This window comes from Aquamicrobium terrae (assembly GCF_052978165.1).
In genome coordinates this window covers 2,752,340-2,977,824 of the sequence record NZ_JBRKLZ010000001.1, presented here as the reverse complement: position 1 = coordinate 2,977,824, position 225,485 = coordinate 2,752,340, and the positions used below count along the sequence as shown (strand labels likewise).

The 225,485-nt window shown below is 65.6% G+C and carries 212 protein-coding genes, 1 tRNA gene and 4 pseudogenes (2 of these 217 running past the window's edge); 85 read left to right on the top strand and 132 right to left on the bottom strand.

All coding sequences use genetic code 11. The features are described from left to right. The 3 genes in view from cysQ to cysD are tightly spaced (at most 10 nt apart) and all read right to left on the bottom strand, a layout consistent with a single transcriptional unit that may run on beyond the window. Nucleotides 1-514, bottom strand: the 5' portion of a protein-coding gene (gene cysQ, locus ACVCNR_RS14540; protein ID WP_435521575.1) for a 3'(2'),5'-bisphosphate nucleotidase CysQ. Its footprint begins 260 nt before the window's first position; 514 of the gene's 774 nt are visible here — the first part of the coding sequence; its start codon is at nt 512-514; the stop codon falls past the left edge of the window. Between the two features lie 10 nt (nt 515-524). Beyond that, entirely contained in the window at nt 525-2,462 is a 1,938-nt protein-coding gene (gene cysN, locus ACVCNR_RS14535) for a sulfate adenylyltransferase subunit CysN (RefSeq protein ID WP_447075263.1), read from the bottom strand. A 1-nt stretch (nt 2,463) separates the two neighbouring features. Further along, nucleotides 2,464-3,369: a sulfate adenylyltransferase subunit CysD gene (gene cysD / locus ACVCNR_RS14530; protein WP_447075262.1), complete on the bottom strand. Its 906-nt coding sequence runs from the start codon at nt 3,367-3,369 to the stop codon at nt 2,464-2,466. Nucleotides 3,370-3,790: 421 nt separating this feature from the next. Between cysD and ACVCNR_RS14525 the strand changes: the two genes are divergently transcribed. Further along, nucleotides 3,791-5,074, top strand: coding sequence for an O-antigen ligase family protein (locus ACVCNR_RS14525; protein ID WP_354196763.1), 1,284 nt, complete (start codon nt 3,791-3,793; stop codon nt 5,072-5,074). Nucleotides 5,075-5,151: 77 nt separating this feature from the next. On the opposite strand, the gene ACVCNR_RS14520 is transcribed toward ACVCNR_RS14525, so the two are convergent. Then, nucleotides 5,152-5,745: a biotin transporter BioY gene (locus ACVCNR_RS14520; RefSeq protein WP_354196761.1), complete on the bottom strand. Its 594-nt coding sequence runs from the start codon at nt 5,743-5,745 to the stop codon at nt 5,152-5,154. A 154-nt stretch (nt 5,746-5,899) separates the two neighbouring features. Here ACVCNR_RS14520 and ACVCNR_RS14515 point away from each other — a divergent pair, with 154 nt between their 5' ends. Then, a complete protein-coding gene (locus ACVCNR_RS14515) occupies nt 5,900-6,808 on the top strand; it encodes an MBL fold metallo-hydrolase (RefSeq protein ID WP_354196759.1) in 909 nt (302 codons plus the stop codon). 12 nt (nt 6,809-6,820) lie between these two features. Here the strand turns inward: ACVCNR_RS14515 and ACVCNR_RS14510 are convergent, their stop codons facing one another. Then, a complete protein-coding gene (locus ACVCNR_RS14510; RefSeq protein WP_447075261.1) occupies nt 6,821-7,594 on the bottom strand; it encodes a DUF1499 domain-containing protein in 774 nt (257 codons plus the stop codon). Nucleotides 7,595-7,830: 236 nt separating this feature from the next. Here ACVCNR_RS14510 and ACVCNR_RS14505 point away from each other — a divergent pair, with 236 nt between their 5' ends. Beyond that, entirely contained in the window at nt 7,831-8,187 is a 357-nt protein-coding gene (locus ACVCNR_RS14505; protein ID WP_447075260.1) for a hypothetical protein, read from the top strand. Between the two features lie 9 nt (nt 8,188-8,196). On the opposite strand, the gene ppdK is transcribed toward ACVCNR_RS14505, so the two are convergent. Continuing rightward, nucleotides 8,197-10,863: a pyruvate, phosphate dikinase gene (ppdK, locus tag ACVCNR_RS14500; RefSeq protein WP_447075259.1), complete on the bottom strand. Its 2,667-nt coding sequence runs from the start codon at nt 10,861-10,863 to the stop codon at nt 8,197-8,199. 277 nt (nt 10,864-11,140) lie between these two features. On the opposite strand from ppdK, the gene ACVCNR_RS14495 reads away from it, so the two are divergent. Together ACVCNR_RS14495 and ACVCNR_RS14490 are read left to right on the top strand one after the other, a co-directional pair. Then, a complete protein-coding gene (locus tag ACVCNR_RS14495) occupies nt 11,141-11,485 on the top strand; it encodes a VOC family protein (protein ID WP_447075258.1) in 345 nt (114 codons plus the stop codon). Between the two features lie 154 nt (nt 11,486-11,639). Next, a tRNA-Gln gene (locus ACVCNR_RS14490) sits at nt 11,640-11,714 on the top strand. A gap of 69 nt (nt 11,715-11,783) precedes the next feature. On the opposite strand, the gene ACVCNR_RS14485 is transcribed toward ACVCNR_RS14490, so the two are convergent. The 9 genes from ACVCNR_RS14485 to ACVCNR_RS14445 are packed head-to-tail and all read right to left on the bottom strand — an operon-like array spanning nt 11,784 to nt 24,820. After that, nucleotides 11,784-14,117 (bottom strand): GumC family protein, encoded by a 2,334-nt coding sequence (locus tag ACVCNR_RS14485; protein ID WP_447075257.1) that lies wholly within the window; start codon nt 14,115-14,117, stop codon nt 11,784-11,786. A 54-nt stretch (nt 14,118-14,171) separates the two neighbouring features. Then, nucleotides 14,172-14,927 carry a polysaccharide biosynthesis/export family protein gene (locus ACVCNR_RS14480; RefSeq protein ID WP_447075256.1) on the bottom strand — a complete coding sequence of 252 codons (756 nt, stop codon included), beginning with the start codon at nt 14,925-14,927 and terminating at the stop codon, nt 14,172-14,174. A 45-nt stretch (nt 14,928-14,972) separates the two neighbouring features. Beyond that, on the bottom strand, nt 14,973-16,232 hold the full coding sequence (locus tag ACVCNR_RS14475; RefSeq protein ID WP_447075255.1) for a glycosyltransferase family 4 protein: 1,260 nt from the start codon (nt 16,230-16,232) through the stop codon (nt 14,973-14,975). A 10-nt stretch (nt 16,233-16,242) separates the two neighbouring features. Beyond that, complete coding sequence (locus ACVCNR_RS14470) at nt 16,243-17,865, bottom strand: heparinase II/III family protein (protein ID WP_447075707.1); 1,623 nt, start codon at nt 17,863-17,865, stop codon at nt 16,243-16,245. A 2-nt stretch (nt 17,866-17,867) separates the two neighbouring features. Continuing rightward, nucleotides 17,868-18,923, bottom strand: coding sequence for a non-hydrolyzing UDP-N-acetylglucosamine 2-epimerase (gene wecB / locus ACVCNR_RS14465; protein WP_447075254.1), 1,056 nt, complete (start codon nt 18,921-18,923; stop codon nt 17,868-17,870). A 29-nt stretch (nt 18,924-18,952) separates the two neighbouring features. Then, the gene (locus ACVCNR_RS14460; RefSeq protein WP_447075253.1) at nt 18,953-21,103 is read right to left on the bottom strand and encodes a bi-domain-containing oxidoreductase; all 2,151 of its coding nucleotides are present in this window, start codon (nt 21,101-21,103) and stop codon (nt 18,953-18,955) included. Beyond that, a complete protein-coding gene (locus ACVCNR_RS14455) occupies nt 21,100-22,287 on the bottom strand; it encodes a glycosyltransferase family 4 protein (protein WP_447075252.1) in 1,188 nt (395 codons plus the stop codon). Before ACVCNR_RS14455 ends, ACVCNR_RS14460 begins: the two co-directional genes overlap by 4 nt. Continuing rightward, nucleotides 22,284-23,411, bottom strand: a complete 1,128-nt coding sequence (locus ACVCNR_RS14450; RefSeq protein ID WP_447075251.1) for a glycosyltransferase family 4 protein — start codon at nt 23,409-23,411, stop codon at nt 22,284-22,286. The genes ACVCNR_RS14455 and ACVCNR_RS14450 overlap by 4 nt, the downstream gene beginning before the upstream one ends. Further along, nucleotides 23,411-24,820: an O-antigen ligase family protein gene (locus ACVCNR_RS14445; RefSeq protein WP_447075250.1), complete on the bottom strand. Its 1,410-nt coding sequence runs from the start codon at nt 24,818-24,820 to the stop codon at nt 23,411-23,413. Before ACVCNR_RS14445 ends, ACVCNR_RS14450 begins: the two co-directional genes overlap by 1 nt. Before the next feature lie 92 nt (nt 24,821-24,912). Between ACVCNR_RS14445 and ACVCNR_RS14440 the strand changes: the two genes are divergently transcribed. After that, the gene (locus ACVCNR_RS14440) at nt 24,913-26,100 is read left to right on the top strand and encodes a DUF2793 domain-containing protein (RefSeq protein ID WP_447075249.1); all 1,188 of its coding nucleotides are present in this window, start codon (nt 24,913-24,915) and stop codon (nt 26,098-26,100) included. A 38-nt stretch (nt 26,101-26,138) separates the two neighbouring features. Here ACVCNR_RS14440 and ACVCNR_RS14435 read toward each other — a convergent pair whose 3' ends face one another. From ACVCNR_RS14435 to ACVCNR_RS14400, 8 genes are all read right to left on the bottom strand, one after another. Next, entirely contained in the window at nt 26,139-27,422 is a 1,284-nt protein-coding gene (locus ACVCNR_RS14435) for a glycosyltransferase family protein (protein ID WP_447075248.1), read from the bottom strand. Nucleotides 27,423-27,433: 11 nt separating this feature from the next. Further along, on the bottom strand, nt 27,434-29,173 hold the full coding sequence (locus ACVCNR_RS14430; RefSeq protein ID WP_447075247.1) for an ABC transporter ATP-binding protein: 1,740 nt from the start codon (nt 29,171-29,173) through the stop codon (nt 27,434-27,436). 24 nt (nt 29,174-29,197) lie between these two features. Then, a complete protein-coding gene (locus tag ACVCNR_RS14425; protein ID WP_354196727.1) occupies nt 29,198-30,433 on the bottom strand; it encodes an exopolysaccharide biosynthesis polyprenyl glycosylphosphotransferase in 1,236 nt (411 codons plus the stop codon). A 503-nt stretch (nt 30,434-30,936) separates the two neighbouring features. Beyond that, on the bottom strand, nt 30,937-31,428 hold the full coding sequence (locus ACVCNR_RS14420; protein ID WP_354196725.1) for a transcription termination/antitermination NusG family protein: 492 nt from the start codon (nt 31,426-31,428) through the stop codon (nt 30,937-30,939). A 311-nt stretch (nt 31,429-31,739) separates the two neighbouring features. Then, the gene (locus ACVCNR_RS14415; RefSeq protein ID WP_354196724.1) at nt 31,740-33,734 is read right to left on the bottom strand and encodes a polysaccharide biosynthesis protein; all 1,995 of its coding nucleotides are present in this window, start codon (nt 33,732-33,734) and stop codon (nt 31,740-31,742) included. Nucleotides 33,735-34,055: 321 nt separating this feature from the next. Next, the gene (gene smc, locus ACVCNR_RS14410) at nt 34,056-37,514 is read right to left on the bottom strand and encodes a chromosome segregation protein SMC (protein WP_447075246.1); all 3,459 of its coding nucleotides are present in this window, start codon (nt 37,512-37,514) and stop codon (nt 34,056-34,058) included. Between the two features lie 84 nt (nt 37,515-37,598). Beyond that, nucleotides 37,599-38,291, bottom strand: a complete 693-nt coding sequence (locus tag ACVCNR_RS14405; protein WP_447075705.1) for a DsbA family protein — start codon at nt 38,289-38,291, stop codon at nt 37,599-37,601. Nucleotides 38,292-38,429: 138 nt separating this feature from the next. After that, a complete protein-coding gene (locus ACVCNR_RS14400) occupies nt 38,430-38,933 on the bottom strand; it encodes a DUF721 domain-containing protein (protein WP_447075245.1) in 504 nt (167 codons plus the stop codon). 61 nt (nt 38,934-38,994) lie between these two features. On the opposite strand from ACVCNR_RS14400, the gene mutY reads away from it, so the two are divergent. Continuing rightward, a complete protein-coding gene (gene mutY, locus ACVCNR_RS14395; protein ID WP_447075244.1) occupies nt 38,995-40,086 on the top strand; it encodes an A/G-specific adenine glycosylase in 1,092 nt (363 codons plus the stop codon). 4 nt (nt 40,087-40,090) lie between these two features. Next, nucleotides 40,091-40,699 carry an HAD family hydrolase gene (locus ACVCNR_RS14390; protein ID WP_447075243.1) on the top strand — a complete coding sequence of 203 codons (609 nt, stop codon included), beginning with the start codon at nt 40,091-40,093 and terminating at the stop codon, nt 40,697-40,699. Nucleotide 40,700: 1 nt separating this feature from the next. Here ACVCNR_RS14390 and ACVCNR_RS14385 read toward each other — a convergent pair whose 3' ends face one another. After that, a complete protein-coding gene (locus tag ACVCNR_RS14385; protein WP_447075242.1) occupies nt 40,701-41,846 on the bottom strand; it encodes a site-specific DNA-methyltransferase in 1,146 nt (381 codons plus the stop codon). Between the two features lie 166 nt (nt 41,847-42,012). Here ACVCNR_RS14385 and ACVCNR_RS14380 point away from each other — a divergent pair, with 166 nt between their 5' ends. Beyond that, nucleotides 42,013-42,702 carry an HAD family hydrolase gene (locus ACVCNR_RS14380; protein WP_447075241.1) on the top strand — a complete coding sequence of 230 codons (690 nt, stop codon included), beginning with the start codon at nt 42,013-42,015 and terminating at the stop codon, nt 42,700-42,702. A gap of 48 nt (nt 42,703-42,750) precedes the next feature. Here the strand turns inward: ACVCNR_RS14380 and ACVCNR_RS14375 are convergent, their stop codons facing one another. After that, nucleotides 42,751-43,437, bottom strand: a complete 687-nt coding sequence (locus tag ACVCNR_RS14375) for a hypothetical protein (RefSeq protein WP_447075240.1) — start codon at nt 43,435-43,437, stop codon at nt 42,751-42,753. A gap of 116 nt (nt 43,438-43,553) precedes the next feature. On the opposite strand from ACVCNR_RS14375, the gene thrC reads away from it, so the two are divergent. From thrC to ACVCNR_RS14355, 4 genes are all read left to right on the top strand, one after another. Next, nucleotides 43,554-44,945, top strand: coding sequence for a threonine synthase (gene thrC, locus ACVCNR_RS14370; protein WP_447075239.1), 1,392 nt, complete (start codon nt 43,554-43,556; stop codon nt 44,943-44,945). A gap of 116 nt (nt 44,946-45,061) precedes the next feature. After that, a complete protein-coding gene (locus ACVCNR_RS14365; RefSeq protein WP_354196706.1) occupies nt 45,062-46,354 on the top strand; it encodes a M16 family metallopeptidase in 1,293 nt (430 codons plus the stop codon). A gap of 15 nt (nt 46,355-46,369) precedes the next feature. Next, nucleotides 46,370-46,957, top strand: coding sequence for a GNAT family N-acetyltransferase (locus ACVCNR_RS14360; RefSeq protein WP_447075238.1), 588 nt, complete (start codon nt 46,370-46,372; stop codon nt 46,955-46,957). 65 nt (nt 46,958-47,022) lie between these two features. Further along, nucleotides 47,023-49,860, top strand: coding sequence for an EAL domain-containing protein (locus tag ACVCNR_RS14355; protein ID WP_354196781.1), 2,838 nt, complete (start codon nt 47,023-47,025; stop codon nt 49,858-49,860). A 14-nt stretch (nt 49,861-49,874) separates the two neighbouring features. On the opposite strand, the gene ACVCNR_RS14350 is transcribed toward ACVCNR_RS14355, so the two are convergent. Further along, nucleotides 49,875-50,486, bottom strand: coding sequence for a YqgE/AlgH family protein (locus ACVCNR_RS14350; RefSeq protein ID WP_354196702.1), 612 nt, complete (start codon nt 50,484-50,486; stop codon nt 49,875-49,877). Nucleotides 50,487-50,646: 160 nt separating this feature from the next. Here ACVCNR_RS14350 and ACVCNR_RS14345 point away from each other — a divergent pair, with 160 nt between their 5' ends. Then, complete coding sequence (locus tag ACVCNR_RS14345) at nt 50,647-51,450, top strand: protein-disulfide reductase DsbD domain-containing protein (protein WP_447075237.1); 804 nt, start codon at nt 50,647-50,649, stop codon at nt 51,448-51,450. Between the two features lie 72 nt (nt 51,451-51,522). Then, nucleotides 51,523-52,008, top strand: coding sequence for a peroxiredoxin (locus tag ACVCNR_RS14340; protein WP_447075236.1), 486 nt, complete (start codon nt 51,523-51,525; stop codon nt 52,006-52,008). A 24-nt stretch (nt 52,009-52,032) separates the two neighbouring features. Here ACVCNR_RS14340 and rnhA read toward each other — a convergent pair whose 3' ends face one another. The 11 genes from rnhA to coxB all read right to left on the bottom strand — a co-directional run bounded on the left by rnhA (nt 52,033) and on the right by coxB (nt 61,216). Beyond that, entirely contained in the window at nt 52,033-52,557 is a 525-nt protein-coding gene (rnhA, locus tag ACVCNR_RS14335) for a ribonuclease HI (RefSeq protein WP_354196698.1), read from the bottom strand. Then, complete coding sequence (locus ACVCNR_RS14330) at nt 52,554-53,516, bottom strand: homoserine kinase (protein ID WP_354196696.1); 963 nt, start codon at nt 53,514-53,516, stop codon at nt 52,554-52,556. Before ACVCNR_RS14330 ends, rnhA begins: the two co-directional genes overlap by 4 nt. 9 nt (nt 53,517-53,525) lie before the next feature. Beyond that, entirely contained in the window at nt 53,526-54,560 is a 1,035-nt protein-coding gene (gene ispH, locus ACVCNR_RS14325; protein WP_354196694.1) for a 4-hydroxy-3-methylbut-2-enyl diphosphate reductase, read from the bottom strand. Between the two features lie 131 nt (nt 54,561-54,691). Further along, nucleotides 54,692-55,456, bottom strand: a complete 765-nt coding sequence (locus ACVCNR_RS14320) for an SURF1 family protein (protein WP_447075235.1) — start codon at nt 55,454-55,456, stop codon at nt 54,692-54,694. Further along, complete coding sequence (locus ACVCNR_RS14315) at nt 55,453-55,860, bottom strand: DUF983 domain-containing protein (RefSeq protein WP_447075234.1); 408 nt, start codon at nt 55,858-55,860, stop codon at nt 55,453-55,455. The genes ACVCNR_RS14320 and ACVCNR_RS14315 overlap by 4 nt, the downstream gene beginning before the upstream one ends. 84 nt (nt 55,861-55,944) lie before the next feature. Next, nucleotides 55,945-56,823, bottom strand: coding sequence for a cytochrome c oxidase subunit 3 (locus ACVCNR_RS14310; RefSeq protein WP_354196690.1), 879 nt, complete (start codon nt 56,821-56,823; stop codon nt 55,945-55,947). Between the two features lies 1 nt (nt 56,824). Further along, entirely contained in the window at nt 56,825-57,454 is a 630-nt protein-coding gene (locus ACVCNR_RS14305) for a cytochrome c oxidase assembly protein (protein ID WP_447075233.1), read from the bottom strand. An 8-nt stretch (nt 57,455-57,462) separates the two neighbouring features. Then, nucleotides 57,463-57,621: a cytochrome c oxidase system small membrane protein gene (locus ACVCNR_RS14300; protein ID WP_354196686.1), complete on the bottom strand. Its 159-nt coding sequence runs from the start codon at nt 57,619-57,621 to the stop codon at nt 57,463-57,465. A 4-nt stretch (nt 57,622-57,625) separates the two neighbouring features. Beyond that, a complete protein-coding gene (locus ACVCNR_RS14295; RefSeq protein ID WP_447075232.1) occupies nt 57,626-58,579 on the bottom strand; it encodes a heme o synthase in 954 nt (317 codons plus the stop codon). A gap of 74 nt (nt 58,580-58,653) precedes the next feature. Continuing rightward, nucleotides 58,654-60,300, bottom strand: a complete 1,647-nt coding sequence (ctaD, locus tag ACVCNR_RS14290) for a cytochrome c oxidase subunit I (RefSeq protein WP_354196682.1) — start codon at nt 60,298-60,300, stop codon at nt 58,654-58,656. A 37-nt stretch (nt 60,301-60,337) separates the two neighbouring features. Next, complete coding sequence (gene coxB, locus ACVCNR_RS14285; protein WP_447075231.1) at nt 60,338-61,216, bottom strand: cytochrome c oxidase subunit II; 879 nt, start codon at nt 61,214-61,216, stop codon at nt 60,338-60,340. Between the two features lie 325 nt (nt 61,217-61,541). On the opposite strand from coxB, the gene ACVCNR_RS14280 reads away from it, so the two are divergent. The 3 genes from ACVCNR_RS14280 to blaOXA all read left to right on the top strand — a co-directional run bounded on the left by ACVCNR_RS14280 (nt 61,542) and on the right by blaOXA (nt 64,393). Further along, nucleotides 61,542-62,066 carry an invasion associated locus B family protein gene (locus tag ACVCNR_RS14280; protein WP_354196678.1) on the top strand — a complete coding sequence of 175 codons (525 nt, stop codon included), beginning with the start codon at nt 61,542-61,544 and terminating at the stop codon, nt 62,064-62,066. Nucleotides 62,067-62,159: 93 nt separating this feature from the next. Next, the gene (tldD, locus tag ACVCNR_RS14275) at nt 62,160-63,572 is read left to right on the top strand and encodes a metalloprotease TldD (protein WP_447075230.1); all 1,413 of its coding nucleotides are present in this window, start codon (nt 62,160-62,162) and stop codon (nt 63,570-63,572) included. After that, nucleotides 63,572-64,393, top strand: coding sequence for a class D beta-lactamase (blaOXA, locus tag ACVCNR_RS14270; protein ID WP_447075229.1), 822 nt, complete (start codon nt 63,572-63,574; stop codon nt 64,391-64,393). Before tldD ends, blaOXA begins: the two co-directional genes overlap by 1 nt. Before the next feature lie 12 nt (nt 64,394-64,405). Here the strand turns inward: blaOXA and ACVCNR_RS14265 are convergent. The 10 genes and pseudogenes from ACVCNR_RS14265 to ACVCNR_RS14220 form a co-directional block, all read right to left on the bottom strand. Then, nucleotides 64,406-64,912: pseudogene (locus ACVCNR_RS14265) on the bottom strand (RES family NAD+ phosphorylase); the annotation flags it as partial. Next, on the bottom strand, nt 64,905-65,276 hold the full coding sequence (locus tag ACVCNR_RS14260) for an antitoxin Xre/MbcA/ParS toxin-binding domain-containing protein (RefSeq protein WP_354196670.1): 372 nt from the start codon (nt 65,274-65,276) through the stop codon (nt 64,905-64,907). The pseudogene ACVCNR_RS14265 and the gene ACVCNR_RS14260, both read right to left, overlap by 8 nt. A 313-nt stretch (nt 65,277-65,589) precedes the next feature. Next, complete coding sequence (locus ACVCNR_RS14255) at nt 65,590-66,831, bottom strand: class I SAM-dependent RNA methyltransferase (RefSeq protein WP_447075228.1); 1,242 nt, start codon at nt 66,829-66,831, stop codon at nt 65,590-65,592. After that, nucleotides 66,828-67,592: a TlyA family RNA methyltransferase gene (locus tag ACVCNR_RS14250; RefSeq protein ID WP_447075227.1), complete on the bottom strand. Its 765-nt coding sequence runs from the start codon at nt 67,590-67,592 to the stop codon at nt 66,828-66,830. Before ACVCNR_RS14250 ends, ACVCNR_RS14255 begins: the two co-directional genes overlap by 4 nt. Before the next feature lie 41 nt (nt 67,593-67,633). Beyond that, a complete protein-coding gene (locus ACVCNR_RS14245; protein ID WP_447075226.1) occupies nt 67,634-67,918 on the bottom strand; it encodes a hypothetical protein in 285 nt (94 codons plus the stop codon). Nucleotides 67,919-68,078: 160 nt separating this feature from the next. Continuing rightward, a complete protein-coding gene (gene dxs, locus ACVCNR_RS14240; RefSeq protein ID WP_447075225.1) occupies nt 68,079-70,007 on the bottom strand; it encodes a 1-deoxy-D-xylulose-5-phosphate synthase in 1,929 nt (642 codons plus the stop codon). Nucleotides 70,008-70,118: 111 nt separating this feature from the next. Continuing rightward, a complete protein-coding gene (locus ACVCNR_RS14235; protein ID WP_447075224.1) occupies nt 70,119-71,039 on the bottom strand; it encodes a pirin family protein in 921 nt (306 codons plus the stop codon). Between the two features lie 115 nt (nt 71,040-71,154). Beyond that, on the bottom strand, nt 71,155-71,406 hold the full coding sequence (locus ACVCNR_RS14230; RefSeq protein WP_354196658.1) for an exodeoxyribonuclease VII small subunit: 252 nt from the start codon (nt 71,404-71,406) through the stop codon (nt 71,155-71,157). A gap of 4 nt (nt 71,407-71,410) precedes the next feature. Beyond that, on the bottom strand, nt 71,411-72,340 hold the full coding sequence (locus tag ACVCNR_RS14225) for a histone deacetylase family protein (protein WP_354196656.1): 930 nt from the start codon (nt 72,338-72,340) through the stop codon (nt 71,411-71,413). A gap of 63 nt (nt 72,341-72,403) precedes the next feature. After that, entirely contained in the window at nt 72,404-73,015 is a 612-nt protein-coding gene (locus ACVCNR_RS14220) for a TetR/AcrR family transcriptional regulator (RefSeq protein WP_354196654.1), read from the bottom strand. 133 nt (nt 73,016-73,148) lie between these two features. On the opposite strand from ACVCNR_RS14220, the gene ACVCNR_RS14215 reads away from it, so the two are divergent. Next, complete coding sequence (locus ACVCNR_RS14215; RefSeq protein ID WP_447075223.1) at nt 73,149-74,369, top strand: MFS transporter; 1,221 nt, start codon at nt 73,149-73,151, stop codon at nt 74,367-74,369. A 52-nt stretch (nt 74,370-74,421) separates the two neighbouring features. On the opposite strand, the gene ribB is transcribed toward ACVCNR_RS14215, so the two are convergent. Together ribB and aroC are read right to left on the bottom strand one after the other, a co-directional pair. Next, entirely contained in the window at nt 74,422-75,516 is a 1,095-nt protein-coding gene (gene ribB / locus ACVCNR_RS14210) for a 3,4-dihydroxy-2-butanone-4-phosphate synthase (RefSeq protein ID WP_354196650.1), read from the bottom strand. 101 nt (nt 75,517-75,617) lie between these two features. Further along, nucleotides 75,618-76,727, bottom strand: coding sequence for a chorismate synthase (gene aroC, locus ACVCNR_RS14205; protein WP_447075222.1), 1,110 nt, complete (start codon nt 76,725-76,727; stop codon nt 75,618-75,620). Between the two features lie 206 nt (nt 76,728-76,933). On the opposite strand from aroC, the gene ACVCNR_RS14200 reads away from it, so the two are divergent. Beyond that, nucleotides 76,934-77,197, top strand: coding sequence for a DUF1344 domain-containing protein (locus tag ACVCNR_RS14200; protein WP_354196647.1), 264 nt, complete (start codon nt 76,934-76,936; stop codon nt 77,195-77,197). Between the two features lie 21 nt (nt 77,198-77,218). Here ACVCNR_RS14200 and ACVCNR_RS14195 read toward each other — a convergent pair whose 3' ends face one another. The 4 genes from ACVCNR_RS14195 to ACVCNR_RS14180 form a co-directional block, all read right to left on the bottom strand. Beyond that, complete coding sequence (locus ACVCNR_RS14195; protein WP_447075221.1) at nt 77,219-77,806, bottom strand: histidine phosphatase family protein; 588 nt, start codon at nt 77,804-77,806, stop codon at nt 77,219-77,221. Nucleotides 77,807-77,864: 58 nt separating this feature from the next. Further along, nucleotides 77,865-78,683, bottom strand: a complete 819-nt coding sequence (gene fabI / locus ACVCNR_RS14190; RefSeq protein ID WP_447075220.1) for an enoyl-ACP reductase FabI — start codon at nt 78,681-78,683, stop codon at nt 77,865-77,867. A 110-nt stretch (nt 78,684-78,793) separates the two neighbouring features. Next, a complete protein-coding gene (locus tag ACVCNR_RS14185) occupies nt 78,794-79,738 on the bottom strand; it encodes a DnaJ C-terminal domain-containing protein (protein WP_447075219.1) in 945 nt (314 codons plus the stop codon). Between the two features lie 101 nt (nt 79,739-79,839). After that, on the bottom strand, nt 79,840-80,232 hold the full coding sequence (locus tag ACVCNR_RS14180; RefSeq protein ID WP_447075218.1) for an RT0821/Lpp0805 family surface protein: 393 nt from the start codon (nt 80,230-80,232) through the stop codon (nt 79,840-79,842). A gap of 116 nt (nt 80,233-80,348) precedes the next feature. Here ACVCNR_RS14180 and pdxH point away from each other — a divergent pair, with 116 nt between their 5' ends. Further along, a complete protein-coding gene (gene pdxH / locus ACVCNR_RS14175; RefSeq protein ID WP_447075217.1) occupies nt 80,349-80,963 on the top strand; it encodes a pyridoxamine 5'-phosphate oxidase in 615 nt (204 codons plus the stop codon). Nucleotides 80,964-80,970: 7 nt separating this feature from the next. Beyond that, nucleotides 80,971-81,420 (top strand): hypothetical protein, encoded by a 450-nt coding sequence (locus tag ACVCNR_RS14170; RefSeq protein WP_354196635.1) that lies wholly within the window; start codon nt 80,971-80,973, stop codon nt 81,418-81,420. A gap of 4 nt (nt 81,421-81,424) precedes the next feature. Here the strand turns inward: ACVCNR_RS14170 and ACVCNR_RS14165 are convergent, their stop codons facing one another. Both ACVCNR_RS14165 and ACVCNR_RS14160 read right to left on the bottom strand, forming a co-directional pair. After that, the gene (locus tag ACVCNR_RS14165) at nt 81,425-82,177 is read right to left on the bottom strand and encodes a crotonase/enoyl-CoA hydratase family protein (RefSeq protein WP_447075216.1); all 753 of its coding nucleotides are present in this window, start codon (nt 82,175-82,177) and stop codon (nt 81,425-81,427) included. 20 nt (nt 82,178-82,197) lie between these two features. Then, on the bottom strand, nt 82,198-83,967 hold the full coding sequence (locus ACVCNR_RS14160; RefSeq protein ID WP_447075215.1) for an acyl-CoA dehydrogenase family protein: 1,770 nt from the start codon (nt 83,965-83,967) through the stop codon (nt 82,198-82,200). Nucleotides 83,968-84,213: 246 nt separating this feature from the next. Between ACVCNR_RS14160 and ACVCNR_RS14155 the strand changes: the two genes are divergently transcribed. Next, complete coding sequence (locus tag ACVCNR_RS14155) at nt 84,214-85,338, top strand: glycoside hydrolase family 25 protein (RefSeq protein WP_354196777.1); 1,125 nt, start codon at nt 84,214-84,216, stop codon at nt 85,336-85,338. A gap of 160 nt (nt 85,339-85,498) precedes the next feature. Here ACVCNR_RS14155 and purD read toward each other — a convergent pair whose 3' ends face one another. From purD to ACVCNR_RS14140, 3 genes are all read right to left on the bottom strand, one after another. Then, nucleotides 85,499-86,773, bottom strand: coding sequence for a phosphoribosylamine--glycine ligase (purD, locus tag ACVCNR_RS14150; RefSeq protein ID WP_354196629.1), 1,275 nt, complete (start codon nt 86,771-86,773; stop codon nt 85,499-85,501). Between the two features lie 94 nt (nt 86,774-86,867). Further along, nucleotides 86,868-87,140: a Txe/YoeB family addiction module toxin gene (locus ACVCNR_RS14145; RefSeq protein ID WP_354196627.1), complete on the bottom strand. Its 273-nt coding sequence runs from the start codon at nt 87,138-87,140 to the stop codon at nt 86,868-86,870. Next, nucleotides 87,137-87,391 (bottom strand): type II toxin-antitoxin system Phd/YefM family antitoxin, encoded by a 255-nt coding sequence (locus tag ACVCNR_RS14140; RefSeq protein WP_354196625.1) that lies wholly within the window; start codon nt 87,389-87,391, stop codon nt 87,137-87,139. Before ACVCNR_RS14140 ends, ACVCNR_RS14145 begins: the two co-directional genes overlap by 4 nt. Before the next feature lie 95 nt (nt 87,392-87,486). Here ACVCNR_RS14140 and ubiA point away from each other — a divergent pair, with 95 nt between their 5' ends. Further along, nucleotides 87,487-88,470, top strand: a complete 984-nt coding sequence (gene ubiA, locus ACVCNR_RS14135) for a 4-hydroxybenzoate octaprenyltransferase (RefSeq protein ID WP_354196623.1) — start codon at nt 87,487-87,489, stop codon at nt 88,468-88,470. 566 nt (nt 88,471-89,036) lie between these two features. Further along, nucleotides 89,037-90,194 (top strand): porin, encoded by a 1,158-nt coding sequence (locus ACVCNR_RS14130; protein ID WP_447075214.1) that lies wholly within the window; start codon nt 89,037-89,039, stop codon nt 90,192-90,194. Between the two features lie 95 nt (nt 90,195-90,289). On the opposite strand, the gene ACVCNR_RS14125 is transcribed toward ACVCNR_RS14130, so the two are convergent. From ACVCNR_RS14125 to ACVCNR_RS14100, 6 genes are all read right to left on the bottom strand, one after another. Continuing rightward, a complete protein-coding gene (locus ACVCNR_RS14125) occupies nt 90,290-90,856 on the bottom strand; it encodes a DUF6101 family protein (RefSeq protein ID WP_447075213.1) in 567 nt (188 codons plus the stop codon). Nucleotides 90,857-91,035: 179 nt separating this feature from the next. Beyond that, nucleotides 91,036-92,466 carry an FAD-binding oxidoreductase gene (locus ACVCNR_RS14120; protein WP_447075212.1) on the bottom strand — a complete coding sequence of 477 codons (1,431 nt, stop codon included), beginning with the start codon at nt 92,464-92,466 and terminating at the stop codon, nt 91,036-91,038. 6 nt (nt 92,467-92,472) lie between these two features. Beyond that, nucleotides 92,473-93,441 carry an L-threonylcarbamoyladenylate synthase gene (locus ACVCNR_RS14115; protein WP_447075211.1) on the bottom strand — a complete coding sequence of 323 codons (969 nt, stop codon included), beginning with the start codon at nt 93,439-93,441 and terminating at the stop codon, nt 92,473-92,475. Nucleotides 93,442-93,463: 22 nt separating this feature from the next. Then, nucleotides 93,464-95,791, bottom strand: a complete 2,328-nt coding sequence (glyS, locus tag ACVCNR_RS14110) for a glycine--tRNA ligase subunit beta (RefSeq protein ID WP_447075210.1) — start codon at nt 95,789-95,791, stop codon at nt 93,464-93,466. Continuing rightward, nucleotides 95,792-96,745: a glycine--tRNA ligase subunit alpha gene (locus ACVCNR_RS14105; RefSeq protein WP_354196611.1), complete on the bottom strand. Its 954-nt coding sequence runs from the start codon at nt 96,743-96,745 to the stop codon at nt 95,792-95,794. A gap of 242 nt (nt 96,746-96,987) precedes the next feature. Further along, complete coding sequence (locus ACVCNR_RS14100; RefSeq protein ID WP_354196609.1) at nt 96,988-98,763, bottom strand: tetratricopeptide repeat protein; 1,776 nt, start codon at nt 98,761-98,763, stop codon at nt 96,988-96,990. A 272-nt stretch (nt 98,764-99,035) separates the two neighbouring features. Between ACVCNR_RS14100 and ACVCNR_RS14095 the strand changes: the two genes are divergently transcribed. Next, nucleotides 99,036-99,479, top strand: coding sequence for a MerR family transcriptional regulator (locus ACVCNR_RS14095; protein ID WP_447075209.1), 444 nt, complete (start codon nt 99,036-99,038; stop codon nt 99,477-99,479). On the opposite strand, the gene ACVCNR_RS14090 is transcribed toward ACVCNR_RS14095, so the two are convergent. After that, nucleotides 99,463-100,479, bottom strand: a complete 1,017-nt coding sequence (locus ACVCNR_RS14090; protein WP_447075208.1) for a polyprenyl synthetase family protein — start codon at nt 100,477-100,479, stop codon at nt 99,463-99,465. The two genes, ACVCNR_RS14095 and ACVCNR_RS14090, sit on opposite strands and share 17 nt — an antisense overlap. A 206-nt stretch (nt 100,480-100,685) precedes the next feature. Here ACVCNR_RS14090 and ACVCNR_RS14085 point away from each other — a divergent pair, with 206 nt between their 5' ends. From ACVCNR_RS14085 to moaB, 7 genes are all read left to right on the top strand, one after another. Continuing rightward, nucleotides 100,686-102,365: an alpha/beta hydrolase gene (locus tag ACVCNR_RS14085; protein ID WP_447075207.1), complete on the top strand. Its 1,680-nt coding sequence runs from the start codon at nt 100,686-100,688 to the stop codon at nt 102,363-102,365. A 43-nt stretch (nt 102,366-102,408) separates the two neighbouring features. After that, a complete protein-coding gene (locus ACVCNR_RS14080; RefSeq protein WP_447075206.1) occupies nt 102,409-102,633 on the top strand; it encodes a putative signal transducing protein in 225 nt (74 codons plus the stop codon). Then, a complete protein-coding gene (locus ACVCNR_RS14075) occupies nt 102,630-103,424 on the top strand; it encodes a tRNA1(Val) (adenine(37)-N6)-methyltransferase (protein WP_447075205.1) in 795 nt (264 codons plus the stop codon). Before ACVCNR_RS14080 ends, ACVCNR_RS14075 begins: the two co-directional genes overlap by 4 nt. Before the next feature lie 60 nt (nt 103,425-103,484). Further along, nucleotides 103,485-104,348 carry a S49 family peptidase gene (locus ACVCNR_RS14070; protein WP_354196597.1) on the top strand — a complete coding sequence of 288 codons (864 nt, stop codon included), beginning with the start codon at nt 103,485-103,487 and terminating at the stop codon, nt 104,346-104,348. 75 nt (nt 104,349-104,423) lie between these two features. Then, nucleotides 104,424-104,609: a hypothetical protein gene (locus tag ACVCNR_RS14065; RefSeq protein WP_354196595.1), complete on the top strand. Its 186-nt coding sequence runs from the start codon at nt 104,424-104,426 to the stop codon at nt 104,607-104,609. A 9-nt stretch (nt 104,610-104,618) separates the two neighbouring features. Beyond that, nucleotides 104,619-105,509, top strand: coding sequence for a 4-(cytidine 5'-diphospho)-2-C-methyl-D-erythritol kinase (locus ACVCNR_RS14060; protein WP_447075204.1), 891 nt, complete (start codon nt 104,619-104,621; stop codon nt 105,507-105,509). 4 nt (nt 105,510-105,513) lie between these two features. Continuing rightward, nucleotides 105,514-106,053 carry a molybdenum cofactor biosynthesis protein B gene (gene moaB, locus ACVCNR_RS14055; protein WP_354196591.1) on the top strand — a complete coding sequence of 180 codons (540 nt, stop codon included), beginning with the start codon at nt 105,514-105,516 and terminating at the stop codon, nt 106,051-106,053. Nucleotides 106,054-106,059: 6 nt separating this feature from the next. On the opposite strand, the gene ACVCNR_RS14050 is transcribed toward moaB, so the two are convergent. From ACVCNR_RS14050 to ACVCNR_RS14040, 3 genes are all read right to left on the bottom strand, one after another. Then, nucleotides 106,060-106,920 carry a C40 family peptidase gene (locus ACVCNR_RS14050; protein WP_447075203.1) on the bottom strand — a complete coding sequence of 287 codons (861 nt, stop codon included), beginning with the start codon at nt 106,918-106,920 and terminating at the stop codon, nt 106,060-106,062. A 12-nt stretch (nt 106,921-106,932) separates the two neighbouring features. Then, on the bottom strand, nt 106,933-107,283 hold the full coding sequence (locus ACVCNR_RS14045) for a MarR family transcriptional regulator (RefSeq protein ID WP_354196586.1): 351 nt from the start codon (nt 107,281-107,283) through the stop codon (nt 106,933-106,935). A gap of 245 nt (nt 107,284-107,528) precedes the next feature. After that, on the bottom strand, nt 107,529-108,896 hold the full coding sequence (locus ACVCNR_RS14040) for a leucyl aminopeptidase family protein (RefSeq protein ID WP_354196584.1): 1,368 nt from the start codon (nt 108,894-108,896) through the stop codon (nt 107,529-107,531). Nucleotides 108,897-109,031: 135 nt separating this feature from the next. On the opposite strand from ACVCNR_RS14040, the gene ACVCNR_RS14035 reads away from it, so the two are divergent. From ACVCNR_RS14035 to ACVCNR_RS14010, 6 genes are all read left to right on the top strand, one after another. After that, the gene (locus ACVCNR_RS14035) at nt 109,032-109,721 is read left to right on the top strand and encodes an RNA polymerase sigma factor (RefSeq protein WP_354196582.1); all 690 of its coding nucleotides are present in this window, start codon (nt 109,032-109,034) and stop codon (nt 109,719-109,721) included. 84 nt (nt 109,722-109,805) lie between these two features. Beyond that, nucleotides 109,806-110,330: a DUF4142 domain-containing protein gene (locus ACVCNR_RS14030; protein WP_354196580.1), complete on the top strand. Its 525-nt coding sequence runs from the start codon at nt 109,806-109,808 to the stop codon at nt 110,328-110,330. A gap of 5 nt (nt 110,331-110,335) precedes the next feature. Further along, nucleotides 110,336-110,659: a cupredoxin domain-containing protein gene (locus tag ACVCNR_RS14025; protein WP_435521574.1), complete on the top strand. Its 324-nt coding sequence runs from the start codon at nt 110,336-110,338 to the stop codon at nt 110,657-110,659. A gap of 210 nt (nt 110,660-110,869) precedes the next feature. Continuing rightward, the gene (locus tag ACVCNR_RS14020) at nt 110,870-112,135 is read left to right on the top strand and encodes a mechanosensitive ion channel family protein (protein ID WP_447075704.1); all 1,266 of its coding nucleotides are present in this window, start codon (nt 110,870-110,872) and stop codon (nt 112,133-112,135) included. Between the two features lie 150 nt (nt 112,136-112,285). After that, entirely contained in the window at nt 112,286-112,528 is a 243-nt protein-coding gene (locus ACVCNR_RS14015) for a hypothetical protein (RefSeq protein WP_447075202.1), read from the top strand. 179 nt (nt 112,529-112,707) lie between these two features. Further along, complete coding sequence (locus tag ACVCNR_RS14010) at nt 112,708-113,529, top strand: tetratricopeptide repeat protein (RefSeq protein WP_447075703.1); 822 nt, start codon at nt 112,708-112,710, stop codon at nt 113,527-113,529. A 41-nt stretch (nt 113,530-113,570) separates the two neighbouring features. Here the strand turns inward: ACVCNR_RS14010 and ACVCNR_RS14005 are convergent, their stop codons facing one another. Then, complete coding sequence (locus tag ACVCNR_RS14005; RefSeq protein WP_447075201.1) at nt 113,571-114,356, bottom strand: helix-turn-helix domain-containing protein; 786 nt, start codon at nt 114,354-114,356, stop codon at nt 113,571-113,573. A gap of 105 nt (nt 114,357-114,461) precedes the next feature. On the opposite strand from ACVCNR_RS14005, the gene ACVCNR_RS14000 reads away from it, so the two are divergent. Together ACVCNR_RS14000 and ACVCNR_RS13995 are read left to right on the top strand one after the other, a co-directional pair. Next, nucleotides 114,462-116,027: an ABC transporter substrate-binding protein gene (locus ACVCNR_RS14000; protein ID WP_447075200.1), complete on the top strand. Its 1,566-nt coding sequence runs from the start codon at nt 114,462-114,464 to the stop codon at nt 116,025-116,027. A 77-nt stretch (nt 116,028-116,104) separates the two neighbouring features. Beyond that, a complete protein-coding gene (locus tag ACVCNR_RS13995; RefSeq protein ID WP_447075199.1) occupies nt 116,105-118,102 on the top strand; it encodes a CocE/NonD family hydrolase in 1,998 nt (665 codons plus the stop codon). Nucleotides 118,103-118,141: 39 nt separating this feature from the next. Here the strand turns inward: ACVCNR_RS13995 and ACVCNR_RS13990 are convergent, their stop codons facing one another. The 8 genes from ACVCNR_RS13990 to ACVCNR_RS13955 form a co-directional block, all read right to left on the bottom strand. Next, entirely contained in the window at nt 118,142-119,173 is a 1,032-nt protein-coding gene (locus ACVCNR_RS13990) for a type II secretion system F family protein (protein WP_354196568.1), read from the bottom strand. 140 nt (nt 119,174-119,313) lie between these two features. Further along, nucleotides 119,314-120,327, bottom strand: a complete 1,014-nt coding sequence (locus ACVCNR_RS13985) for a type II secretion system F family protein (protein ID WP_447075198.1) — start codon at nt 120,325-120,327, stop codon at nt 119,314-119,316. Nucleotides 120,328-120,353: 26 nt separating this feature from the next. After that, nucleotides 120,354-121,850, bottom strand: a complete 1,497-nt coding sequence (locus ACVCNR_RS13980; protein WP_354196564.1) for a TadA family conjugal transfer-associated ATPase — start codon at nt 121,848-121,850, stop codon at nt 120,354-120,356. 32 nt (nt 121,851-121,882) lie between these two features. Then, nucleotides 121,883-123,160 carry a CpaE/TadZ family protein gene (locus ACVCNR_RS13975; protein ID WP_447075197.1) on the bottom strand — a complete coding sequence of 426 codons (1,278 nt, stop codon included), beginning with the start codon at nt 123,158-123,160 and terminating at the stop codon, nt 121,883-121,885. Between the two features lie 30 nt (nt 123,161-123,190). Next, nucleotides 123,191-123,862 carry a CpaD family pilus assembly protein gene (locus tag ACVCNR_RS13970; RefSeq protein WP_447075196.1) on the bottom strand — a complete coding sequence of 224 codons (672 nt, stop codon included), beginning with the start codon at nt 123,860-123,862 and terminating at the stop codon, nt 123,191-123,193. A gap of 14 nt (nt 123,863-123,876) precedes the next feature. Next, nucleotides 123,877-125,397, bottom strand: coding sequence for a type II and III secretion system protein family protein (locus ACVCNR_RS13965; RefSeq protein WP_447075195.1), 1,521 nt, complete (start codon nt 125,395-125,397; stop codon nt 123,877-123,879). Next, the gene (gene cpaB / locus ACVCNR_RS13960) at nt 125,394-126,206 is read right to left on the bottom strand and encodes a Flp pilus assembly protein CpaB (protein WP_354196556.1); all 813 of its coding nucleotides are present in this window, start codon (nt 126,204-126,206) and stop codon (nt 125,394-125,396) included. Before cpaB ends, ACVCNR_RS13965 begins: the two co-directional genes overlap by 4 nt. Nucleotides 126,207-126,390: 184 nt before the next feature. Next, nucleotides 126,391-126,909 (bottom strand): A24 family peptidase, encoded by a 519-nt coding sequence (locus ACVCNR_RS13955; RefSeq protein ID WP_447075194.1) that lies wholly within the window; start codon nt 126,907-126,909, stop codon nt 126,391-126,393. A 156-nt stretch (nt 126,910-127,065) separates the two neighbouring features. Here ACVCNR_RS13955 and ACVCNR_RS13950 point away from each other — a divergent pair, with 156 nt between their 5' ends. The 11 genes from ACVCNR_RS13950 (at nt 127,066) to ACVCNR_RS13900 (ending at nt 138,340) form a co-directional block, all read left to right on the top strand. Then, nucleotides 127,066-127,515, top strand: a complete 450-nt coding sequence (locus tag ACVCNR_RS13950) for a pilus assembly protein N-terminal domain-containing protein (protein WP_447075193.1) — start codon at nt 127,066-127,068, stop codon at nt 127,513-127,515. Nucleotides 127,516-127,656: 141 nt separating this feature from the next. Further along, a complete protein-coding gene (locus ACVCNR_RS13945; RefSeq protein ID WP_447075192.1) occupies nt 127,657-128,262 on the top strand; it encodes a TadE/TadG family type IV pilus assembly protein in 606 nt (201 codons plus the stop codon). A gap of 23 nt (nt 128,263-128,285) precedes the next feature. Then, nucleotides 128,286-128,912, top strand: coding sequence for a TadE/TadG family type IV pilus assembly protein (locus ACVCNR_RS13940; protein WP_447075191.1), 627 nt, complete (start codon nt 128,286-128,288; stop codon nt 128,910-128,912). A 175-nt stretch (nt 128,913-129,087) separates the two neighbouring features. After that, on the top strand, nt 129,088-130,329 hold the full coding sequence (locus ACVCNR_RS13935; RefSeq protein WP_447075190.1) for a phosphopentomutase: 1,242 nt from the start codon (nt 129,088-129,090) through the stop codon (nt 130,327-130,329). Continuing rightward, nucleotides 130,322-131,212, top strand: a complete 891-nt coding sequence (gene mutM, locus ACVCNR_RS13930) for a bifunctional DNA-formamidopyrimidine glycosylase/DNA-(apurinic or apyrimidinic site) lyase (RefSeq protein ID WP_447075189.1) — start codon at nt 130,322-130,324, stop codon at nt 131,210-131,212. The genes ACVCNR_RS13935 and mutM overlap by 8 nt, the downstream gene beginning before the upstream one ends. 36 nt (nt 131,213-131,248) lie before the next feature. Next, nucleotides 131,249-132,022 carry an enoyl-CoA hydratase gene (locus tag ACVCNR_RS13925; protein WP_447075188.1) on the top strand — a complete coding sequence of 258 codons (774 nt, stop codon included), beginning with the start codon at nt 131,249-131,251 and terminating at the stop codon, nt 132,020-132,022. A 168-nt stretch (nt 132,023-132,190) separates the two neighbouring features. Beyond that, nucleotides 132,191-132,457: a 30S ribosomal protein S20 gene (rpsT, locus tag ACVCNR_RS13920; RefSeq protein WP_354196540.1), complete on the top strand. Its 267-nt coding sequence runs from the start codon at nt 132,191-132,193 to the stop codon at nt 132,455-132,457. Between the two features lie 802 nt (nt 132,458-133,259). After that, on the top strand, nt 133,260-134,810 hold the full coding sequence (dnaA, locus tag ACVCNR_RS13915; RefSeq protein WP_447075187.1) for a chromosomal replication initiator protein DnaA: 1,551 nt from the start codon (nt 133,260-133,262) through the stop codon (nt 134,808-134,810). Nucleotides 134,811-135,107: 297 nt separating this feature from the next. Beyond that, on the top strand, nt 135,108-136,226 hold the full coding sequence (dnaN, locus tag ACVCNR_RS13910; protein WP_447075186.1) for a DNA polymerase III subunit beta: 1,119 nt from the start codon (nt 135,108-135,110) through the stop codon (nt 136,224-136,226). A 34-nt stretch (nt 136,227-136,260) separates the two neighbouring features. Further along, nucleotides 136,261-137,406 carry a DNA replication/repair protein RecF gene (gene recF / locus ACVCNR_RS13905; RefSeq protein ID WP_447075185.1) on the top strand — a complete coding sequence of 382 codons (1,146 nt, stop codon included), beginning with the start codon at nt 136,261-136,263 and terminating at the stop codon, nt 137,404-137,406. Between the two features lie 160 nt (nt 137,407-137,566). Continuing rightward, nucleotides 137,567-138,340, top strand: coding sequence for a molybdopterin-synthase adenylyltransferase MoeB (locus tag ACVCNR_RS13900; protein WP_447075184.1), 774 nt, complete (start codon nt 137,567-137,569; stop codon nt 138,338-138,340). On the opposite strand, the gene ACVCNR_RS13895 is transcribed toward ACVCNR_RS13900, so the two are convergent. Further along, complete coding sequence (locus tag ACVCNR_RS13895; protein ID WP_447075183.1) at nt 138,341-139,561, bottom strand: serine hydrolase domain-containing protein; 1,221 nt, start codon at nt 139,559-139,561, stop codon at nt 138,341-138,343. Between the two features lie 79 nt (nt 139,562-139,640). After that, on the bottom strand, nt 139,641-140,642 hold the full coding sequence (locus tag ACVCNR_RS13890) for a 2-hydroxyacid dehydrogenase (protein ID WP_354196528.1): 1,002 nt from the start codon (nt 140,640-140,642) through the stop codon (nt 139,641-139,643). A 172-nt stretch (nt 140,643-140,814) separates the two neighbouring features. Here ACVCNR_RS13890 and ACVCNR_RS13885 point away from each other — a divergent pair, with 172 nt between their 5' ends. Beyond that, a complete protein-coding gene (locus ACVCNR_RS13885) occupies nt 140,815-141,393 on the top strand; it encodes an SH3 domain-containing protein (protein ID WP_354196526.1) in 579 nt (192 codons plus the stop codon). Nucleotides 141,394-141,400: 7 nt separating this feature from the next. On the opposite strand, the gene ACVCNR_RS13880 is transcribed toward ACVCNR_RS13885, so the two are convergent. Both ACVCNR_RS13880 and irrA read right to left on the bottom strand, forming a co-directional pair. Further along, complete coding sequence (locus tag ACVCNR_RS13880) at nt 141,401-141,757, bottom strand: DUF4260 domain-containing protein (protein WP_447075182.1); 357 nt, start codon at nt 141,755-141,757, stop codon at nt 141,401-141,403. 15 nt (nt 141,758-141,772) lie between these two features. Next, on the bottom strand, nt 141,773-142,177 hold the full coding sequence (gene irrA / locus ACVCNR_RS13875; RefSeq protein WP_354196773.1) for an iron response transcriptional regulator IrrA: 405 nt from the start codon (nt 142,175-142,177) through the stop codon (nt 141,773-141,775). A 268-nt stretch (nt 142,178-142,445) separates the two neighbouring features. On the opposite strand from irrA, the gene fabA reads away from it, so the two are divergent. Genes fabA through fabI (ACVCNR_RS13860) form a run of 3 tightly spaced genes read left to right on the top strand, consistent with a single transcriptional unit; the run spans nt 142,446 to nt 145,042 of the window. After that, nucleotides 142,446-142,961 (top strand): 3-hydroxyacyl-[acyl-carrier-protein] dehydratase FabA, encoded by a 516-nt coding sequence (gene fabA / locus ACVCNR_RS13870; RefSeq protein WP_447075181.1) that lies wholly within the window; start codon nt 142,446-142,448, stop codon nt 142,959-142,961. A gap of 36 nt (nt 142,962-142,997) precedes the next feature. Then, nucleotides 142,998-144,218, top strand: coding sequence for a beta-ketoacyl-ACP synthase I (fabB, locus tag ACVCNR_RS13865; RefSeq protein WP_354196520.1), 1,221 nt, complete (start codon nt 142,998-143,000; stop codon nt 144,216-144,218). Nucleotides 144,219-144,229: 11 nt separating this feature from the next. Next, nucleotides 144,230-145,042, top strand: a complete 813-nt coding sequence (gene fabI, locus ACVCNR_RS13860) for an enoyl-ACP reductase FabI (RefSeq protein ID WP_447075180.1) — start codon at nt 144,230-144,232, stop codon at nt 145,040-145,042. A 55-nt stretch (nt 145,043-145,097) separates the two neighbouring features. Here the strand turns inward: fabI (ACVCNR_RS13860) and ACVCNR_RS13855 are convergent, their stop codons facing one another. Beyond that, entirely contained in the window at nt 145,098-146,102 is a 1,005-nt protein-coding gene (locus ACVCNR_RS13855) for a class I SAM-dependent methyltransferase (RefSeq protein WP_447075179.1), read from the bottom strand. 185 nt (nt 146,103-146,287) lie between these two features. On the opposite strand from ACVCNR_RS13855, the gene ACVCNR_RS13850 reads away from it, so the two are divergent. Continuing rightward, nucleotides 146,288-147,886 (top strand): ABC-F family ATP-binding cassette domain-containing protein, encoded by a 1,599-nt coding sequence (locus ACVCNR_RS13850; RefSeq protein WP_447075178.1) that lies wholly within the window; start codon nt 146,288-146,290, stop codon nt 147,884-147,886. 66 nt (nt 147,887-147,952) lie between these two features. On the opposite strand, the gene pnp is transcribed toward ACVCNR_RS13850, so the two are convergent. The 9 genes from pnp to rimP form a co-directional block, all read right to left on the bottom strand. Beyond that, nucleotides 147,953-150,112 (bottom strand): polyribonucleotide nucleotidyltransferase, encoded by a 2,160-nt coding sequence (gene pnp / locus ACVCNR_RS13845; protein ID WP_354196512.1) that lies wholly within the window; start codon nt 150,110-150,112, stop codon nt 147,953-147,955. 267 nt (nt 150,113-150,379) lie between these two features. Beyond that, nucleotides 150,380-150,649 (bottom strand): 30S ribosomal protein S15, encoded by a 270-nt coding sequence (gene rpsO / locus ACVCNR_RS13840; protein WP_035023415.1) that lies wholly within the window; start codon nt 150,647-150,649, stop codon nt 150,380-150,382. 198 nt (nt 150,650-150,847) lie between these two features. Then, nucleotides 150,848-151,939, bottom strand: a complete 1,092-nt coding sequence (gene corA / locus ACVCNR_RS13835; RefSeq protein ID WP_354196509.1) for a magnesium/cobalt transporter CorA — start codon at nt 151,937-151,939, stop codon at nt 150,848-150,850. Between the two features lie 67 nt (nt 151,940-152,006). Beyond that, nucleotides 152,007-152,960: a tRNA pseudouridine(55) synthase TruB gene (gene truB, locus ACVCNR_RS13830; RefSeq protein WP_354196508.1), complete on the bottom strand. Its 954-nt coding sequence runs from the start codon at nt 152,958-152,960 to the stop codon at nt 152,007-152,009. Further along, nucleotides 152,960-153,364 carry a 30S ribosome-binding factor RbfA gene (rbfA, locus tag ACVCNR_RS13825; RefSeq protein ID WP_354196507.1) on the bottom strand — a complete coding sequence of 135 codons (405 nt, stop codon included), beginning with the start codon at nt 153,362-153,364 and terminating at the stop codon, nt 152,960-152,962. Before rbfA ends, truB begins: the two co-directional genes overlap by 1 nt. A gap of 188 nt (nt 153,365-153,552) precedes the next feature. Next, on the bottom strand, nt 153,553-156,129 hold the full coding sequence (gene infB / locus ACVCNR_RS13820) for a translation initiation factor IF-2 (RefSeq protein ID WP_354196505.1): 2,577 nt from the start codon (nt 156,127-156,129) through the stop codon (nt 153,553-153,555). Further along, nucleotides 156,126-156,776, bottom strand: a complete 651-nt coding sequence (locus tag ACVCNR_RS13815; protein ID WP_354196503.1) for an RNA-binding protein — start codon at nt 156,774-156,776, stop codon at nt 156,126-156,128. Before ACVCNR_RS13815 ends, infB begins: the two co-directional genes overlap by 4 nt. Before the next feature lie 32 nt (nt 156,777-156,808). Beyond that, entirely contained in the window at nt 156,809-158,401 is a 1,593-nt protein-coding gene (nusA, locus tag ACVCNR_RS13810) for a transcription termination factor NusA (protein ID WP_354196501.1), read from the bottom strand. A 38-nt stretch (nt 158,402-158,439) separates the two neighbouring features. Further along, nucleotides 158,440-159,090 (bottom strand): ribosome maturation factor RimP, encoded by a 651-nt coding sequence (rimP, locus tag ACVCNR_RS13805; RefSeq protein WP_354196499.1) that lies wholly within the window; start codon nt 159,088-159,090, stop codon nt 158,440-158,442. A 275-nt stretch (nt 159,091-159,365) separates the two neighbouring features. On the opposite strand from rimP, the gene ACVCNR_RS13800 reads away from it, so the two are divergent. Continuing rightward, nucleotides 159,366-159,530, top strand: a complete 165-nt coding sequence (locus ACVCNR_RS13800; protein WP_354196497.1) for a hypothetical protein — start codon at nt 159,366-159,368, stop codon at nt 159,528-159,530. Nucleotides 159,531-159,632: 102 nt separating this feature from the next. Here the strand turns inward: ACVCNR_RS13800 and ACVCNR_RS13795 are convergent, their stop codons facing one another. The 8 genes from ACVCNR_RS13795 to ACVCNR_RS13760 form a co-directional block, all read right to left on the bottom strand. Beyond that, nucleotides 159,633-161,177: a tripartite tricarboxylate transporter permease gene (locus tag ACVCNR_RS13795; RefSeq protein WP_354196495.1), complete on the bottom strand. Its 1,545-nt coding sequence runs from the start codon at nt 161,175-161,177 to the stop codon at nt 159,633-159,635. 12 nt (nt 161,178-161,189) lie between these two features. Then, complete coding sequence (locus ACVCNR_RS13790) at nt 161,190-161,675, bottom strand: tripartite tricarboxylate transporter TctB family protein (RefSeq protein WP_354196493.1); 486 nt, start codon at nt 161,673-161,675, stop codon at nt 161,190-161,192. Next, nucleotides 161,672-162,577: a Bug family tripartite tricarboxylate transporter substrate binding protein gene (locus ACVCNR_RS13785; RefSeq protein WP_435521573.1), complete on the bottom strand. Its 906-nt coding sequence runs from the start codon at nt 162,575-162,577 to the stop codon at nt 161,672-161,674. The genes ACVCNR_RS13790 and ACVCNR_RS13785 overlap by 4 nt, the downstream gene beginning before the upstream one ends. A gap of 202 nt (nt 162,578-162,779) precedes the next feature. Next, nucleotides 162,780-163,505: a tRNA (guanine(46)-N(7))-methyltransferase TrmB gene (gene trmB / locus ACVCNR_RS13780; RefSeq protein WP_447075177.1), complete on the bottom strand. Its 726-nt coding sequence runs from the start codon at nt 163,503-163,505 to the stop codon at nt 162,780-162,782. Beyond that, complete coding sequence (gene metK, locus ACVCNR_RS13775) at nt 163,502-164,767, bottom strand: methionine adenosyltransferase (RefSeq protein WP_354196487.1); 1,266 nt, start codon at nt 164,765-164,767, stop codon at nt 163,502-163,504. Before metK ends, trmB begins: the two co-directional genes overlap by 4 nt. A gap of 147 nt (nt 164,768-164,914) precedes the next feature. Further along, complete coding sequence (locus ACVCNR_RS13770; RefSeq protein WP_354196485.1) at nt 164,915-165,337, bottom strand: helix-turn-helix domain-containing protein; 423 nt, start codon at nt 165,335-165,337, stop codon at nt 164,915-164,917. Between the two features lie 138 nt (nt 165,338-165,475). Continuing rightward, nucleotides 165,476-167,068: an apolipoprotein N-acyltransferase gene (gene lnt / locus ACVCNR_RS13765; RefSeq protein ID WP_447075176.1), complete on the bottom strand. Its 1,593-nt coding sequence runs from the start codon at nt 167,066-167,068 to the stop codon at nt 165,476-165,478. A 69-nt stretch (nt 167,069-167,137) separates the two neighbouring features. Beyond that, a complete protein-coding gene (locus ACVCNR_RS13760; RefSeq protein WP_447075175.1) occupies nt 167,138-167,932 on the bottom strand; it encodes a helix-turn-helix domain-containing protein in 795 nt (264 codons plus the stop codon). 107 nt (nt 167,933-168,039) lie between these two features. On the opposite strand from ACVCNR_RS13760, the gene ACVCNR_RS13755 reads away from it, so the two are divergent. Further along, the gene (locus ACVCNR_RS13755) at nt 168,040-168,405 is read left to right on the top strand and encodes a nuclear transport factor 2 family protein (RefSeq protein WP_354196479.1); all 366 of its coding nucleotides are present in this window, start codon (nt 168,040-168,042) and stop codon (nt 168,403-168,405) included. Between the two features lie 57 nt (nt 168,406-168,462). On the opposite strand, the gene ACVCNR_RS13750 is transcribed toward ACVCNR_RS13755, so the two are convergent. The 11 genes from ACVCNR_RS13750 to ACVCNR_RS13700 all read right to left on the bottom strand — a co-directional run bounded on the left by ACVCNR_RS13750 (nt 168,463) and on the right by ACVCNR_RS13700 (nt 179,696). After that, nucleotides 168,463-169,536: a hemolysin family protein gene (locus ACVCNR_RS13750; RefSeq protein ID WP_354196477.1), complete on the bottom strand. Its 1,074-nt coding sequence runs from the start codon at nt 169,534-169,536 to the stop codon at nt 168,463-168,465. A 27-nt stretch (nt 169,537-169,563) separates the two neighbouring features. Then, on the bottom strand, nt 169,564-170,073 hold the full coding sequence (ybeY, locus tag ACVCNR_RS13745) for an rRNA maturation RNase YbeY (RefSeq protein WP_447075174.1): 510 nt from the start codon (nt 170,071-170,073) through the stop codon (nt 169,564-169,566). An 11-nt stretch (nt 170,074-170,084) separates the two neighbouring features. Beyond that, complete coding sequence (locus ACVCNR_RS13740) at nt 170,085-171,071, bottom strand: PhoH family protein (RefSeq protein ID WP_354196473.1); 987 nt, start codon at nt 171,069-171,071, stop codon at nt 170,085-170,087. 119 nt (nt 171,072-171,190) lie between these two features. Further along, nucleotides 171,191-172,567 carry a tRNA (N6-isopentenyl adenosine(37)-C2)-methylthiotransferase MiaB gene (miaB, locus tag ACVCNR_RS13735; RefSeq protein ID WP_447075173.1) on the bottom strand — a complete coding sequence of 459 codons (1,377 nt, stop codon included), beginning with the start codon at nt 172,565-172,567 and terminating at the stop codon, nt 171,191-171,193. A 33-nt stretch (nt 172,568-172,600) separates the two neighbouring features. After that, on the bottom strand, nt 172,601-173,434 hold the full coding sequence (gene olsA / locus ACVCNR_RS13730; RefSeq protein ID WP_354196469.1) for a lyso-ornithine lipid O-acyltransferase: 834 nt from the start codon (nt 173,432-173,434) through the stop codon (nt 172,601-172,603). A gap of 15 nt (nt 173,435-173,449) precedes the next feature. Further along, complete coding sequence (locus ACVCNR_RS13725; RefSeq protein ID WP_447075172.1) at nt 173,450-173,944, bottom strand: GNAT family N-acetyltransferase; 495 nt, start codon at nt 173,942-173,944, stop codon at nt 173,450-173,452. Between the two features lie 29 nt (nt 173,945-173,973). Beyond that, on the bottom strand, nt 173,974-174,639 hold the full coding sequence (gene tsaB / locus ACVCNR_RS13720) for a tRNA (adenosine(37)-N6)-threonylcarbamoyltransferase complex dimerization subunit type 1 TsaB (RefSeq protein ID WP_447075702.1): 666 nt from the start codon (nt 174,637-174,639) through the stop codon (nt 173,974-173,976). A 114-nt stretch (nt 174,640-174,753) separates the two neighbouring features. Beyond that, nucleotides 174,754-176,913 carry a malate synthase G gene (locus ACVCNR_RS13715; RefSeq protein WP_447075171.1) on the bottom strand — a complete coding sequence of 720 codons (2,160 nt, stop codon included), beginning with the start codon at nt 176,911-176,913 and terminating at the stop codon, nt 174,754-174,756. 171 nt (nt 176,914-177,084) lie between these two features. Further along, complete coding sequence (gene dtd, locus ACVCNR_RS13710) at nt 177,085-177,525, bottom strand: D-aminoacyl-tRNA deacylase (RefSeq protein WP_354196463.1); 441 nt, start codon at nt 177,523-177,525, stop codon at nt 177,085-177,087. Between the two features lie 8 nt (nt 177,526-177,533). Further along, entirely contained in the window at nt 177,534-179,345 is a 1,812-nt protein-coding gene (gene lepA, locus ACVCNR_RS13705; RefSeq protein WP_447075170.1) for a translation elongation factor 4, read from the bottom strand. An 81-nt stretch (nt 179,346-179,426) separates the two neighbouring features. Beyond that, the gene (locus tag ACVCNR_RS13700) at nt 179,427-179,696 is read right to left on the bottom strand and encodes a PepSY domain-containing protein (protein ID WP_447075169.1); all 270 of its coding nucleotides are present in this window, start codon (nt 179,694-179,696) and stop codon (nt 179,427-179,429) included. A gap of 177 nt (nt 179,697-179,873) precedes the next feature. Here ACVCNR_RS13700 and ACVCNR_RS13695 point away from each other — a divergent pair, with 177 nt between their 5' ends. From ACVCNR_RS13695 to ACVCNR_RS13675, 5 genes are all read left to right on the top strand, one after another. Further along, nucleotides 179,874-180,800, top strand: coding sequence for an ABC transporter ATP-binding protein (locus tag ACVCNR_RS13695; RefSeq protein WP_447075168.1), 927 nt, complete (start codon nt 179,874-179,876; stop codon nt 180,798-180,800). Next, nucleotides 180,797-181,558, top strand: a complete 762-nt coding sequence (locus ACVCNR_RS13690) for an ABC transporter permease (RefSeq protein ID WP_354196455.1) — start codon at nt 180,797-180,799, stop codon at nt 181,556-181,558. Before ACVCNR_RS13695 ends, ACVCNR_RS13690 begins: the two co-directional genes overlap by 4 nt. 109 nt (nt 181,559-181,667) lie before the next feature. Then, nucleotides 181,668-182,399, top strand: coding sequence for a phosphatase PAP2 family protein (locus tag ACVCNR_RS13685; RefSeq protein ID WP_354196453.1), 732 nt, complete (start codon nt 181,668-181,670; stop codon nt 182,397-182,399). Nucleotides 182,400-182,458: 59 nt separating this feature from the next. Continuing rightward, on the top strand, nt 182,459-182,704 hold the full coding sequence (gene relB, locus ACVCNR_RS13680) for a type II toxin-antitoxin system RelB family anti-toxin (RefSeq protein ID WP_354196451.1): 246 nt from the start codon (nt 182,459-182,461) through the stop codon (nt 182,702-182,704). A gap of 85 nt (nt 182,705-182,789) precedes the next feature. After that, nucleotides 182,790-184,535 carry a SulP family inorganic anion transporter gene (locus ACVCNR_RS13675; protein ID WP_447075167.1) on the top strand — a complete coding sequence of 582 codons (1,746 nt, stop codon included), beginning with the start codon at nt 182,790-182,792 and terminating at the stop codon, nt 184,533-184,535. Here ACVCNR_RS13675 and ACVCNR_RS13670 read toward each other — a convergent pair. Next, on the bottom strand, nt 184,508-185,326 hold the full coding sequence (locus ACVCNR_RS13670; RefSeq protein WP_354196447.1) for a YiiX/YebB-like N1pC/P60 family cysteine hydrolase: 819 nt from the start codon (nt 185,324-185,326) through the stop codon (nt 184,508-184,510). The two genes, ACVCNR_RS13675 and ACVCNR_RS13670, sit on opposite strands and share 28 nt — an antisense overlap. After that, nucleotides 185,323-185,796: a CYTH domain-containing protein gene (locus ACVCNR_RS13665; RefSeq protein ID WP_447075166.1), complete on the bottom strand. Its 474-nt coding sequence runs from the start codon at nt 185,794-185,796 to the stop codon at nt 185,323-185,325. The genes ACVCNR_RS13670 and ACVCNR_RS13665 overlap by 4 nt, the downstream gene beginning before the upstream one ends. A gap of 142 nt (nt 185,797-185,938) precedes the next feature. Between ACVCNR_RS13665 and ACVCNR_RS13660 the strand changes: the two genes are divergently transcribed. The 6 genes and pseudogenes from ACVCNR_RS13660 (at nt 185,939) to mbfA (ending at nt 191,373) form a co-directional block, all read left to right on the top strand. Then, nucleotides 185,939-186,631 carry a CerR family C-terminal domain-containing protein gene (locus ACVCNR_RS13660; protein WP_447075165.1) on the top strand — a complete coding sequence of 231 codons (693 nt, stop codon included), beginning with the start codon at nt 185,939-185,941 and terminating at the stop codon, nt 186,629-186,631. Then, a complete protein-coding gene (locus tag ACVCNR_RS13655; protein WP_447075164.1) occupies nt 186,628-187,575 on the top strand; it encodes an HlyD family secretion protein in 948 nt (315 codons plus the stop codon). The genes ACVCNR_RS13660 and ACVCNR_RS13655 overlap by 4 nt, the downstream gene beginning before the upstream one ends. Nucleotides 187,576-187,653: 78 nt before the next feature. Then, complete coding sequence (locus ACVCNR_RS13650; protein ID WP_354196439.1) at nt 187,654-188,574, top strand: ABC transporter ATP-binding protein; 921 nt, start codon at nt 187,654-187,656, stop codon at nt 188,572-188,574. Further along, a pseudogene (locus tag ACVCNR_RS13645) lies at nt 188,571-189,706 on the top strand (ABC transporter permease). The gene ACVCNR_RS13650 and the pseudogene ACVCNR_RS13645 overlap by 4 nt, the downstream one beginning before the upstream one ends. A gap of 91 nt (nt 189,707-189,797) precedes the next feature. After that, nucleotides 189,798-190,208: a hypothetical protein gene (locus ACVCNR_RS13640; protein ID WP_354196435.1), complete on the top strand. Its 411-nt coding sequence runs from the start codon at nt 189,798-189,800 to the stop codon at nt 190,206-190,208. 181 nt (nt 190,209-190,389) lie between these two features. After that, a complete protein-coding gene (gene mbfA / locus ACVCNR_RS13635) occupies nt 190,390-191,373 on the top strand; it encodes an iron exporter MbfA (RefSeq protein WP_447075163.1) in 984 nt (327 codons plus the stop codon). 6 nt (nt 191,374-191,379) lie between these two features. Here mbfA and ligD read toward each other — a convergent pair whose 3' ends face one another. Further along, nucleotides 191,380-193,863, bottom strand: a complete 2,484-nt coding sequence (gene ligD / locus ACVCNR_RS13630) for a DNA ligase D (RefSeq protein WP_447075162.1) — start codon at nt 193,861-193,863, stop codon at nt 191,380-191,382. 15 nt (nt 193,864-193,878) lie between these two features. Further along, nucleotides 193,879-194,775 carry a non-homologous end joining protein Ku gene (ku, locus tag ACVCNR_RS13625; protein WP_447075161.1) on the bottom strand — a complete coding sequence of 299 codons (897 nt, stop codon included), beginning with the start codon at nt 194,773-194,775 and terminating at the stop codon, nt 193,879-193,881. 260 nt (nt 194,776-195,035) lie between these two features. On the opposite strand from ku, the gene ACVCNR_RS13620 reads away from it, so the two are divergent. Together ACVCNR_RS13620 and ACVCNR_RS13615 are read left to right on the top strand one after the other, a co-directional pair. Beyond that, complete coding sequence (locus ACVCNR_RS13620; protein ID WP_354196427.1) at nt 195,036-195,170, top strand: hypothetical protein; 135 nt, start codon at nt 195,036-195,038, stop codon at nt 195,168-195,170. Further along, nucleotides 195,167-195,298 carry a hypothetical protein gene (locus ACVCNR_RS13615; protein WP_447075160.1) on the top strand — a complete coding sequence of 44 codons (132 nt, stop codon included), beginning with the start codon at nt 195,167-195,169 and terminating at the stop codon, nt 195,296-195,298. Before ACVCNR_RS13620 ends, ACVCNR_RS13615 begins: the two co-directional genes overlap by 4 nt. Before the next feature lie 76 nt (nt 195,299-195,374). Here ACVCNR_RS13615 and cysK read toward each other — a convergent pair whose 3' ends face one another. Both cysK and ACVCNR_RS13605 read right to left on the bottom strand, forming a co-directional pair. Continuing rightward, complete coding sequence (cysK, locus tag ACVCNR_RS13610; protein WP_447075159.1) at nt 195,375-196,355, bottom strand: cysteine synthase A; 981 nt, start codon at nt 196,353-196,355, stop codon at nt 195,375-195,377. 168 nt (nt 196,356-196,523) lie between these two features. Beyond that, the gene (locus ACVCNR_RS13605; protein ID WP_447075158.1) at nt 196,524-197,141 is read right to left on the bottom strand and encodes a LysE family translocator; all 618 of its coding nucleotides are present in this window, start codon (nt 197,139-197,141) and stop codon (nt 196,524-196,526) included. Between the two features lie 197 nt (nt 197,142-197,338). Here ACVCNR_RS13605 and ACVCNR_RS13600 point away from each other — a divergent pair, with 197 nt between their 5' ends. The 4 genes from ACVCNR_RS13600 to ACVCNR_RS13585 all read left to right on the top strand — a co-directional run bounded on the left by ACVCNR_RS13600 (nt 197,339) and on the right by ACVCNR_RS13585 (nt 200,822). Continuing rightward, a complete protein-coding gene (locus ACVCNR_RS13600; protein WP_354196421.1) occupies nt 197,339-197,563 on the top strand; it encodes an aa3-type cytochrome c oxidase subunit IV in 225 nt (74 codons plus the stop codon). Nucleotides 197,564-197,651: 88 nt separating this feature from the next. Then, a complete protein-coding gene (locus ACVCNR_RS13595; RefSeq protein ID WP_447075157.1) occupies nt 197,652-199,010 on the top strand; it encodes a Re/Si-specific NAD(P)(+) transhydrogenase subunit alpha in 1,359 nt (452 codons plus the stop codon). Continuing rightward, nucleotides 199,010-199,420 (top strand): NAD(P) transhydrogenase subunit alpha part 2, encoded by a 411-nt coding sequence (locus ACVCNR_RS13590; protein WP_447074989.1) that lies wholly within the window; start codon nt 199,010-199,012, stop codon nt 199,418-199,420. Before ACVCNR_RS13595 ends, ACVCNR_RS13590 begins: the two co-directional genes overlap by 1 nt. Nucleotide 199,421: 1 nt before the next feature. Further along, a complete protein-coding gene (locus ACVCNR_RS13585; protein WP_447074990.1) occupies nt 199,422-200,822 on the top strand; it encodes an NAD(P)(+) transhydrogenase (Re/Si-specific) subunit beta in 1,401 nt (466 codons plus the stop codon). 72 nt (nt 200,823-200,894) lie between these two features. Here the strand turns inward: ACVCNR_RS13585 and epmA are convergent, their stop codons facing one another. After that, nucleotides 200,895-201,950 carry an EF-P lysine aminoacylase EpmA gene (gene epmA / locus ACVCNR_RS13580; RefSeq protein ID WP_447075156.1) on the bottom strand — a complete coding sequence of 352 codons (1,056 nt, stop codon included), beginning with the start codon at nt 201,948-201,950 and terminating at the stop codon, nt 200,895-200,897. 123 nt (nt 201,951-202,073) lie between these two features. Between epmA and efp the strand changes: the two genes are divergently transcribed. The 3 genes from efp to ACVCNR_RS13565 all read left to right on the top strand — a co-directional run bounded on the left by efp (nt 202,074) and on the right by ACVCNR_RS13565 (nt 204,933). After that, nucleotides 202,074-202,640, top strand: a complete 567-nt coding sequence (gene efp / locus ACVCNR_RS13575) for an elongation factor P (protein ID WP_354199892.1) — start codon at nt 202,074-202,076, stop codon at nt 202,638-202,640. Nucleotides 202,641-202,679: 39 nt separating this feature from the next. Next, on the top strand, nt 202,680-203,450 hold the full coding sequence (locus tag ACVCNR_RS13570) for an ABC transporter substrate-binding protein (protein ID WP_354199891.1): 771 nt from the start codon (nt 202,680-202,682) through the stop codon (nt 203,448-203,450). A 544-nt stretch (nt 203,451-203,994) separates the two neighbouring features. Next, on the top strand, nt 203,995-204,933 hold the full coding sequence (locus ACVCNR_RS13565; protein ID WP_447074103.1) for a transposase: 939 nt from the start codon (nt 203,995-203,997) through the stop codon (nt 204,931-204,933). Nucleotides 204,934-205,077: 144 nt separating this feature from the next. Here ACVCNR_RS13565 and gyrB read toward each other — a convergent pair whose 3' ends face one another. After that, nucleotides 205,078-207,555 (bottom strand): DNA topoisomerase (ATP-hydrolyzing) subunit B, encoded by a 2,478-nt coding sequence (gyrB, locus tag ACVCNR_RS13560; RefSeq protein WP_447075155.1) that lies wholly within the window; start codon nt 207,553-207,555, stop codon nt 205,078-205,080. Nucleotides 207,556-207,760: 205 nt separating this feature from the next. Beyond that, the gene (locus ACVCNR_RS13555) at nt 207,761-208,348 is read right to left on the bottom strand and encodes an NADPH-dependent FMN reductase (protein WP_447075154.1); all 588 of its coding nucleotides are present in this window, start codon (nt 208,346-208,348) and stop codon (nt 207,761-207,763) included. Between the two features lie 191 nt (nt 208,349-208,539). On the opposite strand from ACVCNR_RS13555, the gene ACVCNR_RS13550 reads away from it, so the two are divergent. Beyond that, entirely contained in the window at nt 208,540-209,919 is a 1,380-nt protein-coding gene (locus ACVCNR_RS13550) for a cytochrome P450 (RefSeq protein ID WP_447075153.1), read from the top strand. Continuing rightward, entirely contained in the window at nt 209,916-210,194 is a 279-nt protein-coding gene (locus ACVCNR_RS13545) for an acylphosphatase (protein ID WP_447075152.1), read from the top strand. The genes ACVCNR_RS13550 and ACVCNR_RS13545 overlap by 4 nt, the downstream gene beginning before the upstream one ends. A gap of 56 nt (nt 210,195-210,250) precedes the next feature. On the opposite strand, the gene ACVCNR_RS13540 is transcribed toward ACVCNR_RS13545, so the two are convergent. Both ACVCNR_RS13540 and rsmI read right to left on the bottom strand, forming a co-directional pair. Further along, nucleotides 210,251-210,622 carry a YraN family protein gene (locus tag ACVCNR_RS13540; RefSeq protein WP_354199143.1) on the bottom strand — a complete coding sequence of 124 codons (372 nt, stop codon included), beginning with the start codon at nt 210,620-210,622 and terminating at the stop codon, nt 210,251-210,253. Beyond that, a complete protein-coding gene (rsmI, locus tag ACVCNR_RS13535) occupies nt 210,615-211,517 on the bottom strand; it encodes a 16S rRNA (cytidine(1402)-2'-O)-methyltransferase (protein WP_447075151.1) in 903 nt (300 codons plus the stop codon). The genes ACVCNR_RS13540 and rsmI overlap by 8 nt, the downstream gene beginning before the upstream one ends. A gap of 98 nt (nt 211,518-211,615) precedes the next feature. Here rsmI and ACVCNR_RS13530 point away from each other — a divergent pair, with 98 nt between their 5' ends. Continuing rightward, entirely contained in the window at nt 211,616-212,080 is a 465-nt protein-coding gene (locus tag ACVCNR_RS13530; protein ID WP_447075150.1) for a GNAT family N-acetyltransferase, read from the top strand. A gap of 12 nt (nt 212,081-212,092) precedes the next feature. Here ACVCNR_RS13530 and ACVCNR_RS13525 read toward each other — a convergent pair. The 5 genes and pseudogenes from ACVCNR_RS13525 to rph all read right to left on the bottom strand — a co-directional run bounded on the left by ACVCNR_RS13525 (nt 212,093) and on the right by rph (nt 215,791). Continuing rightward, nucleotides 212,093-212,543, bottom strand: a pseudogene (locus tag ACVCNR_RS13525) (EamA family transporter). Between the two features lie 46 nt (nt 212,544-212,589). Next, complete coding sequence (gene hemW / locus ACVCNR_RS13520) at nt 212,590-213,747, bottom strand: radical SAM family heme chaperone HemW (protein ID WP_447075149.1); 1,158 nt, start codon at nt 213,745-213,747, stop codon at nt 212,590-212,592. 250 nt (nt 213,748-213,997) lie between these two features. Continuing rightward, nucleotides 213,998-214,651, bottom strand: a complete 654-nt coding sequence (rdgB, locus tag ACVCNR_RS13515; protein ID WP_447075148.1) for an RdgB/HAM1 family non-canonical purine NTP pyrophosphatase — start codon at nt 214,649-214,651, stop codon at nt 213,998-214,000. Continuing rightward, entirely contained in the window at nt 214,651-215,061 is a 411-nt protein-coding gene (locus ACVCNR_RS13510; RefSeq protein WP_354199154.1) for a VOC family protein, read from the bottom strand. Before ACVCNR_RS13510 ends, rdgB begins: the two co-directional genes overlap by 1 nt. 13 nt (nt 215,062-215,074) lie before the next feature. Continuing rightward, nucleotides 215,075-215,791: a ribonuclease PH gene (gene rph / locus ACVCNR_RS13505; RefSeq protein ID WP_354199156.1), complete on the bottom strand. Its 717-nt coding sequence runs from the start codon at nt 215,789-215,791 to the stop codon at nt 215,075-215,077. Nucleotides 215,792-215,916: 125 nt separating this feature from the next. Here rph and hrcA point away from each other — a divergent pair, with 125 nt between their 5' ends. Further along, nucleotides 215,917-217,008, top strand: a complete 1,092-nt coding sequence (gene hrcA, locus ACVCNR_RS13500) for a heat-inducible transcriptional repressor HrcA (protein ID WP_354199158.1) — start codon at nt 215,917-215,919, stop codon at nt 217,006-217,008. Between the two features lie 21 nt (nt 217,009-217,029). On the opposite strand, the gene ACVCNR_RS13495 is transcribed toward hrcA, so the two are convergent. Both ACVCNR_RS13495 and ACVCNR_RS13490 read right to left on the bottom strand, forming a co-directional pair. Continuing rightward, nucleotides 217,030-217,803 carry an N-acyl amino acid synthase FeeM domain-containing protein gene (locus ACVCNR_RS13495; RefSeq protein WP_354199160.1) on the bottom strand — a complete coding sequence of 258 codons (774 nt, stop codon included), beginning with the start codon at nt 217,801-217,803 and terminating at the stop codon, nt 217,030-217,032. A 177-nt stretch (nt 217,804-217,980) separates the two neighbouring features. Next, nucleotides 217,981-220,292: pseudogene (locus ACVCNR_RS13490) on the bottom strand (putative bifunctional diguanylate cyclase/phosphodiesterase). 275 nt (nt 220,293-220,567) lie between these two features. Between ACVCNR_RS13490 and ACVCNR_RS13485 the strand changes: the two are divergent. Beyond that, the gene (locus ACVCNR_RS13485) at nt 220,568-221,341 is read left to right on the top strand and encodes a gamma-glutamyl-gamma-aminobutyrate hydrolase family protein (protein WP_447075147.1); all 774 of its coding nucleotides are present in this window, start codon (nt 220,568-220,570) and stop codon (nt 221,339-221,341) included. Nucleotides 221,342-221,347: 6 nt separating this feature from the next. Here the strand turns inward: ACVCNR_RS13485 and ACVCNR_RS13480 are convergent, their stop codons facing one another. From ACVCNR_RS13480 to ACVCNR_RS13465, 4 genes are all read right to left on the bottom strand, one after another. Beyond that, complete coding sequence (locus ACVCNR_RS13480; RefSeq protein ID WP_447075146.1) at nt 221,348-222,322, bottom strand: 2-hydroxyacid dehydrogenase; 975 nt, start codon at nt 222,320-222,322, stop codon at nt 221,348-221,350. Nucleotides 222,323-222,326: 4 nt separating this feature from the next. Next, entirely contained in the window at nt 222,327-223,346 is a 1,020-nt protein-coding gene (locus tag ACVCNR_RS13475; protein ID WP_447075701.1) for a LacI family DNA-binding transcriptional regulator, read from the bottom strand. A 66-nt stretch (nt 223,347-223,412) separates the two neighbouring features. After that, on the bottom strand, nt 223,413-224,354 hold the full coding sequence (locus ACVCNR_RS13470) for a DMT family transporter (RefSeq protein WP_435521626.1): 942 nt from the start codon (nt 224,352-224,354) through the stop codon (nt 223,413-223,415). 150 nt (nt 224,355-224,504) lie between these two features. Further along, nucleotides 224,505-225,029: a MarR family winged helix-turn-helix transcriptional regulator gene (locus ACVCNR_RS13465; protein ID WP_354199167.1), complete on the bottom strand. Its 525-nt coding sequence runs from the start codon at nt 225,027-225,029 to the stop codon at nt 224,505-224,507. Nucleotides 225,030-225,316: 287 nt separating this feature from the next. Here ACVCNR_RS13465 and ACVCNR_RS13460 point away from each other — a divergent pair, with 287 nt between their 5' ends. Then, a protein-coding gene (locus ACVCNR_RS13460) for a CobW family GTP-binding protein (protein WP_514373727.1) crosses the window boundary here: on the top strand, nt 225,317-225,485 show its beginning. The gene runs 956 nt beyond the window's last position; only the first 169 of its 1,125 coding nucleotides appear in the window; the start codon lies at nt 225,317-225,319; the stop codon falls past the right edge of the window.

The window sequence follows — 225,485 nt, the reverse complement described above, 5'->3', positions numbered from 1 at the left end:
AATCCTCCGTCTCCGGTGTGTTGTGGGAGCGGCTGGCGACCACGGTGGGCGGCATCGCCTGCTCGCGCACGCCGATGCGCTGGCGCGCCACGACGGAATAGTCCTCGCCGACCCAGAGCGTTTCCGCCAGGCCGGGCCGGCCGGAAAAGAATCGTCCGCTGCACGGCGCGAAGACGACACCGACTTCCGGCGCGCCATCGCGGATCAGCGCGATATTGACGGTGAAGTCGGCGCGGCGGTTGACGAATTCCTTGGTGCCGTCGAGCGGATCGACCAGAAAGAACGCACTGCCGATCTCGCCCGGCCGGACGCCGGCCGCGGTTTCCTCCTCCGCCACGCAGGGAATGCCGGGAAAGCTGGCGCGCAACCCTTCGAGGATGATGCGCTCGCTTGCCCTGTCGGCGTCGGTCACCGGCGAGCTGTCGGCCTTGCTCTCGACCGCGCAGCCCGCTTCGAAGATGTGCATGATCTCGCGCCCGGCTTCGAGCGCGAGCGTTTCGAACAGCGCAAGAATGTCCGTATCGTCAGATACCGCCGCCGCTTTCGTACTGATCCTGGGCAATGTCACGCTCTGTCAACCACCGTTCCACCGCCTCCACCATCTCTTCCGGGGTGCGGCCGAGGGTCTGCAGGCGTACCTCGGGGTTCTCCGGCGATTCGTACGGCGAGTCCACTCCTGTAAAGTTATCGATCTCGCCTTTCAACGCCTTAGCATACAGCCCCTTGGGGTCGCGGCGCACGCATTCCTCGAACGGCGTGTCGACGAACACCTCGATGAACTCGCCTTTCTCCATCAGGTCGCGCGCCAGTCGGCGCTCACTGCGGAAGGGCGAGATGAAGGACACGATGACGACGAGGCCGGCATCGGCCATCAGCTTGGCGACTTCGGCCACGCGGCGAATGTTCTCGGCCCGGTCTTCCTCGGTGAAGCCGAGGTCGCGGTTGAGCCCGTGGCGGACATTGTCGCCATCGAGGATATAGGTGTGGCGCCCGGCGGCGTGAAGCTTCTTCTCCAGCAGATTGGCGATGGTGGACTTGCCCGAGCCCGACAGCCCGGTGAACCACAGCACCGCCGGGCGCTGGTGCTTGATCGCGGCCCGCGCTTCACGGCCGACATCGAGCGATTGCCAGTGGATATTGTCGGCCCGCCTGATGCCGTGCCGGATCATGCCGGCGCCCACGGTCGCATTGGTGATGCGGTCGATGAGGATGAAGGCGCCGGTCGCACGGTTCTCGGCGAAGGAATCGAAAGCGACCGGCGCGCGCAGCGAGATGGTGACGACGCCCACCTCGTTGAGTTCGAGCGTGCGCGCGCCCTCTTCGGTGAAGTCGTTGATGTTTAACCTGTGCCGGATGTCATCGACGGTCGCGCTCGCCTGGTCGGTCGCCGTGCGCAACAGATAGAGGCCTCCCGGCCGCAGCGCCTGTTCGTCGAACCAGACGACGGAGGCGGAGAACTGGTCCGCCACCTGCGGGCGGGCCGATGGCGCCACCAGCACGTTGCCGCGCGAAACCTCGACCTCCTCGTCCAGAACCAGCGTCACCGCCTGTCCGGCCACGGCCCTGTCGAGGTCGCCGCCCTGGGCCACGATGCGCTTCACCCGCGCCTGCTTGCCGGATTTGGCCACCACGACTTCGTCGCCCGGCGAAACCGAGCCCGAGGCGATGGTGCCGGCAAAGCCGCGAAAATCGAGATCGGGGCGGTTCACATATTGCACCGGCAGGCGGAACGGCTGCTCGACGGCCTCGTCGTCCACCACCACCGTCTCCAGATGCTCGACCAGCGTCGGGCCTTCATACCAGCCGAGATGCTGCGAGGGCTGGCTGACATTGTCGCCATAGCGCGCCGAAATCGGGATCGCCTCGATGGTGCGGAAACCGAGCTTGCCCGCAAAGACGCGGTAGTGCGCCACGATGCTCTCGAATACCGCCTGATCGTAGCCGACGAGGTCGATCTTGTTGACCGCCAGGACGATGTGGCGGATGCCGAGCAGCGAGGCGATGACGGTGTGCCGCCGCGTCTGGCGCAGCACGCCCTGCCGCGCATCGACCAGCACGATGGCGAGGTCGCAGGTGGAGGCGCCGGTGGCCATGTTGCGCGTATATTGCTCGTGGCCGGGCGTGTCGGCGACGATGAACTTGCGCTTGGGCGTGGCGAAGAAGCGATAGGCGACGTCGATGGTGATGCCCTGCTCGCGCTCGGCCTCCAGCCCGTCGACCAGCAGCGCGAAATCCACCTCGTCGCCGGTCGTGCCGTGACGGCGCGAATCCTGCTCGAGCGCGGCAAGCTGGTCCTCGAAGATCTGCCGCGTATCGGCAAGCAGCCGCCCGATCAGCGTCGACTTGCCGTCATCCACGGAGCCGCAGGTCAGGAAGCGCAGCAGCGACTTCTTCTCCTGGGAGGCGAGATAGGCGCGCACGCCCTCGACCGCATCGAGATTGTCTGGCGTTACGTGCCGCATTTCAGAAATATCCCTCGCGCTTCTTCTTTTCCATGGAGCCGGATTCGTCGCGGTCGATCGCCCGCCCCTGCCGCTCGGAGGTGCGGGCCGTGAGCATCTCGCCGACGATGGCCTCCAGCGTGTCGGCGCCGGATTCGAGCGCGCCGGTGAGCGGGTAGCAGCCCAGCGTGCGGAACCGCACCAGCCGCTCCTGCACCTGCTCGCCGGGCAGCAGCTTCATGCGCTCGTCGTCCTTGAGGATCAGCATGTCGCCGCGCTGCACGACTGGCCGGCGCTTGGCGAAATAGAGCGGAACGATGGGGATGTTCTCCTGCAGGATGTACTGCCAGATATCGAGCTCGGTCCAGTTGGACAGCGGAAACACGCGGATCGATTCGCCGGGCGAAATGCGGGTATTGTAGATGTTCCACATCTCGGGGCGCTGGTTCTTCGGGTCCCAGGCATGGCTGGCATTGCGGAAGGAGAAGATGCGCTCCTTGGCGCGCGACTTCTCCTCGTCCCGGCGCGCGCCGCCGAAAGCGGCGTCGAAGCCGTATTTGTCCAGTGCCTGCCGCAGCGCCACGGTCTTCATGACATGGGTGTGCGTGTTGGAGCCGTGGTCGAAGGGGTTGATCCCGTCGCGCACGCCATCCTCGTTGATGTGCACGATGAGGTCGAAACCGAGGCGCGCCGCCATCTCGTCACGGAAAGCGATCATCTCGCGGAACTTCCATGTCGTATCGACATGCAGGAACGGAAAGGGCGGCTTGGCCGGATAGAAGGCCTTGAACGCCAGATGCATGAGCACCGACGAATCCTTGCCGACCGAATAGAGCATCACCGGCTTGGAAAAGCTTGCGGCGACTTCGCGGAAGATATGGATGGATTCCGCCTCCAACCGCTGGAGATGGGTGAGCACCGGCGCCATGTCAGCCTGCTTTCCTTTCAACCGACCAAGAACGACCTTCAGATGCCGCCAGAATCTGCACCCGGAAGTCTGCCATCTGGGGCCTGCCGTCGGGGACTGACTTTGCCTGTGTCGGAAATCTGCGTCCGCGCCCGCTTTCTAACCCTGCGCGCGGGGGCGACCAACGCAAGGCCAACTCATTCGACAGGCTGAAGGCAATGATTTTTCCATGCCCGGAGCAATGTGGGGAACAAACATTCGAAACAGCCGCATCCGGCGGCATGCCATCAAATGGGCATCATTTTCGGTGCCTAGAAAAGCGCCACCTCCGTGCCGAACCGGCAAACGTCATGGACATCACGCTGGAATCCGCGCAGGAGAATGTGGAGGATCAGGAGAGGTATCGGGCCGCCGCACGCGCTGCCACGAGAAATGGGGACCGTTGCACATTTTCAGTAAGCTCAGCTTCAGCCGCGGCGGATCGGGTACGCTCGCCGCCTCGCTTCCCACTGACGGCATAGCGCGCAACAACGTTATTTCCGCCTTTTTGATGGGCGCCCTGCCCGCCGCCGCCGGCAGCGCCATTTCAGTGCTTCTCTATACATTCCTGGTATGGGCGCTGATCTCGTTGGCGCTCGGCCGTTTCAAGTTCCGCATGAGCAGCTCGGACCGCCTGCTGGCGTGGACCTTCACCTTCTTCGCCGGCCTGATCATGCTCACGGGGCTGGTCGGCGAAAACCCCGCCCAGGCGCCGCGCTCATGCGTGTGGCTGCTGGCCTTTCTCTCACCCTGGGCCATCATTCCCCGGCTGCGGGCCAGCGAAGGCCTCGACTATCTGACGCCTTACATTACCGGCGCGGCGGTCGGCGCGATCGCAGCCTGTCTCATCGCCTTCGTGCAACTGGCCATCTTCGGCGTGCGCCCGGCCGGCGGCGCCGGCAACGAGGCGGTCTTTGCCATGATGTCACTGTGCCTGATGGGGTTGGGCGGGCTCAAGATCGGCTCGGCGTCGCGCGAGGGCACGCTTCTCGGCATGATCGCCATCGGCGCGGGCATGGCCGCGCTTCTGATGTCCCTCACCCGCGGCGTGGCGCTCGCCGCCATCCCCATCCTGCTGCTGCTGGCCATATTCGCGCCGATAAGGCTGCGCGCCATGGTCCTGCGCCCGGCCACGGTGCTGGCGTTCGTGGCGGCGTTCGTGATCATCTACTTTACCCGGGAGGCGCTGTATGCACGCTTCCAGGAGACGATCGGCGAACTTGGCATCCTGCTGCACAACGGCCACACGGACGGCCCCATCGGCGAGCGCGTGCGGCTGTGGCATGCCGCGCTGGAAGCGATCCGCCAGTCCCCGCTCTGGGGCTACGGCATCCAGAACCGGATGGATGCGCTGGTGCCGACCCTGATGCTGGATGGCAACGTGATCCGGGGCTATACCCATGCCCACAACAGCATCCTGACCTTCATGCTGGACGGCGGCGTGCTCGTGCTCAGCGCGATGATCGCGGCCCTGTGCATGCCGGTCGTGCTGGCATGGCGGGCGCCGCGCGATGCCAACTATCGGCTGCGCCTGTTCGCGGCGCTGATCGTCTCCGGCGCATATGCGCTGTGCGGCATGACCCAGATCATGTTCAAGCACGACATCATGGATTCGTTCTTCGTGTTCTTCTCCATCCTGATCGCCGCATCGATCCCGGCGGATGACACGGAAGCGAAGAACGCCTAAGTCGGCCGCCAACAAAAGAAAACGCCCGGCGTCGCAACCGACGCCGGGCGTTTTTGTATGGTTTGCTTTGTCGGCGCCTAGCGGAAGCGGGCGACGATCGACCAGACGGCAGGAACGAGGCTCGCGGCCAGCGCAACCTTGATGAGGTCGCCGACGACGAACGGCACGACGCCGAACTGCCAGGCCTTGTCGGCGCCGATCAGCACGGCGAGCCAGGCAAAGCCCATCGCCATCATCACCACTTCGGCGACCATGAAAGCGCCGAACAGCTTGAAGGGGTTACGGTCGAAGCCACGGTCGGCGGCCCAGCCGGCGATGGCGGCCATGGCGACGAAACCTGCGAGATAGCCGCCGGTGGTGCCCAGCATGTAGGCGATGCCGATGCCCTTTTCCGGCGTGCTCTGGAACACCGGCAGGCCCATGGCACCCTGGGCCATGTAGAGAAGCAGGGTGGCGACGGCGAGGCGCATGCCGAAGGCCGACGCGATCAGCAGGACCGCCAGCGTCTGCAGCGAAATGTCGACCGGGCCGAGGAAGACCTTGGTTTTGGCCGAAAGGGTCAGCAGCAGCGTGCCGGCGATGGCGAGGAAGAGCTGTGTCGCCAGGCGCGCGGCGCCCTTCTCGGGCAGGGCCAGTGAAACAAGCGGACGCATCGTCGTTGCAATTGCCATGTTCTTCCTCATTCCATTTGGTCGGGGCGCGATCGGGCAGGTGCGATGACCCCTGCACGTTTCCCCTATATTGACTTACATGCTATGCGGCAAATGGTTTCGCGGCACGACATGGCGGACGGCACACCTACATCGCAGATGAATTGCATCGCATATGGCACTTGAATTCGATACGGGCTTCGAGCCCGCCCACGGCTCGGCGGTCAGCGCCGCGCCCGGCGTCCTGCGCGTCACAGCGCCCAACGCCTCGCCCTTCACCTTCCACGGAACCAACAGCTACATCGTCGGCCACGACACGCTGGCGGTGATCGATCCCGGCCCGGACGACGAGCGCCACCTGAAGACCCTGCTCGACGCCATCGCCGGGCGGCCGGTCAGCCACATCTTCGTCAGCCACACGCATCGGGATCATTCGCCGCTCGCCGCGCGTCTCAAGGCCGCGACCGGCGCCCTCGTGCTGGCGGAAGGGCCGCACCGGGCGGCTCGGGAACTCGCCATCGGCGAGGTCAACGCGCTGGACGAGAGCAACGACACCGATTTCATGCCCGACATCGCCCTGCCCGACAATGCGCTCGTCGATGGCGACGGCTGGTCGATCCGGGCGCTCCATACCCCCGGCCATGCGGCGAACCACATGGCTTTCGCGCTCGAAGGCACCGACCTTCTGTTCAGCGCCGACCACGTCATGGCCTGGTCGACCAGCATCGTGGCGCCGCCCGACGGCGCTATGGCCGACTATATGGCGTCGCTGGAAAAGCTGCTCGAACGCGACGACCGGCTGCTCCTGCCGGGCCATGGCGGCCCCGTCAGCCAGCCGAGGGCGTTCATGCGCGGCCTCAAGGCCCATCGCAAGATGCGCGAGCGCGCCATCCTCGAACGGCTGGGGAAAGGCGACCGCACCATCAAGGACATGGTCAAGGCCATCTACCGCGACACCGACCCACGCCTGCACGGGGCTGCCGGCCTGTCGATCCTGGCGCATCTGGAGGATCTGGTCGCACGCCGCCTGGTCGCCACCAACGGCGCGCCGGCCATCGACGGCATCTACGAGCCCGCGCGCTGACGGAACGGCGGCCTATTCGCCCTGCTCGAGGCCGGTCTGGCCGGTGACCTCCTGGTCCAGTTCCTTGAGGAACCTGACGATGCGGTCGGCATTGTCGCCGAGATCGTGGCGCCCGTAACGGGAGGCCGAGCGCATGTCGATGAAGCTCGTCTCCTCGTCGCCGCTCACGCGGATGGCGACATCGGCCGGCAGTTCCAGCACGAAGCTCCACGCGGTGGCGGTGATGACCACTTCCCGCACATTGATATCGGAGGACGGCCGCGTCTTCGTGTCCGTCCACCCTTGACGCCGCAGTACGTTCTGCACCATGGCAAGCGCCTCCGCGAATGGCAGGTCGTAGCGGCGGCCGTTGACGAGCGGATAGGCCTGCGCCTGCAGGCGGCGCTCGCCCGGCGTGGTAACCGGGCCGCTGCCTTCCGCGCCGGATAGCGGCGGCGGCGCTTCGAGATCGGTAGAAATGTCGCGCAGCGGCGGGAAGGTCAACGCCCAGTAGGAGGCGACCGCGAAGGGCGCCAGCACGACCAGCGCGACCAGCGCCCCGACCGTGAGGTCGCGTCCACCCCGGTCGCCGAAATTCCACAGCCTCGCAAAGGCCCAGCCCGCGAACAGCAGGGCCAAAGCCGCCAGCAGCGCAACCAGCGCCAGCACCCACAGGAAAGCCGGCGTTTCGACGAGGCCGAAATGATGCCCCGTCCAGACCGTCAGCAAAAGCACGGCCGAAAAAGCCGCCATGCGACGCGACCAGCCTGCCGCCATGGTGGTCCGCCGTTCAGGAAATGCCGTCATCGCCCGCCATCGAAGTCTTTCCGGGTGACAGACTTAGAGCATCGGACCGAAAAGGGGAATCCGCTTTTCGGGAGACTGCGCTATCCGCTCAAGGATTTTCAGGCGCTCTTCATCAAAGTTGATGCGCCGCGCTCCTCGCCGGCGGCCACCCCGCCCCGGCACGCCACAATGCAGCCACGCTGACGGTAAATGCTTTCTTAAAAAGGGGATTGACCGGCAAACACAGGGCCATCGGCATGGAAGCACAGCTCGACGAAAAGGTGCTGGAAGAGACATTGGCGGAAAGCCTGGCCGAGATCGCGCCCGAGGCAAATTCGGTTTCGGACGAGGAATTCGCGCAGATTGCGAGCGAGGCCCTTGAAGCGGTCGGCGGCCGGCTGCTCTTCAAAGTGCGCACCGGGAGCGACGAGGCGGAGGAGCATGTCGCCGCCGGCTGTATCGGCGACGGTGGCAGCCGGCAGTTCCTGCTGCTTTCCCAGCCTGTATCCGGGGGGCCGCTGAAGGTCGAGACAGCCTCGAAAAGCGGCAATCCGCTCGCCGGGATCGCCGCTTCCTATGCCGCCCTCATGGATGCGCTGAACGCGGCCGCCTAGCCGCTTCCTTCACCCAGCCTTTCGAATGGCCGACTGCGCCGCCGCCAGCCGCGCGATCGGCACGCGGAACGGTGAGCACGACACATAGTCGAGCCCGACCTCCTCGCAGAAGCGGATCGAGGCCGGATCGCCGCCATGCTCGCCGCAGATGCCGAGCTTGATGCCCGGGCGCGCGGCCCTGCCCTTCTCGGCCCCGAGGCGAACCAGTTCACCGACGCCATCGATATCGATCGACACGAACGGATCCTGATCGATGATGCCCTTCTGGCGGTATATTTCGAGGAAGCTCGCCGCATCGTCGCGCGAGATGCCGAAGGTCGTCTGCGTCAGGTCGTTGGTGCCGAAGGAGAAGAATTCGGCGGTCTCGGCGATGACATGGGCACGGATGGCCGCGCGCGGCAGCTCGATCATGGTGCCGGTCAGATATTCGATGGCGACATCGGTTTCGTCCATCACGCTCCTGGCGACGGCATCGATGCGGGCCTTGACGTAGTCGAGCTCCTTCTTGAGACCGACCAGCGGCACCATGATTTCCGGCACCACCAGCTTGCCGGCCCTGCGCCCGGCTTCCACCGCAGCCTCGAAGATGGCGCGGGCCTGCATCTCGGCGATCTCGGGATAGGAGACGGCCAGGCGGCATCCGCGATGGCCCAGCATCGGATTGAATTCGTGCAGGGCCTCGGTGCGCTGGCGCAGCTTGTCGGACGAAACACCCATGCCCTCGGCCACCTCGACCAGTTCCTCCTCGGTCTTGGGAAGGAACTCGTGCAGCGGCGGGTCGAGCAGGCGGATCGTCACCGGCAGGCCGGCCATGATCTCGAACAGGGCGAGGAAATCCGACCTCTGCATGGGCAGCAGCTTGGCCAGCGCCGCGCGCCGGTCCTTCTCTGTGTCGGCAAGGATCATCTCGCGCATGGAAACGATGCGGTCGCCGTCGAAGAACATGTGCTCGGTGCGGCAAAGGCCGATACCCTCGGCACCGAAGGAACGGGCCATGCGCGCATCCGCCGGGGTTTCGGCGTTGGTGCGTACCTTCATGCGGCGCGCCGCATCCGCCCATTCCATGATGGCGGCGAAATCGCCGGACAGTTCCGGCTGGAGCATCGGCACCGCGCCCTTCAGCACCTGGCCCGAACCGCCGTCGATGGTGATGATGTCGCCCTTGCGGAAGGTCTGGCCGAGCGCCATCAGCGTGCCGTTCTTGTGATCGACACGCAGCGAACCGACACCGGAGACGCAGGGCTTGCCCATGCCGCGCGCCACCACCGCCGCATGGCTGGTCATGCCGCCGCGCGTGGTGAGGATGCCTTGCGCGGCGTGCATGCCGTGGATGTCTTCCGGGCTGGTCTCGACACGAACGAGAATCACCTTGCGGCCGACCGATTTCATCTCCTCCGCCTCGTCGGAGGAGAACACGATTTCACCCGTCGCCGCACCCGGCGAAGCCGGCAGGCCGACACCGATGACATCGCGCGCGGCCTTGGGGTCGATGGTCGGATGCAGAAGCTGGTCGAGCGAGGCCGGATCGATGCGGCAGACCGCTTCCTCCTTCGTGATCAGCCCTTCATTGGCCATGTCGACGGCGATCTTCAGCGCCGCCTTGGCGGTGCGCTTGCCGGAGCGCGTCTGCAGCATCCACAGCTTGCCGCGCTCGATGGTGAATTCGAGGTCCTGCATGTCCCGGTAGTGGTTTTCCAGCCGCTGCGAAATCTCGACGAAGCTGCGGAACGCCTCCGGCATCAGCTTTTCCAGCGACGGCCGGTCGGAGCCGGCGGCGATGCGCGCCGCCTCGGTGATGTTCTGCGGCGTGCGGATGCCGGCCACCACGTCCTCGCCCTGCGCGTTGACGAGGAACTCGCCATAGAGCGAGTTTTCGCCGGTCGAGGGATTGCGGGTGAAGGCCACGCCGGTGGCGGATGTGTCGCCCATATTGCCGAACACCATGGCCTGCACATTGACGGCCGTGCCCCAGCTTTCGGGAATGTCGTGCAGGCGCCGGTAGGTGATGGCGCGCTGGTTCATCCAGCTCGAGAACACCGCGCCGATCGCGCCCCAGAGCTGCTCGCGCGGGTCCTGCGGGAACGGCTTTTCCAGCTCCTCCTGCACCTTGGCCTTGTAGAGGTCGATGACCTCCTGCCATTCGACGGCAGTCAGATCGGTATCGAGTTCATGGCCGAGGCGGGCCTTGGCATCCTCGAGGATTTCCTCGAACACCTCGTGGTCGAGCCCCAGCACCACGTTGGAGTACATCTGGATGAAGCGGCGATAGCTGTCATAGGCGAAGCGCCTGTCGCCCGAATCGGAAGCCAGCGCCTCGACCGTCTCGTCGTTGAGGCCGAGATTGAGCACCGTATCCATCATGCCCGGCATGGAGGCGCGCGCACCGGAGCGCACCGAGACCAGCAACAGCTTGGACGGATCGCCGAACCGGCGGCCGGTCACCTTGCCGATGTGGTCGAGCGCGGCGTCGAGCTGCGCCTCGAACTCCTGCGGGTAGCGGCGGCCGTTGGCATAGTACCAGTTGCACATTTCGGTGGTGATGGTGAAACCGGGTGGCACCGGCAGCCCGAGGCTGCACATTTCGGCAAGGTTCGCGCCCTTGCCGCCGAGAAGGTTCCTGTCCCCGGCGCGCCCTTCGGCCGCTCCGTCACCGAAGGTGTACACCCACTTGCTCATGCCTTCTCCCCGGCTTGCTGTGGTCGACATGCCCCGGCCGGGGCTGGATGCGGGCAGCGATAAGGTGCCGAAAAGCGAAAGGCAAGCGCGCGCTTGAACTGCCGGCAATCTATATCGATTAAAGGTCCGACCCTGTTTCCCTGCGGCGTCCCCGAATGCCCGCAGATCGAGATGCCAGCAGCCCGGCGCCTTGGTGAAAAATACCCGTGGCCCTTCAACCCGATGTTGCCCGGGCGAGCGAAAAGAACTAGAACATAACCAGAACGAGGAGGATGCCATGCGACAGACAGGCAAGCTTGACTATATCGAAATGCCGGCCACCGGCGGCACGCTGGACAGCGTCAAGGCCTTCTACAGCACCGCCTTTTCGTGGTCCTTCACCGATTACGGGCCGACCTATTCGGCCTTCAGCGAAGGGCTGGACGGCGGTTTCCACACCGATGCGACCGAAGGTTCGGCAAAGCCGCTGCCGGTGCTCTACAGCGAGAACCTGGAAGAGACGCTGGCCGCGGTGACGGCGGCCGGCGGGCGAATCGTCAAGCCGATCTTCTCCTTCCCCGGCGGCCGGCGGTTCCATTTTGCAGATCCGGCCGGCAACGAACTGGCGGTATGGGGCGAGTAACTTGCTCCGGGCGCGGCTTCCGGGGCCGGCCCCGGATCTACCGAAAAACCAGTTTTCTCTGCCCGGCAGGGACGCTTTAATCGCATCGTGACGGATTGTGCTTTTTGTCGTCTCTGCCTATAAGGCCGCTCTGTCCGGTTCCGGACAGTTCCGTTGGGGCGTCGCCAAGCGGTAAGGCATCGGTTTTTGGTACCGACATTCCCAGGTTCGAATCCTGGCGCCCCAGCCACCTCATTCCCGCAATCATGATCGATCATCCCGTGCGGTCCTGACGCTCAGCGCCAGCCCCGGCCTGTCCTCAGACTTCCTGCCTGACGCGCCAGGCAGGATGGCCGAGGTGTTGCCCGGAGCGGGCCGGCGACAAGGCCGCGGCCTCGTCGCCGGCCATTCTTCCACCATAGCCATAGGCATCGCGGCTCAGATATTTGTAGACGTGGCGGTAGACCGGCTTGCGGGCCGAGACTTTCGTGAAGGCCACTCCCAGTACATTGGCGCCGGCCGTCCGGATACGCCTCAGCGCCGTGCAGGCGGCCTTGCGGGTCACATGGTTGGCTGAGACCACAAGGAGGGTTGCGTCCGCAACACGGCCGAGGATCGACGCATCGGAGAGCCCGGCAATGGGCGGCGCATCGATGACGACGATGTCGTAGCCGTTGGCAAGCCTGGGCAGGAGAAGCCGCATTCTCGGGGAGGAAAGCAGATCGGCGGGGTTCGGCGGCGGCGTGCCGGCAGTCATGACGCTGACATTCGCGCTGACCTGCCTGATCAGCCTGGGAAGATCACCGCGTCGAACCGTGTTCGTCAGCATGTTGCCGAGGCCCACCGCATTGTCGAGCTTGAACAGGCGGTGCATGACGGGCCTGCGCAAATCCGCATCCACCAGCAGCACCTTGGCGCCAAGGGCACCGAAATCATTGGCCAGCTTGCAGGCAGTTGTCGACTTGCCTTCCGATGCCTCACAACTGGTGACGAGCAGCACGCCCGGCGCACCTCGCGCGCCGGAAAACAGCAGTGACGCGCGCAACGAGCGGTAGCCTTCCGAAAGGCTGGAGCGCGGATCGGCCATGGCCTGCCTGAAGTCACGCTCATCGACGGCCGGCACGACACCCAGAACGGGCAGTTGAAGCTCGGTCTCGACCTGTTCCGGATCGGAAAAGCCGCTGTCGAGCAACTCCAGGATGTAGATGGCCGCCGTGCCGGTCAACAGCGACAGCACCAGCCCCATGGCAAGGTTGACGGGCAAGCGCGGCGCATAAGGGGTTCGCGGCAAAACGGCCATGTCGACAATGGCTGCGTTCCGGCTCCGCAGTTCGGAACCGACGGCCACCTCGTTCAGCTTGGCGATCAGGCTTTCATACTGGGAACGGTCGGAATCCACCTCACGCTTCAGGATTGTGTACTGGATGTTCTTGTCCTGATAGGCGGCCTGCTCTGCTTCCAGTTCCGAAAGCTTGTTCCTGAGGTCATCAACCTTGGCGAGGGTCTCGCCATGCTTGATGCGGATCGCCTCGGTGATGGCCCCGATGCCCTGTTTCAACTGGCTCTCGATTTCACGAATCTGCGCGCCAAGCTGCTGCATCTCCGGGAACCCCGGCTTGAACAGGGTCAGCTTCTGCCGATATTCCGCCTTCAGCTCCGCCAGCCTGCCGCGCAGTTTCTCCAGCCCTTCGCTGCCCAGCACCTGTTCGAGGCTTGCGCCATGACCACTGTCGATCTGCCGGACAAGACGCCCGTAGTCGAGGCTTTCCTGGATCGCGAGCGCCAGCGCCCGGTTGATCTCGGTCAGGTTGGCGGCGATCAGGGAATCGTCGCCGCCCGTTATGGTGATACCGGCGCCCCGCGCATAGTCGACCAGCGCCTCCTCCGACTTCTGCAGGCGGCCCTTTGCTTGCAGCACCTGTTCCTGGATGAATTTTCGAGCCTGCGAGGAGGTGTCGCCGGCCTGGTCGACACGCTGATCGATGAAGCTGCGGGCGACCTGGTTGGCGACCTGATAGGCATATTCCGGCTGCGGGTCGGAATAGGTGATGGACAGCAGGTTCGTGTTGGCGATCGGCTCGACCGAGAGATTGGCCAGAACCTTCTCGACCGCCAGCCGGGCGCGTTCTTCGCCAGAGTATCCCGGGATGTCTTCCCGATTGGAGGCGCCGAACGCCCAATTGAGAATGTTCGCAGGAAGAAGCCCGCCGCGTGGGGTGAGGAAATCCGCCCTCTCCCCCAGACCGAGATCGAGCACGACACGCTCGGCCAGCGCGCGGCTCCTCAGCTTCTCCCGCGCCGTCAGATAGGAGCGGATGTCGCTTCTTTCGGAGGTGACTTCCATGTCCCGGAAGATTTTCGCCGGCGGCACCAGCACCTCCAGCCGCGCCGTTGCCCTGTATCGCGGCGTCATCATCATGGTGGCGACCAGAGCGCCGACCAGACCGATCGCGGCCATGGCGACCAACAGCCAGCGATAATGCACGACATGGCGAAACAGGCGCAGAATATCGATGCCTTCTTCCTGCCCGGAAGCCTCATGAGCATGGCTCCGAAAATGCCCATGCCGATCATGGGACGCATCGAGGAAGGCGAGCGGCCCGTTTCCAATATGTCCTGGGCCGATATGGCGCGGATGATCAACTATGCTCATATTCCAATCCCTCCCCCGGAACGCGGAACGATCGCCTCAAGTCATTGGATTGCATCATGGAATGACGGCCAGCCGGCTCGCGTTGACCGCAATCCCCAGCGCTTCCTTCAGATTGTTGAGCGCCACCCGGCCTTGTGACGTGAACACCATGACGACATCGCCGCCATAGATGCGGGGATTGGCCATGCGGCCGCTGCGAATGGCGCCCACATCATAATTGGCTACAAGTCTGGCGCCTCCGACCTCACGGAACACATAGACCTTGCCCTGGTCGGCGACATCGCGGAAGCCGCCCGCCAGTGCGATGGCATCGAGCAAGGTGGTGCCCGCGGAAACCGGATAGAGGCCGGCCCGGGCGACCTCCCCGTCGATGGTCACGCGCTGGCCGGCCGATTCCTTGAGGAATACCGTGATATCGGGCGATTGCAGGTAGGAGGCGCCGTAGGCCTTCTCCAGTTCCCGCTCCAACTGGCGCACGGACTTGCCGGCGGCTGTCCTCACCCCGATCAAGGGCAGGGAAATGAGACCGGAGGAATCGACCTGCACCGTGCGGTCGAGGGACGCCGCCTGATAGACGCTGATCTCCAGAACATCGTTCGGCGACAGGGATTGTTCGGTCCCGTCACGCGTGCCAGCCGGGGCCGGCAGGTCCTTCACCAGCTTGAGACTCCCGTCAGCCGTGGACGCCTCTGGCCCCGACTGCAAGGCCAGCACATCCGAAGGGGCCGCGCCGGTATTGGCGGTGCTGGTGCAGCCACAGGTGAAGCCCAACAAGAGTATGACAGGAAGCAGGCTTCGGGTTGCGCTCATCGCCTTGTCCATTCGTGAAAACAGGATTGTCGAAACACCCGTCGATCAGGGCTTGGCAGGGACTTCCCGCACTGCCGTTTCGCCGCTCACACAGCCCTCGACAAGCCGAAGCATATGGCTGGCCAGACGGCGCCGGTCGTATTTGACGACCGCCCGCGTGCCGTTGTCGCCCAATGTCGAGGCAAGCACATCGTCGGCCGCCAGCTCGACCAATCGGCCGCGCAGATGGGCTGCATCCTCCGGTTCGAAGACGAGACCGGCCTCCTCGCGCTCAACAAGCTCCGCCGCTTCCCCGCGAACGCCGAGCAGGACCGGAACGCCCATGGCCATGCTCTCGAACAGTTTGGACGGGATCACCGTGGTGAAAAGCTCGTTGCGGCGCAGATGGATGACGGACGCATCCAGCAGCGACCAGTAGCGTGCGACCTGCGCTCTCGGCACGGGATCGAGAAAGGTGACGTTGGAAAGCCCCATGTCCCGCGCCCGCCTGCAAAGCGATGCCTTTGCCGCCCCGTCTCCCAGGAACAGCAAATGGATGTCCTCGCGACCCTCCTCCCGCAGCAGCCGGGCGGTTTCCAGCAGCGTTTCCAGCGCATGGGCAAGGCCATGGGTGCCGATGTAGCCGGCGACGAATTTACCCCGGAGACCCAACTGCCGCGCCAGTTCCTCGTCCTTTGGAGCCTGTCGAAACAGGCGCAGGTCGGCACCGTTGGTCACGACATGGAGTTTTGCCGGATCGATGCCCCGCTCGGCGAGCTTCCTCTTGAAGGAATGCGTTACCGCAACGATCATCGTTGCCTTGCGGTAGAGGAACAGCTCCAGCTTCTCCAGAGCCGAAAGCAGCGACGGCCGCTTTATCGCGCCGACGGCACGGATCGACTCCGGCCACAGGTCGCGCAGCTCGAAAATGAACGGCACGCGATGCAAACGACTGACGAAGTAGCCCGCGCAGGCGGCAAAGAATTGCGGAGAGGTGGCGATGACGACATCCGGCCGCCCGACCACAAGACCAGCCGGGATCGCAGAAACCATGAAGCTCATATAGTCGAGGCTGCGGCGCAGAAAGCCCTCGTTGGCGGCGATGTAGCTCCACACCCGCACCACCTCGATGCCGGCCGTCGTCTCGCGGCCGAACACCCGGTTCCGATAGCCTTCGAACAGCTTTCCCGCCGGAAAATTGGGTGCACAGGTGATGACCGTCACCCTGTGGCCTGCCTCGACCCATTCGCGACAATGCTCGAATGTACGGCTGGCCGGGGCATTCACTTCCGGGGGAAAATTGTCGGTCAGGAACAGGATATGCATGCGGAAACCGTCAGGCGGCGGACCAGCGGAATTCGACGGCACTTTTGCCTTCGCTGAGCCTGACCGCCAGGCATTGCGAAGGCTGGCTCAAGCCGAATTCGGAATGCCAGCTCGATGGCTGCAGGCGGGCCTCGCCACAGGCAAGACGCCAGCGCAGAACCTCCATGGATGCTGATATCAGCCGGCCCGACCGGCCGTCTTCGGAAAGGATGGCGGTATGGTCCGGATGGAAATGGAACAGCGCCTCGGCCACCGCAAGGGAGCCCCGGACCGCATCTCTGACAGTCAGGCCGTCCTCCGCGAAGATCCAGGTGCGGTGGTGGTAGGGCCGCCCCGGCAGGCGCGCATAGCCGTCATGGCCGCAGGCCACGACCGGACCGCCAACCGCCTGCGTCACCGAAATTCCGTGCGGCCGCGCCCGCCGCGCCACTCGGAATCCCGACCAGACCTCCGAGGAATCCTGTCCGTCGATAACGACGGTGTTGTGGGCGGCCGTTCCCCGCTGTCGCTGGCGCTCCAGCCCACTGCCGTAAAGCGACGTTCCGGAATTGACGATAACCCGCTGCCCACGAACCGACAGTTCGAAGGACAGCGTATCTGCATGGGCATGGCCCGGAAGATGGTCCGGGCCGACACGTGCCACGTCGATCAGCGCCACCGCGCGGCTGTCCTGCAACCGGAAGTAGCCGCTATCGCGCAGCCAGGTACATCCGTTCCGCACAGCTTCACAGGAAGGAAAGCCGAGATGCGTCGCGTAATGCTCCAAAGCCTTGGGAGGCGGAGCGATCCCGATCGCGGCGTCATTGAAGAAGGCGATCTCGCCATCGGGATGGCACATGCAGGCAAGCCATCCGCGCATCGCCGCGATCTTTGCGCCCCATGCAGGAGGGACCGTGGCTCCGCTGCTGCGCATGACGTTGACGAGGTCGAGCATGTCCTCGAGCACCAGCGCGTGATACATCGTACTCAGCTCGAAATGACCGCCATCCGCGAGGATTTGCTCGTCCACCTCCCGCTCCAGAAGCCGAAAGCCAAGCTGCCGCCAGCCCTCCGCCTCATGACCGGAGAAAAAGGAACCGGCAAAGACCAGCGCCTTGGCATTGGCCAGGAGATGATTGCCGAGCAGATGACGCTCCAGCCGCCGGGCCAGCCAGCGGGTTTGGATGGCGAGGCTGTGCAGTGCTTCCCCGGCAAGGACATTGCCGGCCAGCGCCCATTTGATCCAGTTCACGATCCGCAAGGAGGTCGGATAAGGTTCCCAGCCGCTCCCCGCGCCGGGTGGGTTTTCAGCGATCCAGCGTGCGATGAGGGCTTTGTGCCATGCTCCGCGCCGCGCGGCACCCTCGGCGTTGAGATCGTCGAAATAGTGGAGGTTGTAGCGCCACAGCCTGGAAAGCCCAGGATCGTCCCAGCCATGGTGCGACAGCGAGTGCGCCTCGTTGAGGAAACAGAATTCTTCCGGCCCGGTCTGGCTCCGGCGCCGCCGCGCAGGTGCCACCCAAGGCCCTTGAAGGGCCCGCTGCAGCGGCGCGGGGTGCAGGTCCGGCCGGGGGCGGGTGGCGCGAGACCATGCACGGCCATAGATCTGGACCGGCCGCAAATGGCGCAGGGTTTCCCAGTAAAGACGCGGCATGTTCACGCCGGCAGCAGCTCCTCGAGCGCCGTCACGATGCGCTCCCCGGTGCGGCCGTCCCACTTGTCGGGAATTTTGCCGCGCTTCCATTGGCCGGCGAACAGCCGCTCGAACGCCTCCCGAAGTGCGGCCGCATCCGTTCCTACAACCTCGTTGGTACCGATCGACACGGTTTCCGGCCGTTCCGTCCTGTGGCGCAGCGTCATGCACGGCACGTCCATGACCGTCGCCTCCTCGCTGACACCGCCGGAATCGGTGATGACCGCCCTGGCATGGCGAACCAGATGGTTGAATTCGAGATAAGGCTGCGGCTCGACGAAACATATCGAGCCCGGCAGGCCGGAAGTGTTCCGAAGCGTTCGCGCCGTGCGCGGATGGACCGGGAAAATCACCGGCAAGCCGCGCGCGCACGCGCCGATGGATTTCAGCAATCGCTCCAGGCAAGCAGCCTCGTCCACATTGGAGGGGCGGTGCAACGTCATGACAAAATAACTGCCCGGCGACAGGCCCAATTCGCTCCAGAACGGAGGTGAGCGCAACCGGTCGAGATTGGCCAGCAAGGTGTCGATCATCGTGTTGCCGACAAAGAAGATGCGCTCATCCTCGATGCCCGCGTGCCGGAGATTGTCACCTGCCCCTGCGCTGGTGGTGAAGAACCAGTTGGTGATGGCGTCGGTCACCCTGCGGTTGATCTCTTCCGGCATGGTCCAGTCGCCGGAGCGGATGCCCGCCTCGACATGGGCGACCGGCACTTTCAGCTTCTGCGCGGCGATCGCACAGGCCATGGTGGAGGTGACATCGCCGACCACGAGGCAGAGCCTGCCGGGGGCCTGCATGAGCAGTTTTTCGTAGCCCGTCATGATCGCAGCCGTCTGCTCCGCCTGTGTTCCCGAACCCGCCAGAAGGTTGACGTCCGGCTCGGGAATGCCGAGCTGGGCGAAGAAGTCGCCGGACATGCGCGCGTCATAGTGCTGGCCGGTATGGATGAGCCTGTAGGCCAGATGCCCACCCTCGGCCCGGCGCCTTTGCATTGCGCGGACGATGGAAGCGACCTTCACGAAGTTCGGCCGCGCGCCGGCAACGATGTCTATGAGGGGCAGCGACCCGTACCCCTTCCCGGCACTGCCGCCGCAAGCTCGACCGTCACCCTGCCGACCTCCAGCAATTCGCGGAACGGGATCGGCCCTTCCCCACCCTGCTCCACCGCCCGCACGAAGGCCAGGGCGCAAGCTTTCCAACCCTTGTCCTGCCGCCACAGGCTCATACTGCGAAAGCCCGGCCAGCCGAAGCCACGCAGACGGCGGAAATTGTCCAGTTGGAGAACCCCACCGCCGGCAAACACCTCCAGCCGCTCCTTGGGAAAGCGCCTCGAGCCGTTGGCGAAATAATGGATCGAACCGAGCGAGCCGTCGGCGAAGGTCAGCGTGATGATGACCGTATCGCCGGCCGGTCCATCCATGGCTCGTAGATCGTAGCCACTGATGGGCGCACCGGCGAGATGACGCAGCAAGTCGATGAAATGGCAGGCTTCCCCGACGATGCGCCCGCCACCCGTTTCCGGGTCCTGTGTCCAGTGACTGGCCGGAACCGACCCCGCATTGACCGTCATGACGAACGCCTTCGGCCCGGGCGCGTCCCCAAGCAGGCTCCTGATCCTGCGTATATGGGGGGCGAACCTGCGATTGAAGCCGACCATGACGACAGGCGCGATACCGGCGCCCGCGGCCGCATCGCGCGCGGCCTCGATGGCATCGAGCCCGTCACACGCAAGGGCCAGCGGCTTCTCCACGAAAACATGCTTGCCAGCAGCCAGCGCGCGGCAAACGAGGTCCGCATGGCTGTCATGGCGCGTGGCGATCACCACCGCGTCGACCGCCGGGTCTTCCAGCACCTCGGCGCTATCGGTGGTTGCCTTCCCGAAACCGAATTTGCGCCCGACATGAAGGCCGCTGACCCCGCCCCGTGACGCGACGGTCACCAGACTCGCGCCCGTCGCCTTGAAGGCGGGCGCCAGAACCGCGCCGGCATGGCTTCCCGCCCCTATGAAACCCATGGCGACCTTACCGGCACCGGCCGGCGCCGGCGGCCGCAACGCCACCACGCGGTGAATGGCCGGTTCGGCGTGCTCCATCGCCGAATGATCGAGGAGTATTCCAAGCGATGGCCCTTCGCCCGCGAGGATTTCATACGCCCTGCCGGCCCCGGAAAGCGGAAAACGGTGCGAGACCAGCGGCCTTACGTCGAGCCGGCCGTCCGCCATCATGTCGAGCACGGCCTCGAAATTCCGCTGCGCGGTCCAGCGTACGAAACCCGCCGGGTAGTCATGCCCCTTTTCCTCGTAGCCCGGATCGTGGCGGCCGGGGCCGTAGGAGCAGGATACCTGGAAGCTCAGTTCCTTCTCGTAGAAATCGGCGCGCGACAATTCGAGCCCGGTGACGCCGACGAGCACGATGCGGCCGCGCTTGCGGCTCATCTGCGCGGCCTGATGCACGGGTCCACTGCTGCGGGTCGAGGCTGTGACGAGGACAGCATCGACGCCGCGCCCACGGGAGAAGTTGTGCGCGGCGGCCATCGGGCCGGCCCCGGTCGAAAGATCGAAGGTCTCGGCCCCGAAGCTTTCCGCGAGCCGCAGCCTTGCCGGATCGACATCGAGGCCCAGCACCCGGCAGCCATGGGCGCGCAGCAATTGCACGGCGAGCAGCCCGATCAAGCCGAGACCGCTTACGACCACCGCTTCGCCCAAGGTCGGCTGCGCCAGCCTTATGCCCTGAAGGGCAACCGCGCCGATCACCGCAAAGGCGGCCTCGTCGTCCGACACCGCATCGGGAACCCTGGCGCAGAGATTGACCGGGGCCGCAACCACCTCGGCATGGCCGCCATTGGAGACGACGCGCTGGCCGGTCGAGAAGCCGGTGACGCCGGAACCGGCCTCCAGCACCCGGCCGACATTACAATAGCCAAGCGGCAGCGGCTGGTCGAGCCTGTTGCGCACGGCCTCCAGCGTCGGCGCCAACCCGTCCGTCCTGATCCTGTCGAGCACTTGCCGCACCTTGTCCGGCTGGCGACGCGCCTTGCCGATCAGGCCCGCCTTGCCGAAATCGACCAGCATGCGCTCGGTGCCGGCCGATACCAGCGTGCGCGATGAGCGGATCAGCACCTGTCCGCGCCCGGCGACGGGACACGGCACCTCGGCAAGCTCGATCGCGCCGGTTTTAAGCGATTGCAGGATTTGTCTCATGGTTGCGACAGGCAGGTGAAGAGCTTGCGGTTCGCTTCGAGCGCGGCGGCATCGGTTCCCCGGCTTTCGGCGAAGGCGACCGCGCGAACCCTCATTTGCATTTTCACGGCAGCCGGCAGGCGCGCCATGTGGTCGATCCTGCCTGCAAAAAGGTCTGCATTTCCAAGCGGAAGGTCCCAGCCGATGCCGATCTCTTCCAGATCGCGCCACGGCGTTGCATCGGAAATCAGCACCGGCACCCCGGCGGCAAAAGCTTCGAGGATGGCGTGACCGTAGTTTTCGCCCAGTGTGGGCAGGAAAAACAGGTCGTAGCCGGCAAGGACGGAGCGAACCCGCTCATGCTCCACGCTGCCGTGATGGCTGGCCTGCACACGGCGCGGAAGTTTGCGGATCAGTCGTTTGCAGCGCGCCCAGTAAACCTCGTCGCGAACCGGGCCATAGATGTCGAAGCGAACGGGCATCCGAACGCGACGAAGCACCTCCAGAGCGAAATCGAGGTTCTTCATCGGCGAGATGCGCGACAGGAAAACGACGCGCAACGGGTCGCTTGCAAGGGTTGGGCGGGTGAGGAGGGTTGTCCGGGGCTCGGCGATCTCCGGCAGATTGGTCGCAATCCTGACATTACAGGCGAGCGGCCCCAGCGTGCGCCGGATGTCGGCGGCCTCGGACGCGGTCGACGCCTGCCATTCCAGGTCTCGATACAGGCCGAACGCCCCGACCAGCGCCAGGAACGCCTTCTTGCGGGCCGGCTTCAGGGCAAGCGCGCCCTGGGCGAACTCGCCGCGCGGGGCAACGACACATCTGCTTTTCGGGGCACGCCCGAACCGGCGCGCGAGAAGCGGCTTCACGGTGAAGTCCGGATCGAAAAAACTGTTCAGATAGAGCGTTTCGTGCGGCGTCTCCCGCAATATCCGCGCGATCCTCGACAAGCCCCTTTGCCGCGGCGCGAGATAGAGCACCTTCGCCTTGCCGATCCGCTGCCAGCCGCTTGCAGCATCGATCTGGGGGTAAGGCCTAGTGTCGGTCGCGTCACGGTCGCAGGTAACGATGCGGAAATCCAGCTCGTCTCCCAGAGCTTCCACCAGATTGGCGATGGTGCGGACTGGCCCGCCGGATTTATAGCCCGGCAGGTAGCAGCGCAGGAAAACCAGCACGACCGGACGTGCGCTTGCGGCTTCGCTCATGCCGGTTCGATGCACGTCCCGGCCGGAGCCCACGGCGCCCGCGGCATGACATTCGTTCGAGGAAAAAGAAGTGCGTCCAGATAGGCGGCGCCGGCGGTTGCGCCGAGGCAGCGTGCCCACGCGGCCAACCGACGGCGCTCATCCGACGTCTGCCGGCCTTTCGCCACGGCTTCGGCCAGCAGCCTGCCCAGACCCGGAGCATCACCCGATGGAAACACGCCGCCATGATTGCTAGCCAGCACCGCGCCGGCGGCGCCGCAGGCATCGGAGCAGATGGCGGGCGTGCCGGCCATGAGCGCTTCGGACACCACCGCGCCCCAGCCGTCGTAGCGGCTGGGCAGCACGAGGCAATCCGCCCGCGCCATTTGCGCCTGAACCTCCGCCATGGGCCGCCGGCCCAGCCAGCGCACCTGCCCCGGCAATTTTTCGGCCGCCGTTTTCCGCAATTTCTCTTCCAGCGGCCCGGAACCCACCACGACCAGTTCAAAAGCCCTGTCCGGCAGGGCTGCGAGCGCCGCAACCAGCAGATCCAGCCGCTTCAATTCGACAAACCGGCCAACGAACAGGAAACGGAACTTCGGCCCGGTATCAAAATCCGCGACCGTGTCCGGAACGCGGTCAGGCAGGAAGTAGGCGAAGGGAACCACTTTTTCGGCCGCTAGCCCGCGTGCGGCCAGCCATGGCGAGGTGGTGTGGCCGATGGCCAGAACGCCTTGCAGATACGCACGCCGGTTTTCGATCAGGCGGCGATATGCGAGCCGCTTGAACCAGCCCCGCCATCCGCCATCGTCCACTGCTTCCAAGGCCGCCCATTGCACCAGCCCACGGGCGGCAAGCTGCCGCTGGGCAATGGAAATCATCCCGTTTCCCCTCAGCCCCTGGCAGATATGGAGGCTGCCGTCGGGCACGCGATCGACCAATCGGCGCACCGCATCGGCGGTCGGCGCCAGCAGCAATCGCGCGTCGCCCAGCGGCGGCACGTGCCAGCCCTGCGCCTTGCGAGCCGCCGACATCTCCGCTTGGGCAACATAGGTGACGTTTCGGCCGCGCGCAGCCAGGGCTGCCGCCAGCCCGGCCATATGCGGCGAGACCATGCGCTGCCAGAACCAGACCGCGCCCGCCATCACGCCTTCCGCAGCAAGGCAGAACCGCAGGAATACGCCCAGCCAAACAGGATCAGGGGTAGCAGCCCCATGCCACCGGGGGAAAACAGGATGGCCTCGCCCATGTTGAGCAGCAATGCGGTGAGGCAGACCGCCAGGGCGGCCACGCCGCCCCGAGCGCTTGCCCTGAGCAATGGCAGCAGCCACAGAGCCACCAGCACCGCACCGAAAATCCCGAGTTCCTCCAGCACCATAAGCGGCACCACGCCCTTTTCCACGGAAGCGCCGACCGGCAGGCCGAGCACGGAATCCCTCTTCACCTCCATCAGCGCCGGTTCGGAAGCGATGCCGAAGCCCATGCCTGTCAGCGGATGTTTTCCGATATTGTCCAGCATGGCGTCCACCACGCGCCCGCGCGAACGATCATAGGCTTGCAGAAGCCCCGTCACCTCGACGCCGCCCGCCTGCGCCCGGCCGGACTTTGTGACATAGTTCTGGACCGTGGCGACGACGGCCGGCGCCATGGAAGCCCCGGCTGCGATCACCATCCCCGCCACCATCCAGAAGCGTGCGCTGCGCAGGCCCGGAAGCGCGTGGCGAACAGGTTCGCGGACAAGGATCGGCCCAAGCGACACGGCAAGCGCCACGCCCAGCCCAAGGGCGAGGCCGGCGGTGCGCGCCTCCGACAAGAAGATGCAGGCCAGCGATGCGCCGGCCACGGCAAACAGCGACCATCGCGGCCGCTCCTCTGCCAGCAGGCGCGCCATGGCCCATGCACACAGCAGAGCCATGGTCGCGCCGAAGGCCTGCGGATGGTTGAGGATGCCCTGGAAACCGGTGCCGTTGCGCAGGTAACCCAGGGGCGCTGCCGCCAACGGCAGGCTTGCGAGGAGGATGACCACCAGCCCCTGGAAAAACTGGCGGGCCACCTTCTCTCCTTGCCGGCCCGAAAGCCCGCTCCACAGGGAAACCGAGGTCGCCGTAGCCAGCACCCATGCCGTTGCCTTCAGCACGGAGACATCCGCCATCGGGCTGAACAGCATCGAGTGCAGGGCGATGAACAGGCCGAGCAGAAGCGTGGCAAAGGCAAACGGACGCATATGCAAACTACCGCTGCGCAGATTGCCGTGCAGCATCGCGGAAGCCGCCGCCGCGAAAAGCACGGCATGGCGCCCGACCGTGGCGGCGTCCACTTCCGGAGCAAGGCCCGGATTGATCATTGTGAAGAGCCATGAAAGCCCCAGCGCGCGAATGGCATGGGCGCGGCCGAACAAGGCATAGCCGGCCAGCACAAGGTAGCTGAAATCGGCGGTGGGGCCGGACGCAAGGCGCATGGCCAGCATGACGGCAAGAGGCGCTGCCTCCCGAAACCCCATTGGCATGACCTTCGGGCGAGGCAACACCGCCCGGTTCGGGATCGTCACGGCCACGATCCGGATCCGCCCTTGCCCGCCGTTTTATCCACGCTCCCGCCGGCCGGCCTACACTTCCGCCGAACGAGCGGCGAAAGGCGACGACGACCATGGACGAGACTACCGCATTGCTGAAGCTTCCCTACATCATGCCCTCGCAGGCGCAGAAGCATGTCACCCACAACGAGGCGCTGCGCATGCTCGACGCCATCCTGCACATCAAGGTGGAAGACAGCGGCCGAACCGACCCGCCCGACGACCCCGCCGATGGCCAGCGCCATGCGCTGGGAGCGGAACCGGCGGGCGCGTTCGCCGGCCGGGCCGGCCACATCGCCGCCTTTCAGGACGGTGCCTGGAATTTCCACGAACCCCGCGCGGGCTGGGTCATCTGGGACGCGGCAGCCGCAGCGCTTCTGGTTCATGACGGTTCCGGCTGGGTTCCGGCGGCGCCCGATCCGGAAACCCTGCCGCTCCTCGGCCTCAACACCAGCGCCGACGCCACGAACCGGCTGGCCGTGGCAAGCCCGGCCACGCTGCTGACCCATGACGGCGGAGGCCACCAGCTCAAGATCAACAAGGCCGAACCCGACACCACCGCCTCGCTGCTGTTCCAGACCGCATGGTCGGGGCGCACCGAGATGGGCCTTGCCGGCACCGACGATTTTTCCATCAAGGTTTCCGCCGACGGGGCGCTTTGGAACACGGCGCTGGTGGCGGACCGGGCCACGGGCAATGTCTCGACGCCGGCCCGTCTCGGCGTCGGTACGTCCGAACCGCTTGCCACCGCGCATGTGGCAGGAGCGATGGCGCTCGGCAGCGCAGTGACCCAGGCCCGGCTGACCAGCGGCACGCCCGGCAATGCCGGCCGGGTGCTGAGCCTGATCGACCCCGCCGCCGTCATCCGTGTCTGGCGCAGGCAGACGGCAGGCAATTCGGCGACGGTGGAACTGGCCGTCGGCGACGGTTCGGACAACATCACCGACCCCTCGATCCGCCGCTGGGACTTCGGCGTCACCTACAACACCAACCGCTTCGAGTTCCGCTATCTCACCGGCACGGCCCAGGTGGCCATGTCGATCCAGTCGGACATGCGCATCGGCCTCGGCACTCAGACGCCGCATGCCTCCGCCCATCTCGAAGTGGCCAGCACCAGTCGCGGCTTCCTGCCGCCGCGCATGGACAGCGCCCACCGGGACGCGATCGCTTCCCCGGCGGAGGGCCTGATGATCTACAACACGAGCACGCATGAGCCCGAGTTCTGGAATGGAACCGCGTGGGTGGGCATGGCGGGAGCTTGACGGTCCGGTTGCCTGGTCACGCATAGGGCGGCGCAGGTTCATTCGCCCGGCGCCGCCTGCCGGGTTTTAAGGGAGACATCGCGCTTCTTCACAAGGTCATCGAGTATCGAGGCCAGTTGCGCCGCCTGCGCGCTCCGGCTCCACCTTTCCCGGACAAGCAGCGCGCGACGCCTCAACTCGTCTTCCGGGGCGCGCAACGCGGCCAGGATCGCGGCCTCGATCCCGGCGGGCGCTGGCTTCGTCAGCATCCACAAGCCCGAAAGCCTGGAGAACATGGTGCGGGCCGCGTTCGACGGGTTGAGGACGATCACCGGCGCTGGGATGGCGAGATATTCAAAGAGCTTGCTTGCAATCGCGGGGATGCGGCTTCGCTGCTCGCTCAACACCGTGACCAGAATCCGGGCCGAGGCGATCTCCTCGAGCGCCCTCGCATGTGCAACCATGCCCGTGAATTCAACCCCGCTCCCGAGGATTTTCGTGATCTCCGGCCTGACCGACGGGGGCCGGCCGACAATCCGAAGACCGATGGCCTCCCCCGAGCGCCGAACGGCGGCGACGGCGCTGGCAAGGGCGACCGTCTCCGGCGCCTCGGAGAAGCCGACGACCTTGATCCAGCCGGGCTGCCGTCCCGGTTCGCGGGAAGGCTCCATCGGGGCGATTTCGGAAGGAACGCCATTCGTCACCACCGTCGTCTTGCCGGCGACGGCGGGAAACCGCCTTGCGATCCATCTCTTGTGAGCCGGAAACGTGCAGGTGATGTGATCGGCCGCCCGATAGACCTCCGCTTCATGGCGACGGCTTCCACGGGTCTTGCAGCACTCCATCCATCCGGCCTCTCGGCGCATATGGGCGTGGTACACATCCCGGAAATCGGCCACCCAGCACAGATCGGGAAATGACTTTTTCAGGCGCATGCCAGCCGTATGCACAGAATGCGGCGGTCCGGTCGTGATCACCGCATCGGGGCGGATTTCCCCGACAAGCCTTGCCAGCCTGTCGCCCGCCGTCGTCCAGAACAGGATGCCGGTATCCGGCGCCATGAAACGTCCCATGAAGCCAGCAAAGGCGTTCTTGGCCGGCCCCAGCCGGCCGAGACGCCGAGCGGTGAAGGGGGACGGCGCATCGCTTATGAAATGAACCTTGATATGGGGATGGACGGCTTCCGACACCTCCGCCCCGGTCGCGGAATATCCATGGTGCTTGCGCGCCACGTCCACCTGCCAGCCATGCTCAGGCAGGAGCCTTGCCCACTGCGTGGCCCTAACCGCCCCGACGACGGGATCGGGGAAGAAATTCGAGGTGATTATCAGCAGTTTTCCCACGGCCTGCGGTTTCAGCCCCGTGAAAAGACAGGGAGGCACCCGGCACGCGAGACGGTCCCGCCGTCCAGCCTCACCACCATGTCGCAGCTTTCCAGCGTGCCCGGCCGATGGGCGATAACAAGAATCGTGAGGTCGTTGCCGAGCCTTTCGATGGCCGCCATCACGGCGCTTTCGGTTTCCATGTCGAGCGCGCTGGTCGCCTCGTCGAACACCAGCACCCGCGCCTGCTTGTAGAGCGCGCGTGCAATGCCGATACGCTGGCGCTGGCCGCCGGAAAGCCGGATGCCGCCCTCGCCCACCCGCGTGTCGTAGCCCTGCGGCAGCGCCGCGACCACATCGGCAAGCTCGGCCTGCTCGGCGGCATGGCGCACCCTTTCGCGGTCGATGTCCTGCGGCCTGACGCCGAAGGCGATGTTCTCGGCCACGCTGGCATCGGCAAGATAGATCGCCTGCGGCACATGGGCGATGTTCCTTTGCCAGGCGGGTCGGTTCGCCGCCGTCAGCGCCACGCCATCGATGCGGATCACACCGGCGTCGGGCTCCAGCAGGCCCAGAACGAGATCCACCAAGGTCGACTTGCCGCTGCCGGTCTTGCCGGCAATGCCGACCCTCGCCCCCTGCGGTATGTCGAGATTGACGCCCCGGAGCACCGGCGCCGGGCTGCCCGGATAGGCATAGGAGATGTTTTCGAGGCTGATGGCATGGTTGAACGGCAGCGGGACATTCCCGACCACCGCCGCCGGAACCGGCCGGCCCAGCAGTTCCACGACATCTGTCAGAACCTGCCTGTTGCCCATCGCCATCGCCCAGCCGTTATAGACCTGCTGGATCAGCGGCAGCAGTTTTTGCGCGCCGAGCGCAAGCGCGGCCAACACCGGCACGGCTGCGGCCAGCCCTCCGGGCCGCTGAACCACCACAACGGCGATCATGGCGATCAGCACCATCCCGATCGCCTCGACGATGAAGCGGGGAGCCCCGGCGAGCACGGCGTTCCTTGTCCGCGCCCCGCTGAAGCCGGCCTCCGCCTGTTCGTAGGCCTCGACGAACACGGCCTGCGACCGGTCGAGCAGCACGTTGCGGATGCCGCCCAGTCCTTCCTGCATGGTCTGCACACGCCTGTCCTGCGCACGAGCGATGACCGCGCCATTGCGGCGCAGACCCCGGCGCGCGGCGAAGGACGCGACAAGATAGATGAGCGCCAGACCCGTTCCCGAAACCAGCGCCACCATGGGGTCGATCACGATCAGGCCGGCAATGATGGCGAGGCCGATCACCGCCGCGATGGCCCCGTACATCAGCGGCAGCAGCACATGGCTGGTGACCATCTGGACCTTATTGACCGAGGCGAGGATTTCGCTGGAGTTGTGCTGGGCGTGATAGGAATAGGGCTGCGCGAGCGTATCCGCATAGAGCCTCACGCCCAGTTCACAGGAAACGCCGTAGACGAACCTGTTGCTGGCCCACAGGAGCGCCAGTCGCAAGGCAGCCGCCATGAGCGCCGCTCCTGCAAACAGGGCTGCCATGATGTGCCCGGACCATAAAACGGCAGGCCCGCCACCGGGATTGCTTGCCGGCAGGGCGACCGTGCCCAGAAGCGGCACCACCGTGCCGATGGTCACGACCTCGGCCAAGGCACCCGCCAGCATCAGGACCATAAGCGGCGCGAAGGCCCGGCGGCGCGAAGGCGTCAACCGGCCGAACAGCACCGACAGCGCGGTGGCCAGCGACATGTCCTCGCCGTCACTTTTCATCGCGGCTGTGTCGTTGCGCTTTCTTTACTTCGCACCGAAGCCGGTCAGCATGATCCGGATGGTCCTCATGACGATGACCAGATCGAGCCAGGGCGAGAAGTTCTTGATGTAGTAGAAGTCGTAATGAAGCTTTTCGTGCACGTCACCGATGGCCGCCACATGGCCCTGGTTGACCTGCGCCCAGCCGGTGATGCCGGGCCGCACGATATGGCGATAGGGGTAGAACGACAGTTCCTTCTCGTACCACAGGGACAGCATCAGCGCCTCGGGGCGAGGTCCGATCCAGCTCATCTCGCCGCGCAATATGTTGAAGAGCTGCGGCAGTTCATCGAGACGGGTGCGCCGCAAAACGCGCCCGATGCGGGTGATGCGCGGATCGTCTCCCCGGGTTATGGCCTTCTCCCGCGCGGTTACGGGGCCGCCGCGATCGTCGCGCATGGTGCGGAACTTGTAGAGCGTGAACACCGCTCCTCGATGACCGACCCGCTGCTGGCGAAACAGGGCCGGTCCCGGCGAGTCGAGCCGGATCAAAAGCGCCACGATGAGCAGCAGCGGCGATGCCACGATCAGGACGGCCAGAGCGACCAGCCAGTCGGCGGCCTGCTTGATCCTGCTGTAGGCCTGGTTCGGATGGAGGGACCCCAGCGTATTTTCGGACAGGTGTTCTATCTCTACCCGGCCGGTCAGGGATTCCAGCACCTGCTTGACGTGATAGACCGGCATGCCGGACAGCACGCAACCGGTGATGAAGCGAACCCAGGCATCCGGCAAATCGGCACGCAAATCCGCCACGACGCCCTGGATCCTTCCCGGAACCAGGCCGGGCCTTTGAAGCCTGTGCCAGGCGACGCCCCTGACTGCCGCCAGGCGATGGACACTTCCCACGGGGACCACCGCCAGCCTGCCGGGCTCCAGGCGGTTCAGGGAGGCGGCAAGGCTGAAGTACCACAATGTCGAGATGAGAAAGGAGCCCGCCGCCTGAAACCGGCTGTAGTCCAGCCGGAAAAAGAAGATGACGAGAAACACCAAGCCGTAGCTCAAGGTAAAGGCCGGCAACAAGGTGCCGAAGGTGGCGACACCTGGAAACGCATCCAGACGGCGGTAAATCAGATAGCCCGAGATGTGGGCGAAGATGGCCGCCGTGATCGTCACCTGAAGGTTGATGGAGTACACGACCTTCGGTTCCGCCATCGCCCTTATCAGCAGCGGAATGCCGACGGCCAGAAGCAGGCCCCCAAGCAGCCGATATCGCAGCCGCATCTGTAGATGTATGCAACCGCGATCTGCAACCATTTGTTGCAATTGAAGAGGAATCATGTCATGCCTCGTCAGGTCAGGACATCCATGGACTGGGAACGGAAGGTGGCAAGTCAGGCTCCCCCGAAAAGGGAAGTTGTTCGTGTAATGGCGAAGCAGTAGAGAAGCTGCGGGTTCTCGAACGGCAGGGCATTTTTGCCTGTAACCGGAGTCCGGATATGCATGGATTAAGGCTACCGGCCAATGTTGGGCGAGCGGGCGGATAGCTATGGCTACACTGTGCCGATACAGCTATGGCTCGTCCTGCTCCCCATCGCCTCATTGACTTTTCGGTTTAAGGCTACCGCACACCCGGTGCAAATACCGCACCAGTGTCGTCTTATCCCCCGCACGGGCACGTCTCAGGCGCCAGAACCGCCAGACGTGCCTCAGCCCCCCGCATGTCCTTATCCCGTCACCGGGCTCCATTTTGAACGGACATGCTTCACGTCGTACATCTCGCCCCGCTAGGCTCGCATCAGCCTGTCGACCGTCATCTGCACAGGCACACGACTGGCCAAAAACTCCATCAACACCGTTACCCGGCCACGCTCATCGAGATCGACAAGCTGGCCGATTTGCTGCGCCAGCGGCCCATCCAGGATTTCGACGCTGTCACCGGGCTTCAATTCAGAACTGAAATCAACGACGCCATTGTCATTCGCGCGGCTTTTCAGGGCTTCCACGAAACCGCGCTCGACCGTAACGGGACCATCGTCGCCAGTGATGATCCGTTTCACGCCAAATGTGCCGTTGATCGATCGCCAGCGCACCGCAGAGGACGCTTCCAGAAACAGATAGGCGGGAAACAGCGGGATGACGGCGATGTGAAAGCGACGGGCATGGCGGACGGTCCTGCGCATCCGCGGCAAGAACACGTCAAATCCCTGGTTGGCCAGATTGAAAGCTGCCTGAACCTCTTTTCGAGGCTTGGTCGTGACAACAAACCAGTCCGACATGCTGAACTCAAAACCCCTCGACTTCCGCAAGGATCAAACAACCCCTTGCAGATGCCAACGCCAAACTGGCGTTCCCCCATGGCTATTATTCATAGCTTCTCTTTACAGATAGTCAAAAGGGAATCTGCCTGCTGGAACAATTCCATTATACATTGGCATAGAAGGCCTGAATTAGCGGAAACTGCGGAAATTGGCAGAAAAGCGGGCCGGAAACCTTGGCCGCAGTGCAAATCGCACCCCCTAGCCGGAAGGTGCGGGCACAGGAAATATCAGGGTTCACCTGGGTGAAATGGGCGCGCGACTGTCCCGGACTATGCGACAGGCTTCGGAAAGGAAGGCGTTTCCCGGTCCTTGCCGGCGGTGGGAATGGCTTCGGGATCGTAGTTGTCGTCATCGCTCGACACCACGGCACCGGGCCTGAATTCCGGCACGATGTGGCGCAGCAGTTCCACCACCCGGGCATGGTCCTCGCTCTCCACGGCGCCCTCGAGGAAACCGAGGGTCTTGTGGAACAGCTCCTTGTCGATCACCCGCGGCGAGGCCACGAAATAAGGAGCGTCCTCACTGCGTTGAGAAACCTCGGACGGATCGAAAAGCTCCTCGTAGAGCTTCTCGCCGGGGCGCAGGCCGGTAAAGACGATGTCGATGTCGACATAGGGCTTGAGGCCGGCAAGCTGGATCATGCGTTCGGCAAGATGGACGATCTTCACCGGCTTGCCCATGTCCAGCACCATGATGTCGCCGCGCTTCCTGCCGGCATAGGCGGCCGCCGCGTTGAGCACGAGGCAGACGGCTTCCGGAATGGTCATGAAGAAGCGGGTGATTTCGGGATGCGTCACCGTCACCGGGCCGCCGGCGGCGATCTGCTTTTCGAACCGGGGAACGACGGAGCCGTTGGAGCCCAGCACGTTGCCGAACCGGACCGTCGTGAACAAGGTCGTCTGGCAAGCGATGTCCAGAGACTGGCAGTAAGCCTCGGCGGCACGCTTGCTGGCGCCCATCACATTGGTCGGGTTCACAGCCTTGTCGGTCGAGATCATCACGAAATTCGAGACGCCGTATTTGACGGCCGCCTCGGCGACATTCCTGGTGCCGAGCAGGTTGGTCTTGACCCCCTCGACAGGATTGCCTTCCACGATCGGCACATGCTTGAGGGCCGCGGTGTGGAAGACGAGGTTCGGCCGGAACCGTTCGAAGATGCTCTCCACCTTGGCGCGGTCGCGCACATTGGCCAGGCTCGTCACCATGCGGATCTGCGGATAGTGCTCGCGAAGCTCCATATCGAGCTTGTAGAGATGGAATTCGGAAGCGTCGGCAAGGATGAGCTCGGACGGCCCATATTCGGCGATCTGGCGGCTCAGTTCGGAGCCGATCGAGCCACCGGCCCCGGTGACCAGAACGACCCGGCCATTGATGAGCCGGGCGACGCTTTCCAGATCCGCCGCGATCTCCGGCCGGCCCAGCAGATGCCCCAGGTCGATCTGCTTCGGCTGAAGCAGGCTCTGGCCCGTCAGCAGCGCCGTTTCGGTGAAGTCGGGAATGCGCGACACCTTGATGCCCAGCCGGGTGGCCGCCTGCACCACCTCGGCCAGATGCTGCCTGCTGGGCCCGGATTCGGTGTCGATCAGTTCGGAGATCGGCATCCCTTTCCGCGCGAAACGGTCGGCAAGCGCTTCCAGCTCGTCGAAATCGCCCAGGACCTTGACGCCCTGGATGATGCGGGCCTGGTTGAGAATTCCGTCGTCCAATATGCCGACGATGTTGAATTCGCTGGTCGCGCCGCGCCTGTTGGCCCGCACGAAGCTCTCGGCGTTGTCGGTGAGGCCATAGAGAAGCACGTTGCGCGTGGGCCTGCCCTGACGGCCGTTCATCGTCCCTGGCCAGAAGAAGAAGGCCCTCTCCATCACCATACGATAGGTCATCCGGCTGAACGACAGGCCGGCAACCAGATAGATCAGCGTCAACACCGGCACCGACCGCGGCACGTTCGAGCCGCGCGTCAGCAGGAAGGCGGCAATCGTATAGGCTATCACCGATGCCGAGACGACCTTGAGGATCGTCATGATGTCGGGGATCGAGAAATAGCGCCACGACCCGCGGTGCATGGAGAAAAGCCAGAAGAAACAGATGAAGATCGCGGTGAAGCCCAGCGCCTTCTCTTCAAGACCGGGCACGGCGAACAGGAAACGCTCGCCATAGGCGGTGACGTAGGAGAGGACGAAGGCCGCGAACGCCGTAAAGACATCGAGCAGGGAGCCTGCGGCTCGCCACAGCCGCGCCCCACCTATGAATTCACGCAATTTCATGCTGTCGCAATTCTCCTATGCGGACAGTCCAAAACGTCCCTACCCCCAGGGACCGACTTTCCGCAGGGCAGCCAAAACAACATCGCCCGCCAACACCGTAAACACTCATTCACTAGAAAAAGTTCAACATCAAATTATTACAATCGGGATTGTCCGAACCGAATGTCGCATTATCGACAGTTACGCGACTGCAAACACCTTTCATATCAGCGCGATAAGTCGGAAGCGTCAATCGCGCCGAACAAGAACGATATCAGCTTTGCACAGAACGTGATCGCCAAATGCCTGAGAACTACTACAGGTTGTAGTTGAATTATTCTCTCAACCCGCCTCACGCAGGGCCTCGGCCTCCTGCAGGTCGACCGATACGAGCTGGCTCACGCCTTGCTCCGCCATGGTCACCCCGAACAGGCGATCCATGCGGGCCATGGTGATCGGGTTGTGGGTGATGACGACGAAGCGCGTCTCCGTCGACGCCGACATCTCGTCCATCAGGTTGCAGAACCGCTCGACATTGTGGTCGTCCAGCGGCGCGTCGACCTCGTCCAGCACGCAGATCGGCGCCGGATTGGTGAGGAAGACGGCGAAGATCAGCGACATCGCCGTCAGCGCCTGCTCGCCGCCCGAAAGCAGGGTCATGGTCTGCGGCTTCTTGCCGGGCGGACGGGCGAGAATCTCAAGCCCCGCCTCCAGCGGATCGTCGGATTCAATGAGCTGCAATTCGGCCGTGCCGCCGCCGAACAGATGCGCGAACAGGCGCTGGAAATGGCCGTTGACCACCTCGAAGGCAGCCAGCAGGCGCTCGCGCCCCTCGCGGTTGAGGCTCTGGATCGCCTGCCGCAGCTTGCGGATCGCCTCGATGACGTCGTCGCGCTCGGAAACTATGGTTTCCAGCCGCCCGGCAAGCTCGCGCTGCTCTTCCTCGGCGCGCAAATTGACCGCGCCCAGCCGCTCGCGCTCGATCTTCAGCCGTTCCAGCGTGCGTTCGACATTGCCCATGTCCGGCATCGGGTCGTCCGGCTGTAAGCCGGTGTGGCGGATGACCAGATGCGGCGGCGTGTTCAGCGCCTCCTGAATGCGCGCCTCGACCTCCTGCCGCCGTTCGTCGGCCGCTGTCAGCCGTTCCTCGGCGCGGGCGCGCGCCTCGCGGGCTTCGGCCAGCCCCTGAATGGTGGCCGTCGCGGCCTTGTCCAGTCCGGCCTGCCGGTTTTCGGCCTCCTGAAGACGGTCGGCGGCATCCTTGCGCTGCGCTTCGGCACGCGAAAGCTCGGACAGCAGCGCGCGACGGCGCTGGTCGAATTCATCCGGCGCGTCGGCCAGCGCCTCGCGCTCCTCGAGCGCTTCGGCGCGCCGTTCATGCAGGGCGCGGATATGGCTGTCGGCATTCTCGGCCCGTATCAGCCAGTTGCGACGCTCGCCCTCGATCGCCTGAAGCCGGCGCGACCGGGCTTCCGCCTCACGGCTGAGGCCGTCATGCACGGCACGGGCGTCGGCAAGGGCGGCACGATCGTCCGACACGATTGCTGCGGCCTGTTCCAGCCGAAGCTGCAGATCGCCCGGATCGGGCGCATCGCGCAGCGCCTCCTCGGCTTGCCCATGCAGCGCCGAGGCTTCCTCCAGTTCTTCCATCAGCCGCTGGCGCGCATCCTCCAGCGCATCGCGGCGGCTGGCGATCTCGCCGGCGGCGCGCTCCGCCTGCGCCAGCGCGGTGCGGGCCCCGTCGAGCTGCGCCTGGGTCTCGCGCAACGCCTGCCGCGCGGTGCGCTCGGCCTCGGCATGGGTGCGGATCGACGCTTCCGCCGCGGCCAACACCTCTTGCGCCGCCCGTACGGCCCGCGTCGCGGCAATCGCCTCCGCATCGAGTTCAGCCAGCCGGTTCTTCTGTTCCAGCCGAAGGGCTGCCGCCGTGGGCGCATCGGCGCTGGCGGTGAACCCGTCCCAGCGCCACAAGGCGCCTTCACGCGTCACCAGCCGCTGGCCGGGCGCAAGCGACGGCTGGAGGACCGGTCCTCCCGCCGCATCCACAATGCCGATCTGCGCCAGCCGACGTGCCAGTTGGCCCGGCGCGCGCACCACCGAGGCAAGGCTTCGCACGCCCTGCGGCAGCGCCGGATCGCTGTCCGAAGACGCGACATCGCCCCAATGCACCGGCGCGCTGCGGTCCAGCGGCACGTCGAGATCCTCGCCCAAGGCCGCGCCCAGCGCGGTCTCGAAGCCGCGCTCGACGGTGATCTGCTCCAGCACGGCCGGAAACAGGTCACCGCCGCCGGCATTGAGCATCTTCGCCAGCGTGCGCGCCTCGGTCTCGATGCGGGCCAGTTCCGCCCGCGCATCCTGCAACGGGCCGCGCGCGGCATTTTCGGCCTCTCGCGCCTCGGCAACCGCCTGCTCGGACGCTTCGACAGCCGCTTCAGCCTCTTCCAGAGCCGCCTCGGCCTGCTCGACCAGAAGCCTCTTCTCGGCCGGATCGGCCAGGCCGGAGATGCGCGCCCCGATCTCCGACAGCTCGCGGTCCATCTCGCCGAGCTGGCGCGCGAAGCGGTCGCGGCGTTCGCCGGCTTCGCGCAGCGAACGCTCGGCCTGATTGCGGGAAGCGGCGGCTTCCGCGCGCTCGGCGGTCAGCCGCGCCAGCTTTTCCTCGCTGTGGCCAAGCGTTTCGGCGGCGGCCTCGAACGCCGCGCGCGTCGCCGCCTCGCGCTCGGCGGCGCCCGCATTCTCCTCGTTGAGAAGCGCTTCCTCCTCGGCAAGCCGCTCCAGAACGTCGGCGTTCTCGGCCACCATGCGCTCCTCGCGGGCGATGTCGGCGTCGAGCTGCTCGAGGCGGCGATCGAGTTCGGACTGGCGCGAGCGGATGCGCTTCGCCTCCTCCTCCAGCTGGGCGCTGGCGATGGACAGGCGCTGGAACGCGGCGGCCGCGGCGGCTTCGACCTCGCGCAGCTCCGGCAGCTTGTGAGCGCCGATAGCCTGTTCCTTGGCGGCATTCATCTGGGCGGCGGCGCGATCGCCGACCAGCGACGTCGCCTCGGCCAATGCCGAACGCGCCTCGCCCTCCTGTGCCTTGGCGGCGCTCCAGCGCAGGTGCAGAAGCGTCGCCTCGGCCTTGCGGATATCGGCGGACAGGTTCTTGAAGCGCGAGGCCTGCCGCGCCTGCCGCTTCAGGCTTTCGATCTGGCCTTCCAGCTCGCCGACCACATCGTCGAGCCGTTCGAGATTCTGCTCGGCGGCGCGCAGGCGCAGTTCCGCCTCATGGCGGCGCGTATGCAGGCCGGAAATGCCGGCAGCTTCTTCGAGCAGCGCGCGCCGTGCCTGCGGCTTGGCCTGGATCAGCTCGCCGATGCGGCCCTGTCCCACCATCGAGGGCGAGCGCGCGCCGGTCGACTGGTCGGCGAACAGAAGCTGCACATCCTTGGCGCGCGCTTCCTTGCCGTTGATACGGTAGACCGAGCCGGCCTCGCGCTCGATGCGGCGGGAAACCTGCAACTCGTCGGCGTCGTTGAAGGCCGGCGGCGCGGTACGGTCGGCATTGTCGAGAAACAGCGTCACCTCGGCCGTGTTGCGGGCGGGGCGCGTGGAGGAACCGGAAAAGATCACGTCGTCCATGCCGGACGCGCGCATGTTCTTGTAGGAGCTTTCGCCCATCACCCAGCGCAGGGCCTCGACAAGGTTGGACTTGCCGCAGCCGTTCGGCCCGACGATGCCGGTCAGGCCGCGCTCGATGACGAATTCGCCGGGTTCGACGAATGACTTGAAGCCAAGCAGGCGAAGGCGCGAGAACTTCATGCGCGCCCTCGGTCAGGAACCGGGACGCCGTGCATCAGGGACGGCGGCGCGCCGATGGCGGGCCGCCCCGATGCTGCCGAGACGTCAAAGCAGCGGATCGATGACCGCCGAGATTTCGTCAATCGACAAAGCCCCCTTGTAGACTTTTCCGTTAATGATGAAGGTCGGCGTGGAGTCGATTTTGAATTCCTCTGCACCGCGCTTCTGGACAGCCCTCACTTGGTCAAGAAGATTCTGGTCCGTCAAGCAGGCGTTGAAGCTCTCCTGTGTAAAACCGGCAAGCTTGGCAAGCTGGAACATCGCGTCCTTGACGTTCTCTGCCGCCGCCCAGTTCTGCTGCTGCTTGAACAGCACGTCCACCATCGGGAAATAGTTGTCGCCGGCGCAGCGTGCCAGCATGAAGCCGGCCTCGGCGCGCGGATCGAAGGGGAATTCGCGCAGGATGAAGCGCACCTTGCCGGTGTCGACGTACTTCTTCTCCACCTCGGGATAAGTGTTGACGGCGAAATTGGCGCAGTGCGAGCAGGTCATTGAGGCATATTCGACCACCGTGACCTTGGCGTCGTCGCTGCCCTTGGCCTTGTCGGGCAAGGCGCCCGGCTTCAGCACCTCGGCCATGTCCAGCGTGCCGGAAGGTTGCGGCGCGGCGGAAGCGGCCGAGGCGGGCGCGGCGTTGGCGGCGGTGCTCTCCTGCCCGGAATCGCTACAGGCCGACAGGATGAGTCCTGCGGGCACCACGGCCAGGGAAGACAGGACAGTTCTGCGGGACAAGGTCATGCGAATCACCCGATTGTTTTTCGATTGTGCAACGTGAAGCCAAGTAAAAGCGAGAGTCGCGGCCAATTAAGGCATTCCGGTAGCCAAGCCAATCATCAAGCCGTGTCCGCATGATCACGAAAGCGCGATGGCGTCGCCTCAGCCCTGCTTCTTGCGGCCGAGTACGGTTTCACCCAGCCGTTCCAGCGAGGCACGCAGGCCTTCGTCCTCGATCTTGCCGACCGTGCGCGCCAGCTTCGCCTTTTCTGGCTGGGACAGGGGCCGCAGGGTTGGCGGCTTCTTGCGCGTCGTGCCCGTCAGCGGCTTCTGCACGATGCGGATGCGGCCGATGGCGGCGAAGCCGAGGAAGGCGTTGACGCGGCCGATGATCTCGCCGCTCTGGTGCTGGATGTGGAGCGCCGCCAGCCCTTCGCAGGCGATGACCAGAACCGCCGGCTCGAAGGGGTCTTCCTCGCGCATGCGGCGCGGCCACTGGATCTTCTCCGGCCGGCAGCTCGAAGCCAGCCGCTCGCCGACGATCTCTTCCCACGACTGGACGAGGCCGACCGATATGCCGGCGCGCTTGCGCAGCACCGGATCGAGGATGCCCGTTGCCAGATCGCTGACCGGAACGGGATTGCCCGCGAAGGGTTTCCCTGCCATGTGCGTACTCCAGCGACGAATTCTCGAACCTCAGGCACCGGAAACCGGCATTTCCCGATCAATGGCACCGCAGGACAAAAGCCGCAAGCCCGCCATCGCGGCCAGACTTCTGGAGTGGTACGACGCCCACCATCGCGAACTGCCATGGCGGACAGGCCCTGCCGCGCTCGCGAAAGGCGAGCGGCCCGATCCCTACCGCGTCTGGCTCTCCGAGATCATGCTGCAACAGACCACGGTCGAGGCGGTGAAATCCTATTTCAATGCCTTTGTCGGCCGCTGGCCGAGCGTTTCCGCGCTCGCTGCCGCCGCCAATGACGACATCATGAAGGCATGGGCCGGGCTCGGCTATTATTCGCGCGCCCGCAACCTGAAAGCATGCGCTGATCTCGTCGCCTCACGCGGCGCGGCGTTTCCCGATACGGAGGAAGGCCTGCGCGCCCTGCCCGGCGTCGGACCCTATACGGCTGCGGCCATCGCCTCCATCGCCTTCGACCGGCCCGCCGCCGTGGTGGACGGCAATGTCGAGCGTGTCATTTCCAGGCTGTTCCGCATCGAAACGCCGCTGCCCCAGGCCAAGACGGAAATCCGCGCTCTTGTGGAGCAGATGGTGCCGGCCGACCGGCCGGGCGATTTCGCGCAGGCGACGATGGATCTCGGCGCCACGATCTGCACGCCGCGCCGGCCGAAATGCATGTTGTGCCCGCTGCGCGAGGATTGCGACGCGCTCGCCGCCGGCGATCCCGAACTCTACCCGGTGAAGCTGGCGAAGCCCGAAAAGCCGACGCGCCAGGGGGCGGCCTTCGTCGCGATCCGCGCCGATGGCGCCGTGCTTTTGCGCAAGCGCCCGGAAAAGGGCCTGCTCGGCGGCATGACCGAGGTGCCCACCACCGCCTGGACCGCCAGACAAAACGGCGAAACCTCAGCGGCCGCCGCTCCCTTCCCGTCGCAATGGGAGCGGGCCGGGCAGATCACCCATGTGTTCACGCATTTCGCGCTGGAACTGGCCGTCTATCGCGCCGGCTTCCAAGGCAGCGCGCCGGCCGGCCATTTCTGGTCGCTGCCGCATGAGCTTGCCGGCGAGGCCCTGCCCACCGTCATGAAAAAGGCCATCGAGTCAGCCATTCCCGGGGCAACGAAACGAAAGAAGGGATGAACGCATGGAAATCCGCCACATCGTTTTCGACATCGGCAAGGTGCTGGTCCACTACGACCCGGATATTCCGTTCAGCCGCATCATCCCGGACCCGGCGGAGCGCCGATGGTTCTTCGACAATGTCTGCACCAGCGCCTGGAACATCGAGCAGGATCGCGGCCGCTCGTGGGAGGAGGCAGAGGCGCTGCTGGTCGCCGAGCATCCGGCCCATGCCGACAACATCCGCGCCTTCCGCCGCCACTGGCACGAAATGGTGCCGCATGCCTATGACGACAGCGTCGCCCTTCTGGAACGGCTGGTTGCGGGCGGCCATGACGTGACCATGCTGACCAACTGGGCCGCCGACACGTTTTCGGAAGCGCGGGTCCGCTTTCCCTTCCTCGAAAAGCCGCGCGGCATCACCGTTTCCGGCGAAATCGGGCTGATCAAGCCCGACCGCGCCATCTACGATCATCACGCCACCAGTTTCGGCCTCGAGCCGTCCGCCGCGCTATTCATCGACGACAGCCAGAAGAATGTCGACGGCGCCATGGCCGCCGGCTGGCAGGCGGTGCTGTTCACCGATGCCCGCGCGCTCGAACGCGATCTCGCCGCGCGCGGAATCAGGATCTAGATCAGGCTCCGGCCTTCTCCATGCCGAGGCGCGCGATGCGACGCAGCTCGTCGATGGGGGTAAGGCCGCCGGCGCGCTCATAGTGCCAGAACGTCCAGCCGTTGCAGGCGTCGAGCCCCTGCACGCGCGCGCCCATCTTGTGGATCGAGCCGGCATCCTCGCCGATCGACAGCGTGCCGTCGGCACGCACCTTGGCCGACCAGCGGCGCTTGGAATCCCACAGCGTGGTTCCGGCCTTCACCAGGCCCGTATCGACCAGGCTGCCGAAGGCCACGCGCGGCTCCGCACGCTTGCCGGTCAGCACGGTCAGTTCGGTCGCGCCCAGCGGCTTCACCGCCTCGATGCGTTCCATGGCGGCGTCGATATAACCCTGCTCGCGCTCGATGCCGACGAAATGCCGGCCGAGGCGCTTGGCCACGGCCCCGGTGGTGCCGGAGCCGAAGAACGGATCGAGCACCACGTCGCCCGGCTTGGTCGAGGCCAGCATGACGCGCGCCAGAAGCGCCTCCGGCTTCTGGGTCGGATGCAGTTTCTCGCCCTTGGCGTCCTTCAGCCGCTCATTGCCGGTGCAGATCGGGAACAGCCAGTCGGAGCGCATCTGCACGTCCTCATTGGCCGCCTTCATGGCTTCGTAATTGAAGGTGTAGGCCTTGGCCTTGGCGTCGCGCGAGGCCCAGATCATCGTCTCATGCGCGTTCTGGAAGCGGCGGCCACGGAAATTCGGCATCGGGTTGGTCTTGCGCCAGACGATGTCGTTGAGGATCCAGAAGCCGAGATCCTGCATCTTCGCGCCGACCCGGAAGATGTTGTGATAGGAGCCGATCACCCAGATCGTGCCGCTCGGCTTCAGCACGCGGCGCGCGGCCAGCAGCCAGGCGCGGGTGAAGGCGTCATAAGCCTCGAAGCTCTCGAACTGGTCCCATTCGTCGTCCACGGCATCGACCTTCGACTGGTCGGGACGGTGCAGATCGCCATTGAGCTGGAGGTTGTAGGGCGGGTCGGCGAAGATGACGTCAACGGAGGCGTCGGGCAAACGGTTCATGGCCGCCACGCAGTCGCCCTTGAGGATCGTGTCCAGCCATTCCCCTGTCTGGGCCGGCTTCGAAGACACACCGGAAAACTCGCCGAGACGACGTACTGCAGACATTTGGCACACCCAGGATACGCGTTACTGTTTACTCGCCGTTATGGTTACCGATCAGCGTAAACAATCGGTGAAGCTTGCAGCGTGATTTGCGCGCCGGCGCACCTTGATGTATGCCCGCGCCACCGGTTGCCGGTGCCCCTTCCCCCAATTCGAACTGCGGACCTCCATGGACAAGCCAGACCTCATCATTTTCGACTGCGACGGCGTCCTGGTCGATTCCGAGATCATCGCCGCGCGCGTCGAAGCCGAGTTGCTGACCGAGGCCGGCTTCGAGATATCGGCGGAGGAACTGGCGCAGACCTATGCCGGCCTCACCTTCAAGGACATCTTGCTGCGCATCGAGGAAATCTCCGGCCTGCCCTTGCAGGCCACGCTGATCGACAAGGCCGAGGCGGCCGTGGACCGGCGCTTGCGGCAGGACGTGCGGGCCGTGGACGGCGTGCGCGAGGCCATCATGCAGGTTCCGTGGCCCTGCTGCATCTGTTCCAATTCGCCCAGCGACCGTATCCGCGCCATGCTGGAGAAGACCGGCATCCTGCCCCTGTTCAAGGGACCGGTCTTTTCCGCGCCCGAACTGCCGACCGGCAGGACAAAGCCGGCACCGGACGTGTTCCAGTACGCGGCCAAGGAATTCGGGGCCGATCCGGCGCGCACTTTCGTGATCGAGGATTCGGTGCACGGCATTGCCGGCGCGCGGGCGGCGGGCATGCGCGTCATCGGTTTCACCGGCGGCGCCCACAGCTATCCCGGCCATGCCGACGTGCTGATGGAGGCAGGCGCGGAGACGGTCATCCGCCGCTGGGCAGACCTGAAGGGCGTGCTCGACGCCCTGCTGCACTGGTCCGAGGAAGCCTGACAGCCGCAAACAAAAGGCCGCTTTGCAGCGGCCTTTTTCATGTGGCCATCAGCGCGGAATATCGGATTCCGAGGTGGTCGTGGCCGGTTGCGGCGCCGGCTGCGCGGCTGGAGCCGGGGCCGGACGCTTCCTGCGCACCACGCGCCTCGGCTGCTCCTCGGCCTTGGCCTTCGGCGGGCCTTCGTCATAGCCGACGAAGACCTGGTAGTTGCGCGACGTCGGCTCGGGAACCGTCACATTGGGATCGGTGAACACGAACTGGGTGGCGGACGAGGTGCTGTTCACCTGCACCTTGTACTGGTGAAGCTGCGAATAGAGCACGTCGCTGCCACGCGTCACCACCACGCGGATCGGCATGGTGATGGAACCGGCAGCGCCCTGCGGCCCGGGCACCACGCGGCCGGCGGCCGCGACATTCATGGTCAGTTGGCCGTTGCCGCGCTTGCAGTCGCGCGTCACCTCGCTGATCGAGGCCTGGTAGACGATCTTGCTCGGATCACCCTGCCCGCCCCGCGCATAGGTGTTGAAATAGGCGGTTCCCTCACGCAGCGTCAGCGTCGGGCAATAGGCCATCAACTCGCTGGCCAGCACCTTCTCGCCGGACGCGCTGGCTGCCTGATTGCCTTGCACCTTCAGCACATCGCCGCTGTTCGACTGGCACCCGGCTATCGCCAGCATCAGGCCGGAAAGAGCCAGGCCCGTGAAAAAGCGAAAATTCGATGTAGCAACCACCATGAAGTGCACTTCCCTCTCGCGACGGTGGTGTCCTATAGCAATCCGGCGGCGAAAATGCGACTGACGAAAGCGACAAATCCACACGCCCGCTGGCTGGTAACGACGGAATATTCTTCATGAACTACATAAGCACTCGCGGCGAAGCGCCTCGTCTCGGCTTTTCCGATGCCGTCCTTGCCGGGCTGGCGCGCGACGGCGGCCTTTACCTGCCGCAGGAGTGGCCGCGATTCTCGGCAGCCGAGATCCGCGCCATGCGCGGCCTGACCTATCAGCAGGTCGCGCTGCGCGTGCTGACGCCCTTCGTCGGCGGCGAGATCGCCGCGCCGGTTCTGGAGAAGCTGGTCAACGAGGCCTATGCCACCTTCCGCCACGAGGCAATCTGCCCGCTGGTGCAACTCGGCCCGAATAGCTTCGTGCTGGAACTGTTCCACGGCCCCACGCTCGCCTTCAAGGACGTGGCCATGCAACTGCTGGCCCGCCTGATGGACCATGTGCTGACGGAACGCGACCAGCGCGCCACCATCGTCGGCGCCACGTCGGGCGACACGGGCGGCGCGGCCATCGAGGCCTTCGCCGGGCGCAGCCGCACCGACATCTTCATCCTGTTTCCCCACGGCAAGGTATCGCCGGTGCAGCAGCGCCAGATGACGACCTCGACGGCCGACAATGTCCACGCGCTCGCCATCGAAGGCAATTTCGACGACTGCCAGGGACTGGTGAAGGAACTGTTCAACGACCATGCCTTCCGCGACCGCGTGGCGCTGTCTGGCGTGAACTCGATCAACTGGGCGCGCATCATGGCCCAGATCGTCTACTATTTCACCTCCGCCCTCTCCCTCGGCGCGCCGGACCGGCCGGTCTCCTTCACCGTGCCGACCGGCAATTTCGGCGACATCTTCGCAGGCTATGCCGCCAGGCGCATGGGGCTGCCGGTGGAGATGCTGACCATCGCCACCAACGACAACGACATCCTGGCCCGCACGCTGGCAACCGGCGAATACCGGATGCAGGGCGTGGTCGCCACGACTTCGCCCTCTATGGACATCCAGGTGTCGTCCAATTTCGAGCGCCTGCTGTTCGAGGCCTCGGGGCGCAATGCCGAAACGGTGCGGCGCTACATGAACGGGCTCCGGCAGTCCGGCGCCTTCACCATCGAGCGGCAGGAGATCGAGACGATCCGCGAGGGCTTCGACGCCGGCCGCTCCACGATGGATGAGACCGCCGAAACCATCCGCGCCACCCTTGCCGCCAATGGCTACCTGCTCGATCCTCACACGGCCACCGCCGTGCATGTCGCGGCGCAGAAGGGCGGATCGGCCACCCCCAACGTCATCCTCGGCACCGCCCATCCGGCCAAGTTCCCAGCCGCGGTCGAAGCGGCCAGCGGCATCGCTCCCGCCCTGCCCGCCTGGCTCTCCGGCCTGATGAGCGCAAAGGAAAACTACACAGTGCTTCCATCGGACAAAAAAATGTTGGAAGATCATATTTCCCGCCACACGCGGGCCTAGCGCATCGACCGGAAGGTGGAATCCGGTTTTCGGCCGGTGCTCTATCAAATTGTCAGATCGTCTTGCGTGCGCCGCCCCGGCCGCGCGGCGATCCACAGGTAGGGAGCCTGATCTATATGGGTGTTGAGGTAAGCCGTCTGTCGAACGGCCTGACAGTCGCCACCGAAACCCTTCCAAGCATGGATTCCGTCGCCCTCGGCGTCTGGGTCAAGTCCGGTGCCCGCAACGAGCGTGACGACGAGCACGGGATGGCGCACCTGCTCGAGCACATGGCCTTCAAGGGTACCGCCGAGCGCACCGCCTTCCAGATCGCGTCCGAGATCGAGAATGTCGGCGGCGAGATCAATGCCGCAACCAGCGTCGAAACCACGTCCTTCTACGCCCGCGTGCTGGCGGACGACGTTCCGCTGGCGGTCGACCTGCTGGCCGACATCCTCCAGAATTCCACCTTCGACCCGGAAGAGCTGGAGCGCGAGCAGAACGTCATCCTGCAGGAGATCGGCGCCGCCCACGACACGCCCGACGACGTCGTCTTCGACCGCTTCACCGAAACCGCCTTCCGCCACCAGACGCTCGGCCGCTCCATCCTCGGCACGCCGGAAACGGTCCTGTCGTTCAACTCGGCGCAGCTGCACCGCTTCATGCAGCGCGAATATGGCGCCGACCGCATGATCGTCGTCGCCGCCGGCGCCGTGAAGCATGACGATTTCGTGCGCGAGGTCGAAAGCAGGCTGGGCGGCTTCCGTCCGCATGCGCAGGGCGCCATCTCCCAATATGCGCAATATGTGGGCGGCGACTTCCGCGAGGACCGCGACCTCATGGATGCGCAGGTGATCCTCGGCTTCGAGGGCCGCGCCTATCACGTGCGCGACTTCTATGCCTCGCAGGTGCTGTCGATGATCCTCGGCGGCGGCATGTCGTCCCGCCTGTTCCAGGAAGTGCGCGAAAAGCGCGGCCTCTGCTATTCGGTCTATGCCTTCCACTGGGGCTTTTCCGATACCGGCATCTTCGGCGTCCATGCCGCCACCGGCCAGAACAACCTGGCCGAGCTGGTGCCGGTGATCGCCGGCGAATTGCAGAAGGCCGGCGAGGGCATCCTGCAGGAGGAGCTGGACCGCGCGCGGGCGCAATATCGCGCGGGCCTCATCATGTCGGGCGAAAGCCCCGCCAGCCGCGCCTCGCAGATCGCCCGCCAGCTCCTGCTGTTCGGCAGGCCGATCCCGAAGGAAGAACTCATGGAGCGCCTGTCGGCGCTGACCGTGGAGCGGCTGACCGACCTGTCCGGCCGGCTGTTCTCCACCAAGCCCACGCTGGCAGCGGTCGGCCCCGTCGGCACGCTGACGTCCTATGAGTCCGTCGTCGGTTCGCTGCCCTCCTCCACGGCGATGCCGCACCGGCTAGCCGTGTAAGCCTTCTCCGCAGCCGTGTTCGCCCTTCCCTTCATTCGCCGCGAGACGCCGGCACTGGAAGGCGAGAAGGTTCGGCTGCGCCTGCCGCAGATCGGCGACTACCGCGAATGGGCGGAGCTGCGCGCGGCCAGCCGCGCCTTCCTGGAGCCCTGGGAACCGCGCTGGATGCCGGACGAGCTGGAACGCACCGCCTGGCGCCTGCGCATCAACCACTATCGCCAGGACCATGCGCAAGGCTGCGCCATGGCCTTTTTCATCTTCGAGAAAAGCCACGGCAAGCTGGCCGGCGGCATAACGCTCGGCAATATCCGCCATGGCGTCTCCAGGAGCGCCCAGATCGGCTACTGGATCGGCCAGCCCTATGGCGGGCAGGGCCTGATGACCAACGCGGTGAAGACGCTTTCGCGTTTCGCTTTCGGCGAGCTGAAGTTGCACCGGATCGAAGCTGCCTGTATTCCCGAAAACATTCGATCGGTCCGCGTGCTTGAAAAAGCCGGATTCCGGCGCGAAGGACTGCTGCGGTCTTACCTGAAGATCAATGGCATCTGGCAGGACCACTATCTCTATGCCCGCATCGTCGACGACGACCTGCCGGCTATGTGAATGAAGGACTGACTTTGACGATATCTCCGAAAGCGAGGTCGCTGCTGGCCGCCCTTCTCGCAGCCATGGCTCTCCTTTTCCAGCTTGCCGCGGCGCATGCGGTCGAACCGATCAAGATCGCGCGCGACGATGTGGCGCTGGACCTTTCCGGGGCCGTCGAAATCTACCGCAACCAGGGCGAGAACTTCCAGGTCTCCACCGCGCCCGGCCCGGACGGCATCGTGCGCCGCATCGAGGTCGAGGCCAACGACAACCGCTCGACCGGCGACTGGGCCGTGTTCGCACTCGCCAACACCACCGACCAGCAGATCGACAGGCTGATCGTCGCGCCGCATTTCAGGCTGGTCAATTCCGGCCTGTTCTGGCCCGACCTCGGCTCCACCCGCATCGCCGCCATCACGCCCAGCGAGGGCTTCGCGCTCGACCGGCAGGCAAGCCCCGACGCCGACGTCTTCCGCGTGACGCTCAATCCCGGCGCGGTGGTGACCTTCGTGGCCGACCTCGCTTCGCCCAAGCTGCCGCAGGTCTACCTGTGGGAGCCGGAAGCCTACAAGGATTCCATCAACTCTTACACGCTCTATCGCGGCATCGTCATCGGCATCGCCGGCCTGCTCGCCCTGTTCCTGACCATCCTGTTCGTGGTCAAGGGCACTTCCATGTTCCCGGCAACGGCCGCCCTTTCCTGGGCGGTGCTGGCCTATATCTGCGTCGATTTCGGCTTCCTCGCCAAGATCATCGAGATGTCGCCCGGCAACGAGCAGATATGGCGAGCGGGAACGGAGATCGGCCTTGCCGCGACATTCGTCGTGTTCCTGTTCACCTATCTCAACCTCAACCGCTGGCACGGCCATTTCAGCTACGGCGCGCTGGTGTGGATATTGTGCCTGGCGCTGATCGCCGGCATCGCCATCATCGACCCTCCGATCGCCGCCGGCATCGCCCGCTTCTCCTTCGCCGCCACCGCGCTGGTCGGCATCGGGCTGATCGTGCTCCTGGGCGTGCGCGGCTACGACCGCGCCATCATGCTGGTGCCGAGCTGGGTGATGGTGCTCCTGTGGCTCACCGGTTCATGGATGGCGGTGACCGGCCTGCTCGACAACGACATCGTGCAGCCAGCGCTGGGCGGCGGGCTGATCCTCATCATCCTGCTTATAGGCTTCACCGTCATGCAGCATGCCTTTGCCGGGGGTGCGCTGCATCAGGGCCTTTTCTCCGACATCGAGCGGCAGGCGCTGGCCGTCATGGGCGCCGGCGACACCGTATGGGACTGGGACGTGCTGCGTGACCGCGTGGTCACCCGTCCCGACATCAGCACCCAGCTCGGCCTCGAGCCCAACAGCCTCGGCGGCCCGGCGCGCAACTGGCTTCCCGTCCTGCACGCCGACGACCGCGACGCCTTCCGCACCACGCTCGACATCGTGCTGGAGCACCGGCGCGGGCGCGTCGCCCAGCAGTTCCGGCTGCGCGGCGCCGACGGCCACTATCACTGGTTCGCGCTGCGCGCCCGCCCGGTGATCGGCTCCGACGGCGAGGTCATCCGTTGCGTCGGCACCATGATCGACGTCACCGAGCACAAGAAGGCGGAGGAACGCCTGCTGCACGATGCCGTGCACGACAACCTCACCGGCCTGCCCAGCCGTGAGCTGTTCATGAACCGGCTGGAGGCCGTGATCGCGATAGCTCGCACCGAGGAGAAGGTGCGGCCGACCGTGTTCGTCATCGACATCGACCGCTTCAAGCAGGTCAATGACGGGCTGGGCATCTCGGCCGGCGACACCATCCTGCTCACCATCGGGCGGCGCCTGCACCGGCTGCTGAAGCCGCAGGATTCGCTGTCGCGCTTCGCCGGCGACCAGTTCGCACTGATGCTGCTTTCCGAGCAGGAGCCGGCGCGCATCGCTGCCGTGGCCGATGCCATCAGGCACGCCATCAGCGCGCCGATCACCTTCGCCAAGCGCGAGATCGTGCTGGCCGCCTCGATCGGCCTGATCACCTGGACATCGGACCAGACTTCGGCCGAGGACATGGTCAAGGATGCCGAACTGGCGCTGCATCAGGCCAAGCGCTTCGGCGGCGACAGGATCGAGCCGTTCCGCCCCTCCTTCCGCACCGTCGGCACCGACAAGCTGCAGTTCGAGTCCGACCTGCGGCGCGCCATCGAGCGCAAGGAACTCACCCTTGCCTACCAGCCGATCGTGCGGCTGGAGGACAACAGCATCGCCGGCTTCGAGGCCCTGATGCGCTGGGAGCATCCGCGCCGCGGCATGATCCCGCCGGCCGATTTCATCCCGGTAGCGGAAAATTGCGGGCTGATCGTGCCGCTCGGCCTGTTCGCCATGCAGAAGGCCGCCGAGGACCTCGTTTCCTGGCAGAAGCAGATCGGCGACGTGCCGCTCTCGGTCTCGGTCAACCTGTCCAGCCGCCAGCTCATCCGCCGCGACCTGGTCAGCGACGTGCGGTCCATCCTCGCGCGCGCTAACCTCAAGGCGCGCTGCTTCCGGCTGGAACTCACCGAATCCCTGGTGATGGACAATCCCGAGCAGACCGCCCATGTGCTGAACAAGCTGAAACGCCTCGGCATCGGCCTGTCGCTCGACGATTTCGGCACCGGCTATTCGTCGCTCGCCTACCTCACCCGCTTCCCCTTCGACACCATCAAGATCGACAAGAGCTTTGTCGACGACACCACGCCCAAGCGCACCATGCTGATCAAATCCATGGTCAACATGGCGCATGAGCTGGGGCTTTCGGTGGTCGCGGAAGGCGTGTCGGACCAGAGCGACGCGCTGGAACTGCGCCAGATCGGCTGCGAATATGTGCAGAGCTTCATGTTCGGCCCCCCGGTCGGCGGCGATCAGGTCATCAAGCTGCTGAAGGAACAGTACCCGCTCGCGCAAGCCTGACAGCCGGCAACGGATCAGGCGTGGCCGGCGCTTGAACTCAGGTGGGCGATGTCGATGCCGATCGAGGCGAGGATGCGATCGTATTTGCTCTCGATGTCGGCATCGAAAAGCAGTTCCGGCGTGGCCGGGCAGGTCAGCCAGCCGTTCTGGGCGATCTCGGTTTCGAGCTGGCCGGCGCCCCAGCCGGAATAGCCGAGCGCCATCAGCGCCCGGCGCGGGCCGCGCCCGGTGGAGATGGCCCGCAGGATATCCACCGTCGCCGTGAGGCAGATGTTCTGGGCGACATTGAGCGAGGACTCGACGCGGTAGTCTCCCGAATGCAGCACGAAGCCGCGGCTGCGGTCGACCGGGCCACCATTGCGGATCACCAGATCGCGCGCCGGCGGCGGCAGGCGGATCGCCTCCTGCTCGTTCATGATGCCGAGTTGCACGAGAAGGTCGGGGAACAGGATCTGCTGGGTCTGGTTGATGATCAGCCCCATCGCGCCCTCTTCGCTGTGGGCGCAGACATAGATGACCGAGCGCGCGAAGCGGTCGTCCTTCATGCCGGGCATGGCAATGAGGAACTGGTCTTCGAGGAAACCGCCGCGCCCCGAGTCCGCGTTCTTGCCGGACAAAATATCCATGGGAGGAAAGTTAGCGCGTTTCCGCGGCACTTGAAAGATGGGGCAATGTCGCGCCGGCCTCGTCGCGATCAAGCCATGCGACAGGTGCTCACGCAAAAATGATGGCCGGCTTACGCCGAAAGTGGTTGCAGCCATGGCGCGAGAAGATCAAATCGGGCCCATGCGCAGCCTGTCGATCCTTCCGGCCCTGTTGATTGCCGCCACGCTGTCCGGTCCGCCAGCCCATGCCGCCTCGTCCGACTGGCATGTCAGCGAGGGGGGCCGCATCCGCATCGTCACCGCGAACCAGCCGGATGCCGGCGGAAACCTGCGCGGCGTGCTGCAGATCGAGTTGAAGCCCGGCTGGAAGACCTACTGGCGCGATCCCGGCGACAGCGGCGTGCCGCCGCAGATCATGGTCGATGGCCCCGAGGTCCGGCAGGCGGAACTCTCCTTTCCCGCCCCGACGCGCCATGACGACGGCTATTCCGAATGGGCGGGCTATGACAGTTCCGTGCTGTTGCCGATCCAGTTCACGCTGGCCGGGCATCACCAGCCGGCCACGATCGCCGCGAAGGTGATGATCGGCATGTGCGAGAGGATCTGCATACCCGTGCATGCCGATCTCGTCGTCGATCCGGACCGGTCTTCGCAGCAGGTGGTGGAAGAGGCCATGGTGCACAACGCCCTGGCTGCCCTTCCCGCCCCGGCCTCGCCCGGCTTCGAGGCCAGCATCGCCACGGCTTCGGACGACACGCTCACCGTGGAGGCCACGCTGCCCGAGGACGCCAGATCGGCCGAGCTGTTCCTTGCCGGCGAGGGTGGCTACGCCTTCGCCACCCCGGTTGCCAAGCCTGCGGACGGCAAGCTGGTGTTCGAGGTGCCGGTGGTGGCGAAGCCTGCGCACAAGCCGGACGGACAGGGCCTGCCCTATACACTGACATCGTCCGCCGGCGCGGTTTCAGGCTTCCTGCCCTATCCCTGACCGCGCGTCATTGCGGCGGCAGGCATAGTCCGCTATCGCTGTCGCGTCCCTTTGATTTGGTGAGGAATTGCAATGACGATCTCTGTTGGCGACAAGCTGCCTGAAGCCACCCTGAAGACGATGACCGCCGACGGCGCCAAGGAAGTGACGACGGCCGAGGTCTTTGCCGGCAAGAAGGTCGTCCTGTTCGGCGTGCCCGGCGCCTTCACGCCCACCTGCAACAACAACCACCTGCCGGGCTACCTGGAAAACAACGACGCCATCCGCGCCCGGGGCGTCGACACCATCGCCGTGGTCGCCGTCAACGACCCCTTCGTGATGGGCGCCTGGGAAAAATTCACCGGCGGCGAGGGCAAGATCCTCTATCTGGCCGATGGCAGCGGCACCTTCGTCAAGGCGCTCGGCCTCGACATCGACCTCAGCGGCGCCGGCATGGGCCTGCGCTCCAAGCGCTTTTCCATGATCGTCGACGACGGCAAGGTGGTCGCGCTCAACATCGAGCCGGTCCCCGGCAGGGCCGACGAGACCGCGGCGGCAAAAATTCTCGAACAGCTTTGACGGCAGGGGCCGGGAAACCGGCCCTCAGTAGCTCTGCGATGACCGGCGCGGCTTTGCCCGTGCCGGTTTTTCCATATCCGGTTTCGGCACCGCGGCCGCAGTCCGCACGGGCCCTTTCTTGAACGGGGCCATGCCCTCGCGGGCCAATTCGTCGGCGCGCTCGTTCTCGGCATGGCCGGCATGGCCCTTGACCCAATGCCACGTCACCTTGTGGCGGCGGCGGGCCTCGTCCAGCGCCTGCCACAGTTCCATGTTCTTGACCGGCTTGTTGTCCGCCGTCTTCCAGCCCCTGCGCTTCCAGCCGTCGATCCAGCTTGAAATGCCGTCCTTCACATAGTTGGAATCGGTGTGCAGATCGACCTCGCACGCCTCCTTCAGCGCGTTCAGCGCCGAAATCGCGGCCATCAGCTCCATGCGGTTGTTGGTGGTCTGCGCCTCGCCGCCCGACAATTCGCGGGTCGCGCCGTTGAAGCGCAAAATGGCGCCCCAGCCGCCGGGCCCCGGATTGCCGGAGCAGGCCCCGTCGGTGAAAATCTCCACGCGCTTCATGACAGTCCATATTCCTGCGGCGAGACGATTGCGCGATGGAAGCGCATCTTGCGGATATATTCGGCAGGATCGCGCTTGATGACGAGATCGCCGGACGGCCCGTGCAGCCAGTCATAGAGCCGGGTCAGCATGAAACGCAGGGCCGAGCCGCGCGCCAGCATCGGCAGCGCCTGCTTCTCGGCTTCCGTCAGCGGCCGCACGCTCTGGTAGCCGGCGAGCAGGGCCGAACCCTTGGTGATGTTGTAGGAAAAATCCTTCTCGAAGCACCAGGCGTTGAGGCAGGTGGCGAGATCGTAGGCAAGCAGGTCGTTGCAGGCGAAATAGAAATCGATCAGCCCCGACAGCTTCTCGCCGAGGAAGAACACATTGTCGGGGAACAGGTCGGCATGGATGATGCCGCTCGGCAGATCGGCAGGCCAATCCCGTTCGAAGGCAGCGAAATCGGCATCGACCTCGCGCGCCAGGCCGGCCTCGACCTCGTCGGCGCGCTCCCGCGAGGCCGCCCACAAATCGCGCCAGCCGTCGAGCGCCAGCGCGTTCGGGCGCGTCATCGGAAAATCGGCGCCCGCCAGATGCATCGACGCCAGCACCCTGCCCACCTCCCGGCAATGCGCGGCCGCCGGGCGGCGCGGCCACATGCCTTCGAGAAAGGTGATGATGGCGGCCGGCCGGCCAGCCAGCATGCCGATGATCCCGCCATCGTGGCGGTGCACCGGCAGGGGGCAGGAAATGCCCTTGCCCGCCAGATGGTCCATCAGGCCGAGGAAGAACGGCAGATCGGACTTCTCCACACGCTTCTCGTAGAGGGTGAGGATGAAGGAACCGGCGCTGGTGTGCAGCAGGAAGTTGGAATTCTCGGTTCCCTCGGCGATGCCCTTGTAGGACAGCAGTTCGCCGACCGGATAGTCGCGCAGGAACGCGCCCAGCTCACCCTCGGTGACATCGGTGTAGACGGCCATGCCTGCCTGCTATCTCTCGCCGTTGACGAAGGCCATGTCGGCCGGGGTGAGCTCCACATCGCGCAGCACGCGCATCACCGGAAAGTCCTCGGTCTCGGTTGCGGTGACGGCGAGGTCCACGGTGACATCGAACCGGGCGCGGAAGGCATCGATGATCTCGTCGACGATGATTTCGGGGGCCGACGCGCCGGCCGAAAGCCCGAGCGTGGCGATGTCGCCGATCTCGTTCCACGGTATCTCGCTGGCGCGCTGCACCAGCAGCGACATGCGCGCGCCTGCGCGCTCCGCCACCTCGACCAGCCGGCGCGAGTTGGACGAATTGGGCGCCCCGACCACCAGATAAAGATCGGCGCCGGGCGCGGTTTCCTTCACCGCCTCCTGACGGTTGGTCGTCGCGTAGCAGATCGACTCGGCCGCCGGCGCCTGCATGGCCGGAAAGCGCTCCTGCAAGGCTTCCAGGATATGGGCCGTGTCCTCGACCGATAGCGTGGTCTGGGTGACGAAGCCCAGCGCCTCCGGATCGGCCGGCACGAAGGTGCGCGCATCGTCTTCCGTGTCGATCAGCGTCACCGCGCCTTCGGGCAATTGCCCCATCGTGCCGATGACCTCAGGGTGGCCGGCATGGCCGATCAGCAGCACATGGCGGCCATGGCGATGATGGCGGATCGCCTGCTTGTGGACCTTGGAGACCAGCGGGCAGGTGGCGTCGAGATAGAAGAGATTGCGCTCCACCGCATCGGCCGGAACCGATTTCGGCACGCCATGGGCAGAGAACACCACGGGGCAGTGATGGTGATCGTCCGGGATCTCGCTGAGTTCCTCGATGAACACGGCGCCGAGATTCTGCAAGCCTTCGACCACATAGCGATTGTGCACGATCTCATGGCGCACATAGACCGGCGCGCCGTATTTCTTGAGCGCCAGCACCACGATCTGGATCGCCCGATCCACGCCCGCGCAGAACCCGCGCGGTTGGCAGAGCCGGATCGTCAGCGGCGGCTTGGTCTCGGTCGTTGCGGCCTCGGCCGGTCTGGTCTGAAGCATCTTGTCCTTGCTCTGTTCGCAATTCCCGGCGCAAGGGCATTGCGCATCCTTGCCGGAACTGCTCCAGCCTGTCAGCCCGACATGGGCGAGCATGGCCATCCTGTCAAGGGCGGCGCGCGCGCCGGCCCCCGTCAGCGCCGCGGAGACCTCCGCCGTCCGGCCCACGACACCAGGAGCACGCCGGCGAGCGCCGCGGCGAGCCCATACCACGTCACCGCATATTGAAGGTGATTGTTGGGCAGGTCGATCAACGTGACCCCGCCCACCGGCCAGCCGCCGGGATTGGGCGCGGCGTCGGCATCGACGAAGAACGGCACCAAGGCATAGCCGGAAGGCAGGCCGGCGGACGCCGCCATGACGTCGCGGTCCTTCCAGTAGAAGACGTTCTTGGCGAGATCGTTGTCCGGCATCATGCCGGACGGCTTTTCCGACAGCGGGTTGCGGGCGAGACCGGTGACCGAAACCGTGCCCGGCACCTGGCCCTCGGCGCGGCTCGACGCGTCCTTCATGCCGTAGGGCACAAAACCACGGTTCACCAGCAGGAAGCGGCCATCCTCCAGCCGCAGGGGGGTGTAGACGAAGAAACCCGCCTGTCCTTTCCACGTCGCAAGGAAATGTCGCTCCCCCTCATGGAGGAAGCTGCCGGTGACGGTGACAGGAACATAGTCCACGTCGCCGGTCTGCGCGAAAAGCCGCTCCGCCTCGGTCAGCGATATCGGGGCGGCGTGCATGCGCTGGTCGATGGTGGCCAGCAGGGATTCCTTCCAGTGAAGGCGCTGCACCTGCCATGTGCCCAGCGCAAGGAGCACGGCCATGGCGGCGATGCCCAGCACGCCCGCCAGCCACATGCGGCCGCGCGAGGGCGTCTTGACGCTGGCTTCCTGCGTTCCGCTCATTCGTCCCGGTCCAGCCGGCCCTGGGCCGCCTTGTTGGCATATTGCAGCGTCAGCAGGATGCCCTTGATCCAGCGCAGCGACAGCAATCCCAGGGCGAGGGACAGCGGAATCCAGAGCAGGAAATGGATCAGCAGCGTCGGGCTATAGGTCACCTCCACCCAAAGGGCGAGGCCGACGACGATGAAGCCGATGATGAGGATGACGAACACCGCCGGCCCGTCACCCGCATCGGCATAGGAATAGTCGAGGCCGCAATTCGTGCATTCCTTGCCGACCGCGAGGAAACCGGAGAACAGCCGCCCCTCCCCGCAACGCGGGCAGCGCCCGGCCAGTCCGGCGCGCACCGGGTCGACAGGCGCCCACAGCGCCTTGTCCTCACCGGACGGATTTCCTTCATTCGACATGGATCGATCCTATCACCCCGAACCGGCAAAAGATAAGGCGGCCACGTTGCCGCAGCCGCCCTTGTCGATGCTATCCGCTCACCCTCAGTGGACGGCGATGGTCGCGCCGACCGAAGCCCAGACATAGATGGTGGCGAACAGGAACAGCCACACCACGTCAACGAAGTGCCAGTACCAGGCGGCGGCCTCGAGCCCGAAATGCTGCTTCGGGGTGAAATCGCCGCGGATGGCACGGATCAGGCACACGATCAGGAAGATGGTTCCGACGATGACGTGGAAGCCATGGAAGCCGGTCGCCATGAAGAAGGTGGCGCCGTAGATCGAGTCCTTGAAGTTGAACGGGGCGTGCACGTACTCGTAGGCCTGCACGAAGCTGAACAGGATGCCGAGCGCCACGGTGATCGCAAGACCGGTGATCAGGCCCTTGCGGTCATTGTGCAGCAGGGCGTGGTGCGCCCAGGTCAAGGTGGTGCCCGAGAGCAGCAGGATGATGGTGTTGTAGAGCGGCAGGTAGAAGGGGTCGAGCACCTCGATGCCCTTCGGCGGCCAGATCCCGCCCGTATATTCGGCGCGCGCATACTGCGCCGCCTCGCCGGGGAACAGGCTGGCGTCGAAGAAGGCCCAGAACCAGGCGACGAAGAACATCACCTCGGAGGCGATGAACATCATCATGCCGTAGCGCAGGTGCAGCGACACGACGCGGGTGTGGTGGCCCTCATGGGCTTCCTTCACCGTGTCCGACCACCAGCCATACATGGTGTAGAGCACGATCAGCAGGCCGATGAAGAACAGCCACGGCGACGCCATGTTGACGCCGAAGATCGGGAACTCGTTGCCCTTCAGGTATTGCATCCAGAAGACGCCGCCGACGCACATGACAAGGGCGCCGAGCGAGCCCAGGGCCGGCCAGGGGCTCGGATCGAGGATATGATAGTCGTGTTGTTTCGCGTGCGCTTCAGCCATATCAGCCCCCGACATTTGCTTCGGTGTTCGTGGTGGGTTGGTTGTCCGTGTCGATCGAGCCCGTCGTCACCGGTTCGGCCGCGTCGATCGGGAACATGGTGTAGGACAAGGTGATGGTCTTCACGTTCTTCAGTTCCGGCGCTTCGACGATGTCCGGATCGACGAAGAAGATCACCGGCATGTCCATCGTCTCGCCCGAAGCGAGCGTGGTGTCGGTGAAGCAGAAGCACTCGACCTTGTTGAAATAGGCGCCGGCCGCTTCCGGCGTGACGTTGAAGGTGGCGCGGCCGCCGGTCGGCTTGGGCGCCAGATTGGTGGCGGTGTAGTGCGCCTGGGCGGTCTCGCCGATCTTGACGGTGACCGAGCGATCGACCGGCGCAAACTTCCACGGCACGCCGCCGGCCGTATTGGCGTCGAAGCGGATGGTGATGTCGCGGTCCAGCACCCGGTCGGAATATTGCGTCACGCGCTGCGTGGTGCCGCCATAGCCGGTGACCTGGCAAAACAGCGTGTAGAGCGGCACGGCCGCATAGGCCATGCCGACCATGCCGCAGAAGAAGGCGACGCAGAACCCGGCGATCCTGCGGTTGCTTTTCTGGCGGGCTTCGTCCGTTTGTGGCGCGCTCGTCATCTGTCGCCTCACAATGGCCTGTTCAGCACGGCGGGGCCGAACTTCGCCAGGGTCGCCACATAGAATATGACGACCAGCGCGGCCAGCGCCAGCCCGATGGCGATCGACCGCCGGCGGCGCGCCTTCTTCTGCTGTTCGGTCAGGTCGACCGTTTCAAGCTTGTCCATGACGCTATGCTCCCATGCCGGCCATGGGGCCCATCATCTCGGCGACGACGCGGTCACCGAGATAGGCGGCGAAGATCACGAAGAGATAGACCAGCGAGAAGCCGAACAAGGCCTTGGCCGGCGCCATGGCCTTGTCTTCGTCGGGCATCTTCAGGACGCCCCACGCATACCAGACGAAGCCGGCGCCCAGCCCGAGCGAGACCAGGCCATAGAACAGGCTGGTGTAGCCGAGCAGCCAGGGTGCCACGCCGACCGGGGCCAGAAGCAGCGCATAGGCGAAGATCTGGCGGCGCGTCGAGGCATGGCCGGCCACGTTGGGCATCATGGGAATGCCGGCGCGCTCGTAGTCGCCCGACTTGAACAGGGCCAGCGCCCAGAAATGCGGCGGCGTCCACAGGAAGGTGATGAGGAAGAGGATCACGCTTTCCAGGCCGATCGTGCCGGTGGCGGCGGCCCAGCCGATCATGGGCGGGAAGGCGCCGGCCGCGCCGCCGATGACGATGTTCTGCGGCGTCCAGCGCTTCAGCCACATGGTATAGATGACGGCGTAGAAGAAGATGGTGAAGGCCAGCAGCGACGCCGACAGCCAGTTGACCAGCACGCCGAGCGTCATCACCGACAGCACGGACAGCACCAGGCCGAAGCCGAGCGCCTCGCCCGCGGTGACGCGCCCCGAAGGCACCGGCCGCTTGGCGGTGCGGCTCATCACCTTGTCGATGTCGGCATCGTACCACATGTTGAGCGCACCGGAGGCCCCGGCGCCGATGGCGATCGACAGGATGGCGATCATGGCCAGCAACGGGTTCATCGCACCCGGCGCGGCGACGAGCCCCACCACGGCCGTGAACACGACCAGCGACATCACCCGCGGCTTGAGCAGCGCGATGTAGTCGCCCGGCGTCGCTTCCGACATGCGCAGGGGCGCTTCGTCAATGCATCTATCGTCGATCAGGGCCATGCGTACTCAAAAGTCCGATCATTCCGTGTGGCCAAACCGCCGGCCGGAGCCGGCGGTTCGCATCATGGTCCGTATCAGCGGATACGGGGCAACTGCTCCCACTGGTGGTAGGGCGGCGGCGAAGGAAGCTGCCACTCCAGCGTGGTGGCCCCCTCGCCCCACGGGTTGGCACCGGCCACCCGCTTCTTCTGGAAGGCCTCGAAGATGCCGAACAGGAAGATCAGCACGCCGATGCCGGAGATGTAGGAGCCGTAGGAGGACACCATGTTCCAGCCGGCATAGGCATCCGGATAGTCGATGTAGCGGCGCGGCATGCCCGACAGACCGAGGAAGTGCTGCGGGAAGAACAGGATGTTCACGCCGATGAAGGTGACCCAGAAGTGGAGGCGGGCGATCGCCGGCGAGTACATGTAGCCGGTCATCTTCGGGAACCAGTAGTACCAGGCGGCGAAGATGGCGAACACGGCACCCAGCGACAGCACGTAGTGGAAGTGCGCGACCACGTAGTAGGTGTCGTGCAGCGAGCGGTCGAGGCCCGCATTGGCGAGCTGCACGCCCGTCACGCCGCCGACGGTGAACAGGAAGATGAAGCCGATCGCCCACAGCATGGGCGTGCGGAAGGAGATCGAGCCGCCCCACATCGTCGCGATCCACGAGAAGATCTTGATGCCGGTGGGCACCGCGATGACCATGGTGGCGAAGGTGAAGTAGCGCTGGGCGTTCAGCGAAATGCCCGAGGTGAACATGTGGTGCGCCCACACCACGAAGCCGACGGCGCCGATCGCGACCATGGCGTAGGCCATGCCGAGATAACCGAACACCGGCTTGCGCGAGAAGGTCGACACGATGTGGCTGACGATGCCGAAGCCCGGCAGGATCAGGATGTAGACCTCGGGGTGACCGAAGAACCAGAACAGGTGCTGGAACAGGATCGGGTCGCCGCCGCCCTCGGGCGAGAAGAACGCCGTGTCGAAGTTGCGGTCGGTGAGCAGCATGGTGATGCCGCCGGCCAGAACCGGGAGCGACAGCAGCAGCAGGAAGGCGGTGATCAGCACCGACCACGCGAACAGCGGCATCTTGTGCATGGTCATGCCGGGCGCGCGCATGTTGAAGATGGTGGTGATGAAGTTGATGGCGCCGAGAATGGACGACGCACCGGCGATGTGGAGCGCCAGGATGGCGAAATCCATGGCCGGGCCGGGCTGGCCGGCGGTCGAGAACGGCGGATACATCGTCCAGCCGCCGCCGACGCCATGGGCGCCCGGGGCGCTCGGAACGAAGAACGAGATCAGCAGCATGAGCAGCGCCGGAGGCAGCAGCCAGAACGAGATGTTGTTCATGCGCGGGAACGCCATGTCCGGCGCGCCGATCATGATCGGGATCATCCAGTTGGCGAAGCCGCCGATCAGCGCCGGCATGACCATGAAGAAGATCATGATCAGCGCGTGCATGGTGGTGAAGACGTTGAACATGTGCTTGCCGGCATCCAGCGCGGCAGCGCCTTCCACGCCGTAGACCATCGAGGCGAGGCCGTGGAAGATCTGGATACCCGGCTCGGCCAGCTCCCAGCGCATCATGATCGACATGAAGCCGCCGATGATGCCCGAGATGATCGCGAAGATCAGATAGAGCGTGCCGATGTCCTTGTGGTTGGTCGAGTAGACCCAGCGAACCCAGCCACGCGGGGCGTGGTGCTCGTCATGTGTTGCAGTATGTGCCATTTTCGGCTCCGTTACCTTGTATACCTGGGTTGCGGGCTCAGTTCGCGGCCGCCAGCTTGCTGGCCGCTTCGATCTGCGCGGTCAGCGCCTTGTTGGCGGCGGGCAGATCGGCCTTGGCCGCAGCCTGCCAGGTCTCGTACTGCTCGGGCGACACGACACGGATGGCGATCGGCATGAAGGCGTGGTCCTTGCCGCACAGCTCGGAGCACTGGCCGTAATAGAAGCCTTCCTTCTCGACCTTGAACCAGACCTCGTTGATGCGGCCGGGGACGGCGTCGGTCTTCAGGCCGAAGGCCGGCATGGCGAAGGCATGGATGACATCGGAAGCGGTCACCAGCACGCGCACCATGGTGTTGGCCGGAACGACCAGCTCGTTGTCCACGGCGAGAAGGCGCGGATAGACCGCCTTGTCTTCCTTGCCGGCGGCCGCGCGATCCTCTTCCGCCAACATGGCGGAGTTGAACGAAAGCGCATCCTCGGTCTGGTACTCGTAGTCCCAGTTCCACTGGTTGGCCGTCGCCTTGATGGTCAGCTTGGCCTCTTCCGGCGGCGTGTACTGGTTGGTGAGGAGCTGGAAGGAGGGAACGGCCAGCAGGAGCAGGATCAGCACCGGCCCGACGGTCCAGATCACCTCGATCACCGTGTTGTGGCTGGTGCGCGAGGGAACGGGATTGGCGCTCGCGCGGAACCTGACGATGCAATAGGCGAGCAGCACCAGCACCAGAAGCGTGATCGGGATGATGAAGGCGAGCGTGTACCCTTCGAACCAGGTGATCTGCTGCATGATATCGGTGGCAGCAGGCTGGAACCTCATTTCCCACTCGGCCGGCTGAGCCGCCCAGGCGGACGTTGCGGCAAACAATGCGGCGGCAGCACCGAGTCCCCCTGCAATGGATCTTTTCATCGCCCTAATCATCTCCCTTGCTCGCACACATGCAAATATGCTGCGAGAATAATCCAATTGATGCCGGAACGGGAATCCCGGCAGTCGATGCTGGTTCAAACCATACTCTGTTTCCCTCCGCAAGGAAGGACAGGGCTCATCCATGCGGCATTTTTGCGCGCGGCATCAAGGCGGTGTCGCCTTTATGATGGCGGATTCTTGCCGACAGCCGTCGGCGAGGGCAAAATAGAAGTGAAAAACCGCATTATTGCCGCAGTCGGGAGCGATTGGGCCGGTTCGCGTCCTTCCGCTCGGCCCCCGCGCGGCTTAAAGTGAGGCGATTCGCAGTGGAGCCGTCATGAAGTCTTGGGTTTCGGGAACCTTGGCGAAGGTCATCTTTCTCGCCGCCACGCTGGGGGCGGCATCCGTCACGGGTCCTGCCCTGGCGCAGCAGAGCGGCACGGTGCGGTCCACGCACGGCGCCTGGTCGATCATCTGCGACACGCCGGCGGGTGCCACCACCGAGCAATGCGTGATGATGCAGAACGTCGTCGCCGAAGACAGGCCGGAAATGGGCCTGTCCGTCGTCGTGCTGCGCACGGCCGACAACAAGGCGGAAATCCTGCGCGTGCTGGCGCCGCTCGGCGTGCTCCTGCCCAACGGGCTCGGCCTCAATGTCGACGGCAAGGATATAGGCCGCGCCTATTTCGTGCGCTGCTTCCAGGACGGCTGCTATGCCGAGGTGATCCTCGAAAAGCAGTTGCTGGATACGCTGAAGGCGGGCGCCGCGGCCACCTTCATCATCTTCCAGACCCCGGAAGAAGGCATCGGCATCCCGGTCGACCTCAAGGGCTTCGCCGACGGGTTCGCGGCCCTTCCCTGACCGGCCGCGCCTGACGCGCCCTCTTTCGCGAACATTGCCGAACGGGTTTCGCGCGCCTACATGGCGGCGAGACCCTTATCCCGAGGACGCGCCATGACCAGCCTGCTTTCCCAGTTCGACATTTCCGACGAGCGCATCCGCAAGCTCGTCGCCGACACGCTGCATGGCGCCGACGACGGCGAGCTGTTCCTCGAGCACAGCGAAAGCGAATCCCTGCTGTTCGACAATGGTCGCCTCAAGACCGCCAATTTCAACACCGACCGCGGCTTCGGCCTGCGCGCGGTGGCCGGCGAGGCGACCGGCTACGCCCATTCCAGCGAGCTTTCCCATGCCGCGCTGATGCGGGCCGCCGACGCCGTGGCAACCGTCAAGAGCGGCCATGAGGGCACGTTGGCCGAAGCGCCGGCGCGCACCAATCGCCATCTCTACGGCGACGAAAACCCGATCCCCACGCCCGGCTTCGAGGCCAAGGCGAAGCTCCTGCAGGAGATCGACGCTTATCTGCGCAACGCCGATCCGCGCGTGCGGCAGGTGACGGCATCGCTTGCCTCCTCCTGGCAGCATGTGGAAATCCTGCGCGGCGACGGGCAGGTGGTGCGCGACATCCGCCCGCTGGTGCGCATGAACGTAGCCGTGGTGGTCGGTGACGGCGACCGGCAGGAAAGCGGCTCCTACGGTACCGGCGGCCGCAGGTCCTTCGGGGAATTCCTCACGGAGGAAAACTGGAAATATGCGGCAGGCGAGGCACTGCACCAGGCGCTGGTCAACCTGGAGGCGGCGCCGGCCCCGGCCGGCACGTTCGACATCGTGCTGGCCAATGGCTGGCCCGGCGTGATGCTGCACGAGGCGGTCGGCCACGGGCTGGAAGGCGATTTCAACCGCAAGAAGACCTCGGCCTTCGCCGGGCTGATGGGAAGCCAGGTGGCCGCCAGGGGCGTCACCGTCGTCGACGACGGCACCATCGCCGAACGGCGCGGCTCGATCACCGTGGACGACGAGGGCACACCCAGCGCGCACAACGTGCTGATCGAGGACGGCAAGCTGGTCGGCTACATGCAGGACCGGCAGAACGCCCGCCTGATGGGCATGAAGGCGACCGGCAACGGGCGGCGCGAGGGTTATGCGCACCAGCCCATGCCGCGCATGACCAACACCTACATGATGTCCGGCGACAAGACCCCGGAAGAGATCATCGCCTCGGTGAAGAAGGGCGTCTATGCCGTCTCCTTCGGCGGCGGCCAGGTGGACATCACCTCCGGCAAGTTCGTGTTCGGCTGCACCGAGGCCTATATGATCGAGGACGGCAAGGTGACCCAGCCGATCAAGGGCGCCATGCTGATCGGCAACGGCCCGGACGCGATGCATCGCGTCAGCATGATCGGCAACGACATGAAGCTCGACACCGGCATCGGCAATTGCGGCAAGGCCGGCCAATGGGTGCCGGTCGGCGTCGGCCAGCCGCATCTGCGCATGAACCAGATGACGGTCGGCGGCACGCAAACCTGATGGCACGCATAAGGACGTTCGCAATCGTGCTGGGGGCCGTGCTTGCGGCCCTTGCCGTTTCTCCGGCACGGGCGGCTGTGGTCTGCACGGTGATCGCCGATGCCCGCACCGGGAGCGTGCTGCTGAGCGAAGGCCGGTGCGAAGACCGGGTCACGCCCGCCTCCACATTCAAGATCGCCCTGGCGGCAATGGGCTACGATTCCGGGTTTCTGGTGGATGCCGGCAATCCGGCGCTGCCCTTTCGCCCGGGCTATCCGGACTGGGGCGGCGATGCCTGGCGCAGGCCCACCGATCCTGCCGCCTGGATGCGCCATTCGGTAGTCTGGTACTCGCAGCAGATCACGCGCGAGCTGGGTGTTGAAAGGCTGCGCGGCTACGGCCGGCGCTTCGCTTATGGCAATGCCGATTTTTCGGGAGACGCCGGGAAGAACAATGCGCTGGAACGCGCATGGATCTCCTCCTCGCTGACCATCTCTCCTCTGGAGCAGACCGTTTTCCTGCGCAAGCTGATCACCGGGCAATTGCCGATCTCGCGCGACGCCGTGGCAAAGACCATGGCGATCGTCGAAAGCAGCGAGGTATCCGATGGATGGCGGATTTCCGGCAAGACGGGATCTGCATACCCTCGAAAGGCCGACGGGGCCTTTGATCGCGCCCGCATGTGGGGCTGGTATGTCGGGTGGGCGAGCAAGGACGGCGTAACGCTGGTGTTCGCGCGCCTCGCTCAGGACGAGCAGCGCGGAAAACGCTCGGGAGGCCTGCGCGCGCGGGACGCATTGCTGGCCGAATGGGGCGCGCTGGCCGCGCGGGCGCGTCGGTAAGGCAGGAACCCACAGCCAGGAAGCGGCCGATTTCGGCAGCCTGTGGTCCGGATCGATGACGTCAAGCCGAGGCGCGCCCTTGTCGTTCCAGCGCCACAGCGCCACGCAGGTGCCGCCCGGCGACATGAAGGACGGATAGATAACGCCGTCCCACCCTTGCCGGAGCAGTTTCGCGCGCAGCCTGTGGGTCTCGGGAACCTCGCCGCGGTCGATCATGTCGCGCCACTCGCAGGCATGGATCGCCGGCGTTGCGCCAACCGCCTCCAGCGTTTCGGCATCGGTGAGGTCGGCAAGCCTCGCGCCCGTTAGTTCCAGTTGGGCGATCAGCGCCGGATGCTGGACAAAGCCCTGATTGTATTCGGCCCAGGCCGTGGAAAGCTCCCGCGCGGCATAGATGGCCGACGCGCCGACCGGGTTCCAGCGCCCTCCGAAGCGGGAGGCGCCTTCGCCCGACAGGGGCATATGCGCCCATTGCGGCACGAAGGCACGCCACAGGGTGAGCGGCGCCCTGTCAGGCATAGACGCCGGAGCGGACGGCCTCCAGATAGGCAAGCACCTTGTCGGCCTTGCCCTCGCGCACGAGGTCGTAGGCGGTCTTGCCGGCCCAGCCGGGTATGGGCTGGTGCTTGAACCAGATCGCGGCGCGGCGCTCGTCGCCCGCCATTTCCTCAGCCATCGTCAATATGCGCACGACGGGGCTCAGCGCAGCATCCACCTTGCGCGCGCCGGCCTTGGCGGCCAGCGTGTTGCGGGCGACACCGATGAGCGCGGCCAGTTCCGAAAGCGTGACGCCGAGCAGTTCCGCCACGCGGCGCGGCGACAGGAAGGGTGTGTTCCCCTCACCGAAGCGCGAAGCCGGGCTGTCCAGGACTATGGAGGTCATGATGCACCCTCCTTTCAGGTTTTGAACATTTCCTGCTCAAAATAGGCGCAATCCATGCGTAGTTCAAGCACAAGGCGGAAATGGCTTGATGGACCGGCAAAGAGAACCCCTCATCCGTCGCCTGCGGCGACACCTTCTCCCACAAGGGGAGAAGGGGGAGCAGGCACTCCCGTCCAAGCCAATCTCAAGGCGATGATTTGCACCGACGCCGGCGCAACGCTTCCCCTTCTCCCCTTGTGGGAGAAGGTGGCCTCGCGCAGCGAGGTCGGATGAGGGGGAGCGGACGAGAGGTAGCCGGGAAACCAACCTGCCCTCACCGCCTTTTCTTCGGCTTCTCCAGCAGGGCCACCGCCTCGACATGCGGCGACCACAGGAACTGGTCGATCGGCGTCACCCGCTTGAGCCGGTAGCCACCGGCCAGCAGGATCGCCAGATCGCGGGCGAGCGTGGCGGGGTTGCAGGACACCGCCGCGACCAGCGGTACGTCCGAACGTGCGATCTGGCGGCACTGGTCCTCCGCGCCGGCACGCGGCGGGTCGAAGACCAGCCCGTCGAAACCGTTCAATTCCTTGAAGGTAAGCGGGCGGCGGAACAGGTCGCGCTTTTCCGAGGTCACGCGCTTGAGGCCGGAAGCGAAGCGGAAGCCGCGATCCAGCGCGGCAAGGGCAGCGCCATCGCCTTCCACCGCATGCACTTCCGATTTCATCGCCAGCCGCAGCGCGAAGCTGCCGCAGCCGGCAAAGAGATCGGCAACCTTCTTCGCCCGGGGCAGATGCTGGCCGGCCAGATCGGCCATGGCCTGCTCGGCCGGCTCGGTGGCCTGGAGGAACGAACCGGGCGGCACCGGAACCGCCGCCGTGCCGAACATGACCACCGGCTTCTTCGGCTCGATGATGATCTCGCCATCCACCGACAGCCGCGCCAGCCCATGATGGATGACGAAATTGGAGGCGATCTGGCGCTGGCGTTCGCCCATGCGTCCCGAATCGGAAGCGGCAATATCGAGACCGGAGGCCGTCACGGTGACGGCCATGTGGAACGGCCTGGACGTCGCGCAGATCAGGCTTGCCAGTTCGCGCAGCGTATCCAGCGCACCGACGATCTGCGGCAGCGCGATCGGACATTCGTCGAGATCGACGATCTGCGTCGACATGTGGCGGTTGAAGCCGAGCAGCAGGCCGGCTTCGGTGCGCCGGGCGCTCAGTGTGACCCGGCGGCGCGTGTGCGGCGCGCAGGGCACGAGGTCGTCCACCTCGCATTCGATGCGCGCGGCCCTCAACGCATGCACCACCTTGTCGCGCTTCCAGGCGCGGTAGGCCTCGGCCTCCAGATGCTGCACGGCACAGCCGCCGCAATCGCCGAAATGACGGCAGGCCGGCTCGATCCGGAGCGGCGATTTTTCGAGCACCGCCATCAGCGTGGCGCGGTCACGCTCGCGGGCGGCGGTCACCACCTCACCGGCCAGTGTGAAGGGAATGAACACCGGCCCGGTTTCGGTGTTGGCCACGCCGTCGCCCTGCGCGCCCAGCCTGTCGATGGTGAAGCGCACGCTCATCGATCCTTAACTCCACCCAGCAGGAATTCGCGGTTGCCGTCGCCCCCCTCGATGGGCGATGGGGAGAGGCCGAACGCGCGCCAGCCCGGCTGCGCATCCAGCCAGTCGCGCAAGTCCATGGCGACACGCTCCGCATCGTCCGGGTTCTTCAAAAGGCCACCCTTGCCGATGGCCTCCCTGCCCGCCTCGAACTGCGGCTTGACCAGCAGCACCGCCCTCGCCCCCGGCGCAGCCAGTTCCAGTGCCGGCGGCAGGGCAAGTTTCAGCGAGATGAAGCTGACGTCGGAGACGATGAGATCCGGGATGCGGCCGCCGAGACCGGCTGCGGTGAGGTCGCGGGCATTCAGTCCCTCGATCGAGGTCACGCGCGGATCGGCGGCGATTTCGGCGCGCATCTGGCCATGGCCGACATCGATCGCCGTGACATGGGCGGCGCCGCGCTCCAGCAGCACCTGCGTGAAGCCGCCCGTCGAGGCGCCGATGTCGAGCGCCTCCGCGCCGGCCGGATCGAAGCCGAAGCAGTCGAGCCCGGCGATCAGCTTGAGCGCCGCGCGCGAGACATAGGTGCGGGCCGGATCGTCGATGTCTATCGCGGCATCGGTGGCGACAGTCCGCCCGGGCTTGGCTGCGGCCTCGCCATCGACGCGCACGGTTCCGCGCTCGATCGCATCGCGGGCGCGGGATCGGCTGGCGAACAGGCCGCGCTCGACGAGCAGTTCATCGAGCCGCAGCCGCCGGCTGGCTGGTACTTCGGGCTTCATCCGCCTTCATTGGCGAAAGGCGGACGCGAACGCAAGCGCCGTCAGCGCGCCTTCGTGCTTTGCGGGACCGCCGGGGCCTCCTCGCGATAGCGGCCATATTGCAGCACCTTCAGCGGTTCGCGCGTCTTCTGCCGAAGCGCCGTCTCCCGCGACACGAGCAGCGGCTCCTCGCCGGGCCTGAAACCGCCGCGCAGGTCCCCCATCTTCGCGGCCAGGATCTCGCGCGCCGCCTCGTCGATGCGGCTGTCGAGGCGCGATTCGGCAGCGCTCTGTGCCGCCGCCAACAGGATCACCAGACTGTAGAAAAACGCTTTCACTGCCACCATGCCCTTTACCCGGGCCAGAGCTAGCAGCGCGGCGTTGAGATTCGACCAACAGCGAGGGTAAGCGAAACGCCAAAAACAAGCGTAAACAGAAGGTTACGACGGAAACGGCAGGAATTGATTCAGGCCGTTCACGCATCGATTCAAAAACGCTGCGCCAACATCAGGCACGCTGGACGCTTTCCACGTGGCCAAGTGCTGCAAAGACGGTGCGCACGATGCCGGAACAGTCGAGCCCGGCCTCGGCATACATTTTTTCCGGCTTGCCGTGATCTGTGAACGCGTCCGGCAGCACCAGCGGGCGCACTTTCAGGCCGCTTTCCAGAAGCCCTTCATGGGCAAGGAGGTGGAGAACCTGCGTGGCGAAGCCGCCGATCGCGCCCTCCTCCACCGTCACCAGAATCTCGTGCTCGCGCGCCAGCCGGCGCACAAGGTCCTCGTCCAGCGGCTTGGCGAAACGTGCATCGGCCACGGTGGTGGAAAGGCCGGCCGCGTCCAGCGCCTCGGCGGCCAGAAGGCAATCCGCCAGCCGCGTGCCGAAGGACAGCAGCGCCACGCGCGTGCCCTGCCGCACGATGCGCCCCTTGCCGATGGCCAGCATCTCGCCGCGTTCGGGCATGTCGACGCCGACGCCGTTGCCGCGCGGATAGCGGAAGGAGATCGGCCCCTCGTCATAGGCCGCGGCGGTGCGTACCATGTGCCTCAGCTCCGCCTCGTCGGCGGCCGCCATCACCACGAAGCCGGGCAGCGAGGCGAGGAAGGTCGTGTCGAAGGCGCCGCAATGGGTCGGGCCGTCTGCGCCGACGAAACCGGCGCGGTCGATCGGAAAGCGCACGGGCAGCTTCTGGATCGCCACGTCGTGCACGACCTGGTCGTAGGCGCGTTGCAGGAAGGTGGAATAGATGGCGGCGAAGGGGCGATAGCCTTCGGTAGCAAGCCCCGCAGCGAAGGTCACGGCATGCTGCTCGGCGATGCCCACGTCGAAGGTGCGGCTCGGGAACGCCTCGCCGAACAGGTCGAGCCCGGTGCCCGAAGGCATGGCGGCGGTGACGGCGACGATTTTCTCGTCCTCGCGCGCTTCCCGGATCAGGCTTTCGGCGAACACTTTCGTATAGGCCGGCGCGTTGGCGGGGGCCTTGGCCTGCGCGCCGGTGATGACGTCGAACCTGTTGACGCCGTGATACTTGTCGGCGGCGGCCTCGGCCGGCGCGTAGCCCTTGCCCTTTTGCGTCACCACATGGATGAGCACCGGCCCCTCGCCATGGTCGCGCACATTCTTCAGCACCGGCACCAGATGCTCCAGATTGTGCCCGTCGATGGGGCCGATGTGGAAGAAACCCAGCTCCTCGAACAGCGTGCCGCCGGTGACATAGCCGCGCGCATGTTCCACCGCACGCGTGATCGCACGGTCGGCACGCTTGCCGAGATAGGCGGTCAGCTTCTTGCCGAGCTCGCGAAAGCCCTGATAGGTGCGCCCAGAAGCCAGCCGCGCCAGATAGGCGCTCATCGCCCCGCTCGGCGGCGCGATCGACATGTCGTTGTCGTTGAGGATGACGATCAGCCGCGAGCCCAGCGCGCCGGCATTGTTCAGCGCCTCATAGGCCATGCCGGCCGACATGGAGCCGTCGCCGATGACGGCGGTGACGTTGTTGCGCCCGCCGGCCAGATCGCGCGCCACCGCCATGCCGAGCCCGGCCGAGATGGAGGTGGAGGAATGCGCCGCGCCGAACGGGTCGTATTCGCTCTCGTCGCGCTTGGTGAAACCGGAAAGCCCGCCCTCCTGCCGCAGCGTGCGGATGCGGTTGCGGCGTCCGGTGAGGATCTTGTGCGGATAGGTCTGGTGCCCGACATCCCAGATCACCCGGTCGCGCGGGGTGTCGAACACATAATGCAGCGCCACGGTCAGTTCGATGACGCCGAGGCCGGCGCCGAGATGCCCCCCGGTGCGCGACACCACGTCGATGGTCTCGCGGCGCAATTCGTCGGCCAGTTGCGGCAGGGCGCTTTCGGGAAGGTTTCGCAGGTCCGCCGGAATGCGAACCTTGTCGAGAAGCGGCGTCTCAGGAAGCGGCGGCTGGGGTCCGGCGTTCATCGGCTGCTACCTCCCGAAGCTGATGCACGCAGCCGGCATAGGACGGCAGGGCGGGAATGTAAACGCGCAGGAGGTCGCGAAGGGTGAAACGGCCGCGCCTGGAAACGTCTCTCAGCCTTGCGGCAGCGGCACGAATTCCTCCTCGTCGCCGGGCACGATATCGAAGCGGCCGGTGCGCCATTCCTCCTTGGCCTGCTCGATGCGCTCCTTGGAGGACGACACGAAGTTCCACCAGATGTAGCGCTTTGAACCGAGGGAATCGCCACCGAACAGCATGAAATGCGCGCCGCGCTCCGAGGACACGACGATCTCGTCGCCGGGCTTGAACACCAGCAGGCGGTCGGCCGGGAAGGTGTCGCCGGATATGGAAACCTCGCCGTCCAGCGTGTAGATGGCGCGCTCCTCGGCATCCTGCGGTATTTTCACGCTCGCCCCGGCGTCGAGCCGGACATCGGCATAAAGCGTCTTCGAGGCCACCTTGACGGGCGAATGCATGCCCTCGAAGGAGCCGATCACCACCCGGCCCTTCACGCCGTCCGCCTCGAAGCGCGGCAGCTCGGCCTTCACCGTGTGATCGAACAGGGGCTCGACCTCCTCCTTGCCGTCCGGCAGGGCGAGCCAGGTCTGGAGGCCCGACACCGACATCGGCGCCCCACGCAGTTCCTCAGGGGTGCGCTCCGAATGGACGATGCCGCGCCCGGCCGTCATCAGGTTCAGGTCGCCCGGCTCGATCACCATTTCGGTGCCGAGCGAATCGCGGTGCCGGATCTTGCCGTCGAACAGATAGGTGACGGTGGAAAGGCCGATATGGGGATGGGGCCGCACGTCCAGCGCCTCGCCCGCCCTCAATATGGCGGGGCCCATGCGGTCGAAGAAGATGAAGGGGCCGACCAGCCGCCGGCGGGCGGTCGGCAAGGCGCGCCGCACCTGGAACCCGTCGATGTCGCGGGCATTCGGGATGACCATGAGTTCGATCTGGTCGCAGGCGAAAGCATCGCCGACATTGGGGTCGTTTCCGGGAAAGAAGCTCATTGCCGGCCTCCAGGATTGGGGTTCGAACCCGCAATCTAGGCCCCGACCGGACGAACGGAAAGCGGCTGGAAGGCTACGGACCGTTCAATTTACCGCAACCCACCCCCGACCTGGCCTATTCCCCGTCCAGCGGCTCGGTCCCGGCGGGCTTGCCGTCGCGGGCAAGCCGGATCTTCTCCACCTTGTCCTCGGCCGCCTTCAGCAGCCGGTCGCAATGGGCCTTCAGCGCCTCGCCACGCTCGTAGATGCGGATCGACTGGTCGAGCGGCACCTCGCCGCGCTCCAGGTCCTCGACGATCTTCTCCAGCGCGTCCAGCGCCTGCTCGAAGCTCATCGACTTCACGTCTTCGTTGGCCGAAGCATCCATAAGTTCATCCCTTCATCAGGCGGCCGACATGGGCCGCGACCGAAAACGCCAATCCTTGCAGATCGTAGCCGCCTTCCAGCAGGCTCACGAGACGGTTCTCGCAATGGCGGCCGGCGCGTTCCAGCAGATAGCCCGTCGCCCAGTCGAAATCGTCCTCATCCAGGTTGATGTCCGCCAGCGGATCGCGGCGGTGGGCATCGAAACCGGCCGAGATGATGATGAGATCGGGCCTGAAATCGTCCAGCCGGGGCAGGATACGGGTGCCGAACGCCTCGCGGAACGCCGCCGAGCCGGAGCCGGGAGACAGCGGCACGTTGACGACATTGCCCATGCCGCCGGTCTCGTTGCGCGAGCCGGTGCCCGGAAACAGCGGCAGCTGGTGCGTCGAGCAGTAGAGCACCGTGGGATCGTCCCAGAAGATGTCCTGCGTGCCGTTGCCGTGGTGCACGTCCCAGTCGACGATGGCGACCCGCTCGGCGCCGTGCTTCTTCTGGGCATGGCGGGCTGCGATCGCCGCGTGGTTGAACAGGCAAAAGCCCATGGCCCTCGTCTTCTCGGCATGGTGGCCGGGCGGGCGCGAGGCCACGAAGACATTGTCCGCCCGTTCCTCGAACACATCGTCCACCGCGGCATTGGCCGCGCCGATCGCCGCCATGACCGCCTGCCAGCTCTTCGGGCTCAGCACGGTGTCGCCATCGATATGGCCGATGCCCTCCGCCGGCACCGCGGCGCGGATGCGCTCCACATAGTCTTGCGGGTGCGCGTAGAGGATCGTCGCCTCGTCGCCTTGCGGCGCCTCGACCCGGTCGAGCCCGTCGAACGGCTCCTCCATCAGCACCCGCTCGATGGCGCGCAGCCGGTCGGGCCGCTCCGGATGCCCGGGCGGCGTCAAATGCTCCAGATAGATCGGATGGGTATAGAGACGGGTCGTCATTCGACCTGATATAGGCTCACGTACGACATTTGGCCATGCCGGAAACCGCAGTACAGCGCTCCGTCAACAGTCGGGATCGGTCGCCGCCGGGCTGACCAGCAATCCATTCAGAATCGTCTTGAAAGCCGCAACCGCCTTCTCGGCGGTGGCTGCGGGATCGGGTGCGTTGGCAATCCATTGGGCCGCGTATGTGGAGGCGCCGGTGACCAGCCGGGCTGCCGCTTCCGGATCCATCTGGCGCACGATGCCCTCCTCCTGAAGCGCCTTGATGCTGGAGGAGATCACCTCCACGCAGTTCAGCGCAGTCGGCCAGGCCGAGGGGTCGCCCAGCACGGAAGGCCCGTCCCGGAGCACGATGCGCTGTATCTCCGGCTCCAGCGCCATCTTCAGGTAATTGACGTTCTGGTCCACGAAGCGCTGCCAGCGGCTCGCCGCCCTGCCCGAGATAACGGCCAGCCGCTCCGTCATTTCGGCATCGATCTCGGTAATGACGGCGAGCAACAGGCCCTTCTTGTCGCCGAAGTGATGGTAGAGGGCGCCGCGGGTCAGTCCGGCCTCGGCCGTGAAGTCGTCCATCGACGCCCCGGCATAGCCCTTTTCGCCGAACGCCTTGCGGGCGGCAGTGATCAGCTTGGCGCGGGTCTCAGCGATCATCTCCGAGCGTGGTCTGTGCATTCTTCCTCATCCATTCACATACGTAACGTATGCCAATTGACATACGGCGCGTATGTCTTTATCTGAAATCACATACGCCACGTATGCAAGAACATGTAAGTGGCGCTCCGCAAAATGTCGAGGAGTCTTCCAGATGTCCAACCCCTATCGCGAGATATTCCGCGCGCCCGGCGCAAAAGGCTTTGCCGCTGCCGGCTTCATCGCGCGCCTGCCTATCGCCATGGCGCCAATCGGCATCGTGGCCATGCTGTCGCAGACCCACGGCGAATACTGGCTGGCCGGAGCCGTCTCCGCGACCTATGCGCTGACGAACGCCTTTCTGGCGCCGCAGATCTCGCGACTGGTCGACCGCGCCGGCCAGACGGCGGTGGTCGCGCCGGCCACTGCGGTTTCCGTGATCGCCTTCGTCCTGCTGATCGTGGCGGCCAATCAGGATTGGCCGGTGTGGACGCTGTTCGTGTCGGCGCTGCTGGCCGCGGCGATGCCCAGCATACCGGCAATGGTGCGGGCGCGGTGGACCGAGATTTTCCGGGACAGGCCCGAACTGTATACGGCCTTCGCCTTCGAATCCGTAGCGGACGAGCTGGTCTATATTGCAGGCGCATCGCTGTCGGTGGGCCTGAGCGTGGCCCTGTTTCCCGAAGCAGGGATGCTGGCAAGCACGCTGTTCCTGGCCGCTGGTACGGCGGCATTCATCCTGCAACGTTCGACGGAGCCGCGCCTGCGGCAATCGACGAACGGTTCCGGAGGTTCGGCCATCCGCTTCCGTCCGGTCCAGATCATCACGCTTGCCCTGATATTCGTCGGCGTCATTTTCGCCACAGCGGAGGTAAGCACGGTCGCGATGACCAAGGAACTCGGCCAGCCGGGTGCCGCCAGCCTCGTGATCGGCGTCTATGCCCTCGGCTCGTTCATTCTCGGCCTGATCGTGGGAGCCCTCAACCTGACCATGCCGCTGCCCCGCCGGCTCGTCATATCGGTGGCCGCCATCGCCTTGACGACAGTGCCGCTGCTGTTCGCCGACACGGTGCTGCTGCTGGCCGTGACCGTATTCATAAGCGGGCTTGCGATCTCGCCGACCTTCATCACCGCCTTCGGCCTGATCGAGCGTCGCGTGCCCGAATCGATGCTGACCGAAGGAATCACTTGGGTGATGACGGGCATCGGCATCGGCATGGCGCTCGGAGCATTCGCGGCCGGCTGGGTCGTCGACGCGTTCGGCGCGCGCAGCGGCTTCTGGGTGTCGGTCGTGGCCGGCTTCGCATCGCTGCTGACCGTGCTTCTGGGCCAGAGGAGCCTCGCCGGAGGCCGGCAGGAGATGCCACGCGAGGCCCTGGCACAACCGGCGGAGTGACCGGCCGTCAAATCTGGCGGATCCCGGCGAAGCTGTCCGGGATCTGCTTCCTCTACCGGATTTCAGTTGAGACGATACGGATGCCGAAGCCTTCCAGCCCGATATAGTGGCGCTCGCGCGAGGCGATGAGGTTGATGGACGAAATGCCGAGATCCTTGAGGATCTGGGCGCCGAGCCCGATCTCGCGCCACTCGTTCTCGCGGCGGCGGGCCTCCTCATGATCCTCGCCCTCACCGCCCCGGCGCCGGCTTTCATGATGCGCCACGCCGACCGAGCCCTCGCGCAGATAGACGATGACGCCGCGCTTCTGCTCGCCCATGGTGCTCATGATGCCGTCCAGCCGGTGGCTGGTTCCGAACACATCCGCCACGACATTTTCCGGATGCAGGCGCACCGGCACTTCCTCGCCGTCGCGGATATCGCCGAAGACGAGGGCCAGATGCTGCATCGGGTCCCAGGGCAACGTGTAGGCATAGAGCCTGGCCTTGCCGCCGGGCGTCTCTACATCGGTGCAGGCGACGCGCTCGACCAGCGTTTCCTGCCGCTGGCGATAGGCGATGAGATCGGCGACCGACACCTGCTTCAGGCCGTTTTCCTCGGCGAAAGCCTGCACCTGCGGCCCGCGCATCACGGTGCCGTCGTCGTTGACCAGTTCTGAAATGACGCCGACCGGCGGCAGGCCGGCAAGCTTGCACAGGTCGACAGCCGCCTCGGTATGGCCGGAGCGCATCAGCACGCCGCCCTCGCGGGCGATGAGCGGGAAGATGTGGCCGGGGCGCACGAAATCGGACGGGCCGACATTGCCGTTGGCGAGGTTGCGCACCGTCAGTGTGCGGTCGTCGGCCGAGATGCCGGTGGTGGTGCCGTGCTTGAAATCGACGCTGACGGTGAAGGCGGTGGTGTGGGCGGAATCGTTGTCGGCCACCATCGGCGCCAGGTTCAGCCGGCGCGCATCGTCGCGCAGCATGGGTGTGCAGACGATGCCGGAGGTATGGCGCACGATGAAGGCCATCTTCTCCGGCGTGCAATGCACGGCCGCGACGATCAGGTCGCCCTCGTTCTCGCGCCCGTCATCGTCCATGACGACGACGATCTCGCCGCGCTCGAAGGCGCGGATGGCTTCGACGATCTTCTTCTGGTCGTACATGGGAGGCTCGCTTCGCTCGCAAGGCAGTAAGGCAGTAAGGCAGTAAGGGAATAGGGCTTTGGATGAAAGCGGGCAAGTGCCCGACATACTGCCCTCCTGCCTTACTGCCCTATTGCCTTCCCAGTCTGCCCCCTGTGGCGCAGATAATGATCGGCTATGGCGCAGGCAACCATGGCCTCGCCCACCGGCACGGCCCGGATGCCGACGCAGGGGTCGTGGCGGCCCTTGGTGCGCACTTCCACCTCGGCGCCGTCCTTGTCGATGGAGAGGCGCGGCGTCAGGATCGAGGAGGTCGGCTTCACCGCGAAGCGCGCGACGACCGGCTCGCCGGTCGAGATGCCGCCGAGAACGCCGCCGGCCTTGTTGGAGAGGAAACGCGGGCGACCGTCATTGCCCATGCGCATCTCGTCGGCATTTTCCTCGCCGGTGATGCGGGCGGCCTCGAAGCCGTTGCCGATCTCCACGCCCTTGACGGCGTTGATCGACATCAGGTTGCCGGCGATGTCCTGGTCGAGCTTGCCGTAAAGCGGCGCGCCAAGACCTGCCGGCACGCCTTCGGCCACGATCTCGACCACGGCGCCCACCGAGGAACCGGCCTTGCGGATGTCGTCCAGATAGGCGCTGAAAACCGGCACCGAGGCCGGATCGGGCGTGAAGAACGGGTTTTCCCCGTTCCGCACGAAGTCCCAGTCCCAGTTGGCGCGGTCGATGTCCTTCACGCCCATGGAAACCAGCGCCCCGCGCACCACGAGGCCCGGCACCACCTTGCGCGCCAGCGCACCGGCGGCGACGCGGGCGGCCGTCTCGCGGGCCGAGGAACGGCCGCCGCCGCGATGGTCGCGCAGGCCGTATTTCGCGTCATAGGTGTAGTCGGCATGGCCGGGACGGTACTGGCGGGCGATCTCGCCATAGTCCTTGGAACGCTGGTCGACATTCTCGATCATCATCGACACCGGCGTGCCGGTGGTGAGCATCGTCTCGCCGTCATCGTCGAGGATGAAACCCGACAGCACCTTGACCTGATCGGGCTCGCGCCGCTGCGTGACGAAGCGCGACTGGCCGGGACGGCGGCGATCCAGCTCGCCCTGTATGTCGGCCAGCGTGAAGCGGATGCCGGGCGGACAGCCGTCGACGACGCAGCCGAGCGCCGCTCCATGGCTCTCGCCCCAGGTGGTGACGCGGAACAGATGGCCGAACGTATTGTGAGACATCGGAAAGCCCTGCCCTGCGGGTCGAAGCCGGCAATGCCGGTTCAGTTCCTATTTGGTTCAGCCAGCCTTCTATTGGCGTTTTTTGCGGTGGTCAAACCATCATCGGGCCCGTCTAAGCTTTGACACATTGGGCTGGTTCTGTTCACATCGCCTCGTCTCCGCGAGCATCCGGCAGAAGGCCGGGACAAGAAACAAGAGGACGACATATGCCAATCCGAATCGGGCGCATTGTTGCCGGCGCCGCCACTGCCGTTCTGCTCCTCTCGACCGCCGCCTTCGCCGAGCAGGCCGAGGGACTGATCCAGAAGATCGACAAGGAAGCGATGACGCTGACGCTGGACGATGGCAAATCCTACAAGCTCAATGCCGAGATGGACGTCGACGCCCTCCAGGTGGGCATGGACATTGTCATCGCCTATGACGTGACCAATGGCGAGAACGTCATCACCGACATGCAGGTCACCGAGTAAGCCCCACCTTCCGGGCGATCTTCACAGCCATTCCAGCGTGTTGCCCTGCCAGCGCAGGATGCGGTCCTGCGGAATGGCGAGCGCGCAGGCGTCTTCCTTGCTCATCCCGCCGACGAGGCGGAAAAGCACGCGCATGACCCCGCCATGGGTCACGCAGACGGCCGGGCCGCGCAAGGCGCGGAACACCGGCTCCACCCGCTCCAGCAGCATCTGGTAGCTCTCCGCCCCCTCGCCGACCGGCCGGAAATCCCATTTGGCCAGCTCGCGCCGACGGGTCGAACCGGGGTGCAATGCCTCCAGCTCCTCGGCCGTATAGCCCTGCCAGTCGCCGAAGTTCAGCTCCTTGAGGCGTTCGTCGGTGCGGTACGCGGCCGGATCGAGCCCCATCGCGCCGCGCAGCAGTTCCATGGTCCGCCGGGTGCGGATCATGGGGCTGGCAACGAAATCGAACGTCTGCGGTTCGTCAATCAGCCGGGCCAGCTTGCTGCCATTGCCCACGGCCTGCCGGCGGCCGAGATCGTTGAGGTCGATGTCGGCCTGCCCCTGAAGGCGGAACTCGGCGTTCCAGTCGGTTTGACCGTGGCGCACGATGTAGACAGGCGCGGGCATGCTCTGCGGGCGTCCTTCGGAAGCCTCTGGGTTCGGCCGGAGGCGGGTTTGGAGAGCGTCAGTCCTTGACGGTGGAGATGTCCGGCGCATCGACGGCCTTCATGCCGACGACATGATAGCCGGAATCGACGTGGTGCACCTCGCCGGTGACGCCGCGCGACAAGTCGGACAGTAGATAGAGGCCCGAATCACCAACCTCTTCCGGCGTGACCGTGCGCTTGAGCGGCGAATTGTACTCGTTCCACTTGAGGATATAGCGGAAGTCGCCGATGCCGGACGCTGCCAGCGTCTTGATCGGGCCGGCCGAAATGGCGTTGACGCGGATGCCGCGGCCGCCGAGATCGACCGCCAGATAGCGCACGCTGGCTTCAAGCGCTGCCTTGGCGACGCCCATGACGTTGTAGTGCGGCATCACCTTCTCGGCGCCGTAATAGGTCAGCGTCAGCAGCGAGCCGCCATCGTTCATGATCGCTTCGGCGCGCTTGGCGATGTCGGTGAAGGAAAACACCGAAATCTCCATGGTGCGGTTGAAGTTGGCCCGGGTGGTGTCGACATAGCGCCCATCCAGCTCCTCCTTGTCGGAGAAGGCGATGGCATGGACGAGGAAGTCGATCTTGCCGAAATGACGGGTCACTTCGTCGAACACGGCGTCGAGGCTGGCCGGGTCGGTCACGTCGCAATGGCCGGCGATATGCGCGCCCAGTTCCGCCGCCAGCGGCTCGACACGCTTCTTGAAGGCCTCGCCCTGATAGGTCAGCGCGATCTCGGCGCCGTTGTCGACGCAGGCCTTGGCGATGCCGTAAGCGATCGAGCGATTGTTGGCGACACCCAGAATGAGGCCGCGTTTACCGGCCATGAGGCCCTGTCCACCCGCCATATCAGCGTTCTCCGCAACTTTTTGCTTGGAAGCAAGCCCTATCGCACAGGCTTCCCCGCGCTTCAAGCTCTCAAAACACCTCTCGGGCGCAACCGCACCGGCAGCCGGGCTTAGCCGCGGCTACGCATCAGCGCCTCGAGTTCGCCATCGCCGCCCTCGGGCAGCATCAGGCGCACATGCACGTAAAGGTCGCCGTGGCCGCCCGCCTTGGTCGGCAGGCCCTTGCCTTTCAGCCGCAGCACCTTGTCCGAACTCGACCATGCCGGCACGTTGACCGCCAGCCGGCCGGTCGGCGTTTCCACCGGCACCTTGGCGCCGAGCACGGCATCGCGCAGCGGCACCGGCAGGTCGACATGCAGGTCGCGCCCTTCCACTCGGTAGCGCGGATGGCGCAGGAAGCGGATCTTGACCAGCGCATCGCCCGGCGTGCCGTAGCCCTGTTCGCCCTGGCCCTTGAGGCGGATGGTCTGGCCGTCCTCGACATAGGAGGGCAGCTTCACCGCGATCTTGCGGCCGTCGGGGAACTGCGCCGTCACCTTGGGCGTGGTCGCGGCTTCCTCGACGCTGATGCCCAGCTCCACATTGGTGTCCTGCCCGCGCGGCGCCTGCTGGCGGCGCTCGCCGGTCGAGGTCCACGGCCCCTGCTGCGCGCCCTGCTGCTGACGGGCGAAGGCATCGCCGAAAATGTGGCTGAAGATGTCGTCGCCAAAGGCATCGCCGCCCGGACCCGCCGAACGGAACTCGAAATGCGCGCCGCCCGGCCCCTGCTGCCCGCGCCGGAACCCGGCGAACGGGTCACCGCCGGCCGCGCCCTCGAAGCCGTGGAACAGCGGCTTGCCGTCGGGGCCGATCTCGCCACGGTCGAAGGCGGCGCGCTGCTTCTCGTCGCCGACGATCTCATAGGCCTGGTTCGCGGCCGCGAACTGGTCCTTGGCCTTGGGATCGTCCGGGTTCTGGTCCGGGTGATACTTCTTGGCCAGCTTCCGGTAGGCCGACTTGATTTCCTTTGCCGAGGCGTTTTTCGCAACGCCCAGCACCTCATACGGGTCGCGCATATATCCTGCCTGCTAGACGAATGGATCTGGTGTCGGCCCTTATATGCGCCCCCATAGGAAGAAATTCCAGAGCCTTACGGAAATCTTCCCGGGCCCGGCGTTCAGGAGGCCTTGAACTCGTCGAGACGCCAGGCGCCGGCGCCCACCATGCAGATGCGCCCCTGATAGAGGGTCACGCCGTCGAAGCTTTCGCGGGTGGTGGAGAAGGCGCGGCACAACTCGCCCCGGGTGCGGGTTTCGGCGATGCCGGAAATCGAACCGCGCGAGCCGGTGTCGGCATTGGCCCACATCACCGGCTGGCCGCCCAGTTCCCGCAGATCGGCGGCCGAGGCCGCATTGCGGATCGTCATCTGGTCGGCGGCAAAGCCGGCATCCGTGGCCATGCCGGTATCGGCGGATGGCACATTGCCGGTGATGATGGAGCGGTCTATCTCGGCCTTGTCGAGACTGAAGCCACCCATGCCGCAGCCAGCGAGGGAAAGCAGCGCCGCCATCGCGACAGCCTTGACGCAGCCGGGAACCGGTTTTCGGGCCCGCCGGTTGTCAGAAGCTTGCGCAGCGCGCGACAATCGCCAAACTCCGGTGAAAGTTAAAATTCGAGAAAAAACTTATGAGTGATGCGAAGTTAACAGATCATGACTTTACGCTGGAGGAGGAGCCGTTTCGCCTGTTCGCGCAATGGCTGGAGGATGCGTCCAAATCCGAGCCGAACGATCCGAACGGCGTGGCGCTGGCCACCGTCGACCAGGAGGGGATGCCGGATGTGCGCATGGTGCTGCTCAAGGGGTTCGACGAGCGCGGTTTCACCTTCTACACGAATTTCGAGAGCGCCAAGGGCCGCGAAATCCTCGGCAGCATGAAGGCGGCCATGTGCTTCCACTGGAAATCGCTGCGCCGGCAGGTGCGCGTGCGCGGGCCTGTGGAAATCGTCAGCGATGCGGAAGCGGACGAGTATTACGCCTCGCGCCCGCGCGGCAGCCGCATCGGCGCCTGGGCCTCGAAGCAGTCGCGGCCGCTCGAAAGCCGGTTTGCGCTGGAGAAGGCGGTGGCGGAATATACGGCGCGCTATGCGGTCGGCTCCATCCCCCGCCCCGCCCATTGGTCGGGCTTCCGCATCGTGCCGCAGACCATCGAGTTCTGGCACGACCGGCCGTTCCGGCTGCACGACCGCGTGGTCTTCTCGCGCTCGGGCGACGGCTGGGAGAAGACGCGACTCTATCCGTGAGGCGACGATGAACACGCTGGAAGCCAAGGCGCGGGCACTGTTCAAGGACTACAGCCGGCGCAGCAACGCGGCGCTGCACGCCCCTGAAAGCGCCGATACCGACGCGCTGGCCAGCGCCTTCGCCGACCATTTCGTCGGCGCAAGCCCGGCGGGCGTCATGGGCGGTGCGAAGGACCCATCGTTCCCGGCAATCCTGCGGCAGGGATTCGAGGCCTATCGCGCCAGCGGCGGCACGCGGTTCGAGATCGTCAATCTGGAGGTGGAGACGCTGGACGATTTCAACGCCATGGTCCAGGCGGATTGGGAATTCGACTATGTCCGCCCGCGTGACGGCGCGAAAGGAACCATCGCTTTCCGCAACCTCTATTTCGTCAATTTCGCCGGCGGCGAACCCAAGATATTCGCATGGATCACACCTGATGAGGCGCAAGCCATGAAGGATCACGGGCTGGCCTGACCGATCAGCCCTTCTTGCGGTTCATGAACGCCATCAGCGCCGCGCGGGCCTCATCCGAGGTCAGGCGCTCGCGAAAATGCTCGGACTCGATACGGATGCGCTCCCTCAGTTCCTCGCGCGAGCCTAGCATCAGGTCGCGGGCGATCCGCAGCGCTTCCGGCGGCTTGGCGGCGATGTCCTCCGCCGCCGCCAATGCGGCGTCTTCCAGCCCGTCCTCCTCGACCACATCGTAGATCAAGCCGGCATCGCGCGCGCGCGCGGCCGAAAAGCCCTCGCCGAGCCCCAGCAAGGCAAAGGCGCCCTGCCGGCCGAGCAGGCGCGGCGCAAGCAGGCTCGATCCCGCTTCCGGCACCAGCCCGAGATCAACGAAGGGCGTACGAAACACGGTGCGCGGCGTGGCGAAGGTGATGTCGCAATGCAGGTTGATGGTGGTGCCGATGCCGACGGCGATGCCGTCCACGCCCGACACGATCGGCTTTTGCGAGCCGGCCAGCGCCAGCAGGAAGTCCCACACCTCGCTGCCGCCCTCGCCGCCGGTGGCGACGGCCAGGAAATCGGCAAGGTCGTTGCCGGCCGAAAACGCGCCCGGCACGCCGAGGAAGACATGGACGCGCACCTGCGGGTCGGCGTCGCCGCCGGTCAGCGCATCGGCCATGGCGGCATACATGGCCCGGGTCAGCGCATTCTTCTTCTCGGGCCTGTTCATGCGGATGATCTGCACCGCGCCGCGGCGCTCGATCTCGATGTTCTGCGTCAAGATATGTCCTCCCGGGCCGGTCAGGCCGTTATCAGCGATGCGCCGGCAAGGCCGAGGCTTTCCGCCCCGCCGATGACGCGTTCCTTCAGGGCGGCGACCTCGCCCAGCAGGTTCTCGGCGAAGAAGCGGGCGAGGGCCACGCGGTCGGCGTCCTGATCGGCGAGTGCGGCGCGCGCAAGATAGGCCCCGCCCGCCGCCAGCGAGAACAGGCGCAGGTAGGGCGTCGCGCCGCTCAGCGCCTCCTGCACGGAGTTGCCGGCCAGCTTTTCCTGCAAATAGCGTGTCGCCTCCGAAAGATCGGCAAGGGCAGTTTCGAGCAGGTCGGCGCTGCGGCCGAGGCCGGAAGCTTCCCGCATCCCGGCGACAACCGAGCCAAGCTCCTCAATATAGCCATGCACATGCTGCCCCTCACCCAGCGGCAGCTTGCGGGTGACGAGGTCGATGGCCTGAATGCCGTTGGTGCCCTCATAGATCGGGGCGATGCGCGCGTCGCGATAAAAGGCGGCCGCGCCCGTTTCCTCGATGTAGCCCATGCCGCCATGCACCTGCACGCCGAGCGAGGCGACATCGACACCGACATCGGTGGAAAAGGCCTTGGCGAGCGGGGTCAGCAGATTGGCGCGGTCGCGCCAGTGCTGCGCATCGGCACCCTCCGAGACACGCGCCATGTCGATGGCATGGGCACACGCATAGGAAATGGAGCGGGCAATCCGGGTCAGCGCCTTCATGGTCAGCAGATTGCGCTGCACGTCCGGGTGATGGACGATCGGCGCCATGCCCTCGCCCGCATAGGAGGACGCCTTGCCCTGCCGGCGCTCATTGGCATAGGCGAGTGCCTTCTGGAACGCCGCCTCGGCGATGGCCACGCCCTGCATGCCGACGGCCAGACGCGCATTGTTCATCATGGTGAACATGCAGGCGAGGCCCTTGTTCTCCTCGCCGATCAGCCAGCCGATGGCCCCCGGCTCCGCGCCGCCGAAGCCGTCGCCATAGATCATGGTGCAGGTGGGCGAGCCGTGAATGCCGAGCTTGTGCTCCAGACCCGAGCAGAACACATCGTTGCGGCGGCCCGGCAAACCGTCCTCGTTAACGAGGAACTTCGGCACCAGGAACAGCGAGATTCCGCGCGTGCCGGCCGGCGCATCGGGCAGGCGCGCCAGCACCAGATGCACGATGTTGTCGGTGAAACCGTGCTCGCCATAGGTGATGAAGATCTTCTGGCCGAAGAGGCGATAGGTGCCGTCGCCCGCCCGCTCGGCGCGGGTGCGCAGCGCGGCAAGATCGGAGCCGGCCTGCGGCTCGGTCAGGTTCATGGTGCCCATCCATTCGCCCGACACCAGCTTTTCCAGATAGGTTCGCTTCAGGTCCTCGGTCGCGTGCTTCTCCAGCGCCTCGACCGCGCCCATGGTCAGGGTCGGCCCGATGCCGAAGGCCATGGAGGCCGAGTTCCACATCTCCAGAACGGCAACCGACAGCATCATCGGCAGCCCTTGCCCGCCGAATTCTTCCGGCCCGGTCAGCCCGTTCCAGCCGCCTTCGCGCCAACGGGTGTAGAGCTCCTTCCAGCCGGGCGGCGTGGTGACCGCCGCATCCTTCAGAACGGCGCCGACCTCGTCGCCCGCCTTGTAGAGAGGCGCCACCTCCTCGGTCGCGAAACGCCCGGCCTCGGCCAGCACCGCATCGACCAGATCGCTGCCCAGATCGCCCAGCGCGCCGGAAGCCAGCGCTTCCTCCAGCCCGGCGACATGCTTGAGGGTGAAGGCGATTTCATCGACCGGTGCACGATACATGCAGGCTCCTCCTGAAGCTGATGACGCAGCGAAGGCCCGCATTCCCGAACGCCGGCCTCGTCGTTTTCCTTTTTACGTAAACGTCAAACTTTGTCACGCGGATTTTCCGCCGACCGCCTGCGACTTTCGGCGGGCCGAAAGCTGCCGCGGCCGGTGACAACAATCCGTTAACCATAAAGGGCGAGGATTGACGGTCAATCGCAGGGAAAACACGGCTTGGGAACGCGACGGCTGAGCTTCTGGCGGATGGTACTGGCGGCAGCGGCGATCGCCACCGCGACGCCCTCGGCGCAGGCATCCGACTTCACGGAACCGTGGAAGCGCGAGGACCGGGCGCTGGTCATCGACGCCTATGAGTACAACTCCATCGACTGGATGGCGCTGGCCACCGACAAGCGCATCACCGGCTTCATCAACAAGGCCTCCGACGGGCTGCCGCCGCCCTATGCCTGCAAGGGCGACGAGACGGAGGTGCGGCTGTGCCGGGCGCTGTTCCGCCGCCATGCGGTGGCAAAGGAACTGTTCCACACCCGCCGCACCATCGCGCGCGCGCTCGGGCTCGAATGGGGCGCCTATCATCTGGCCCGCCCCGGCAACCCGATCGAGCAGGCCAACAATTTCATCGATTTCGCCAACCCCGGACCGGACGACCTGCTGGCGCTCGACATCGAGGACAACGACCCGGAAAAATGGATGTCGCTCGAGGATGCCGAGGAATTCGTGCGCCATGTGCACCGGCGCGTCGGGCGCTTTCCCATCCTCTACACCAACGGCACGACCGCCAAGCACATTGCCGACAACCGTATCCGCTATCCGCTGCTGTCGCGGCTGCCGCTCTGGTATGCGCGCTACAAGCCCGATATCGACATGCATTTCCCGAAGGGCAACTGGCGCGGCTACGCACTCTGGCAATTCGCCACGCAGGCCAATTGCAACGCGCGGCGCTGCCCCTATCGCGTGCCCGGCACCCCCTACGACATCGACGTCAATGTCGCGGCCATGACGGCCGAGGAGCTGCGCAAGGCCTGGCCGTTCGGCGGCTTGATCGACGTTCCCGCCGAAATGCTGGTCAGCGTGCCGGTTCCGGTGGCGCGGGCCGAAGGGCTGAAGGGCGAGGTCAGGATCGCCTATGCCGAGGTCCTCCCGCTGCCGAGCTTTGGCCAACTTGCAGCGGCCGTGGGCGAAGGCTGGCAGAAAATGCGCCAAGGCTGGTCGCTGGCCATGAACGGTTTGCCCATGGGCCGCTACCGGCACGGCATGGCCGAATACACCATCGCGCGGCTGGAAGCCCTCACGCAACAGGTCGCGGCCGCCGCGCCGCCCGCCGGTGTCGACCCGATCAGCACCGGCTCGCTAGAACCGAAGCGATAGATCGTTCAGGTTTTGCCCGAAACGGCCCCTCACCCTTACCCTCTCCCCGCAAGCAGGGAGAGGGGAGTCACCAGCGTTGCGGACGGCATCCTTCTCCCCGCCTGCGGGGAGAAGGTCCCGGCAGGGGATGAGGGGCGATTCCACCTGAACCGGAATTGCGCTAGGCTTTTTCACGCTCCACCGCGCGCCAGCCGATGTCGCGGCGATAGAACCCTTCCGGCCAGTCGATGCGGGCGACCGCCTCATAGGCAAGGGTCTGCGCCATGCCGGCGCTGGCGCCCATGGCGGTGACGTTCAGAACCCGCCCGCCATTGGCCACAAGCGCGCCATCGCGGAGGGCCGTTCCGGCATGGAAGATTTCCACATCGTCCCTGCCCGCCGCATCGACGCCACGGATGACGCTGCCCTTTTCCGGCGAGGCCGGATAGCCCCGGGCGGCCATAACGACGGTGAGCGCCGTCTCCTCGCGCCAGCGCGCCGAGGTGTGGGCCAACTGGCCATCGACGGCGGCGTTGAGCAGGACAAGCAGGTCCTCCTTCAGGCGCATCATCAGCACCTGGCATTCGGGATCGCCGAAGCGCACATTATATTCGATGAGCTTCGGCCCCTCCTCGCCGATCATCAGGCCGACGAACAGCACGCCCTGGAAGGGATGCCCCAACTCGGCCATGCCGCGCATGGTCGGCTCAACGATCTCGCGCATGGTGCGCTCGACGATCTCAGGCGTCATCACGGGCGCGGGCGAATAAGCCCCCATGCCGCCGGTGTTGGGGCCGGTGTCGCCATCGCCGACGCGCTTGTGGTCCTGCGCCGTGCCGAAGGGCAGTGCGGTGATGCCATCGCAGAGACAGAAGAAGCTCGCCTCCTCGCCGGTCAGGAATTCCTCCACCACGACCTCGGCCCCGGCGCTGCCGAAGGAGCCGTCGAAGCAGGCGTCCAGCGCTTCGAGCGCATCTTCCAAGGTCATCGCCACGGTGACGCCCTTGCCCGCAGCAAGACCGTCGGCCTTGATGACGATCGGCGCGCCCTGCTCCCGCACATAGGCTTTGGCCGGCTCCAGCGCCGAGAAGCGGCGGTAGGCGCCGGTCGGGATGCCGAAGCGCGCGCACAAATCCTTGGTGAAGCCCTTGGAGCCTTCCAGTTGTGCCGCCGCTTTCGACGGGCCGAACACGCGGATGCCGACCTGGCGCAGATCGTCGGCAAGGCCGGCGACCAGCGGCGCCTCCGGGCCGACGACGACCAGGTCGATGCCATGGTCGAGGCAGAAGCGGCGCACCGCGTCATGATCGTCCACATCGAGCCCCACCAGCTCGGCTTCCCTGGCGATGCCGGGATTACCAGGCGCCGCATAGAGCTTCGTCAGCAAAGGCGAAGCCGCCAGCCTCCAGGCCAGTGCATGCTCGCGCCCGCCGGAGCCGATAAGAAGAACGTTCATGGGCAGACCTCGCGCGTCGAAACCGATGACGCTCCGCTATTGGCGCAAGCGCGCCACGTCAAGGCGCTGGCTCGGCATCCCTCGTTTTGAAAGGCTATTTACCGTAGTGAAAGCGGCAGGCGGCGATCTCCAGCGCCTGCGCATCGCCCTTGCCGGTCACGCGATAGACAAGCCGATGCTCGCGCGTGATGCGGCGGGACCACCATCCAGCAGCTTCACCGCGCAACGGTTCGGGCTTGCCTATTCCTGCGAACGGCGCACGCCGCGCGTCCTTTATAAGTTCGTTGATACGAACGACGATGCCCACATCAACCGACTGCCAGTAAAGGTAATCATCCCAGCCCGAAGGCGTCCAGAGCACCTTCATGGTTCGAACAATTCATGCTCTTCGAGTTCACCCGCATCCGCCTGCGCAATGGATTCGCGCAACCGCTCGGCATTCGCCGGCGTGCTCAACAGGTGGAGCGTCTCCCGCAGACCCTCCAGTTCCGCCAGAGGCATCATCACCACGGGCTCGTGATTCTGGCGGGTGACGATCAGTTCCGTCCGGTCCTGCTCAAGCTTGTCGAGATAGCCGGCAAGGTTCGCTCGCAATTCCGTGGCGGTCACATGGCCCATGGTTGCCTCCATTCGTTATGCGTACATATATGCGTACACCCAAGACGAGACAAGGGTTCTTGACGCCTGGCCGTCCGCCTGCCACTTGGATTGGCATGGAAACCATTCAGTCGAGATCGTCGCAGGGGCGCGTCGCCGACGCGCCGAGCGGCCACTGGGTCTACCGCATCCTTCCGCGCGGCTTGTGGCCCTATGCCCAGCTTGCCCGCTGGGATCGGCCGATCGGCTGGCAGTTGCTTCTGTGGCCATGCTGGTGGGCGGCGGCGATGGCGGCTTCCGCCTACGCGCGCCCCGAGGATTCGCTGGCTTCGCTGCTGCCCCTGCCCTCGACGCTTATCCTGTTCCTGATCGGCGCCGTCGCCATGCGCGGGGCCGGCTGCACCTATAACGACATCGTCGACGAAAACATCGACAATCAGGTCGAGCGCACCCGTTCCCGCCCCCTGCCTTCCGGTCAGGTCAGCCGCCGCAAGGCCTGGCTGTTCCTCATCCTGCAGGCGCTGGTGGGGCTTGCCGTGCTGGTGCAGTTCAACAGCTTCGCCATCGGCCTCGGCATTTCCTCGCTGGCCATCGTGGCGGCCTATCCGTTCATGAAGCGCATCACCAACTGGCCGCAATTCGTGCTCGGCCTCGCCTTCTCCTGGGGGGCGCTGATGGGCTGGGCGGCGGAATTCGGCGACGTCGACGGTCCCGCCGTGCTGCTTTATGTCGGCTCTATCATGTGGGTGATCGGCTACGACACCATCTACGCGCACCAGGACAAGGAGGACGACGCCATCGTCGGCGTGCGTTCCACCGCCCGCCTGTTCGGCGAAAACACCAGATCGTGGCTGGTGGCGCTCTACGCCGGCGCCCTGATGTGCTTCGCCGCGGCCTTCGCCAACGCCCAGGTGCCGATGCCCGCCATGGCCGGGCTGATCGCGGCGGCCGTTCACATGGGCCGCCAGATCATGGTTCTCGACATCGATGACGGCGACCAGTGCCTGAAGCTTTTCCAGTCGAACAACCAGGTCGGCTGGCTGATCTTCCTCGGCCTCCTCGGCGGCGCCTGCTGGAATGCCCTCAAGCCGATGCTTTGAGCACCGGCTTCCAAGCTTTCTCTCGAAGCAGATCCGGCCTGAGCTTGGTTCGATCTCCGGATCAGGCCGGCCCGGTCAGCCTTCGCATCAAGCGGAACACCCAAGGCATCTTGCAACCTTTAGGTGTGCGGCGCGGGCATGGCTCTTTTCCCGCAGATCGCGGGTAGCCTGCGCCTGCTGCCGGCCACAAAGAGCGCAAAGTGGAAAAAACAGAGGCCTCGCAAAGGTACGGCGCGCCCCTCCCCATGGACGAGGCCTCTCTCGACTGGAGATCGAGAACCGTACTCTCTCATAAGTTGTATTATTGTCAATAATCTATTTACGATTGAAATTTGACGGGCGGATCCATTCTCCATCCCTGCCCGGCAGGGGGCGTGAATGTGCCCTTATTGCAACATCAGGGTTGTATCTCATAAATTTACACAACCTGAAGATGTGATTTTCCTTGCCTCCACCGGCCCGCTGGGAAATCAATCGGGACGGAAAGAGGGGCGACTCGCACGATCTTTTCACCCACGGCCTTCGGGCATCTAGGAAACCATTCAGTTTTGAACTGGAGAGCATAAATGAACATCAAGAGCCTTCTCCTCGGCTCCGCTGCGGCCCTGGTCGCAGTATCCGGCGCGCGCGCCGCCGACGCGATCGTCGTCGCCGAGCCGGAACCCGCTGAATACGTCCGCATCTGCGACGTCTACGGCGCGGGCTTCTACTACATCCCCGGCACCGAGACCTGCCTCAAGGTCGGCGGCTACCTGCGCTACGACATCGGCGTTGGCGCGTTCGGCCAACAAGACGTAGTGGACAAGGAGGAATTCGCCGAATGGGATGCCGGCCTTCGTCCCGACTATGGAACGCACGACACCTATTCGAAGCTGATGCGCGCCCAGATCAACCTGGATGCCCGTTCGGAGACCGAGTACGGCACGTTGCGCGCCTACATGGCCATCAACTTCAATCACTCGACGGCACGCTTCGCCATCAATGATGATGAAGGCTACACCTACACCACCAACAACTGGAACATCGATCACGCGATCATCCAGCTCGGCGGCCTGACCATCGCCTACACCTACTCGCTGTTCGAGACGCTCACCGACTCGGCCGGCACCGTCGTCAACGATGACATCGTGGCCTATTCGCCGGGCAACACGCATCTGATCGCCTACACCTTCGATGCCGGCAACGGCTTCTCCGCCACCCTCGGCGTGGAAGAGGGGTCGACCTTCGTCAACCCGAACACCGTTCTGGGTGTAGTCGGCGGCGGGTCTCTTCCGGCCGACGGAGCTCTCGACTCCTACGTTCCGCATGTCGTGGCCGGTGCCTCGTTCACGCAGGGCTGGGGCAAGATCTCGGGCGTTGTCGCCTATGACTCGGTCTGGGAAGAAGTCTCCGGCAAGGTCCGCGTCGACGTCAACGTCAACGACGCTCTGACCCTGTGGGTGATGGGCGGCTACACCAGCGCCGACTGGAAGAAGGGCGAAGACAGCTACTACGCGCCCTGGGGTGGCGACTGGGCCGTCTGGGGCGGTGGCCAGTACCGCTTCAACGAGAAGGTCGCGCTGGACGTGCAGCTCTCCTACGACGACTCCGAGACCTTCGGCGCGGTCGTCGGCGCACGCTACGACATCGTCCCGGGCTTCGTGATCCGTCCGGAAGTTGCCTATATCGACAACGACGGCGACGACGACTGGGGTGGATACATCCGCTTCCAGCGTTCGTTCTAAGATCGCTCTTAGCGCCTGAACGGAAGAACCCGGCAGTCACCTGCCGGGTTCTTTTCGTTCCAACGTCGGTTCGCATCGCTGGTTCGGCCGATGCCCTATTCCCGCGCGATGATCTCCTCGCCGTCGATCACCAGCCTCAGCCCCAGATCGCCCATGCGGCGGCAGGCGAGGAAGCGCGGGCGGCGGCGGGCGGGCGCGCGGCCCTGACGACGCTCCTGCACCGGCATGGTCTTGATCGCGGCGCCAAGCGATTCCTCCAGCGTGCGCGCCACGCCATCGGCCTCGATCAGCAGCATCGGCAACCGATAGGCCTCGGCCCAGGCCCTCCAGTCCGCCGCCACATCGTCCAGATCGTGGGCGACCAGCAGCGGCACCGAAAGCAGCGGATCGTCATGCAGCAATTCGAGCGTGACGGTGACGTGGCCATCCTCGTCCTCCAGCGCGCGGGCGGCAACGCCGCGGAACACGCTGGCCGGAAGCGCGATGACCGCCGGCAGGCCGCTCATCTCCAGCGTGCGGCGCAGCACCGCGCCACGATGGTCGATGGTCAGGGTGACGTCGCCATGGGCCTCGCGGCTCGCATAGCTCACCATCTGCGGCAAACGAAAGGGGTCGAGGCGCATGTTGCGCCCCGCCCAGACTGGCTTCAGTCCAGATTGCATCAGTGCCTTCCTGTTTCTCCTGAGAGCCGGTGTTCCGGTCTCCCCCGGGCCGTTTTCGGCCTCGTTATGAAGGCAAGGTAACGCGGGGGCCTTACCGGCCCGCTTAAGAAATTCGGTTAAATTTTGCTGATCTGCCAGATGGTTAGGGAAATCCCACCGACACCCGTCCGCGTATAGGATCAGATAACCTTACCCGGATTCATGATGCCGGCCGGATCGAAAGCCGCCTTCACGCGGCGCATCAGGTCGATGGCCACGGGCGGCGCGGTCGCGATCAGCTCGTCGCGCTTCAGCTGGCCGATGCCATGCTCGGCCGAAATCGAACCGTGGAGACCGCGCACCACCTTGTGCACGGCATCGTTGACGGTGCGGTACTGGGCAAGGAAAGCCGCGTCGTCGCCATCTGCGGGACGGGAGATGTTGTAGTGCAGATTGCCGTCGCCCATATGGCCGAAACACACCGGGCGCGCGCCCGGCGACACAAGCTCCACCGCCGCATCCGCCTGTTCGATGAAGGTCGGGATCGAGGCTATCGGCACCGAAATGTCGTGCTTGATCGAGGCGCCTTCGGCCTTCTGCGCCTCCGGCAGCACCTCGCGGAAATTCCAGAGCGCTTCGGCCTGCCCGAGGCTTGCGGCGATCACCGCATCGCCGGCCAGTTCGGCCTCCAGCGCCGCGCCCAGAATGTCCTCGATCAGGCCACGCGCATCCTCGGCCGAGCGGCCGGAGGAAATTTCCATCAGCACATACCAGGGCCAGTCGCTGGTCAGCGGCCGCACCGCGCCCGCCGCGTGCAGCAGCGTGTAGTCGTATGGCCGCCGGCCGATCAGCTCGAAGGCGGTGAGCGCGCCGCCGGCCCGGTCGCTCGCCAAGCCGAACAGGGAACGCGCGGCCTCGGCCGAAGGCAAGCCGACGAACGCCACCTCGCGCCCCTTCGGCTTCGGGAACAGTTTCAGCACGGCGGCGGTGATGATGCCCAGCGTGCCTTCCGCGCCGATGAACAGGTTCTTCAGGTCGTAGCCGGTGTTGTCCTTCTTCAGCTTGCGCAGATCGTCGAACACCTCGCCGGTGGGCAGCACGACCTCCACGCCGAGGCACAAATCGCGCGCATTGCCATAGGCCAGCACATTGGTGCCGCCGGCATTGGAGGAAAGATTGCCGCCGATCTGGCACGAGCCCTGCGCCGCAAGCGACAGGGGGAACAGCCGGTCCGCGTTCGCCGCCGCCTCCTGCAGGGTCTGCAGGATGACGCCGGCCTCGACCGTCACCGTATTCGACAGAAGATCGATCTCACGGATGCGGTTGAGCCGCGACAGCGACAGCACCACCTGCCCGCCGCCTTCATCCGGCACCTGCGCGCCGACAAGCCCGGTATTGCCGCCCTGCGGCACCACGGGCGTGCGCGTTTCCGTCGCCAGCCGCATGATGCGGCTTACTTCCTCGACGCTGCCCGGCCGCAACACCAGCGGGCTGCGCCCATGCCACAGGCCGCGCGGTTCGGCCAGATAGGGCGCGATGTCTTCGGCGGCGCGCAGCGCGTGCCTGTCACCGACGATCTCCACGAAACGCTGCACCAGACCGGGGTCGAGGGAAAGTGCCGCGTCAGCCATGGCGTCCTATTCTCCGCTTTCAGTGCCGCGCGGGGCCGCCGCCCGCGCCAGCCGGTCGTTGATCGCTTCGCCGAGCCCTTCCACGGGAATCGGCTCGACCGCAATCGTAGCAGCACCGCCGCGATCCAGTTCCCGCATGAAGGAAAAAAGATTGGTCGCCGCCTCGCGCAGATTGCCCGAGGGCGAGAGGTTGAGCGTGGCCGCGGCCCTGTCGGCGCCCATGACCCGTTGCGGCCCGAAGGCCAGCAGCGCCTCGCCGGCGCACACCTCCTCGACGGCGAGCCGCATGCCTGCCGCCGGCGCATAGTGGGAAAGCATCATGCCCGGCGCCTCGATGCCCTTGGCGCCGCGCTCCGGCTTCATCCCGACCGCCGCCTCGATCTCCGCCGCCGTGATGCCGCCCGGCCGCAGCAGCCGAACCTTGCCGCCCTCGACCTTGAGGATGGTCGATTCCAGCCCGACCGAGGTCGCGCCGTCATCGACCACCAGTCTGATGCGGGACCCGAGATCGCCAGCCACGGCCTCGGCGGAGGTCGAACTGATGCGCCCGGAGGTATTCGCGCTGGGCGCCGCCAACGGAGCCCCAAGCGCCGCGATGAGCTTCGCGCCGAAGCCGCGCGGCATGCGCAGGGCGATGGTGTCGAGCCCCGCCGTCACCAGCGGGTGGATGCCGGCATCCGGCTTCAGCGGCACCACCAGCGTCAGCGGTCCGGGCCAGAAGGTCTCGGCGAGCTTTTGCGACTGCGGATCGAACCGGCCGATGCGGCCGGCCATCTCCATGTCGCTGACATGGGCGATCAGCGGGTTGAAGCGCGGCCGGCCCTTGGCCTCATAGATGCGCGCCACCGCGTCGCCATTGGTGGCATCGCCGGCAAGGCCGTAGACGGTCTCGGTCGGAATGGCGACGACCTCGCCGGCCCTCAACAGGGCCAGCGCCGGCTCCAGAGCCTTATCGGCGGGCAGTATCTCGGCCACGCTCTGTCATCCTCTTGCCGGATCAGCCGGCGATGCGCGAGAAATCCGCCACCTCGCCGGTCGCCGCACGGATGCGCGACAGCAGGGCCAGACGGTTGGCGCGCACGGCGGCGTCCTCGTCATTGACGAGAACCTGCTCGAAGAAGGAATCGACCGATTCACGCAAGCTGCTCAGCACGCGCATGGCGGCGGAAAAGTCTTCATTCCGGATCTCCTGGCGCGCGCCCGTCTCGGCCTGATTCACCGCCGCGAACAGCTTCTTCTCCGCCTCGTCCCGGAACAGGCCCGGATCGACCGCATCGGCAATCGCCGTGCCCTTCTTCTCCTCGGCCGCCAGAATGTTGGCCGCGCGCTTGGTGCCGGCCAGCAGGTTTTTGCCGTCCTCGGTGTCGAGGAAGGTGCCCAGCGCCTCGACCCGGCGCACGATGGCAAGCAGGTCGTCGGCCTGCGGCGTGATGACGGCATCGATCAGGTCGTGCCGCGCACCCTGATCCTTGAGGTAGACCTTCAGGCGGTCGTGGAAGAAGGCAAGGAGATCGGCAACCATGGGGTCGACCTTCTCGGCAGCCACCCGCCGAATGCGCCGCTCATGGCCGGCAACGGCGTTGTCAAAATCCTCCTCGCCATCGACGTCCCCGGAATCCTCGGCCGCCAGCGCGGCCTCGTAATCCTCCAGATCCCTCTCGATTTGCGCCTCGTCATGCCAGCCGAAAACCAGCGTGAACAGCTTTGACAGTTCGAGCTTCCGTTCGCCCGAGAGCGCCAGACGCACCACGCCCAGCGCGGCACGGCGCAGCGCATAGGGGTCCTTCGAGCCGGTCGGCTTCTCGTCGATGGCCCAGAAGCCGACCAGCGTGTCGAGCTTGTCGGCCAGCGCGACGGCCACCGAAACCGGATCGGCCGGCACGCGGTCGGACGGGCCCTGCGGCTTGTAGTGCTCCTCGATCGCGGCGGCGACGGAAGGCTGCTCGCCCTGCAACAGCGCATACTTTCGGCCCATCGCTCCCTGAAGCTCGGGGAACTCGCCCACCACCTCGGTCTGGAGATCGGCCTTGGCGAGCACCGCCGCACGGGCCGCCAGGTCGGGATCGGCGCCGACCAGCGGCGCGATCTCGCGCGCCAGCCTGACGATCCGCTCCACGCGTTCGCCCTGCGTGCCGAGCCTGGCATGAAAGGTCACGCCCAGGTGGTCGAGGCGCGCCATGCGCTGGTCGAGCGGCTTGGCCAGGTCGAGCGCCAGCTTTTTCGCCGAAGCCTTGAGCTGGTCGAGATCCGGCACATCGGCCTGATCGGTCTTCCAGAAATGCACGGCGTCCGAAAGGCGCGCGCGCACCACCTTGCCGTTGCCAAGGGCGATTTCCTTGCCGCCGTCCCTGGCCTCGATGTTGGAGACGAGCACGAAGCGGTTGGCCAGCGCTTCCGCCTCGCCCTGCGGGCGGGCGACGAAGCATTTCTGGTTGGCGCGGATGGTGAGGCGGATCACTTCCGGCGGGATGGCGAGAAACTCCTTCTCGAACTCACCCAGCAGCACCACCGGCCATTCGACCAGCCCGGAAACCTCTTCCAGCAGGCCCTCGTCCTCGACCAGATCGAGGCCGTTGGCGAAGGCGAGGTTCTTCGCATCGGTCAGGATGATTTCCTTGCGACGGTCGGCATCGATGACGACCTTCGCCGCCTCCAGCGCCGCCGCATAGTCCTCGAAGCGCCGGACGGTGATGGCCTGCGGCGCGTGGAAACGGTGGCCGTAGGTCACGTTGCCCGACCGCACGCCCTCGACCTCGAAGTCGACCACCACCGGCTCGCCGGTTTCGGGCCCGAAGGTGCACAGGATCGATTGCAGCGGCCGCACCCAGCGCAGCGCGTCGCCGCCCCGTCCCTCGACGCCGCCATAGCTCCTGCCCTTGGGGCCGGAGGCCGCGCCCCAGCGCATCGACTTCGGCCACGGGAACGAGCGGATGATGCCCGGCAGCAGGTCGGCGATGATCTCTTCCGCCGCCCTGCCCGGCCTGACGATATGGGCGACGTAGAAATCGCCCTTCTTCGGGTCGGAATGGACATGCGCCTCCTCGATGGAGGCCAGCCCCGCCGAGCGCAGGAACCCCTGGATGGCGGCTTCCGGCGCCCTGGTGCTCGGGCCCTTGCGCTCCTCGCGCACATCGCGCGAGCGGGCGGTGAGGCCGCGAATGTCGAGCGCCAGCCGGCGCGGCGTCCAGTAGGCGCGCGCCGCCTCATAGGTCAGGCCGGCATCGACCAGCCCGTCGGTGACCATTTTCTTGAGGTCTTCCGCAGCCTTGCGCTGCATACGTGCAGGAATTTCCTCGGAACGAAGTTCGAGCAGAAGATCGGGCATTTATGCAGCCTCCCGCGCGCTCTGGAAGCCGCCGGCTTCGGTCTGGAGGAAAGCCTCGCCGCAGGCCTTGGCGAGGTTGCGCACGCGCAGGATGTAGCTCTGGCGCTCGGTCACCGAGATGACGCCGCGCGCATCGAGCAGGTTGAAGACGTGGCTGGCCTTGATGCACTGGTCGTAGGCCGGCAGCACGAGGCGATGAGGCTCGCCCTCGGGTCTTTTCGCGCCGGCGGCGAGCAGCGCGATGCATTCCTTTTCCGCGTCGATGAAGTGCTGGTGCAGGATCGCGGTGTCGGCGAACTCGAAATTATAGCGGGAATATTCCTGCTCGGCCTGCAGGAAGACGTCGCCATAGGTGACCTTTTCCTCGCCCTCGCGGCCATTGAAATTGAGGTCGTAGACATTGTCGACGCCCTGCACATACATGGCCAGGCGCTCAAGCCCGTAGGTCAGTTCGCCGGCAACCGGCGCGCATTCGATGCCGCAGACCTGCTGGAAATAGGTGAACTGCGACACTTCCATGCCGTCGCACCAGCATTCCCAGCCAAGACCCCACGCGCCCAGCGTCGGGCTTTCCCAGTCGTCCTCGACGAAGCGGATATCGTGCAGCAGCGGGTCGATGCCGATGGCGGCCAGAGAGCCGAGGTAAAGCTCCTGCAGGTCCGGCGGGCTCGGCTTCAGGATAACCTGATACTGGTAATAGTGCTGGAGCCGGTTCGGGTTCTCGCCATAGCGGCCGTCCTTGGGACGGCGCGACGGCTGCACATAGGCGGCGTTCCATGCCCTGGGTCCAAGCGCGCGCAGCGTCGTGGCCGGGTGGAAGGTACCCGCGCCCACTTCCATGTCGTAGGGTTGCAGCACGGCACAACCGTAATTGGCCCAGTAATTGTGCAGCGTGAGGATCAGCCCCTGGAACGAGCGGCTCGGATGCATATGGGCAGGAAGTTCGGCGTTCACGGAAACGGCCTCGACGGCAATGGGAGGATGCCGCCTTCCCTAGAGCATTTTGCAGCCAAGTGGAATCACTTGGCGTCGCAGAAATGCGGCAAAACAGACGGTAGAGCGGCAGCCCGGATTTATCCGGGCATCCGACGCTCTAGAGCCCCGCTCCCGGAGCGTCAAGAAAAGAGCGCGGCCGGCGTACCGCAAAGGCGGGGCGCATCGTCGCGCACCGCATCCGCTTTAGCCGGCCCTTGCCGTCAGTCGTCCTGCTGTGCGGGCGGCTTTGACTTCGAGGCCGCCGTGTCCTGCGCGGTGTTGGTCTCGATGGGCGGCAGGCCCTTCTGGAGCTTCTTTTCCACCTCGGCCAGAACGTCGGGCTCGGGTTCCAGATCGCGCGCATAGCTCCACTGGAAGGTGGCTTCCAGCCTGCGGCCGACGCGCCAATAGGCATCGCCCAGATGGTCGTTCAGCACCGGGTCCTCGGGGCGCAGCGACACGGCCCGCTCCAGCTCGCGCACGGCATCCTCGAAGCGGCCGAGCTTGTAGTAGGCCCAGCCGAGCGAATCGACGATGTAGCCGTCGCTCGGGCGCAGTTCGACGGCCTTCTGGATCATCTCCAGCGCCTCGTCGAGGTTCATGTTCTTGTCGACCCAGGAATAACCGAGATAGTTCATGACCTGCGGCTGGTCCGGATTGAGTTCCAGCGCCTTGCGGAAATTCGGCTCGGCCCTGGTCCATTCCTTCAGCCGTTCATAGGCGATGCCGCGCTGGTAGAAGATGTTCCAGTCTTCCGGCTGCGGATCCTTCAGCCGTTCCACCGCCTTGTCGTAAAGTTCGGCGGAGGCACGGAAATTCTGCTTGGCCCCATAAACGCCGCCGAGCGCCAGATAGCCGCGCATCTCGTCGGGCTGCGCCTCGACCAGCGCCTTCAGATGCGCGATGGCCTCGTCGTTGCGGCCGAGGTCGGCCAGGTTGAGGCCGAGTTGCAGCTCGGCGACCTGCTTGAGCGGCGAATCATCGGCGATGCGCTTGTAATAGGAGATGGCGCGCTCGCCGTCCTTCATCTGCTCGGCCACGCCGGCAAGCTGCACCAGCGCCACGTCGCTGTTGGGCTTCAGCGCCAGCGCATATTCGAGATAAAGTCGCACGAAGGGCTCGCCGCCGCCCCGGTTGAGCGCGGTGGCGAGGTTGATCAGGATTTCGGCGGCACCGTCGGCCGGCCCCGAAACCATGGGCGCGATCTCCTCGCCCTTTTCGATGCGCTCGCGCAGCGCCTCGATCTCCGCGCGGCCGGTGACAAAGGCTTCCGACTGGTCAAGCACCGCGAGCGCCTCATCCTTCCTGCCCTCGCGGGCAAGGAAACGGGCATAGGCTTCGGCGCTGCGCAGCCAGGTTTCCGGCGCCGCGCCGCCGGCGGCGGTGTTGTCGACGGTCGCCTTGTAGGCCTCGGCCGCCTTGTCCTTCAATCCGGCCGCATCGGCGATGAGGGCGCGGTGATAGGACTTGAAGAGGTCGAACCATTCCGGGCCCTTGAGCTTGCCGACATAGGCCGCAGCGTCATTGCCGTGGCCGGCGCCAAGGCGCGCCCAGCCGGTCATCACGCCACTGATCAGCCTGTCGAGATCGGCCTGGAGCGACAGCTTCAGCCAGTATTCGGCCTTGGGATAGTCCTTCTTGCGGAAGGTATCGACCGCCAGAGCCAGCCGCGAGAAGCGTTCGATGTCGGGCACTTCCTTGAGCTTGTCGGCATAGGGCAGCGATTCGTCGAAACGGCCCTGCGCGATCAGCGTCAGCATCAGGCTCTGCTGCAACTGCACGTCGTCGGGCGCGAAGGCCAGGGCTTGCTTGTAATAGATGATGGCGCTGTCGAGATCGTTGTCGCCCTCGGCCACGCGCGCGGCCAGATAGGCGCCGGAAAACGACGTGATCTCAATGGGCTTCGAGGCTTCCTTGGCAACGACCACCGGGCCGCACAGGGCCAGCCCGGTCGCCACAGTAAGACCCGCGAGCCAGCGAATGCGTTGATGCGGCATCGTCATCCTTTCAGCCGAGAGCGTCCCGGCCGCTGTGCCGGGACAATCATATCATCCTGTGACGGCGAAGCATGGCCTTTTTGGGATCACGCCGCAATCCAGGGTCATTTTGCGCCCGCCGGACCGACGGATGCGTCGCGCGCATTTGTACGATTGCCGGCAGCCGCGCGCAATCCGGCCGGCAGAGGAATGATCATGCGGGCCGACGGGATGACAGGCGGGAATGGAATGCCTATTTTCCTCCAGTGACTAGAGAATTATGAGGCTTCAACATGGCTTTCTCGATCGGCGAACTGGCGCGGCGGGCCGATGTGAAGGTGCCGACGATCCGCTACTATGAGCAGATCGGCCTGATGCCGGAAACGCTGCGCACCGAAGGCCAGCAGCGCCGCTACGGGTCGGCGGCCGTCGCCCGCCTCGCCTTCATCCGCCATGCTCGCGAACTCGGCTTCGACATCGACGCCATCCGCACGCTCCTGTCGTTGCAGGACGACCCCGACCAGCCCTGCGCGCGGGCCGACGAGATCGCCACGACCCGCCTTGCCGAGGTGGACAGGCGCATTGCCGGCCTCCAGGCCCTGCGCAAGGAACTGAAGAAGATGGTCGACGAATGCGCACAGGGGCGCGTCTGCGATTGCCAGGTCATCGAGACGCTGGCCGACCGCACCCATTCGCACAAGTCGTGGAAGGAACCGGCGGTCAGTTCACGCGGCTGATGCAGAAGTCGATGACGTCGATGAGCGCCGATTTCTGCGGCGTCGCGGCCAGCGGCGCCAGGGCGTCGCGGGCGATTTCGCCGAAATGGCGGGCGCGGCCGATCGTGTCGGAGATGGCGCTGTGGCGGGCCAGCAAGCCGATCGCCCTTTCAAGCGCCGCATCGTCGGCGTCATTCTCCTCGATCGCCTTCTTCCAGAAGGCGCGCTCCTCGCCGGTGCCGCGCCGATAGGCCAGGATCACCGGCAGGGTCACCTTGCCTTCGCGGAAATCGTCGCCGACATTCTTGCCGAGGTCGCTGCTCGACCCGCCATAGTCCAGCGCGTCGTCGATGAGCTGGAAGGCGAGGCCGAGATTCATGCCGTAGGAGCGCAGCGCGGCGCGGTCGTTGCGCGAGGCGCCGGCCACCACCGGTCCAACCTCGGCGGCCGCGGAAAACAGCGCCGCCGTCTTGGCCTTGATGACGGCGAAGTGCTCGTCCTCGGTGGTGTCGAGGTTCTTCGCCGCAGCAAGCTGCATCACCTCGCCCTCGGCGATGATCGAGGCGGCGGTGGACAGTATGTCGAGCGCGTCCAGCGAGCCGACATCGACCATCATGCGGAAGGCCTGGCCGAGCAGGAAGTCGCCGACCAGCACGCTCGCCTGGTTGCCCCAGATCATGCGCGCCGTCTTCTTGCCGCGGCGCATGCCGCTCTCATCGACCACGTCGTCATGCAAAAGGGTCGCCGTGTGCATGAACTCCACGGCGGTGGCGAGCTTGATATGGCCGTCGCCCGCATAGTCGAACATCTGCGCCGCCGCCAGCGTCAGCATCGGGCGCAGGCGCTTGCCACCGGACGAGATCAGGTGGTTGGCCACTTCCGGAATCATCTGCACGTCGGAACCGGCCTTGGACAGGATCAGTTCGTTGACACGGCCCATATCCGAAGCCGTCAGCTCGAGCAGCTTCTTTATGGTGGCGGCTTCGCGCTTGCCGTCCTCGAGATTGACAACGATACCCAACAAACAACTCCCGTCAGAGAGACCGCCAACGCGGCCGCATATCGGGCGGACTCTAGGGAGACGGCGGCTGGACGGCAAGAGGCGAATTGGCGCGGACACAGCTGGTTTGTGCCCGATTGGCGCGTGAATGGTCTGGAAAACACCCCTTCCAACCGCCTATAGCTGAAACCGGCACGGCTCATGGCTCCAACGGCGACGGCGAAACGATGTCCCTTTCCCTCACTTCCCGCACCGGCACTCTCTTTTCGCGCCTGGCGCTGTCCCTGTCGACGATCGGCCTGCTGACCGGCACGCTTTTCTTCGCGGCGTCCTTCACGCCTTCGCTGATTCCGCGCAACTGGCTGCTGCAAGGCGTGCTGTCGGGGCTTGCCTTCGGCGTCGGCTATCTCGTCGGCGTGCTGGGGGTGTGGCTGTGGAGCTATCTCGAACTGCCGGTGCTCAAGGCGCCAGCCGCCCGCTGGGTCAAGCGCGCGGCCGGCGCCATATGCGCGGCGATCGCGGTGATCTTCCTGTGGCAGGCTTCGGAATGGCAGAACTCGATCCGCGAGCTGATGGGGATGGAGCCGGTGGACAGCGTCGACCCGCTGCGCATCGCCCTGATCGCCATTGCCACCTTCGCCGTGCTGCTCGGCATCAGCCGGCTGTTCCGCCTCACCCTCGACTTCATCGACCGCCGCCTGCGCGGTTTCCTGCCGCGCCGCGTCGCGGCGGTGATCGGCGTGGCGGCGGCGGTGGTGATCTTCTTCAGCCTCATCAACGGCGTGCTGCTGCGCTACGGGATCTATGTGGCGGACAGCTCGTTCCGGGCCGCCGACGAGCTGATCGAGCCCGACACGCCGCAACCGCAGGAGCCGAACAAGACCGGCAGCGCCGCCTCCCTGCTCGACTGGGACGGGATCGGCCGGCGCGGGCGGCAGTTCGTGGCGACCGGCCCCTCCAAGGACGACATAGCCGCCTTCCTCGGCCGCGAGGCGATGGAGCCGCTGCGCGTCTATGTCGGCCTGCGCTCGGCCGAAACGCCGGAGGAGCGCGCCCGCCTCGCGCTGGAGGAACTGAAGCGCGTCGGCGCCTTCGGGCGCTCGGCGCTGGTGCTGATCACGCCGACCGGAACCGGCTGGATCGACCCGCCCGCCATCGACACACTGGACTATCTGCATGGCGGCGATGTCGCCAGCGTCGCCATCCAGTATTCCTATCTGGCAAGCTGGCTGTCGCTGCTGGTCGAGCCCGAATATGGCGGCGAGGTCTCGCGCGCGATGTTCACCGAAATCTACGGCTACTGGACCCAGTTGCCCCGGGAGAACCGGCCAAAGCTCTATCTCTACGGGCTGAGCCTCGGGGCGATGAACTCCCAGCGCTCCAGCGAACTGTTCGAGATTCTTAGCGATCCCTATCAGGGCGCGCTGTGGGTCGGCCCGCCCTATTCCAGCCAGCTCTGGAGCTCGATCACCGCACGGCGCAACGCCGGCTCCCCGGTGTGGCTGCCGCGCTTCCGCGACGGCTCCTATGTGCGCTTCACCGGACAGGAGAACGCCCTGAACCTTCCCGGCGCGCATTGGGGGCCGCTGCGCGTCGTCTATCTGCAATATGCGAGCGACGCGGTGACCTTCTTCGATCCGCTGTCGGTCTATCGCCAGCCGGAATGGATGAACGCGCCGCGCGGGCCGGACGTGTCGCCGCAGATACGGTGGTATCCGATCGTCAGCTTCCTGCAATTGCTGGTCGACATGATGACCGCCACCACCACGCCCATGGGCCACGGCCATGTCTATGCGCCGCAGCACTATATCGACGCCTGGGTCGCGGTGACGGACGTGAAGGGCTGGTCGGACGCGGACATAGAACGCCTGAAGGCCCATTTCGCCCACATGACGGAGGCGCAATGAGCCCTGCGTTTACAGACATGTCTTTTGCTGCGAAATGTCGGCCATGATCGAGCTTGTGCGCACCAACGACGCCGTCGTCATTTCCTTCATCGAAGCGCTGATGCGCGACGCCGGCATCGCCTATCTGGTGGCCGACCAGAACATGAGCATCGTGGACGGCTCGCTGGGCATCCTGCCGCGCCGCATCCTCGTCGATGCCCAGCAGGCCGATGCCGCGCGCAAGATCCTGGTGGATGCCGGCATCGCCAACGAGATCCGCGACCAATGACGGCGCAGGCCGCGCCGGACGAGGCCACACGGCATACCGTCGATGCCTTCCATCGCGGCCGCTTCGTCCTGGTGCAGCCCGCAAGGGGCGCCCATCGCGCCGGCATGGACGCCATGATGCTGGGGGCCAGCGTGCCTTCCGCCTTCGCCGGGCGGCTGGCCGATTTCGGCGCGGGTGCGGGAGCGGCCGGCCTTGCCGTGCTGTCGCGCTGTGCCGGCGCGAAAGCGGTGCTGGTCGAGCGCGCGCCCGAGATGGCGGCGTTCGCGCAAGCCACCCTCGCCCATCCGGACAATGCGCCCCTGGCCGGCCGCGCCGAGATATTGCAGGCCGATGTGGCGCTGACCGGAACGGCAAGGCAGGCGGCTGGGCTCGCCGACAACAGCTTCGACTTCGTCATCATGAACCCGCCCTTCAACGCGGGGGCGGACCGGGCGACACCGGACGAATTGAAACGCCAGGCGCATGTGATGGAGGACGGGCTGTTCGAAAGCTGGCTGCGAAGTGCCGCCGCCGTCACCCGCCCGCGCGGCGGCGTCTCGGTCATCGCCCGGCCCGAATCCCTGCCGGTCCTGCTCGATGCGCTGCGCGGCCGCTTCGGCAATGCCGAACTCATGGCCATCCAGCCGCGCGAGGACGCGGCGGCGATCCGTATCGTGGTCCGGGCGGTGCGCGGCGGCCGCGGCAAGCTCGTCATGCGCCCGCCGCTGGTCCTTCACGAAACCGGCAGCGACCGCTTCCGCCAGAACACCGACAGCATCAACAACGGGCTCGCCTCGCTTTTCGGGGATTGATGCCTTTGCCGAGGCTGCCCGAATGCCTACATGCCCCGCATATTGCCGGAGACACCTGCCTTGAAGAGACTTTTCAACCGCCTGCTGCCGAAAGCGTTGCGCACCAATGTCGTCACCATCCCGGTCCTGCGCCTGCATGGCACCATCATGGCCGGCGGCTCGCCCCTGCGCCCCGCCCTGTCGCTGGCCACCACGGCCGGGCTGATCGAGAAGGCCTTCGCGTTCGATGCGCCGGCCGTCGCCATCTCGATCAATTCGCCGGGCGGCTCGCCGGTGCAGTCACGCCTGATCTTCAAGCGCATCCGCGACCTGGCGGCCGAGAAGAACCGCAAGGTTCTGGTGTTCGTGGAGGATGTGGCGGCCTCGGGCGGCTACATGATCGCGCTGGCCGGCGACGAGATCATCGCCGACCCTTCCTCCATCGTCGGCTCGATCGGCGTGGTCTCCGCTTCTTTCGGCTTTCCGGAGCTGTTGAAGAAGATCGGCGTCGAGCGCCGCGTCCACACCGCCGGCAAGAACAAGTCGGTGCTCGATCCGTTCAGGCCGGAGAAGAAGGAAGACGTGGAACGGCTGAAGAGCCTGCAACTCGAGATCCACGACACCTTCATCGACATGGTCAAGGAAAGGCGCGGCGGCAGGCTGGCCGACGATCCGGATCTGTTCACCGGCCTGTTCTGGACCGGAGGCAAGGGGCTGGAACTCGGCCTCGTCGACGCGCTGGGCGACATGCGCTCGGTGCTCAAGCAGCGCTATGGCGCCAAGACCCGCCTCAAGCTGATCAGCGCCCAGCGCGGGCTGTTGTCGCGGATCGGGCCGTTCGGGTCGCGGACCGGCTCCATGCCCTCCGAGATCGCGGCCGCCGCGGCCGACGGCCTGATCGATGCGGCACAGGAGCGCGCCCTGTGGTCGCGCTTCGGCCTTTGAAAAGACACGCGCACGCGCTACCATGAGCTATGATCGGCCGGATGCCTTTCGGCATCGCGCCGCGGGAGAACCGAGATGCCGCAGATCATTTTCTTCGTTGCCGTGGGTATCATCGCCTATGTCGGCTACCGCGCCTTCGTCCGCGAAGCCGAGCGGGTGACGGCCAAGATCCGCCGCGCCGAGCAGCAACAGAAAACGGGCGCGAACGGCACTTTGGTGAAGGACCCGAAGACGGGCGAATACCGCGTCGTCAAGGACTGATTGCCATCCGTGGACACCGCCCTGGATGCCCCGCCGGAGGCTGTCGGCACGTTTGCCGAGGCCGCGCCGGCCAAGATCAACCTCGCCTTGCATGTCGTCGGCCGGCGGCCGGACGGCTATCATGAGCTGGAAACCCTTGCCGTCTTCACCGAATATGGCGACCGCCTGACGGTCGAGCCGGCGGCACGGGACCATTTCTCCATTCACGGGTCCTATGGAGGCCAACTGCCCGTCGATGAGGGCAATCTGGTCGTCCGCGCCCGCGAGGCGCTGCGGCGGGCCTGCGGTGCGGACCTGCGGCCCGTATCCATACGGCTTGAAAAGAACCTGCCCATCGCTTCCGGCATCGGCGGCGGATCGAGCGACGCGGCGGCGGCGCTGCGGGCACTCGCGCGCCACTGGCGGCTGGCGGACACCGGCTTTCTCGATGCCGTCGCCCCGGCGCTCGGTGCCGATGTGCCCATGTGCCTTGCCGCGCGGCCGTTGCTGGCGCGCGGCGCCGGCGAGCGCATCGAGCCCGTTTCCGGCCTGCCGAGGCTTGCCGTGGTTCTGGTCAATCCGGGCGTGGAGGTGTCGACGCCGCAGGTGTTCTCCGGGCTCGCCAGTCGCGAGAATCCACCCTTGCAGGCCCTGCCCGGCAAGGCCGATTTCGAGGCGCTGCTTGGCTGGCTCGCCGCCAGCCGCAACGATCTGGAACCGCCGGCGCTGTCGATCGCCCCGGCGATCGCCGAAAGCCTCGCCGCCCTTGCGGCCAGCGGGGCGGCCTTTACCCGCATGTCGGGCTCGGGCGCGACCTGCTTCGGCCTCTATGCCAGCGACAGCGCCGCCCGGGCGGCGGCCGACATCATCAGGCGCGACCGGCCGGGCTGGTTCGTCGCCGCCACCTCGACGACAGGATAGACCCATGGCAACGGAACGCGCCTTTATCCCCGTGCGCATCGCTGTGCTGACCGTATCGGACAGCCGCAGCCTCGCCGAGGACCGCTCCGGCCAGACGCTGGCCGACCGCATCGCGGAAGCGGGCCATATATTGGCGGCGCGCGACATCGTGACCGACGACCAGGACAAGATCCGCGACAAGGTGCTCGGCTGGTCGAAGGATGACGGCATCGACGTGGTCATCACCACCGGCGGCACCGGCTTCACCGGGCGCGACGTAACGCCGGAAGCGCTGGAGCCGATCTTCGAGAAGCGCATGGACGGCTTCTCGGCGCTGTTCCACCGCATCTCCTACGACAAGATCGGCACCTCGGCGATCCAGAGCCGCGCCACCGGCGGCGTCGTCAACGCCACCTATGTCTTCGTGCTGCCCGGCTCGCCCGGCGCCTGCCGCGACGCCTGGGACGGCATCCTGAAGGCGCAGCTCGACTACCGGCACATGCCCTGCAATTTCGTGGAGATCATGCCCCGGCTGGACGAGCACCTGCGGCGCGGCAATTCCTGACCACCGCTACGGCCGGCGAAAGCCGGTCGGAGTGCCGTAGAGATAGCCGATGCGGTCGATGGCTTCGCGCAGGCCTTCGCGCGCCACCGTCATGGTGTGGCCGTTGGCATGGATCATGCCGTCCCGGTCGGTCATGATCGCGACATGTCCCTTCCAGAACACGAGGTCGCCGCGCTTGAGGCCCGCATAATCCGCGCCCGGATCGAGCGGTTCGCCGAGGCCCGCCGCCTGCATGTCGGAATCGCGCAGCACGTCGCGGCCGGCCATGCGCATGGCGAGTTGGACGAGGCCGGAGCAATCGATGCCGAAGCCCGATGCGCCGCCCCACAGATAGGGCGTGCCGATCAGCGTTTCCGCCACCGCCACATAATCCGGCGCGCGCTCTTCCACCGGCACCAGATGGCGGGCGATCACGGCCTTGCCGTCCGCCAGCAGCGCATAGGGCGTGCCGCGCGTTTCGGCCGCGCCGACCACAGTGACCGCCGAGCCGAGCGACAGCGCCCCGGCGCGTGGAAAACGCAGGTCGGGACCCGGATAGAGGAAGGTGCGCGGCACCGACACCAGATGCGTCGGTTGCGTACCGCGCGCGCCAAGCTCGGCCTCGCGCACATAGCCGACATAACCGTCGCGCTCGGCCTGCACCCAGGCCCAGCCGTCGGCGGCGTCGTAGACCAGCACGTCGTCGCCATACAGGAACTGGGTGTTGACGCCGGCATCCGCGCGCGGCGCCGTCAGCACATCCGCCAAGGGAGCCGATATTCGGGCCGGCCGGCCCGAAACGAAGCGTTCCGCCTCCACCTCGCCTTCAAGCCGCGCATCGGCAAGGTCGGGGCGGAAAGCGTGCAGGCGGCGGTCGCGGATGGTCAAGGTCGGGTGCCTTCAGATCGGGAGGTCGAGTGCCTTGGCGACAATAGCATCGCCGAAGCGCTCGACATAGAGCGCGCCTTCCACCGTGCGCCGGATGAGCACGTTGCGGCGGTCCTTCTCGTCGCGATGGCGCGATACGAGCTTCATCGCCCCCATGGTGTCGAGCGCGCGGGTGATGACCGGCTTGGTGACATTGAGCCTGGTGGCCAACCCACGCACCGTGTGCGGCGGCGGTTCGAGATAGATGGTGAACAGGATCGCCATCTGGCGCATGGTCAGGTCCGGCGCGTCATCGCGCACCTCATGCAGGCACACCTGTTGCCACAGACGCAAGGCCTGTATCGGACGCATGGAAACCGCCATGCCCCAATCTGGATCAAAATCGTTTCGGTTCCGTTTCAGTTTGGGCGGGGTTCTGCCGGGCTTGGCAAGGTTCCGGCATGGATTCCCGATACTCTCCATTCGCTTCGCTCATGCCGAGGCCGGGAATGACGGAGGTGGGTTTTCCGTCATTCACGGCCTTGAAGCGACCGAAGGGAGCGCAAAGTGTCGGGAATCCATGCCGGAACGTTGGAGCGTGCCGAATAATCGACCCCGCCGTGAATAAACTACCCGAAGCGTTTTGAAATCACCCGCTCCAGCGCGCGGATTCCCTGGGCCTCCCCGCCCACCGGCCCGTGCGGCCGTTCAGCCGGGTTCCAGGCGAAGATATCGAAATGCACCCACGAGGCTGCGTCCTCCACGAAGCGCCTGAGGAACAGAGCGGCGGTGATCGAGCCGGCGAAGCCGTCCGTGGTGACGTTGTTCATGTCGGCCACCTTGGAGGCCAGCCTGGCGTCGTAGGGCCGCCACAACGGCATGCGCCACAGTGGGTCCTCGACCTCGGCGGATGCGGCAGCGATCTCGGCGGCCAGCGCCTCGTCGTCGGTGTAGAAGGGCGGCAGGTCGGGGCCGAGCGCCACGCGCGCCGCGCCCGTCAGCGTCGCCATGTCGATCAGCAGGTCCGGCTTCTCCTCGTCGGCCAGCGCCAGCGCATCGCCAAGCACCAGACGCCCCTCGGCATCGGTGTTGCCGATCTCCACCGTGATGCCCTTGCGGCTTTGCAGCACGTCGCCCGGCCGGAAGGCATTGCCGGCAATGGCGTTCTCGACAGCCGGGATCAGCACGCGCAGCCGCAGCCTGAGACCGGCCGCCATGATCATCGAGGCAAGGCCCAGCACATTGGCGGCCCCGCCCATATCCTTCTTCATCAACAGCATGCCGGAAGCCGGCTTGATGTCGAGCCCGCCGGTGTCGAAGCACACGCCCTTGCCGACCAGCGTCACCTTTGGCGCGTCTTCCGGCCCCCAGCGCAGATCGATAAGGCGCGGCGCCTGCGCCGCGGCGCGGCCCACCGCATGGATCATCGGGAAATTGGCGGTGAGAAGGTCGTCGCCGGCCGTCACGGAAACCTTCGCGCCATGCCTTTCGGCCAGTTCCCGCACCGCCTGTTCCAGCGCGTCGGGGCCCATGTCGTTGGTCGGCGTGTTGACCAGATCGCGGGCCAGGAACACGCCTTCGGCAAGGCGCTCCAGACGTTCGGCATCCGCCCCTTCCGGCAGCGCGAGCCGGAGCGCCCGGCCCGGCTTCTTGCCGTAGCGTGTGAAGACATAGCCGCCGAGCGCAAGGGCCAGCGCCGCCACTTCCGGCTTGTCCAGCTTGCCGTCCAACCGCCAGTCGCCCGCCGGCAGCGATCGGGCAAGGCTGCCCAGCGCCAGCGCGCCGCCGGATCCGTTGCCGAGGCCGAACAGCGCCCCGCCGATCCTGCCGCCCTCGCCGGGCAGCACCAGCATCTTGCCGGCCTCGCCGTTGAAGCCGTTGGCCTTCGCCCAGGCCACCGCCTGCGGCGACAAGCCGGCGCTTTCGAGCCCGTCCTTCGCAACGAGATGGACGGCAAGGGCTCCGGCAAGATCGGGGGCGGCAAGTTCGACAGGCATGAACATCTCCAGAAGGCGGCGACTCGGACAGCGTTGGCCGGCAGTCATTGTCGATAGAGGGCGGCATATTGCAATCCGAAACGGGAACCTTTCGGATCGGACGCCATCGGATATAGTTCCAGAAGGAGCAATCCGATGCCAGCTTCGCCAGCTTTGTCCCGACTTCAGCCGCAGCCGGAAGCCGATCTCGTGCGGCGCGCCGCGCGGCGCGATGCCGACGCCATCCGCCAGATCATCAAGCGCCACAACCAGCGGCTCTATCGTCTCGCGCGGGCCGTGGTCGGCTCCAATGCGGATGCCGAGGACGTGCTTCAGGAGGCCTATCTGCGTGCCTTCACCAGCCTGGACAGCTTTCGCGGCGATTCCTCGCTCGCCACATGGCTGTCGCGCATCACGCTGAACGAGGCCTTCGCGCGCCTGCGTTCCCAAAAGCGCCTCAAGCGTGCCGCCCCTGCCGATGTCGCGACGGGACAATCGCAAATCATCCCCTTTCCCACCGCCATTTCTGGCGACGACCCGGAACGCACCATGGCACAGCGGCAGCTTCTCCACCTCGTCGAGCAGGCAACCGACGACCTTCCCCACGCCTTCCGCATCGTGTTCGTGGCAAGGGTCATCGAAGGGCTGAGCGTCGAGGAGACCGCGACCCTGCTCGGCCTGCGGCCGGCCACGGTCAGGACACGGCTCCACCGCGCCCGCAAGCTGGTCAAGGACCGGCTGGAAGCGCAGGTCGGGCCGATCCTGGTCGATGCCTTCCCCTTTGCCGGCACGCGCTGCGAGCGGCTGACCGAAGCGGTGCTCGCAAGGCTCGATCTCCTGAAATAGCGGGAACATTTCCGGGGCGACAGCATCGAATGCTGCGTAAATGCCCGGAAAGCGGCGGATCATGCCGCCGCGAAGGAGATATTCATGAGATCGCATCTGATCGCCGCGCTTGGCGCGGCATGCCTCCTGCTGGCCGCACCTCTGGCGAACGCACAGGACAAGCCGACCGACCCGCAGATCGCCCATATCGCCTACAGCGCCGGCCTCATCGACATCGAGGCGGCCAAGCTGGCGCTCACCAAGACCGAGACCAAGGCCGTCACCGAGTTCGCGCAATCCATGCAGAAGGACCATGAGGCGGTGAACGAGCAGGCGCTGGCGCTGGTCAAGAAGCTGAACGTCACGCCCGAGGACAACGCCACCAGCCAGGCGCTGGCCAAGGCGGCGGAGGAAAAGCGGGCCGAGCTTGCCAAGCTCGACGGCGCCGCCTTCGACAAGGCCTATATCGACAACGAGGTCGCCTATCACAAGCAGGTCAACGCGGCGCTGGAGACGCTGCTGATCCCGTCCGCCCAGAATGCCGAACTGAAGGGGCTTCTGGAAACCGGGCTGAAGCTGTTCCAGGGCCACCAGCAACATGCCGAGCATGTCGCGGCGGAACTGAAGTGATGGCCATGCTCCTCGACCGGCGGTGTTTCCTTGCGCTGGGGAGCGCGGTTCTGGCCGGCAGCCGCCTCGCCCGCGCGGAGGCTGGCACCGTCCATGTCGCCATCGAAAAGCTGGTCTTCATCCCCGCCGAGATCGAGGTGAAGGCCGGCCAGACGATCGAATGGACGAACAGGGACCCATTCGCCCACACCGCGACCGTCAAGGGCAGATGGGAGGTGATGATCCCGCCCGGCAAGACGGCGACGAAAGTGGCCGAACAAAGCGACAGCGTCGAATATTACTGCCGCTTCCATCCCAACATGAAAGGCCGCATCACCGTCTTGTCATGAGCCATGGCCAGACTTGCGGGCGGACAGGGGCGGCCGATGCCCCTGTCCGTTTGGTTTTGATCCCTCGCCGGTAACAATTCGGTCATCCGGGGTAAACATTGCCGTAGGGGGTTTAAATAACGACAGCCGCAACGCTATGTTGCGGCCACATCAAACCCCACCCGGCTCAATCCCCGTAAAGATGAGGCAAGCGAGACAGTGACGGTCTCAATCCAGGAATTTTTCCAGTCCTACCCATGGCTCCAGACATTGGTTGCGCTGGGCGCGCTCATACTGGCGGCGCTGTTCGCCAACTTCGTCGTGAAGTCGGTTCTTCTGCGGATTCTCAACCACATCGTCGACAGGACGCCCTTCGGGCGGGACGAGGAGCTGCGCCGCCACGGCGTCATCGAGCGGCTGGCCAATGTGATGCCGGCCATGGTGATCGCCGGCGGGATCGGGCTGGTCCCGGGCCTGCCCGAGGTGCTGGCCACGGTGGTCATGAACGTCGCCAACGCCTTCATGATCCTGATGGTGGCGATGGCGATCAGCGCCGTCTTCAACATCGTTGACACGCTCTACCACCGCCGGCCGGACGCCCGGATGAAGCCGATCAAGGGCTATATCCAGGTCGTCAAGATCGCGGTCTACGTCGTCGCCGCGCTGCTGATGATCGCCACGCTCATCGACCGCTCGCCGCTGATCCTGCTTTCCGGCCTCGGCGCCATGGCCGCCGTCCTCATCCTGGTCTTCCAGGACACGCTGCTGTCCCTGGTCGCCGGCATCCAGATCTCGTCGACCGGCATGGTGCGGGTCGGCGACTGGATCGAGATGCCGAGCCTCAACGCCGACGGCGACGTCATCGAGATCGCCCTGCATACGGTGCAGGTGCGCAATTTCGACAAGACCATCACCACGATCCCGATCCGCAAACTGGTCACCGAATCGTTCAAGAACTGGCGCGGCATGCAGGAATCGGGCGGGCGACGCATCAAGCGGGCGCTCTGTCTCGACCAGACCAGCATCCGTTTCCTGACGCCCGAGGAACTGGCCAGGCTCGAATCCTTCGGACATCTGGAAACCTATCTGAAGCACAAGCAGGCCGAGATCAGCGAATGGAACGGCAAGCTCGGCGAGCGCGCCAAGGTGGCGGCCAACACCCGCCGGGTGACCAATATCGGCACCTTCCGCGCCTATGTCGAAACCTACCTGCGCAACCACCCCGGCGTGCACAAGGCCATGACCATCATGGTGCGGCAGTTGCCGCCCGGCCCCGAGGGCCTGCCGATCGAGATCTACTGCTTCACCGGCACGACGGTGTGGGCCTCCTATGAAGGCATACAGGCCGACATCTTCGACCATCTGTTCGCAATCCTGCCCGAATTCGGGCTGGCGGTCTTCCAGAATCCGAGCGGCGCCGACCTCAGCGCCTGGGCATCGGCGCGCCCTTACATGGCGAGCCCCGAAGCCGTTGCCGAACGCGAACGGGCGGCTTAGTGAGTTTCCGCTAATATATTGAAATATAGAGGGAATCAACACGCGTTTCACTGCGCCACAAGAAGTGATGGGCCAGTCATGCTGAAGAAGGTTCCGGGCTGCTAAACACGGCGGCGTCTGAGTAAAGACTGGTTGAATACGAGGAAAACCATGAAAACCTACCTTCTTGCCCTGTCGATCATGATGGCCGCCACGCCGGCATTCGCCTGCACCGCGGAAGAGGCGCAGTCAAAGGCGATGGAACTGTCCACCAAGATGCAGGCGCTTGCCGCCACGGACCCGCAAAAGGCCATGGACGTGGGACAGAAACTGTCGGCGGCGCAGTCGCAGGCCCCGACCGATCTCGCAGGTGCCTGCAAGACCTATGACGAGCTTCTGGAAGAACTGAACTGATCTTCCGGATCGGCGCCGGCGGGCCTCGCCGGCGCTTTTCTTGCCTCAAACGACGCCCGATTTCCTGACGCTTTCAGCGCGTGCGGTGCGCGAATTAACCAAGCATTAGGGTTAACGGACTATTGCTGCGCATGAGGATCGGCCGCCTGAAACGGCCGCGCCAGCAGATGGGGGCTCTCATGCAGCAACGGCGCATTCACGCCGCAACCGGACGCCGCCTGGCCACGGCGGCACTTGCCGTCGTGCTGATGGCCAGCGTCTCGGGCTGCGGCACCGACAAGATGAAGACCGGCTCGATCGGCCGCTCCGGCGACGGGGCCATCGCAACCATGTCGACCGGCCAGTTGCGCAGCGCCTCGGCGCGGCTCGGCAAGGCCTATGCCGCCAATCCGGACGACAAGGCCACCGCGATCAAGTTCGCCACCGTGTTGCAGATGGACGGCAATGCCGAGCAGTCGCTGGCCGTCATGCGCAAGCTCGCCATCTCCCATCCGAAGGACCGGCAGGTACTGGCCGCCTATGGCAAGGCGCTTGCCGCCAACGGCCAGCTCGAACCTGCCCTCGACGCCGTGCGCCGCGCCCAGACGCCCGAATATCCCGACTGGCGGCTGATGTCGGCCGAAGGCGCCATCCTCGACCAGATCGGCCAGAAGGACGAGGCCCGCCAGCTCTATCGCCGGGCCCTCGACCTGAAGCCGGACGAGCCCTCGGTGCTGTCCAACATGGGCATGTCCTATGTGCTCGAAGGGGACCTGAAGACGGCGGAGACCTTCCTCGCCTCGGCCGCCCGGCAGCCGGGTGCCGACAGCCGCGTGCGGCAGAACCTCGCGCTGGTCGTCGGCCTGCAGGGCCGTTTCGACGAGGCCGAGCGCATCGCCTCGCAGGAGCTTTCGCCGGACCAGGCGCGCGCCAACGTCGCCTATCTGCGCTCCATGCTGGCGCAGCAGAACGCGTGGAGCCAGCTCAAGGCGCAGGACGGCAAGAAGTCCGCCACCAACTGAGCACGGACCTCAAGGCGTCCGGATCGGGCGCCTTTTGCCTGTCAGACCCGCAGGGAGACAGGTTCGGCCTGCGTCAGGAACGACACCACCACCGACGGCAGGCTGGCCGAATTGAGGGCGTAGGTGCCGCAATTGCCGATGAGCGCGCGCCTGTCCGTGTGCGGGCCGCGAAAGCGCCAGACGGTGCGCGTGGCATAGGGCAGGTTGTCGTTGCGCCATGAGACGCCCATCGTCAGGCCGCGCAGATACTGGCGCTGGTGGATTTCGAAGGGCATCAGGATCGTCTGTCCGAACGTGGGCGCCTGCCCGCGTGTCGTCTCGGTCAGAAAGATGCGCTGGCGCTGGAAGGCCGCCAGCCCGACATAGCGCGAGCGCTGGCGGATGCCGCTCTGCGCATCCTCGATCCGCTCCAGCGAGGTGACGCGGATTTGTCCGTCCCGTTCGCGCAGATGCGCGCAGGAACAGACGATGAGGTCGGGCCAGGACAGCGACACATGCCAGGTCTGGTAAAAGCCCAGATAGGGGCGAAGGGCCTGCAAGTTGCCCGGGAAGGCATCGGCCAGCGGCCCTTCCGCCAAGGCGGGCCGGCGCTTCTCCTCCAGCCTGCGCCGGAACGCGCCGGCGGGCAGGTCGAAATCGGCCGGGTCGAGGCCGAAGACGGTCGCGATCCGCAGCCGATTGTGGGCGGACGGCAGCGTGCCGCCATTGATGTAGCGGTTGAACTGCTGCCGGTTTATGCCCACCGCGCGGCACAGTTCGGAGATCGAATGCCGCGTGCTGCAGGCCAGCCTCAGGTTCTCACCAAAATGTTCACGGAATTTGCGCATCCAAACAGCGTAAACCTGCTTAAAAGCGCGTCAAGCAGCGAAATTGCGTACGTAGGGCCGGGGTCCATTATTCCTGCCTACAACAATGGCACCGAGGGGCTTCCGATGTCCGAGTTTCGCAGCAGCTTCAATGTTTCCCGCCGCGGCTTCCTGCAAGGCAGCGCGCTCCTCGGCCTTTCGGCCACCGCCGGCACGCTGATCGCTGCCCCGGCCCGCGCGCAGGAGCCGGTGCGCGGCGGCACGCTGCGGATGGGACTGGCGGGCGGCGCTTCCGCCGACACGCTCGACCCGGCGCTGGCATCGGCCAGCGTGCTGTTTGTGATGGCCCATTGCTGGGGCGACACGCTGATCGAGTCCCATCCCGAGACGGGCGAGGCGCTGCCGTCGCTGGCCGAATCCTGGTCGCCGTCCCCCGATGCCAAGGAATGGACCTTCAAGATCAGGCAGGGCGTTTCCTTCCATGACGGCAAGCCGATGACGGTCGCCGATGCCGTGGCCACGCTGCGCCGCCATGCCGACGAGAGCTCCCAATCCGGCGCGCTGGGGCTTCTGTCCGGAATCAAGCAGATCGAGGATCGCGGCGGCGATCTGGTCATTGTGCTGGAGGAAGGCAATGCCGACCTGCCGCTGGTGCTGACCGACTACCACCTCCAGATCCAGCCCGAGGGCGGCGCCGGCAACCCCAATGCGGCGATCGGCACCGGCCCCTACAAACTGGTCGCGTTCGAGCCGGGTATCCGCGCCACCTTCGAGCGCAACACCAATGACTGGCGCGACGACCGCGGCTTCGTCGACAGCGTCGAGATCACCGTCATGAACGATTCGACCGCCCGCATCAGCGCGCTGAGCGCCGGCCAGGTCGATTTCATCAATGTTGTCGAGCCGAAGGTGGTGCCGCTGCTGTCGCGGGCACCGACCGTCGAGATCCTGCAAAGCTCCGGCAAGGGCTTCTATTCGTTCCTGATGCATTGCGACACCGCACCCTTCGACAACAACGACCTGCGCCTGGCGCTGAAATATGCGGTCGACCGCGAGGCGATCCTCAAGCAGGTGGTCGGCGGCTTCGGCACCATCGGCAACGACTATCCCGTCAACGCCAACTACGCGCTGGCGCCCACCGATATCGAACAGCGCGTCTACGACCCCGAAAAGGCGGCGTTCCATTTCAAGAAGTCCGGCCATGACGGGCCGATCCTGCTGCGCACCTCCGAGGCCGCCTTCCCCGGCGCGGTCGATGCGGCGCAGCTCTTCCAGCAAAGCGCCTCCAAGGCCGGCATCCAGATCGACGTGCGGCGCGAGCCGAGCGACGGCTACTGGTCGGAAGTGTGGAACGTGCAGCCCTTCTGCGCCTCCTACTGGGGCGGGCGTCCGACGCAGGATTCGCGCTATTCCACCTCATACGTCTCCAATGCGGAGTGGAACGACACGCGTTTCAAGCGGCCCGACTTCGACGAGATGGCGGTGCGCGCCCGCGCCGAGCTGGACGAAACCAAGCGGCGCGCGCTCTATCGCGACATGGCGCTGATGATCCACAACGAGGGCGGGCTGATCCTGCCGGTGTTCAACGACTATGTGAACGCCTCCACCAAGAAGCTGAAAGGCTTCGTCCACGACATCGGCAACGACATTTCCAACGGCCGCATCGCCAGCCGGGTCTGGCTCGAAGCCTGACCTGAGCCGCCCTGCCCTTTCCAGCCTCGCACGGCGGGCAATTCCTGCCGTGCCCTTGAATTTTTGCGACGAGACCCATGACCAGCAAGACCTTCCACGTCATCGAGAACGAATGGATCCCCCTGAAGGACGGCACGCGCCTGGCGGCGCGCATCTGGATGCCGGACGATGCGGGCCCCGGCGCGACGGTGCCGGCCGTGCTGGAGTTCCTGCCCTATCGCAAGCGCAACGGCACCGCGCCGCGCGATGAATCGACCTATCCGGTGTTCGCCGCGGCGGGCATCGCGGGGGTCCGCGTCGATATCCGCGGCAGCGGCGAATCCGAAGGCGTGATCGACGGCGAATACACGCCGCGCGAGCTTTCCGACGCAGTCGAGGTGATCGAATGGATCACCGCGCAGCCATGGTCCAACGGCAGCGTCGGCATGATGGGCATTTCCTGGGGCGGCTTCAATTGCCTGCAGGTGGCGGCGCTGAAGCCGCCGGCGCTCAAGGCGGTGATTTCCATCGCCTCGACCGTCGACCGCTACAATGACGACATCCACTACAAGAACGGCACGCACCTGTCGGCGCAGTTTTCCTGGGCGGCGACGATGAGCGCCTACCAGTCGCGCTCTCCCGACCCGGAGATCGCCGGCGAACGTTGGCGCGACATGTGGCTGGAGCGGCTGGAGCAGGAGCCGTTCTTCATGGAGGAATGGCTGGCCCATCAGCGCCGCGACGCCTTCTGGGAGCACGGCTCGATCTGCGAGGATTTCGACGGGTTTCCTGTTCCCGCGCTGGTGATCGCCGGCTGGGCGGACGGCTACCGCAATACGCCGCTCAAGGCTGTGGCCGGCATGCCGGACAAGGCCAAGGCGCTGGTCGGCCCGTGGGTGCACAAATATCCGCATTTCGCCTATCCCAAGCCGCGCGCCGACTTCCACGCCGAGGCGATCGCCTGGTGGCGGCGCTGGCTGTGCGGCGAAGAAAACGGCGCCGAGCAGGTGCCGCAGGTGCGCGCCTATATTCTCGACGGCCCCCGCCCCGCGCGCTGGCGCGAGGCCGATCCGGGCTACTGGATCGCCAAGGATGCGTGGCAGGAGCCGGAAGCCATCACGCTGGCCCTCGGCGCATCGGGCCGCCTGGAAGGCAGCCCCCGCGCCACCGCTTCCGGCACGGCCGCGCTGCGTTCCCCGCTGGACACCGGCATCGCCGCGGGCGAGTTCTTCACTCTCAAGCCGGATTCGGAAATGGCCGGCGACCAGCGCCTCGACGACGCCGGCTCGCTCACCTTCGACAGCGAGGCGCTCGGCGAGGAATGCGTCATCCTCGGCCAGCCCGTCCTGAAGCTGCGCCTGACCAGCGACGCGCCGCTCGCCAATCTGGCCGCACGGCTGGTGGACGTGCACCCGGACGGCACGGCCACCCGCGTCTGCTATGGCGTGCTCAACCTCGCCCACCGCAACAGCAATGCCGAACCGCAGGTCCTGAAGCCGGGCGCGCCGGTCGATGTGGAACTGGTGCTCGACGCCTGCGGCTACCGCTTCGCGCCGGGCCACCGCATCCGCCTGTCGCTGTCCAGCGCCTATTGGCCGACCATGCTGCCGCCTCCCTATGACGCGACGCTCGACATCGACCTTTCCTCGGTCGAACTGGCCCTGCCTCTGCTCGGCGACCACCGCCGGATCGACGTGCCGGAGCCGGCCAATCCCGATCCCCTGCCGCGTTACGAGACGCTGGAGAAAGGTTCCTCGGCCCGGACGGTCGAGCGCGATCTGGAAAACGGGGTCACCCGCTATCGCGTGAGCGAAGACACCGGCCTGAACCGGCACCCCGGCAACGGGCTCGGCGCGCGCGACATCGTCGAGCAGGTCTGGTCGATCTCGCCGGGCGACCCGCTGTCGATGACCGCCGAGATCATGTCCATATGCATCACCGCGCGCGAAGGCTGGGAGGCCAGGACGCGCAGCACCATGAAGCTTTCCTGCACCGAAACGGAATGGATCGTTTCCGAGCGCATGGAAGCGTTCCATGACGGGCGCGGCGTGTTCGAACGCGAACGCAGCGCCCGCATCCCGCGCGATCACATGTAAGCGGAAAGGGGGCGCTCGCGGCCCCCTCCTTCCCACCTGTCATTCACTGCTGGCGCTGGTGGAACTGGTCGGCTTGTCGCCGAAGAAGCCGCCGTTCTGGCTGAGCTGGATGCCGGCCGGCCCGAGGATGATGGCGAACAGGACCGGCAGGAAGAACAGGATCATCGGCACGGTAAGCTTTGGCGGCAGGGCGGCCGCCTTCTTCTCGGCCTCCGTCATGCGCGCGTCGCGGCTTTCGCTGGCCAGCACGCGCAGCGCATGGGCCACCGGCGTGCCGTAGCGCTCGGCCTGGATCAGCGCCTGCGTGACCGACTTGACCGGCTCGAGCCCGGTGCGCTCGGCCAGGTTCTCGTAAGCCTGCCGCCGCTCCTGCAGATAGGACAGCTCGGCCGTGGTCAGCACGAACTCCTCGGCCAGTTCGACCGACTGCGTGCCGATCTCCTCGGCCACCTTGCGCATCGCCGCCTCGATCGACATGCCCGATTCGACGCAGATCAGCATCAGGTCCAGCGCATCCGGCCAGGCGCGCTTGATCGATTCCTTGCGCTTGGTGGCCCGGTTGGTGACGTAGATGACCGGTGCATAGAAGCCCGCATAGGCCGCGCCGATGCAGGCGAAGATGCGGATCATCAGCGGCTTGTCCTCCATCACGCCGAGGCCGAAGATGTAGAGCACCGCGAAGGCGAGGCCGACGAACGGCAGGACGAGGCGGAAGAAGAGGAATTTGGTCAGCGGGTTCTGGCCGCGAAAACCGGCCGTCTTGAGGTGGCGGACCGTGTTCTCATCGGCCAGGAGGCGGCGCAGGTCGAGCTTCTCGACGATATTGCGCATGCCGATGGATTGCTGCTCGCGCAGGCCGCGGCTGCGCTGCTCCGCCTCGGCGGCAAGGCGGGCGCGCTGCCTGGCGCGCAGTTCGTCGCGCTCCAGCGCCACCGCCTTCATGCGGCTCTTGAGCTGGTTGCCGCCGAAGGCCGGCAGCAGCGTCATCATGGTGGCGAAGACGGCGATGCCAACCAGAATGGCCGTCAGGAATGCCGGATCGGTCAGGGTCTTGATGGCTTGGTCGGACACGGCATGCTCCAATCAACGGCTCCGGCGGGCGATCCCGGCGCGGAAGAGTTCGATGACGTTTTCCCGAACGTCATCTGGCTCCATCTATCTGTCAGAGCATGGTCTTTCCGAAACCGGTTCCCCCATTTCGGGATCATGCTCTAGACTTCGAAATTCATCATCTTGCGCATCACCAGGATACCGATCGACATCCACACCCCGGATATGCCGAGGATGAGATGGCCGGTCGAGGTGGTGAACAGCGGAATGATGTAGGTCGGGCTGGTGAGATACACCAGGAAGGCGATGATGAACGGCAGCGAACCGATGATGACGGCGGAGGCCCGCGCTTCCATCGACAGCGCCGAGACCTTGGCCTTCATCTTCTTGCGGTCGCGCAGCACGCGCGACAGGTTGCCCAGCGCTTCCGACAGGTTGCCGCCGGCCTGGGACTGGATCTGGATGACGATGCCGAAGAAGGCCGCTTCCGAGCACGGCATGGTTTCGGGCATGCGCATGGTCGCCTCGGGGATCGACAGGCCCATCTGCTGCGAATCGACGATGCGGCGGAACTCGCCGCGCACCGGCTCCGGCGCCTCGGTGGCGATCAGGCGCACGCCGTCGTTCAGCGGCAGGCCCGACTTCACCGCACGCACGATGATGTCGAGCGCATTGGGGAACTCGTTCAGGAAGGCCTTGATGCGGCGCGCGCGCCGGAAGGAGACGAACCAGCGCGGCAGGCCCAGAGCCCCGGCGATCAGGACGCCCGGCAGGATGATGGTCGGCAGGCCGATGACGAAGGCGACCAGCGTCAGCCCCAGGCCGCTGACGGCCGAATAAAGGTAGAAGCGCTCCATGGTCACGTCCATGCCGGCCTGGCGGATCTGCACCTTCAGCGGCGGCTTCTTGACGTTGCGCTCCTGGAGCTTCTGCTTCTCGTCCAGTTCCTTCAGCGATTCCTGCACCGACTTGCGCCGCTTGGCCGCCTCGGCCATGCGGTCGCGCGACGCCTTGACCACACCGCGGTCGGTCTCGGCCGCCTTGATGGTCTGCAGGCGCTTGCCGACGTTCTTTTCCTCGCTGATGCGGTTGAACAGGAACGCATAGGCGACAGCGCCGGCGCTGACGCCGGCCAGCGCGATGAACATCAGAACGGTGCTGTCAATTCCAAACATCGCGGTTGCACTCCACGCTCACCGGCTCAATCGGCGCGCTTCTCCATGGCTTCTAGAGCATTGGCCAGCCGCTGCTCCTCGCCATAATAGCGGGCGCGGTCCCAGAAATGCGGGCGGCCGATGCCGGTGGAGACATGCTCGCCGAGCAACCTGCCGCTGCTGTCCTCGCCCTTGATGTTGTAGACGACGAGGTCCTGGGTGATGATGACATCGCCTTCCATGCCGATCACCTCGGTGATGTGGGTGATGCGGCGCGAGCCATCGCGCAGGCGCGCGGCCTGGATGATGACGTCCACCGAACCGACGATGATCTCGCGCACGGTGCGCTGCGGCAGCGAATAGCCGCCCATGGCGATCATCGATTCCATACGGTTGAGGCATTCGCGCGGGCTGTTGGAGTGGATGGTGCCCATGGAGCCGTCATGGCCGGTGTTCATGGCCTGCAGGAGGTCGAAGACCTCGGGGCCGCGCACCTCGCCCACGATGATACGCTCGGGGCGCATGCGCAGGCAGTTCTTGACGAGGTCGCGCATGGTCACCTCGCCCTCGCCTTCCAGGTTCGGCGGGCGGGTTTCTAGGCGCACCACATGCGGCTGCTGGAGCTGCAATTCGGCCGAGTCCTCGCAGGTGATGACGCGTTCCTCACGGTCGACATAGTTGGTCAGGCAGTTGAGCAGCGTGGTCTTGCCCGAACCGGTGCCGCCCGAAATCACCACGTTGCAGCGCACGCGGCCGATGATCTTGAGAATTTCGGCGCCCTCCGGCGAGATGGCGCCGAAGCGCACGAGCTGGTCGAGGGTGAGCTTGTCCTTCTTGAACTTGCGGATGGTCAGCGCCGTGCCGTCGATGGCGAGCGGCGGCGCGATGACGTTGACGCGGGAGCCGTCGGGAAGGCGGGCGTCGCAGATCGGCGAGGATTCGTCGACGCGCCGGCCTACCTGGCTGACGATGCGCTGGCAGATGTTGAGCAGTTGCTGGTTGTCGCGGAAGCGGATGCCGGTCTGCTCGACCTTGCCGTTGACCTCGATATAGACGTTGCGGGAGCCGTTCACCATGATGTCGGCGATGTCGTCGCGGGCCAGAAGCGGCTCCAGCGGGCCGTAGCCGAGCACGTCGTTGCAGATGTCCTCGAGCAATTCCTCCTGCTCGGCGATCGACATGGCGAAATTCTTGATCGCGATGATGTCGTTGACGATATCGCGGATTTCCTCGCGCGCCGCATCGGGCTCCAGCTTGGCCAACTGCGACAGGTCGATCGTGTCGATCAGGGCGGCGAAGACCTGGCTCTTGGTGTCGTAGTAGCTTTCGCTGCGCTGGCGCTGCGTGCGCGGGGGCTGGGACGCCAGCGGCGGCGCCTCGACCGGGCGGCGGGCCGGCGGCGGGGCCGCGGGCGATGCCGCTGGGCGGGCCATGACCGCCGGCGCATCCGCGCCGCCCGAGGCCGTTGCGGGTGCGGCCGGTGCAGGCGCCGGGCGCGAGAATGCCGGCTTGCCCCTGTCGTCGTTGCCTCTTCTTCCGAACATGATCGTTCACCTATCACGCGCCGCAGGGGCGCTTACTTTGCGCGGCGCAGCTTCCCGAGGATCGTTCCGAGGCCCGGCTTCCTGCGGGTCTTGATCTCGGCGCGCCCGGTCAGCACATGGGCGATCTCGTTGATGGTGGCCACGATCGGGCTCTTGGCGTCCATCTCGCCCAGCATGCGCCCGTTGTTGGCGGCGTTGCCGAAAAGCTGCGGCTCGAACGGAATGACCGCCATCGGCTCGATATCGAGCGGTTCGGCGAAATCCTGTGCGGAGATTTCGGGCCGCTTCGGCACGCCGGTCTGGTTGAGCACCAGCTTCGGCGGCGGATCGTTCGGCCGCAGGCGCTTGAGCATATCCATCAGGTTCTTGGTGTTGCGCAGATTGGCGAGTTCGGGCGTCGCGGTGATGACCACCTCGTCGGCATGGATGAGCGTGTGCTTGCTCCACCCGCTCCAGATATGCGGAACGTCGAGAATGAGGATCGGCGCGGTGCGTTGCGCCGTGTCGATGATCTGCGCGAAGGCATCGGCCTCGAAATCATAGACGCGCTCCAGCGTCGAGGGCGCGGCGAGCAGCGACAGATTGTCGGCGCACTGCGCCAGCAGGCGGTCGAGATAGACCTCGTCCACGCGCTCGGGCGAGAACACCGCCTCGGCGATGCCCTGCGCGGGGTCCTGGTCGAAATTGATGTTGGCCGTGCCGAAAGCCAGGTCGAGGTCGGCCACCACGACCTCCGACTTGAACAGCGACGAGACCGCCCAGCCGACATTGTGCGCGATGGTGGAGGAACCGGTGCCTCCCTTGGCGCCGACGAAGGCGATGGACCGGCCGATCGGCTCGGCCTCGGGATCGACGAAGATGGCGGCGATGACGCCGACGACATCGGCCATGGACACCGGCGCGACGACATATTCGGAGATGCCGTTGCGGATCAGCTCGCGATAGAGACCGACATCGTTGTAGTGGCCGATGACCACCACCTTGGTGCTGGGGTCGCAATGCTCGGCCAGCCGCGCAAGCTGGTCGAGCAATTCCCTCGGCTCGCTGCGCGATTCCAGCAGGATCAGGTTCGGCGTCGGCGCGGTCTGGTAGAACTCGATGGCCGTCGGGATGCCGCCCATATGCACCTTGAGGTGCGCCTTCGCCATGCGGCGGTCCTCGCCGGCACGCTCGATGGGGGCCGTCACCCCCTCGCTTTCGCAGAAGGCCTGGATGGAAATGCGCGGGATCGGCCGCACGGCCTGCATGGCCGCCGAATCGTGGAGATCGGCGCCGGCATCCATGGCATGTTCATAGGCTAGATTGGTCATGCTGCTTGCCCCCCGGACAGGCCATCTTCGTCAATAGTTCACTTCACCGGCGGTCGTGCCGTTTCCGGCTTCCCGATAGATATCAATGACCTCATTGCGATTTTCCGCATCGATCGTGGTCTGCTTGCGCGGCCCCATCAGATCGGCCGGATTGGCGATCTGGGCAGCGAGGTTGTTCTGGTAGGAGCAGCCGAAATTGGCGTAGTGCTTGTTGTCGGCCGTATCCAGAACGTCCTTGGGCCAGCGGCCGCATTTGCCCGTCTGCGCCTGTATCGAGCTGTAGACGAGCCTTACCGGCGCGGTCAGCTCATCCGGCGAAGCCTGATAGCGGGCCATCGCGATGCGGTTGGGCCTGACGCCATTGGCGGCGGCCAGCCGGGCGAATTCGCGCGCGACCTTGCCGGCCGCATATTCGTTGGCCGATCCGGACGGCGCCACGATGGTCAGCACAGGCGCGGCGCCGGTGTCATAGCCGTCGAGAAAGCCGGCCAGCACCTGGCGCTGCGCCTTCGAAACGCCTTGCGCCGACGCCGCCACCGGCAGGTCAAGCGTCCTGTCCTTTTCCGAAATCACGATCGGATGATTGGTGCGGTAGTCGTCGGGGATGGACCCCACGACGATGCTGTCGCGCTTGGCGCATCCTGCCAGCAGCGCGGCGACGGCCACAGCCAAGACCGCACCATTTGCCCTTGCCCTGAACATGCTCGTTTCCCCGCTCACTTGTAGATGAAGCCGACCACGCCGTGATAGCGACCAGCGGGCTTGTCGGTTTTCATGGTGCCGTAGACGCGATTGACCCGGCCGAGGAACATGGCGGCGCCATCGCTGGCGGCATTGAAATTGTCGTCCGGCTTGGCCAGTTCGTTCCGCGCCACCGGCTTCGACAGATAAGGCGTAATGATGATGACCAGTTCGCTCTCGTTGCGCACGAAGTCGCGGCTGCGGAACAGCGTGCCGAGAACCGGGAGCTTCGACAGGCCCGGCAAGCCGTTCACTGCCTGACGAACGTCATCTCGCACAAGGCCGGCGATCATCATTGACCCGCCCGAGGGAAGCTCCACCGTGGTGTCGGCAAGGCGCTTGCGGATGGAGAGCGAGTTGACGGTCATTCCCCGCGAGCCACTTAGGCCGGACGCTTCATTGGTGGGCTCCGAAACCGAAGTCCTAACCTTCAGACTGATGCGGCCAGCGGAAAGAACAACGGGTTTGAACTCAAGCCCAATGCCGTACTCGATCTTCTGATATTGCAAAACTGTATCACCATCCCGATTGTCATCGTTCCTCGCACTGGAAACGCCTTCGAGAATGTTGAACTCGCCGCCAACCCGGAATGTGGCCTCCTCACCCGAAATCGCGGTAAGGGTCGGCTCCGCCAGCGTTTTCATGACGCCAGCCTGCTCCATCGCATTCAGATATCCGTCGATCAGCGTGCTTCCGGCCCGGTAGGTTCCAGCCACACTTGAGGTAGGAATGCCCCCGAGCCCCATGGCGTTCTCGCTGATCGCTCCCCAGGAAATGCCGTTGGAGTTACCCTCCGTCAGCAAGCCGACATTAAGCTGCTTCATCACGCTACGGCTGACCTCAGCCACCGTTACCTTCAAGGTGACCTGATCCTCACCCATGATCTGCAGCATGTTGATGATGGCGCTGCGCTGGCGCTGACTGTCAGGATTGTCGATATCGACGCCCGAATTGGATGAACCGCCGGCGGCGGTCTGGGAATACTGGCCGGTCGTGGCCTCGCCGCCGGTAACAAAGGCGTTGGCGAGCTGTACGGCACGCTTGGCGTCCAGCGGGGTCTCCACGGTGCCGGTCAGCACCACATTGTCGTTGACCAGTTCGACCTTGATGTCGGAATTCGGGATGAAGCGCTTCAGATAGCCCTCGATGCCGGCCACATCGCGCTCGACGGAAAGGTCGAAGCTGGCAATCTGCTCGCCGTTGGGGCCGAACACGAAGATGTTGGTTTCGCCGACCGACTTGCCGAACAGGTAGATGCGCCGCGAGGTGCGCGTCACCGCATCGGCCACGCCGGGATTCGCCACCAGAATGTCATAGGCGTCGCGCGGCAGGTCGACGACCACCGATTTGTTGAGCCCGAGCTTGATGCGCTGGTTGGCCGCCGTGGCGCGCACGCCGCTGGCGGCATCGGCCGGCACCGTTGCGGGCGGACCGGCCACAGCGAACAGCACCATGGCCGCGGCGACGGCGGCAGGGAATTTTGCGTAAGACCTCATTTCCTTGCCCCCACTTCGGAAATCTCGCCGGACTTGATGAGCCGTACCGTGCCCCGGCGGCCGGCACCGCTGACCAGATAGTCGGCCTCGTCCAGACCGGTTTCCTGCGTGTCCTTGATCGAGCGCAGGGCCAGCGTCAGCCGGTCGGCCATCTGCTGAGCAACCGTGATGATCTCGGCCTGCTGCGGCGTCAGCTCCAGCGTCGCCGTCTGGCCGACCCGTGTCTTCTTGCCTTCCTCATCCTCCTGGATGGTCTGGTCGATGGCGAGCACGCGGATGTTCTGCAAGATGGTTTCGGTGGTGAAACCCGTACCGCCGGCCGTATCGGAGCGGCGCGTCATGATGACGTCGACATAGTCGTTGGGCAGGATGAAGCCGCCCGCCGAAGTGTCGGCGGCTATCGATGTCGCCACGGCGCGATGGCCGGACGGCAGGATCGAGGACATGAAGCTCTGGCCTTCGTCGATCAGCTTGACGCGCCGCACCGGCTCGCCGCTGTACATGGCCATGCGCGTGACCGAGCCCTTGAGCTTCTCGACCGCGTCGGGCTCGTTCTCGCGTGTGATGAAATGCTGGTTGACCGCGTCGGCCGGCCAGGAAGCCCATGTGACGTTGGAGCCGAGCGGGGCGCCGATCGGCACATCGCCTGACATCACCGCCACGTCCACCATCCTGATGGCCGGTTCCTGCGGCCCCGGCGCCACCACGACCTCGGGCGGCGGCGGCACCGCCATGTTCTTGGCGACGTAGCCCGCACCGCCGGCAGCAGCGACCGCAACGCCCAGAATTATCAGTCTGGAAGCAGGCATATGTCCAACCCCTAGCCCCTGGCAAACCACAACCCGGGTCGGACATTGCAGCGGCAATCCTCAAATTATGGTTAATGCCGCCCTTACGATTTTGCTTAACGCAAGGTTTATCGCTTCCCGTCCGGCAAAAAAGAAACGCCGCACAGGCGGTGCGGCGCTTCAAGGATCTGAACGATGGAACGGATCAGGCTGCCAGGCGCGCCAGGGCCCAGGCGACGAGCGCCGTCTTGGGATAGATCATCAAGCCGGCAAAGCCGAGGGCCACGCCGTAGGGGATGCCCACCCTGGTATCGGCGAAGTGGCGCAGGAACATATTGTGACGCGTGAAATCCGCCAGCACCGACTTGCGGTAGGCCATGGTCGCCAGGGTCAGCAGGCCGCCGACGAACGACGCATAGATCAGATATTCCACCAGAAGCATGTCGAAGCCCATCCAGACGGCAGTGGCGGCCATGAGCTTGGCGTCGCCCCCGCCCATGCCGCCGATGGCGAACAGGACGAAAGTCGCGCACAAGACCAGCGCGCCGGCGGCCAGATGCATACCGAACATGTTCCAGTCCATGCCGGTCAGCGGCGCGATCACCATGAAGCCCGCCACCAGCACCAGCGAGACGCGGTTGGCGATGGTCATCGACAATATGTCGGACACCGCCGCAAAGACCATGCAGAACGGGAAAACCACGAAGATGAGAGCTTCAAGCATAGTAGAACACCGGAAGTGAGCGACACCGGCACTCTACATGCGTGGCGTTAAGGATCGGTGATCTTGGCGGTCCGAGGCTCGACTGCCGGCTTAACCGTTGGTTCACCACTGCCGTTCATATTCCGTTGAACACTCTGGCGGAGCGGGAGAACTGGCATGTCCATGTCGAGATCGGTGTTGCTTGCGGGCGCGATGCTTGCCGCCGGAGGCTGCGCGGCCTTCGCCGCCGAACCCGCCCCGACGGAACCGGTGGCGGAAGCCGCCGCGCCGGCTGCCATGCAGGCCGGCATCGAGGTGGTGATGAACGAGGCGCGCATCGTCAAGCTGCCGCGGGCCGCCGATACCATCGTGGTGGGCAACTCGGCGATCGCCGACGCGTCGGTGCAGGATGCCACCACCGTCATCCTCACCGGCAAGGGTTTCGGCGTCACCAATCTGGTGATCCTCGACAGGGAGGGCGCGCCGATCATGGACGAGCAGGTCACCGTCGTGCGCCAGACCGCCTCGACCGTGCGGATTTACCGCCGTGCCGACGTGCTCACCCTGTTCTGCACGCCCTATTGCGAAAACTCGCCCCAGAACGGCGCGGCCGTTGGCGGCAATTGAGGCCAAGGCCTCTCCGAACCCCGGATAATGGTTGAGGCCGGGTTAATGCGGAGCGCTGCAATTTAGCGGCCGTCCAAACCGGACTTCAACGGCTTGCGGCTATAGTCCTGCCCACTGGCAACGGGGTCGGGCAAGACAGACATGGGCAGCGTTTCCAACAATTCCGGCGCAAGCGGCAGGCCGCGCGCCGGCCTGCTTTCGCGGTTCCGGCGCGACGCCAGGGGCAGCGTCGCCATCGAATTCAGCATGCTGATCCTGCCGTTCGCGCTGCTGACCTTCGCCATCCTGGAAAGCTGCATATCGTTCGCCGGCAAGCAGGTTCTGGCCAATGCCGCCGACGACGTGGCGCGCCAGTTCCGGACCGGGCAGTTGAGGGCACCTGCCACGCCGCAGGAAAAGGAAGAGCTGAAGGAAGAGATCGTCGCCCAGATCTGCGGCCGGCTCGAGATCATCGTGACCAAGGGATGTCCCGGACTGAAGATCGACCTTCGTCATTTCGACAGTTTCCCCGAAGCCGCAAAACTCGGCTTCACGATCAGCAGCGGCGAAATTTCGCTGACCGACAACGGCAAAACAGACTCAAAGGGGTTCGATATCGATCCGGGCCCGACCATGTCGAAGAACATGCTGAGGATCTTCTACGAGTGGCCGGTGATTACCGATTTCATGAGCAAATACATGGCCAAACTCAATGGCGGCAAGACGCTGCACTTCGCCACCATGACCTGGCAGAACGAGCCATATTGATCGGTCAGGGCGAGGAACGGCAAATGACCATGGCTGGTGCGGGGGCACTACAGATGTTGAGGGCGCTTACCGGAAGGATCATCCGCTTCGGCCGTGACCGGCACGGCGTCGCGGCAGTGGAATTCGCCTTCATCGCACCGATCATGCTCATCCTCTATTTCATCACGATCGAGGCCGTGCAGGGCATCGAGACCAGCAGGCAGGTCAGCCGGCTGGGCGCCATGGTGGCCGATCTCGTTGGGCAGCAGGACACCATGTCGAAGGAAGCGCTGACCGGCATCATGCAGATCGGCGAGACGACGATGCGCCCCTATAACCGCTCGGCCCCGACGATCACCGTCACCGCGATCAAGATTTCAAGCGATCAGAAAGGTGCCGTTCCCACGGTGGCCTGGTCGGGAAAGCTCGTTAACGGACTTTACGCTGCCGGGCCGGCCAAGAATACCACCGTCACGGTCCCGCCGGAGTTGAAGATCGGCGACAGCTTCCTCATCCGCGTGGAAAGCAACCTCGGTTACAAGCCGGTGATCGCCTGGTCGGACAAGGAGAACGCCTCCGGCCTCACCGGCATCTTCAACAATATCGAGATGAACGAGGTCTATTATGCCCGTCCGCGCATCAGGCGCGAGATCTCCTGCACCAACTGCTGACGCTGCGGCAGGCCTTCATTCCAGCTCGCCGATTGCAAAGAACCGGCCCGAAGCCTATGTCTGGGCGCCCGGGCCGGCGTCGCCGCAATCCTGATGCCTGCCCGTCCGATCATTCCGATCCGCGCCCGGGCGCCTTGCCGCTTCCGATCGTCGCGATCGCCACCGCAAGGCTGCAATGGCGCGTGCATTCGTCTTCGTCCTCGATTCCTTCGGCATAGGCGGCGCGGCGGATGCCGCCCAGTTCGGAGACGAGGGCGCCAATACCTTCGGCCATATCGCCGATGCCTGTCGCGCGGGGCTGGCCGACCGGCCCGGCCTGCGCGCCGGCCCCCTTCATGTGCCGCATATGGCCTCGCTCGGGCTCGGCGAAGCGGCGCGGGTCGCGACCGGATACACATTCGAGGCCGGCCATGGTTCGCTCCTGCCCTTTGCCTTCCATGGCGCCGCGCAGGAGATTTCGAGCGGCAAGGACACGCCCTCCGGCCATTGGGAGATCGCGGGACTGCCGCTGCGCTTCGGCTGGGGCCGGTTTCCGGATATGGTGCCGGCATTTCCCGCCGCCCTTACCGAAGCCATGATCCGTGAGGGGGATGTGCCGGGCATTCTCGGCAATCGCCATGCCGACGGCACCACCATCATCGAGCAGTTCGGGGCCGAGCACATCGCGACGGGCAAGCCGATCTGCTACACCTCGGTGGATTCCGTGCTGCAGATCGCGGCGCATGAGGAGCATTTCGGCCTCGAACGGCTCTATACGTTCTGCAAGGTTGTGCGGGGGCTGTGCGACCCGCTGAAGATCGGCAGGGTCATCGCCCGCCCCTTCCTCGGCGAAGCGCCCGGCGCGTTCACGCGCACGCCGGGCCGGCGCGACTATTCCGTCTCGCCGCCCGAGCCCACGCTTCTCGACCGCATCACCCAGGCAGGCGGACGCGTGCTCGCCATCGGCAAGATCGGCGATATCTTCGCCCATCGCGGCGTGACCAAGCTGCGCAAAGCGGCCGGCAACATGGCGATGTTCGACCAGGCGCTGGCGGCGATGGACGAGGCCGGCGACGGCGACTTCGTGTTCGCCAATTTCGTCGATTTCGACACCGAGTTCGGCCATCGCCGCGACACGCCCGGCTATGCCGCGGCCCTCGAAGCCTTCGACCGCCGCGTGCCGGAAGCGCTGGCGCGGCTGAAAACGGGCGACCTGTTCCTGCTCACCGCCGACCATGGCAACGACCCGACCTGGCGCGGCACCGACCATACACGCGAGCGCATACCGCTGATGGGCATGGCGCCCGGGCTTGCCGGCGGCAGCGTGGGCCTGAGGCCCACCTTTTCCGACATCGGCGAAACCGTCGCCCGGCATCTGGGCACCGCGCCCGGAAAATACGGAACCTCCTTCTATCGCGAGATCGGTGGCCATGCCTGAACTGCCCGAGGTCGAAACTGTCCGGCGCGGCTTGCAGCCGGTGCTGGAAGGCGCACGGATCGTCAGGGTGGAAGCAAGGCGGCCGGACCTGCGCTTTCCCCTGCCCGAGCGCTTCGCCGAACGGCTGGACAGCCGCACCGTCACCGCCCTCGGCCGCCGAGCCAAATACCTGACCATGCATGTCGAAGACGGGCCCGTGCTGATCTGCCACCTCGGCATGACCGGGTCGTTCCGCATCGAGGACGGCGCGGAAACCGCCACCCCCGGCAGCTTCCACTATGAGAGATCGAAGGATTCCGCCCATGACCACGTCATCTTCGACGTGGTGTCCGCCACGCAGGCCCGCCATCGCATCGTGTTCAACGATCCGCGCCGCTTCGGCTTCATGCTGTTTTCCGAAACCCCGCCGGACGAGCACCCGATGCTGGCCGGCCTCGGCGTGGAGCCGACCGGCAACGCCCTCGACGCCGACCTGCTCGCCACCCTGTTCCGCAACCGCAAGGCCCCGCTGAAGGCCGCGCTGCTCGACCAGCGCATGATTGCCGGCCTCGGCAATATATATGTGTGCGAAGCGCTGTGGCGGGCCGGCCTCTCGCCGCTGCGGGCGGCGGGCACCATCGCCGTGCCGGGACGCAAGGCGGCGGCGCAACGCGAGAAACTGGCCGCATCGATCCGCGCCGTGATCGCCGACGCCATCGCCGCCGGCGGCTCCTCGCTGCGAGACTACATGCACACCGACGGCTCGCTCGGCTATTTCCAGCACAGCTTCGCCGTCTACGACCGCGAGGGCGAGCCGTGCCCCACGCCGGGCTGCAACGGCCATGTCGAGCGGATCGTGCAGAGCGGGCGCTCGACCTTTTATTGTCGCGCCTGCCAGAAATAGGATAGGTCCGGGGCAACGGTTCAGGAGAGGAAGCGCATGGCTTACGAGAACATCATCGTGGAAACCCGCGGCAAGGTCGGATTGATCACGCTGAACCGGCCGAAGGCCCTCAACGCGCTCAACTCCGCCGTTCTTGGCGAACTGCTCGCCGCCACCAAAGCCTTCGACGCCGACGACAATATCGGCGCGATGGTGCTGACCGGCTCCGAAAAGGCGTTTGCCGCAGGTGCGGACATCAAGGAAATGCAGTCGAAGAGCTATGTCGACGTCTATCTGGGCGACCTGTTCTGCGGCTGGGAGGATTTCACCCGCACCCGCAAGCCGATCATCGCGGCGGTAGCCGGCTATGCGCTCGGCGGCGGCTGCGAACTTGCCATGATGTGCGATTTCATCATCGCCGGCGACAATGCGAAGTTCGGCCAGCCTGAAATCACGCTCGGCGTTATGCCCGGCATGGGCGGCTCGCAGCGCCTCACCCGCTTCGTCGGCAAATCGAAGGCGATGGACATGTGCCTGACCGGCCGCATGATGGATGCCGAGGAAGCCGAGCGCTCCGGCCTGGTGTCGCGCATCGTGCCGGCCGGCGAACTGGTCGAGGAAGCGTTGAAGGCGGCTGCCAAGATCGCCGACTTCTCCCTGCCCTCGGTGATCATGAACAAGGAGGCCATCAACCGCGCCTATGAGGTGACGCTGGCCGAGGGCCTGCGATTCGAGCGCCGTGTCTTCCAGTCGATGTTCGCGCTGGACGACCAGAAGGAGGGCATGGCCGCCTTCGTGGAGAAGCGCAAGCCGGAATTCCGCAACAAATAGCAGGCCCGATGCCGCTCAAATCAGCCTTTCCGTGCGAAGCAAGATTGACGGACTTCGAAAGCTGAACTATAAGCCGCCCCAACTGAGGTGGCCCTGCGGCTGCCCATTTGTTTTTGCGCCCTGCGGGTTGCCGCAAGCGCCCACCATTGAGATCAGAAGAGAGGCATCATGGCCAACACCCCCTCGGCCAAAAAGGCAACGCGCAAGATCGCCCGCCGCACGGCGATCAACAAGAACCGCCGCTCGCGCGTCCGCACTTTCATTCGCAAGGTCGAGGAGGCTCTGGCCGCTGGCGACAAGACCGCCGCCGAGGCCGCCTTCCAGGCCGCGCAGCCGGAACTGATGCGCGCCGCGACCAAGGGCGTGGTTCACAAGAACACCGCCTCGCGCAAGGTCTCGCGCCTGGCCCAGCGGCTCAAGAGCCTGTCGGCCTGATCCCAGACAAAGTTTACCCATTCTTCGAAACCCGGCGCTCGCGCCGGGTTTTTTTCGTTGCCCGGCGAAAAGCCGGAACGGCCCTCCCGACCTTCCGTTACGGCATTTTTTTCACAACGTGGATTTTTGCCTATATGTGTCTTTCAGGTTGCACCGGGCAGCAACACAGCATCGCGAGCATGGCAAAAAAGTAGCATATATTTCAAAGGCTTGATGAAGGTCGTCCACAGGTTGTTCATATCGGCGACAGCCGAAAGGGGACAACCCAGTGTCAAGCAAAATATTAAAAAAAAGAATCTCGCCAGCTACCGTTTCGGGGTGCTCGCGAAAAGAGTTTGAATCCCAATGGCTTTCAAGAATGCCGGTGTCGGGACCACCGCTGCGAAGGGCTATTTGGTAACCAGATTCGTTAAAAACCGGTAAGATGCGGCCTTGCCCTTTCCACAACGATTTCGGTAGTGTCTCCTCATCGAAAGGGACGGGCCCTACGCCCTCGACCTAATCAAAAATGGCAGCATTGGCACCACGGGCGTTTGTTCGCGGGCGGGTCGACTATTCGCTTTCGATACTGGCAGGGGACCAGTCATTTGTATGGCGTATCGAAGTTTGGCCGGCGTCGCGCCGGACGGCTTGCTTTGCCATGCGCGCAGTTTCCCTGTTGCGGGACAGGGCCGGAGACGGTGCGGCCCGCAGCGAGAACATCCGGCAAAGGCCAGCGGCGGCCGCGCCGGAGGAGAAATGACAACGAGGCCGCCACGGGCGACATGCCCATGGCGCGAAAGTGCGGGACAAGGATCACACGATGCAGAGCGGCATGGGCACGGAGCTTGGCGATCTTTCCTATGAGGAGAACGTCGCCAAAGCACATGACCTGACAACTCTTGGGGAGGCGGATCACAAGTTCGAGCGGATCAAGGCAAAGCTCAAGGCGCGCCTGGGGGCAGAGGTCTATTCGAGCTGGTTCGGGCGCATGAAGCTGGCGGAGGCTTCCAAGGGCGTGGTGCGCATCTCGGTGCCGACCGCCTTCCTGCGCTCCTGGATCAACGGCCACTATCTCGAGCAGATCGTCGGGCTGTGGAAGGAAGAGGATCCCGAGGTCCTCAAGGTGGAGATCATCGTGCGCACCGCCGCAAGGCAGACCCGCGCGGTGGATGCCGAAACGGCGGTCCAGCGACGCCCGGTGTCGCGCCAGTCGCAGACGGCCCTTGCCTCCACCATGGCCAACAACGGCACCAACGCCGGCAAGGCCGAGCGCATGCCCGCGCAGCGCCCCGGCCCGGTCGAGACCGAGTTCCGCCAGAACGTGCTGGGCTCCCCGCTCGATCCGCGCTACACCTTCGCTTCCTTCGTGGAGGGCCCGTCGAACCGCGTCGCCTTCGCCGCCGCCCGCGCCGTGGCGGAATCGCAATCCAGCGCCGTGCGCTTCAACCCCCTGTTCCTGCATGCCACCGTCGGCCTCGGCAAGACGCACCTCCTGCAGGCCATCGCGGCGGAATCGCTGCGCCAGAACCCGAAGTCGCGCGTCGTCTACCTGACGGCCGAATATTTCATGTGGCGCTTCGCCACCGCCATCCGCGACAACAATGCGCTGACGCTCAAGGAGCAGCTTCGCGACATCGACCTGCTCATCATCGACGACATGCAGTTCCTGCAGGGCAAGTCGATCCAGCACGAGTTCTGCCACCTCATCAACATGCTGCTGGACAGCGCCAAGCAGGTGGTGGTGGCGGCCGACCGGCCGCCGGCGGAGCTGGAATCGCTGGAGCCGCGCGTGCGCTCGCGCCTCAATGGCGGCGTGGCGCTGGAAATGTCGACGCCGGATTTCTCCATGCGCCTGTCCATGCTCCAGCAGCGGCTGGCGGCAGCCAAGGCCGAGGACGCCGCGCTCGATATCTCCGATGCCGTGCTGGAACACGTGGCCCGCACCGTCACCGGTTCGGGGCGCGAACTGGAAGGAGCCTTCAACCAGCTTCTGTTCCGCCAATCCTTCGAGCCGCAGATCACGATCGACCGCATCGACGAGATCCTCGGCCACATCTATCGCTCGGGTGAGCCGAAGCGGGTGCGCATCGAGGACATCCAGCGCATCGTCGCCCGCCATTACAACGTCTCCAAGACGGAGTTGCTGTCCAACCGGCGCACGCGCACCATCGTCAAGCCGCGCCAGGTGGCCATGTATCTTTCCAAGGTGATGACGCCGCGTTCGCTGCCCGAAATCGGCCGGCGTTTCGGCGGCCGCGACCACACCACGGTGCTGCATGCCGTGCGCAAGATCGAGGGCATGTCGGACAGCGACAACACGCTGGCGCAAGAACTGGAACTGCTGCGCCGGCTGATCAACGACCAGGCCTGAGCGAAGCCCATCGCGGCATGGCGGCAGCCTTTGCCGCCATGCCGGAAAACCTTGCAAAACCCGCTGCGAAAGGCCGTTCGGTCTTGCTTTCGGGGCGCTTTTCCTGTCAGTTTGGCTCCCATTCGGGAGCCGTGTGCGGCCTTGCGGGCGCACACGCAACGCTCCGGTACCTTGACTGAGCATCGGGATGTTCCGAAAACCGATTCCACTTTTCGGCCCGATGCTCTAAGCAATGCAGACTGAGGCAGGTTGCCGGTCCGGGAACCTGCCCTTTCCTTCAAGCGAGCCTGTTTCGTCATGCGTGTAATCCTGGAACGGTCGAACCTCCTCAAGTCCCTGAACCACGTCCACCGCGTGGTCGAGCGGCGCAACACCATCCCGATCCTGTCCAACGTCCTGCTCTCGACCGACGGTTCCAGCCTCGAGCTGAAGGCCACCGACCTCGACCTCGAGGTGACGGAGGCGACGCCGGCGCGCGTCGAGCAGCCCGGCGCCACCACGGTGCCCGCGCACCTGCTCTACGACATCGTGCGCAAGCTCTCGGACGGCGCCGAGGTGATGCTGAAGACCGACGAGGACGGCAACGCCATGACCGTCACCTCCGGGCGCTCCAGCTTCCGGCTCCAGTGCCTGCCGCAGTCGGATTTCCCCGAACTGTCGGCCGGCTCCTTCCCGCATATCTTCCGGCTGGATTCCGCGGCGCTGAAGGGCCTGATCGAGAAGACCCAGTTCGCCATCTCCACCGAGGAGACGCGCTACTACCTCAACGGCATCTTCCTGCACACCCATGAGGCGGACGGCAAGCTCAAGCTGCGCTCGGTGGCGACCGACGGCCACCGCCTCGCCCGCGCCGAGATCGACGCGCCCGCCGGCTCGGAAGGCATGCCGGGCATCATCATCCCGCGCAAGACCGTCGGCGAATTGCAGAAGCTGGTCGACGCTCCCGACGTGGCGGTGACGACCGAGCTTTCCGACACCAAGATCCGCTTCACCATCGGCTCGGTCGTGCTGACCTCGAAGCTGATCGACGGCACCTTCCCCGACTATCAGCGCGTCATCCCGACCGGCAACGACAAGCGGCTCCTCATCGACCGCCAGAGCTTCGCGGCGGCCGTCGACCGCGTTTCCACCATCTCGTCCGAGCGCGGACGGGCGGTGAAGCTGTCGCTCAGCGAGGGCCAGATCACGCTGACCGTCAACAATCCCGATTCCGGCAGCGCGACCGAGGAACTGGCCGCCGACTATTCCGCCACGCCCATCGAGATCGGCTTCAACGCCCGCTACCTGCTGGACGTCGCCGCCCAGCTCGGCAGCGGCGATGCCGAGTTCATGCTGGCCGATGCCGGTTCGCCGACCCTCATCCGCGACACCAGCGACGAGAACACGCTCTACGTGCTGATGCCGATGCGGGTATAGCGCGCATCGCAACGCATCCTGCGATGCCCGACCCATGGAAACGCTTCCCGGCCCCTACATAAGTCGGCTCACGCTGACGAACTTCCGCAACTATGCGTCGCTGTCGCTGGAGCTGAAGCCGGGGCCGGTGGTGCTGAGCGGCGACAACGGCGCCGGCAAGACCAACCTTCTGGAAGCCATATCGCTGCTGGCGCCGGGGCGCGGCCTGCGCCGGGCGCCCTATGCCGATGTGGCGCGCGAGGGGGGCGACGGCGGCTTTTCCCTGCATGCCAGGCTGGACGGCCCCGAAGGCGAGGTCGATATCGGCACCGGCATCGTGGCCGCCGAAGGGGCCGAAGGCGGGCGGCGGGTACGCATCAACGGCGCGCCGGCACGCAATGCCGACGAACTCCTGCAATGGCTGCGCGTGATGTGGCTGACGCCTTCCATGGATGCGCTGTTCACCGGGCCGGCGGGCGACCGCCGCCGTTTCCTCGACCGGCTGGTGCTGGCCATCGACGCCGTCCACGGCCAGCGCGCGCTGGCCTATGAAAAGGCGATGCGCGGCCGCAACCGGCTGCTGGCCGAAAACTCACGCGACGGTGCATGGTTCGAGGCCATCGAGACGCAATTGGCCGAAACCGGGGTGGCGATCGCCGCCGCGCGCGCCGAACTGGTGCGGCTGCTTGCCGCCAAGATCGAGCAATTGCCGGGCGACGGCCCCTTCCCGCAGGCCGATATCGCCCTTTCCGGCGAGCTGGAGGCGCAGGTCGGCACCATGCCGGCGGTCGATGTCGAGGAAGGTTTCCGCCGCGCGCTGGCCGCCGGGCGCGAACGCGACCGCGCTGCCGGGCGCACGCTGGAAGGGCCGCACCGCTCCGATCTGATCGTGCGGCACCGGCCGAAATCCATGCCGGCCGAACTGTGCTCCACGGGCGAGCAGAAGGCGCTGCTGGTCGGCATCGTGCTTTCCCATGCAAAGCTGACCGGCGAGATTTCCGGCATGACGCCGATCCTGCTGCTCGACGAGATCGCCGCCCATCTCGATGCCGGACGGCGCGCCGCACTGTTCTCCATTCTGGAGGACATGCAATGCCAGGCCTTCATGACCGGCACCGACGCCGCCCTGTTCTCCAGCCTCGATGGACGGGCGCAGTTCCTGACCGTGGATCACGGGACGGTTGGTGAGACGGCGCAGTAGCGGCAGGGCAGGGCGGAAACCCTCGTCAACTTTTTTCGATGTTCAGGCATGGATTCCCGACCTCGCAATGAGCGAAGCGAATGAAGAGTGTCGGGAATCCATGCCTGAAAGTTGCCAGTATTGTGGATGACGCCGCAACGGAAAATGCTAGTTTCCCGGCATGACGACCCTGCCTCCCCTGACCGACGACGAGCTTGAGCGCTATGCGCGCCACATCGTGCTGCCCGAGATCGGCGGCCCCGGCCAGCGCAGGCTCAAGGCGGCACGGGTGCTGGTGGTGGGCGCCGGCGGGCTCGGCGCGCCGGTGCTGGCCTATCTGGCGGCGGCGGGCGTGGGCATGCTCGGCATCGTCGACGACGACGCCGTATCGCTCTCCAACCTGCAGCGACAGGTCATCCACGGCACGGATTCGCTTGGCCGATCGAAGGCCGAAAGCGCCCGCGACGCGATCCGGCGCATCAATCCGCATGTCGAGGTCGAGCTGCATGAGCTGCGCCTGACATCCGAAAACGCCCCGGTCCTCGTCGCCGGATACGATCTGGTCATCGACGGCACCGACAATTTCGAGACGCGCTTTGCCGTGGCCGACGCCTGCGCGCAGGAAAAGCGCCCGCTGGTGCATGCCGCGGTCGGGCGCTTCGACGGCTCGCTCACCGTGCTGAAGCCATTCGAAACGGACACCGACGGAGGCAAAAATCCCTCCTACCGCGACCTGTTCCCCGAGCCGCCGCCGCCGGGCCTCGTGCCCTCCTGCGCCGCAGCCGGCGTGGTGGGCGCACTGGTGGGGGTGATGGGGACGTTGCAGGCGATGGAGGCGATCAAGCTGATCACCGGCATCGGCGAGCCGCTGGTGGGACGCCTTTTGCTCTACGATGCGCTGGCCGCCCGCTTCGACACCATCCGCTACAAGCGCCGCGACAGCGGTGACGGCTGACTACAGACCCTCGGCAATCGCCTGGAAGGCGGCGATACTCTCGCCCTTCATCGCCTGTCCGGTGTTGTTGTAGTCCTCATAGGCGGACGTCTTGGCGATGACCACCCTTCGCTCGGGGTTGACGTAGATGAACTGCCCGTAGATGCCGACGCCGGTGAAGTCGCCCCCTTTCCTCTCCGGCGGTATCCACCATTGATAGCCGTAGCCATAGCTCTTGCCGCCAAAACCGTCGTCGCGCCCCGGCATCAGGTGTTCAGCGTCGGGCGTGGTCGAGGCCCTGACCCAATCCACGGGCACGATCTGCTCGCCGGACTGGTTGCGGCCCTCATTCAGATAGAGCAAGCCAAAACGCGCATAGTCGCGCAGCACCGCATTGAGACCCCCGGCAGCGACCGCCTCTCCCTTCTGGTCCGCCAGCCAGAAGGCATCGGCCTCCGTGCCGAGCTTCGACCACAGGATCTCGTTGAAATAATCGGCCAGCGGCTTGCCCGTCGCGCCTTCCAGCACAAGGCCCAGCACCTGCGTATCGGCCGAAACGTAGCGATTGAGGGTGCCTTGCGGGATGTCGTTCTTCAGATGCGCCGTGAATTCGGCGACCGAGCCGCGCAAGATCTGGATGATGTAGCGGACGATATCCGAATTGAGGTCGCCGTAATCCTCGTTGAAGCCGATGCCGGACGACATCTGCAACACGTTCTTGACCGTCACGCCCTTGTAGCCGCCTTCGGCCAGCGCCGGCGCGTAGCTTTCCACCGGCCGTGAAATGTCGATCAACCCGTCCTCCACGGCCCTGCCGACCAGCGCGGAGACGAAGGATTTGGAAAGCGACATGGCGATGGACTGGGTATCCTGCCCATTGCCGCGCAGATAGCGTTCATGGACGATGACGCCATCCTTGATGACGATCAGGCCCGTCGTCTGCGAGCGCGCGATCCAGTCTTCGACGGACCTGCTTTCTCCCGCGAAACCGTAGCTGTCCGGCAGCGGCCGTTCCTGCTTTTCCAGCGGACTGGCGGCCGCACTCTTCGGCACCCGGATCGACGGGTACTTCACGAAAAGGGAGCGAAAATTCTGATCGATCACGTCCGGCTTGAAGTTGCCCGCATATTCAAGCGCCGCGCGATAATCGAGGATGGTGTCACGATAGGCCCAGGCGGCCCCTCCAGCCGCCACCATCACAGCCGCCCCGATGCCGAGGCTCCAGCGAAGAACCTTTTTCATGTCCCCTCCTCCACTTGTGCGGACGATAGAGGGGGAGGCCGCCGCCGACAATGGCGGGCGGGTTTACTCTGCGAGAGCCTCAAATGCGGCTTGGAATGACACGGTCCGGCGGGCGGTGCCCGTCGCAGAAGGCGCGGATATTGATGATGACCTTCTCGCCCATGTCGATGCGACCTTCCAGCGTGGCCGAGCCCATATGCGGCAAGAGCACCGCCTTGCCCTTGGCCGCCAGCTTGAGCAGCTTCGGATTGATGGCCGGCTCGTTCTCGTAGACGTCGAGGCCCGCGCCGGCAAGCTTGCCGGTCTCCAGCATCTTGAGCAGCGCCTCCTCGTCGATGAGGTCGCCGCGCGCCGTGTTGACCAGATAGGCGGAGGGTTGCAGCAACGCCAGCCGCCGCGCCGAAAGCAGGTGGAAGGTGGCCGGCGTCGAGGGGCAGTTGACCGAGATGATATCCATGCGGGCCAGCATCTGGTCGAGGCTTTCCCAATAGGTCGCCTCCAGCTCGTCCTCCAGCGCCGGCATGACGCGGTGGCGGTTGTGATAGTGGATGGACAGGCCGAAGGCCTTGGCGCGGCGGGCCACGGCGGTGCCGATGCGGCCCATGCCGACGATGCCGAGCCGCTTGCCCCAGATGCGGCGGCCGAGCATCCAGGTCGGCGACCAGCCGGCCCATTTCTTGCCTTCGGGCAGGATATTCGCGCCCTCCGTCAGCCGACGCGGCACGGACAGGATCAGCGCCATGGTCATGTCGGCCGTGTCTTCGGTCAGCACGCCCGGCGTATTGGTGACGGTGATGCCCTTCGCGGTTGCCGCGGCAACGTCGATCTTCTCGATGCCGTTGCCGAAATTGGCGATCAGCTTCAGGTTCGGGCCGGCTTCGGCAATCACCGCCGCATCGATGGTATCGGTCACGGTCGGCACCAGGACGTCGGCTTCCTTCACCGCGGCGATCAGCTCCGCCTGGCTCATCGGCCGGTCCTCGACATTCAGCCGCGCATCGAACAACTCGCGCATGCGCGTCTCGACAGGGTCGGGCAGCTTGCGCGTGATGACGACGAGAGGCTTCTTCCTGCCGGCCATATTTACCCCGATCGCGGTTACCGTTGAGACCTCTTTAACCAAGACCGGCGAAACTGCAAAGCTGTCCCGGTTCGTTAGCCTCATGTACCAAGCCGAACCGGCGAAGACAAAGAAAAAGGGGCGTGGCATTCGCACCCGTCCCATTCAACGGAATGCCTGCAAGGAAACGAAAGTGTCTGGTTTCGTGTCGTTTCGCCTTAGCCATCTTGCCCTGGGCGCAGCTTTGCTCGGCCTTGTCGCCCCGAACTTCGCCTACGCCCAGTCGGCGGGCGCGCAGTCGGCCGGTTCCCAGACCCAGAATGTACGGCTCGGCCCCAGCGGCCTGCCCCTGCCCCGCTTCGTCAGCCTGAAGTCGGCGCGCGTCAATTCCCGCGTCGGCCCCGGCACCAACTATTCGGTGGACTGGATGTACACCAAGGCCGGCCTGCCGATGGAGATCATCCAGGAATACGACAACTGGCGGCGCGTGCGCGATGCCGACGGTTCGGAAGGCTGGGTCAACCAGTCGCTGCTGTCGGGCAAGCGCACGGCAATCGTCGCTCCCTGGCAGCGGGGCAAGGAGACGCAAATCAACCTCATGCGCCGTCCCGCGGAGGACGCGGGCGTGGTCGCCATGCTGGAGCCCGGGGTGATCGGCACCATCAAGTCGTGCGACGGCCGGTGGTGCGAAATGACGTTTTCGGGCAATTCGGGCTGGATCAGCCAGTCACTGGTCTGGGGTGCCTATCCGGGCGAGAAGGTGAAGGACTGAGCCAGGCTCAGCCCCTGCCGATGCGCCCGAGATGGGTGTCGCAGAATCCGACTGTCTCTTTCAGGCCATAGCCCAGCGCCCGATCCATGCCGATATGGGCAAGCCAGATCAGGCCAAGGCCGAGCGGTAGCGTCGCATCGGAAAGATAGCCGCCGACCAGCAGCGCCAGCGGCCACGGCGTGATGTGAAAGGCGTTGTAGACATAAGCGCCGAGGCGCGGGCCCTTCCAATAGGCCAGCATCGAGAGATCGGGAGCGAGGAGAAGGACGGCGAACAGCCACCAGCTCGCGCCAGAAGCGGCATAGAGAGCCAGCGCGGCCGCCAGCAGCGCCGCGCCTTCCAGCCTCAGAAGCGCCGTCGTCACGGCAGGTTTTCCGGATTATTGCTTCGGCCGCAGCCGGATCACAATATCGACATTGGCGATTTCCATGCCCTCCGGCGGTTCCGGAATGTTGTGCACGGTCATCTGTTCGCCTTCGACGTCGAAGATACGGTTCTCGCCCTCGATGTAGAAGTGATGGTGATCCGAGGTATTGGTGTCGAAATAAGTCTTGGAGCCTTCGACGGCCAGTATCCGCAGCAGGCCCGCCTCGGTGAACTGGTGGAGCGAATTGTAGACGGTGGCGAGCGACACCGGCACGCCGGCGGCCAGCGCCTCCTCGTGCAGTTCCTCGGCCGAAAGATGGCGGTCACCCTTGGCGAACAGCAGTTCGGCCAGCGCGACACGCTGACGCGTCGGCCTCAGACCGGCGTCCCGAACCCGCTTATCCACAGCGTTCCTCATCTTCTGCGCAGGTGCATCCATTCATTCACCCCGGTTCGTCCGATTGTCCAAAACGCCACAATCCCGGCAAAATAAGGACATCGGATGAAACCATGTCTTATTCAGATATATTCTGTCACGACTGTGCGATCAATAGCGCGCATTGACCCCGGCAAACCGTCGCGTTAGAGCCACGTCGCAAGGTAAACCACGGTTTCCGGCCGGAAACGGACTGTGTTACTAGAGCTTACAGGGCGCGGGCCGCCCATATTGGACGGGGACGTTTTTGATGGCCGCAGGAAAATCCAGCTACGACTACCAGGAATTGCTCGCCTGCGCCCGCGGCGAAATGTTCGGCCCGGGCAATGCGCAGCTTCCCTATCCGCCCATGCTGATGTTCGACCGCATCACCGAAATCAGCGAGACGGGCGGCGAATTCGACAAGGGTTTCATCCGCGCCGAACTCGACATCCATCGCGACCTGTGGTTCTTCCCCTGCCATTTCATCGGCGATCCGGTCATGCCCGGCTGCCTCGGCCTCGACGCCATGTGGCAGCTCACCGGCTTCTTCCTCGGCTGGCTGGGCGAGCCCGGCAAGGGTCGCGCCCTGTCCACCGGTGAGGTAAAGTTCACCGGCATGGTCACGCCTTCGGTCAAGAAGGTCGAATACGGCATCGACTTCAAGCGCGTGATGCGCGGCCGGCTGGTGCTCGGCATCGCCGATGGCTGGATGAAGGCCGATGGCGAGACCATATACAAGGCCACCGACCTGCGCGTAGGCCTGTTCAAGGAAGCCGCAGCCTGACCTTCGCCGGGTCCTGCCAGCCATGAAGGAGCACTCATGAGACGCGTCGTTGTCACGGGCCTGGGTATCGTGTCTTCCATCGGCAACAATGCCGATGAGGTGACCGCCTCCCTTCGCGATGCCAGATCCGGCATCAGCTTCTCCGAATCCTTCGCCGAACACGGCTTCCGCTCGCAGGTATGGGGCGCGCCGACGCTCGATCCGGCCGAACTGGTCGACCGCCGCGCCATGCGCTTCCTGTCGCGCGGCGGCGCCTGGAACCATGTCGCCATGGAACAGGCCATCGCCGATGCCGGCCTCGAGCAGGGCGACATCACCAATGAGCGCACCGGCATCATCATGGGCTCCGGCGGCCCTTCGACCCGCACCATCGTGGAAGCCGCCGAAACGACGCTGAAGAACGATTCGCCCAAGCGCATCGGTCCCTTCGCCGTGCCGAAGGCGATGTCCTCCACCGCCTCGGCCACGCTCGCCACCTGGTTCAAGATCCACGGCGTCAACTACTCGATCTCCTCGGCCTGCTCGACCTCGGCGCACTGCATCGGCAATGCAGCCGAGCTTATCCAGTGGGGCAAGCAGGACATGATCTTCGCCGGCGGCCATGAGGACCTCGACTGGACGATGTCCAACCTGTTCGACGCCATGGGCGCCATGTCCTCGAAGTACAACGACACGCCGTCCACCGCATCGCGCGCCTATGACGCGACCCGCGACGGCTTCGTCATCGCCGGCGGTGCCGGCGTGCTGGTGCTGGAGGAGCTGGAGCACGCCAAGGCGCGCGGCGCGAAGATCTATGCCGAGGTGGTCGGCTACGGCGCCACTTCCGACGGGTTCGACATGGTGGCCCCTTCCGGCGAGGGCGCGGTGCGCTGCATGCGCCAGGCGCTGTCCACCGTTTCCGGCAAGGTCGACTACATCAACACGCACGGCACTTCGACACCGGTGGGCGACGCCAAGGAAATGGCGGCCATCCGCGAGGTGTTCGGTGCCGACATGCCCAATATCGCCTCCACCAAGTCTCTCACCGGCCATTCGCTCGGGGCCGCGGGCGTGCAGGAATCGATCTATTCGATCCTGCAGATGCAGGGCGGCTTCATCGGCGAAAGCGCCCATATCACCGAGCTGGACCCCGAATTCGAGGGCATGCCGATCGTGCGCAAGCGCATCGACGACGCCAGGATCGATATTGCGCTCTCCAACTCCTTCGGCTTTGGCGGCACCAACGCGACATTGGTCTTCCAGCGCTATTCCGCATAAAGGGCTCCAGAATGGATTCACTGATGAAAGGCAAGCGCGGGCTTGTCATGGGGGTGGCCAACGACCATTCCATCGCCTGGGGCATCGCACGCCAGCTTGCCGCGCAGGGCGCGGAACTGGCCTTCACCTATCAGGGCGAGGCTTTCGGCCGCCGCGTCAAGCCACTGGCCGAGCAGGTCGGCGCCTCGCTGCTCATCCCCTGCGACGTGGAAGACAGCGCCTCCGTCACCGCCACCTTCGACACGCTGAAGGACGAATGGGGCGGGCTCGACTTCGTCGTCCATGCCATCGGCTTTTCCGACAAGAACGAGCTGAAGGGCCTCTATGCCGACACCACGCGCGACAACTTCGTGCGCACCATGGTGATCTCCTGCTATTCCTTCACCGAAGTGGCCCGCAACGCCGCCGCGCTGATGAACGAAGGCGGCTCGATGCTGACGCTGACCTATGCCGGCTCGGTGCGGGTCATGCCGAACTACAATGTCATGGGCGTCGCCAAGGCCGGACTGGAGGCGAGCGTGCGCTATCTCGCCAACGACTACGGCCCGCGCGGCATTCGCGTGAACGGCATTTCGGCCGGTCCGGTGCGCACGCTGGCGGGTGCCGGCATTTCCGACGCGCGCTACATGTTCAACTACCAGAGCCGCAACGCACCGCTGCGCCGCACGGTCAACATCGACGAGATCGGCAATTCGGCGCTCTACCTGCTGTCGGACCTCTCCTCGGGCGTCACCGGCGAGATCCACTACGTCGATTCGGGCTACCACATCGTCTCGATGCCGACGCTGGACGAACTGAAGCGCATGGACAGCGACAAGGGCTGATCCGAGCCATCCATTTGTTCTTGCAACGCCGGAGCGGCCCCCGTCCGGCGTTGTTTCATTTGCGGGCCAGAAGCACCTTGAAGCGATTGTCGCGGGCGGTCTCCTGCGAGGCGGCGAAGGCGCCCGAAAGGATCGCTTCGTAGGGCAGTTGCCGGTTGGCGACCATGACCAGCCGCCCGCCCGGTTTCAGCGCCTTGGCAGCCGTCTCGATCAGCCGCCGGCCGATCTCCGGTTCCGCCGCCCTGCCCTGATGGAAGGGCGGGTTCATGACGACCCAGTCATAGCGCCGCTCGACCGGCTCGCCGATCAGGTCCTGCCAGAAGAAGCCGGAGGCCTGCGGCACGTTGCGGCGCGCGGCTTCCAGGGCCTCGAAATCGGCCTCGTAGAGATCGAGCGACTTGATGTCGGGAAAGCGGTCCGTGATGCCGGCGGCCAAAAAGCCCCAGCCGGCGCAGAAATCCGCGACATGGCCGGAAATGCCGTCGGGCAGGTTCTCGGCCAGCAGGCGCGAGCCGGCATCGATGCGGTCGAAAGAAAACATGCCCGGCGCGGTGTGGAAGCGGTTTTCGACCAGCGCCGGCGGATTGCCCGTGCGCAGCTTCGCGGCCGCCTCCGTGCCCTCCGGCCGGCGCAGCCAGAAGGCGATACCGTGATATTTCGGCAGGGCATCCACCAGCGGCACCAGCCCATCGATGCGCTTGCGCAGCGAGGCGATGCCATCCTCCTTGCCACCGGCGACCAGGATCGCACCACCCGGCGCCACGCGCTCCAGCGCCTCGGCGATCCACACCTCGTTCTGGCCACGATGCCGACCGGCCAGCACCAGCGCCATGGCGTAGCCGTCACCTTCCGCGCGTGGCGCGACGTTGCGGCCGGCGGATTGCAGGGCACGGAAATGCGGGCGGAACCCCTGCACGCAATGCAGCTCGGCCTCGAAGCCTTCCGGCAGGCGGAAGCCCGGCTCCGCGCCAAGGAACAGCGCATGGCTGCCTGCGGCGGGCGCATCCAGCGCTCCGGTGTCGAAAGGATGGAACAGGGTTTTGAGGGAGTCGGAAGCCATATGCGGCTGATAGAGCAATTTCGCCGCCCGTCCAGCATCTTTCTGCTGCTTCCGGCGTGCGCACTTGCATCGCAAGCCGCGACGACCTAGCTATGAGCCTCGATCCGCCAGACCGGAGGCACCAGTGAACGATTTCTCCTTGACCGCTACGCGAACCCGCTTCGTCATCAGGGAAATCTTCACGCATGCCTTCCATCGTCTGTTCCGATCTCAGCTTTTCCACGCCTGACGGCCGCCAGCTTTTCTCAAGCCTCGATCTTGCCTTCGGTCCCGGCCTCACAGGCCTCATCGGCCGCAACGGCGTCGGCAAAAGCACCCTCCTTCACATCATTGCCGGCAGGCTGAACCCGCAGACCGGCTCCGTGGCGGTCAACGGCACGATGGCCGTGTTCGACCAAACGGTCCAGGTTGACCCTGCGGCCACGGTTGCCGACCTGTTCGGCGTCGGGACCCAGCTTGCCCTGATCCGGCGGGCAAGCGCAGGCGAGGCGACGGTCGAGGAACTGGCCGATATCGACTGGACACTCGAGGCCCGCATGGAGGCTGCCCTCGCCCGGATGGGGCTGGGAGCCATGCCGCAAACGCCGCTGCACATGCTTTCAGGCGGCCAGCGCACGCGGGCCGGCCTTGCCGCGCTCCTCTTCTCGGACGCCGATTTCCTGCTGATGGATGAGCCCACCAACAATCTCGACCGCGACGGCCGCCGGGCGCTCCATGACATGCTGGCAGGCTGGCGCAAGGGCGCGCTGGTGGTCAGCCATGACCGGGAACTGCTCGAACTCATGGACGAGATCGTCGAGCTGACCTCGCTTGGCGCCACCCGCTATGGCGGCAACTGGAGCCATTATCAGGAGCGCAAGGCGCTGGAACTGGCAGCCGCCCGGCACGACCTCGACCTCGCCGAGAAGAAGGCGACGGAGGCGGCCCGCACCGCGCAGATCGCGGCGGAGCGCAAGGCCCGCAAGGACAGCGGTGGCCGCAAGAAGGCGGCGAAGGGCGACATGCCGCGCATTCTTCTCGGCGGCATGAAGGAACGCGCCGAAAACAGCGGCGGGGCTGGAGCGCGCCTTGCCGATGCCCGGCAGGCCGAAGCGCACGAGGCCGTCTCGGCGGCGCGCGGGCGCGTGGAAGTTCTGCAAAAGCTGTCCGTCTCGCTGCCTTCAACCGGCCTTGCCGCCGGCAGGACGATGCTGCGACTCGATCATGTGACGGCGGGCTATGAACCGGGGCGCCCGGTTCTCGATGACCTGTCCCTCGCCGTTACCGGGCCGGAGCGCATCGCCGTCACCGGCCCGAACGGTTCCGGCAAGACCACCCTGCTGGACGTGATCGCCGGGCGTCTCGCGCCCTTCTCCGGCGCGGTGCAGGTGGCAACCGACATGGCCATGCTCGACCAGCGCGCCAGCCTGCTCGATCCTGCCCTGTCGGTGCGCGACAATTTCCGCAAGCTCAATCCGGGCTCGACCGAGAACGCTTGCCGGGTAGCGCTCGCCCGCTTCAAGTTCCGCGCCGATGCGGCGCTTCAACAGGTGGCGGAACTGAGCGGCGGCGAACTGCTGCGCGCGGCCCTTGCCTGCGTGCTCGGCGGAAGCAAACCGCCGCCCCTGCTCATACTGGACGAGCCGACCAATCACCTCGATCTCGATTCCATCGCCGCTATCGAAGCGGGACTGCAAGCCTTTGACGGCGCGCTCCTCGTCGTCAGCCATGACGAGGCATTTCTGAAAGCTCTCGACATCTCGCGCCGCCTCGAACTGCCCTCCGGCGCAGTCGTTCCCGCGTAGCAGGACCCCAAACGGAAACGGGCGCGCCTTTCGGCGCGCCCGCTTGATCCGGCAGTCGGGAAAGGATCAGGCGTCTTCGCCTTCAGCCTTCTTTTCCTCGTCCTGCTTCTTTTCCTTGGCGATCTCCTTGCCGGTGGCCTGGTCGACAACCTTCATGGACAGGCGGACCTTGCCGCGCTCGTCGAAGCCCATCAGCTTGACCCAGACCTTGTCGCCTTCCTTGACCACGTCGGTGGTCTTGGCGACGCGCTGGTCGGAGAGCTGCGAGATGTGCACGAGGCCGTCGCGCGGGCCGAAGAAGTTGACGAAGGCGCCGAAGTCGGCGGTCTTGACCACCGTGCCCTCGTAGATCTCGCCCACTTCCGGCTCGGCCACGATGGTGTGGATCCACTTCTTGGCCGCCTCGATCTCCTTGGCGTTGGAAGAAGCGATCTTGACCGTGCCGTCGTCCTCGATGTTGATCTTGGCGCCGGTCTTCTCGACGATCTCGCGGATGACCTTGCCGCCCGAGCCGATCACGTCGCGGATCTTGTCGGTCGGGATGGTCATGACCTCGATGCGCGGCGCGAACTCGCCGAGCTCGGAACGTGCGCCCGAAAGCGCCTTGGCCATCTCGCCCAGAATGTGCTCACGGCCACCCTTGGCCTGCTCCAGCGCAACCTTCATGATCTCTTCGGTGATGCCGCTGATCTTGATGTCCATCTGCAGCGAGGTGATGCCGCCGGCCGTGCCGGCCACCTTGAAGTCCATGTCGCCGAGGTGGTCCTCGTCGCCCAGGATGTCGGAGAGCACCGCGAAGCGCTCGCCTTCCTTGATCAGGCCCATGGCGATGCCGGCCACCGGCTTGGCCAGCGGCACGCCGGCATCCATCAGCGCCAGCGAGGTGCCGCAGACGGTCGCCATCGAGGACGAGCCGTTGGATTCGGTGATCTCGGAGACGACGCGCAGCGTGTAGGGGAACTGCTCTGCCGAAGGCAGCATCGGGTGGATGGCGCGCCAGGCGAGCTTGCCGTGGCCGATCTCGCGGCGGCCGGGCGAACCCATGCGGCCGGTCTCGCCGACCGAATAGGGCGGGAAGTTGTAGTGGAGCAGGAAGGCTTCCTTGCGAGTGCCGGTCAGTTCGTCGATGAACTGCTCGTCCTCGCCGGTGCCCAGCGTGGCGACGACGATCGCCTGCGTCTCACCGCGGGTGAACAGGGCCGAGCCGTGGGTGCGCGGCAGAAGGCCGACCTCCGACACGATCGGGCGGACCGTCTTGAGGTCGCGGCCGTCGATGCGCGAGCCGGTGTCGAGGATGTTCCAGCGCACGATCTTGGCCTGGAGTTCCTTGAACACGGTGGCGACCTGCTCGGCCGACCACCGGGCGTCCTCGCCCTCGGCGGGCGTGAAGGCGGCCTTGACCTTGGCCTTGGCCGCGTCGACGGCGGTGTAGCGGGCCTGCTTGTCGGTGATCTTGTAGGCGTCGCGCAGGTCGGCCTCGGCTACGGCGAGGATTTCCTTCTCCAGGGCCGACAAATCCTCGACCTTGTGCTCACGCGGCTCCTTGGCGGCAACCTCGGCCAGCTTGATGATCGCCTCGATCACCGGCTGGAAGTGCTTGTGGCCGAACATGACGGCGCCGAGCATGGTCTGCTCGTCGAGTTCCTGCGCTTCGGATTCCACCATCAGCACAGCCTCGGAGGTGCCGGCCACGATGAGGTCGAGCTTGGACTCCGGCATCTCGTCGATGTGCGGGTTGAGCACATACTCGCCGTTGATGTAGCCGACGCGCGCGCCGCCGACCGGGCCCATGAAGGGCACGCCGGAAAGCGTCAGGGCAGCCGAAGCGGCAACCATCGACAGCACGTCGGGGTTGTTCTCGCGGTCATGCTGGACGACGGTGATGATCACCTGCGTGTCGTTCTTGTAGCCGTCGGCGAACAGCGGGCGGATCGGGCGGTCGATGAGGCGCGAGACCAGCGTCTCGTTCTCGGAGGGACGGCCTTCGCGCTTGAAATAGCCGCCGGGGATCTTGCCGGCCGCGTAGGTCTTTTCCTGGTAGTTGACGGTCAGCGGAAAGAAATCGAAGCCCGGCTTCGGCTCCTTGGCCGAAACGACGGTGGCGAGAACCATGGTCTCGCCATAGGTCGCGAGAACGGCGCCGTCAGCCTGGCGGGCGATCTTGCCGGTCTCCAGAATGAGCGGACGTCCGCCCCATTCGATTTCCACTTTGTGCTGATTGAACATGTCTTGTCCTTCATATGCGGCCGGACCGCTGTCGCCCTTGGCGACGCGGTCCAAACCTTCTGGCTTGTTTCGGGCAGCCACGGGCAAGACAACGGGAAGCTCGGAATGATCGGCGCAAGGCCGGGGCGAGCATCCTGCAATCCTGCCCCATGACCGTCCACGGGGCGGTTCCGGCGACCCTCTTCGCCATGGAACCTAACTACGGGCCGATAGGAGGCCCGGATGCGCGGCCGGCGGGTGCCTTGCGACACCCGCCGGCCAAACAGGTCAGCGACGCAGTTCGAGCTTCTCGATCAGCGTCTGGTAGCGCGCCTCGTCCTTGCGCTTGAGGTAGTCAAGCAGGCTGCGGCGCTGCGACACGAGCGCGAGAAGGCCACGACGGGAGTGGTTGTCCTTCTTGTGGTCCTTGAAGTGCTCGGTCAGGTTCTTGATACGCTCCGAGAGGATGGCGACCTGCACTTCCGGCGAACCGGTGTCGCCCTTGGCAGTTGCAAACTGCGCCATCAATTCTTGCTTGCGTTCGGCAGTGATCGACATCGAGCTTTTCCTTTATATGTTGGAGGAAACGGGACGCCTCGAGCCGGGATGTCGTCCAGCACAGGCCACTCAATTCGCGGCAAAACCCACGATACAGCGGCGCATATAGTGCAATTGATTGCAAAAAGCCAGCCCGATTCGGAATGGCTGGCCTGCGCCGGCCTTTCCCTTCCCGGCAAGGAGAGAAGGAAGGAGGCGCTACAGCCACTTCCTCCACTTGAAATAGCCGAACAGCGCCAGGGCGACGGCCACCATGAAGACGAGTGCCGCCGGATAGCCGTAGTAGGCGCGCAGTTCCGGCATGTTCCAGGGCGAAACGTCCGGATCGAAATTCATGCCCCACACGCCGACCAGGAAGGTCAGCGGAATGAAGATGGTCGACACGATGGTCAGCAGCGAGATGACATCGTTGGTGCGGGCCTGGGTCAGGGAAAGGTGCATCTCGATCAGCCCGGTCAGCGTATCGCGCTGCGTCTCGATCAGTTCGATCAGGCGCATGGCATGGTCGAGCGTGTCGTTGAGGAACACCTTGGTCTCGTGCGTCACGAACGGATCGTCATTGCGGATCAGTGTTGCCAGCGCATCCCGCAACGGCCACAAGACGCCCTTCAGCACGAGGATTTCGCGGCGCAGGGCGTGAAGCTCCTGCATCTGGCCCTTTTGCGGGCCACCCAGCATGCCATCCTCGATGCGCTCGATGTCGTCGCTGACGGCCTCTATGGGCACGAAATAGCTGTCGACCACCGCGTCGATCAGCGCATAGGCGAGATAGTCGCCGTGACGCGCCCGCAAACGGTTCGGCCCGTCGGCACAGATGCGCTTGCGCACCGGGCCGAACGGGTCGCCCTCGCGCTCCTGGAAGGTGATGACGAATTTCTCGCCGAAGAACACGGCGATCTGCTCATAGCGGTTCAGGCTGGCGTCATCGACCATGCGCAGCGCGACGAAGACGTGATCGTCGAAGAAATCCACCTTCGGCCGCTGGTCGGCATTGATCACGTCCTCCATCGCCAGCGGGTGGATGCCGAACAGCCTGCCGATCTCGCCGATGGTGGCGACATCGGCAAGCCCCACGCAGTCGAGCCACATCAGCGGCCAGTCCTCGCGGTTGGCGGTGATGTCGGTAACCGTGGCATTGCGGATGGTCCGGCACTTGTCCGGCGCGACCAGCATCAGGTCGAACTGCGTCGAGCGGGCGGCGGGATCGGCGATCAGGGTGCCGGGTGCGGCCCCGACCGGCGTGCGCCGCTTGCGCCGCCGGTGTCTCCCCGCCTTGCCTGTCTTCGCCATATCTGCTCCCGGCTGCCGCAGAAAATGCGGCAACCTTACCCGCTTGAACGATCAGTTCAAGAACGGCTCAGCCCGCGAACACCCGCTTGGGCTTGAACAGGCCCTGCTCGATCGCGCCGATCGCCACCAGCCGGCCACGTGCGGTGATGCAGGCCTCGTCGGCCTCGACCGGCGCATCGCGGCCACGGATGACCACCGGATTGCCGAGCCGGATGCGATGTGCCGCATCGTCGCCGACAGCTACCTGCGGCAGGCTTTCCAGCGCCGCCAGCGTATCGACCAGAAGATCGTCGAGCGTAGCGAAACGGGCGCCGGGGAGGCGTTCCTCGCCCTCGGCGGGCGGCGGCGGAACGGCGGCTTCCAGCTCCTCCAGCGTGACGAAGTCGTCGGGGGTGAAGGGATAGACCTCGGTGCGGCGCAGGTCGGCAATGTGGCCGAAGCAGCCGAGGTCGCGGCCCATGTCGCGGGCCAGGCTGCGCACATAGGTGCCCTTGCCGCATTCCACCTCGAACACGGTCTTGTCGGCCTCATGCGAAACGATGTCGAGGCGCACGATCTCCACCTCGCGCGGCGGAATATCGACCGTCTCGCCCTCGCGGGCGATGTCGTAGGCGCGCTCGCCGGCGATCTTGATGGCCGAGAACTGCGGCGGAATCTGCAGGATCACGCCGGTATATTTGGGCAGCAGCGCGCGCACCTCCTCTTCGGAGGGACGCTTGTCTGCGGTCTTGGTCACCGGGCCTTCGAGGTCGTCGGTGGAGCGTTCCTCGCCCCAGGCGACGGTGAAGCGGTAGACCTTGGCGCCGTCCTGCACATAGGGCACCGTCTTGGTCGCGTCGCCCAGCGCAATCGGCAGCATGCCGGAAGCCAGCGGGTCGAGCGTGCCGGCATGGCCGGCCTTTTCGGCCTGGAACAGCCACTTGATCTTGGACACCGCCTCGGTCGAGCCAAGCCCCACAGGCTTGTCGAGCACTACCCAGCCGGAAACCGGCCGGCCCTTCTTCTTGCCTCGGCGCGCCACTATTCCTTGTCCTCGTCCTCTTGACCGAGATCGCGCGCCACCTCCGGCGAATGGAGCAGCTCGTTGATCTTCTGGAAATTGTCGTAACTGGTATCCAGCCGGAAACGGAATTCCGGCATGTATTTCATCTGCCTCAGCGCCGGCGACATGCGGCCGCGAATGAAGCGGGCATGCTTGTTGAGCGCCGCGATGACGGCGGCATCGTCCTTCGCACCCAGCGGCGCGACGAAAGCGGTGGCGATCTTGAGATCCGGCGACATGCGCACCTCGGAGACGGAAATCACCGTCGTCTCGATGAGATCGTCGCGGATCTCGCCGCGCTGGAGCATTTCGGCCAGCGCATGGCGCACCTGCTCGCCGACGCGCAGCATGCGCTGCGAAGGGCCTTTGCCTGTATTGGACATGTTTTCAATCCTGAACACGCGGGGCCGGAATTGGACCGTACCCCGCCCGAAACATTAAAGCGCCGTGCGCTTTAAGTCATTGTTTCCACGCAATTCCGGACGCAAAACCGCTTCGCACTTTTGCTGGAATTGCTCTAAAAGAATGGCGGCCGTACCGGCCGCCACTCGCAAAGCTGCCTGAGGACAGTTTACAGTTTCCGCGCCACCATTTCGACGCGGAAGCATTCGATGACGTCGCCGACCTGGATGTTCTCGTAGTTCTGGAACGCCATGCCGCATTCCTGGCCGGCCGGGACCTCGGAGACCTCGTCCTTGAAGCGCTTCAGCGTCTTCAGCGTGCCCTCGTGGATGACGACGTTGTCGCGGATCAGGCGCACGCCCGCACCACGCTCCACCCTGCCTTCGGTGACGCGGCAGCCGGCGATCTTGCCGACCTTGGTGATGTGGAACACCTCGAGGATCTCGGCATTGCCGAGGAAGGTCTCGCGGCGCTCGGGCGAAAGCATGCCCGACATCGCATCCTTGATGTCGTCGATCAGGCTGTAGATCACGTTGTAGTAGCGGATCTCGATGCCCGCGGCCTCGGCGGCCTGCCGCGCCTGCGCATTGGCGCGGACGTTGAAGCCGATGATGACGGCCCCCGACGTCTCGGCCAGCGAAACGTCGGTTTCGGTGATGCCGCCGGCGGCCGAATGGACGATGCGCACGCGCACCTCGTCCGTGCCGAGTTCTTCCAGCGCCACGTTGATCGCCTCGACCGAGCCCGACACGTCGCCCTTGATGACCAGCGGGAACTCCTTGAGGCCGCTCGACTGCATCTGCGACATCATCTGCTCCAGCGAGCCGCGCTGGCCGGCATGCTTGGCAGCCGCCTTGTCGCGAGCCTTGCGCTGGCGATATTCGGTGATCTCGCGGGCACGGGCCTCGTTGTTGACGATGGCGAAGCGATCGCCGGCGCGGGGCGTGCCCTGCATGCCGAGGATTTCGACCGGCATGGACGGTCCGGCCTCTTCCACGTGCTCGCCGCGGTCGTTGACCAGCGCGCGCACGCGGCCCCACTCGTTGCCCGCCACGACGATGTCGCCGGGCATCAGCGTGCCGGTCTGCACCAGAACCGTCGCCACCGGACCACGGCCCTTGTCGAGCTGCGCCTCGATGACCACGCCTTCCGACGTGCGGTCCGGATTCGCCTTAAGGTCGAGGATCTCGGCCTGCAGCAGGATCGCCTCGAGCAGCTTGTCGATGCCGGCGCCGGTCTTGGCCGAAACCTCGACATCCAGCACCTCGCCGCCCATGGATTCGACGAACACCTCGTGCTGGAGAAGCTGGGTGCGCACCTTCTGGGCATCGGCGGCCGGCTTGTCGATCTTGTTGATCGCCACGATGATCGGCACATTGGCCGCCTTGGCGTGGTTGATGGACTCGATCGTCTGCGGCATCACGCTGTCGTCGGCCGCCACCACCAGAACGGCGATGTCGGTGGCCTGCGCACCGCGGGCGCGCATGGCGGTGAAGGCAGCGTGGCCGGGCGTGTCGATGAAGGTGATCTTCTGACCGTCCTTCTCCACCTGATAGGCGCCGATGTGCTGGGTGATGCCGCCGGCCTCGCCCGACTGGACCTTGGCGTGGCGGATCGCGTCGAGCAGCGACGTCTTGCCGTGGTCGACATGGCCCATGATGGTGACCACCGGCGGGCGCGACACCAGGTCCTCGGCGTTGTCGGCGATGTTGAACAGGCCTTCCTCGATGTCGGAATCGGCCACGCGCTTGACGGTGTGCCCGAACTCGGTCGCGACCAGTTCGGCCGTGTCGGCGTCGATGACGTCGCCCGGCTTCATCATCTGGCCCTGCTTCATGAAGAACTTCACCACGTCCACGGCGCGCTCGGACATGCGCTGCGCCAGTTCCTGGATGGTGATGGTTTCGGGCAGTGTCACTTCTCGCATAACCTTCTCGCGGGGCTCCTGATACATGGCCCGCTTGAACTTTTCCTGCCGCCGGCGCATCGCCGAAAGCGAGCGCGAGCGGGCGTCGCCGTCCTCGGAGGACAGCGCGCTGTTGAGGGTGAGCTTGCCGCGACGACGGTCCTCGTCGCCCTTGGCCTTGGCCGGGCGTGCGACTTCCGGCGTCACGATGCGGCGCGGCGGCACGCTGGCGGGAGCACCGCCGGCACGCTTCACCGGCTTGGCCTCTTCCTCTTCTTCTTCGGCTGCCTGCGGCTGCGGCGCGCGGCGGCGCGCCTCCTCCTCGGCCCGGCGGCGGGATTCGGCCTCGGCCTGGAGGCGGGCCTGCTCTTCCGCCTGACGGCGCGCGGATTCCTCGCGCTCGCGCTGGCGGCGCTCTTCTTCCTCGGCCCGGCGACGGGCTTCCTCGGCGGCGCGGGCGCGATCTTCGGCCTCCCGCGACTGGGCGCCCTGAAGCGCCCGGCGGCGGGCTTCCATCTCGTCGCGCGACAGCTCGTTCAGCACCAGCCGCTCGGCAGGCTGCGGCGGCGCGGGCGGCGGCGTCACCTTAGGCGTCTCCTTGACGGCAGGAGCCTCCTGCGCTGCCGGAGCCTGCGGCTTCGGCGCGAACACGGAAGGTTCCGGCTTCTCGCCGGGGATATTGAACTTGCGCTTCTTGGTCTCGACCACGACAGACTTGGTGCGGCCATGCGAGAAGTTCTGGCGCACAGTTCCCTGTTCCAGGCCCGGGCGCTTCAGCGTCAGGGTCTTCTTCGGCGTCACGCTCAAAGTCTTGTCGTCGCCCGATTTCGTATCGCTCATTCCCAATCCTCTGCGGCATCATCCTCGCTGACGACGGCCGCAAGCATCGCCAGATCGTCCGGGGATCCGCCCCGGTAACGGTCGAGCGCAACCATGCGCTGCTGAACCGCCCTCCCCGCGTCGGACGCGAGGACGGCAGCATGTATCACATTTGTGCCCCCCAATGCCAAACCCAATTCGGCCTCGGGGAAAAGTTTGTAGGCACGGATCGCGGGGCCACCCAGATGCACCGTGGCGCGGCGGGCCTGGCTGATCTTGCGCACGCCGTCTTCCGCAGCTTCCCTGGCATGGAGAACGAGAAGCGCTGCGCCATTGCGCACCGCATCCTCCACCTTGGTTGCGCCGGAAACGACCGCGCCGGCCTTGCGGGCAAGCCCAAGCATGCCCAGAGCTGACCGTGCCAGCAACCCGTCGACCATGGCGCCGAGTTCCGGCGGCACTTCGACCTTGGCCTTGAAGGCGCGCGAAAACAGGTTTTTCGCCGCCGCCTTGTCTATATGTAGGCGATCGGCACTCACCCAGCAACCACGGCCGGGCAGATTCCGCTTGAGATCAGGGACGACGACCGAATCCGGGCCGACGACGAAACGGATCAGTTCATCCGTTTCGGCGGTCTTCCTCGTGACGATGCAGGTGCGATCGTTCATATCCGGCAAATGGCGTCCCGATCCTCATCACGTCACGCTTCGGCTTCGGCGTCGGCCTCATCGGGGGCCTCGGCTTCGTCCTCGGTGATCCAGCCGGCCTTAAGGCGGGCGGCCATGATCATCTGTTCGGCCTCTGTGTGGGAGATGCCGTGGGGAGCCAGCACGCCGGGATAGACCTTGGTCTCACCGTCCTTGCGCTCCTTCCAGCCGGCGAGGTCGTCGGCGGCATAGCCGGCGAAGTCCTCGACTGTCTTCACGCCGTCCTCGCCGAGCGTCACCATCATGGCGGTGGTGATGCCGGGGATCTCGCGCAGCTCGTCCTCAACGCCGAGCTCCTTGCGCCTGGCGTCGTGCTCGGCCTCGATGCGCTCCAGATATTCGCGGGCGCGGGTCTGGATCTCGGTCGCGGTCTCCTCGTCGAAACCGTCGATGGACGAAATCTCGTCGCTGTCGACATAGGCGACTTCCTCGACGCTGGTGAAGCCTTCCGACGCCAGCACCTGGCCGACCATCTCGTCGACGTCGAGCGCATCCATGAACAGGTTGGAGCGTTCCACGAATTCCTTCTGGCGGCGCTCGCTTTCCTCCTGCTCGGTCAAGATGTCGATGTCCCAGCCGGTCAGCTGCGAGGCGAGGCGCACGTTCTGGCCGCGCCGGCCGATGGCCAGCGAAAGCTGGTCGTCCGGCACCACCACCTCGATGCGCTCGGCATCCTCGTCCAGCACCACCTTGGCGACCTCGGCCGGCTGGAGCGCGTTGACGATGAAGGAGGCGGCCGAAGGCGACCACGGGATGATGTCGATCTTCTCGCCCTGAAGCTCACCGACCACGGCCTGAACGCGGCTGCCGCGCATGCCGACGCAGGCGCCGACCGGATCGATGGAGGAATCGCGGGAAATCACGGCGATCTTGGCGCGCGAGCCCGGATCGCGGGCCACCGACTTGATCTCGATGATGCCGTCGTAGATTTCCGGCACTTCCATGGTGAACAGCTTGGCCATGAACTGCGGATGGGTGCGCGACAGGAAGATCTGCGGGCCGCGCTGCTCGCGGCGCACGTCGTAGACATAGGCGCGCACGCGGTCGCCATATTTGTAGATCTCGCGCGGGATCAGCTCGTCGCGGCGGATGATGCCCTCGCCACGCCCGAGGTCGACGATGACGTTGCCGTATTCGACGCGCTTGACGGTGCCGTTGACGATCTCGCCGATGCGATCCTTGTATTCGTCATACTGACGGTCGCGCTCGGCCTCGCGCACCTTCTGGACGATGACCTGCTTGGCCGACTGGGCGGCGATGCGGCCGAAGTCCATCGGCGGAAGCTGCTCGGCGATGAAATCGCCAAGCTGGGCGTCGGGATTGCGCTCACGCGCCGTAAGCAGTGCGATCTGCGTGGCGTAGTCCTCGACCGTCTCGACCACTTCCATCAGGCGCTGCAGCTTCATCTCGCCGGTCTGCGGGTTGATGTCGGCGCGGATGTTGGTCTCCAGGCCGTAGCGCGAACGCGCCGCCTTCTGGATGGCGTCGGCCATGGCGTCGATGACGATCTGCTTGTCGATCGACTTCTCGCGCGCGACCGCATCGGCAATCTGCAGCAGTTCAAGCCTGTTTGCGCTTACAACCATGTCTTTCTCCCTGAACCGGGCCGCCCTTTCGCGACGGTTCAATCAGCTTCGTGTTCGTTTCCGTCTTCGGCGTCCTCGGACGCCTCGTCGGTTTCGCCGTGGCGTTTCTTCGCTTCCTTGCGGGCGCGGTTGTCCTTCGACAGCGCATCCCGGATGAGGTCGTCCGTAAGGATCAGACGGGCCTCGGCAATGGTCTCGAAAGGCACGCGCACCGAAGGCTCCTCGCCATAGGCGGGCACGTCGCGAAGGACCAGAATGCCTTCGTCGTCCACCTCGGTGATACGGCCCTTGAAGCGCTTGCGCTCGGCAACGAGGGTCGAGGTCTCCATCTTGGCCAGATGGCCGAGCCATGTGGCGAAGTCGCTCTTGCGCACCAGCGGCCGGTCGATGCCCGGCGACGACACCTCGAGATGATACGCCTTTTCTATGGGATCTTCCACATCGAGCGCCGGCGAGACGGCGCGGCTCACCTCCTCGCAGTCCTCGACGGTCATGGTGCCGTCGTCGCGCTCGGCCATGATCTGCAAGGTAAGGCCGTGCTGGCCGGACAGCCGCACGCGCACCAGCCGGAAGCCGATGCCGCGCAGCACCGGCAGGATGATCGCGGCGATGCGCGCCTCGATGCCGCTTTCGCGGATGATGCGGTCGTCGCCTGCGTCTTTACCTGCGATGTCTTCGCTAGCCGTCATGGATACCGTCTCGGGTTCCTGTCGAAAGGCAGGTAACAAAAAAGAGCGGGACCGGATGGACCCACTCTTCGTCATACCGACCAAGAATTTGCGCCGTATATAGAGGAAATCCGCGCAAGGTTCAATAGCGCCCGCCGATCGGGGGCATTTTGCCCAGATGTGCAACCAGTGCAAGGCTCGCATGCGCTATACGCTATGGCAAAAACAGCCCCTCGCGCCTATATGCATGTTGCACCGCACAAGAAAAATTAGGCGGTGCAGCAAAGGAACCCAAAATGACCCGCTACAAGCCGTTCAACCGAATCGGCAATTTCTTCGGGATGATGGGCAGCGCCATTGCCGCCGCCAATGCCGTGGAGCGCGGCGTGAAGCCCGAGGCTCATCACCTGCGCAAGCTCGGCATCGATCCGAAGCAGTTCGGACAGATCCATCTCGGCTGACATGCCGGCCGGCAACCGGTCCATCTATCCGGTTCAATGTATGAAGGGCGCCCGTGAGGACGCCCTTTTGTTTTGGCCGCTGCTCCAGGCGAACCGATCCGCTCAATCCTCGTCGGTGGCAAGCTGGGCGAGCATCTTGCCCTTGCCCCGGGCGCGCAGATACAGCGGCAGGACCACGGCCAGGATCGCCAGCACCCAAAGCAGAATCGCGATCCACGAATGGAACAGAGCCATCGGGTCGCCCTGGCTGATCTGCAAGGCCTGCCTCAGGCTCTTTTCGGCCATCGGCCCGAGGATGAGGCCGACCACCACCGGGGCGATGGGATAGCCGAAGCGGCGCAGCCCATAGCCGAGCAGGCCGAACAGCATCAGCAGGAGCAGGCCGAAGGAGACCGGCGCCGGGCCGAGGAAGAAAGTCGAGCCGTCGGCGCCGATGGTGCCCAGCGTGGCGAAGACCAGGATACCGGCATAGAGCCATGGCTTGGGGATCGACAGCAGCTTCACCCACAGGCCGATCAGCGGCAGGTTGAGCACCAGCAGCATGAAGTTGGCGACCAGCAGGCTGGCGATCAGGCCCCAAACCAGCGGCGCGTTGGTGGCGAACAGCAGCGGGCCCGGCTGGAGGCCGAACTGCTGGAAGCCGGCCAGCATGATCGCCGCCGTGGCCGTGGTGGGCAGGCCGAGCGTCAGCAGCGGCACCAGCGTGCCGGCGGCCGACGCATTGTTGGCCGCTTCGGGGCCGGCCACGCCCTCGATGGCGCCGGTGCCGAATTCCTCCGGATGCTTGGAGAAATTCTTCTCCGCCGAATAGGACAGGAAGCTGGCGACATCCGCGCCGCCCGCCGGCATGGCGCCGATCGGGAAGCCGATGGCGGTGCCGCGCAGCCACGGCACCCATGAGCGGCTCCAGTCCTTTCGGCTCATCCATACCGAACCCTTGACCGATTCCACCTTGTCCTCGCCGGTGGCGCGCTGGGCGACGACGGTAAAAGTCTCGCCGATGGCGAACAGTGCGACGGCCAGCGTGGTCACGGAAATACCGTCGAACAGATTGGGCATGCCGAAGGTCAGCCGCGCCTGTCCGGTAAGCTGGTCGATGCCGATGAGGCCGAGCGCCAGGCCGATGAACAGGGCGGTGATGCCGCGCAGCGTCGATTCGCCGAAGGCGGCCGACACCGTCATGAAGGCCAGCAGCATCAGCGCGAAATATTCGGACGGGCCGAAGGACAGCGCGAACCTCACCACCGTCGGCGCGATGAAGGCGAGGCCCAGCGTCGCGATCAGGCCAGCCACGAAGGAGCCGATGGCGGCGGTGGCGAGCGCCGGCCCTCCCCGGCCGGACCGCGCCATCTTGTTGCCCTCCAGCGCGGTGACGATGGAGGCGCTTTCACCCGGGGTGTTGAGCAGGATCGAGGTGGTCGAGCCGCCATACATGCCGCCGTAATAGATGCCGGCGAACATGATGAGCGAGCCGGCCGGATCGAGCTTGTAGGTGACGGGCAACAGCAGCGCCACGGTGAGCGCCGGACCGATGCCCGGCAGCACGCCCACCGCCGTCCCGAGCGTGACGCCGATCAGGGCATAAAGCAGGTTGGACGGGTCCATGGCCACCGCAAGGCCATGGGCGAGCAAGCCGAATGTATCCATGGCGCGCCCCCGTCAGAACAGCCGTTCGAGCGGGCCGGCGGGCAGCGTGAGCTGCAGGCCCTTGGCGAACATCAACCACACGAGCAGCGCGAAGACCACGCCGATGGGAAAGGTCATCCACAGCGGCCCCTTGCCGAAGGCGCGCGCGGTGGCGGCGAACAGCAGGCCGGTGGAAAAGGCGAAGCCGATCGTCTTCATGGTCAGCATCTGCGCCACCAGCCCGCCGAGCACCCACAGCATGGGCGGAAAATCCTGCACCTCGCGCGCGGGGAAATGGCCCCGCATCGCCTCGATCGCGGTCAGGATCGACAGGAGGAACAGGCCACCGGCGATGATGTAGGGAAAGGTCTTGGGGCCGACCGGCGAATAGCCGGCCACGCCACCGGCCTGCGACGTGCTCCAGGCGATGACGATGGCGGCAACGGCGAGTGCCGCCGCTATGACCAGCGCCGCCTTGTCGGGGCGGCGCTGGGTGTTGCGCGAACCGGAGTCGCTCATTTGACGAGGCCGATCTCTTTGAGGATAGCGGTGGTGTCGTCGGTGTCCTTCTTGAGCTGTTCGGTGAAGGCGTCACCGGCCAGATAGGTATCGGCCCAGCCCTTTTCCGCCAGGGTCTTCTGCCAGCTCTCGGACTTCGCCATCTTCTCGATATCGGCCAGAATCGTGGCTTTCTGCTCGTCGCTGATGCCGGGCGCGGCAGCCACCATGCGCCAATTCTGGATCGAGACGTCGACGCCGCCTTCCTTGAAGGTCGGCGCATCGATGCCCTCGACCCGCTCGTCGCTGGAGATGCCGATGATGCGCAGCGTGCCCGCCTCGATCTGCGACGCGAACTCGCCATAGCCGGAAATGCCGACGGTGACCTGGTTGCCGAGAATGGCGGCCAGCGCCTCGCCGCCGCCGGAGAAGGCGATGTAGTTGACCTTGGTCGGATCGACGCCCACCGCCTTGGCGATCAGGCCCGCGGTGATGTGGTCGGTGCCGCCGGCCGAGCCGCCGCCCCACGAAACGCCGCCGGGATCGGCCTTCAGCTTCTCGACCAGACCCGCCATGTCCTTGATGTCGGAGGCCGCCGGGACCACGATCGCCTCATATTCGCCGGTCAGCCGCGCGATCGGCGTCACCTGGTCGAGCGTGACCGGCGAGCCGTTGGTGAGGATCGCGCCGACCATGACGTAGCCGCCGACGATGAGCTGCGAAGGATCGCCCGACGACTGGTTGACGAACTGGGCGAGGCCGATGGTGCCGCCGGCGCCCGGCACGTTCTGGACCTGCACGCTGCTGGAAATCTTTTCATCCTGAAGGGCCGCCTGCATCGACCTTGCGGTCTGGTCCCATCCGCCGCCCGGCGCGGCCGGAGCCATGATCTTGTAGTCCTCGGCCATCGCCGGAAGGGCCATGGCGCCGGCAATGATGGATGCCCACACGAACTGCTTCACTGCATTTCCTCCCTTGATACCCGCCGCTGCGGGCTGACACGCATGCGCCGGCTCCCGTCCGGCGGCCGGCCCGTCGCGGACCTCAACCGCAACGTGACATCAGACGCACACGGGCGCAAGCACCCTCGTCCGAAGGTCCAAGATGTTGTGAAACAGGAAGGATTCAGGAACGCAGGAAGGTCAGATAGGCAGGCGGGCGGCCTTCGCGCAGCGCCTTGGCCTCATAGCGCGTGCCCGGCCAACCCTCATAGGGCGTGTGCCAGTCGGCGGCCTCGTGCGCCTGCCATTCGAAGGCGGGGTGGGCCCGGCAGTGCAGAAGGGTCCAGTTGACGTAGGTGTCGATGTCCGAGGCGAAGCGGAAGCGGCCGCCGGGCTTCAGCGCCCGGGCGAAACGGTCGAGATTGGCCGCATTGACGAAGCGGCGCTTCCAATGCCGCTTCTTCGGCCACGGATCGGGATAGAGCAGGTCGATGCCGTCGAGCGACGCCGCGGGCAGCCAGTCGAGCAGCAGCGTCGCGTCGTCGTGGAACAGCCTGATGTTGGCGAGCGGCTGGCGCTCCAGCGCCGCCGCCATCTTGGCCATGCCGTTGACGAAGGGCTCGACGCCGATGAAGCCGGTGCCCGGACGGGTGGTCGTCTCATGCAGCAGATGCTCGCCGCCGCCGAAGCCGATCTCCAGCCGCACGCCCTCCACCGGCGAGGAAAAGAGCCGGCGCAGATCGTCCGGCGCCGGGCTCGACAGGTCGAGCCCGTAGCGCCCCAGCCCCGAGGCCAGCGCCGCCGACTGGCCGGAGCGCAGCGCCTTGCCGCGGCGGCGGCCGAAGAAGGCTTCGCTGGCGCGGCTGGGTCTTTCGTCTTCGCGGGACACGGCTTCGGGCACCTCGCTCAACCGGCGACGGCTTCCTTGAGCGCCTTCACCAGATCGGTCTTTTCCCACGAGAACGAACCGTCACGGCCGGCCTTGCGGCCGAAGTGGCCGTAGGCGGACGTCCGGGCGTAGATCGGCTTGTTGAGGTCGAGATGGCGGCGGATGCCGCTCGGCGACAGGTCCATAACCTTGCGCAGGGCCTCTTCCAGAACCGATTCCTCGACCTTGCCGGTGCCGTGCAAGTCCACATAGACGGACAGCGGCTGGGCGACGCCGATGGCATAGGAAAGCTGGATGGTGCAGCGGTCGGCCAGCTTCGCGGCCACCACGTTCTTGGCAAGGTAGCGCGCCGCATAGGCCGCCGAACGGTCCACCTTGGTGGTGTCCTTGCCGGAGAAGGCGCCACCGCCATGGGGGGCAGCGCCGCCATAGGTGTCGACGATGATCTTGCGGCCGGTGAGGCCCGCGTCGCCGTCCGGGCCGCCGATGACGAACTTGCCGGTCGGATTGATGTACCAGTTGCAGTCCTCGGCGATCTTGAGGTCGCCCAGCGCCTCGCGAATGTAGGGCTCGACGACCTTGCGGACCTTCTTGGAATCCCAGCTTCCGTCGAGATGCTGGGTCGAAAGCACGATCTGGGTCGCTTCGGCGGCCTTGCCGTCCTCGTAACGGACCGTGACCTGGCTCTTGGCGTCGGGGCCGAGCTTGCCGACATCACCTTCGCCCTTGTGGCGGGCGGCGGCCAGAAGCTCCAGAATCTTGTGGCTGTAGTAGATCGGCGCCGGCATCAGGTCCGGCGTCTCGCGGCAGGCGTAGCCGAACATGATGCCCTGGTCGCCCGCGCCTTCCTCGCCCTGACGATCGGCGGCGTTGTCGACGCCCTGGCCGATGTCCGGCGACTGGCCGTGCAGCAGCACGTCGATCTTCGCCGTCTTCCAGTGGAAGCCGTCCTGCTCGTAGCCGATCGCCTTGATCGCCTTGCGCGCGGCGGCGCGGATCTTCGAGGGGTTGATGACGGCATGGCCGGAGGCATCCTTGAGGATGTTGCCGTCCTTGTCCTTCTTCAGCAGCGTGTCCGGCACGCGCACCTCGCCCGCGATCACGACGCGGTTGGTGGTGGCCAGCGTCTCGCAGGCCACGCGCACCTTCCAGGGATCCATGCCGCTTTTCTTCGCCTCCCGGTAAACGAGGTCGACGATTTCATCGGATATGCGGTCGCAGACCTTGTCGGGGTGGCCCTCGGACACGGATTCCGAGGTGAAGAGGTAATTCAGACGGCTCACGGGATGTCCCCTCTAGAAATACCGCAGCGGCGGCTGCGGCGTTGCGTCGATATGGCGCGCAACGTGTTAGCGGGGTGGTGCGCGAGTCGTCAAGCTGTCGGGAGACCGGCGGGAAAGGACTTTCTCCCAAGCCGTCAACAGGAGCATTTATTGGTCGAGATCGTCGGCCGAAAGGGATTTCACCAGATCGACGATCCGCCGACGCACCTTGGGGTCGGTGATCTTCACGAAGGCACGGTTGAGCTGGATGCCTTCCTGGCTGGAGCAGAACTCCATCACCGAGGTCATGGAGCTGTCCTCGGAAAGCCCGCCGCCCGGTCCGGCATCCTGGGTGGGCGCGTTCTCGAAAAAGAAAGCCGGCGGCACTTCCAATATGGAGGCGATGGCCTGCAGCCGGCTGGCGCCGACGCGGTTGGTGCCCTTTTCATATTTCTGGATTTGCTGGAAGGTTATGCCCAGGCTCTCGCCCAGCCTCTCCTGGCTCATGCCCAGCATGTTGCGTCGCATGCGTATGCGTCCGCCGACATGGGCATCTATCGGATTAGGCTTCTTTTTGTTCTGTTCCGCCATTCGTCCCTCGCCGAATTCCTCCGGCTTTTCTGTTATCATATGCCTTATCGCATCGACCTGCACGAGGCGCGAATGGATGCTCCAGCCTCATCCCAAATAGGCAATCTCATACAATATGAAGTTCTAATATACGGGCTGTCAATTCGATCGTAGGCTCCGCCTTACATTCACAACAAGTGTGGCAGCGACAAGAAGCAGCACTACGATTATGCCATTTATGCGACGCTGCTCATAATTTATGGTTTCCGCATGGTAAACGGGGATGCGGGCGTCTATCGCGCCGAGCGTATCGATGGCCAGCGCTTCGACCACCATCCCCCGCTGCTCGACGATGCCGGAGATGCCGGTATTGGCCGCGCGCAGCAAAGGTAAGCCGTTTTCAACGGCGCGTATCTGCGCCTGCCGGAAGTGCTGATACGGCCCCGGCGTGTCTCCGAACCATGCGTCGTTGGTGACATTGACCATGATTTGCGCCGCCTCGGCGTCATGCGCCACCAGTTCCGGGAAAATGACCTCGTAGCAGATGAAGGGCACGGCCCGGGCGCCGCCTGGCAGGCTGATGTCCTTGCGCTGGCTGCCGGCGTCGAAATTCATCGGGCCGGCGACGAGCTGCTCGATGCCGATGGCGGCGAACAGATCGGCGAAGGGGATGTACTCGCCGAACGGCACCAGATGAACCTTGTCGACCGCATCGACGATCTCGCCGCGGTCGTCGATCGCCACCACCGAATTGTAGTAGCGGGTGCGCGTTCCCGGCCCCGAGGCCGCTTCCTCGCGCACGATGCCGGCCAGCAGGAGCTGGCCTTCCTGCAACATCTCGCCGATCGCCGTCAGCGCTTCGGGCCGATCCGTGAACAGGAACGGCACGGAGGTCTCCGGCCAGATGATCAGTTGCGGGCGCTCCTGCCCTTGCGCCGGCGGGCGCGAGGACAGTTCGATCAGCGAGGCGAAGATGCGGTCGCGCACCTGAGCGTCCCATTTTTCGCTGAGATCGACATTCGGCTGCACGATACGCACCGACAGATGATCCCGCGCCTCCGGCACCGGCTTGGTAAGCCGATAATAACCGAAGCCGGCATGGGCGATCAGCAGACCGGCAAACAGGGCGACACCGATCCGCCGCCCGGATTGATCCACCAGCAGCGCCGGCAAGGCGAAGACGAACACGGCAAGGGCGTTCATGCCGTCCATGCCGATCGCCGAAACGCTCTGCATGAGCATCGTCACCGGCATCGCGGCATAGCCGATGGCATTCCATGGAAAGCCGGTGAAGAGGAAGCCGCGCAGCCATTCGGCGATGGCAAAGCCGACGGCAAGGGCCGCGATGCGGCCGATGCCGCCGCCCCACATCGAGCGGGCGATGGCTGTCGCCAGCCCGTAGAAAAACGCCAGGCCCAGCGGAATGCCGACCACGGCGAAGGGCAATGCCCAGGCAAAGCTCTCCGCCTCGACCAGCAGCGCCAGCCCGATCCACCACAGGCCGCCGAGGAAATAGCCGAAGCCGAACCACCAGCCGACCGCGAAGGCAGGCTTCAGGCGCCCGAGCCGGCTTGCGGCGCGGTCACCGGTGGTGCCGTCGAGAAGCCAGACCAGCACGGGGAAGGAGATGAAGCAGGCCGCCGAAAAATCATAGGGCGCCTGCCCCAGCACGGCCAGCATTCCGGCAAGGAAGGCGACCAACGCCCGCCGCCACCCCCAAAGCAGCACTATCCGGCCGGCAAGGCGTTGCATGAGACCTACCGATCAACACGAATCACCGGCAAAACCTAGCAGGCGGGAGTCCGCGCGCCAAACGCCCATTCACCCGGCATTTGCCGCACCGCGAAGGAAATAGGCCCGCGTGTCCGCATCGGCGGGGTAGAAGCATTCGAGGGTGATCTCGGCGAGCGTGACATCCGTCGCCGTCCCGAAAACGGTGGTGGTCGACAGCAACGACAGGACCGTGCCGGCCGCGCGCAATCTCAACGGCACGGCGACGGGATTAACCGGCGCGGGCGGCTTCGTGCCGGCGCGGAACGGCAGCGCGGCCAGTTCCGCGTGCAGCGCCGCAAGCCTGGCATCGCCGCTGCTTTCCGTCTGCATGCGAAGCCGCTCGAGCAAATGGTGGCGCCACTCGGCCAGATTGTCGATGCGCGGCGCGAGGCCCTGAGGATGGAGGCTCAGCCGCAACACGTTCACCGGCGGAGCAAGCAGCGCGGGCGAGACGCCATCGAGCAGCGCCATGACCGCGTCATTGGCCGCGACGAGGTTCCAATGTGCATCGACGGCCAGCGCGGGGAACGGCGCATGCCCGGCCAGCACCGCATCGAGCACCGCCCTTGCCTCGCCCATGGCGGGCTCGTCCAGGGACCGCTCTCCATAGGCGGGCGCAAAACCGCCGGCGAGCAGCAGACGGTTGCGGGCCCGCAACGGCATGTCGAGCTGTTCCGACAAGCGCACCAGCATGTCACGGCTGGCCCCTGCCCTGCCGCTCTCGACGAAGCTCAGGTGGCGCGTCGACACGCCGGCCTCACCGGCCAGTTCGAGCTGGCTGTAGCGGCGGCGGCGCCGCCATTCGCGCAAGAGGTCGCCGACTGTTTCCGTGGTGGTGCTCATGACGCCGACTGTAGCACCGGGCTTCTTTGCGGACATTACCTTGGAGGTAATCGATCCGGTGCAGCAGCGCCGGCATGGTTGGGCGGTCAACAACAAGGAGAACGACCATGACCCAGCCCACGCCCCTTGCCGTCGCCGAAGCCTATCTGGCCGTGTGGAACGAAGCCGACGACGCGCGGCGTCAGGAGGCCATCACCGGTGGCTGGGCCTCCGATGCCCGCTATGTCGATCCGATGATGAACGGCGACGGGCACGGCGGCATCGGCACGATGATTGCCGGAGCGCGCGCGCACTTTCCGGGGCACAGCTTTGCCCTGAGAGGGACACCGGACGGCCATGGGCCGTGGGTCCGCTTTTCCTGGGACCTGGCGCCGGAAGGCGGGGAACCGGTTGCCGGCGGAACCGACATGGTGAAGCTGGACGGCACCGGCCGCATCGAAAGCGTCGTCGGCTTTCTGGATTTCGCGCCCTGAGATGTTGAGGCAAAGGGGGCCGGCCCTGCTGCCGGTCCTCTTGCCGATCGGGGCCGATCAGGCCTGCTCGGCCCTGACCGCGCGCTTGCGCCGGTCTGCCTTGGGGAGTTGCACGATGCGCACGCGCTTGACGCGGCGCGGATCGGCATCCAGCACATGGAACTCGAAGCCGGGTATGGCCTGCACCACCTCGCCGCGCGCCGGCACGCGGCCCAGCGTGTTGAAGATCATGCCGCCGATGGTGTCGACCGATTCGCCGTGCTCGCCGGGTGCGAAATCCTCCCCGATCATGGCCTGCACATCCTCGATCTCGGCCTTGCCGTCGACGATAAACACGCCGTCGCCGGCCTTCGTGATCAACGGATCCTCGTCATCGTGCTCGTCCTCGATGTCACCGACGACCATCTCGACGATGTCCTCCAGCGAGGCGAGACCGTCGGTGCCGCCATATTCGTCGATGACCAGCGCCATCTGGGTGCGCGCCGCCTGCATGCGGCCCATCAGGTCCGACGCCAGCATGGAAGGCGGCACGAACAGGACCGGGCGCATGAGGTTGAGTTCGCCGATGGTGCGCGAGAGATCGACCTGCGACAGGTCGAGCTGGGCGCCGAGCGGCTGCTTGCGAGTGGTGCGGCGCTTCTTGCCGCGGGCGCCGCGCGTGATGTGCCCCAAAACGTCGCGGATATGGATCATGCCGCGCGGATCGTCCAGCGTCTCGGCATAGACGGGCATGCGCGAATGGCCGGACTGCTCGAACATGGTCATCAGATCGGCCAGCGTGGTGCCGATCTCCGCCGCCTCGATGTCGGCGCGCGGCACCATCACGTCCTCGACGCGCACCTCGCGCAAGCGCAGGATGTTGTTGAGCATCGCCCGTTCGCCGGGCGAGAAGGCTTCCGCGTCGACACCGGTCTCGGCCAGGGCGTCGGCGATTTCCTCGCGCAGATTGGTGCCGTTGCGCGGCTTGAACAGCGAGATCAGCTTCTGGACAAGGCCAGGTCCGGCAGGGGCGGCTTCCGCCGGCTGGCTGCCGGTCGCGATACTCGGACTCGGGTCCTCGTCGGAATTCTCGGGAATGTCCCGAGAGCTGCCTGCCTCATCGTGCGGGGCAGTATTTGGCGTTTCGTTCATCGTCGTCCGGTCAGGTTTTCAACGTAATTACGCATAGGGATCGGGAATGGCAAGCCTTGCCAGCGCCCTGCGCTCAACTGCCTCCATGTCCTCCGCCTCTTCCTCGGTCTCGTGATCGTACCCCAGAAGATGCAGAAATCCATGGACCAGCAGATGACTGATATGGTTGTCGAGCGGCTTGTTTTCCAGTTCCGCCTCGCGCGCGACGGTCTCCGCAGCCAGCACGATATCGCCCAGCATGGGTGGCTGGAAGCCTTCCTCCGCCTCGAAAGCGGGAAAGGAGAGGACATTGGTGGGCCTGTCCTTGCCACGCCATTCGGCATTCAGGTCGCGGATGCGGGCATCGTCGCAGAAGACGACGCTCAATTCGCTGCGCCCCGTCCACCGCAGCTGCAACTCGGCCAGAACCGCGCCGACGGCCCGCTCCACCAGATGCAGGAGATCGCTCTGCGGCGGCCAGTCGCCGGCCTCGACCAGAAGGTCTATATCCACCGGAAGCGGCGCCGATGCCGCCAGGTCGCGATTGTCTTCATGCATGGCGGCGCTCGTCAGCCTTCCAGCCCGCGCGCGACCTTGCCGTCGCGGTCATAGGCCCTGACGATCTCGGCCACCAGCGGATGGCGCACCACATCGACATCGTTGAAGCGCACGGTGACGACACCCGGCACGCCGTCCAGCACGCGCAGCGCCTCGACCAGCCCGGACTTCGTGTTCGGCGGCAGGTCGATCTGGGTCGGGTCGCCGGTAACGATCATGCGCGAATTTTCCCCGAGACGCGTGAGGAACATCTTCATCTGCATGGAGGTCGTGTTCTGCGCCTCGTCGAGAATGACGGCGGCGTGGGAGAGCGTGCGGCCGCGCATGAAGGCCAGCGGCGCGATCTCGATGACGCCGGCGGTGATCGCCCGTTCCACCTTGTCGCCCGGCATCATGTCGTAGAGCGCGTCATAGAGCGGCCGCAGATAGGGATCGACCTTCTCCTTCATGTCGCCCGGCAGGAAGCCCAGCCGCTCGCCGGCCTCGACCGCCGGCCGCGACAGGATGATCCGCTCGACCATGCCGCGTTCCAGCAGCATGGCGGCGTGCGCCACCGCCAGATAGGTCTTGCCGGTGCCGGCCGGGCCGACGCCGAACACCAGCTCGGAGCGCTCCAGCGCCCGCATATAGGCGTCCTGGTTCAGCGAGCGGGCATAGATGGTCTTCTTGCGCGTGGAAATCTGCGCGGCCGACATCTTGCCCTTGCGCTCCATGGTCGGCAGGATGAGCTGGTCGTCGGCGGCGATGGCCATGCGCACCGCGCCATCGACATCGGACTGGCTGATTTCGGAACCCTTCTGGAGGATGTCGTAGAGGCTGTCGAGCGCGCGGCGCGCCTGCTCGGCGGCGACGGCGGAACCGCGGATGGTGAGCTGGTTGCCGCGCGAGCGAATATCGACGCCCAGCTTCTGCTCCAGCCGCGCCAGATTCTCGTCGAACTGGCCGTAGAGCGAGCCGGCAAGCTTGTTGTTGTCGAAGGTGAGCACGATGTGGGCCATGTCCGAGGCTCCGGATGGAACGCTGGAGGAGGGTCCATCGGGGCTCGTATTCGTCAGGTCGGCTGCGCTCAACCGTCTCTCCAAATCTGCCGGGGCCAGATCGTCCGGTTCATCCGCGATCAGGCCGGTTCGGCGAACAGGCTGTTGTGGCCAGTCTTCGTGATTCGCACATCAATAATGTCACCGATTTCGGCGACCTTTTCATCAACAATCACCGGCTGGAGCCAGGGCGAGCGGCCCACCTTCTGCCCAGGCTGACGGCCCGGCTTCTCGATCAGCGTCGACATGGTACGCCCGATCATGGAAGCGGTGAAGGCCTGCTGCTGCTCGCCGAGCAGCGCCTGCAGCCGCTGCAGCCGTTCGTCCTTGACCGGTTCCTCGACATGACCGTCCATCTCGGCCCCCGGCGTGCCGGGGCGCGGGGAATATTTGAATGAGAAGGCCGAGGCGTAGGAAACCTCGCGCACGATCCTCATCGTGTCCTCGAAATCGGCCTCCGTCTCGCCCGGGAAGCCGACGATGAAATCGCCCGACATGGCGATGTCGGCGCGGGCCGAGCGAATACGCTCGAGCAGGCGCAGATAATCCGCGGCGGTGTGGCGGCGGTTCATCGCCTTCAGGATGCGGTCGGACCCGGACTGCACCGGCAGATGCAGATAGGGCATCAGCGCGCCGAGGTCGCGATGGGCGGCAATCAGCTCGTCGTCCATGTCGCGCGGATGGCTGGTGGTGTAGCGCAGCCGCGCAAGGCCGGGAATTTCCGCCAGCCGGAACAGCAGGCGGCCGAGCCCCCATTCGGAACCGTCCGGCCCCTCGCCGTGCCAGGCATTGACGTTCTGGCCAAGCAGGGTGACCTCGCGCACGCCGGCCTCGGCCAGCCGCTCGGCCTCGGCCACGATCTGGGCGACCGGGCGCGAGACTTCCGAACCGCGCGTGTAGGGTACCACGCAGAAGGTGCAGAACTTGTCGCAGCCTTCCTGCACGGTGAGGAAGGCGGTGACGCCGCGCCGGGCCACTTCCGCGCGGCGCGGCTGCGGCAGGTGGGCGAACTTGTCCTCGATGGCGTATTCGGTCTCCACGACCTTCTCGCCGTTGCGCACCTTGGCCAGCACGTCCGGCAGCCGGTGATAGGTCTGCGGGCCGACGACCAGATCCACGGCCGGAGCGCGGCGGATGATCTCGCTGCCCTCGGCCTGCGCCACGCAGCCGGTGACGCCGATCACCAGATCGCCGCCATTGCCCTGCCGCTCGGCCTTCATGTCGCGGATGCGGCCAAGCTCGGAATAGACCTTCTCGGCCGCCTTCTCGCGGATATGGCAGGTGTTGAGCAGCACCAGATCGGCGTCCTCGATCGCCTCGGTCGCCACATAGCCGTCGGCGGCCAGCGCATCGGTCATGCGCTGCGAATCGTAGACGTTCATCTGGCAGCCATAGGTCTTGACGAAGACCTTCTTCGGCGTGCCCTTTTCGGTCGGAAGGGTTGGCGTCTGTTCCATCGGCGGGCTTCTACCAGCAAAAGCCGGGCGAATCTATGCTTTTGGCCCAGTTTGAGGCGGCTTGGGACGCGGCGCAGGCAGCGGCTCGCGCAGCGCCGCGGCAAACATCTCCCGCACCCGTTCCTCCACCAGCCGGGCCGCCTGCTTGCGGTTGTCGCCGGCGGCGAAGACGACCGGTTCGCCGAACCGCACCTCGACGTCCATGGCGCCGGTGCCGAGCAGGGTTTTGGCATGGGGCGCAAGGTCCTGATCGCCGATCCAGCTTGCCAGCGCCCGGAAGCGGCGGCCGAGCGGCATGCCGTGCAGCCGCGTATAGACGATCGCCACCGGTTGTATGGCCACCTCGCGTGCCGCGCCATCGGCAATCGCCATGGTGGCCGCGCCGAACAGCGTGCTCTTGAACGGCAGCATCAGGTTGCCGTCGCCGGTCGTGCCCTCCGCGAAAAGTACCATGGCCTCGCCATTGACGAGCCGCCCGGCGATCTCGCCGGCCTGATCGCCGGATTTGCGCCGCCGCTCGCGGTCTATGTAGACGGTGCGCTGGAGGCTCGACAGGAAACCCACCAGCGGCCAGCCCTGCATGTCGGCCTTGGCGATGAAACGGACATCGGCGATGGCGCCGAGAACGGGAATGTCGGTCCAGGACACATGGTTGGCCGCGATCAGCAGCGGGCGCTGCGGCGCCAGCTTGCCGGTCACATGCACGCGCATGCCCAGCGCCCGAAGGATGACGCGGTGCCAGACCTTCAGCACCACCGTCTCGCGCCATAGCCCGGTCTTCATCGATATGAGCTGCAAAGGCACGAGGACCAGCGTTCCCGAAGCCGCCAGGGCCAGCGCCAGACCGATCCTCAGCTTCGCGATCATGCAGCCGGGCCGCCGTCAGCGCAGGTCGCGGCGCATGACCAGCGCGCCGGTCGGGCCGTTTTCGGTCGACTGGTAGTAATTGGGCCGCTTGCCGACCTCGCGGAAGCCAAGGCGCCGGTAAAGCGCGATCGCCGCCGGGTTGGCCTCGTCCACCTCCAGGAACAGCGCCTCGGCGCGCTGGGCGTGAAGCTCGCGCAGCACCGCATCCATGAGCTGCCAGCCGAGCCCGTGCCGGCGATGGGCGCGCGCCACGACGATGGTGAGGATTTCGGCCTCACCGGCGGCCAGCCGCGCCAGCACGAAGCCGACCGGCCCGCGTCCGCACCGTCCCACTTCACGGGCGGCAAAGCCGAACACCGTGTCCTGCCCCAGAAGCGAGGCGAATTCCTCATCGGCCCACGGACGGCTGAAGCCCTCCGCGTGCAGCGTGGCGGCAATGGCGCTGTCGTCCACCGACAGCGGCTGCAACGCATATTCGCGGCGCAGGGATGAAAGGAAAGGTATGCGCATGCGAATTTCTCCTCCCCGCGCAGCAGCCGTCACGAACCCGTTCGCGGCAAGACGAAGCCGGCCTGCGGCTTGGCGTCCGCATCGCGCAGATAGACGGGCCGGGGCCTTTCGCCCGCCCCCTTTCCCGCAGCGAGCCTTGCATAGACGGCGATGTCGGCGGTCGCCTTCACCGGGCCGATCTCGGCCGATCCGCCCCACGCCTCCGCCACGGTGCCGGCGAGCACGGCATCCGCTTGCCTTGCCAGCCGGGCCGCTTCCTCCAGGCTCGTCGCGGCCGGGCCGAACAGCGGCTTGAGGTCCTTGTCGTAGAGCCCCGCATGGATTTCGCCGCGCCCGCCGTCGAGAGCCGCCAGCACCGCGCGGCCGGGGAAGCCGTCCGCCGCTTCCGCCGCCAGCGCTTCCAGCGTCGTCACCCCGATCGCCGGGATTTTCAGGGCAAGCGCCAGGCCGCGCGCCGTCGACACGCCGACCCTCACCCCGGTGAAGGAGCCGGGGCCGACCGAAACGGCGATGGCATCGAGCCCGGCAAAGGTTTTTCCGGCCTTGCCGAGCGCGGCGTCGATGACGGCCATCAGATGCTCGGCATGGCCCTTGCCGAGATCGCGCACCTCGCGGCCAAGCTCGATGCCCCCGCCCGCATCATAGACGCAGGCGGCACACAGGCTGGCGGAACAATCCAGGGCAAGCACGATCATGGTGCGCATGGGCTAGCGCATGTGCGGGCGCATCACAAGGCGGCGCGCATGCAAACGCGCCGCAAGTATCGGCGCGGCCACCGGCCGGGACGATGCCGGCCGGTGGCCTAGAGATCACGAAGCGAGCTTCGCCTTGAGTTCGAGCCGGCGCTGGTGGAGCAGCGGCTCGGTGTAGCCGCTCGGCTGCTCGCGCCCCTTGAAGACCAGGTCGCAGGCGGCCTGGAAGGCGATCGAGGCGTCGAAATCCGGGGCCATCGGCCGGTAGAGCGGATCGCCGGCATTCTGGCGGTCGACCACGGCGGCCATGCGCTTCATCGTTTCCATCACCTGCTCCTCGCTGCACACGCCATGGTGCAGCCAGTTGGCGATGTGCTGGGAGGAGATGCGCAGCGTGGCGCGGTCCTCCATCAGGCCGACATCGTTGATGTCCGGCACCTTGGAGCAGCCGACGCCCTGGTCGACCCAGCGCACCACATAGCCGAGGATGCCCTGCGCGTTGTTGTCCAGCTCGAGCTGGATGTCCTGCGGCGTCCAGTTGGGGCGCACCGCCACCGGCACGGTCAGAAGATCGTCCAGCTTCGCCTTCGGGCGGTTGCGGATCGCGGCCTGAACGGCATGCACATTGACCTGATGGTAGTGGGTGGCGTGCAGCGTGGCCGCCGTGGGCGACGGCACCCAGGCGGTGTTGGCGCCGGCCTTGGGGTGGGCGATCTTCTGCTCCAGCATCGCCGCCATCATGTCGGGCATCGCCCACATGCCCTTGCCGATCTGGGCATGGCCGGACAGGCCGCATTCGAGGCCGGTGTCGACGTTCCAGGCCTCATAGGCCCCGATCCACGGCGCCTGCTTCATGTCGCCCTTGCGGATCATCGGGCCGGCTTCCATCGAGGTGTGGATCTCGTCGCCGGTGCGGTCGAGGAAGCCGGTGTTGATGAAGGCCACGCGCGCCGCGGCGGCACGGATGCATTCCTTGAGGTTGACGGTGGTGCGCCGCTCCTCGTCCATGATGCCCATCTTGATGGTATTGCGGGCCATGCCCAGCAGGTCTTCGACGCGGTCGAAAATCTCGACGGCGAAGGCGACCTCCTCCGGCCCGTGCATCTTGGGCTTGACCACATACATGGAGCCGGCGCGGCTGTTGGCGCGGCGGCCCTTCGGCCCGACATCGTTGAGGGCGATCAGCGCGGTGATCGCCGCGTCCATGATGCCCTCGGGAATTTCCGAACCGTCCTTGAGCAGGACCGCCGGGTTGGTCATCAGGTGGCCGACATTGCGCACCAGCATCAGCGAGCGGCCCGGCAGCACCAGCTCGCCGCCGTCAGGCGCGGTGTAGGCACGGTCGCCGTTCAGGCGGCGTGTGAAGGTGCGGCCGTCCTTGGAAATCTCCTCGGCAAGGTCGCCCTTCATCAGGCCCAGCCAGTTGCGGTAGACGACGACCTTGTCCTCGGCGTCCACGGCCGCGACCGAATCCTCGCAGTCCTGGATGGTGGTCAGCGCCGCTTCCAGCACGATGTCGGAAATGCCGGCCTTATCGGTCTTGCCGATCACGCTGTCGCGGTCGATGACGATCTCGACATGCAGGCCGTTCTTCCTGAGCAGAACGGCCGACGGCGCGGAGGCCTCGCCGCGATAGCCAGCGAACTGGGCCGGATCGGCAAGGCCGGTCTCACCGACGACGAGCTTGCCGTCCCGGACCGACAGCGCGCCCGCATCCGCCCAGGAGCCACCCTGCAACGGAGCGCTCTCGTCGAGGAAGTTGCGGCCCCAGGCGATGACCTTGCCGCCTCGCACCGGATTGTAGCCCTTGCCCTTCCCGGCACCGTCGGCCTCGGCGATCGCGTCGGTGCCGTAGAGCGCATCGTAGAGCGAGCCCCAGCGCGCATTGGCGGCATTGAGCGCATAGCGCGCATTCATCACCGGCACGACGAGCTGCGGACCGGCGACCTCGGCGATCTCGGGATCGACATTGGCGGTCGTCACCTCGAAGGCCGGGCCTTCCGGCACCAGATAGCCGATCTCGGCCAGGAATGCCTTGTAGCCGTCCAGATCGACCGGCGCGCCATTGTCGCGATACCACTGGTCGAGCCTGCCCTGCAATTCGGCCCGCCGATCGAGGAGCGCACGGTTGCGCGGCGCCAGATCGTGCGCGATCGCCGAAACGCCGGACCAGAAAGCCTGCGCATCGATGCCGCTGCCTGCCAGCGCCTCGTTTGCCACGAAGTCGTGCAGGACGCGCGCGATACGAAGACCGGCGATCTCAATGCGATCCGACATTCCCAAAACCTCCAATAAACTGTTTCCACCGGCGGTGCGGTATGTTTGGGGGCGGCTTTGGCATGAAAAAGCGCAAGGGGTCAATGATACGCTTGTATCAGACCGGCCCTTATCCTTGGGTCAAAAGGCCCGCATGCGGGCGACCCGCCATGCAGGCGCAGGCATCGATGCCTAACGCTCCGTGTCGAGCCAGATGGTCACCGGCCCGTCATTGACCAGCGCGACCTTCATGTCGGCGCCGAAAATGCCGTTGGCGACCGCTACCCCGTGGGCGGCCACAGCGGAAGAAAAATGCTCGTAGAGCCGCTTGCCCTCATCGGGCGCGGCGGCGGTGGAGAAACCGGGCCGGTTGCCTTTCGTCTCGGCGGCCAGCGTGAACTGGCTGACGACCAGCGCGCTCCCGCCGATGTCGAGCAGCGAACGGTTCATGCGCTCCTGCTCGTCGCGGAAGATGCGCAGGTTCACCACCTTGCGCGCCAGCCATTCCGATTGCGCTTCCGTATCGCCCTGCATGGCGCAGACAAGAACCAGCAGGCCCGCACCGATCTCGCCGACGATGTTGCCATCAACGGTGACGCCGGCCTCGCTCACGCGTTGGACGAGTGCGCGCATGGCCGCGATCAATCGCCCATCTTGAGGGCCTGGATGAAAGCTTCCTGCGGGATGTCGACCTTGCCGAACTGCCGCATGCGCTTCTTGCCTTCCTTCTGCTTTTCCAGAAGCTTGCGCTTGCGGGTGGCGTCGCCGCCATAGCACTTGGCGGTCACGTCCTTGCGCAGGGCCGAGATGGTCTCGCGCGCGATGATGCGGCCGCCGATGGCCGCCTGGATCGGAATCTTGAACATGTGCTGCGGAATGAGGTCCTTCAGCTTCTCGCACATGGCGCGGCCGCGCTTTTCCGCCGCCGAGCGGTGGACCAGCATGGACAGCGCATCGACCGGCTCGTCATTGACGAGGATCAACATCTTGACCAGGTCGCCCTCGCGATAGTCTGTCAGGTGGTAGTCGAAGGAGGCGTAGCCCTTGGAGATTGACTTCAGGCGGTCGTAGAAGTCGAACACCACCTCGTTGAGCGGCAGGTCGTAGACCAGCATGGCGCGCTTGCCGACATAGGACAGGTCGGCCTGGATGCCGCGCCGGTCCTGGCACAGCTTGAGGATGGCGCCCAGATAATCGTCGGGCGTGAGAATGGTCGCCCTGATCCACGGCTCCTCGATGTGGGCGATCTTGACCACGTCGGGCATGTCGGCGGGGTTGTGAAGCTCCTTCACCTCGCCATTGTTCATCACCATGCGGTAGACGACGCTCGGCGCCGTGGCGATCAGGTCGAGGTCGAATTCGCGCTCCAGCCGCTCCTGGATGATCTCCAGATGCAGGAGGCCGAGGAAGCCGCAGCGGAAGCCGAAGCCGAGCGCGGCCGAGGTTTCCATCTCGTAAGAGAAGGAGGCGTCGTTGAGGCGCAGCTTGCCGACGGCGGCGCGCAGATCCTCGAAATCGGCGGCATCGACCGGGAACAGGCCGCAGAACACCACCGGCTGAGCGGGTTTGAAGCCAGGAAGCGCCTCGGCGGTCGGGCGGCGGTCCTCGGTTATGGTGTCGCCGACGCGCGTGTCGGCCACTTCCTTGATCGAGGCGGTGATGAAGCCGAACTCGCCGGGGCCGATCGCATCGGCCTGCACCATCTTGGGCGTGAAGAAGCCGGCGCGCTCGACGGGGTATCTGGCGCCGGTGCCCATCATGCGGATGGTCTGGCCCTTCTTGAGCACGCCGTCGATGACGCGCACCAGGACGATGACGCCGAGATAGGCGTCGTACCAGCTATCGACCAGCATGGCCTTCAGCGGCTTCGAGGCATCGCCCTCGCGCGGCGGCGGAAGCTGGTGGACGATGGCTTCCAGAACGTCCTCGATGCCGATGCCGGTCTTGGCCGAGATCATCACCGCCTGCGAGGCGTCGAGGCCGATGACCTCCTCCACCTGCTCCTTGATGCGCTCGGGCTCGGCGGCGGGCAGGTCGATCTTGTTCAAGACCACGACGATCTCGTGATTGTTGTCGATGGCCTGGTAGACATTGGCGAGCGTCTGGGCTTCGACGCCCTGCGAGGCATCGACCACCAGAAGCGAGCCCTCGCAGGCGGAAAGGCTGCGCGAAACCTCATAGGCGAAGTCGACGTGGCCAGGCGTGTCGATGAGGTTGAGGATGTAGTCCTCGCCGTTCTTGGCCCGATAGTTCAGGCGCACGGTCTGCGCCTTGATGGTGATGCCGCGCTCCTTCTCGATATCCATATTATCGAGAACCTGCTCCTTGCCGGCCATTTCGCGCGCGTCCATGCCGCCCGTCAGCTGGATCAGGCGATCGGCGAGCGTGGACTTGCCATGGTCGATATGGGCGACGATGGAGAAGTTGCGGATGTGGTCGAGGGGTGTGCTCATGGGCGCGGCCTTTATCAGGCGGGCCGCACCTCGGCAAGCAGGAGCGCGCGGCTCCCGATCGCATACGGCATCGGCTTGCGTCTATTTCGGCTCGCCGGTAACCGAGTCGAAGCGGATTTCGACCTTGGCCTTGTCGGTGGTGTAATAGGTCACCTCATAGGCCCCGTCGTCCCATTCGATGTCGTCGATATAGCGGAAACCCTCGCGCTGCTCGACCTTGGCGACGATCTCCGACAGCTTCATCGCATTCTGCGGCGGTGCCCGGTCGGGCGTCTGGGCGTAGGCGGGCGCAAGGCCGACACCGGCCATGAGCGCGGCGGCAAGCAGTGTCGGGACAATCTTCCTGGTCATTCGGTCAGCCTCCATTTCGCTTCCGATCGTGTCCCCAACTAAGTGTGCACAGCCAGGCGAAAGGCAAGCCCCGGTTTCGCCTCCTGTCGGGAAATGTCAGCAGGCGCATTGACTTTGCCGGCATCGCACCGACATTCGGGCCCTGCGAAAAATACATTCCAGCCCGAAGCGATCTTCATGCAGCCAGCCATTTCGATTTCCGGCGTCTCGAAAACCTATGCCAGCGGTTTCAGCGCACTCAAGGACATCAATCTCGACATCAGGCACGGCGAGATCTTCGCCCTGCTCGGCCCCAACGGCGCCGGCAAGACGACGCTGATCTCGATCGTGTGCGGCATCGTCAACCGCTCTTCCGGCACGGTGATGGTGGATGGCCACGACATCGGCCGCGACTACCGCGCGGCGCGCGCCCTCATCGGGCTGGTGCCGCAGGAGCTGACCGTCGAATCCTTCGAGACCGTGTGGGCCGCCCTCAGCTACAGCCGGGGCCTGTTCGGCAAGGCCCCCAACCCCGCGCTGATAGAGCAGATCCTGAAAGACCTTTCGCTGTGGGATAAGCGCGACGCCAAGATCATCACGCTTTCCGGGGGCATGAAGCGGCGGGTGATGATCGGCAAGGCGCTGGCGCACGAGCCGAAGATCCTGTTCCTCGACGAACCGACCGCGGGCGTCGACGTGGAACTGCGGCAGGACATGTGGGCGATGGTGCGCAGGCTGCGCGAAAGCGGCGTCACCATCATCCTCACCACACACTACATAGAGGAGGCCGAGGAGATGGCCGACCGCGTCGGCGTCATCAACCGCGGCGAGATCGTGCTGGTGGAGGACAAGGACGAGCTGATGCGCAAGCTCGGCCGCAAGCAGTTGCGGATGGAGCTGCGCAAGAAGCTGGACACCGTGCCGCCGTCGCTGGCCGGCTATGGGCTCGAACTGTCACCGGATGGCGACACGCTCACCTATACCTACGACCACCAGAGCGACCGGCCGGGAGTCGCCTCGCTGCTGCGCGATCTGGAGGCTGCCGACATCGCCTTCCGCGATCTCGACACGGAAAACAGCTCGCTGGAAGAAATCTTCGTCAATCTGGTCAGGAAGGCGTCATGAACCGTCACGCGATCTGGGCCATCTACCGCGTCGAGATGGCCCGCACCCTGCGCACGCTGCTGCAAAGCGTGGTGTCGCCGGTCATCTCGACCTCGCTCTATTTCGTCGTCTTCGGCGCCGCCATCGGCTCGCGCATCGACCAGATCGACGGGGTCAGCTACGGCGCCTTCATCGTGCCGGGCCTCATCATGCTGTCGCTGCTCACCCAGTCGATCTCCAACGCCTCCTTCGGTATCTATTTCCCGAAATTCGTCGGCACGATCTACGAGCTCCTGTCGGCCCCCGTCTCCTATCTGGAGATCGTCATCGCCTATGTGGGCGCGGCGGCCACCAAGTCGGCGGCCATCGGCCTGATCATCCTGGCCACCTCGGCGCTGTTCGTGCCGCTGCATATCGAGCACCCGTTCTGGATGCTCGCCTTCCTGATCCTGACGGCGGTGACATTCTCGCTGTTCGGCTTCATCATCGGCATCTGGGCCGGCACGTTCGAGCAGTTGCAGCTCGTGCCGCTGCTGATCGTCACGCCGCTCACCTTCCTCGGCGGCTCCTTCTATTCGATCGACATGCTACCCGGCATCTGGCGCACCATCACCCTGTTCAACCCGGTGGTCTATCTCGTCAGCGGCTTCCGCTGGGCCTTCTTCGGCAGGGCCGACGTGTCGCTCGGCCTCAGCCTCGGCATGACGCTGGTGTTCCTGTTCGCCTGCATGGGCATCGTCGCCTGGATATTCCGCACCGGTTATCGGCTGAGGACATAGCCGCCGATCTTCGTCCCGGCGCTTGACCGCAGGCCCCAAGATCGGGACAAACCGGCATGTCGATGCGCAGACAAAAAGAAGATGGGCGCAGACAAGGAAGAAGGTCCGGATGAAGCCGATCACCACCCTCATCGGCCGTATCGAACTGCCCCTGCTGCTGGCCGGCGTCATCGTCGCCGGCGGGCTGTGGGGCTTCCTCGAACTGACCGAGATCGCCACCGACCGGGCGCCGCATGCGCTGGACAGCGAAATCCTGCTGTTCTTCCGGGTGGAGGGCCAGCCGGGCGTGCCGATCGGGCCCGAATGGCTGCCCAAGGTGGTGCGCGACATCACCGCGCTCGGCAGCGCCGCCGTGCTTACCCTGATCACCGCGGCCACCGCGCTCTACCTGTTCGTCGCCCGGCGCCCGGCAACGGCCCTGTTCGTCATCGCCGCCGTGGTCAGCGGCCAGATCCTGTCCAGCCTGCTCAAGGCCGGCATCGACCGGCCGCGGCCGGAACTGGTGCCGCATCTGATGCAGGAAACCTCGCTTTCCTTCCCCAGCGGCCACGCCATGATCTCGGCGCTGGTCTATCTGACGCTCGGAGCGCTGGCGAGCGGCATCACCCCCCGGCGCGCCACGAAGATCTACATCCTGTCGCTGGCGGTGTTCATCGCGCTGCTGGTGGGCGTGTCGCGCCTCTATCTCGGCGTCCACTGGCCCTCGGACGTGATGGCGGGCTGGTGCGCCGGCTTTGCCTGGGCAATGGTCTGGTGGATGGCCGCCCGGCTGATGCCACGCAACGGCGAGGCTGAAAATGGCGCGGATGATCAATCCTCAAACATCCATAATGATGTTTGACACATCACTATGAACGTATCATATATGCATATTGCAGATCCAGACGGGAGACTGTGCCGGTGATCACAGCAGCGCAGATGCGCGCCGCGCGGGCACTCGCCGGCATCGACCAGAAGACGCTCGCCGAACGGGCCGGCGTCTCGCTGCCGACCATCCAGCGGATGGAGGCCAGCGAAGGCGTGGTGCGCGGCGTGGTGGACACGCTGATGAAGGTCATCCAGGCGCTCGATGAGGCCGGGGTGGAACTGATCGGTGAGAACCAGTCCAGCGAGCGCGGTGGAAGAGGCGTGCGCCTCAAGCTGTAGCGGCGGGCGCGGCGGCAGGCTCCCCTTCTGGATCGGCACGGCAGGGCCGCCCCGGCGGCCGGTTATACGGTGCGAAGGCCGATCCATGAAACAGCCCCGCAGATCGCGGCAGCGTTCCGGCTCCACGGAGCCTACTTTCGGTGAACTCTACACGCCTAAGCTGGTGACCGTGCTGCGCGAAGGCTACGGCCTTGCCCAGTTCAAGGCCGACGCCATCGCCGGGCTGACCGTCGCCATCGTGGCGCTGCCCCTGTCGATGGCGATCGCTATCGCTTCCGGGGTCGGGCCGGAAAAGGGCCTGTTCACGGCAATCGTCGGCGGCTTCCTCGTCTCGCTGCTCGGCGGCAGCCGCTTCCAGATCGGCGGACCGGCCGGCGCCTTCATCGTGCTGGTGGCCGCCACCGTCGACCGCCATGGCGTCGACGGGCTGGTGCTGGCGACGATGATGTCGGGCATGATGATGGCCGGGGCCGGCTGGCTCAGGCTCGGCACCTACATCAAGTTCATCCCCTATCCCGTCACCGTCGGCTTCACCGCCGGCATCGCCGTCATCATCTTCGCCAGCCAGCTTACGGACCTGTTCGGGCTTACGCTCACTGAAAAGGAGCCGGGTGACCTCATTCCCAAGCTGATGGCCCTGTTGCGCGCCGCCCCGACGGTCAATGCCGGCGCGGTGGGGATCGCGGCGCTGACCATAGGTATCATCGTCGGGCTGAAGCGCTGGCGGCCCTCATGGCCGGGCATGCTGATCGCCGTGGCGCTGGCCTCGCTTGTCGCGAGCGGGCTCGACGTGGAGACCATCGGCACCCGCTTCGGCGGCATCCCCTCGATGCTGCCCAGCCCTTCCCTGCCCGCCATGAGCGCCGACAAGGTGCTGGCCGTGCTGCCCGACGCGGTCGCCTTCACTCTGCTCGGCGCCATCGAATCGCTGCTGTCGGCGGTGGTCGCGGACGGCATGACCGGCCGCCGCCACCGTTCCAACTGCGAACTGGTGGCGCAGGGCGCGGCCAATATCGGTTCGGCTCTGTTCGGCGGCATCTGCGTGACCGGCACCATCGCCCGCACCGCCACCAATGTACGCGCCGGCGCGCATGGCCCGGTGTCGGGCATGCTGCATTCCGTCTTCCTGCTGGCCTTCATGCTGCTGGCGGCCCCGCTCGCCAGCTACATACCGCTGGCCGCCCTTGCCGGCGTGCTGGCCGTGGTCGCCTGGAACATGATCGAGCGGCCGGCCTTCCGGGCGCTCATCCGCTCCTCGCGCGGCGACGCGGCGGTGCTGCTCATCACCTTTGCGCTGGTCGTCTTCCGCGACCTCACGACCGGCATCATCGTCGGCTTCGCGCTGGGGGCGCTGCTGTTCATCGACCGCATGGCCAAGTCGGTCGAGGTCGAGGCGGAAGCGCCGCTGGTGGCCGACGACCTTGCCGACACCGCCAATGGCGAGCGCGAGGCCTATGATTCTTCCGCCGTGACCGATCCCGACATCGTCGTCTACCGCATATCGGGCGCCTTCTTCTTCGGCGCGGCCTCGACGGTCGGCAGCGTGCTCGACCGTATCGCCGACCAGCGCAAGACCTTCATCCTCGACTGCTCGGGCATCCCGCTGGTGGATTCGACCGGCGCCAATGTGCTGGAAGGCGTGGCGCACAAGGCCGCGAAGCAGGGCGTGCTGTTCTACATCGCCGGCGCCTCGCCGCAGATGCGCAAGCTGCTGACCGCGCACGGGGTGAAGCCGCCGCTGGTGCATTACCGCGCCACGGTGGCCTCGGCGAAATCCCACGCCCGCGCCGAGGTGCGCCACGCTCAGCCGGAGCCGGAAGCGGCCGGCTGAGCATCCCCCGGCGGACCAAGGTCGCCCCAGACCACGGTGCGATAGTCGAAGCCGTATTCCAGCGTCGGCTTGACGATGCGGAAATAGGGCGACAGGTCGAAATCGCGCGGCGTGTAGAGCGAATAGTGGCGGATATGCAGGATTTCCTGCCGCGAGAAATGCGACTGCGCCGAGGCCCGGCCGGGCGCCAGCGTGATCTCCGGCAGGATCGGATAGCGGATCGCCTCATAGGCCTGCGCGATCAGGGTCGAGCAGATGGCCCGCGTCGGGTCGCCGGAACCGAAGGCGATCATGCGCCGGCGCCAGCGCACGGGCACCGGCGGCGCCGGGAAGAAATAGCGCAGCATGTCGAAGATGTTCTTCATGTCGTAGCGCAGGCCGAGCCTGTCGACCATGAAAGCGACGACCTGATCGCGGTCCTCGGGCGTCAGCCCGCTCGCCCGGCAGATGCGGGTGTTGTAGGTGCGGTAGCGCGAGAGCGGGACGGCCACGCAGCCATCGCCCATCGTCACCTCGATCAGGCGCGGCCGCTCCGAACCGTCCTCGGGTTCCGGCAGCGCATCGCCGACATAGAGCGCGGCATGCGACCAGGTGGACTGCGTCAGATATTTGATGGCCGCCGAGATCTTCTGGTTGCCCTCGACGAGCAGTATGTCGCCCGGCTCCAGCGTGCGGCGCAGCGTGTCCGGGTCGGAGGGCGTATAGGGTTCGTAGCCGGAGGATTCGGCTTGCAGGCGCCGGGCGAGCCAGCGGCCGACGCGGTCGAGCAGGGTTTCGGCGGGCGCGGTCATCTGGTGTCGCCCGGAAAGCCGTTCAGGGCCAGCGAGGCGTTCGAATAGCGGATATCGCCGGTGATCTCGGGGCCCAGCCACTCCGGCAGCGCTCCATCCGCCACCCGGTCCGGCGTCTCCAGCTCGGCCACAACAAGGCCGTCCAACACGCCGGCGAACACGTCCACCTCGTAGAGATAGCCGTCATGGGGCACATTGTAGCGGGCCTTGACGATGGTGGTGCCGAGCGCGAAGGCCTGCATCTCCTTCGCATCGTCCAGCGGAATGTCGTATTCGAACTCGTCGCGGGCGCTGAGGTCGCTGCCGAATTTCAGCGTCAGCCGCGCCTCGCCGCCGTTGGAAATGCGCACGCGCACCGAGCGCTCGGCGGTGATGGCCAGATAGAACTGGAGGATGGCGATGCGCGATTGCGCCTGCTCCTGCCACGAATTGCTCTTCACCAGAAACTTGCGTTCCACTTCCTTGGCCATGCCGGCGACTTAAGCGCCAAGGCGCAGCCAAATCAACCGCCGATGCCGCCGAAACATCGGTCACGCCTGCGCACGCCCTGCGTGTTCCGGCCCGCATTTCCCCTTAGCTTGACTTTAATCAATCGATTGATTAAATTTAGACATGGCTACCCTTCCGCCCCGCCCCTCTTCCACAGAACCGCCCGCGGCCGACACGACCCGCGCCGCATTGGTGCGCGCGGCCCTGACCCTGTTCGGAAGCCAGGGCTTCGAGGGCACCTCCACCCGCGAGGTCGCGGCGCTCGCCAACGCCAATATCGGCTCCATCGCCTATCATTTCGGCAACAAGGAAGGCCTGCGCATCGCGGTTGCGGATTTCATCGCCGAAACCATGCAGACCATTGCCCTGCAAGCCATTGGCGGCCTCGACGGCCCGGCAGCGAAGCCCGCCGGGGCGGAAGCGGCGCGCGCCCAGTTGCTGACGGGGCTGGAACGGCTGATCGCCTTCATCATCGCCCGGCCCGAGGCGGGCGACATCGTGCGCTTCGTACTGCGAGAGATGTCGCAACCCTCGGCCGCCCTCGACCGCATCTACAATGGCGTGTTCGAGCCGGCCCACCGGCGGCTATGCCTCATCTGGGAAGAGGCGACGGGTGAGCCGGCCGAAAGCGAGCGGACGCGGCTCACCGTCTTCACCCTCCTGGGGCAGGCGCTCTATTTCCGCGTCGGCGCCGAGGTGGTGAAGCGACGCATGGGGTGGGAAACGTTCGGCGAGGCGGAAGCCGGCAAGGTGGCCGACGTGGTGCGCGACAATCTCCTCGCCATCCTGTCTTCGAGAATCGGGAGCGACGCATGAGCTTTCTCTGTTCCCTTCCGCTTGCCGCGCAGCTCTTTTCCGCCTGCGCAGCGCCCAGCCCGCTGGCGGTGGGCTATGTCGAGGGCGACTATGTTCTGCTCGCCCCCATCGAGGTGGCGCAGGTGCAGGAGGTGACCGTCAAGCGTGGCGACGCGGTCGAGCCCGGCGTGGCGCTGGTGAAGCTGGAAAGCGCCGACGCCGAGATCGCGGTGGCGCAGGCAGAGGCGGCGCTGGCGCAGGCCAGGGCGCAACTTGCCAACCTACAGGTCGGCAAGCGGCCGCAGGAAATCGCCGTGCTGGAGGCGACCGTGCGCTCCGCCCATGCACAGGCGAACGAGGCGCGGCGCGTGCTGGAACGCACCAGCGACCTCAACCGGCGCGGCATCGCCACGCAGGCCCAGCTCGACGAGGCGACGACCGCCGTGGAGGTCGCCGACGCCGCCATCGGCCAGAGCGAAGCCAATCTTGCGGTGGCCGGATTGCCGGCACGCGCCGAGGAAATCGAGGCGGCGCGCGGCGCGGTAAAACAGGCCGAGGCCACGCTGGAGCAGGCCCGCTGGAAGCTCTCCAAACGCACGCTGGCGGCCCCGTCGCCCGGGCGCGTCACCGACGTGATCCGCAATCCGGGCGACACGGCCGGACCGACGGCGCCGGTGATCTCGATCCTGCCGGAAGGCGCGGTCAAGCTCACGGTCTTCGTCCCACAGGAGGCTTTTTCCACCCTCAAGGTCGGTTCGGAACTCGCCGTGCACTGCGACGGTTGCGGCCCCGATCTCAGGGCGCGTGTCAGCTATGTCTCTACCGAGCCCGAATTCACGCCGCCGGTGATCTACTCGCTCGAGAACCGCCAGAAACTCGTCTACCTGGTCGAGGCCCGCCCGGAAGGCGACGCCACGGCGCTGAAGCCCGGCCAGATCGTGGATGTGGAATTGTTAGGGGAATAGGGGAGTAGGACAGTAAGGGAGTAGGGACAAAAAAACATACTGCCCTATTCCCCTACTGCCCTACCCCCTCACACGCTCATGAACGCCATCGACGTCAGAAACCTCGTCAAGCGCTTCGGCGACAAGACCGTCGTGGACCATGTCGACATGACCGTGGCGCAGGGCGAGATCGTCGGCTTTCTCGGCCCCAACGGGTCCGGCAAGACCACGACGATCCGCATCATGTGCGGCCTGCTGACGCCGGACGAGGGCGAAGGCACGGTGCTCGGCTTCGACCTGCGCACCGAAGGGCTCAAGATCAAGCGCGAGGTCGGCTACATGACGCAGCGGTTCTCGTTCTACGAGGACTTGACCATTGCCGAGAACCTCGAATTCGTGGCCCGCCTCTATCGGCTCCAGCCGGTCGAAACCCATGTCGCCGACACGCTCGCCGATCTCGGCATGACCTCGCGGCGCAACCAGCTTGCCGGCACGCTGTCCGGCGGCTGGAAGCAGCGGCTGGCGCTGGCGGCCTGCATCATGCACAAGCCGAAGCTCCTGTTGCTCGATGAGCCGACCGCCGGCGTCGACCCCAAGGCGCGGCGCGAGTTCTGGGACGAGATCCACCTTCTCGCCAGCGGCGGCCTCACCGTGCTGGTCTCCACCCACTACATGGACGAGGCCGAGCGCTGCCACCGCATCAGCTACATCTCCTATGGCCGCATGCTCGCCACCGGCACGGTGGACGAGGTGGTGAAGAATGCCGGCCTGACCACCTTCATCGTGCAGGGGCAGAAGCTGGACAGGATCGCGGCGGCACTTGCCGGCAAGCCGGGCGTCGAGCAGGTCGCCCCCTTCGGCGCGACGCTGCATGTCGTCGGCTCCGACAAGGCGGCGCTGACCGCCACGCTGGCGGACATGGAAAAGGAAAACCCGGGCGTGACGGTGGCGCCCGGCGAGACCAGCCTGGAAGACGTGTTCATCCAGTTCATGGCCGGCTCGAAGGACAACATGGCATGAACGGCATCTTCTCCTTCGCCCGGCTGAACGCGCTGCTCATCAAGGAATTCATCCAGATGCGCCGCGACCGGGTGACCTTCGCCATGATGCTCGGCGTGCCGCTGATGCTGCTGGTGCTGTTCGGCTTCGCCATCAACAACGACCCCAAAAGCCTGCCGGCAGCGCTGCTGGCGATGAGCAACGACCAGTATACGCGCGCCATGGTGACGGCGCTGGAGAACACCGGCTACTACCGCTTCGACCACATCGCGGCGACCGAAGGCGAGGCCGACGGCCTCATGGCGCGCGGCGACGTCGCCTTTCTCGTCACCATTCCTGCCGATTTCGGCCACCGCGTGGAACGCGGCGACCGGCCGCAGATCCTGATCGAGGCCGACGCCACGGATCCTCGGTGGCGACGGGCGCCATCTCGACCCTCGGCACCATCGCCGGCCAGGCACTGCTGCGGGCGCAGGGCCTTCAGGCGGTGGCGGCGGAAGACGCGCGCAGCCGGCTCGATGTGGTGGTGCACCGGCGCTACAACCCGGAAGGCATCTCCCAATACAACATCGTGCCCGGCCTGCTCGGCGTCATCCTGCAGATGACCATGGTGATGATGACCTCGATCGCGCTGACGCGCGAGACCGAGCGCGGCACCATGGAAAACCTGCTCGCCATGCCGTCGAGCCCGCTGGAGATCATGCTGGGCAAGGTGCTGCCCTATGCCGGCGTCGGCGCCGTGCAGGTGGTGGTGGTGCTGATCGCCGCCAAGCTCCTGTTCCACATCCCCTTCGTCGGCGGCTTGCCGCTTCTGCTGTCCTCGATCCTCGTCTTCGTGCTGGGGCTGGTGCTGCTCGGCTACACCATCTCGACCGTGGCGCGCACGCAGATGCAGGCCATGCAGCTCACCTTCTTCTTCTTCCTGCCGTCGATCCTGCTTTCCGGCTTCATGTTCCCGTTCCGGGGCATGCCCGTGTGGGCGCAATGGCTCGGCGAGATATTCCCCCTTACCCATTTCCTGCGCATCGTGCGCGCCGTGATGCTGAAGGGCGCGGAGTTCCCCGCCGTGGCCACCGAGATCCTGTGGCTGCTCGGCTTCGTCGTGCTGTTCTCTGGCTTCGCGCTGCTGCGGTTCCGGCGCACGCTCGACTGAGGGCTTTCACCGCATATTTCGGACCGGTTTTCAAAGCTGATTTGAACCCGGACGCGTCTGCGCCGTTATGGTCCAAGCAGGAGACCACAATATGAAGCAGATTCTGACCCTCGCCTTGTTCGCCGCCACGCTTGCCGTGTCGGGCACACCAGCAACCACCGTCCAGGCCCAGGATATCGAAATCCAGCTCGGCCGCGACGGCCCCGCCGTGCGCATGCGCGACAATTGCGACCCACGCTACGAGAACTGCCGGCGCGACGACCGCAACTGGCGCGGGGACCGACGCGACGACCGGCGCGCCCGCCGTGACGAAGGCGCGCGGTGGCGCGACCAGTGCACGCCGGACCGGGCGCTGGCCAAGGCCGAGCGGATGGGCATAAGGCGCGCCCGCATCCTCGATGTCGGCCGCCGCACCGTGGATGTGCGCGGCAGAAGCCGCGGCGGCGACCGCGTGGTCATCAGCTTCGGCCGCTGGGACCGGGGCTGCCCCATCTATCGATAAGGTCGCTTGTCGAAATCCCGGCAAGGGCGATCCGGCAACGGATCGCCCTTTTTGCATGCGCATTCCGAAGGAGATGACGCGCAAAGACGCAAGGCCGGACCTGCCGTGGCAGCCTGCCGCGATTGACTTCTCCCGTCGCAATATCTACTTTAGAATAATTCTAAAGTAGATAGAGACGATCATGCTTTCCCGAGTCTTCGGCTTCGGCCGCCGCGCCTTCGATTCGCTGTCCGAGCAGGAAATCCTGGCGCTTGCCATCTCCTCGGAGGAGGACGACGCGCGCATCTACCGCTCCTATGCCGACGGGCTGGAGGAGGATTTTCCGCATTCGGCCAGGATGTTCGAGGCCCTGGCCGAGGAAGAGGACAGCCACCGCGCCGCGCTCATCGACCTGCACCGCAGGCGCTTCGGCGAGCGCATCCCGCTGATCCGGCGCGAGCATGTGAAAGGCTATTACGAGCGCAAGCCCGACTGGCTGGTCCGTCCGCTGGGCGTCGAGACGGTGCGCGCGCAGGCCGAAGAGATGGAGCGGCAGGCCTATGCCTTCTATATCGCCGCCGCAAAGCGCGCCTCCGATGCCTCGACCCGCAAGCTTCTCGGCGACCTTGCCGCAGCCGAGCAGAGCCACAGCTCGGCTGCGCAGAGGCTGGAGGAACGGCATCTGCCGGGCGATGCGCGCAAGGAAGAGGAAGCGACCGAGCGGCGGCAATTCATCCTCACCTATATCCAGCCGGGCCTTGCCGGGCTGATGGACGGTTCGGTCTCGACGCTGGCGCCGATCTTCGCCGCAGCCTTCGCCACGCACGACACATGGCAGACGTTCCTCGTCGGCCTCGCCGCCTCGCTCGGCGCCGGCATTTCCATGGGCTTCACCGAAGCGGCATCGGACGACGGCAGGCTTTCGGGGCGCGGCTCGCCGGTCAAGCGCGGCTTCGCCTCCGGCATCATGACGGCGCTGGGCGGGCTCGGCCACGCCCTGCCCTATCTGATCCCGGATTTCTGGACCGCGACGACCGTCGCCATCATCATCGTGTTCTTCGAATTGTGGGCGATCGCCTTCATCCAGAACCGCTACATGGAAACGCCGTTCCTGCGCGCCGCCTTCCAGGTGGTGCTGGGCGGCGGGCTGGTGTTCGCCACCGGGGTGCTGATCGGCAACGCCTGAAGCGGCTCACTTGCGGTTCAGGACCTTGCCCTTGCCGAAGAAATCCGTCCACGGATCGTCCTGCGCCAGCCGCTTCAGCGTGGCCTTGCCGCCGAGCGGGAATGCATCGGGCGCGACTCCGGCCTCCACCTCGTCCCACCGCACCGGCAGGGCGACGGTGGCTCCCTTCTTCGCCCGCGACGAATAGGGCGCCACCGTGGTCGAGCCACGGCCGTTGCGCAGATAGTCGATGAAGATGCGCCCCTTGCGCGCCTTCTTCGACAAGGTGGCGGTGAAGCGCTCCGGCTCCGCCTGTTCCATCGCTTTGGCGAAGTCGTGGGCGAACTCCTTCACCTCGTCCCAGCCGGCCTTCGGCTTCAGCGGCACCACCACGTGATAGCCCTTGCCGCCGGATACCTTGACGAAGGCGGGCATCGCCAGCTCGTCCAGCCGGGCGCGGATGTCGAGTGCCGCGTCGCGCACCTTGTCGGGTCCGATGCCTTCGTCCGGATCGAGGTCGAAGACGACCTGGTCCGGCGTGTCGATCCGCTCGATGGTGGCGCCCCAGATGTGCACCTCGACCACGCCGATCTGCACCAGCGCCGCAAGCCCGTCGAAATCCTCGATGTAGAGGATTTCCTCGCCGTCCTCGGGATCCTTCGCGCGAAGGATATGATCGCTCATGCCGGGCGAGGCGTGCTTCTGGAAGAAGCGCTGGCCTTCGACCCCGTCCGGTGCGCGCACCAGCGCCAGCGGGCGCTCGACCACAAAGGGCTTCATGCGCGGCCATACCAGCTCGTAGTGCCCGAGCAGGTCGCGCTTGGAGATTTTCTCCTGCGGCCACAACAGCTTGTCGGGGCTGGACAGCGTGACGGAGGTTTTCACCCCGGCAGGTTTGGCGCCTTTTACGGCTTTCGGTTTTTCCTGCACGACCTCCTCCGCCGGTTTGTCCTCGCGCAGCCCCTGGAAGGAAGCATGGCGCAGGATGCGGTCTGCGGTCCAGCTTCGGAATTCCACCTGCGCCACCAGTTCCGGCTTCACCCACACGGCCTGCCGGGAATCGGGCACGGCCGCATCGAAAGGGCGAGCCGGGGTTTTCAGCCGGTTGAGGCGCGCCTTGAGATCGTCGGCTATTTTGACCGAGAAGCCGGTGCCGACGCGGCCGGCATAGTTCAGGCGTCCGCCTTCGTTATAACCCACCAGCAGCGATTTCAGGCCGCGGCCGGTCTTGTCCGAAGGCAGGTAGCCGCCGATGACGAATTCCTGACTGAGCGTGCATTTCGACTTGATCCAGTCGAGCCCGCGCCCGCTGCGGTAAGGCGCGTCGGCGCGCTTGGAGACGACGCCTTCCAGCCCCATGCGGCAGGCATGTTTCAGCATCACCCGGCCGGGCTCGGCGAAATGCTCGCTGAAGCGCAGCGGCGAATCATCGTCCTGCCCTTCCAGCAATTGGCGCAGCGCCTCCTTGCGCTCGACCAGCGGCTCGCCGCGAAGGTCCTCGCCGTCCAGATGCATCAGGTCGAAGGCGTAATAGAGGAAGCGATCGGTGCGGCCCGCCGAAAGGTCCGCCTGAAGGAGCGGGAAGGACGAGATGCCGTTGCCGCCCAGCACGACGATCTCCCCGTCGATGACGGCGTCCTTGCACTTCAACCCGGCCAGCGCGGCGACGATGGCTGGACCGAACCTCTCCGTCCAGTCGAGGCCGCTGCGGGTCAGCAGGCGCACATCGGTGCCGGCGATCACCGCCTGCATGCGATAGCCGTCGAACTTCACCTCGTGCAGCCAGTCGGCGCCGCCCGGCGCCTCGCGTTGCAGCGTGGCAAGCTGCGGCTCGATGAAGCCCGGCGCCGCCGGTTTTGTCGTACCGTCCTTGCCCGAATCCGGCCTGTTGGAATGCCAGACGCGTGGCTTCTTGCCCTTCACCGTCTTGCCAGCGCCGACCTCCTCCACCGTGAGGCCGGATTTCACCGAGCGCGGCTCCTCTTCCAGAATATCCTCATCCGGGCGCGCATAGGCATCGTCGGACTTGATCAGCAGCCAGTTGTCGCGCTTCTCGCCTGGCCGCGGGCGCAACCGCACCAGATGCCATTTGCCCTTGAGTTTGTGACCGTCGAGCTCGAAATCCAGATGCCCCTTCTTCATCCCCTTTTCGGGATCGTGCTCCGGCAGCCACCGCCCCTCGTCCCAGACGATGACCGAGCCGCCGCCATATTCGCCCTTGGGGATAGTGCCCTCGAACGGCGCGTAGTCGAGCGGATGGTCCTCGACATGGACGGCCAGCCGCTTCTCGTGCGGATCGAGGCTCGGACCGCGCGTCACCGCCCAGCTCCACAGCACGCCGCCATGCTCCAGCCGCAGATCGTAGTGGAGGCGGCGGGCGGCATGCTTGTGGATGACGAAGAGGCCGCCCCCGGCAGCAGCAGCCGCCTTTTTGCTCCGCGCCACCTTGCCGGCCGGCTCGGCCGTCCTGGTGAAATCGCGCTTGGCTTGATATTCCTTCAGGTCGGCCATGTCGGATGCATCGGGCTATGCCGTCTTGCGCGAGGACGAGGTGCGGGCGGAAGCCTTTTCCGTCGCTGCCCTGCCTTTTGTGGCCTTGCCTTTTGTGGTCTTGCCGGCCTTGCCCGTCTTCGCGCCGCCGTCATTGTCGGCGGCAAGGCTCTGCTTCAGCGCCTCGAACAGGTTGACCACATTGGAAGGCCTGGCCGCCGCCTTGGCCTTCGGCGCCTTGCGGCCCGCCTTCTTGGCACGGATCAGTTCAAGCAGCGCCTCCTCGTACTTGTCGTCGAATTTCGACGGATCGAAGCGCGCGGCCTTCTTGTCGATGATGTGCTCGGCCAGCTCGATCATCTCCTTGTCGGTCTTCACCGCCTTGATGTCCTCGAACACCGTGTCGGGCTGGCGCACCGTGCTGTCGTAGCGCAAGGTGGTCAGCACCATGCCCTTGCCCAGCGGCTCGATCAGCACCGGCCGCTCGCGCCGGTAGAGCACGATGCGGGCAAGGCCGGCCTTCTTGCGCGCGGCCATGGCGTCGCGGATGACGGCGAAGGCATCCTGCGAAACCTTGTCGGCCGGCGACAGGTAATAGGGCGTGTCGAGATAGATCTGCTGGATGGAGGATTTGTCGACGAAGCCGTCGAGGCTCATCATGTTGGAGGATTCGACGCGCACCGCCTCGATCTCGTCCTCCTCGATATGGACGAAGGCGCCCTCGTCGACCTCATAGCCCTTGATCTCGTCGCTGTCGCCCACCGGCTTGCCGGTTTCGGCATCGACATAGACGCGTTTGACCGTGTTGCCGGTCTTGCGGTTCAGCACGCGGAAGGAAATGCGCTCGGAGTGGGTGACGACGTTGGTCAGTTCCACTGCGCAAGTGACGAGCGAAAGCTTGAGATAACCTTTCCAGGCTGGGCGCGGCGCCATGGCAAGTCCCCGGAATTCGCGAGTTCAAGCTTCGATAACGGGACACAGGGAGGATCGTTCCCGCCGGGTCCGATGTGGCGCAAAAAACACACTCGTAAAGCTTCCGCCAAATGGCGCGGAAAGGCCGCGAATCAGCCGCAATCCGGCCATGAAGCGGCGCGTTTTCCGGGAAACGTTAACATAGCGTTCACCGACTATTCATGCCTCGGCTGCTATGGTGTCCGCACTTCGGAAGGGACTCCGAAACGGGACGAAGCGACATGACGATCTTGAACCTTCTGCGCCGCCTTGCCACGACCCTGCGCGAACTCATCGCCCCCAGCTACAGGCCGGAGCGCCACTATATGCGCGGCCCCGGCCCGGCCACCTCGCGCCGCGGCGGCACCCGGCTGTGACGGGCGTCATCGTGCACCAGGGCACCTGTTCATGCAGCGCCGTCCGCAAGGGCGTCGACATGGCCGGCCGCACGGCCCGCGCCACCACCTATCACGCCCCGCGCCCGGCGGACCTGCGCCGGCGCTGATCTTTCCGCTTTCGACAAAAAGGGCGGCAGACCTTACGGTGTGCCGCCCTTTTTTATCCTCCGGAACCTGCTGGCGTCAGCCGCCGAGGCCCTCGAACAGCACGGTCGACAGATAGCGCTCTGCGAAGGACGGGATCACCACCACCAGCGTCTTGCCGGCGTTCTCCGGGCGCGAGCCGACCACCACGGCCGCCTGCAAGGCGGCGCCGGAGGAAATGCCGACCGGCACGCCCTCCAGCCGCGCCACAAGGCGGGCATTGGCGATGGCGTCCTCGTTGGAAACCGTCACCACCTCGTCATAGACCGAAGTGTCGAGCACCTTGGGCGCGAAGCCGGCGCCGATGCCCTGGATCTTGTGCGGCCCGGGCGCACCGCCCGAAAGCACGGGCGAGGCCTCGGGCTCGACCGCCACCACCTGCACCGAAGGCTTGCGGTTCTTGAGCACCTGGCCGACGCCGGTGATGGTGCCGCCGGTGCCGATGCCGGCAACGAAGATGTCGACGTCGCCATGGGTGTCGTTCCAGATTTCCTCGGCCGTGGTGTTGCGATGGATTTCCGGGTTGGCCGGGTTCTCGAATTGCTGGGGGATAATGGCGTCGGGGATGGACGCCGCCAGTTCATCGGCCTTGGCGATGGCGCCCTTCATGCCCTTGGCGCCTTCGGTCAGCACCAGTTCGGCGCCGAGCAGGCTCAGCATCTTGCGGCGCTCGATCGACATGGTTTCCGGCATGGTCAGGATCAGCCGGTAGCCCTTGGCCGCGGCGGTGAAGGCCAGCGCGATGCCGGTATTGCCGGAGGTCGGCTCGATCAGCGTGGTCCTGCCCGGCGCGATCCTGCCCTCCGCCTCCAGCGCCTCGATCATGGCGACGCCGATCCGGTCCTTGACCGAAGCGATGGGATTGAAGAACTCGAGCTTGGCGACTAGGCGCGCGACGATGCCCTTTTCCGCGGCGAAGCGATCGAGCCGCACCAGCGGCGTGTCGCCGATGGTCTGGGTGATGGAATCGTAGACGCGGCCGCGCCCGGGAACTTTCGCGAAGGTTTCTGCCTTGGTCATGGAACTCGCTTTCGAAACGGATTGAGCGCTGAAGGTGTCACCGCAAGAGATAGTGTGCGCGACATCAATATCCGAGCGGTTTTATTGCTCAACCAACGGAATCCGTGAAAATCCGTTCCGGTTACAGGCCTCAAAATAGCATGATAATCCTTAGCGCCGTCTCCAACGTCAGTGACGCGCGGCAATCGCCGCGGCAGCGCCCATCATGAAGGTCCCTGCGGTGCGGTTGAGCAGGGTGAGCGCGCGCGGCGACGACAGGAACCAGCGGGCGCGCGCGGCAAGCACGAGATAGGGCAGCAGCACGATGGTCAGGACAACGGCCGTGACCACCACGAGGATCGTATAGTCGGCCGCCGTGATGCTGTTGAGGTCGAGGATAGTGGGCGTGATGGCGAGGTAGAAGATCATCGTCTTCGGATTGCCGAGCGTCAGCGCCAGCCCGCCGACGAAGCTCGACAGCAGCCCGCCGCGCGCCTTGCCGGCCTGCACGTTCTCCGGCGTGATGCCCTCGCGCCAGAACCGCCAGCCGAGCCAGGCGAGATAGAGCACGCCGAACCATTTGACGGCCAGGAACACCAAGCCGAACTGCTGGGCGACGAAGGCCAGCCCCAGCACGGTCGCGGTCAGATAGAACAGGTCGCCGAGCAGAAGGCCGAGGAACATGGCAAAGGAAGCGCGGAAACCGGAACCGAGCGCCCGGGCGACCAGCGCCGTGACGCCGGGGCCTGGAATGGCGGCAGCGATGCCGAGTGCAGCACTATAGGCCAGGAAGCCGGCGAGCGTCATGGAACTGTCCGTGGGATCGATGGGCGCAATTCTTCCCTTGTGACATGGAAGTAGCAGCTTGTGAATTGCCTGTGCAGTTCGTCATTACACGGAACTTGCGAGAAGCTGTTGCGGCAACAGGTAACATAATAGCGCCATTGCCCTCCGGCGCTGTTTTCGCTATGTGCCCCTTAGACAATTTCGGAGGGGTACTTCCTATGGCCGATCATTCGCCCGCGGGTCCTGTCGAGCTCGGTGCCGAGATGGACTATGCCGAGCACGAGAAAACCTACAAGCTGTTCACCGGGCTGGCGAAATATTCCACCCTGGCTTGCGCGGCCATCCTGATCGGCATGGCTTTTGGCTTCTTTGTCGGCGGAGCGGTCTCCGGCTTCATCGTCTTCCTGCTTGCCTTCGTCGTCGGCGCCGTAATCCTGCGCTGACCGCACTCTCCCTTTGACCCTCGGGGCGGCACCAAGAGGGTCGTCACCGATGCAGACAAGACAGTTATCCAACCGAAAGGATTCTGCGGTGGGACAGATCGTATTCATACCGTGCGAGGCAGGAGGGCTTGAGCCTCGTGTTGGGGCTTCGGCTGACAGCGTGAAACGGCTTGTCGGGCTTGGCTTCGATGTGATCGTCGAGGCGGGGGCGGGGCTGGGCTCGCGCATTGTCGACGAGGAGTTTGCGAAGGCTGGCGCGGTGATCGGCAAGGCGTCGGATGCGGCGCGGGCCGACGTGGTGCTGAAGGTGCGGCGCCCGAGCGAGGCGGAGCTGAAGGGCTACAAGGCGGGTGCGGCGGTTCTGGCCACCATGGACCCCTACGGCAACGAGGCGGCGGTGGCGGCGATGGCGAAGGCCGGCGTGACGGCGTTCGCCATGGAGTTCATGCCGCGCATCACCCGCGCGCAGGTGATGGACGTTTTGTCCTCGCAGGCCAACCTTGCCGGCTATCAGGCGGTGATCGACGCGGCGTCCGAATACGACCGGGCGCTGCCGATGATGATGACGGCGGCCGGCACGGTGCCGGCGGCCAAGGTGTTCGTCATGGGCGTGGGCGTGGCCGGCCTGCAGGCGATCGCCACGGCGCGCCGCCTGGGTGCCGTGGTGACGGCGACCGACGTGCGCCCGGCGGTGAAGGAGCAGGTCCAGTCGCTGGGCGCCAAGTTCCTGGCCGTGGAGGACGAGGAGTTCAAGGCGGCCGAGACGGCGGGTGGCTACGCCAAGGAGATGTCGAAGGAATACCAGGCCAAGCAGGCGGCGCTGACGGCCGAGCACATCGCCAAGCAGGACATCGTCATCACCACCGCGCTGATCCCCGGCCGCCCGGCGCCGCGGCTGATCGCGGCCGATGTGGTGGCCTCGATGAAGCCCGGCTCGGTGATCGTCGACCTGGCGGTCGAGCGCGGCGGCAATGTCGAGGGCGCGGTGGCGGGCCAGGTGGTGACGACGGCCAACGGGGTCAAGATCGTCGGCCATCTCAACGTCGCCGGCCGCGTGGCCGCCTCGGCCTCGCTGCTCTACGCCAGGAACCTGTTCGCCTTCCTGGAGACGATGATCGACAAGGAGACCAAGCAGCTCGCCATCAACCGCGAGGACGAACTGGTCAAGGCGACCATGCTGACCGATGGCGGCAAGGTCGTGCATCCGAACTTCGCCGGCCCCAACCTCACTGGCAAGGCGGTCGAGGCGGCCGCCCCCGCCGCGGCGGCCGAGGAAAAACCGAAACCGGTGCCGAAGAAGGCCGCTCCCAGACCGGCGGGCGACAAGCCGGCCGCCAAGGCGGCGGCGAAGAAAGCTTCAAGCAAGACCGGTGGCAAGACCACTGGCCAAACTACAGGCCAGTCCACTGGCCAGTCCACTGGCAAGACCGGCGGGGAGACCGCGTGATGGAAACTTTGCAGAAAGCCCTCGACCAGCTCGACCAGGCCAGTGCCGCCGTGCGCATGGCGGTGCAGGACCTGGCCGCCACCGATGCGGCCGGCGATGCCGCGCACGCGCTGTCGGGCGGCATGGTCGATCCCTTCGTGTTCCGCTTCGCCATCTTCGTGCTGGCGATCTTCGTCGGCTACTACGTGGTGTGGTCGGTCACGCCTGCGCTGCACACGCCGCTGATGGCGGTGACCAACGCCATCTCCTCGGTGATCGTGGTCGGCGCGCTGCTGGCCGTCGGCATCTCGGCGGCGGGGCTGGCCACCGGCTTCGGCTTCGTGGCGCTGGTTCTGGCCGCCGTCAACATCTTCGGCGGCTTCCTCGTCACCCAGCGCATGCTGGCCATGTACAAGAAGAAGGACAAGTGACGTGTCGGTAAACCTCGCTTCCTTCCTCTACCTCGTCTCCGGCATCCTGTTCATCCTGGCGCTGAGGGGCCTGTCGCATCCCACCACCAGCCGCCAGGGCAACATCTACGGCATGGTGGGCATGGGCATCGCCATCCTCACCACGCTGGCGCTGGCCACGCCCTCGGCCGGCGGGCTGGTGCTGATCCTGATCGGCCTGGCCATCGGCGGCGGCGTCGGCGCGGTGGTGGCGCGGCGCATCGCCATGACCTCGATGCCGCAGCTGGTCGCCGCCTTCCACTCGCTCGTCGGCCTTGCCGCGGTCATGGTGGCGGCCGCCGCCATCCATGCGCCCGAAAGCTTCGGCATCGGCACCATCGGCGCCATCCACGGCCAGGCGCTGGTCGAGATGAGCCTCGGCGTGGCCATCGGCGCCATCACCTTCACCGGCTCGGTCATCGCCTTCCTGAAGCTCGACGGGCGCATGTCGGGCAAGCCGATCATGCTGCCGGGGCGCCATCTCCTCAACATCGTGCTGGGCATTGCCCTGGTGGTGCTGATCGTCATGCTGGTCGCCACCCAGTCGACCACCGTGTTCTGGCTGATCGTGGCGCTGTCGCTCGTCCTGGGCGTGCTCCTGATCATCCCGATCGGCGGCGCCGACATGCCGGTGGTGGTGTCGATGCTCAACTCCTATTCGGGCTGGGCGGCCGCAGCGCTCGGCTTCACCCTCGGCAACCTGGCGCTGATCATCACCGGCGCTCTGGTTGGCTCGTCGGGCGCCATCCTGTCCTACATCATGTGCAAGGGCATGAACCGCTCCTTCATCTCGGTCATCCTCGGCGGCTTCGGCGGCGAGACGGCCGCCGCCGGCGCCGACGACGGCATCGAGCGCACCGTCAAGCAGGGCTCGGCCGACGATGCCGCCTACCTGATGATGAACGCCCAGAAGGTCATCATCGTGCCCGGCTACGGCATGGCGGTGGCCCAGGCCCAGCATGCCGTGCGCGAGATGGCCGACAAGCTCAAGGCCAACGGGGTGGAGGTCAAGTACGCCATCCACCCGGTCGCCGGCCGCATGCCCGGCCACATGAACGTGCTGCTGGCCGAGGCCAACGTGCCCTATGACGAGGTGTTCGAGCTCGAGGACATCAACTCCGAGTTCGCCCAGGCCGACGTCGCCTATGTCATCGGCGCCAACGACGTCACCAACCCCTCGGCCCGCGACGACAAGTCCTCGCCCATCTACGGCATGCCCATCCTCGACGTCGACAAGGCCCGCACCTGCCTGTTCGTCAAGCGATCCCTCGGCTCCGGATATGCCGGCATCGACAACACCCTGTTCTACAAGGACGGAACCATGATGCTCCTCGGCGACGCAAAGAAAATGACCGAGGAAATCGTAAAGGCTATGGATCACTGAGGCCCACAGCCCGCCCGAATGCAAACGGCCCGGAAGCAATCCGGGCCGTTTTCGTTTTTCATCCCTGTCGCATCAGCTCCAGCGCCCGGCCACCGGCGTCCAGATCACGTCCTCGATGCGGTTGGCGCCCGCCGCCAGCATCACCAGACGGTCGAAACCCAGCGCGATGCCGCTGGCGTCCGGCATGATGGCGAGCGCGGCCAGAAACTCCTCGTCGATCGGATAGCGCTCGCCATAGATGCGCTCCTTCTCGTCCATGTCGGACTCGAAGCGCTTGCGCTGCTCGACCGGATCGGTCAGCTCGCCGAAGCCGTTGGCCAGTTCCACGCCGCAGCAATAAAGCTCGAAGCGCTCCGCCACGCGCCGATCGTGCGGGGCGGGACGGGCAAGGGCCGCCTCGACTATGGGGTATTCGCACAGCACCGTGGCGCGCCCCGGCCCCAGCTGCGGCTCGACGCACTCCACCATCACCCGGCTGTAAAGGTCGGACCATGTATCGTCCGGCGCGGTGCGCAGCCCGGCCTGCACCAGCGCCGCATGCAGCGCGTCGCGGTCGGTGCCGCCGTCTTCCGCCACCGTCGCCAGAAGGTCGATGCCGGCATGGCGCTGGAACGCCTCGGCCACCGTGACGCGCTCCGGCTTCAGATAGGGATCGGCTTCGCGGCCGCGGAAGGAAAATGTCCGCACCCCTGCCCGGTCGGCCGCCAGCGCCAGCAATGCCGCGCAATCGGCCATCAGGTTCTCATAGGCCTCGCCGACCCGATACCATTCGAGCATGGTGAATTCGGGATGGTGCAAGGCCGAGCGCTCGCGGTTGCGATAAACGGGGCCGAGCGAAAAGATACGCCGCTCCCCGGCCGCCAGAAGCTTCTTGCAGGCGAATTCGGGCGAGGTGTGGAGATAAAACGGCTGGGTGGAGCCGTCCGGCCTGATTTCGGCCGTCGCGAATGCCGACAGATGCGTCTCGTTGCCCGGCGAGACCTGCAACGCGGCGGCGTCGACCTCGATGAAATCCTGGGCGGTGAAAAAGCCGCGGAACGCGGCGGCGATGCGATTGCGCAGCAACAGGCGCGGGCGGCGGTCGGCATGGACGTGCGGCGTCCACCAGGGCGAGGCTTCGAGGGTCATTTCGGGATCGTCTTCGAACTGATGTTTTTGAACCGGCTGGCGATTGGCGCACTTATAGGGTAAAGCGCCCACTATGGCTGCCACAGCCGTTTGGCCGCAACACGATTTTCAGGAAACAGACTTGTGAAGGTAATTGCCAGTTCCCTCCGTAAAGGCAACGTCGTCGAAAAGGACGGCAAGCTCTACGTGATCCTTTCCGCCGAGAACATCCACCCCGGCAAGGGCACGCCCGTCACCCAGCTCGACATGCGCCGCATTTCCGACGGCGTGAAGGTCTCCGAGCGCTACCGCACCACCGAGCAGGTCGAGCGCGCGCACGTCGAGGACCGCGAGCACACCTTCCTCTACGCGGATGGCGAAGGCTTCCACTTCATGAACCCGGAGAGCTACGATCAGATCGCGGTGTCCGAGGACGTGGTGGGCGACAGCGCGCCCTATCTGCAGGAAGGCATGTCGGTGACGCTTTCCGTGCACGAGGGCGTCGGCATCGCACTGGAACTGCCGCAGCGCGCCATCTACGAGGTGGTGGAGACCGAGCCGACCACCAAGGGCCAGACCGCATCCTCGTCCTACAAGCCGGCGGTCCTGTCCAACGGCGTCAAGACGACCGTGCCGCCGCACATCGCCGTCGGCACCCGTATCGTGGTGATGACCGCCGACGGTTCCTACGTGGAACGCGCCAAGGACTGAACCGGCGCCGCCAGCGCCCCAGGGCACAGATCACGACCAATGAAGACCGCGCTTTTCGCCGTCCTTGCCCTCCTGCTCGCGGGAGGCGCGGCGCGCGCGGACGACCCGCCGCCGCTGCGCATGGGCGTGGAGGGCGCCTATCCGCCGTTCAACGCAGTGGGGCCTGACGGCAAGGTGCACGGCTTTGACGTCGATTTCGGCGAAGAGCTGTGCAAGCGCCTGCAACGGCGCTGCGAATGGATGGTCGTGCAGTGGGACGGGCTGATCCCTGCCTTGCAGGCCGGCAAGTTCGACGTGCTGATGTCGTCGGTGACCATGACGCCCGAGCGCCACCAGCAGGTGCGGTTCTCCAAGCCCTATTATTTCTCCTACGGCATGCTGATCGCGCCCAAGGGCAGCGGGCTGGCGTTCACGCCGCAGGGGCTGGAAGGCCGGGCGATCGGCGTGCAGGCCGCCACCACCCATGAGCATTGGCTGCGCGAGCGCTTCGGCACCGCCATCGCACTCCATGCCTATCCGTCGAGCGACGACATGTTCCTCGATTTCCAGAACGGACGGCTGGATGCGGTGTTTGCCGAATCGGTCGCCATGTTTCCGTGGATGGAACGGAACGGCGGGGTCGGTGCCTATGAGCAGATCGGCCCGAACATCACCGATCCGGCGCTCGGCACCGAAATGGGCATCGCCGTCTCCAAGGACAACGAAACGCTCGGGCAAGCCATCGACAAGGCGCTCGATGCCATCGTCGCCGATGGCACCTTCCGGGCGATCGAAAGCAAATATTTCAAGACGCCGCTGTTGCGGCCGTAGGGGACCGCACCCCTCATCCGACCTCGCTGCGCTCGGCCACCTTCTCCCGCAAGGGGAGAAGGGAAGCCATCACGGCTGCTTGCGAAAATCTTCCAGCCCCTGTGCCAAACACCAATGTCGGTGAGTGGCGAGAAGGTTAACCCTTCTCCTCTTGCGGGAGAAGGTGGCCGAGCACAGCGAGGTCGGATGAGGGGTTCATCTCGGCTCACCCCCTCAGGCATCATTCCGAAACGCCTCTCGCGATGAACCGGCTGACAAGGTGAGTCACTGTCGCAAGGTTCCGGAATGGATCCCGGACATGTCGTCAGGCTGCGCCTGCCGGCATTCCGGGATTGTTTGATCGATATCGGGTAGGTTGAGCAGCGAGGCTGCGGGCCTGCAAACCCGCAGCCTCGGCGGCAGGCGACCGGTTCCGGGATCGGGCCGACACCCGACGTCATCAAGGTCTCTGCCGCCTTTGCACCCCCGCTTGGAGAGTTGATCGGGCCTCTGGCACACCACCACGCCCGCAAACAATCCGAAGCCTGCAAAGGATAGCACCGTCATGACCTTCCTGCACCATGCGCCCGTCCGCTGCCTCGGTGTCGATGTCGCCAGGGACCGGCTGGCCGTCGATGACGGCATCACGGCTGCGACTGTCGCCAACAGCCGCGCAGCCATCCGCTCGCTGCTCAGGACCAGCCGCCCCGATCTCGTCGTGTGCGAACCGACGGGCGGCTACGAGTTGCTGCTCCTGGAAGAGTGCCTGAGGGCCGGCATCGCCTGCCACCGCGCCGACACGCTCAGGCTCAAGGCCTTCATCCGCTCCTTCGGAACGCTGGGCAAAAGCGACGCCATCGACGCCGCGCAGATGGCCGCCTATGGACGCGAGCGCTGGACGAAGCTGCCCTTGTGGCAGGCGCCCGACGCCGACGAGAAGCAGATGCAGGCCCTCGTGCGCCGAAGGGCCGACCTGGTCGCATTCAAGGTTGCCGAGCAGAACCGGTCACGGGCACCCGGTGCCAGGGCGATGGCCGCCTCGTTTCGGGCCATGCTCGCAACAATCACCCGGCAGATCGCGGCGCTCGAGCGGGCGATCGCCGCGCTGGTGGCGCAAAACGCGGGCCTGCGCCACCGCGTCGCCATCTGCACCGGCATGAACGGCATCGGCACGGTCAGCGCCGTGACGATCCTCGCCCTGATGCCCGAGCTCGGCCATCTCCAGCGCCGACAGGCCGCAGCGCTGGCCGGCACCGCCCCGCACCCCAACGAGAGCGGCACAGCAAGGGGCCGGCGACGCCAGCGCGGCGGCAGACCGCAGGTCAGGACCGCACTCTTCATGCCGGCCTTGCGCGCCGCTGCCGGACAAGGCGAGTTCGCCGCCTTCTACGCGCCCCTCATCGCCAACGGAAAACCACCGATCCTCGCAATCGCAGCGACCATGCGAAAGATCATCATAACCCTCAACGCAAGGCTCAGAGACAATCAAAACCATCAGAGTTGATGACGACGACGAGATAAGCGGAACGCGTCTACACGAGCGAGGTGGATGAAGATTGGGACGAGCGAGGTGGATGACGGTTGGGTGTAAAAAAAAACCGCGCAGGCAATTGCTGCCCGCGCGGTCGCTCAGACACCTAATTGGCCATCAGATATCCAGATTGGCGACGCTCAGCGCGTTCTCCTGGATGAACTCGCGGCGCGGTTCCACCTCGTCGCCCATCAGGCGCGCGAACAGCTCGTCGGCGCCGGAGGCGTCGTTGACCTTGACCTGCAGAAGCGAACGCGCATTGGGGTCCAGCGTGGTTTCCCAGAGCTGTTCGGCGTTCATCTCGCCAAGGCCCTTGTAGCGCTGCATGGTCAGCCCCTTGCGGCCAATGGCGAAGACGGCGTCGAGCAGGGCCAGCGGCCCGGAGAGCGTCTGGCTGCCTTCCTTGCGGCGCAGCACCGGCTGCCGGGCGTAGACCTCGCCAAGGCGCGGCGCAAGGCGGTCGAGCTGGCGTGCGTCGGCCGAGTTGATCAGCGCCATGTCGAGATGCACCGCCTCGCGCACGCCGCGCACGGTGCGCTCGAACAGGTAGCCGCCCGGCCCCTCGTTGGAGCGCGAGGTCGAGCCCTTCCAGCCACGTTCGGTTTCTTCCGAGATCAGGCCCAGCCGCTCGGCGATCCGCTCGGCCATGGCATTGGCCTTGCCGAGATCGTCGAAGACCCCCGGATTGAGGCCGCCGGCGATGGTCGCCTGCTCGACCACGGCATGGCTGTAGCGCGTGTGCAGCCCGTTCAGGAGGTGGCGCACGGCCAGCGCGTCGTCCACCGCCGCGCGCAGGTCCTGCCCGGCGCGCACCTCGCCCGAACCCAGCGTCAGGGACGCGTCTTCGAGGCCGGTGCCGATGAGATAGTCCTCGAAGGCCGCCTCGTCCTTGAGATATTGCGAGCTCTTGCCGCGCGTCACCTTATAGAGCGGCGGCTGGGCGATGTAGAGGTGGCCGCGCTCGATCAGTTCCGGCATCTGGCGGAAGAAGAAGGTGAGCAGCAGCGTGCGGATATGGGCGCCGTCGACGTCGGCGTCCGTCATGATGATGATCTTGTGGTAGCGCAGCTTGTCCGGGTTGAACTCGTCCTTGCCGATCGAGGTGCCGAGCGCCGTGATCAGCGTGCCGATCATATCGGACGACAGCATGCGGTCGAAGCGGGCACGCTCGACGTTGAGAATCTTGCCGCGCAGCGGCAGGATCGCCTGGTTCTTGCGCTCGCGCCCGCCCTTGGCGGAGCCGCCGGCCGAGTCACCCTCGACGATGAACAGTTCGGACTTGGCCGGGTCGCGCTCCTGGCAGTCGGCCAGCTTGCCGGGCAAGGAGGTGATGTCGAGCACCCCCTTGCGGCGGGTCAGCTCGCGCGCCTTGCGCGCGGCCTCGCGCGCGGCGGCGGCCTCGACCACCTTGCCGACCAGCGTCTTGGCCTCGGACGGATGCTCCTCCAGCCAGGTGCCGAGCGCCTCGTTGACGAGGCTTTCGACCACCGGGCGCACCTCGGAGGACACCAGCTTGTCCTTGGTCTGCGAGGAGAATTTCGGGTCCGGCACCTTCACAGAAAGTACGGCCGTCAGCCCCTCGCGGCAATCGTCGCCGGTCAGCGATACCTTTTCCTTCTTGGAAATGCCGGAGGTTTCGGCATAGCCGGTGACCTGGCGCGTCAGTGCCCCACGGAAGCCGGCCAGATGGGTGCCGCCGTCACGCTGGGGAATGTTGTTGGTAAAGGCCAGCACGTTCTCGTGGTAGCTGTCGTTCCACCACATGGCCACCTCGACGCCGATGCCGTCACGCTCGGCGCGGATGGCGATCGGCTTGTCGATCAGCGGCTTCTTGGCCCGGTCGAGATACTTCACGAACTCTTCCAGCCCGCCCTCGTAATGCAGTTCCTGCTGCTTCACGTCGGCATGGCGGTTGTCGGTCAGGATGATGCGCACGCCGGAATTGAGGAAGGCCAGCTCGCGCAGCCTGTGCTCCAGCGTGCCATAGTCGAATTCGGTGACGCCCTTGAAGGTATCCGGCGACGGCAGGAAGGTGACGGCGGTGCCGCTGCGTCCCTCATAGGTGCCGGGCTGGTTGGCGGATTCATAATCACCGACCACGGCCAGCGGCGCGTCCACCGTGCCGTGCGTGAAACTCACCTCATGGACCTTGCCGTTGCGACGGATGCGCAGCTTCAGCCACACCGACAGCGCGTTGACCACCGACACGCCCACGCCGTGCAGGCCGCCGGAAACCTTGTAGGAATTCTGGTCGAACTTTCCGCCCGCATGAAGCTGGGTCATGATCACTTCGGCCGCCGACACGCCTTCGGTCGGGTGCAGGTCGGTGGGAATGCCGCGTCCGTTGTCGGCCACGGTGCATGAACCATCGGCATTCAGCGTGACCGAAACGAGATCGGCATGGCCGGCCAGCGCCTCGTCGATGGCGTTGTCCACCACCTCGTAGACCATGTGGTGCAGACCCGAACCGTCGTCGGTGTCGCCGATATACATGCCCGGCCGCTTGCGCACGGCATCCAACCCCTTCAAAACCTTGATGGAATCCGCACCGTACTCGGCCTGTGCGCCGGCCTGGTTCTCGGTCGTATCGCTCATGAAATACTTTCGTCTCTCTGTCGCGGGGGCGGGCGCATGAAACCGTCCCGAATCGAGCGCCCGCCGATCCACCAGATATAGGCGTTTCGGGCCATTTTTCCAAGTTTTCCAAGGAGTTTGCCACTGAAAAACGGCCCTGCCGGAGATCCTCCGGCAGGGCCGTTCAGCGGCCGTCGAAGCGGCCCCTTGCGCAACAGGAACGTGGTCAGGCCGCCGCGGCGGCCTTGGCCTGCGGACGAAGCGCCTTCAGGGCACCGGCCCAGCGGTCCAGTTCGTCCAGCATGGTCTTGGCGCCGGCGGTGATGAGATCGTTCGGCTTGAACTCGCCGTCGACCAGAAGCTGCGGGTAGTTCGGCACCGGCACGCCTTCGGGGATCGGCACAACCTTGACCGTGTTGAGCAGCGGCTTGGCCGATTCCACGGCGCGCAGGCCGCCGGAAACCCCGCCATAGGAGAGGAAGCCGGCCGGCTTGTAGTTCCATTCCGTCGACAGGTAGGTGATGGCGTTCACCAGCGGCGCGGGGATGAAGTAGTTGTATTCCGGCGTCACGAAGACGAAGGCATCGCCCTCGGCGATGACCTGCGACCAGCGCCTGGTGTGGGCGTTCTCGTACTGGCCGAGGCGCGGGTGCTTCGGCTCGTCGAACAGCGGCAGGTCGAATTCGGCGATATCGACCAGCACCGGCTCGAACTTGCCGTGCTCGCGGGTGAAGTCGGCGAACCACTTGGCGAAGATCGGACCGACGCGGCCGGGCCGGGTGCTGCCGACGATGATGTTCAGTTTCTGTGTCAATGTAGGATTCCCTTGATCTCGGTCACTAAAAGTGACTGGCCCCAAATGGGCCTTCCCCCGGCGATCGGCAAGAGAAGATTTTTCCTGACCGGCGGGATGTCGGGGGTGACAGTGCGTTCACGATTCATGAACGCCGCCTGCCATCCGCCCCGGCGGTGGACGCTGGCGCACCCCTCGCCTACATATCTGCAATGGCCACCATCGTCGAAGCCGCCCCTGCCCCGTTCGTGCCGCCGGCGCCGAAGCCGCGCAGCAGCCCGCCCTCGACGCTGGAGATGATGCGCATCGTCTACCGCAACCCGCTCGAACTGTGGGGCGAGCCCTCCTACAACGAGCCGTGGATCTCGATCAGCGGCATCGGCGGGCCGCTGGTCATCGCCAACGACCCCGGCCTCATCCGCCATGTGCTGGTGGACAACGCGAAGAACTACAAGATGGCCACCGTGCGCCAGATGGTGCTGCGGCCGATCCTGCGCGACGGACTGCTGACCGCCGAGGGTGCGGTGTGGAAGCGGTCGCGCAAGGCCATGGCGCCGGTGTTCACGCCGCGCCACATATTCGGCTTCGCCGCGCCCATGCTTGCCTGCACGAATGCCTTCGTGGAGCGCTACGAAGATGGACGCGTCTCCGACATCGCTAACGATATGACGATGCTGACCTACGAGATTCTGGCCGAGACGCTGTTCTCCGGCGAGATCGCCGGCGAGCCGGGCAGTTTCGCGCAGCAGATCGACCATCTGTTCGAGACGATGGGCCGGGTCGATCCGCTCGACCTGCTGCGCGCGCCGGACTGGCTGCCGCGCCTCACCCGCATACGGGGCCGCCGCACCATGGCCTATTTCCGCCAGATCGTAGCCGACACCATGGCCATGCGCCGCGCGCGGATGGACCGCGAGGGCGACAAGGTGCCGAACGACTTCCTCACCCTTCTCTTGCGTGCCGAAGGGCCGGACGGGCTGACCCGCGCCGAGATCGAGGACAACATCATCACCTTCATCGGCGCCGGCCACGAGACGACCGCACGGGCGCTCGGCTGGACGGTCTACTGCCTGGCCGAAGCGCCGTGGGAGCGCGAGCGGATCGAGCAGGAGATCGACGCGGTTCTGGCGCGGGAGCCCGACCCGGTGAAGTGGCTGGACGCGATGCCGCTGACGCGCGCCGCCTTCGAGGAAGCGCTGCGGCTCTATCCGCCGGCGCCCTCCATCAACCGCGAACCGGTCGAGACGGATCATTACAAGGACCTCGAACTGCGCAAAGGGGCGCAGGTGCTGGTGATGCCGTGGACGGTGCATCGCCACCGCAAGCTGTGGGAGGCGCCGGACGCCTTCCTGCCGGAGCGCTTCCACCCCGAAAACCGCGACCGCATCGACCGCTACCAGTACCTGCCGTTCGGCGCAGGGCCGCGCGTATGCATCGGCGCCAGCTTCGCCATGCAGGAGGCGATCATCGCGCTGGCCGTCATGCTGTCGCGCTTCCGTTTCGAAACCGTCAGCGAAACCAGGCCGTGGCCGGTGCAGAAGCTGACCACGCAGCCGCAGGGAGGCCTGCCGATGCGGGTGAGCCGCCGATGAGCACCCGCACCGTCATGGTGCGCATCAGGGGCCGGGTGCAGGGCGTCGGCTTTCGCTACTGGACGCAGGACGAGGCCGAGCGGTTGGGCCTTGCCGGCTGGGTGCGCAACGAGCCGGGCGGTTCGGTCAAGGCGCTGCTGAGCGGCGCGGACGAGGCGGTCGCGGAAATGCTGGAACGACTGCGTGAAGGACCTCGGGGCGCGGTGGTCAGCGAGGTCGAGATGCTGCCGCCGGGCGTTCAGGACGTGCCGGCCGATTTTCGCATCCTGCGCTGAGGACCCCTCATCCGACCTCTCTTCGTGAGGTCGGATGAGGGGTCCTCGCCAAAGAGCTATCGTCCATAGAACACGTTCTCCACATGCACCGGCCAGCGCCAGGGCAGCACGGCCACCATGTCGAAGCGCACGGAAAACCGGCCAAAGTCCGGCTGGCGCGACAGCCAGATGTCGGCGGCGGCTTCGATGCGGCGTTCGGACTGGCGCGCAATGGCCTCCATCGCCTCGACCAGCGAGCGCCGCGCCTTGACCTCGACGATCAGCACCAGATCGCCGCGCCGGGCGATTAGGTCGATTTCGCCAAGCCGCGTGCGGTAGCGGCGGGCAAGGATGCGATAGCCCTTGGCCATCAGCGCCAGCGCAGCCAACCATTCGCTGTGGTGGCCGCGCCGATAGGCCTTGCGGCGCCGCGTCGAGGCATCAGCCACCGCTTTCCTCCTTCAGCGCGAGCAGCCTGCGGTAAAGCTCCTGCTTGGGCTGACCGGTCATGCGTGCCGCCTCGGCCGCAGCCTTCGATGCCGGCATCTCCGCCGCGAGACCAATGAGCAGCGCGTCGACATCGGCGGGGGCCGCCTCTTCCTCCACCGGAGGGCCGACGCAGATGACGACTTCACCCTTCGGCGTGTCGGCGGCGGCATAGTGCGCCGCCAGTTCCTGCAAGGAACCATGACGGGCCTCCTCGAAAGCCTTGGTCAATTCGCGGCATACGACCGCCGGGCGCGCACCGCCCAGCACTTCAGCCATCGCGGCAAGCGTCTCGGCCACGCGGCGCGGCGATTCGAAGAAGATCAGCGTGGCCGGCACCGCCTGCCACTGTTCCAGCCGGCTGCGCCGCTGGCCGGCCTTGACCGGCAGGAAGCCGGCGAACAGGAAGGCGTCCGAAGGCAGGCCGGAAACGGTGAGCGCGGCAAGCGCCGCCGAAGGCCCCGGCACGGGCACGACGCGCAGCCCGCGTTCAAGTGCCTCGCCGACCAGCCGGTAGCCGGGATCGGAAACCAGCGGCGTGCCGGCATCCGAGATCAGCGCGACGCTCCTGCCCTCCTCCAGCGCCGCGAGCAGCCGCGGCCCGGCATCAGTGGCGTTGTGCTCATGGTAGGCGGTGGTGCGGCGGCGGATACCGTAGCGCTCCAGCAGGACGCGCGACACGCGCGTGTCCTCGCAGGCCAGCACATCGGCGGCGGCCAGCGTTTCCAGCGCCCGTATGGTGATGTCGCCCAGATTGCCGATCGGCGTCGCCACCAGATAGAGCGCCGGCTCCAGCGGCCGCGCCGGAAATTCGGCCTGCCCGATCAGGAATGAGCGTCTGGAAGTTCCGGAATCCATGCCATGTCCTTTTTCAGAAGCACGGTTTGGCATGGCTTGCGTGCCTTGCAAAGCCCGTGCCACAAGCCGCCACAACCAAAGCCTGCGGAAAGACCTCCATGACAGCCTCCCTCCCCGTGATTTCCGATCTGCGCGATCGTCCGGAGTTTGCCGGCACGATTGCCGACCGTGTGTGGCAGGCATGGTGGCGTGAACAGGGCGTCGCCCTCGGTGAGATCGAGGCCATGGTGACGGAATGCATGGATGGACCGGACATCCCGCTTTCGCTGGTTGCCCATGAGGGCCCGGATTTTTACGGCTGTGCGCATCTGATCGCCAGCGATCTTGACGAGCGCCCGCAATACACGCCATGGGTCGCCGCCGTCTGGGTCGAGGAAAAGGCGCGCAAGAGCGGCCTTGGCACGAAGCTCGTGCTCGCCGCCGTCGAGCAGGGATTTTGGCGAGGGTCCGACACGGTCTATCTCTGCGCCGAGCCGCATCTCGCGCCTTTCTACGAAAAGATGGGATGGCGCTGCATCGAGGAAGGCGTCGAGGGGCTCACCGTCTTCTCGATCTCGCGCTGAGCGGCTTTTCGTCTAACGGTAAGCTACCAGCACCGCGCCAGCACCGATGAGAGTGACACCCAGCCAGTTCGCGGCCGACAGGCGCTCGCCCAGAAAGATCACGCCGAACACAGCCACCAGAACGACGCTCAGCTTGTCGATGGGCGCCACCTGCGCCACCTGCCCGAGCTTCAGGGCGCGGAAGTAGCACAGCCATGGACGCGCCGGTCGCCAGACCTGAAAGCACGAGAAATGTGTAGGTCTTGCCCGATATGGAGCCGAGCGGCTGCGCCTGCCCGGTCGCCATGACGATTGCGGCGATCACCAGCAGGATGACGGCGGTGCGGATCAGGGTGGCGAAGTCCGAATCGACATTTTACGCGCCCACCTTGGCGAAGATGGCCGTAAGCGCGGCAAAGGCAGCCGAAAGCAGCGCCCAGAACTGCCATGAGGAAAAGGAGAGATTCACGCCAAGCCCCGCCATGTTGTGGGCGGCCATACCGGCTCCGCCGCCAGCGAAAGAAAAGCCGTCAGCGAGCCAGTTCGGCCACCAGCGAGTTCAGCACGATCATGCCGGAGGGCGTGGCGCGCAGGCGCGAATTGCCGACCGGCGCGACCAGCCCTTCCTCCTGAAGAATTGACAATTGCCGCGCCGGCAGCGTGCGCCCTGACAAGGTTTCGAAACGGGAAAGGTCGATGCCCTCGACCAGACGCAGGCCCATCATCAGGAATTCGTCGGCTTCCTCATCGCGCGTCAGCCGCTCCCCGTCGACGATGCCGTGGCCCTGCCGTTCCACCAGTTCCGCCCATGTCTCCGGGTGCCGTTCGGCAATGGTGACGACGCGCGTGCCGTCTTCCACGAAACGGCCATGCGCGCCCGGGCCGATGCCGACATATTCGCCATAGCGCCAGTAGACCAGGTTGTGCCGGCTTTCCGCGCCGGGGCGGGCGTGGTTGGACACCTCATAGGCCGGCAGGCCGCGCGCGGCGGTCACTTCCTGCGTGAGCTGGTAAAGATCGGCGGCAAGGTCAGGCACCGGCATCTCGAACTTGCGGGCGGCATGGAGCTTGTGGAAGGCCGTGCCTTCCTCGATGGTCAACTGATAGAGGGACAGGTGGTCGGCGGCATGGCCGATCGCCTCGTTCAGTTCCGCCTCCCACGCTTCCGGTGTCTGGCTGGGGCGGGCATAGATCAGATCGAAGGACAGGCGCGGGAAGATTTCACGGGCCAGCCGGATGGCATGCAGCGCCTCCGAGACATCGTGCAGGCGGCCGAGAAAGCGCAAGTCGGCATCGTTGAGCGCCTGCACGCCTAAAGACACACGATTGACGCCGGCGGCGCGGTAGCCACGGAAGCGTTCGGCCTCCACCGAGGACGGATTGGCCTCCATCGTTATTTCGATGCCGGCCGGCACGCTCCAGTTGCGCGCCACCTCATCCAGGATCGCGCCGACCGTCGTGGGTTCCATCAGCGAAGGCGTGCCGCCGCCGATGAAGATCGACGTCACCTGGCGCGGCCCGGTGCGCGCCCGCATCGACGCCATTTCGGCGGCGAAGGCGCGCACGAAACGCTCTTGATCGACCTTCTGGTGGCGGACATGGCTGTTGAAGTCGCAATAGGGGCACTTGGCCGCGCAGAACGGCCAGTGGAGATAGACCCCGAAGCCGGGAGAGCGGTCGAGGGTCATATGTCCCCCGTCCCGCCGTCATCCCGGCCAGGCCCAAGCGGAAGCGAGTGTGCGAGCCGGGATCCATTCCGTAACGATCGAGATGGAGTTCCGGACGCCGAATCTACGGGAAATCGCCCGACAACCGGAATGGATCCCGGCTCGCGGTCGCTATCGCTCCCTTGGCCGGGATGACGGCAGGACGCCGTTTCAGCAGGCCCGGCACGGAAGGGGCTGGCGACAGCCATGACATGAGCCTTCGCAGGCACGGTCACTTTGCTCCCACCACTCCCAGCCGCGCCTCGGCGAATTTCTGGAAGGCGCGGGCGCGGTGCGAAAGTGCCTCGGTCGCGCCGGGCTTCCAGCCGTGCTTTTGCTCAGCCGTCATCTCACCAAAGGTCCTGTCATAGCCATCGGGCAGGAACACCGGGTCGTAGCCGAAGCCAAGCTCGCCGCGCGGCGGCCAGACGAGATGGCCTTCGACCTCGCCGCGATAATACTCCGCCTCTCCATCGGGAAAAGCCAGGCAGATCACGGCAACGAAGCGGCCGGTGCGCTGTTGCGGCTTCACGGCCCCCGCCTTCTGCATGGCCGTCTCTGCCTTTTCCATGGCCATGCCGAAATCGCGCGTGCCGTCCGGCTTCTCGGCCCAGTTGGCGGTATAGACGCCCGGATCGCCGTCCAGCGCATCGAGGCACAGGCCGGAATCGTCGGAAAGCGCCGGCAGGCCGGTGGCTTTGGCAGCCGCGAAGGCCTTGATATAGGCATTCTCCTCGAAGGTGGTGCCGGTCTCGTCCGGCTCCGGCAGGCCGAACTCGCGCGCCGACTTCGCCTCGAATCCGAACGGCCCCATCAGGTCCGCGAACTCGCGCAGCTTGCCTTCATTATGGCTGGCGACGACGATCTTCTTGTCCAAAGGATGCATTACAGGCCCCAGATGCGCGGTTCGGCGAATTCCAGCGAATTGCCGGAAGGATCGCGGATGTAGATCGAACGGCCGCCATTCGGCCACTCGAAATCGGCTTCGATTGCAACGCCCGCCGCTTCCAGCCGGCCCTTCCAGGCGACGATTTCCTCGGCGCTTGCCGAAAAGCACAGATGCCCCTCCCCGACCGTGCCGTGCGGCGGCACCGGCAGGCGCGCATCGGGGCGTGGCGGCTGCTTCGTCGCTTCGGCAACGAACAGCAACAGCACGCCCTGCCCGCAGCGGAAGAACAGGTGCCGCCCCTCGACCTTGACGATGCGCTCCAGCCCCAGCACGTCGCCGTAGAAGGTTTCGGCGGCGTCGAGATCGGTGACGTAGAGCGCGGATTCGAGGATGGCGGCTGGTTTCATGTCTCTTCCTGCGTCAAGCCACGGCCAGTTTCTGCAACTCCACCAGCCGGGCGATGCCCTGCCGCGCCAGCCCCATCAGCTCGTCGAACTGCGCCTCGGAAAACGGCTCGCCCTCGGCGGTGCCCTGGATCTCGACGATGCCGCCCTTGCCGGTCATGACGAAATTGGCGTCGGTGCCGGCCGAGGAGTCCTCCAGATAATCGAGGTCGATGACCGGCTCGCCGTCATGGATGCCGCAGGAAATGGCGGCGACGTGATCCTTCAGCACCCGCTGCACGCTCACCATCTGGCGGGCTTCCATCCAGCGCAGGCAATCATGCAGCGCGATCCATGCGCCGGTGATCGAGGCGGTGCGGGTGCCGCCGTCGGCCTGAAGCACGTCGCAATCCACCGTGATCTGCTGTTCGCCCAGCGCCTGCATATCGACCACGGCGCGCAGCGAGCGCCCGATCAGCCGCTGGATTTCCAGCGTACGGCCGCCCTGCTTGCCGCTGGACGCCTCGCGGCGCATGCGCTCGCCGGTCGAGCGCGGCAGCATGCCGTATTCCGCGGTCACCCACCCCTTGCCGGAATTGCGCATCCAGCCCGGCACCCGCTCTTCGAGGCTTGCCGTGCACAGCACATGCGTGTCGCCGAACTTGACCAAGCAGGAACCTTCGGCGTGCTTGGAAAAGCCGCGCTCGAAGGAGATGGCGCGCATTTCGTCGGGCTGGCGTTTGGAGGGGCGCATGTCTTGTCTCTCTGGTCTGTCCTGATTTTGCCCGGCTTGTAGCCCCCCACGGCGCGGTGTGCAAAGGAAAACGGGTTGCTTGCACTGGGGCGAGGCGCGTCTATATCCTTGGGCAGAGGTTCGCGATGACAAAGCACAGTTCCGCTCCCACACCGCCGGTTCCCGTTTCGCAATGGCAATCGCTGGATGCGCGTTCGCGCGACATCTTCCGGCGCATCGTCGATTCCTACCTGAGGGACGGCGAGCCGGTGGGCTCGCGCAGCCTGTCGCGCATCCTGCCCTCCTCGCTCTCGCCGGCGACGATCCGCAACGTGATGAGCGACCTGGAGCACCTCGGGCTGGTCTATGCGCCGCACGTCTCGGCCGGGCGCCTGCCGACGCAGGCGGGCCTGCGCTTCTTCGTCGATGCCTTCATGGAGATCGGCGACCTCGGCGACGAGGAGCGGCGCAGCATCGAGACGCAGATCAAGGCTTCCGGCAACGACACCTCGCTGGAACACATGCTGACCGAGGCCAGCCAGCTTCTGTCGGGCATGTCGCGCGGCGCCGGGCTGGTGCTGGCGGCCAAGAACGAGGCGTCGCTGAAACATATCGAATTCATCCAGCTCGAGCCGACCAAGGCGCTGGCCGTGCTGGTTTCGCAGAACGGCGACGTCGAGAACCGCATCATCGACCTGCCGGCCGGGGTCACCGTCTCGCAGCTCCACGAAGCCTCCAACTTCCTCAACGCCCACATACGCGGGCGGACGCTGGCCGAGGCACGGGCAGAAATCTCGCGCATCAAGGAGGAAACGCGCGCGGCACTGGATTCGCTGTCGCAGGAACTGGTGGAACAGGGGCTTGCCGTATGGGCCGGGGCCGAAAGCGGCCTGCCGGCGCGGCTGATCGTGCGCGGCCGGGCGAACCTGCTCGAGAACATCACCGCCCAGGCCGACATGGAGCTGTTGAAGAACCTGTTCGACGATCTGGAAACGCAGGACGGCCTGCTGCAACTGCTCGACCTTGCCGAGGAAGGCCCCGGCGTGCGCATCTTCATCGGCTCGGAGAACAAGCTGTTCTCGCTGTCGGGCTCGTCGCTGGTGGTGGCGCCTTACCGCGATGCGGAGGCGCGCGTGGTCGGCGCGCTCGGCGTCATCGGCCCGACCCGGCTCAACTATGCGCGCATCGTGCCGATGGTCGACTACACCGCCCAGCTCGTCTCGCGCATGCTGCGCTGAACCGGAGGCTGGCGAGGGGCGTCAAGCCGCGTCGCCCATATACCGGGCGCTCGGCAGTATGGTCAGAGGCTGCACGTCGCCGGCTCCGACCTTGGCGAACAGCAGGCGCCGCTCCCATTCCGTCGAGCGGAAGAAGGGAAAACGCGCATAGAAGCGCTCGCGGTTGGCCACGGCATTGGTGCGGAACAGCACGACCTTGTTGAACACGCCCGGATAGGCGCGCGGCTCGCTGATCTGCTCGGAATAGTAGATGCGGCGATAAAAGCCGGCATGGTCCTCGCGCACCGTCGAAAGCCCGTATGGCGCGTTGAAATAGATGCAGGCCATGCCCGCCAGCCGCAGCGTCACATAGAGCAGGTGCGGATAGACGCGGGTCCACTCGGGGTCCGAGGCGAAGCGGCTCATGCACACGAAGGTGTCGCCGGCTTCCAGCATCGGATAGACGATGTCGCCGAACGCCTGCACCGAGGGCGACATGGGCGTTTCCAGCGTGACGTGGTGGATGCGCATGGTGGATACCAGGGTCTGGTCCACATAGACGCCGAAGCGATAGACGTTCGGCACCTCGTCCAGCGCGTCGCTGATGACATGGTTCTCGGCATCCGGCACCATGTCGTTGAACCGGTAGGCCTTGTAGCGCAACCGGTAGATGTCCTCGAGGTCCTCGCCCTTGTCGCAGCGGCGGTACTCGGAACGGTCGAGCAGTTCGAACACCTTGCTCGCAAAGCTCGAGCCGGACAGGCCGGACCGTGCCGGTTCGGTTTCCGCATCCAGCTTCAATTGCCGAGTTGCCATCGGCTTACCCTCTATTCCGCCGCCGCTAATCAAGGGTAAGCGTTGGATCAGTTAAGTAAAGTTTTAATTAAAGAAATCCAGCTTCACTCAAAATTAACCTTAACAAATCGCTTTTTTCATCCGGAGGGTGCACGCCGGGGTGGAAAAGCGGAGACAGGGGAAAATCCGTGAAACGGCTTATGTGCGGGTTGCGCCCGAAGCGACCACTTCGTCATGGGCGAACGGCCAGCGCGCCGTCGACATGGTTTCGATGCCGGATGCGCTCAGCGCCGCGCCGAACAGGAAGCCCTGCACCAGGTCCGGCTCGACCTGCCGCGACAGCACGCGAAGCTGCTCGAACGTTTCCACGCCCTCGATGGTGATGGAAAGCCCCAGGGAGCGCGACAGCGCCACGATGCCCCTGAGCAGTTCCAGCGAGCGCGGGCTCTGGGTCACGTCCGACAGGAAGGAACGGTCGATCTTGACCTTGTCCAGCGGCAGCTTGTGCAGGTAGCTGAGGCTGGAATAGCCGGTGCCGAAGTCGTCCAGCGCGATGCGCACACCAAGCGCCTTGAGTTCCTTCAGCACCTGGCGCGTCTCGGACTTGTCGTCCAGAAGCGCCGTTTCCGTCACCTCGACCTCAAGCCGGTGCGGCGGCAAACCGGCCGCCTCCAGCGCATCGCGCACTTTCTGGATGATCTCGCTGTTGCGGAAATCCTTGGCCGACAGATTGACCGAAACATTGGTGTGCTTGGGCCATTTGGCGCATTCGGCGCAGGCAGCGTTCAGCATGAAGGTGCTGATCTGCGAAATGATGCCCATCTCTTCCGCCAGAGGAATGAACACGCCGGGCGACACCGGTCCCAGTTCGGGGTGATCCCAGCGGCACAGCGCCTCGCAGCCGGAAATGCGCATCGTGGCCATGGCCACGATCGGCTGGTAGACGACGCGCAAGGTGCCGGCTTCCACGGCGCTGCGCAGGTCGGCCTTCATCCGCTGCCGGTCGCGGAAAGCCGCGTCCATCGACGATTCGAACAATTGCCAGCCGTTCTTGCCGAGTTCCTTGGCCTTGTAGAGGGCAAGGTCGGCCTTGACGATCATCTCGTCGACATCGCTCGCCTCGACGCGGGCCAGCACCGCGCCGGCGCTAATCTGGATGCGCAGCACATGGCCGGCGACATCGACCTCGCCCTTGAGGCCGGCGAAGATCTCGTCGAGCATCCGGCGAGATCGCTTTCGCTCTCCACCCGGTCGAAAAAAACCATGAATTCGTCGCCACCGAAACGACTGATCTTGATGCCCGGCGCCGAAAAGGTGGCAAGCCGTTCCGCCACCGCATAGATCAGCCCATCGCCGACGGGATGGCCGACGGTGTCGTTGACGCTCTTGAAGTCGTCGAGGTCGATGGTGGCGATGGCGCAATAGCGGCCCTGATCGCCGGAAGCCATGCTCTCCTCGACCAGTTCGTGAAAATAGGCCCGGTTGAGCAGACCGGTCAGGCTGTCATAACGGGCCATGAAACGGATGCGCTCTTCCGCCTCGACGCGGGCGGTGACGTCTTCGAAGGTGATGACGCCGAGCTCCTGGCTGCCTTCGCGGGCCGAGAACTCGTAGTGCTGGCCGTTCGAAAAGCCGACAAGGACCTTGCGGTCCCTGCCCTCGAGCAATGCCCTTGTCAGTTGCGCCTCGATATATCGGCAGTCCTTTCGGGTCAGCATGCCGCCGACCACCCCGCGCATCAGCAAGGAATGCACCGAGCGCCCGAGCAGATCGTCGGGCGACTGGATCGACAGCAGGCGTGCGGACTCGGCATTGGCCACCACGACCTTGCCGTCGGGGTCGAGCATGATGAGGCCGTGCGGCATGGTGTTGAGCGCCCGGTTGAAGCGCTGAGCGAGGCGGCTGGCGAGCTTCTCGGCCGAAATCGCCGAGAACAGCACGTCACGCACCGTATCGGCGTAGCGATGGATCGCCAGCAGGAAGGGAATGGACAGGAGCCCCAGCGTGACGTGGTAGAAGTCGCCGCGCAGGATGAACCCCAGCGCCATCGGGCATGCCAGCGTCAGGATGAGGATGTTGACCATCCTCGGCGAGCCGTAGTTGCGCCCGGCGATGCCGGTCGCCGTGGCCAGCACGATGCAGACGGCGGCCGTCTCGGAGAAGGCGTCCTTGCCGGTATAGATGGCGACAAGGCAGAAGGTGCCCAGCACCAGGCCGTGCATGGAACCATAGATGATGTAGCGATTCTCGCGCCGGCGGGCTTCCTCGCGGTTTTCGGCGACCGGCAGCGCCGAATAGCGGCGCATGTTGAGAACGCGGACCACGCCGACCATGACCAGCACGGCGGCGAGCACCAGATAGGCGTGGTTTCCGGACTTCCCCCATACGAGGCCCATCAACGCCGTCTGCGCGGAAATGCCGATGGCAAGCGTGAAGCCGTCGCGGAAAAGAGTTTCCACGAACGGAATGTACACGTCGTCAGGCAGCTCTTTTCGCTTGATGGCGGTCACATCCGGCACTCACTCATGCGAATGTGATGACACATTCGCATTAAAAAACTTTTAGAAGGCAAGCGTCGAAGGACATACATACACGATGCCGTCCCGGTTTCCCCGATTCAAATTGTCCCTGTACAGGATGCATCGATCCTGAAGCCGGACGCAATAGGCTTCGGGGCTGGGCCAACGGTTGGCCGGCGCAAAGTCGAAACCGGCCATGGCAAATCGGGCGCGCAGCCTCTATTTTACGCCCAACGGATTTTCATTCAGACTGGAACCACACCATCATGACGCAGCCGCTGATCGCCGTCTCGACAGACGTGAAGCAGTTCGAAAACTACACCTGGCATGCAGCGCCCCAGCAATATCTGGAAGCCGTGATTTCGGGAGCCGGCGCCCTGCCCGTGCTGGTGCCCTCCTTCGGCGAACGGCTCGACCTCGACGCGCTGCTTTCGGCCGTGGACGGGGTGATGCTGACCGGCTCCAAGTCGAATGTGCATCCGGCCCTCTACGGCGGCGACGCCGGCGAGGAGAACGGCCCCTACGACACCGCCCGCGACTCCACCACCATGCCGCTGATCCGCAAGGCGATCGAGCACGGCGTGCCGCTGCTGGCCATCTGCCGGGGCATTCAGGAGCTGAACGTGGCGCTCGGCGGCACGCTGGCCACCGAAATCCAGGAGCGCGACGGCATTCTCGACCACCGCGCGCCGGTGAGCGAGGATCAGGACGCGCGCTTCGCCATCCGCCAGAAGGTCAGGATCAAGCCCGGCACCTGCCTCGCAAACGTGTTCGGCGCCGGCGACATCGACGTCAACTCGGTGCACCGTCAGGCAGTCGAACGGCTGGGTTCGAAGCTTGAGGTCGAGGCCGTGGCCGAGGACGGGACGGTGGAAGCCGTTTCGGTGAAGGGTGCGCGGGCCTTTGCCGTCGGCGTGCAATGGCATCCCGAATACTGGGTGAAATCGGACAGCGTGTCGCAGAAGGTGTTCAAGGCGTTCGGCGATGCCGTGCGCCAGCACGCGGCCGCCAGGCTGGCTGCACGGGCTGCTGCGGAGTAGCGCGCCCTATTTCGCCTTCACATGCGCGGTTTCCGGCACCGGGGTCAGCGCCCGGCGCTCCCCGAACCACGAGACCAGATTGTCCACGCACAGGTCCGCCATGGCCCGGCGCGTTGCCACGGACGCAGAGGCTACGTGCGGCAGAAGCACGGTGTTGGGGGCCTCCAGCAGGGCCTGCGGCACGTTAGGTTCGTCGGCGAACACGTCGAGGCCGGCGGCCGCGATGGTGCCGTCACGAAGAGCGGCCGCCAGCGCCGCCTCGTCGACGGTGCTGCCGCGGCCGGTGTTGATCAGAACGCCTTCCGGCCCGAGCGCCCCCAGTATCCCGGCGTTGATCGCCTTTTCGGTGGCCGCGCCGCCGGGCGCGATGCAGATCAGCGTATCGACAGCCGCGGCAAGCCCCTTGAGCGTCGGATGATAGCTGTAGGTGACGCCCTCGGCCGGCCGGCGATTGTGATAGGCGATTGAAACGCCGAAGGCTTCCAGCCGCTTCGCCACCGCAAGGCCGATGCGGCCGAGGCCGAAAATGCCGATGTGCCGCCCACGCAGGCTGAGCGGGCTGAACCGATAGTTGCCTTCGCTCACCCATTTGCCCTGCCGCAACCACGCTTCGGCCTTCGGCACTTCCCGCAGGGTCGCGAGCAGCAGCGCGACCGTCAGGTCGGCGACCTCCTCGGTCAGCACATCGGGCGTGTTGGTGACCATGACGCCTTTTGCACCGGCATGGGCGGCATCCACCGAATCATAGCCGACGCCGAAATTGGCGATGATCTCCAGATTGGGGAAGGCGTCGATGAAAGCGGCATCGATGCCGCCGAAGGCCGAAATGCCGCGCACGGCCGCAATGTCCTGCGGCGACAGCAGCGACGGGTCCGGGCGCTCGATATGGATCAGCCGGAAGGCTTCATCGATGCGCGCGACGACGTGGTCGTGCACCTTTCCCGAGACGAGGATCGTTGCGGGCTCGGTCGATGCAGGCATGAATTCAACGCTCCACGGGGCGGCCGGTGGACTGGCGCACATGCAGTTCCGGCTTGATGAGTTCCTGGGTCTGGCCGACGGCCTGACCGTTGAGTTTGTCGAGCAGCGCGCTGGCGGCGCGCCTTCCGACCTCGCGCTGGCCGTTCCAGACGGTGGTGAGGGCGGGCGTGGCGATCGCCGCCTCCTCCAGATCGTCATAGCCGGTCACCGAAATGTCGATGCCCGGCGTCAGCCCGGCGCGGGCGATGCCGTTCATCAGGCCGATGGCGACGAGGTCGTTCCAGCAGCAGGCGGCGGTCGGCTTGTCCTTGAGGGCCAGCAACTGGTTGGCCGCCTCGAAGCCGCCCTGCTTGGTGCGCGGCCCTGCGATGCGCCATGACGGGCGCACTTCCAGCCCCGCCTCGCGCATGGCGCGCAGATAGCCCTGGTAGCGGTCGCGGCCGGTCGAGGTCTGGTCGGTGCCGCCGACCATGGCGATGCGCTTGTGGCCGAGCGAGATCAGGTGATTGGTGGCGAGCGCCGTGCCATAGGCGTCGTCGCCGCGAAACACCGGCACATGCGCGCCCTCGACGTCGCGGGCGATCAGCACCGCCGGCAGCCCGTTGTCCTCGGCCATGCGGATGTCGCTGGCCGGCGTGTCGATGGCCGGCGACATGATGACGCCATCGGCCCCCAGTTGCAGCAGCGTGTCGATGAAGATGCGCTGCTTGTCGAGTTTGTCGTAATGGTTGGACAGCAGGAAGGTCTGGCGCGAGCGGTCCAGCTCATGCTCGATGGAGCGCAGGATCTCGGCATAGAACGGGTTCATGATGTCGTGCACCACGACGCCGACGATGCCGGAGCGCTGGGTGCGCAGCGAAGCGGCGCGGCGATTGTAGATATAGCCGATCTCGCGCGCGTGTTCCTTGATGCGCTCGCGGGTAGAGCCGGCCACCAGCGGGCTGTCGCGCAACGCCAGCGACACCGTTGCCGTCGACACGCCAAGTGCGTCGGCGATCGTGGAAAGCTTGACCTTCTGAGCCAGAGCTAGTGCTCCCCGCGTCACATTTAAATTTTTTAAATGCGGCTTATGCCATCGCGGCCGCCCGAGTCAAAGCTTTTTCGCCACGGCCTCGGTTTCGGCGTCTGGGGCGGCCCGGTTCTTCACCCGCAGCCGGTGCTCGCGATGCAGGATATAGAGGCCGCTGGCCACGATGATGCCGGCGCCCGCGAGGGTCCAGTTGTCGGGGAACTGGTCGAAGACCAGCCAGCCGAAGGCGATCATCCATACCATCTGCATGTAGGGATAAGGGGCGAGCGCGGTGGCGGTCGCCTGCCGGTAGGCCTGGATCAGGCACCAATGGCCGAGCCCGCCGAACAGGCCGAGCAGCAACAGCACCAGCCAGTGAAACGGACCGATGGACGGCCATTCGGTGAACCACAGCGTCGGCGTCAGCAGGATCATCGGCGCCAGCGCCGAATAGAAGATCAGGCTCTCGGGCGTTTCCGAGGTCGACATGCGCCGGGTCATGATGACGTAGATCGAGTTCGACAGCATCGAGCACAGCGCGAACACGTGGCCGATGCCGAACACGCCGACGCCCGGACGCGTGATGACGAGGACGCCGACGAAGCCTGTCAGGATGGCCAGCCAGCGCCGCCAGCCCGCCCATTCGCCGAGCAGCGGCCCGGCGAGCGCGGTGATCACCATCGGCCCGAAGAAATAGATCGAGGTCGTTTCCGCCAGTTGCAGGTAACGCAACGCCAATATGTTGAAGATGGTCGAGCCGCACAGGAAGGCGCCGCGCACGATATGGGCCATCGGGCTGACAGCGCGAAAACGGGCAGGATCGCGCCAGCCCCTGAACAGGGCCGGCACGAGCACCGCATGGCCGGCGAAGCGGGTCCAGGCGATGAACAGGGGCGCGATACCGGCCACCGCCAGATATTTGATCGATGTGTCGAGAAAGCTGAACAGGAAATAGGCCGCGACCATGTAGAAAATGGCCGAGACGGGCGCCGCAATGTCTTCTTGACGACTGGAAATAACCACACCGAGACCGGAAAGCTGATCCGCTGTCCGAGCTTTGGGCCAGCCGGCGCGGTGCTGCAAGCCCAAAAGCGCCTGGCCTGTCGTGAAACAGGCCCTTGGCCTCACCATTCAGCCCTGCGGCCGCGGTTCCGCGCTTGGCCGGCTTCGGGCTCAGGCGTCCGCGTCGGCCTCCGCCTTGGCGGCGCTCTTCGCATCCGGCTTGGCGTCCGCCTCCGGCTCAGCCTCGTCGTCGATGAAGACGAGTTCTTCGTTCGACAGGTTGGCCTCGATGCGGGCGAGAAGCTTGGCCAGCGTCTTCTGCTCCTTCTTGTCGAGGCCCTTGAGCGCCTGCTTCTCGGTCTTCTTCACCGATTTCTCGATGGCCACGATCATCTCGCGGCCGGCATCGGTGAGGAAGATGTGGGCCTGCCTGGCATCGGAATTCGAGTTCCGCTTTTCCAGGAAACCCTGCGCCTGCAGGCGGTTGATGGTCTTGGTGATGGTGGGCGGGCGAACGCCCAGCCGGTCGGCCAGCGCGCCGGGCGTCTGCCCGTCGTCGCGGTCCAGCGCCAGCATGATCTGGTCCTGCCCCGCATAGAAGCCGTGTGCCAGCAGACGCGCCGCAAGCGCGGTCCGCGCCAGCCGCGCGGCCGAATGCAGCCGGTTCATCGTTGCCGTTCTGTCAGCCTTGGCCATGATCGTCCTCTCGACCGCACCCGCATCGCAACCATGGCCCGGCATGGGACGGTTGGCAATCGGGGTTCCAAAAACCCGCGCCCAAAACAGCTTTGCCGGCAAGTTTCGCTGCGCGCATGACGGCTAATGGCAGATGTTTATTTCAGTTAGATGACAAATGATCTTTACCTTGCGACAGATCGAGCCGGCAGGCCGGGCAGGTTGCGCTTTGCCCCGTGCAATCGGGGCCGGCACATCCTATATGGAACCCACATTTCATTTCCGAGGGCCCCATGAGCGACACCCAGATGAGCGATACACGAACAAGTGAAACCGGGGCGAGCGAAACCGCGGCGCAAATCCCCGTCACCGTGCTGACCGGCTATCTCGGTTCCGGCAAGACCACCCTGCTCAACCGCATCCTGTCGGAGAACCACGGCAAGCGCTACGCGGTCATCGTCAACGAATTCGGCGAGA

Coding starts and splice junctions, on each gene's coding strand:
- ACVCNR_RS13900 (WP_447075184.1), top strand. CDS start 137,567: ATGACGACCCTGCCTCCCCTGACCGACGACGAGCTTGAGCGCTATGCG.
- ACVCNR_RS13690 (WP_354196455.1), top strand. CDS start 180,797: ATGAACCGTCACGCGATCTGGGCCATCTACCGCGTCGAGATGGCCCGC.
- ACVCNR_RS13795 (WP_354196495.1), bottom strand. CDS start 161,177: ATGGATACATTCGGCTTGCTCGCCCATGGCCTTGCGGTGGCCATGGAC.
- ACVCNR_RS13675 (WP_447075167.1), top strand. CDS start 182,790: ATGAAACAGCCCCGCAGATCGCGGCAGCGTTCCGGCTCCACGGAGCCT.
- ACVCNR_RS13995 (WP_447075199.1), top strand. CDS start 116,105: ATGACCAGCAAGACCTTCCACGTCATCGAGAACGAATGGATCCCCCTG.
- ACVCNR_RS14485 (WP_447075257.1), bottom strand. CDS start 14,117: ATGAGCATAGTTGATCATCCGCGCCATATCGGCCCAGGACATATTGGA.
- moaB (WP_354196591.1), top strand. CDS start 105,514: ATGGCAACGGAACGCGCCTTTATCCCCGTGCGCATCGCTGTGCTGACC.
- ACVCNR_RS13975 (WP_447075197.1), bottom strand. CDS start 123,160: ATGACCAATCTAGCCTATGAACATGCCATGGATGCCGGCGCCGATCTC.
- ACVCNR_RS14495 (WP_447075258.1), top strand. CDS start 11,141: ATGCGACAGACAGGCAAGCTTGACTATATCGAAATGCCGGCCACCGGC.
- ACVCNR_RS14480 (WP_447075256.1), bottom strand. CDS start 14,927: ATGAGCGCAACCCGAAGCCTGCTTCCTGTCATACTCTTGTTGGGCTTC.
- ACVCNR_RS13550 (WP_447075153.1), top strand. CDS start 208,540: ATGGCCACCATCGTCGAAGCCGCCCCTGCCCCGTTCGTGCCGCCGGCG.
- miaB (WP_447075173.1), bottom strand. CDS start 172,567: ATGGAACAGACGCCAACCCTTCCGACCGAAAAGGGCACGCCGAAGAAG.
- ppdK (WP_447075259.1), bottom strand. CDS start 10,863: ATGAGCAAGTGGGTGTACACCTTCGGTGACGGAGCGGCCGAAGGGCGC.
- ACVCNR_RS14505 (WP_447075260.1), top strand. CDS start 7,831: ATGGAAGCACAGCTCGACGAAAAGGTGCTGGAAGAGACATTGGCGGAA.
- gyrB (WP_447075155.1), bottom strand. CDS start 207,555: ATGAGCGATACGACCGAGAACCAGGCCGGCGCACAGGCCGAGTACGGT.
- ACVCNR_RS13980 (WP_354196564.1), bottom strand. CDS start 121,850: ATGTTCGGAAGAAGAGGCAACGACGACAGGGGCAAGCCGGCATTCTCG.
- ACVCNR_RS13800 (WP_354196497.1), top strand. CDS start 159,366: ATGACCCGCTACAAGCCGTTCAACCGAATCGGCAATTTCTTCGGGATG.
- ybeY (WP_447075174.1), bottom strand. CDS start 170,073: ATGCATGAAGACAATCGCGACCTGGCGGCATCGGCGCCGCTTCCGGTG.
- ACVCNR_RS14025 (WP_435521574.1), top strand. CDS start 110,336: ATGCTCCTCGACCGGCGGTGTTTCCTTGCGCTGGGGAGCGCGGTTCTG.
- ACVCNR_RS13770 (WP_354196485.1), bottom strand. CDS start 165,337: ATGGCGGAACAGAACAAAAAGAAGCCTAATCCGATAGATGCCCATGTC.
- ACVCNR_RS14255 (WP_447075228.1), bottom strand. CDS start 66,831: ATGAGCGTGCGCTTCACCATCGACAGGCTGGGCGCGCAGGGCGACGGC.
- ACVCNR_RS14520 (WP_354196761.1), bottom strand. CDS start 5,745: ATGGCAATTGCAACGACGATGCGTCCGCTTGTTTCACTGGCCCTGCCC.
- tldD (WP_447075230.1), top strand. CDS start 62,160: ATGACCAGCCTGCTTTCCCAGTTCGACATTTCCGACGAGCGCATCCGC.
- ACVCNR_RS13620 (WP_354196427.1), top strand. CDS start 195,036: ATGACGATCTTGAACCTTCTGCGCCGCCTTGCCACGACCCTGCGCGAA.
- cysD (WP_447075262.1), bottom strand. CDS start 3,369: ATGGCGCCGGTGCTCACCCATCTCCAGCGGTTGGAGGCGGAATCCATC.
- ACVCNR_RS14355 (WP_354196781.1), top strand. CDS start 47,023: ATGGCTCTCCTTTTCCAGCTTGCCGCGGCGCATGCGGTCGAACCGATC.
- ACVCNR_RS14120 (WP_447075212.1), bottom strand. CDS start 92,466: ATGGCTGACGCGGCACTTTCCCTCGACCCCGGTCTGGTGCAGCGTTTC.
- ACVCNR_RS13605 (WP_447075158.1), bottom strand. CDS start 197,141: ATGACGCTCGCCGGCTTCCTGGCCTATAGTGCTGCACTCGGCATCGCT.
- ACVCNR_RS14320 (WP_447075235.1), bottom strand. CDS start 55,456: ATGAGCGGAACGCAGGAAGCCAGCGTCAAGACGCCCTCGCGCGGCCGC.
- ACVCNR_RS14345 (WP_447075237.1), top strand. CDS start 50,647: ATGCGCAGCCTGTCGATCCTTCCGGCCCTGTTGATTGCCGCCACGCTG.
- pnp (WP_354196512.1), bottom strand. CDS start 150,112: ATGTTCAATCAGCACAAAGTGGAAATCGAATGGGGCGGACGTCCGCTC.
- ACVCNR_RS14155 (WP_354196777.1), top strand. CDS start 84,214: ATGGTACTGGCGGCAGCGGCGATCGCCACCGCGACGCCCTCGGCGCAG.
- ACVCNR_RS13570 (WP_354199891.1), top strand. CDS start 202,680: ATGAAGACCGCGCTTTTCGCCGTCCTTGCCCTCCTGCTCGCGGGAGGC.
- ACVCNR_RS14250 (WP_447075227.1), bottom strand. CDS start 67,592: ATGAAGCCCGAAGTACCAGCCAGCCGGCGGCTGCGGCTCGATGAACTG.
- ribB (WP_354196650.1), bottom strand. CDS start 75,516: ATGTACGACCAGAAGAAGATCGTCGAAGCCATCCGCGCCTTCGAGCGC.
- ACVCNR_RS14065 (WP_354196595.1), top strand. CDS start 104,424: ATGCCGCAGATCATTTTCTTCGTTGCCGTGGGTATCATCGCCTATGTC.
- ACVCNR_RS14305 (WP_447075233.1), bottom strand. CDS start 57,454: ATGACGAGCGCGCCACAAACGGACGAAGCCCGCCAGAAAAGCAACCGC.
- glyS (WP_447075210.1), bottom strand. CDS start 95,791: ATGCCCGATCTTCTGCTCGAACTTCGTTCCGAGGAAATTCCTGCACGT.
- recF (WP_447075185.1), top strand. CDS start 136,261: ATGGAAACGCTTCCCGGCCCCTACATAAGTCGGCTCACGCTGACGAAC.
- rimP (WP_354196499.1), bottom strand. CDS start 159,090: ATGACGGCTAGCGAAGACATCGCAGGTAAAGACGCAGGCGACGACCGC.
- blaOXA (WP_447075229.1), top strand. CDS start 63,572: ATGGCACGCATAAGGACGTTCGCAATCGTGCTGGGGGCCGTGCTTGCG.
- ACVCNR_RS13545 (WP_447075152.1), top strand. CDS start 209,916: ATGAGCACCCGCACCGTCATGGTGCGCATCAGGGGCCGGGTGCAGGGC.
- aroC (WP_447075222.1), bottom strand. CDS start 76,727: ATGTCTCACAATACGTTCGGCCATCTGTTCCGCGTCACCACCTGGGGC.
- ACVCNR_RS13650 (WP_354196439.1), top strand. CDS start 187,654: ATGAACGCCATCGACGTCAGAAACCTCGTCAAGCGCTTCGGCGACAAG.
- lepA (WP_447075170.1), bottom strand. CDS start 179,345: ATGAGCACACCCCTCGACCACATCCGCAACTTCTCCATCGTCGCCCAT.
- ACVCNR_RS13750 (WP_354196477.1), bottom strand. CDS start 169,536: ATGAACGAAACGCCAAATACTGCCCCGCACGATGAGGCAGGCAGCTCT.
- ACVCNR_RS14035 (WP_354196582.1), top strand. CDS start 109,032: ATGCCAGCTTCGCCAGCTTTGTCCCGACTTCAGCCGCAGCCGGAAGCC.
- ACVCNR_RS14145 (WP_354196627.1), bottom strand. CDS start 87,140: ATGAAGGTGCTCTGGACGCCTTCGGGCTGGGATGATTACCTTTACTGG.
- ACVCNR_RS13970 (WP_447075196.1), bottom strand. CDS start 123,862: ATGTTCAGGGCAAGGGCAAATGGTGCGGTCTTGGCTGTGGCCGTCGCC.
- ACVCNR_RS14430 (WP_447075247.1), bottom strand. CDS start 29,173: ATGAAAAGTGACGGCGAGGACATGTCGCTGGCCACCGCGCTGTCGGTG.
- ACVCNR_RS13855 (WP_447075179.1), bottom strand. CDS start 146,102: ATGGCTTCCGACTCCCTCAAAACCCTGTTCCATCCTTTCGACACCGGA.
- dtd (WP_354196463.1), bottom strand. CDS start 177,525: ATGCGCGCACTCGTCCAACGCGTGAGCGAGGCCGGCGTCACCGTTGAT.
- ACVCNR_RS13665 (WP_447075166.1), bottom strand. CDS start 185,796: ATGGCCAAGGAAGTGGAACGCAAGTTTCTGGTGAAGAGCAATTCGTGG.
- ACVCNR_RS14030 (WP_354196580.1), top strand. CDS start 109,806: ATGAGATCGCATCTGATCGCCGCGCTTGGCGCGGCATGCCTCCTGCTG.
- nusA (WP_354196501.1), bottom strand. CDS start 158,401: ATGGTTGTAAGCGCAAACAGGCTTGAACTGCTGCAGATTGCCGATGCG.
- olsA (WP_354196469.1), bottom strand. CDS start 173,434: ATGATCGCGAAGCTGAGGATCGGTCTGGCGCTGGCCCTGGCGGCTTCG.
- ACVCNR_RS13760 (WP_447075175.1), bottom strand. CDS start 167,932: ATGAGCACCACCACGGAAACAGTCGGCGACCTCTTGCGCGAATGGCGG.
- dnaA (WP_447075187.1), top strand. CDS start 133,260: ATGCAGAGCGGCATGGGCACGGAGCTTGGCGATCTTTCCTATGAGGAG.
- ACVCNR_RS13965 (WP_447075195.1), bottom strand. CDS start 125,397: ATGAGGTCTTACGCAAAATTCCCTGCCGCCGTCGCCGCGGCCATGGTG.
- ACVCNR_RS13790 (WP_354196493.1), bottom strand. CDS start 161,675: ATGAGCGACTCCGGTTCGCGCAACACCCAGCGCCGCCCCGACAAGGCG.
- ACVCNR_RS13485 (WP_447075147.1), top strand. CDS start 220,568: ATGACGCAGCCGCTGATCGCCGTCTCGACAGACGTGAAGCAGTTCGAA.
- ACVCNR_RS13955 (WP_447075194.1), bottom strand. CDS start 126,909: ATGCTTGAAGCTCTCATCTTCGTGGTTTTCCCGTTCTGCATGGTCTTT.
- lnt (WP_447075176.1), bottom strand. CDS start 167,068: ATGCAACGCCTTGCCGGCCGGATAGTGCTGCTTTGGGGGTGGCGGCGG.
- ACVCNR_RS14040 (WP_354196584.1), bottom strand. CDS start 108,896: ATGCCTGTCGAACTTGCCGCCCCCGATCTTGCCGGAGCCCTTGCCGTC.
- thrC (WP_447075239.1), top strand. CDS start 43,554: ATGAACTACATAAGCACTCGCGGCGAAGCGCCTCGTCTCGGCTTTTCC.
- ACVCNR_RS14450 (WP_447075251.1), bottom strand. CDS start 23,411: ATGGCGGGCGCGGTCTGGTTCTGGCAGCGCATGGTCTCGCCGCATATG.
- ACVCNR_RS14390 (WP_447075243.1), top strand. CDS start 40,091: ATGGAAATCCGCCACATCGTTTTCGACATCGGCAAGGTGCTGGTCCAC.
- ACVCNR_RS14140 (WP_354196625.1), bottom strand. CDS start 87,391: ATGGGCCATGTGACCGCCACGGAATTGCGAGCGAACCTTGCCGGCTAT.
- ACVCNR_RS14215 (WP_447075223.1), top strand. CDS start 73,149: ATGTCCAACCCCTATCGCGAGATATTCCGCGCGCCCGGCGCAAAAGGC.
- fabA (WP_447075181.1), top strand. CDS start 142,446: ATGGCCGCAGGAAAATCCAGCTACGACTACCAGGAATTGCTCGCCTGC.
- ACVCNR_RS13740 (WP_354196473.1), bottom strand. CDS start 171,071: ATGGCCCACATCGTGCTCACCTTCGACAACAACAAGCTTGCCGGCTCG.
- ACVCNR_RS13725 (WP_447075172.1), bottom strand. CDS start 173,944: ATGCGCATACCTTTCCTTTCATCCCTGCGCCGCGAATATGCGTTGCAG.
- ACVCNR_RS13850 (WP_447075178.1), top strand. CDS start 146,288: ATGCCTTCCATCGTCTGTTCCGATCTCAGCTTTTCCACGCCTGACGGC.
- ACVCNR_RS13495 (WP_354199160.1), bottom strand. CDS start 217,803: ATGGCAACTCGGCAATTGAAGCTGGATGCGGAAACCGAACCGGCACGG.
- ACVCNR_RS14280 (WP_354196678.1), top strand. CDS start 61,542: ATGAAGTCTTGGGTTTCGGGAACCTTGGCGAAGGTCATCTTTCTCGCC.
- ACVCNR_RS14375 (WP_447075240.1), bottom strand. CDS start 43,437: ATGGTGGTTGCTACATCGAATTTTCGCTTTTTCACGGGCCTGGCTCTT.
- rph (WP_354199156.1), bottom strand. CDS start 215,791: ATGCGCCCCTCCAAACGCCAGCCCGACGAAATGCGCGCCATCTCCTTC.
- ACVCNR_RS13530 (WP_447075150.1), top strand. CDS start 211,616: ATGACAGCCTCCCTCCCCGTGATTTCCGATCTGCGCGATCGTCCGGAG.
- hemW (WP_447075149.1), bottom strand. CDS start 213,747: ATGACCCTCGACCGCTCTCCCGGCTTCGGGGTCTATCTCCACTGGCCG.
- dnaN (WP_447075186.1), top strand. CDS start 135,108: ATGCGTGTAATCCTGGAACGGTCGAACCTCCTCAAGTCCCTGAACCAC.
- ACVCNR_RS14350 (WP_354196702.1), bottom strand. CDS start 50,486: ATGGATATTTTGTCCGGCAAGAACGCGGACTCGGGGCGCGGCGGTTTC.
- ACVCNR_RS14405 (WP_447075705.1), bottom strand. CDS start 38,291: ATGACCTTGTCCCGCAGAACTGTCCTGTCTTCCCTGGCCGTGGTGCCC.
- ACVCNR_RS13685 (WP_354196453.1), top strand. CDS start 181,668: ATGAAGCCGATCACCACCCTCATCGGCCGTATCGAACTGCCCCTGCTG.
- ACVCNR_RS14160 (WP_447075215.1), bottom strand. CDS start 83,967: ATGTATCGTGCACCGGTCGATGAAATCGCCTTCACCCTCAAGCATGTC.
- infB (WP_354196505.1), bottom strand. CDS start 156,129: ATGAGCGATACGAAATCGGGCGACGACAAGACTTTGAGCGTGACGCCG.
- ACVCNR_RS13670 (WP_354196447.1), bottom strand. CDS start 185,326: ATGACCGCGCCCGCCGAAACCCTGCTCGACCGCGTCGGCCGCTGGCTC.
- ACVCNR_RS14005 (WP_447075201.1), bottom strand. CDS start 114,356: ATGCGCAAATTCCGTGAACATTTTGGTGAGAACCTGAGGCTGGCCTGC.
- ACVCNR_RS13785 (WP_435521573.1), bottom strand. CDS start 162,577: ATGGCCCTTCCGGCGATGGCCGAGGACTACAAGATCATGGCTCCGGCC.
- ACVCNR_RS13695 (WP_447075168.1), top strand. CDS start 179,874: ATGCAGCCAGCCATTTCGATTTCCGGCGTCTCGAAAACCTATGCCAGC.
- coxB (WP_447075231.1), bottom strand. CDS start 61,216: ATGATTAGGGCGATGAAAAGATCCATTGCAGGGGGACTCGGTGCTGCC.
- rnhA (WP_354196698.1), bottom strand. CDS start 52,557: ATGAAGCGCGTGGAGATTTTCACCGACGGGGCCTGCTCCGGCAATCCG.
- ACVCNR_RS13700 (WP_447075169.1), bottom strand. CDS start 179,696: ATGACCAGGAAGATTGTCCCGACACTGCTTGCCGCCGCGCTCATGGCC.
- ACVCNR_RS14075 (WP_447075205.1), top strand. CDS start 102,630: ATGACGGCGCAGGCCGCGCCGGACGAGGCCACACGGCATACCGTCGAT.
- ACVCNR_RS14315 (WP_447075234.1), bottom strand. CDS start 55,860: ATGTCGAATGAAGGAAATCCGTCCGGTGAGGACAAGGCGCTGTGGGCG.
- corA (WP_354196509.1), bottom strand. CDS start 151,939: ATGGCGAAGACAGGCAAGGCGGGGAGACACCGGCGGCGCAAGCGGCGC.
- ACVCNR_RS14455 (WP_447075252.1), bottom strand. CDS start 22,287: ATGAGCGAAGCCGCAAGCGCACGTCCGGTCGTGCTGGTTTTCCTGCGC.
- ACVCNR_RS14400 (WP_447075245.1), bottom strand. CDS start 38,933: ATGGCAGGGAAACCCTTCGCGGGCAATCCCGTTCCGGTCAGCGATCTG.
- pdxH (WP_447075217.1), top strand. CDS start 80,349: ATGAGTGATGCGAAGTTAACAGATCATGACTTTACGCTGGAGGAGGAG.
- ACVCNR_RS14380 (WP_447075241.1), top strand. CDS start 42,013: ATGGACAAGCCAGACCTCATCATTTTCGACTGCGACGGCGTCCTGGTC.
- ACVCNR_RS13755 (WP_354196479.1), top strand. CDS start 168,040: ATGACCCAGCCCACGCCCCTTGCCGTCGCCGAAGCCTATCTGGCCGTG.
- ACVCNR_RS14440 (WP_447075249.1), top strand. CDS start 24,913: ATGGACGAGACTACCGCATTGCTGAAGCTTCCCTACATCATGCCCTCG.
- ACVCNR_RS14260 (WP_354196670.1), bottom strand. CDS start 65,276: ATGACCTCCATAGTCCTGGACAGCCCGGCTTCGCGCTTCGGTGAGGGG.
- ACVCNR_RS13815 (WP_354196503.1), bottom strand. CDS start 156,776: ATGAACGATCGCACCTGCATCGTCACGAGGAAGACCGCCGAAACGGAT.
- ACVCNR_RS13950 (WP_447075193.1), top strand. CDS start 127,066: ATGTCCATGTCGAGATCGGTGTTGCTTGCGGGCGCGATGCTTGCCGCC.
- ubiA (WP_354196623.1), top strand. CDS start 87,487: ATGGAAACCATTCAGTCGAGATCGTCGCAGGGGCGCGTCGCCGACGCG.
- ACVCNR_RS14420 (WP_354196725.1), bottom strand. CDS start 31,428: ATGTCGGACTGGTTTGTTGTCACGACCAAGCCTCGAAAAGAGGTTCAG.
- ACVCNR_RS14125 (WP_447075213.1), bottom strand. CDS start 90,856: ATGCAATCTGGACTGAAGCCAGTCTGGGCGGGGCGCAACATGCGCCTC.
- ACVCNR_RS13465 (WP_354199167.1), bottom strand. CDS start 225,029: ATGGCCAAGGCTGACAGAACGGCAACGATGAACCGGCTGCATTCGGCC.
- ACVCNR_RS13510 (WP_354199154.1), bottom strand. CDS start 215,061: ATGAAACCAGCCGCCATCCTCGAATCCGCGCTCTACGTCACCGATCTC.
- ACVCNR_RS14510 (WP_447075261.1), bottom strand. CDS start 7,594: ATGACGGCATTTCCTGAACGGCGGACCACCATGGCGGCAGGCTGGTCG.
- ACVCNR_RS13600 (WP_354196421.1), top strand. CDS start 197,339: ATGGCCGATCATTCGCCCGCGGGTCCTGTCGAGCTCGGTGCCGAGATG.
- rsmI (WP_447075151.1), bottom strand. CDS start 211,517: ATGGATTCCGGAACTTCCAGACGCTCATTCCTGATCGGGCAGGCCGAA.
- rpsT (WP_354196540.1), top strand. CDS start 132,191: ATGGCCAACACCCCCTCGGCCAAAAAGGCAACGCGCAAGATCGCCCGC.
- rpsO (WP_035023415.1), bottom strand. CDS start 150,649: ATGTCGATCACTGCCGAACGCAAGCAAGAATTGATGGCGCAGTTTGCA.
- ACVCNR_RS14200 (WP_354196647.1), top strand. CDS start 76,934: ATGCCAATCCGAATCGGGCGCATTGTTGCCGGCGCCGCCACTGCCGTT.
- ACVCNR_RS13985 (WP_447075198.1), bottom strand. CDS start 120,327: ATGTTTGGAATTGACAGCACCGTTCTGATGTTCATCGCGCTGGCCGGC.
- ACVCNR_RS14295 (WP_447075232.1), bottom strand. CDS start 58,579: ATGGCCCTGATCGACGATAGATGCATTGACGAAGCGCCCCTGCGCATG.
- ACVCNR_RS13945 (WP_447075192.1), top strand. CDS start 127,657: ATGGGCAGCGTTTCCAACAATTCCGGCGCAAGCGGCAGGCCGCGCGCC.
- ACVCNR_RS14225 (WP_354196656.1), bottom strand. CDS start 72,340: ATGACGACCCGTCTCTATACCCATCCGATCTATCTGGAGCATTTGACG.
- ACVCNR_RS14100 (WP_354196609.1), bottom strand. CDS start 98,763: ATGCCGCATCAACGCATTCGCTGGCTCGCGGGTCTTACTGTGGCGACC.
- ACVCNR_RS13925 (WP_447075188.1), top strand. CDS start 131,249: ATGGCTTACGAGAACATCATCGTGGAAACCCGCGGCAAGGTCGGATTG.
- ACVCNR_RS14010 (WP_447075703.1), top strand. CDS start 112,708: ATGCAGCAACGGCGCATTCACGCCGCAACCGGACGCCGCCTGGCCACG.
- hrcA (WP_354199158.1), top strand. CDS start 215,917: ATGACAAAGCACAGTTCCGCTCCCACACCGCCGGTTCCCGTTTCGCAA.
- mutM (WP_447075189.1), top strand. CDS start 130,322: ATGCCTGAACTGCCCGAGGTCGAAACTGTCCGGCGCGGCTTGCAGCCG.
- ACVCNR_RS14245 (WP_447075226.1), bottom strand. CDS start 67,918: ATGGTGGCAGTGAAAGCGTTTTTCTACAGTCTGGTGATCCTGTTGGCG.
- ACVCNR_RS14475 (WP_447075255.1), bottom strand. CDS start 16,232: ATGCATATCCTGTTCCTGACCGACAATTTTCCCCCGGAAGTGAATGCC.
- ACVCNR_RS13660 (WP_447075165.1), top strand. CDS start 185,939: ATGGCTACCCTTCCGCCCCGCCCCTCTTCCACAGAACCGCCCGCGGCC.
- smc (WP_447075246.1), bottom strand. CDS start 37,514: ATGAAGTTCTCGCGCCTTCGCCTGCTTGGCTTCAAGTCATTCGTCGAA.
- ACVCNR_RS14130 (WP_447075214.1), top strand. CDS start 89,037: ATGAACATCAAGAGCCTTCTCCTCGGCTCCGCTGCGGCCCTGGTCGCA.
- ACVCNR_RS14330 (WP_354196696.1), bottom strand. CDS start 53,516: ATGGCCGTCTACACCGATGTCACCGAGGGTGAGCTGGGCGCGTTCCTG.
- ACVCNR_RS13640 (WP_354196435.1), top strand. CDS start 189,798: ATGAAGCAGATTCTGACCCTCGCCTTGTTCGCCGCCACGCTTGCCGTG.
- ACVCNR_RS14000 (WP_447075200.1), top strand. CDS start 114,462: ATGTCCGAGTTTCGCAGCAGCTTCAATGTTTCCCGCCGCGGCTTCCTG.
- ACVCNR_RS13565 (WP_447074103.1), top strand. CDS start 203,995: ATGACCTTCCTGCACCATGCGCCCGTCCGCTGCCTCGGTGTCGATGTC.
- ACVCNR_RS13940 (WP_447075191.1), top strand. CDS start 128,286: ATGACCATGGCTGGTGCGGGGGCACTACAGATGTTGAGGGCGCTTACC.
- ACVCNR_RS14365 (WP_354196706.1), top strand. CDS start 45,062: ATGGGTGTTGAGGTAAGCCGTCTGTCGAACGGCCTGACAGTCGCCACC.
- ispH (WP_354196694.1), bottom strand. CDS start 54,560: ATGCTTCAGACCAGACCGGCCGAGGCCGCAACGACCGAGACCAAGCCG.
- rdgB (WP_447075148.1), bottom strand. CDS start 214,651: ATGCATCCTTTGGACAAGAAGATCGTCGTCGCCAGCCATAATGAAGGC.
- ACVCNR_RS14310 (WP_354196690.1), bottom strand. CDS start 56,823: ATGGCTGAAGCGCACGCGAAACAACACGACTATCATATCCTCGATCCG.
- cysN (WP_447075263.1), bottom strand. CDS start 2,462: ATGCGGCACGTAACGCCAGACAATCTCGATGCGGTCGAGGGCGTGCGC.
- ACVCNR_RS14385 (WP_447075242.1), bottom strand. CDS start 41,846: ATGTCTGCAGTACGTCGTCTCGGCGAGTTTTCCGGTGTGTCTTCGAAG.
- ACVCNR_RS13590 (WP_447074989.1), top strand. CDS start 199,010: ATGGAAACTTTGCAGAAAGCCCTCGACCAGCTCGACCAGGCCAGTGCC.
- ACVCNR_RS14415 (WP_354196724.1), bottom strand. CDS start 33,734: ATGAAATTGCGTGAATTCATAGGTGGGGCGCGGCTGTGGCGAGCCGCA.
- rbfA (WP_354196507.1), bottom strand. CDS start 153,364: ATGTCCAATACAGGCAAAGGCCCTTCGCAGCGCATGCTGCGCGTCGGC.
- ACVCNR_RS13890 (WP_354196528.1), bottom strand. CDS start 140,642: ATGGCCGGCAGGAAGAAGCCTCTCGTCGTCATCACGCGCAAGCTGCCC.
- dxs (WP_447075225.1), bottom strand. CDS start 70,007: ATGAACGCCGGACCCCAGCCGCCGCTTCCTGAGACGCCGCTTCTCGAC.
- ACVCNR_RS13480 (WP_447075146.1), bottom strand. CDS start 222,322: ATGCCTGCATCGACCGAGCCCGCAACGATCCTCGTCTCGGGAAAGGTG.
- ACVCNR_RS14015 (WP_447075202.1), top strand. CDS start 112,286: ATGAAAACCTACCTTCTTGCCCTGTCGATCATGATGGCCGCCACGCCG.
- ku (WP_447075161.1), bottom strand. CDS start 194,775: ATGGCGCCGCGCCCAGCCTGGAAAGGTTATCTCAAGCTTTCGCTCGTC.
- irrA (WP_354196773.1), bottom strand. CDS start 142,177: ATGAGGAACGCTGTGGATAAGCGGGTTCGGGACGCCGGTCTGAGGCCG.
- ACVCNR_RS14180 (WP_447075218.1), bottom strand. CDS start 80,232: ATGGCGGCGCTGCTTTCCCTCGCTGGCTGCGGCATGGGTGGCTTCAGT.
- ACVCNR_RS14425 (WP_354196727.1), bottom strand. CDS start 30,433: ATGCGGCTGCGATATCGGCTGCTTGGGGGCCTGCTTCTGGCCGTCGGC.
- ACVCNR_RS14080 (WP_447075206.1), top strand. CDS start 102,409: ATGATCGAGCTTGTGCGCACCAACGACGCCGTCGTCATTTCCTTCATC.
- ACVCNR_RS14515 (WP_354196759.1), top strand. CDS start 5,900: ATGGCACTTGAATTCGATACGGGCTTCGAGCCCGCCCACGGCTCGGCG.
- ACVCNR_RS14300 (WP_354196686.1), bottom strand. CDS start 57,621: ATGGACAAGCTTGAAACGGTCGACCTGACCGAACAGCAGAAGAAGGCG.
- fabI (WP_447075180.1), top strand. CDS start 144,230: ATGGATTCACTGATGAAAGGCAAGCGCGGGCTTGTCATGGGGGTGGCC.
- ctaD (WP_354196682.1), bottom strand. CDS start 60,300: ATGGCACATACTGCAACACATGACGAGCACCACGCCCCGCGTGGCTGG.
- mbfA (WP_447075163.1), top strand. CDS start 190,390: ATGCTTTCCCGAGTCTTCGGCTTCGGCCGCCGCGCCTTCGATTCGCTG.
- ACVCNR_RS13715 (WP_447075171.1), bottom strand. CDS start 176,913: ATGTCGGATCGCATTGAGATCGCCGGTCTTCGTATCGCGCGCGTCCTG.
- ACVCNR_RS14195 (WP_447075221.1), bottom strand. CDS start 77,806: ATGCCCGCGCCTGTCTACATCGTGCGCCACGGTCAAACCGACTGGAAC.
- ACVCNR_RS14340 (WP_447075236.1), top strand. CDS start 51,523: ATGACGATCTCTGTTGGCGACAAGCTGCCTGAAGCCACCCTGAAGACG.
- ACVCNR_RS13895 (WP_447075183.1), bottom strand. CDS start 139,561: ATGAAAAAGGTTCTTCGCTGGAGCCTCGGCATCGGGGCGGCTGTGATG.
- epmA (WP_447075156.1), bottom strand. CDS start 201,950: ATGACCCTCGAAGCCTCGCCCTGGTGGACGCCGCACGTCCATGCCGAC.
- fabI (WP_447075220.1), bottom strand. CDS start 78,683: ATGGCGGGTGGACAGGGCCTCATGGCCGGTAAACGCGGCCTCATTCTG.
- fabB (WP_354196520.1), top strand. CDS start 142,998: ATGAGACGCGTCGTTGTCACGGGCCTGGGTATCGTGTCTTCCATCGGC.
- ACVCNR_RS13935 (WP_447075190.1), top strand. CDS start 129,088: ATGGCGCGTGCATTCGTCTTCGTCCTCGATTCCTTCGGCATAGGCGGC.
- cysK (WP_447075159.1), bottom strand. CDS start 196,355: ATGACCAAGGCAGAAACCTTCGCGAAAGTTCCCGGGCGCGGCCGCGTC.
- mutY (WP_447075244.1), top strand. CDS start 38,995: ATGGCACCGCAGGACAAAAGCCGCAAGCCCGCCATCGCGGCCAGACTT.
- ACVCNR_RS13655 (WP_447075164.1), top strand. CDS start 186,628: ATGAGCTTTCTCTGTTCCCTTCCGCTTGCCGCGCAGCTCTTTTCCGCC.
- ACVCNR_RS14185 (WP_447075219.1), bottom strand. CDS start 79,738: ATGCGCGACCCGTATGAGGTGCTGGGCGTTGCGAAAAACGCCTCGGCA.
- ACVCNR_RS14045 (WP_354196586.1), bottom strand. CDS start 107,283: ATGGCGGTTTCCATGCGTCCGATACAGGCCTTGCGTCTGTGGCAACAG.
- ACVCNR_RS14095 (WP_447075209.1), top strand. CDS start 99,036: ATGGCTTTCTCGATCGGCGAACTGGCGCGGCGGGCCGATGTGAAGGTG.
- ACVCNR_RS14230 (WP_354196658.1), bottom strand. CDS start 71,406: ATGGATGCTTCGGCCAACGAAGACGTGAAGTCGATGAGCTTCGAGCAG.
- ligD (WP_447075162.1), bottom strand. CDS start 193,863: ATGGCCGACCTGAAGGAATATCAAGCCAAGCGCGATTTCACCAGGACG.
- ACVCNR_RS14235 (WP_447075224.1), bottom strand. CDS start 71,039: ATGAGCTTCTTTCCCGGAAACGACCCCAATGTCGGCGATGCTTTCGCC.
- ACVCNR_RS14170 (WP_354196635.1), top strand. CDS start 80,971: ATGAACACGCTGGAAGCCAAGGCGCGGGCACTGTTCAAGGACTACAGC.
- purD (WP_354196629.1), bottom strand. CDS start 86,773: ATGAACGTTCTTCTTATCGGCTCCGGCGGGCGCGAGCATGCACTGGCC.
- cpaB (WP_354196556.1), bottom strand. CDS start 126,206: ATGCCTGCTTCCAGACTGATAATTCTGGGCGTTGCGGTCGCTGCTGCC.
- ACVCNR_RS14220 (WP_354196654.1), bottom strand. CDS start 73,015: ATGCACAGACCACGCTCGGAGATGATCGCTGAGACCCGCGCCAAGCTG.
- ACVCNR_RS14470 (WP_447075707.1), bottom strand. CDS start 17,865: ATGCCGCGTCTTTACTGGGAAACCCTGCGCCATTTGCGGCCGGTCCAG.
- ACVCNR_RS14460 (WP_447075253.1), bottom strand. CDS start 21,103: ATGAGACAAATCCTGCAATCGCTTAAAACCGGCGCGATCGAGCTTGCC.
- tsaB (WP_447075702.1), bottom strand. CDS start 174,639: ATGATCGTGCTTGCCCTGGATTGTTCCGCCAGCCTGTGTGCCGCCTGC.
- ACVCNR_RS14085 (WP_447075207.1), top strand. CDS start 100,686: ATGTCCCTTTCCCTCACTTCCCGCACCGGCACTCTCTTTTCGCGCCTG.